207 protein-coding genes, 1 tRNA gene, 1 pseudogene and 2 riboswitches (2 of these 211 running past the window's edge) are annotated in these 225,820 nt (G+C 68.8%); of the genes and pseudogenes, 97 read left to right on the forward strand and 112 right to left on the reverse strand.

Going from position 1 to position 225,820, the window contains the following annotated elements:
- Positions 1-3, reverse strand: partial view of a phytoene desaturase family protein gene (locus tag SOM10_RS16310; protein ID WP_053098996.1) — the 5' end (the start) only. Its footprint begins 1,449 nt before the window's first position; only the first 3 of its 1,452 coding nucleotides appear in the window; it begins with the start codon at positions 1-3; its stop codon lies off the left edge, out of view.
- A 41-nt stretch (positions 4-44) separates the two neighbouring features.
- On the opposite strand from SOM10_RS16310, the gene SOM10_RS16315 reads away from it, so the two are divergent.
- Positions 45-530 carry a hypothetical protein gene (locus SOM10_RS16315; protein ID WP_053098997.1) on the forward strand — a complete coding sequence of 162 codons (486 nt, stop codon included), beginning with the start codon at positions 45-47 and terminating at the stop codon, positions 528-530.
- Between the two features lie 30 nt (positions 531-560).
- Here SOM10_RS16315 and SOM10_RS16320 read toward each other — a convergent pair whose 3' ends face one another.
- The 8 genes from SOM10_RS16320 to SOM10_RS16355 all read right to left on the reverse strand — a co-directional run bounded on the left by SOM10_RS16320 (position 561) and on the right by SOM10_RS16355 (position 5,803).
- Complete coding sequence (locus SOM10_RS16320; RefSeq protein WP_320491134.1) at positions 561-1,796, reverse strand: acyl-CoA dehydrogenase family protein; 1,236 nt, start codon at positions 1,794-1,796, stop codon at positions 561-563.
- A gap of 75 nt (positions 1,797-1,871) precedes the next feature.
- Positions 1,872-2,534, reverse strand: a complete 663-nt coding sequence (locus tag SOM10_RS16325) for a TetR/AcrR family transcriptional regulator (protein WP_053098999.1) — start codon at positions 2,532-2,534, stop codon at positions 1,872-1,874.
- Positions 2,535-2,625: 91 nt separating this feature from the next.
- Positions 2,626-2,886, reverse strand: coding sequence for a hypothetical protein (locus tag SOM10_RS16330; RefSeq protein WP_053099000.1), 261 nt, complete (start codon positions 2,884-2,886; stop codon positions 2,626-2,628).
- Positions 2,883-3,326 (reverse strand): hypothetical protein, encoded by a 444-nt coding sequence (locus SOM10_RS16335; RefSeq protein WP_320491136.1) that lies wholly within the window; start codon positions 3,324-3,326, stop codon positions 2,883-2,885. The genes SOM10_RS16330 and SOM10_RS16335 overlap by 4 nt, the downstream gene beginning before the upstream one ends.
- Positions 3,323-3,607 carry a hypothetical protein gene (locus SOM10_RS16340; protein WP_056277343.1) on the reverse strand — a complete coding sequence of 95 codons (285 nt, stop codon included), beginning with the start codon at positions 3,605-3,607 and terminating at the stop codon, positions 3,323-3,325. The genes SOM10_RS16335 and SOM10_RS16340 overlap by 4 nt, the downstream gene beginning before the upstream one ends.
- Positions 3,604-5,064, reverse strand: coding sequence for a glycohydrolase toxin TNT-related protein (locus tag SOM10_RS16345; RefSeq protein WP_053099003.1), 1,461 nt, complete (start codon positions 5,062-5,064; stop codon positions 3,604-3,606). The genes SOM10_RS16340 and SOM10_RS16345 overlap by 4 nt, the downstream gene beginning before the upstream one ends.
- A complete protein-coding gene (locus tag SOM10_RS16350) occupies positions 5,061-5,390 on the reverse strand; it encodes a type VII secretion target (RefSeq protein ID WP_053099004.1) in 330 nt (109 codons plus the stop codon). The genes SOM10_RS16345 and SOM10_RS16350 overlap by 4 nt, the downstream gene beginning before the upstream one ends.
- Positions 5,390-5,803, reverse strand: a complete 414-nt coding sequence (locus tag SOM10_RS16355) for a YbaB/EbfC family nucleoid-associated protein (RefSeq protein ID WP_320491140.1) — start codon at positions 5,801-5,803, stop codon at positions 5,390-5,392. The genes SOM10_RS16350 and SOM10_RS16355 overlap by 1 nt, the downstream gene beginning before the upstream one ends.
- Positions 5,804-5,967: 164 nt before the next feature.
- Here SOM10_RS16355 and sucC point away from each other — a divergent pair, with 164 nt between their 5' ends.
- Positions 5,968-7,134: an ADP-forming succinate--CoA ligase subunit beta gene (sucC, locus tag SOM10_RS16360; protein ID WP_053099006.1), complete on the forward strand. Its 1,167-nt coding sequence runs from the start codon at positions 5,968-5,970 to the stop codon at positions 7,132-7,134.
- 27 nt (positions 7,135-7,161) lie between these two features.
- Positions 7,162-8,064 (forward strand): succinate--CoA ligase subunit alpha, encoded by a 903-nt coding sequence (gene sucD / locus SOM10_RS16365; protein ID WP_056277351.1) that lies wholly within the window; start codon positions 7,162-7,164, stop codon positions 8,062-8,064.
- Positions 8,065-8,202: 138 nt separating this feature from the next.
- Here the strand turns inward: sucD and SOM10_RS16370 are convergent, their stop codons facing one another.
- Positions 8,203-9,660 carry an NCS2 family permease gene (locus SOM10_RS16370; RefSeq protein WP_053099008.1) on the reverse strand — a complete coding sequence of 486 codons (1,458 nt, stop codon included), beginning with the start codon at positions 9,658-9,660 and terminating at the stop codon, positions 8,203-8,205.
- A gap of 91 nt (positions 9,661-9,751) precedes the next feature.
- Here SOM10_RS16370 and SOM10_RS16375 point away from each other — a divergent pair, with 91 nt between their 5' ends.
- From SOM10_RS16375 to SOM10_RS16405, 7 genes are all read left to right on the forward strand, one after another.
- Positions 9,752-11,146, forward strand: coding sequence for a DUF6350 family protein (locus tag SOM10_RS16375; protein WP_285364883.1), 1,395 nt, complete (start codon positions 9,752-9,754; stop codon positions 11,144-11,146).
- Positions 11,147-11,189: 43 nt separating this feature from the next.
- The gene (purN, locus tag SOM10_RS16380) at positions 11,190-11,777 is read left to right on the forward strand and encodes a phosphoribosylglycinamide formyltransferase (protein WP_056277354.1); all 588 of its coding nucleotides are present in this window, start codon (positions 11,190-11,192) and stop codon (positions 11,775-11,777) included.
- A 40-nt stretch (positions 11,778-11,817) separates the two neighbouring features.
- Entirely contained in the window at positions 11,818-13,425 is a 1,608-nt protein-coding gene (purH, locus tag SOM10_RS16385) for a bifunctional phosphoribosylaminoimidazolecarboxamide formyltransferase/IMP cyclohydrolase (protein ID WP_053099011.1), read from the forward strand.
- Between the two features lie 154 nt (positions 13,426-13,579).
- On the forward strand, positions 13,580-15,079 hold the full coding sequence (locus SOM10_RS16390; RefSeq protein ID WP_056277357.1) for a DNA-3-methyladenine glycosylase 2 family protein: 1,500 nt from the start codon (positions 13,580-13,582) through the stop codon (positions 15,077-15,079).
- A complete protein-coding gene (locus SOM10_RS16395) occupies positions 15,076-15,573 on the forward strand; it encodes a methylated-DNA--[protein]-cysteine S-methyltransferase (protein WP_320491143.1) in 498 nt (165 codons plus the stop codon). The genes SOM10_RS16390 and SOM10_RS16395 overlap by 4 nt, the downstream gene beginning before the upstream one ends.
- Positions 15,574-15,844: 271 nt before the next feature.
- Positions 15,845-17,776 carry an ABC transporter ATP-binding protein gene (locus tag SOM10_RS16400; protein WP_320491144.1) on the forward strand — a complete coding sequence of 644 codons (1,932 nt, stop codon included), beginning with the start codon at positions 15,845-15,847 and terminating at the stop codon, positions 17,774-17,776.
- Complete coding sequence (locus tag SOM10_RS16405) at positions 17,773-19,587, forward strand: ABC transporter ATP-binding protein (protein WP_053099015.1); 1,815 nt, start codon at positions 17,773-17,775, stop codon at positions 19,585-19,587. Before SOM10_RS16400 ends, SOM10_RS16405 begins: the two co-directional genes overlap by 4 nt.
- Positions 19,588-19,712: 125 nt before the next feature.
- On the opposite strand, the gene SOM10_RS16410 is transcribed toward SOM10_RS16405, so the two are convergent.
- A complete protein-coding gene (locus tag SOM10_RS16410; RefSeq protein ID WP_320491145.1) occupies positions 19,713-20,012 on the reverse strand; it encodes an endonuclease domain-containing protein in 300 nt (99 codons plus the stop codon).
- Between the two features lie 882 nt (positions 20,013-20,894).
- On the opposite strand from SOM10_RS16410, the gene SOM10_RS16415 reads away from it, so the two are divergent.
- Positions 20,895-21,698, forward strand: a complete 804-nt coding sequence (locus SOM10_RS16415; RefSeq protein ID WP_320491146.1) for a hypothetical protein — start codon at positions 20,895-20,897, stop codon at positions 21,696-21,698.
- 54 nt (positions 21,699-21,752) lie between these two features.
- Here SOM10_RS16415 and SOM10_RS16420 read toward each other — a convergent pair whose 3' ends face one another.
- The 7 genes from SOM10_RS16420 to SOM10_RS16450 all read right to left on the reverse strand — a co-directional run bounded on the left by SOM10_RS16420 (position 21,753) and on the right by SOM10_RS16450 (position 30,443).
- The gene (locus SOM10_RS16420) at positions 21,753-23,186 is read right to left on the reverse strand and encodes a GH1 family beta-glucosidase (RefSeq protein WP_320491147.1); all 1,434 of its coding nucleotides are present in this window, start codon (positions 23,184-23,186) and stop codon (positions 21,753-21,755) included.
- Positions 23,183-25,417: an alpha-xylosidase gene (gene yicI, locus SOM10_RS16425; RefSeq protein WP_320491149.1), complete on the reverse strand. Its 2,235-nt coding sequence runs from the start codon at positions 25,415-25,417 to the stop codon at positions 23,183-23,185. The genes SOM10_RS16420 and yicI overlap by 4 nt, the downstream gene beginning before the upstream one ends.
- Positions 25,417-26,304, reverse strand: a complete 888-nt coding sequence (locus SOM10_RS16430) for a carbohydrate ABC transporter permease (protein WP_198032385.1) — start codon at positions 26,302-26,304, stop codon at positions 25,417-25,419. Before SOM10_RS16430 ends, yicI begins: the two co-directional genes overlap by 1 nt.
- Positions 26,304-27,269 carry a sugar ABC transporter permease gene (locus tag SOM10_RS16435; protein ID WP_320491151.1) on the reverse strand — a complete coding sequence of 322 codons (966 nt, stop codon included), beginning with the start codon at positions 27,267-27,269 and terminating at the stop codon, positions 26,304-26,306. The genes SOM10_RS16430 and SOM10_RS16435 overlap by 1 nt, the downstream gene beginning before the upstream one ends.
- Positions 27,270-27,327: 58 nt before the next feature.
- A complete protein-coding gene (locus SOM10_RS16440; RefSeq protein ID WP_320491153.1) occupies positions 27,328-28,635 on the reverse strand; it encodes an ABC transporter substrate-binding protein in 1,308 nt (435 codons plus the stop codon).
- Between the two features lie 123 nt (positions 28,636-28,758).
- A complete protein-coding gene (locus SOM10_RS16445; protein ID WP_320491155.1) occupies positions 28,759-29,772 on the reverse strand; it encodes a LacI family DNA-binding transcriptional regulator in 1,014 nt (337 codons plus the stop codon).
- A 212-nt stretch (positions 29,773-29,984) separates the two neighbouring features.
- On the reverse strand, positions 29,985-30,443 hold the full coding sequence (locus SOM10_RS16450) for a GNAT family N-acetyltransferase (protein WP_053099400.1): 459 nt from the start codon (positions 30,441-30,443) through the stop codon (positions 29,985-29,987).
- Between the two features lie 179 nt (positions 30,444-30,622).
- On the opposite strand from SOM10_RS16450, the gene SOM10_RS16455 reads away from it, so the two are divergent.
- Complete coding sequence (locus tag SOM10_RS16455) at positions 30,623-32,842, forward strand: NADP-dependent isocitrate dehydrogenase (RefSeq protein ID WP_056277754.1); 2,220 nt, start codon at positions 30,623-30,625, stop codon at positions 32,840-32,842.
- Between the two features lie 116 nt (positions 32,843-32,958).
- Here the strand turns inward: SOM10_RS16455 and SOM10_RS16460 are convergent, their stop codons facing one another.
- Together SOM10_RS16460 and SOM10_RS16465 are read right to left on the reverse strand one after the other, a co-directional pair.
- A complete protein-coding gene (locus SOM10_RS16460; protein WP_320491156.1) occupies positions 32,959-34,473 on the reverse strand; it encodes a L,D-transpeptidase family protein in 1,515 nt (504 codons plus the stop codon).
- Between the two features lie 100 nt (positions 34,474-34,573).
- Positions 34,574-34,981: a RidA family protein gene (locus tag SOM10_RS16465; protein WP_056277382.1), complete on the reverse strand. Its 408-nt coding sequence runs from the start codon at positions 34,979-34,981 to the stop codon at positions 34,574-34,576.
- A gap of 25 nt (positions 34,982-35,006) precedes the next feature.
- Between SOM10_RS16465 and SOM10_RS16470 the strand changes: the two genes are divergently transcribed.
- The 5 genes from SOM10_RS16470 to nagB all read left to right on the forward strand — a co-directional run bounded on the left by SOM10_RS16470 (position 35,007) and on the right by nagB (position 42,532).
- The gene (locus tag SOM10_RS16470) at positions 35,007-36,224 is read left to right on the forward strand and encodes an alanine racemase (RefSeq protein WP_235567439.1); all 1,218 of its coding nucleotides are present in this window, start codon (positions 35,007-35,009) and stop codon (positions 36,222-36,224) included.
- Positions 36,215-39,469, forward strand: coding sequence for a family 20 glycosylhydrolase (locus tag SOM10_RS16475; protein WP_320491158.1), 3,255 nt, complete (start codon positions 36,215-36,217; stop codon positions 39,467-39,469). Before SOM10_RS16470 ends, SOM10_RS16475 begins: the two co-directional genes overlap by 10 nt.
- 79 nt (positions 39,470-39,548) lie before the next feature.
- A complete protein-coding gene (locus tag SOM10_RS16480) occupies positions 39,549-40,736 on the forward strand; it encodes an ROK family transcriptional regulator (protein WP_056277392.1) in 1,188 nt (395 codons plus the stop codon).
- Positions 40,737-40,794: 58 nt separating this feature from the next.
- On the forward strand, positions 40,795-41,760 hold the full coding sequence (locus tag SOM10_RS16485; protein ID WP_320491159.1) for an ROK family protein: 966 nt from the start codon (positions 40,795-40,797) through the stop codon (positions 41,758-41,760).
- Positions 41,753-42,532, forward strand: a complete 780-nt coding sequence (gene nagB, locus SOM10_RS16490) for a glucosamine-6-phosphate deaminase (protein ID WP_320491160.1) — start codon at positions 41,753-41,755, stop codon at positions 42,530-42,532. The genes SOM10_RS16485 and nagB overlap by 8 nt, the downstream gene beginning before the upstream one ends.
- A 12-nt stretch (positions 42,533-42,544) precedes the next feature.
- Here the strand turns inward: nagB and SOM10_RS16495 are convergent, their stop codons facing one another.
- The 6 genes from SOM10_RS16495 to SOM10_RS16520 all read right to left on the reverse strand — a co-directional run bounded on the left by SOM10_RS16495 (position 42,545) and on the right by SOM10_RS16520 (position 50,048).
- Positions 42,545-42,952 carry an NUDIX domain-containing protein gene (locus tag SOM10_RS16495; RefSeq protein WP_320491162.1) on the reverse strand — a complete coding sequence of 136 codons (408 nt, stop codon included), beginning with the start codon at positions 42,950-42,952 and terminating at the stop codon, positions 42,545-42,547.
- Complete coding sequence (locus SOM10_RS16500; RefSeq protein ID WP_320491164.1) at positions 42,945-44,309, reverse strand: FAD-binding oxidoreductase; 1,365 nt, start codon at positions 44,307-44,309, stop codon at positions 42,945-42,947. Before SOM10_RS16500 ends, SOM10_RS16495 begins: the two co-directional genes overlap by 8 nt.
- The gene (locus tag SOM10_RS16505; RefSeq protein WP_053095398.1) at positions 44,306-44,677 is read right to left on the reverse strand and encodes a YrdB family protein; all 372 of its coding nucleotides are present in this window, start codon (positions 44,675-44,677) and stop codon (positions 44,306-44,308) included. The genes SOM10_RS16500 and SOM10_RS16505 overlap by 4 nt, the downstream gene beginning before the upstream one ends.
- A 30-nt stretch (positions 44,678-44,707) precedes the next feature.
- The gene (locus tag SOM10_RS16510) at positions 44,708-46,933 is read right to left on the reverse strand and encodes a sigma-70 family RNA polymerase sigma factor (protein WP_320491168.1); all 2,226 of its coding nucleotides are present in this window, start codon (positions 46,931-46,933) and stop codon (positions 44,708-44,710) included.
- A gap of 428 nt (positions 46,934-47,361) precedes the next feature.
- A complete protein-coding gene (nagA, locus tag SOM10_RS16515) occupies positions 47,362-48,528 on the reverse strand; it encodes an N-acetylglucosamine-6-phosphate deacetylase (protein ID WP_053095400.1) in 1,167 nt (388 codons plus the stop codon).
- Positions 48,525-50,048 carry a family 20 glycosylhydrolase gene (locus SOM10_RS16520; protein WP_320491170.1) on the reverse strand — a complete coding sequence of 508 codons (1,524 nt, stop codon included), beginning with the start codon at positions 50,046-50,048 and terminating at the stop codon, positions 48,525-48,527. The genes nagA and SOM10_RS16520 overlap by 4 nt, the downstream gene beginning before the upstream one ends.
- A gap of 52 nt (positions 50,049-50,100) precedes the next feature.
- A riboswitch (ZMP/ZTP riboswitch) is annotated at positions 50,101-50,185 on the forward strand.
- Between the two features lie 35 nt (positions 50,186-50,220).
- On the opposite strand from SOM10_RS16520, the gene glyA reads away from it, so the two are divergent.
- Positions 50,221-51,495, forward strand: a complete 1,275-nt coding sequence (gene glyA, locus SOM10_RS16525; protein WP_053095402.1) for a serine hydroxymethyltransferase — start codon at positions 50,221-50,223, stop codon at positions 51,493-51,495.
- Positions 51,492-52,370, forward strand: a complete 879-nt coding sequence (locus tag SOM10_RS16530; RefSeq protein ID WP_056277410.1) for a bifunctional methylenetetrahydrofolate dehydrogenase/methenyltetrahydrofolate cyclohydrolase — start codon at positions 51,492-51,494, stop codon at positions 52,368-52,370. Before glyA ends, SOM10_RS16530 begins: the two co-directional genes overlap by 4 nt.
- Before the next feature lie 102 nt (positions 52,371-52,472).
- On the opposite strand, the gene SOM10_RS16535 is transcribed toward SOM10_RS16530, so the two are convergent.
- Together SOM10_RS16535 and SOM10_RS16540 are read right to left on the reverse strand one after the other, a co-directional pair.
- Complete coding sequence (locus tag SOM10_RS16535; RefSeq protein ID WP_320491172.1) at positions 52,473-53,027, reverse strand: hypothetical protein; 555 nt, start codon at positions 53,025-53,027, stop codon at positions 52,473-52,475.
- 61 nt (positions 53,028-53,088) lie between these two features.
- Complete coding sequence (locus SOM10_RS16540; RefSeq protein ID WP_320491173.1) at positions 53,089-53,649, reverse strand: TetR/AcrR family transcriptional regulator; 561 nt, start codon at positions 53,647-53,649, stop codon at positions 53,089-53,091.
- A 65-nt stretch (positions 53,650-53,714) separates the two neighbouring features.
- Between SOM10_RS16540 and SOM10_RS16545 the strand changes: the two genes are divergently transcribed.
- Positions 53,715-54,191, forward strand: a complete 477-nt coding sequence (locus SOM10_RS16545; protein WP_320491174.1) for a DUF4188 domain-containing protein — start codon at positions 53,715-53,717, stop codon at positions 54,189-54,191.
- A 20-nt stretch (positions 54,192-54,211) separates the two neighbouring features.
- Here SOM10_RS16545 and SOM10_RS16550 read toward each other — a convergent pair whose 3' ends face one another.
- The 8 genes from SOM10_RS16550 to SOM10_RS16585 are packed head-to-tail and all read right to left on the reverse strand — an operon-like array spanning position 54,212 to position 62,682.
- Positions 54,212-54,934 carry a DUF6882 domain-containing protein gene (locus tag SOM10_RS16550; protein WP_320491175.1) on the reverse strand — a complete coding sequence of 241 codons (723 nt, stop codon included), beginning with the start codon at positions 54,932-54,934 and terminating at the stop codon, positions 54,212-54,214.
- 22 nt (positions 54,935-54,956) lie between these two features.
- Complete coding sequence (locus SOM10_RS16555; RefSeq protein WP_230101191.1) at positions 54,957-56,204, reverse strand: MFS transporter; 1,248 nt, start codon at positions 56,202-56,204, stop codon at positions 54,957-54,959.
- Positions 56,205-56,262: 58 nt separating this feature from the next.
- Positions 56,263-57,066, reverse strand: a complete 804-nt coding sequence (locus tag SOM10_RS16560; protein WP_072590900.1) for an HpcH/HpaI aldolase family protein — start codon at positions 57,064-57,066, stop codon at positions 56,263-56,265.
- Positions 57,051-57,836 carry a fumarylacetoacetate hydrolase family protein gene (locus SOM10_RS16565; RefSeq protein ID WP_056277427.1) on the reverse strand — a complete coding sequence of 262 codons (786 nt, stop codon included), beginning with the start codon at positions 57,834-57,836 and terminating at the stop codon, positions 57,051-57,053. Before SOM10_RS16565 ends, SOM10_RS16560 begins: the two co-directional genes overlap by 16 nt.
- A gap of 38 nt (positions 57,837-57,874) precedes the next feature.
- Positions 57,875-59,038: a 3,4-dihydroxyphenylacetate 2,3-dioxygenase gene (gene hpaD / locus SOM10_RS16570; protein ID WP_053095410.1), complete on the reverse strand. Its 1,164-nt coding sequence runs from the start codon at positions 59,036-59,038 to the stop codon at positions 57,875-57,877.
- A gap of 13 nt (positions 59,039-59,051) precedes the next feature.
- A complete protein-coding gene (gene hpaE / locus SOM10_RS16575) occupies positions 59,052-60,548 on the reverse strand; it encodes a 5-carboxymethyl-2-hydroxymuconate semialdehyde dehydrogenase (RefSeq protein ID WP_053095411.1) in 1,497 nt (498 codons plus the stop codon).
- Positions 60,545-61,231: a GntR family transcriptional regulator gene (locus SOM10_RS16580; RefSeq protein ID WP_053095412.1), complete on the reverse strand. Its 687-nt coding sequence runs from the start codon at positions 61,229-61,231 to the stop codon at positions 60,545-60,547. Before SOM10_RS16580 ends, hpaE begins: the two co-directional genes overlap by 4 nt.
- Positions 61,228-62,682: a fumarylacetoacetate hydrolase family protein gene (locus SOM10_RS16585; protein WP_320491365.1), complete on the reverse strand. Its 1,455-nt coding sequence runs from the start codon at positions 62,680-62,682 to the stop codon at positions 61,228-61,230. Before SOM10_RS16585 ends, SOM10_RS16580 begins: the two co-directional genes overlap by 4 nt.
- 154 nt (positions 62,683-62,836) lie before the next feature.
- Here SOM10_RS16585 and SOM10_RS16590 point away from each other — a divergent pair, with 154 nt between their 5' ends.
- Positions 62,837-64,216, forward strand: coding sequence for an MFS transporter (locus SOM10_RS16590; protein WP_053095414.1), 1,380 nt, complete (start codon positions 62,837-62,839; stop codon positions 64,214-64,216).
- A gap of 92 nt (positions 64,217-64,308) precedes the next feature.
- Here the strand turns inward: SOM10_RS16590 and SOM10_RS16595 are convergent, their stop codons facing one another.
- Positions 64,309-65,010, reverse strand: a complete 702-nt coding sequence (locus SOM10_RS16595) for an IclR family transcriptional regulator (RefSeq protein WP_053095415.1) — start codon at positions 65,008-65,010, stop codon at positions 64,309-64,311.
- 132 nt (positions 65,011-65,142) lie between these two features.
- On the opposite strand from SOM10_RS16595, the gene SOM10_RS16600 reads away from it, so the two are divergent.
- Complete coding sequence (locus tag SOM10_RS16600) at positions 65,143-67,014, forward strand: FAD-dependent monooxygenase (RefSeq protein ID WP_320491182.1); 1,872 nt, start codon at positions 65,143-65,145, stop codon at positions 67,012-67,014.
- Between the two features lie 194 nt (positions 67,015-67,208).
- On the forward strand, positions 67,209-67,589 hold the full coding sequence (locus SOM10_RS16605) for a VOC family protein (protein WP_320491184.1): 381 nt from the start codon (positions 67,209-67,211) through the stop codon (positions 67,587-67,589).
- A 19-nt stretch (positions 67,590-67,608) separates the two neighbouring features.
- Here the strand turns inward: SOM10_RS16605 and SOM10_RS16610 are convergent, their stop codons facing one another.
- From SOM10_RS16610 to SOM10_RS16620, 3 genes are read right to left on the reverse strand one after another with little or no spacing between them, the layout of a single operon-like run.
- Positions 67,609-68,049, reverse strand: a complete 441-nt coding sequence (locus tag SOM10_RS16610; RefSeq protein ID WP_320491186.1) for an NUDIX hydrolase — start codon at positions 68,047-68,049, stop codon at positions 67,609-67,611.
- A 35-nt stretch (positions 68,050-68,084) separates the two neighbouring features.
- Entirely contained in the window at positions 68,085-68,939 is an 855-nt protein-coding gene (locus SOM10_RS16615; protein ID WP_320491188.1) for a PhzF family phenazine biosynthesis protein, read from the reverse strand.
- Positions 68,940-68,966: 27 nt separating this feature from the next.
- Positions 68,967-70,730, reverse strand: a complete 1,764-nt coding sequence (locus SOM10_RS16620) for a thiamine pyrophosphate-binding protein (RefSeq protein WP_320491189.1) — start codon at positions 70,728-70,730, stop codon at positions 68,967-68,969.
- 204 nt (positions 70,731-70,934) lie between these two features.
- Here SOM10_RS16620 and SOM10_RS16625 point away from each other — a divergent pair, with 204 nt between their 5' ends.
- The 4 genes from SOM10_RS16625 to SOM10_RS16640 are packed head-to-tail and all read left to right on the forward strand — an operon-like array spanning position 70,935 to position 74,943.
- Positions 70,935-72,623 carry a circularly permuted type 2 ATP-grasp protein gene (locus SOM10_RS16625; RefSeq protein WP_320491190.1) on the forward strand — a complete coding sequence of 563 codons (1,689 nt, stop codon included), beginning with the start codon at positions 70,935-70,937 and terminating at the stop codon, positions 72,621-72,623.
- Positions 72,617-73,543 carry an alpha-E domain-containing protein gene (locus SOM10_RS16630; protein WP_053095422.1) on the forward strand — a complete coding sequence of 309 codons (927 nt, stop codon included), beginning with the start codon at positions 72,617-72,619 and terminating at the stop codon, positions 73,541-73,543. The genes SOM10_RS16625 and SOM10_RS16630 overlap by 7 nt, the downstream gene beginning before the upstream one ends.
- Complete coding sequence (locus tag SOM10_RS16635; RefSeq protein WP_053095423.1) at positions 73,540-74,385, forward strand: transglutaminase family protein; 846 nt, start codon at positions 73,540-73,542, stop codon at positions 74,383-74,385. The genes SOM10_RS16630 and SOM10_RS16635 overlap by 4 nt, the downstream gene beginning before the upstream one ends.
- Before the next feature lie 48 nt (positions 74,386-74,433).
- The gene (locus SOM10_RS16640; RefSeq protein WP_053099026.1) at positions 74,434-74,943 is read left to right on the forward strand and encodes a phosphoribosyltransferase; all 510 of its coding nucleotides are present in this window, start codon (positions 74,434-74,436) and stop codon (positions 74,941-74,943) included.
- Positions 74,944-74,949: 6 nt separating this feature from the next.
- Here SOM10_RS16640 and SOM10_RS16645 read toward each other — a convergent pair whose 3' ends face one another.
- The 8 genes from SOM10_RS16645 to SOM10_RS16680 all read right to left on the reverse strand — a co-directional run bounded on the left by SOM10_RS16645 (position 74,950) and on the right by SOM10_RS16680 (position 81,674).
- The gene (locus tag SOM10_RS16645) at positions 74,950-76,473 is read right to left on the reverse strand and encodes an ATP-dependent DNA ligase (RefSeq protein WP_320491192.1); all 1,524 of its coding nucleotides are present in this window, start codon (positions 76,471-76,473) and stop codon (positions 74,950-74,952) included.
- A 78-nt stretch (positions 76,474-76,551) separates the two neighbouring features.
- Complete coding sequence (locus SOM10_RS16650; RefSeq protein WP_072590910.1) at positions 76,552-77,322, reverse strand: enoyl-CoA hydratase/isomerase family protein; 771 nt, start codon at positions 77,320-77,322, stop codon at positions 76,552-76,554.
- A gap of 10 nt (positions 77,323-77,332) precedes the next feature.
- Positions 77,333-78,511: a 1,2-phenylacetyl-CoA epoxidase subunit PaaE gene (gene paaE / locus SOM10_RS16655; protein WP_320491194.1), complete on the reverse strand. Its 1,179-nt coding sequence runs from the start codon at positions 78,509-78,511 to the stop codon at positions 77,333-77,335.
- Positions 78,511-79,017: a 1,2-phenylacetyl-CoA epoxidase subunit PaaD gene (gene paaD, locus SOM10_RS16660; protein ID WP_320491195.1), complete on the reverse strand. Its 507-nt coding sequence runs from the start codon at positions 79,015-79,017 to the stop codon at positions 78,511-78,513. Before paaD ends, paaE begins: the two co-directional genes overlap by 1 nt.
- Positions 79,011-79,853: a 1,2-phenylacetyl-CoA epoxidase subunit PaaC gene (paaC, locus tag SOM10_RS16665; RefSeq protein ID WP_414683592.1), complete on the reverse strand. Its 843-nt coding sequence runs from the start codon at positions 79,851-79,853 to the stop codon at positions 79,011-79,013. Before paaC ends, paaD begins: the two co-directional genes overlap by 7 nt.
- On the reverse strand, positions 79,850-80,155 hold the full coding sequence (paaB, locus tag SOM10_RS16670; RefSeq protein WP_067120764.1) for a 1,2-phenylacetyl-CoA epoxidase subunit PaaB: 306 nt from the start codon (positions 80,153-80,155) through the stop codon (positions 79,850-79,852). The genes paaC and paaB overlap by 4 nt, the downstream gene beginning before the upstream one ends.
- The gene (paaA, locus tag SOM10_RS16675; RefSeq protein ID WP_320491197.1) at positions 80,155-81,132 is read right to left on the reverse strand and encodes a 1,2-phenylacetyl-CoA epoxidase subunit PaaA; all 978 of its coding nucleotides are present in this window, start codon (positions 81,130-81,132) and stop codon (positions 80,155-80,157) included. Before paaA ends, paaB begins: the two co-directional genes overlap by 1 nt.
- 122 nt (positions 81,133-81,254) lie before the next feature.
- Positions 81,255-81,674 (reverse strand): hypothetical protein, encoded by a 420-nt coding sequence (locus tag SOM10_RS16680; protein ID WP_053095430.1) that lies wholly within the window; start codon positions 81,672-81,674, stop codon positions 81,255-81,257.
- 94 nt (positions 81,675-81,768) lie between these two features.
- Here SOM10_RS16680 and SOM10_RS16685 point away from each other — a divergent pair, with 94 nt between their 5' ends.
- Positions 81,769-83,889 (forward strand): RecQ family ATP-dependent DNA helicase, encoded by a 2,121-nt coding sequence (locus SOM10_RS16685; protein ID WP_320491198.1) that lies wholly within the window; start codon positions 81,769-81,771, stop codon positions 83,887-83,889.
- A gap of 24 nt (positions 83,890-83,913) precedes the next feature.
- Here the strand turns inward: SOM10_RS16685 and paaK are convergent, their stop codons facing one another.
- The 6 genes from paaK to SOM10_RS16715 are packed head-to-tail and all read right to left on the reverse strand — an operon-like array spanning position 83,914 to position 90,496.
- Entirely contained in the window at positions 83,914-85,209 is a 1,296-nt protein-coding gene (paaK, locus tag SOM10_RS16690) for a phenylacetate--CoA ligase PaaK (protein WP_072590916.1), read from the reverse strand.
- A gap of 44 nt (positions 85,210-85,253) precedes the next feature.
- Positions 85,254-85,646, reverse strand: coding sequence for a hydroxyphenylacetyl-CoA thioesterase PaaI (gene paaI / locus SOM10_RS16695; RefSeq protein ID WP_053095433.1), 393 nt, complete (start codon positions 85,644-85,646; stop codon positions 85,254-85,256).
- Positions 85,643-87,724 carry a phenylacetic acid degradation bifunctional protein PaaZ gene (gene paaZ, locus SOM10_RS16700; RefSeq protein WP_320491201.1) on the reverse strand — a complete coding sequence of 694 codons (2,082 nt, stop codon included), beginning with the start codon at positions 87,722-87,724 and terminating at the stop codon, positions 85,643-85,645. Before paaZ ends, paaI begins: the two co-directional genes overlap by 4 nt.
- Positions 87,721-88,587: a 3-hydroxyacyl-CoA dehydrogenase family protein gene (locus SOM10_RS16705; RefSeq protein ID WP_320491203.1), complete on the reverse strand. Its 867-nt coding sequence runs from the start codon at positions 88,585-88,587 to the stop codon at positions 87,721-87,723. Before SOM10_RS16705 ends, paaZ begins: the two co-directional genes overlap by 4 nt.
- Positions 88,584-89,312 (reverse strand): enoyl-CoA hydratase/isomerase family protein, encoded by a 729-nt coding sequence (locus SOM10_RS16710; protein WP_056277488.1) that lies wholly within the window; start codon positions 89,310-89,312, stop codon positions 88,584-88,586. The genes SOM10_RS16705 and SOM10_RS16710 overlap by 4 nt, the downstream gene beginning before the upstream one ends.
- Positions 89,309-90,496 carry an acetyl-CoA C-acyltransferase gene (locus SOM10_RS16715; protein ID WP_320491205.1) on the reverse strand — a complete coding sequence of 396 codons (1,188 nt, stop codon included), beginning with the start codon at positions 90,494-90,496 and terminating at the stop codon, positions 89,309-89,311. The genes SOM10_RS16710 and SOM10_RS16715 overlap by 4 nt, the downstream gene beginning before the upstream one ends.
- 111 nt (positions 90,497-90,607) lie before the next feature.
- On the opposite strand from SOM10_RS16715, the gene SOM10_RS16720 reads away from it, so the two are divergent.
- Positions 90,608-91,219: a TetR/AcrR family transcriptional regulator gene (locus tag SOM10_RS16720; RefSeq protein WP_053095438.1), complete on the forward strand. Its 612-nt coding sequence runs from the start codon at positions 90,608-90,610 to the stop codon at positions 91,217-91,219.
- 6 nt (positions 91,220-91,225) lie between these two features.
- On the opposite strand, the gene SOM10_RS16725 is transcribed toward SOM10_RS16720, so the two are convergent.
- A complete protein-coding gene (locus SOM10_RS16725) occupies positions 91,226-91,993 on the reverse strand; it encodes an IclR family transcriptional regulator (protein WP_320491207.1) in 768 nt (255 codons plus the stop codon).
- A gap of 158 nt (positions 91,994-92,151) precedes the next feature.
- Here SOM10_RS16725 and dhaK point away from each other — a divergent pair, with 158 nt between their 5' ends.
- From dhaK to SOM10_RS16745, 4 genes are all read left to right on the forward strand, one after another.
- Positions 92,152-93,144 carry a dihydroxyacetone kinase subunit DhaK gene (gene dhaK / locus SOM10_RS16730; RefSeq protein WP_056277499.1) on the forward strand — a complete coding sequence of 331 codons (993 nt, stop codon included), beginning with the start codon at positions 92,152-92,154 and terminating at the stop codon, positions 93,142-93,144.
- The gene (gene dhaL, locus SOM10_RS16735) at positions 93,144-93,785 is read left to right on the forward strand and encodes a dihydroxyacetone kinase subunit DhaL (RefSeq protein ID WP_056277501.1); all 642 of its coding nucleotides are present in this window, start codon (positions 93,144-93,146) and stop codon (positions 93,783-93,785) included. Before dhaK ends, dhaL begins: the two co-directional genes overlap by 1 nt.
- Positions 93,785-96,250: a phosphoenolpyruvate--protein phosphotransferase gene (gene ptsP / locus SOM10_RS16740; RefSeq protein ID WP_320491209.1), complete on the forward strand. Its 2,466-nt coding sequence runs from the start codon at positions 93,785-93,787 to the stop codon at positions 96,248-96,250. The genes dhaL and ptsP overlap by 1 nt, the downstream gene beginning before the upstream one ends.
- Before the next feature lie 144 nt (positions 96,251-96,394).
- A complete protein-coding gene (locus SOM10_RS16745; protein WP_320491210.1) occupies positions 96,395-97,684 on the forward strand; it encodes a hypothetical protein in 1,290 nt (429 codons plus the stop codon).
- A 53-nt stretch (positions 97,685-97,737) separates the two neighbouring features.
- Here the strand turns inward: SOM10_RS16745 and SOM10_RS16750 are convergent, their stop codons facing one another.
- The 4 genes from SOM10_RS16750 to pdhA form a co-directional block, all read right to left on the reverse strand.
- The gene (locus SOM10_RS16750; protein WP_320491212.1) at positions 97,738-99,057 is read right to left on the reverse strand and encodes an MFS transporter; all 1,320 of its coding nucleotides are present in this window, start codon (positions 99,055-99,057) and stop codon (positions 97,738-97,740) included.
- 149 nt (positions 99,058-99,206) lie between these two features.
- Complete coding sequence (locus tag SOM10_RS16755) at positions 99,207-100,607, reverse strand: dihydrolipoamide acetyltransferase family protein (RefSeq protein WP_320491213.1); 1,401 nt, start codon at positions 100,605-100,607, stop codon at positions 99,207-99,209.
- Positions 100,604-101,632: an alpha-ketoacid dehydrogenase subunit beta gene (locus SOM10_RS16760; protein WP_320491215.1), complete on the reverse strand. Its 1,029-nt coding sequence runs from the start codon at positions 101,630-101,632 to the stop codon at positions 100,604-100,606. Before SOM10_RS16760 ends, SOM10_RS16755 begins: the two co-directional genes overlap by 4 nt.
- Positions 101,629-102,729 (reverse strand): pyruvate dehydrogenase (acetyl-transferring) E1 component subunit alpha, encoded by a 1,101-nt coding sequence (gene pdhA, locus SOM10_RS16765; protein ID WP_320491217.1) that lies wholly within the window; start codon positions 102,727-102,729, stop codon positions 101,629-101,631. The genes SOM10_RS16760 and pdhA overlap by 4 nt, the downstream gene beginning before the upstream one ends.
- Before the next feature lie 151 nt (positions 102,730-102,880).
- On the opposite strand from pdhA, the gene SOM10_RS16770 reads away from it, so the two are divergent.
- From SOM10_RS16770 to SOM10_RS16780, 3 genes are all read left to right on the forward strand, one after another.
- A complete protein-coding gene (locus tag SOM10_RS16770) occupies positions 102,881-103,318 on the forward strand; it encodes an Lrp/AsnC family transcriptional regulator (RefSeq protein WP_187250130.1) in 438 nt (145 codons plus the stop codon).
- A gap of 134 nt (positions 103,319-103,452) precedes the next feature.
- Positions 103,453-104,898, forward strand: coding sequence for an aldehyde dehydrogenase family protein (locus SOM10_RS16775; RefSeq protein ID WP_053095444.1), 1,446 nt, complete (start codon positions 103,453-103,455; stop codon positions 104,896-104,898).
- Positions 104,895-106,358, forward strand: coding sequence for a GMC family oxidoreductase (locus SOM10_RS16780; RefSeq protein ID WP_320491220.1), 1,464 nt, complete (start codon positions 104,895-104,897; stop codon positions 106,356-106,358). Before SOM10_RS16775 ends, SOM10_RS16780 begins: the two co-directional genes overlap by 4 nt.
- 178 nt (positions 106,359-106,536) lie before the next feature.
- On the opposite strand, the gene SOM10_RS16785 is transcribed toward SOM10_RS16780, so the two are convergent.
- From SOM10_RS16785 to SOM10_RS16795, 3 genes are read right to left on the reverse strand one after another with little or no spacing between them, the layout of a single operon-like run.
- Positions 106,537-108,180 carry an amidohydrolase gene (locus tag SOM10_RS16785; RefSeq protein WP_320491222.1) on the reverse strand — a complete coding sequence of 548 codons (1,644 nt, stop codon included), beginning with the start codon at positions 108,178-108,180 and terminating at the stop codon, positions 106,537-106,539.
- Between the two features lies 1 nt (position 108,181).
- Positions 108,182-109,021, reverse strand: coding sequence for a molybdenum cofactor biosynthesis F family protein (locus SOM10_RS16790; RefSeq protein ID WP_320491224.1), 840 nt, complete (start codon positions 109,019-109,021; stop codon positions 108,182-108,184).
- A 33-nt stretch (positions 109,022-109,054) separates the two neighbouring features.
- Positions 109,055-110,512, reverse strand: coding sequence for an APC family permease (locus tag SOM10_RS16795; protein WP_056277523.1), 1,458 nt, complete (start codon positions 110,510-110,512; stop codon positions 109,055-109,057).
- A gap of 243 nt (positions 110,513-110,755) precedes the next feature.
- Here SOM10_RS16795 and SOM10_RS16800 point away from each other — a divergent pair, with 243 nt between their 5' ends.
- The 3 genes from SOM10_RS16800 (at position 110,756) to SOM10_RS16810 (ending at position 114,196) form a co-directional block, all read left to right on the forward strand.
- On the forward strand, positions 110,756-111,502 hold the full coding sequence (locus SOM10_RS16800; RefSeq protein ID WP_072590928.1) for an SDR family NAD(P)-dependent oxidoreductase: 747 nt from the start codon (positions 110,756-110,758) through the stop codon (positions 111,500-111,502).
- A 72-nt stretch (positions 111,503-111,574) separates the two neighbouring features.
- A complete protein-coding gene (locus SOM10_RS16805) occupies positions 111,575-112,390 on the forward strand; it encodes an SDR family oxidoreductase (RefSeq protein WP_320491227.1) in 816 nt (271 codons plus the stop codon).
- A gap of 294 nt (positions 112,391-112,684) precedes the next feature.
- Positions 112,685-114,196 (forward strand): HNH endonuclease signature motif containing protein, encoded by a 1,512-nt coding sequence (locus tag SOM10_RS16810; protein ID WP_320491229.1) that lies wholly within the window; start codon positions 112,685-112,687, stop codon positions 114,194-114,196.
- A 69-nt stretch (positions 114,197-114,265) separates the two neighbouring features.
- Here the strand turns inward: SOM10_RS16810 and SOM10_RS16815 are convergent, their stop codons facing one another.
- The 7 genes from SOM10_RS16815 to SOM10_RS16845 all read right to left on the reverse strand — a co-directional run bounded on the left by SOM10_RS16815 (position 114,266) and on the right by SOM10_RS16845 (position 120,761).
- The gene (locus SOM10_RS16815; RefSeq protein WP_053095452.1) at positions 114,266-114,916 is read right to left on the reverse strand and encodes an HAD-IA family hydrolase; all 651 of its coding nucleotides are present in this window, start codon (positions 114,914-114,916) and stop codon (positions 114,266-114,268) included.
- A gap of 45 nt (positions 114,917-114,961) precedes the next feature.
- Positions 114,962-115,654 carry an ABC transporter ATP-binding protein gene (locus SOM10_RS16820; RefSeq protein WP_320491230.1) on the reverse strand — a complete coding sequence of 231 codons (693 nt, stop codon included), beginning with the start codon at positions 115,652-115,654 and terminating at the stop codon, positions 114,962-114,964.
- Positions 115,651-117,423, reverse strand: coding sequence for a branched-chain amino acid ABC transporter ATP-binding protein/permease (locus SOM10_RS16825; RefSeq protein ID WP_320491232.1), 1,773 nt, complete (start codon positions 117,421-117,423; stop codon positions 115,651-115,653). The genes SOM10_RS16820 and SOM10_RS16825 overlap by 4 nt, the downstream gene beginning before the upstream one ends.
- Positions 117,410-118,270, reverse strand: coding sequence for an ABC transporter permease subunit (locus tag SOM10_RS16830; protein WP_053095455.1), 861 nt, complete (start codon positions 118,268-118,270; stop codon positions 117,410-117,412). The genes SOM10_RS16825 and SOM10_RS16830 overlap by 14 nt, the downstream gene beginning before the upstream one ends.
- A gap of 72 nt (positions 118,271-118,342) precedes the next feature.
- On the reverse strand, positions 118,343-119,512 hold the full coding sequence (locus SOM10_RS16835; RefSeq protein WP_072590933.1) for an ABC transporter substrate-binding protein: 1,170 nt from the start codon (positions 119,510-119,512) through the stop codon (positions 118,343-118,345).
- A 36-nt stretch (positions 119,513-119,548) separates the two neighbouring features.
- Positions 119,549-119,938, reverse strand: coding sequence for a nuclear transport factor 2 family protein (locus SOM10_RS16840; protein ID WP_072590934.1), 390 nt, complete (start codon positions 119,936-119,938; stop codon positions 119,549-119,551).
- A 31-nt stretch (positions 119,939-119,969) separates the two neighbouring features.
- Positions 119,970-120,761 (reverse strand): MoaF C-terminal domain-containing protein, encoded by a 792-nt coding sequence (locus tag SOM10_RS16845; protein ID WP_295102507.1) that lies wholly within the window; start codon positions 120,759-120,761, stop codon positions 119,970-119,972.
- Positions 120,762-120,979: 218 nt separating this feature from the next.
- On the opposite strand from SOM10_RS16845, the gene SOM10_RS16850 reads away from it, so the two are divergent.
- Complete coding sequence (locus SOM10_RS16850; protein WP_320491235.1) at positions 120,980-121,372, forward strand: hypothetical protein; 393 nt, start codon at positions 120,980-120,982, stop codon at positions 121,370-121,372.
- A 25-nt stretch (positions 121,373-121,397) separates the two neighbouring features.
- On the opposite strand, the gene SOM10_RS16855 is transcribed toward SOM10_RS16850, so the two are convergent.
- Entirely contained in the window at positions 121,398-122,354 is a 957-nt protein-coding gene (locus SOM10_RS16855; protein WP_053095460.1) for a helix-turn-helix domain-containing protein, read from the reverse strand.
- A 112-nt stretch (positions 122,355-122,466) separates the two neighbouring features.
- On the opposite strand from SOM10_RS16855, the gene SOM10_RS16860 reads away from it, so the two are divergent.
- Entirely contained in the window at positions 122,467-123,609 is a 1,143-nt protein-coding gene (locus SOM10_RS16860; RefSeq protein ID WP_320491238.1) for a DUF998 domain-containing protein, read from the forward strand.
- 10 nt (positions 123,610-123,619) lie between these two features.
- On the opposite strand, the gene SOM10_RS16865 is transcribed toward SOM10_RS16860, so the two are convergent.
- Positions 123,620-124,474: a MurR/RpiR family transcriptional regulator gene (locus SOM10_RS16865; RefSeq protein WP_187249329.1), complete on the reverse strand. Its 855-nt coding sequence runs from the start codon at positions 124,472-124,474 to the stop codon at positions 123,620-123,622.
- 79 nt (positions 124,475-124,553) lie between these two features.
- On the opposite strand from SOM10_RS16865, the gene SOM10_RS16870 reads away from it, so the two are divergent.
- Positions 124,554-125,492: an N-acetylglucosamine kinase gene (locus tag SOM10_RS16870; protein ID WP_320491239.1), complete on the forward strand. Its 939-nt coding sequence runs from the start codon at positions 124,554-124,556 to the stop codon at positions 125,490-125,492.
- On the forward strand, positions 125,482-126,417 hold the full coding sequence (gene murQ, locus SOM10_RS16875) for an N-acetylmuramic acid 6-phosphate etherase (protein ID WP_056277815.1): 936 nt from the start codon (positions 125,482-125,484) through the stop codon (positions 126,415-126,417). Before SOM10_RS16870 ends, murQ begins: the two co-directional genes overlap by 11 nt.
- 79 nt (positions 126,418-126,496) lie before the next feature.
- On the opposite strand, the gene SOM10_RS16880 is transcribed toward murQ, so the two are convergent.
- Complete coding sequence (locus SOM10_RS16880) at positions 126,497-128,476, reverse strand: primary-amine oxidase (RefSeq protein ID WP_320491240.1); 1,980 nt, start codon at positions 128,474-128,476, stop codon at positions 126,497-126,499.
- Between the two features lie 152 nt (positions 128,477-128,628).
- Positions 128,629-129,213: a TetR/AcrR family transcriptional regulator gene (locus tag SOM10_RS16885; protein ID WP_053095466.1), complete on the reverse strand. Its 585-nt coding sequence runs from the start codon at positions 129,211-129,213 to the stop codon at positions 128,629-128,631.
- 67 nt (positions 129,214-129,280) lie between these two features.
- On the opposite strand from SOM10_RS16885, the gene SOM10_RS16890 reads away from it, so the two are divergent.
- The 3 genes from SOM10_RS16890 (at position 129,281) to SOM10_RS16900 (ending at position 132,530) form a co-directional block, all read left to right on the forward strand.
- Positions 129,281-129,820, forward strand: a complete 540-nt coding sequence (locus tag SOM10_RS16890) for a hypothetical protein (protein ID WP_320491242.1) — start codon at positions 129,281-129,283, stop codon at positions 129,818-129,820.
- Between the two features lie 163 nt (positions 129,821-129,983).
- On the forward strand, positions 129,984-131,432 hold the full coding sequence (locus SOM10_RS16895; RefSeq protein WP_320491243.1) for a glyceraldehyde-3-phosphate dehydrogenase: 1,449 nt from the start codon (positions 129,984-129,986) through the stop codon (positions 131,430-131,432).
- 36 nt (positions 131,433-131,468) lie between these two features.
- The gene (locus tag SOM10_RS16900; RefSeq protein WP_320491245.1) at positions 131,469-132,530 is read left to right on the forward strand and encodes a winged helix DNA-binding domain-containing protein; all 1,062 of its coding nucleotides are present in this window, start codon (positions 131,469-131,471) and stop codon (positions 132,528-132,530) included.
- A 19-nt stretch (positions 132,531-132,549) separates the two neighbouring features.
- Here the strand turns inward: SOM10_RS16900 and SOM10_RS16905 are convergent, their stop codons facing one another.
- Positions 132,550-133,992, reverse strand: a complete 1,443-nt coding sequence (locus tag SOM10_RS16905; RefSeq protein ID WP_056277833.1) for an XRE family transcriptional regulator — start codon at positions 133,990-133,992, stop codon at positions 132,550-132,552.
- 109 nt (positions 133,993-134,101) lie between these two features.
- On the opposite strand from SOM10_RS16905, the gene SOM10_RS16910 reads away from it, so the two are divergent.
- Positions 134,102-135,964, forward strand: a complete 1,863-nt coding sequence (locus tag SOM10_RS16910; RefSeq protein WP_053095471.1) for a phosphoenolpyruvate carboxykinase (GTP) — start codon at positions 134,102-134,104, stop codon at positions 135,962-135,964.
- A 161-nt stretch (positions 135,965-136,125) separates the two neighbouring features.
- On the opposite strand, the gene SOM10_RS16915 is transcribed toward SOM10_RS16910, so the two are convergent.
- Together SOM10_RS16915 and SOM10_RS16920 are read right to left on the reverse strand one after the other, a co-directional pair.
- Positions 136,126-138,009: an ABC transporter ATP-binding protein gene (locus SOM10_RS16915; protein ID WP_056277840.1), complete on the reverse strand. Its 1,884-nt coding sequence runs from the start codon at positions 138,007-138,009 to the stop codon at positions 136,126-136,128.
- 79 nt (positions 138,010-138,088) lie between these two features.
- The gene (locus SOM10_RS16920) at positions 138,089-138,295 is read right to left on the reverse strand and encodes a hypothetical protein (protein ID WP_053095473.1); all 207 of its coding nucleotides are present in this window, start codon (positions 138,293-138,295) and stop codon (positions 138,089-138,091) included.
- A gap of 93 nt (positions 138,296-138,388) precedes the next feature.
- Between SOM10_RS16920 and SOM10_RS16925 the strand changes: the two genes are divergently transcribed.
- On the forward strand, positions 138,389-139,420 hold the full coding sequence (locus tag SOM10_RS16925) for a S66 family peptidase (protein WP_320491249.1): 1,032 nt from the start codon (positions 138,389-138,391) through the stop codon (positions 139,418-139,420).
- A gap of 62 nt (positions 139,421-139,482) precedes the next feature.
- Here SOM10_RS16925 and SOM10_RS16930 read toward each other — a convergent pair whose 3' ends face one another.
- Complete coding sequence (locus tag SOM10_RS16930; protein ID WP_053095475.1) at positions 139,483-140,943, reverse strand: MFS transporter; 1,461 nt, start codon at positions 140,941-140,943, stop codon at positions 139,483-139,485.
- Between the two features lie 147 nt (positions 140,944-141,090).
- Between SOM10_RS16930 and SOM10_RS16935 the strand changes: the two genes are divergently transcribed.
- Together SOM10_RS16935 and SOM10_RS16940 are read left to right on the forward strand one after the other, a co-directional pair.
- Positions 141,091-141,588 (forward strand): YfcE family phosphodiesterase, encoded by a 498-nt coding sequence (locus SOM10_RS16935; protein ID WP_320491250.1) that lies wholly within the window; start codon positions 141,091-141,093, stop codon positions 141,586-141,588.
- Positions 141,585-142,106, forward strand: coding sequence for a GAF domain-containing protein (locus tag SOM10_RS16940; protein WP_320491252.1), 522 nt, complete (start codon positions 141,585-141,587; stop codon positions 142,104-142,106). The genes SOM10_RS16935 and SOM10_RS16940 overlap by 4 nt, the downstream gene beginning before the upstream one ends.
- Before the next feature lie 9 nt (positions 142,107-142,115).
- Here the strand turns inward: SOM10_RS16940 and SOM10_RS16945 are convergent, their stop codons facing one another.
- From SOM10_RS16945 to SOM10_RS16965, 5 genes are all read right to left on the reverse strand, one after another.
- Complete coding sequence (locus SOM10_RS16945; protein ID WP_053099033.1) at positions 142,116-142,481, reverse strand: HNH endonuclease; 366 nt, start codon at positions 142,479-142,481, stop codon at positions 142,116-142,118.
- A 37-nt stretch (positions 142,482-142,518) separates the two neighbouring features.
- Positions 142,519-144,261 carry a beta-galactosidase family protein gene (locus SOM10_RS16950; protein WP_320491254.1) on the reverse strand — a complete coding sequence of 581 codons (1,743 nt, stop codon included), beginning with the start codon at positions 144,259-144,261 and terminating at the stop codon, positions 142,519-142,521.
- Between the two features lie 65 nt (positions 144,262-144,326).
- Positions 144,327-145,685, reverse strand: a complete 1,359-nt coding sequence (locus tag SOM10_RS16955; RefSeq protein ID WP_320491256.1) for an ABC transporter substrate-binding protein — start codon at positions 145,683-145,685, stop codon at positions 144,327-144,329.
- A 68-nt stretch (positions 145,686-145,753) separates the two neighbouring features.
- Entirely contained in the window at positions 145,754-146,599 is an 846-nt protein-coding gene (locus SOM10_RS16960; RefSeq protein ID WP_056277856.1) for a carbohydrate ABC transporter permease, read from the reverse strand.
- A gap of 46 nt (positions 146,600-146,645) precedes the next feature.
- The gene (locus SOM10_RS16965; RefSeq protein WP_056277859.1) at positions 146,646-147,563 is read right to left on the reverse strand and encodes a carbohydrate ABC transporter permease; all 918 of its coding nucleotides are present in this window, start codon (positions 147,561-147,563) and stop codon (positions 146,646-146,648) included.
- A gap of 160 nt (positions 147,564-147,723) precedes the next feature.
- Here SOM10_RS16965 and SOM10_RS16970 point away from each other — a divergent pair, with 160 nt between their 5' ends.
- A complete protein-coding gene (locus SOM10_RS16970; protein WP_400341251.1) occupies positions 147,724-148,713 on the forward strand; it encodes a LacI family DNA-binding transcriptional regulator in 990 nt (329 codons plus the stop codon).
- Between the two features lie 311 nt (positions 148,714-149,024).
- Complete coding sequence (locus SOM10_RS16975) at positions 149,025-149,843, forward strand: endonuclease domain-containing protein (protein WP_320491258.1); 819 nt, start codon at positions 149,025-149,027, stop codon at positions 149,841-149,843.
- 173 nt (positions 149,844-150,016) lie between these two features.
- Here the strand turns inward: SOM10_RS16975 and SOM10_RS16980 are convergent, their stop codons facing one another.
- From SOM10_RS16980 to SOM10_RS17010, 7 genes are all read right to left on the reverse strand, one after another.
- Complete coding sequence (locus SOM10_RS16980) at positions 150,017-150,376, reverse strand: Fe-S protein (RefSeq protein ID WP_295101330.1); 360 nt, start codon at positions 150,374-150,376, stop codon at positions 150,017-150,019.
- 93 nt (positions 150,377-150,469) lie between these two features.
- A complete protein-coding gene (ribH, locus tag SOM10_RS16985) occupies positions 150,470-150,943 on the reverse strand; it encodes a 6,7-dimethyl-8-ribityllumazine synthase (protein ID WP_053095484.1) in 474 nt (157 codons plus the stop codon).
- A complete protein-coding gene (locus SOM10_RS16990; protein WP_053095485.1) occupies positions 150,940-152,208 on the reverse strand; it encodes a bifunctional 3,4-dihydroxy-2-butanone-4-phosphate synthase/GTP cyclohydrolase II in 1,269 nt (422 codons plus the stop codon). Before SOM10_RS16990 ends, ribH begins: the two co-directional genes overlap by 4 nt.
- Positions 152,205-152,834: a riboflavin synthase gene (locus SOM10_RS16995; protein ID WP_072590953.1), complete on the reverse strand. Its 630-nt coding sequence runs from the start codon at positions 152,832-152,834 to the stop codon at positions 152,205-152,207. Before SOM10_RS16995 ends, SOM10_RS16990 begins: the two co-directional genes overlap by 4 nt.
- Positions 152,834-153,868, reverse strand: coding sequence for a bifunctional diaminohydroxyphosphoribosylaminopyrimidine deaminase/5-amino-6-(5-phosphoribosylamino)uracil reductase RibD (gene ribD / locus SOM10_RS17000; protein WP_320491260.1), 1,035 nt, complete (start codon positions 153,866-153,868; stop codon positions 152,834-152,836). Before ribD ends, SOM10_RS16995 begins: the two co-directional genes overlap by 1 nt.
- Positions 153,869-153,939: 71 nt before the next feature.
- Positions 153,940-154,085, reverse strand: a riboswitch (FMN riboswitch).
- Between the two features lie 54 nt (positions 154,086-154,139).
- Positions 154,140-155,003, reverse strand: coding sequence for an Fpg/Nei family DNA glycosylase (locus SOM10_RS17005; protein ID WP_320491262.1), 864 nt, complete (start codon positions 155,001-155,003; stop codon positions 154,140-154,142).
- A 33-nt stretch (positions 155,004-155,036) separates the two neighbouring features.
- Positions 155,037-155,600 (reverse strand): GNAT family protein, encoded by a 564-nt coding sequence (locus tag SOM10_RS17010; RefSeq protein ID WP_320491264.1) that lies wholly within the window; start codon positions 155,598-155,600, stop codon positions 155,037-155,039.
- 80 nt (positions 155,601-155,680) lie between these two features.
- Between SOM10_RS17010 and mfd the strand changes: the two genes are divergently transcribed.
- Positions 155,681-159,259 carry a transcription-repair coupling factor gene (gene mfd / locus SOM10_RS17015; protein ID WP_056277900.1) on the forward strand — a complete coding sequence of 1,193 codons (3,579 nt, stop codon included), beginning with the start codon at positions 155,681-155,683 and terminating at the stop codon, positions 159,257-159,259.
- A gap of 25 nt (positions 159,260-159,284) precedes the next feature.
- On the opposite strand, the gene SOM10_RS17020 is transcribed toward mfd, so the two are convergent.
- Positions 159,285-160,166: an SDR family oxidoreductase gene (locus SOM10_RS17020; protein WP_320491266.1), complete on the reverse strand. Its 882-nt coding sequence runs from the start codon at positions 160,164-160,166 to the stop codon at positions 159,285-159,287.
- 152 nt (positions 160,167-160,318) lie between these two features.
- Between SOM10_RS17020 and SOM10_RS17025 the strand changes: the two genes are divergently transcribed.
- The 3 genes from SOM10_RS17025 (at position 160,319) to SOM10_RS17035 (ending at position 165,613) form a co-directional block, all read left to right on the forward strand.
- On the forward strand, positions 160,319-160,945 hold the full coding sequence (locus tag SOM10_RS17025; RefSeq protein WP_072590958.1) for a gamma carbonic anhydrase family protein: 627 nt from the start codon (positions 160,319-160,321) through the stop codon (positions 160,943-160,945).
- Positions 160,942-164,022, forward strand: coding sequence for an aminotransferase (locus SOM10_RS17030; RefSeq protein WP_320491269.1), 3,081 nt, complete (start codon positions 160,942-160,944; stop codon positions 164,020-164,022). The genes SOM10_RS17025 and SOM10_RS17030 overlap by 4 nt, the downstream gene beginning before the upstream one ends.
- A 157-nt stretch (positions 164,023-164,179) precedes the next feature.
- Complete coding sequence (locus SOM10_RS17035; RefSeq protein WP_320491271.1) at positions 164,180-165,613, forward strand: APC family permease; 1,434 nt, start codon at positions 164,180-164,182, stop codon at positions 165,611-165,613.
- An 84-nt stretch (positions 165,614-165,697) separates the two neighbouring features.
- Here SOM10_RS17035 and gdhA read toward each other — a convergent pair whose 3' ends face one another.
- Together gdhA and SOM10_RS17045 are read right to left on the reverse strand one after the other, a co-directional pair.
- Complete coding sequence (gdhA, locus tag SOM10_RS17040; protein ID WP_053095494.1) at positions 165,698-167,068, reverse strand: NADP-specific glutamate dehydrogenase; 1,371 nt, start codon at positions 167,066-167,068, stop codon at positions 165,698-165,700.
- Positions 167,069-167,219: 151 nt separating this feature from the next.
- Positions 167,220-169,907: a phosphoenolpyruvate carboxylase gene (locus SOM10_RS17045; RefSeq protein ID WP_320491273.1), complete on the reverse strand. Its 2,688-nt coding sequence runs from the start codon at positions 169,905-169,907 to the stop codon at positions 167,220-167,222.
- A gap of 86 nt (positions 169,908-169,993) precedes the next feature.
- Here SOM10_RS17045 and SOM10_RS17050 point away from each other — a divergent pair, with 86 nt between their 5' ends.
- From SOM10_RS17050 to SOM10_RS17065, 4 genes are all read left to right on the forward strand, one after another.
- Entirely contained in the window at positions 169,994-171,160 is a 1,167-nt protein-coding gene (locus SOM10_RS17050; protein ID WP_187249349.1) for a Na+/H+ antiporter NhaA, read from the forward strand.
- A gap of 85 nt (positions 171,161-171,245) precedes the next feature.
- Positions 171,246-171,860, forward strand: coding sequence for a MazG family protein (locus tag SOM10_RS17055; RefSeq protein ID WP_053099038.1), 615 nt, complete (start codon positions 171,246-171,248; stop codon positions 171,858-171,860).
- A 65-nt stretch (positions 171,861-171,925) separates the two neighbouring features.
- Entirely contained in the window at positions 171,926-173,176 is a 1,251-nt protein-coding gene (locus tag SOM10_RS17060; RefSeq protein WP_320491368.1) for a histidine--tRNA ligase, read from the forward strand.
- A gap of 53 nt (positions 173,177-173,229) precedes the next feature.
- Entirely contained in the window at positions 173,230-174,042 is an 813-nt protein-coding gene (locus SOM10_RS17065; protein WP_320491275.1) for an SGNH/GDSL hydrolase family protein, read from the forward strand.
- On the opposite strand, the gene SOM10_RS17070 is transcribed toward SOM10_RS17065, so the two are convergent.
- Complete coding sequence (locus SOM10_RS17070) at positions 174,011-174,535, reverse strand: VOC family protein (RefSeq protein ID WP_320491277.1); 525 nt, start codon at positions 174,533-174,535, stop codon at positions 174,011-174,013. The genes SOM10_RS17065 and SOM10_RS17070 overlap by 32 nt on opposite strands.
- Positions 174,536-174,689: 154 nt before the next feature.
- Here SOM10_RS17070 and SOM10_RS17075 point away from each other — a divergent pair, with 154 nt between their 5' ends.
- Positions 174,690-175,493 carry a helix-turn-helix domain-containing protein gene (locus tag SOM10_RS17075; RefSeq protein WP_320491278.1) on the forward strand — a complete coding sequence of 268 codons (804 nt, stop codon included), beginning with the start codon at positions 174,690-174,692 and terminating at the stop codon, positions 175,491-175,493.
- Here SOM10_RS17075 and SOM10_RS17080 read toward each other — a convergent pair whose 3' ends face one another.
- Positions 175,494-176,720 (reverse strand): APC family permease, encoded by a 1,227-nt coding sequence (locus tag SOM10_RS17080; RefSeq protein WP_320491279.1) that lies wholly within the window; start codon positions 176,718-176,720, stop codon positions 175,494-175,496.
- A 48-nt stretch (positions 176,721-176,768) separates the two neighbouring features.
- The gene (locus SOM10_RS17085) at positions 176,769-177,239 is read right to left on the reverse strand and encodes a PaaI family thioesterase (RefSeq protein ID WP_320491280.1); all 471 of its coding nucleotides are present in this window, start codon (positions 177,237-177,239) and stop codon (positions 176,769-176,771) included.
- Positions 177,240-177,339: 100 nt separating this feature from the next.
- Here SOM10_RS17085 and SOM10_RS17090 point away from each other — a divergent pair, with 100 nt between their 5' ends.
- From SOM10_RS17090 to SOM10_RS17140, 11 genes are all read left to right on the forward strand, one after another.
- The gene (locus tag SOM10_RS17090; RefSeq protein ID WP_072590965.1) at positions 177,340-177,690 is read left to right on the forward strand and encodes a GntR family transcriptional regulator; all 351 of its coding nucleotides are present in this window, start codon (positions 177,340-177,342) and stop codon (positions 177,688-177,690) included.
- Positions 177,687-178,706, forward strand: coding sequence for a DUF1648 domain-containing protein (locus SOM10_RS17095; protein WP_320491281.1), 1,020 nt, complete (start codon positions 177,687-177,689; stop codon positions 178,704-178,706). Before SOM10_RS17090 ends, SOM10_RS17095 begins: the two co-directional genes overlap by 4 nt.
- 55 nt (positions 178,707-178,761) lie before the next feature.
- A complete protein-coding gene (locus tag SOM10_RS17100; protein ID WP_320491283.1) occupies positions 178,762-179,712 on the forward strand; it encodes a CPBP family intramembrane glutamic endopeptidase in 951 nt (316 codons plus the stop codon).
- A 31-nt stretch (positions 179,713-179,743) separates the two neighbouring features.
- Entirely contained in the window at positions 179,744-180,403 is a 660-nt protein-coding gene (locus tag SOM10_RS17105; RefSeq protein WP_072590968.1) for an O-methyltransferase, read from the forward strand.
- A 99-nt stretch (positions 180,404-180,502) separates the two neighbouring features.
- Positions 180,503-181,783, forward strand: coding sequence for a phosphopyruvate hydratase (gene eno, locus SOM10_RS17110; protein WP_053095504.1), 1,281 nt, complete (start codon positions 180,503-180,505; stop codon positions 181,781-181,783).
- Between the two features lie 53 nt (positions 181,784-181,836).
- Positions 181,837-182,400: an FtsB family cell division protein gene (locus tag SOM10_RS17115; protein WP_083569297.1), complete on the forward strand. Its 564-nt coding sequence runs from the start codon at positions 181,837-181,839 to the stop codon at positions 182,398-182,400.
- Between the two features lie 68 nt (positions 182,401-182,468).
- Positions 182,469-183,011: a DUF501 domain-containing protein gene (locus SOM10_RS17120; RefSeq protein WP_320491286.1), complete on the forward strand. Its 543-nt coding sequence runs from the start codon at positions 182,469-182,471 to the stop codon at positions 183,009-183,011.
- Positions 183,008-184,300, forward strand: a complete 1,293-nt coding sequence (locus tag SOM10_RS17125) for a S8 family serine peptidase (RefSeq protein ID WP_053095506.1) — start codon at positions 183,008-183,010, stop codon at positions 184,298-184,300. The genes SOM10_RS17120 and SOM10_RS17125 overlap by 4 nt, the downstream gene beginning before the upstream one ends.
- A 39-nt stretch (positions 184,301-184,339) precedes the next feature.
- The gene (locus SOM10_RS17130; RefSeq protein ID WP_320491288.1) at positions 184,340-185,809 is read left to right on the forward strand and encodes an NAD(P)/FAD-dependent oxidoreductase; all 1,470 of its coding nucleotides are present in this window, start codon (positions 184,340-184,342) and stop codon (positions 185,807-185,809) included.
- A 286-nt stretch (positions 185,810-186,095) separates the two neighbouring features.
- Positions 186,096-186,911, forward strand: coding sequence for a cation-transporting ATPase (locus tag SOM10_RS17135; RefSeq protein WP_320491290.1), 816 nt, complete (start codon positions 186,096-186,098; stop codon positions 186,909-186,911).
- Entirely contained in the window at positions 186,908-187,618 is a 711-nt protein-coding gene (locus SOM10_RS17140; protein WP_320491292.1) for a DedA family protein, read from the forward strand. The genes SOM10_RS17135 and SOM10_RS17140 overlap by 4 nt, the downstream gene beginning before the upstream one ends.
- A gap of 11 nt (positions 187,619-187,629) precedes the next feature.
- Here SOM10_RS17140 and SOM10_RS17145 read toward each other — a convergent pair.
- Positions 187,630-187,702, reverse strand: a tRNA-Leu gene (locus SOM10_RS17145).
- Positions 187,703-188,026: 324 nt separating this feature from the next.
- Between SOM10_RS17145 and SOM10_RS17150 the strand changes: the two genes are divergently transcribed.
- From SOM10_RS17150 to SOM10_RS17160, 3 genes are all read left to right on the forward strand, one after another.
- Positions 188,027-189,274 carry an alanine racemase gene (locus tag SOM10_RS17150; protein ID WP_320491294.1) on the forward strand — a complete coding sequence of 416 codons (1,248 nt, stop codon included), beginning with the start codon at positions 188,027-188,029 and terminating at the stop codon, positions 189,272-189,274.
- Positions 189,271-190,584, forward strand: coding sequence for a D-arabinono-1,4-lactone oxidase (locus SOM10_RS17155; protein ID WP_320491296.1), 1,314 nt, complete (start codon positions 189,271-189,273; stop codon positions 190,582-190,584). The genes SOM10_RS17150 and SOM10_RS17155 overlap by 4 nt, the downstream gene beginning before the upstream one ends.
- Positions 190,585-190,671: 87 nt before the next feature.
- On the forward strand, positions 190,672-191,238 hold the full coding sequence (locus tag SOM10_RS17160; protein WP_042542063.1) for a LemA family protein: 567 nt from the start codon (positions 190,672-190,674) through the stop codon (positions 191,236-191,238).
- A gap of 90 nt (positions 191,239-191,328) precedes the next feature.
- Here the strand turns inward: SOM10_RS17160 and SOM10_RS17165 are convergent, their stop codons facing one another.
- On the reverse strand, positions 191,329-191,814 hold the full coding sequence (locus SOM10_RS17165) for a hypothetical protein (protein WP_320491299.1): 486 nt from the start codon (positions 191,812-191,814) through the stop codon (positions 191,329-191,331).
- The gene (locus SOM10_RS17170; protein WP_320491300.1) at positions 191,811-193,073 is read right to left on the reverse strand and encodes a winged helix-turn-helix domain-containing protein; all 1,263 of its coding nucleotides are present in this window, start codon (positions 193,071-193,073) and stop codon (positions 191,811-191,813) included. Before SOM10_RS17170 ends, SOM10_RS17165 begins: the two co-directional genes overlap by 4 nt.
- A 79-nt stretch (positions 193,074-193,152) precedes the next feature.
- On the opposite strand from SOM10_RS17170, the gene SOM10_RS17175 reads away from it, so the two are divergent.
- Both SOM10_RS17175 and ilvA read left to right on the forward strand, forming a co-directional pair.
- Positions 193,153-194,349 carry an AI-2E family transporter gene (locus tag SOM10_RS17175; RefSeq protein ID WP_082297766.1) on the forward strand — a complete coding sequence of 399 codons (1,197 nt, stop codon included), beginning with the start codon at positions 193,153-193,155 and terminating at the stop codon, positions 194,347-194,349.
- Positions 194,346-195,575, forward strand: coding sequence for a threonine ammonia-lyase (gene ilvA, locus SOM10_RS17180; RefSeq protein ID WP_320491302.1), 1,230 nt, complete (start codon positions 194,346-194,348; stop codon positions 195,573-195,575). Before SOM10_RS17175 ends, ilvA begins: the two co-directional genes overlap by 4 nt.
- A gap of 76 nt (positions 195,576-195,651) precedes the next feature.
- On the opposite strand, the gene greA is transcribed toward ilvA, so the two are convergent.
- Entirely contained in the window at positions 195,652-196,140 is a 489-nt protein-coding gene (greA, locus tag SOM10_RS17185) for a transcription elongation factor GreA (RefSeq protein WP_053095514.1), read from the reverse strand.
- 96 nt (positions 196,141-196,236) lie between these two features.
- Positions 196,237-196,623 carry a DUF4307 domain-containing protein gene (locus SOM10_RS17190; protein WP_053095515.1) on the reverse strand — a complete coding sequence of 129 codons (387 nt, stop codon included), beginning with the start codon at positions 196,621-196,623 and terminating at the stop codon, positions 196,237-196,239.
- Between the two features lie 69 nt (positions 196,624-196,692).
- Here SOM10_RS17190 and SOM10_RS17195 point away from each other — a divergent pair, with 69 nt between their 5' ends.
- Positions 196,693-196,977 (forward strand): hypothetical protein, encoded by a 285-nt coding sequence (locus SOM10_RS17195; RefSeq protein WP_053095516.1) that lies wholly within the window; start codon positions 196,693-196,695, stop codon positions 196,975-196,977.
- A gap of 16 nt (positions 196,978-196,993) precedes the next feature.
- Here the strand turns inward: SOM10_RS17195 and trhA are convergent, their stop codons facing one another.
- Positions 196,994-197,722, reverse strand: a complete 729-nt coding sequence (gene trhA / locus SOM10_RS17200) for a PAQR family membrane homeostasis protein TrhA (protein WP_056277963.1) — start codon at positions 197,720-197,722, stop codon at positions 196,994-196,996.
- A gap of 96 nt (positions 197,723-197,818) precedes the next feature.
- Here trhA and SOM10_RS17205 point away from each other — a divergent pair, with 96 nt between their 5' ends.
- The 4 genes from SOM10_RS17205 to SOM10_RS17220 all read left to right on the forward strand — a co-directional run bounded on the left by SOM10_RS17205 (position 197,819) and on the right by SOM10_RS17220 (position 202,759).
- Positions 197,819-198,598: an isoprenyl transferase gene (locus SOM10_RS17205; RefSeq protein WP_056277965.1), complete on the forward strand. Its 780-nt coding sequence runs from the start codon at positions 197,819-197,821 to the stop codon at positions 198,596-198,598.
- Between the two features lie 260 nt (positions 198,599-198,858).
- Positions 198,859-200,178: a PhoH family protein gene (locus SOM10_RS17210; protein ID WP_053095519.1), complete on the forward strand. Its 1,320-nt coding sequence runs from the start codon at positions 198,859-198,861 to the stop codon at positions 200,176-200,178.
- Positions 200,179-200,321: 143 nt separating this feature from the next.
- Entirely contained in the window at positions 200,322-202,553 is a 2,232-nt protein-coding gene (locus SOM10_RS17215; RefSeq protein WP_072590977.1) for a carbon starvation CstA family protein, read from the forward strand.
- Positions 202,553-202,759 carry a YbdD/YjiX family protein gene (locus SOM10_RS17220; RefSeq protein ID WP_320491304.1) on the forward strand — a complete coding sequence of 69 codons (207 nt, stop codon included), beginning with the start codon at positions 202,553-202,555 and terminating at the stop codon, positions 202,757-202,759. Before SOM10_RS17215 ends, SOM10_RS17220 begins: the two co-directional genes overlap by 1 nt.
- A gap of 68 nt (positions 202,760-202,827) precedes the next feature.
- Here the strand turns inward: SOM10_RS17220 and SOM10_RS17225 are convergent, their stop codons facing one another.
- From SOM10_RS17225 to xseA, 5 genes are read right to left on the reverse strand one after another with little or no spacing between them, the layout of a single operon-like run.
- Entirely contained in the window at positions 202,828-204,243 is a 1,416-nt protein-coding gene (locus SOM10_RS17225) for a class II fumarate hydratase (RefSeq protein WP_053095522.1), read from the reverse strand.
- A complete protein-coding gene (locus SOM10_RS17230; RefSeq protein WP_053095523.1) occupies positions 204,240-204,929 on the reverse strand; it encodes a carbonic anhydrase in 690 nt (229 codons plus the stop codon). Before SOM10_RS17230 ends, SOM10_RS17225 begins: the two co-directional genes overlap by 4 nt.
- A 5-nt stretch (positions 204,930-204,934) precedes the next feature.
- Positions 204,935-205,573: a DUF4245 family protein gene (locus SOM10_RS17235; RefSeq protein WP_053095524.1), complete on the reverse strand. Its 639-nt coding sequence runs from the start codon at positions 205,571-205,573 to the stop codon at positions 204,935-204,937.
- Positions 205,570-205,809, reverse strand: coding sequence for an exodeoxyribonuclease VII small subunit (locus SOM10_RS17240; RefSeq protein WP_053095525.1), 240 nt, complete (start codon positions 205,807-205,809; stop codon positions 205,570-205,572). The genes SOM10_RS17235 and SOM10_RS17240 overlap by 4 nt, the downstream gene beginning before the upstream one ends.
- A 31-nt stretch (positions 205,810-205,840) precedes the next feature.
- Positions 205,841-207,133 carry an exodeoxyribonuclease VII large subunit gene (gene xseA / locus SOM10_RS17245; protein ID WP_320491305.1) on the reverse strand — a complete coding sequence of 431 codons (1,293 nt, stop codon included), beginning with the start codon at positions 207,131-207,133 and terminating at the stop codon, positions 205,841-205,843.
- A gap of 90 nt (positions 207,134-207,223) precedes the next feature.
- On the opposite strand from xseA, the gene SOM10_RS17250 reads away from it, so the two are divergent.
- From SOM10_RS17250 to SOM10_RS17260, 3 genes are all read left to right on the forward strand, one after another.
- Positions 207,224-208,267, forward strand: a complete 1,044-nt coding sequence (locus SOM10_RS17250; RefSeq protein WP_053099044.1) for a 4-hydroxy-3-methylbut-2-enyl diphosphate reductase — start codon at positions 207,224-207,226, stop codon at positions 208,265-208,267.
- A 2-nt stretch (positions 208,268-208,269) separates the two neighbouring features.
- The gene (locus SOM10_RS17255) at positions 208,270-209,061 is read left to right on the forward strand and encodes an IclR family transcriptional regulator (RefSeq protein ID WP_053095527.1); all 792 of its coding nucleotides are present in this window, start codon (positions 208,270-208,272) and stop codon (positions 209,059-209,061) included.
- A 276-nt stretch (positions 209,062-209,337) separates the two neighbouring features.
- The gene (locus SOM10_RS17260) at positions 209,338-209,877 is read left to right on the forward strand and encodes a DUF6264 family protein (protein ID WP_320491307.1); all 540 of its coding nucleotides are present in this window, start codon (positions 209,338-209,340) and stop codon (positions 209,875-209,877) included.
- Between the two features lie 62 nt (positions 209,878-209,939).
- On the opposite strand, the gene fbaA is transcribed toward SOM10_RS17260, so the two are convergent.
- Complete coding sequence (gene fbaA / locus SOM10_RS17265; RefSeq protein WP_053095529.1) at positions 209,940-210,968, reverse strand: class II fructose-bisphosphate aldolase; 1,029 nt, start codon at positions 210,966-210,968, stop codon at positions 209,940-209,942.
- 183 nt (positions 210,969-211,151) lie between these two features.
- On the opposite strand from fbaA, the gene glpX reads away from it, so the two are divergent.
- Complete coding sequence (gene glpX / locus SOM10_RS17270; RefSeq protein WP_053095530.1) at positions 211,152-212,138, forward strand: class II fructose-bisphosphatase; 987 nt, start codon at positions 211,152-211,154, stop codon at positions 212,136-212,138.
- 170 nt (positions 212,139-212,308) lie between these two features.
- Entirely contained in the window at positions 212,309-212,605 is a 297-nt protein-coding gene (locus SOM10_RS17275) for a hypothetical protein (RefSeq protein ID WP_053095531.1), read from the forward strand.
- A gap of 2 nt (positions 212,606-212,607) precedes the next feature.
- Here SOM10_RS17275 and SOM10_RS17280 read toward each other — a convergent pair whose 3' ends face one another.
- Together SOM10_RS17280 and SOM10_RS17285 are read right to left on the reverse strand one after the other, a co-directional pair.
- A complete protein-coding gene (locus SOM10_RS17280; RefSeq protein ID WP_320491370.1) occupies positions 212,608-213,960 on the reverse strand; it encodes a DNA recombination protein RmuC in 1,353 nt (450 codons plus the stop codon).
- 44 nt (positions 213,961-214,004) lie between these two features.
- Positions 214,005-214,598, reverse strand: a complete 594-nt coding sequence (locus SOM10_RS17285; RefSeq protein WP_320491310.1) for an exonuclease domain-containing protein — start codon at positions 214,596-214,598, stop codon at positions 214,005-214,007.
- A gap of 59 nt (positions 214,599-214,657) precedes the next feature.
- On the opposite strand from SOM10_RS17285, the gene SOM10_RS17290 reads away from it, so the two are divergent.
- The 5 genes from SOM10_RS17290 (at position 214,658) to SOM10_RS17310 (ending at position 219,739) form a co-directional block, all read left to right on the forward strand.
- Entirely contained in the window at positions 214,658-215,410 is a 753-nt protein-coding gene (locus tag SOM10_RS17290; RefSeq protein WP_320491311.1) for a class I SAM-dependent methyltransferase, read from the forward strand.
- A gap of 50 nt (positions 215,411-215,460) precedes the next feature.
- Complete coding sequence (gene ychF / locus SOM10_RS17295; protein ID WP_053095535.1) at positions 215,461-216,552, forward strand: redox-regulated ATPase YchF; 1,092 nt, start codon at positions 215,461-215,463, stop codon at positions 216,550-216,552.
- Positions 216,553-217,036: 484 nt separating this feature from the next.
- Positions 217,037-218,155 carry a hypothetical protein gene (locus SOM10_RS17300; RefSeq protein WP_320491313.1) on the forward strand — a complete coding sequence of 373 codons (1,119 nt, stop codon included), beginning with the start codon at positions 217,037-217,039 and terminating at the stop codon, positions 218,153-218,155.
- Positions 218,156-218,219: 64 nt separating this feature from the next.
- Positions 218,220-219,023, forward strand: coding sequence for a DUF2971 domain-containing protein (locus tag SOM10_RS17305; protein ID WP_320491314.1), 804 nt, complete (start codon positions 218,220-218,222; stop codon positions 219,021-219,023).
- Positions 219,024-219,175: 152 nt separating this feature from the next.
- On the forward strand, positions 219,176-219,739 hold the full coding sequence (locus SOM10_RS17310) for a zinc finger domain-containing protein (RefSeq protein ID WP_320491316.1): 564 nt from the start codon (positions 219,176-219,178) through the stop codon (positions 219,737-219,739).
- 163 nt (positions 219,740-219,902) lie between these two features.
- On the opposite strand, the gene SOM10_RS17315 is transcribed toward SOM10_RS17310, so the two are convergent.
- Both SOM10_RS17315 and SOM10_RS17320 read right to left on the reverse strand, forming a co-directional pair.
- The gene (locus tag SOM10_RS17315; RefSeq protein ID WP_187249594.1) at positions 219,903-220,175 is read right to left on the reverse strand and encodes a hypothetical protein; all 273 of its coding nucleotides are present in this window, start codon (positions 220,173-220,175) and stop codon (positions 219,903-219,905) included.
- 166 nt (positions 220,176-220,341) lie between these two features.
- Positions 220,342-221,121 (reverse strand): alpha/beta hydrolase, encoded by a 780-nt coding sequence (locus tag SOM10_RS17320; RefSeq protein ID WP_320491319.1) that lies wholly within the window; start codon positions 221,119-221,121, stop codon positions 220,342-220,344.
- An 84-nt stretch (positions 221,122-221,205) separates the two neighbouring features.
- Here SOM10_RS17320 and SOM10_RS17325 point away from each other — a divergent pair, with 84 nt between their 5' ends.
- Positions 221,206-222,978 (forward strand): GNAT family N-acetyltransferase, encoded by a 1,773-nt coding sequence (locus SOM10_RS17325; protein ID WP_320491321.1) that lies wholly within the window; start codon positions 221,206-221,208, stop codon positions 222,976-222,978.
- Positions 222,979-222,984: 6 nt separating this feature from the next.
- Here SOM10_RS17325 and SOM10_RS17330 read toward each other — a convergent pair whose 3' ends face one another.
- On the reverse strand, positions 222,985-224,091 hold the full coding sequence (locus SOM10_RS17330; RefSeq protein WP_320491372.1) for a N(5)-(carboxyethyl)ornithine synthase: 1,107 nt from the start codon (positions 224,089-224,091) through the stop codon (positions 222,985-222,987).
- Between the two features lie 232 nt (positions 224,092-224,323).
- Here SOM10_RS17330 and SOM10_RS17335 point away from each other — a divergent pair, with 232 nt between their 5' ends.
- The 4 genes and pseudogenes from SOM10_RS17335 to SOM10_RS17350 form a co-directional block, all read left to right on the forward strand.
- Complete coding sequence (locus SOM10_RS17335; protein WP_053095540.1) at positions 224,324-224,887, forward strand: alpha/beta fold hydrolase; 564 nt, start codon at positions 224,324-224,326, stop codon at positions 224,885-224,887.
- Positions 224,888-224,989 (forward strand): annotated as a pseudogene (locus SOM10_RS17340) (isochorismatase family protein); the annotation flags it as partial. It lies immediately after the preceding gene.
- A gap of 32 nt (positions 224,990-225,021) precedes the next feature.
- On the forward strand, positions 225,022-225,270 hold the full coding sequence (locus SOM10_RS17345; protein WP_295101958.1) for a DUF4190 domain-containing protein: 249 nt from the start codon (positions 225,022-225,024) through the stop codon (positions 225,268-225,270).
- Positions 225,271-225,325: 55 nt separating this feature from the next.
- On the forward strand, positions 225,326-225,820 hold the 5' end (the start) of the coding sequence (locus SOM10_RS17350; protein WP_320491330.1) for an ABC-F family ATP-binding cassette domain-containing protein. It continues 1,170 nt past the right edge of the window; the window shows 495 of its 1,665 coding nt (coding positions 1-495); its start codon is at positions 225,326-225,328; its stop codon lies off the right edge, out of view.

Below are 225,820 nucleotides of genomic sequence, written 5' to 3' on the forward strand. Positions count from 1 at the left end.
CATTCGGCCAGTCTTCCATGCCCGGGCGTGAGATCCTTGAGGAAATGAATGAAGTTCAGGGCCCGACCCCCACAGGCAACTCCCGTCCGTACCGAACCCTCGCGGAGGCGCTCCGCGCGCATCGCATCGCCGAGGAGAACCACGAGTTCATCTCCGCGATCACCGACGCCGTCGGCATCTCCTCCTATATCGACCGCGGTCGCTACATCGAGGCTATCCGCCGCGGCGACGGCGCCCCGCTGCACATCGGCAAGACCTACACCAACGGCTTCACCGAGGACGAGACGATCGTCATCGGCTCGACGCCCCTGCGACTGCAGCCGAGCGAGGGCCGCGCACCGTACTTCTACGTGACGCACCCGAGCGAGTTCCGCCCGATCGCGCCTGTCAAGGCGAAGAGATCGACGACCCCTCGTGTCGCGGCTGCGCCGAAGGCCGAGCGCGCGACCAAGACGGAAGAGCGCGACTACGGCGTGTGCGACGTCTGCTTCATGGTGAAGACGCCGGCCGGCGGCTGCGGCTGCGACTGACGTCCTCGTCGGCACCGCGGTGGTGAGCGCTCAGGTGAAGGCGCTCATCCCCGTGATGTCGCGCCCGAGCAGCAGCGCCTGCACGCTCTCGGTGCCCTCATAGGTGTGGATCGCCTCGATGTCGGCCATGTGCTGCATCACACCGTTCTCGAGCAGGATGCCGTTGCCGCCGAGGAGGTCACGGGCGACGGATGCCACGCGTCGAGCTGCTCGCGTGTTGTGGAACTTCGCCAGCGAGGCCTGCGTGGGGCGAAGCTCACCCGCGGTCTCGAGGTCTGCGAGGCGACGGCAGTACAGCTGCATGGCCGTGAGGTCCTCGAGCATGTGCGTGAGGCGCTCCTGCACCATCTGGAACTTGGCGAGCGGCTTGCCGAACTGGATGCGCTGGGTCGAGTAGGCCAGCGCCGCCTCGTAGCAGGCCGTCGCGTGGCCGAGGGCCGACCACGCGACCCCTGAGCGGGTGGCGTAGAGGACGACCGACGCGTCCTTGAAGCTCTTGGTGCCAGGGAGCACGGAGTCGAGCGGCACCCGGACGTCGTCGAGCACGATGTGAGCCTGGTGGATCGCCCTCAGCGAGGCCTTGCCGCGGATCGGGGTCCCTGAGTATCCAGGGGTGTCCTGTTCGACGAGGAAGCACCGGACCGCACCGTGTTCGGGCGCCCTCTCGTCGTCGACGCGGGCCCAGACGAAAGTGATGCCGCCCGAGGCGCCGTTGCCGATCCACTTCTTCGCGCCGCGGATGACCCACTCGTCGCCATCGCGGCGGGCCACGGTCTCCAGCGATACCGAGTCAGACCCGTGGTCGGGCTCGGTGAGGGCGAAGGATCCGAAGACCGAGCCGTCTGCCAGAGCCGTGAGCCACTTCTCCTGCTGAGCGGGGGATCCGAAGAGCGCCAGGGTGCGCAGCGCGAGCCCGCCTTGGACGGCGAGCACGGTGCCGAGCGACCCGTCGCCGCGCGAGATCTCCATGTTCACGAGCCCGGCAGCGAGGGGGGAGAGCCGGGTGAGGGCAGGATGCTCGATGCCATCGACGACGAGATCCATCTCGCCCATTCGGCGCGCGGCCTCGAGCGGATACTCCGCGCGATCCCAGGCGTCCGCCATCTGAGGCCCGACCTCGTCGATGTAGGCCTTGGCGCGATCCCAGGCCGACCGGTCGGCGTCGGGGATGTCGGCGAAGACGGCGTAATAATCGCTGTCCTGTCGCCCGGTGATGTCGTACGACGAGACGCGCTCGCCGGGCAGGGGAGAGGCTGCGGTGCTCATGGTGACTCCTTCGTGACACCAAGTATCGTACGCTGTGAAACTCGGTTTCACGACTCCGGTGGAGAGAGTCCTGGTTCAGTCGAGTTGAGAGCGCAGGCGCCGGGTGACCTCGGCGATCGGCATCGAGCGAGGGAACACGGCGACGACCACGTCATCCGGAGCCTCGGAGACCGCGTCGGAAGGCACCCCGTAGCGGCGGCGGACGTCGGCGAGCGCCGTCTGCAGCGTCGAGAGCGGCACCTTCTTCTTGCCGCGCAGCAGCTGCCGCAGCACATGGTTGTGCACGGCGGTGACGAGGGCGGAGAACCCGACGGCATCGAGAGGATCGATCCCGGGGAGCGAGCTGCGCAGATAGTCGTCGAACAGCCGCTCGTAGCGGAACACCGTGATGATCTCGCGCTCACGGAGCACCGGCACCTGGCGGACGATCTGATAGCGGCGACGCGCGAGTTCGGGATCGTGCGCGAAGTGGGCGAAGACCGACTCGGATGCCGCGCAGACCGCACGCCAGGGATCGTCATGCCCTTCCGCGAGGAAGGTCCGCAACTGGTCGAGCAGCACCTCATGGTCCGCGAAGACCACATCCTCTTTGCCGCCGAACTGGCGGAAGAAGGTCGAGCGTGAGACGCCTGCGGCCTTCGCGATCTGCTCGACGGAGGTCTGGTCGAAGCCCTGTGACGCGAAGAGCTCGAGTGCAGCGGCCACGACGCCGGTGCGCAGTTCTGCGGATTCGTGCATGGAATGAGCCTAGACCTGTCGATGTCGTCGACGATCATGGGCGGTCGCCGTAGGGCGTGAGGCCGTTGCGACCGGACGGAGCCGTGGCCGTCTATGCCGTCGGACGGACGCCGCTGACGCGGTTCCAGATCTCCACCCGGTGGGTGAAGTCGGCGAGGGCCTCGGATTCCGCGTCGAAGGCGCGGAGCGAACCGGCGATGGGTTGTGCGCGTTCGTCTTGGATCCAGGTCTGGAAACCGTTCCTGCCGAAGGTCAGGACGATGACGTTCGGCTTGCCGCGCGGGTCCTCGAAGAGGGAGTACCCGGCATGGCCGCGTGCGCGGAGGTCGGCGAGCACGGTGTCACGGTTCATGCCAGTCCTCCAGGGACGCTCAGTTCGCGCACGAGTCCGAGTCGCAGATAGAACGAGAGCGGCAGGGGCAGCACGAGCTGGGTGGCGCCGCCGGGTTCGCCGAATGCGGGAGCCACCCTGCCGCTGTAGATGGGCTCGTCCCAGCGGTAGTAGCCGATGTCCACGAGATCATCCAGGTCGCGGCGAAGCGCGGCATCGCCGGATCGCTCGTATGCGGCACGGACGTGTACGCAATCGCCGAGGACGATGAACTGGTGGTACGCCGACGGATTCTCGACCCAGGGGAGCGAGCGCTCAGGATACGCAGCGGGCTGCCCGTTCTCGACGAGGTAGACGTAACGGGTGTTCACGGGGCCGTACATGTCCCAGACCTCCGCGCCGGCCGGCACGGGCTCGCGAGTGAGGGCGCGGCCGTCGGGGCCGATCCAGAGCTCGGTCATGCGGAGTCCCCGATCCGGCGCACAGCGGTGGAATCCGCTGCCTTGTGCGACCGTGCCATCCGCAGGAACTGGTCGAGAGCCTCGGCTTCGGAGGAGAAGCGCGACGGGCCGAAGAACCGGTCGCCGCGCTCGTCGGTGTCCCACACGATCCACTCATCGCCGTCGCGATCGATCCATGCCGACCGTTCGCGACGGCCGGTGCGCCCGAACCAGTTCGCGGTGGCGGTGAGCTGTTCGTCCTGGATGATGCGCTGTGCGTCGGCGGCGGTGAGGTTCGTCATGGGATCTCCTTAAGCAGGCCCAGCGCGATGAGCTGCTCGGCGGTGAGCGGAAGCTGCACCTGGGAGCCGCCACCCGGCGAGCCGAATCCGGGCGCGATGTCTCCCTGGTACCCCTGTGAACCGAGGTATTCGGGCTTGAGACCGCCCGCCAGGAGTTCGTCCTTGACGTGCTGAGGGGCGCTGTCGAACGCACCACGCAGATCGGACAGATCGCCGACGACCTCGTAGCGGTGGTAGTGCGCGGGATTCTCGACGTAGGGCAGGGAACGCTGGTCGTACGTGTACGGCCCGTCATCCGGCACCGGTGAGGTGTATCGACCGTCGGGGGGACCGTAGCGGTCGAGCACGTCACCGGGCTGCGGCGTGTGCGGCTGTCGGATCGGATTGTCGTTGGCATCCAGCACGTACCCGCCGCCGGGCACTTGGCTCCAGTCGATGCTCCCATCCGGCTGAAGGACCTCAGGGCCCTTGGGGATCTGCACGTCGGGTGGGAGCGTGCCGGTGTCGGCGAAGTCGTCGGCGTACTGCGGGTAGTTGCGCTCGAGATATGTCTGGAGCTGCTCGTCGGTGAGCATGCTCTGGTCACGCACGCTGGGACCGGGCGAGGTGGGCCCGTCCGGCGTCGTGCCGTCCGGCGGGTTGTGGGGAGGCGTGCCGTTCGGGCTGTGCGGTGCTCCGGGGCCGGAGGGAGCGTTTCCGCCGCCCGGACCGCGCGAGAAGAGGTCTCCGAGGCGCTGGAAGAGCGCCTTGAGTTCGTCCAGGTGCTTGGCGAGAGCCGTGACGGCGTCGACGAGCTTGAGCACCGTGCCGGAGATCCGGGCGGTCATCGCCGAGACGCGGCTCGTCGCCTGCGCGATGACATATGGGGTGGCGGTGCCGAGTGAGATGACCAGCGTGCTCGCGTAGGAGATCAGCGAGCCCACGAGCTGCGAGAGCGTGTCGCGCACGAGCTCATGAACGACCTGGACGAGCATGGAGGCCGCTTCCATGCCGGTCTTCATGCCGCCCGCCCACGCGCCCGCGGCGGAGATATGAGCGGCGACGTCCGCCTGGAGTCGGAGGTACGCGGCGATCGCCTCGCCCGACATCGAGCTCACGTCGGCGAGTCGGGAATCGAGGGTCTCGCCCGCCTGCTGCAGATGCTGGGCGATGTTGCCCCACGTCGCGGCGAATCCGGCGACCTCACCCGCGTCGCCGGTCAGGTCGTTGAGCCAGCCTTTGAGCGGCTCGAGATGGTCCATGAGCCAGCCCAGACCCGCCGCGATCAGCGATCCGAGCGGATCCATCGCCGTCGCGACGGTGTTCGCCAGGGCGGAGAACGACGCGAGGCCTCCGGCCACCCAGTCTCCGCTCTCGATGGCATTGACGAGCTCATAGCCGTCCTCGAGCAGCCCTGCGCCGCTGAACGGCGTCGTCGGATCGATCGGTCCGGCCACCAGCGGGTTCGGCGGCGTCATCGGACGCCGCCCTCGACCGATGCCATCAGACCGCTGATCGTGTCGAGCTGTCGCTGCTCGCCCTCATCGAAGTCATCGGCGAGACCTTTGAGCTGTTCCTCGGACTGCTCGAGCATGGTCGCCGCGGCGGAGATCGCGCCGATGGCGATCGACGAGACGAGTTGCGCAGGCGGAACCAGGAATGCGCACATCACCCCGAACGCCCCGCCGCCGACGTTCATCGACCCGGCGGCGTTCTCGGCGAGCCTGACATCCGACGCGATCTGGCCGACGCGCTGCGCGTGCCTGCGCACCGTCTCGGTGTCTACCGCGATCAGCTCCGCCATCAGCGGTACTCGATCCGTGGCTGGCCGTCCTGACTCGGGTCGGGGAGCTGAGCGATCTCTTCACGCAGGTGCTCGACGGCTGCGTCGTCCGCGCCGAACGCCTCGGCGGCGATCTCGACGGCCTTCGCGCCGGCCGCGCGCTGCGCATCTCCGGCGAGGGAGACGATCAGAGCGCCCAGCGCTGCGGGGGATCGGTCGTATGCGGCATCCGTGAGCGTGACCTCGGCGAGCCGACCGGAGGAATCCACCGTGACCGCGACATCACGGCCAGGCGACGTCGCCCGCTCACGCACGGCAGCGATGTCGTCGCGCACCTGCTCGGCCTGTGCCGCGCGGCGCTCTGCGTCTTTGACCTGCTGCTCGATGCGGGCCCGTGTGGCGATCGGATCCGACCAGTCGAACGTGTCCGTCATTGTCTCCCCCTGATTCAACGCACAAGAATGCTACCGGACGACATCGGCTCGTCGCCCGCGCTCTGCGGACGTAGGGGCGCTCAGGCGGCGGTAGTAGGCTGGGGGATTGATCGATGTCTCGACATCGAGAGAATTCCAGGCCGCAGCCCAGTGAAGGAAGCACAGTGGATCTGTACGAGTACCAGGCACGAGACGTTTTCGAGAAGTACGGAGTGCCGGTCCTCGCCGGCATCGTCGCCGACACCCCTGAGGAGGTGAAGGCAGCCGCTGAGAAGATCGGCGGCGTCGTCGTCGTCAAGGCCCAGGTCAAGACCGGTGGTCGTGGCAAGGCCGGCGGCGTCAAGGTCGCCAAGACCCCCGACGAGGCGTACGAGGCGGCCAAGGCCATCCTCGGTCTCGACATCAAGGGCCACATCGTCAAGCGCGTCATGGTCGCGCAGGGTGCCCGCATCGCTGAGGAGTTCTACTTCTCCGTGCTGCTCGACCGTGCCAACCGCTCGTACCTGAGCCTCTGCTCGGTCGAGGGCGGCATGGAGATCGAGGAGCTCGCGGTCGAGCGTCCCGAGGCGCTCGCGCGCGTCGAGGTCAACCCGCTGACCGGCATTGACAAGGAGAAGGCCGTCGAGATCGCTCGCGCCGCCAACTTCCCGGAGGACCTCATCGAGAAGGTCTCCGACGTGTTCGTCAAGCTCTTCGACGTCTACAAGGGCGAGGACGCGACTCTCGTCGAGGTCAACCCGCTGGTCCGCACCGAAGAGGGCGACATCATCGCCCTCGACGGCAAGGTCACGCTCGACGACAACGCCTCCGAGATCCGCCACCCCGAGCACGAGGCGCTCGAAGACAAGGACGCAGCGGACCCGCTCGAGGCGAAGGCCAAGAAGAGCGGTCTGAACTACGTCAAGCTCGACGGCGAGGTCGGCATCATCGGCAACGGCGCAGGTCTCGTCATGTCGACGCTCGACGTGGTCGCCTACGCCGGCGAGAACCACAACGGTGTCAAGCCCGCGAACTTCCTCGACATCGGCGGCGGCGCCTCGGCAGAGGTCATGGCCGCAGGCCTCGACGTCATCCTGGGCGACCCGCAGGTCAAGAGCGTGTTCGTCAATGTCTTCGGCGGCATCACGGCGTGCGACGCCGTCGCCAACGGCATCAAGGGCGCACTCGAGACGCTCGGCTCCACGGCGTCCAAGCCGCTGGTCGTGCGCCTCGACGGCAACCGCGTCGACGAGGGTCGTGCGATCCTCGCCGAGTACGCGCACCCGCTCGTCACGCTCGCCAGCACCATGGACGAAGGCGCCGACAAGGCCGCCGAACTCGCCAACGCCTGATCGCAGAGAGACACAAGGACTAGAGAAATGTCGATCTACCTCAACAAGGATTCCAAGGTCATCGTCCAGGGCATCACCGGCGGCGAGGGCACGAAGCACACGGCGCTCATGCTGAAGGCCGGCACCCAGGTCGTCGGCGGCGTGAACGCACGCAAGGCCGGCACCACGGTCGCGCACACCGACAAGGACGGCAACGCCGTCGAGCTCCCCGTCTTCGGCTCGGTCGCCGAGGCCATGAAGGAGACCGGCGCAGATGTGTCGATCGCCTTCGTGCCCGGCGCCTTCACCAAGGACGCGATGATCGAGGCCATCGATGCCGAGATCCCGCTGCTCGTCGTGATCACCGAGGGTGTCCCCGTCGGCGACTCGGCAGAGGCCTGGGCGTACGCCCAGAGCAAGGGCAACACGACTCGCATCATCGGACCGAACTGCCCCGGGATCATCACCCCCGGTGAGGCGCTCGTCGGCATCACGCCGGCGAACATCACCGGAAAGGGACCGATCGGGCTCGTGTCGAAGTCGGGCACCCTGACGTACCAGATGATGTTCGAGCTGCGCGACCTGGGCTTCTCGACGGCCATCGGCATCGGCGGCGACCCCGTCATCGGCACGACGCACATCGACGCGCTCGCCGCGTTCGAGGCCGACCCCGAGACCAAGGCGATCGTGATGATCGGCGAGATCGGTGGCGACGCCGAAGAGCGCGCGGCCGACTACATCAAGGCGCACGTCACCAAGCCGGTCGTCGGCTACGTCGCGGGCTTCACGGCTCCCGAGGGCAAGACCATGGGCCACGCCGGCGCGATCGTGTCGGGCTCCGCGGGCACCGCCCAGGCGAAGAAGGAGGCCCTCGAGGCCGCCGGGGTCAAGGTCGGCAAGACGCCGTCCGAGACGGCCGCACTCATGCGTGAGATCGTCGAGTCGCTCTAAGCGCTAGACTGTAGGAGAAGGCCCTGGACTCCACTCCGGGGCCTTCTTCTATGCCCGGACGCTTTCGACACGCCATGTGCGTAGGGACGACGAAGGGCGGATGCCGCAGCATCCGCCCTTCGTGTTGTTCGTCGTCGCTCAGGCGACGCCGAAGAGCGCCTCGATGGGACCTCGGGCGAAGAAGATCACGAAGCCGACGGCGACGATCCACAGCAGCGGGCTGATCTTGCGGGCCTTGCCGGAGAACGCCTGGATGAGCACCCAACTGACGAAGCCGGCGCCGATTCCGTTGGCGATCGAGTAGGTCAGCGGCATCACGGTCACGGTCAGGAACACGGGCAGCAGCACGTCGAACTCCGTGAGGTCGATGTACTTGATCTGCGCCATCATCATCGCGCCGACGATCACGAGCGCGGCGGCCGCGATCTCGGTCGGGACGATCGAGGTGAGCGGCGTGAGGAACATCGCGAGCAGGAACATGCCACCCGTGATCAGGTTGGCGAATCCGGTGCGCGCACCCTCGCCGATACCCGCTCCGGACTCGATGAACACGGTGCTCGACGACGAGGACGTACCACCACCGACGATCGCGCCGACACCTTCGACGACCAGCGCCGACTTGATGCGCGGGAAGTCGCCGTTCTCGTTCGCGAGGTCGGCCTCCTTGGCGAGACCGGTCATGGTGCCCATGGCGTCGAAGAAGTTCGAGAAGACGAGGGTGAAGACGATCATCACGATCGCGACCAGGCTCACCTTGCTGAAGTCGAAGCTGAAGTCGACCGCGCCGACCAGGCTCAGGTCGGGCAGACCGAACGGCGATCCCGTGAGAGTCGGAACCGTGAGCCCCCAGCCGCCCGCGTTGTCGTCGGATGCGGCTCCGAGATGCCAGATCGCCTCGACGATCACCGCGAGGACGGTGCCGGTGACGAGGCCGATGAGCAGCCCGCCCTTGACCTTGCGCGCGACCAGGATGCCGGTGACGATGAGCGTGACGATGAACAGCACGGTGGGCACGGTCGCGACCGATCCGCCGACGCCGAGACCGACCGGCGGAGATGCGCTGCCGGTCGCGGTGACGAAGCCGGAGTTCACGAACCCGATGAAGGCGATGAACAGGCCGATTCCGACCGTGATCGCGATCTTCAGCTGGAACGGAACCGCGTCGAAGATCATCTTGCGCAGGCCGGTCGCCGCGAGAAGCACGATGACGAGACCGTTGATCATCACGAGAGCCATCGCCTCGGGCCAGGTGACCTGACCGACGACCGAGAAGGCCACGAAGGCGTTGATGCCGAGGCCGGCGGCGAAGCCGAACGGCAGGCGGGTGATGAGACCGAACAGGATCGTCATGATGCCGGCGGTCAACGCGGTGGCGGCGCCGACGGCGCTGAAATCGAGCGTGTCGCCGGCGACGTCGGCCGAGCCGGACAGGATGATCGGGTTGAGGATCACGATGTAGGCCATCGTGACGAAGGTCACCAGGCCCCCTCGGATCTCGGTGCCGATCGTGGATCCGCGCTTGCTGATCTCGAAGAAGCGGTCGAGGGCGTTCTTGGGTTGGGCCTCTGAGCGGGTGGGGGACGGGGCAGTTGTCATCGGGAAACCTCCGCTGGAGACGATATCGTGTCGCCCGAGTCGCGCGCGCCCACAGGCGACGACAGGGTTCTCGTCGTAGTCTCGATTCGATATGCAACGCCTCCTCGTCGCGCTCCTCGCCGCCTTCGATGCCGCAATCGCTGCGGCGGTCGGTCTCGTGGTCCTGCTGGCGCCGCTCACCCTGCTCTGGACGCTCTCGTTCGGCGTCACGGCCGACTGGGGAGCGCTCTGGCCGCTCACCGGCACCCTGTGGCAGTTCGGCCACGGCGTGCCGCTGAGCATCGACGTATCGACCGAGGTGCTCCGCACGACGGGCATCGCACCGGCGGCCGCCGCCTTCACGCTCTCGGTGACACCGCTCGCGTTCCTGATCTTCACGCTGCTCTTCGCAGCCCGCTCCGGCACCCGCGCCGCGCGCGCGGGGGCCTGGCTCCTCGGCTCGCTCTCCGGCTCCCTCACGTTCGCGGCGATCGCGACCGGAGTCGCACTGACCGCCCATCTCGGAGCCGTCGAGACGCCCGTCGTCGAGGCGATCCTGCTTCCGACAGCCGTCTATCTCGTGGGCGCCGTGTGCGGTGCCGTCCGCATCGCCTGGGAGGACGGTGACGGCGGCTTCCTCGACCGGATCCACGACGTCGTCGACTCGTGGGGCGATTGGGGGCCGGTTCCGAGTGCGGCCGTGCGCGGAGCGGCCTTCGCCGTCGTGGGGACCACCGCGGTCTCCGCAGTTGCTGTCGCCGTGCTCACGGCGGCACGAGGCGGCGAGATGGTGGCCCTCTTCCAGGCGGCGCGGGTCGATGCGCTCGGCGCCGGAGTCATCACTCTCGGGCATCTCGCCTATCTGCCCACCATCATCGTCTGGGCGGCCTCCTGGCTCGCCGGACCCGGATTCGCCGTGGGGGTCGGCACAGCGGTGTCCCCGGCGGGCACCCAGCTCGGCGTGGTCCCCGGAATCCCCGTGCTCGGGCTGCTTCCCGAGAGCACGTCGATCTGGATGCTCATCGTCATCATCCTCCCGATCGGCGCCGGTGCCTTCGCCGGATGGGCGGTCCGGTCCCGCCTCGTCTGGGAGGGCACGCCGCTCGGTCTCGCCCCGCGTGCGACGATCGCCCTCGGAATCGGCGTGCTGACCGCCGCTGTCGCCGCTATCGCCGCCCTGTTCGCCGGAGGGTCGATGGGGCCGGGGCGGCTCTCCGAAGCCGGGCCTGCCCCGCTGCCGTTCGCTCTCGCGCTGGGGGGAGAGGTCCTGCTCGGCGCAGCGATCCTGCTCCTGTCGCCCCGCAATCGCGATGAGCTCGCGGAAGAGCGCACCGACCGCTGGGTCGCCGAGATGACGGCATCCGATGCGGTGTCGAACGCGCGCACGGATCCCAGCGACGGAACGGTCGGCTGGCCGGACGGACCGTCGACCTATGACACGGCGCCGCTGGATGACGCGGGCGGATTCCGGCTCCCGCGGCGCGATCCGCGCGATCCCGTCGGCTGACATGCGGCTCGGGGCCTCCCATCGGCCCCGGTAGACTGGGCGCGTGCTCACGGTCGCCGTTCTCATCTCGGGCACCGGCTCGAACCTTCGCGCCCTCCTCGAGGCTGCTCGCCACCCCGATTTCCCTGCGCGGGTGGTGGTCGTCGGCGCCGACCGCGAAGCCGACGGCCTGGCTCACGCCGAGGAATTCGGCATCCCGAGCTTCACGGTTCCGTGGCACGAGCACGAATCGCGCGAAGCCTGGGGCGAAGAGCTCGGCCGCCAGCTCGCCGTCTGGAACGCAGACCTCGTCGTGCTCAGCGGTCTGATGCGTCTGCTTCCTGCCGCTCTCGTCGCCGACCTCTCGCCACGACTGATCAACACGCATCCCGCATACCTGCCCGAGTTCCCCGGCGCACACGGAGTGCGAGACGCGCTCGCCGCGGGCGTCTCGGAGACCGGCGCGAGCGTGATCGTCGTCGACGACGGCGTCGACACCGGCCCGATCCTCGCGCAGGAGCGCGTGCCGGTCGTCGCCGGTGACACCGAGCACAGCCTCCACGAGCGCATCAAGCCCGTCGAGCGCCGACTTCTCATCGACGTGGTGCGCCGCATCGCGACCGGTGAGCTCTCGCTGACCTCAGCATCCTGAACCGATCCACGCACGCCCCCCTCGCACGAAGGAGCCCATCATGGCCGGCCCCCGCCACGACCACTCGCTGTACCGCGATCGCGACACCGTCCCGGTTCGCCGCGCACTCGTCTCGGTGAGCGACAAGTCCGGTCTGCTCGATCTCGCCGCCGCTCTCGCCGGCGCGGGCGTGCAGATCGTCTCGACCGGCTCGACGGCCTCCACGATCCGCGAGGCGGGCTTCGAGGTCACCGACGTCGCCGCCGTCACGGGAGTCGCCGAGATGCTCGACGGTCGTGTGAAGACGCTGCACCCGAAGATCCACGGCGGTCTGCTCGCGGACCTGCGCCTCGAGGATCACGAACGTCAGCTCGCGGATCTCGACATCGCACCGTTCGAGCTCGTCGTCGTGAACCTGTATCCCTTCGTCGAGACGGTCGCCTCCGGTGCCGAGGGCGACGACGTGGTCGAGCAGATCGACATCGGCGGCCCCGCCATGGTGCGCGCCGCGGCCAAGAACCACGCGAACGTCGCGATCGTCGTCTCGCCGCAGTCGTACCCGGGCATCATCAGCGCCATCGAGAACGGCGGCACCACGCTGACGCAGCGCCGCGAGCTCGCGGCCCGCGCCTTCGCCCACACCGCCGCCTACGACACCGCGGTGGCCTCATGGTTCGCGGAGGGCACGCTCGGCGAGGGCGAGGACCTGCCGACGCACCTGACGATCCAGGCCGAGCTGCTGGCGACGCTGCGCTACGGCGAGAACTCGCACCAGCGCGGCGCGATCTACACGCGTGTCGGCGGCCACGGCATCGCCCAGGCGACGCAGCTGCAGGGCAAGGAGATGTCGTACAACAACTACGTCGACGCGGATGCCGCGCTGCGCGCCGCCTACGACATGGTGAAGCCGGCCGTCGCGATCATCAAGCACGCGAACCCGTGCGGCATCGCCACGACCGCACCGAACGCCCTCGACCCGATCGCGAGCGCGCACATCCGCGCCCACGAGTGCGATCCGGTGTCGGCCTACGGGGGAGTGATCGCCGCGAACGGCACCGTCACCCTCAAGATGGCCGAGAATCTGAAGGACATCTTCACCGAGGTCATCGTCGCGCCGTCGTTCGAACCCGCAGCCCTCGAGGTGTTCAAGGCGAAGAAGAACCTGCGTCTGCTGCAGCTGCCGGAGGACTGGCAGCAGGAGCGCATGGATGTGCGCCTCGTCTCGGGCGGCCTTCTGCTGCAGGATGCCGATCGGTTCCCCGACGACATCGTCTCGGTCGCGAAGAACTGGGAGCTCGTCTCGGGCGAGCGCCCCAGCGACGAGGAGATGGAGAACCTCATCTTCGCGTGGAAGGCGTGCCGCGCCGTCAAGTCGAACGCGATCGTGCTCGCGAAGGACAACGCCACGGTCGGCGTCGGCATGGGTCAGGTCAACCGTGTCGACTCGTGCCGCCTCGCGGTCGAGCGAGCCGGTGATCGTGCAGCCGGTTCTGTCGCTGCCTCCGATGCCTTCTTCCCGTTCGCCGACGGTGCGCAGGTGCTCATCGACGCGGGCGTCACCGCGATCGTGCAGCCCGGTGGCTCGGTGCGCGATGAAGAGGTCGTCGACGCCGCACGCAAGGCCGGCGTCACGATGTTCTTCACCGGGGAGCGTCACTTCTTCCACTGAGTGCGGCGGCCCTGAGGCCCAGGCACATCCGAGACCCCTCGCGCCGATGCAGGTGCGAGGGGTCTCGTCGTCGGATGATGCGGCCGATCCCGATGTCCACCGTGATGTCCGATTTCCGCCAGTCGATGTCGGAGGGCGGTGGCAGAGTGGAGGCATGAGCTTCCCCGTGACCGACTTCGATGAGCGATACCGTGCGATCAGCGCGCGTGACACCCGCTTCGACGGGCAGTTCGTGACCGCCGTGCGCTCTACCGGGATCTACTGCCGTCCGAGCTGCCCCGCGCGCACGCCCAAGCCGCAGAACGTCACCTTCTATCCCACCAGCGCAGCGGCGCACGAGGCGGGCTTCCGGGCGTGCAAGCGCTGTCTGCCCGAAGCTGCCCCGGGCTCGCCTGCGTGGGACCTGCGCAGTGACGTCGCGGCGCGGGCGATGCGTCTCATCGCCTCGGGCGTCGTCGAGCGCGAGGGAGTGTCGGGTCTCGCCGTGCGTCTCGGCTATTCGACACGGCACCTGACCCGACTGCTCTCGACCGAGCTGGGGGCAGGTCCGCTCGCCCTCGCGCGGGCGCATCGCGCGCACACGGCGCGCATGCTGCTGGTGGGCACGGACATGCAGATCTCGGATGTCGCTTTCTCGGCCGGTTTCGCGAGCATTCGGCAGTGCAACGACACGATCCGCGAGGTGTTCACTCTGACTCCGGGCGAGCTCCGGGCTCGACGGAAGACCCCGGCGTCCGCTGCTCCCGGTGCGATCGACCTCGTCCTCCCGTACCGCGGGCCGCTCGATGCGTCCGGAATCTTCCAGTGGATGGCTGCGCGTGCGGTATCGGGGGTCGAAGAGGCCGCGACCACATCTTTCTCTCGGCACCTGCGTATGGCGGGCGGGCCCGCGTGGTTCGAAGTGCATCAGGACTCGACGCAGCGACTGCACCTTCGGGCGCGCGTCGCTCAGCTCGGCGACCTCGCTCCGCTGGTGTCGACCGTGCGACGGATCTTCGACCTCGACGCCGACCCTCTCGCGGTCGACGAGGCGCTGAGCGCCCACCCCGAGATCGCTCCGCTGGTCGCGCGCACTCCGGGCATCCGCGTGCCGGGCTCGGCGGATCCGCACGAGATGCTGATCCGTGCCATGGTCGGTCAGCAGATCACCGTCGTCGCCGCGCGCACTGCCCTCACCGCGCTCGCCGACGCGCTGGGGGAGCGCACGGAGCAGGGGCTGCTCTTCCCGACGATGGCGGCGATCGCCGAGCACGGGGCCTCGGTGCTGCGCGGACCGGCCGCCCGCATCAGGGCGATCGTCGGCGCAGCCACGGCCCTCGCCGACGGCAGCCTCGCTCTCACGGTCGGCGACGACGGAGTCGAGCAGCGCGCTGCCCTGCTCGCGATGCCCGGCATCGGCCCCTGGACGGCCGACTATGTCCGGATGCGGGTGCTGGGCGACCCCGACGTGCTGCTCCCCGGCGACGTCGCACTTCGTGCGGGGGCCGCCGCGTCCGGACTGCCGGCGGATCCGCTGCCGCTGGTCGCGTGGGCCGAGCGGGCTGCCCCGTGGCGCAGTTATCTCAGTGCTCACCTCTGGCGAGCAGCGCCCGCACGTCCGGTTCGACGGCCGAGCGCGAGACAGACCACCGCCCTTGTGAAGGAGACCTCATGAACGCCATCATCCAGACCGTCGAGACGCTCGACGGACCGTTCACCATCCTCGCCGACGACCGTCAGCGGGTGCTCGCCTCTGGATGGACGGCCGACCAGGCGACGATCCTCGCACGGCTCGCCGTCCCGGTGCGGCCGACGGAGGTGCGCGAGGGCGAGACGGATGCGGCTGCCGCTGCGCTCTCGTTCTATGCCGGGGACCTCTCTGCGATCGACGCGGTCGCCGTGAAGCAGACGGGCACGGCGCTTCAGCTCACCGGATGGTCGGCGCTGAGGTCGATCGAGCCGGGGGAGCCGCTGACCTACACCTCGTTCGCAGCGCGGCTCGGCAACCCCCGTGCGGTGCGCGCCTCGGCATCGATCTGCGCCCGCAACGCCCCCGCGCTCTTCGTGCCGTGCCACCGTGTGCTGCGTTCGGATGGCACCCTCGGCGGGTTCGCCTGGGGCCTCGATGTCAAGTCGAGCCTGCTGGAGCGAGAAGCCGCGCGGGCATGAATCGGGAATCTCTCTTGTGCTCAGCTTGTTCACAGGAATAGGCTGGTGGGCTGTCGCACCGACCGGGACGACATAGCCGAGCCCCTGAGGAGGACACCATGACATCGATCGCCGCTGTGCAGATCGCCGCTCTCGGCTCGACCCCGGTGCGCCCGCTCCGCTAGAGCCACTTTCCGACACGCACGACCACCGGATGCCGGACTCCGAGAGTCCTTCGCTGCGTCTGCCGCCTTCAGCAACCGCTTCCCCATACGAAACTCGTCTGAGAGACATGTCTTCCTCGCCTTCATCGCAGAACGCCTCCCCTTCCTCCTCCCTTTCCACACCGGCCGCACTGTGGCGCCTGAAGCCTTTCGTCAAGTCCGTCATCTGGCGGCTCGCGGGAGGCGCTGCGAGCGCGCTCGTCGCCGCGATCATCGCACTGATGATTCCCATCGTCCTCGAGCAGATCATCCGCGGTCCTGTGCGGACGGGCGCGATCGATGCGATCGCGTGGGGTGCGCTCGCGGTCTTCGGCCTCGCGCTGGGTGAGGCGCTCATGGTCTGGCTGCGCCGCCAGTTCGTGCTCAACCCCGCAACACAGGTCGAGTACAAGATGCGCACCGAGCTCTACTCGCGCCTGCAGACGCTGCCGGTCTCCTTCCATGACCGCTGGCAGTCGGGGCAGCTGCTGAGCCGGATGATGCAGGACATCGGCCTGATCCGCCGGTGGCTGGCCTTCGGCCTCGTCCTGCTGGTGGTCAACGTCCTGACCATCATCATCGGATCCGTGCTCCTGTGCCGCTGGCACTGGCTGCTCGGAGTGATCTTCATCGTCACCGCCATTCCGCTCTGGATCCGCGGGTACCTCTTCGAGAAGCGCTACGGCGCGCTCACTCGCCGCAGCCAGGACCAGGCCGGCGACCTCGCCACCAGCGTCGAGGAGAGCGTGCACGGCATCCGCGTGCTCAAGGCGTTCGGTCGGGGCAAGCACGCTCTGAGCCGCTTCAGCCGCCAGGCCGAGACGCTGCGTGAGACCGAGATGAGCAAGGCCGGCGCGATCGCGTCGATCTGGTTCTGGCTCGATCTCATGCCGCAGATCGCGTTCGGGCTGAGCTTGATGTCCGGCATCTGGCTGATCTCGCAGGGACAGATCGACGAGGCTCAGCTGTTCGCGTTCTTCGCCATGGCCGTCGTGCTGCGCTGGCCGATCGAATCGATCGGGTTCCTGTTCTCGTTCATGCTCGACGCCCGCACGGCGACCGATCGCGTGTTCGACATCTACTCCGAGACGAACAGCATCACCGACCCCGAGAACCCCGTGCACATCGCGGAACCCCGTGGCGAGCTCGCATTCGACAAGGCGCACTTCCGGTACCAGGACGCGGGCGCAAACGAGCGCGATCTGCTCGACGGCATCGATCTCGTGCTGCGCCCGGGCGAGACCATGGCGCTCGTGGGGCTGACCGGCAGCGGCAAGACCACCCTGACCACCCTGCCCACGCGCCTCTACGACGTCACCGGCGGGCGCGTGACGCTCGACGGCGTCGACGTGCGCGACCTGCCGCTCGCCGAGCTGCGTCAGCACATCGCGATGGCGTTCGAGGACGCCACGCTGTTCTCGGCCACCGTGCGCGAGAACGTCCTGCTCGGACGGGCCGATCTCGACGTGCACAGCGACGAGGCCGAACGAGTGCTGCGCGAAGCGCTCGACGTGGCACAGGCCTCTTTCGTGGACTCGCTCCCCGAGGGGGTCGAGACCGTCATCGGCGAGGAAGGGTTGAGCCTGTCCGGCGGACAGCGTCAGCGTCTCGCACTGGCCAGGGCGGTCGCCGCCAAGCCGAAGGTGCTCGTGCTCGATGACCCGTTGTCGGCGCTCGACGTCGACACCGAGGCTCTCGTCGAAGAGGCGCTGCGGCACGTGCTGGCCGATACGACCGCCATGATCGTGGCGCACAGGCCCTCGACCGTGGCTCTGGCCGACCGGGTCGCGCTGCTCGAATCGGGCCGAGTCACCGCCGTCGGGACGCACAGCGAGCTGCTGAAGACGAGTCGTCACTACCGCCACGTCATCTCCAGCCTCGAGGCTGAGGAGGCGGCGCGCACCGGCGCGATCCCGATCATCCGCGATGAGGAAGACGAGATCGACGCCGTCGTGCAGGACGGGATCCGCCAGGACGCCGCCGACGAAGACATCATCACCGAGAAGGAGGTGCAGCGATGAGCTCCGCGATCACCGGAACCCAGGACGAAGACCGCTCCAGCTACACCAAGGAGGAGAGCCGGGCCATCCGTCGCCGGTCGCTCCGGCTCCTGGGATCGCTCGTGCGTCCGCTGAAGCCGCAGATCACTCTGGCGGCCATCGTTCTCGTCATCTCGACGGCGCTCCAGGTCGCGGGACCGATCCTCATCAGCATCGGTCTCGACCGTGCCCTGCCCGCCGTGCTCGAGCGCGCCGATTGGATGCCGACCTTCATGATCGGCGGGATCTACCTTCTCGCCGGCGCCGTCGCGGCGGCGATGATCGCCTGGTACGTGATCATCGCGGCCAAGCTCACGCAGGCAGTGCTGCTCGACCTCCGCAAGCGGATCTTCCTGCACACCCAGCGCCTCAGCCTGGAATTCCACGAGTCCTACACGTCCGGTCGCATCATCTCGCGTCAGACGAGCGACCTCGACTCGATCAAGGAGCTGCTCGACGGCGGGCTGAACGAGCTCGTCTCCGGCGTGCTGTTCGGCTTGTTCACCTTCATCGCGCTGTGCGTGTGGGACTGGCAGTCCGGGCTCATCCTCGCGATCGGCGGCGTACCCCTGTTCTTCCTGATGCGCTGGTTCTACTCGCGCTCGCAGCTCGTCTACCGTGAGTCGCGCGTCATCAGCGCGAAGGTCATCGTGCAGTTCGTCGAGACCATGACCGGCATCCGTGCCGTCAAGGCCTTCCGCAAGGAGCCTCGCAACGACGTGACCTTCCAGAAGATCGCCGGCGACTACCGGGACGTCAACCGACGCTCGATGCTGCTGTTCGGCACGTTCGAGCCCGGCCTGATGGGCGTCGCGGCGCTCGTGCTCGGAATCGTCGTGCTGTGGGGCGGCATCAGGGTCTCGAACGAGACCCTCACCGTCGGCGTGCTGCTGTCGGCCGTGCTGTACGTGCGCAACTTCTTCGCGCCGATGCAGGAGATCGCGATGTTCCTGAACTCCTACCAGTCCGCCACCGCGGCCCTGGAGAAGGTGTCCGGAGTGCTCGAAGAGGTGCCGACGGTTCCGGATCCCGAGAAGCCGGTCGACCTGTGGGAGTCGCGCGGACACGTGCGGTTCGACGAGGTCACGTTCGGATACAACGGCGAGAAGACCATTCTGCCGAACTTCTCGCTCGACATCCCTGCCGGGCAGACGATCGCGCTGGTGGGTACCACGGGCGCGGGCAAGTCCACTCTGGCGAAGCTGATCTCCCGGTTCTACGACCCGTCGATCGGCACGGTCACGCTCGATGGAGTCGACCTGCGCAGCCTGCATCCGAAGGACCTGCGTCGCGCCATCGTGATGGTCACGCAAGAGGCCTACCTCTTCAGCGGCACGGTCGCCGACAACATCGCTCTCGGAAAGCCCGATGCCTCGCTGGATGAGATCCGTGCGGCTGCCCGCGCGGTCGGGGCAGACGAGTTCATCTCGTCGCTGCCCGACGGATACGGCACCGACGTCAACAAGCGCGGTGGCCGGGTGTCGGCGGGGCAGCGTCAGCTGATCTCGTTCGCGCGGGCGTTCCTCGCGGACCCTGCGGTGCTGATCCTCGACGAGGCGACCGCGTCGCTCGACATCCCCTCGGAACGTCTGATCCAGGATGCGCTGCAGACGCTTCTCAAGGACCGCACGGCGATCATCATCGCGCACCGGCTGTCGACGGTCGCGATCGCCGACCGGGTGCTCGTGATGGAGCACGGCAAGATCATCGAGGACGACACCCCGGAGACCCTCATCAGCGGCACGGGCAAGTTCGCTCAGTTGCACGCCGCCTGGCAGCAGACGCTGGTGTGACCGTCGCCTGAGCGAGCGCGACTGCTGTCGCCCTCCGCGTCTTCTGCGGCCAGGGCGCACTTCTGCGGCCACGACGAGAAATCGTGGCCGCAGAAGGTGACTGTGGCCGCACGAACCGCTGGCCATCATCGGCGCCGAGGGGGTGGAAGATGCAACCCCCGCGCGATCGCGGCCTGCAGAGTGCGCTCGACGTCTTCCCACCCGTGCACGGTCTGCGCATAGGACAGGCGCAACACGGTGTACCCGCGCAGGCGCAGCTCGGCATCATGGGCGACATCGGATCCCCGCTGCGCCGACGAGGAGTGATGTGCGTATCCGTCGATCTGCACGACCAGGTGTGAGCCGATCACGATGTCGACCCGGCGACCCGCGAGCCGGACCTGCTGGCGCAGGGGCACACCCCAACCACTGAGCCGTACGACCACCATCGTCTCCAGGGCCGGAGTCCGACAGTCCGATGACCTCCTCGGCCAGTGCGCGCGACCGTGGCTCACCCCATTCCACCAGTCGAAGAGCTTCGACGTCGAGCCGCTCGATGCGGACGGCCGACTCCCAGATCACCCGTGCGTCCTCGTGGAGGCAGCAGCCGGCGATGTGCGCTAAAGCGTCTTCGACGGACGCCGTGAGTCGCCGCGGGCCGCAGTCGACGAGCGGCGCGCCCCAATGCAGGGTCGCGTCATCTCGGTGGCGGTGCGCATTGGGCCCGACCTGCAGGTGCAGACCGCCCGGCGCTCGATCCGGCACCCACCACCCGCGACGACGTGCGAGCGACACGCAGGTCAGCCGCGCGGATGCCGCGGCAGCCGCCACCAGGTCGTCGGGAGCCGATGCCAGGGCCACCCACTGAGCGCGCAGGCGGCGCACTGCTCCGGAGCGGATCGCCCCACGAACCTGTCTCGGGGCGAAGCCGTGTTCGGCAGCGTCCGATCGGTGGGCGATGCCGCCTCGCGCAGTGAGCCATTCCCTCAGATCCATCGCCTCAGGATGCCGCCCGGCCCACCTCCTCGAAAGCCGGCTACCCGCATCCTGAGGAGAACCGACTGCCGAAGCGGGATGTGGAGGGGCAGTCACGCCCTCCACTTCGGCGGCTCGGGTGAGCTTCTGCGGCCGTGAGCTTCGGCCCTGGCCGCAGAAGGTGACCAAAGCCGCAGATGTGGGGAGGGGGAGGGGGACGAGAGGGAGGAGGGGGAGAGGGAGAGGGGGAGGGGGACAGGAGGAGGGGGACAGGAGGAGGGAGGAGGGGAGGGGAGAGGAGGGAGGAGAGAGGGGGAAGGGACACGAGCCTTGGCTCTGGGTACCATCGAGGTATGGATCCGCTGCTGCTCGCCGTCGAGTTGTGGTGGATCGCGCCCGCCGCAGCCGGGGGTGTCGCAGCCGGCGCGGTCGGGCTGCGTCGCCGCAGCATCAAGAGCGGACGCCGACTCGAGTACGACGCGGCTCGGCATGATCTCAAAGCCGCCAGGCAGACGGCGGTCGAGAGGCGGATGGCCGTCAAGCTGGCCCGCGCCGACGTCGCACGCATCTCGGCCGAACGCAGCGCGCGGCGTGCGACCCCGGAGCAGGTCGCGGGTGCCAAGCGGATGCTGCGGGCGAAGGAGAACGACGCCAAAGCCGCGTCCGCCGACGTCCGCGCCAAGCAGGTGCGCCTGAACGCCGCCCGTGCGGCGATTCCGCCGGCATCCGCACCACGCCCCCTGGAGCGGCTTCAGGCGCAGCACGAGGCGATCGTCGTGCGCTGGATGAGCTACGAGACCGATCCGGGGCTGCAGATCGCCTACCCGGAGATGACCGACGTCCGACAGCCGGCGACTGCGGCGTATCTGCGCGCGGCAGCGCACGCAGTCGAGATGCGCCGTGCCGCCTCCGGAAGGGTCAGCGCGGCGGACTTCGCCGCGTACCGCGACGCCGTCGCCGATCTCGAGCGGGCCTTCGAAGCGGCCGAGCACGCCGCTCGGGTGCACGCGGGAGAGGCGTCCTCGGCATCGTCCACCTGGCAGGATGCCGCGCAGGATGTGATCAGTCGGTCGGCCGAGGCGATCGACCGTGCCGCCGGTGCCGCCGCATCGGCGTTCGCCGCGTGGAACGAACGCAAACGCCCGGACAAGCGCTGAGCGCCGCCTCCGCAGGGCGAAGACGGCGCTCGATGCTCACGTGAGTGCGGTGCCTCAGGCGCCGATCGTCCGTGAGGCGATCAGCTGTCGATACCAGTGCCCCGAGTCCTTGACGGTGCGTTCGAGCGAGTCGAAGTCCACGCGCACGATGCCGAATCTCTTGGCATAGCCGTAGCCCCACTCGAAGTTGTCGAGGAGCGACCACACGAAGTAGCCGCGCAGGTCGACACCGCGCTGGATCGCACGATGAGCGGCCGTGAAGTGCCTGCGCAGGTAGTCGGTGCGCTCGGGATCGGGGACGGAGCCGTCCTCAGCCACCTCGTCGTCGAACGCCGCCCCGTTCTCGGTGACCATGAGCGGCTGCGACGGGAACTGCTCCGACAGCGAGACGAGCAGCTCCTCCAGTCCCTCGGGCGCGATGTTCCATCCCATCGCCGTGTACGGCCCCGGCTGCTCGACGAACTCGACCAGCTGATCGCTGCCCGGCCACGCCGTGCCTCCGGCCGTGCCCTTGTGCCCGTCGTTCTGCTGCTTCTCCGACACCCCGTCCCACAGGCAGACGGTCGCCGTCGAGTAGTAGTTGACCCCGAGCACGTCGATCGGCTGGTTGATCGTGGCGAGGTCGCCATCCTGCACGAACGACCAGTCGGTGACCGATGCCGTGTCGTCGAGGAGGTCTGCGGGGTACTCGCCGCGCAGCATCGGGTGGGTGAAGGCGCGATTCGCGAGACCGTCGATCCGGCGCATGGCCTCGTCAGCGCCGTCGCCGACGCCGCGCAGGACATGGAAGTTCAACGTCACCGAGTAGTCCGGGTCACCGGTCGACGTCGCCCGGAGCGCCTGGATGGCGCGCCCGTGCGCGAGGTTCAGGTGGTGCACGGCCGACAGCGCGGAGGCGGGCTCGTGACGACCCGGCGCGTGACCGCCCTGACCGTAGCCCAGATAGGCGGAGCACCAGGGCTCGTTGAGCGTGGTCCAGGTATGCACCCGGTCGCCCAGTGCTGCGCCCACGATCGACGCGTATCGCTCGAAGGCATCGGTCGTGGCGCGAGAGGTCCACCCGCCCGCATCCTCGAGGTACTGCGGAAGATCCCAGTGGTAGAGGGTCGCCACGGGGCGGATGCCGCGCTCGAGGAGTCCGTCGACGAGACGCGAGTAGAAGTCGATGCCCGCCTGATTGACTCGTCCGTCTGCCGCAGGGACGATGCGCGGCCAGGCGATCGAGAATCGGTAGGCCTGCAGTCCGAGATCCGACATCAGGTCGAGGTCCTCATCGACGCGATGGTAGTGATCGCAGGCCACATCGCCGGTGTCGCCGTTCCACACCTTGCCCGGCGTTCGGCTGAACGTGTCCCAGATCGACGGCGTCCTGCCGTCCTCGTCTGCCGCACCCTCGATCTGGTACGCGGCGGTCGCCGATCCGAACGTGAAGCCCTCGGGGAGGACGAGTCCGGATCCGCGGTAGTCATCGGCGGGGGAGAGGGTCACCGGGTCACCTCCGTCAGGTCGGTTTCGTAGATCTTCTCACGGCCGTCGGGGCTCGTGACCGTCACCGTCGTCGACCCCGATCCGCCGGGGAACACGCGCAGTCGCAGGCCGTCGTGATAGTCGTAGTCCGGCCGATCGGTGCGGGCGCCCCAGGGGAGCGCGGTGCCGGGGCGCACGTACAGCGGCAGTGAATCGAAGGCATGGGTCTCCCGGCGCCATCCGCCGCCCGCGACCGTCTCTCCGGTCAGCAGCGACGTCCACTCGCCCTCCGGGAGATAGAACTCCACCGTTCCGTCCTCCGAGAAGACCGGCGCGACGAGCAGGTCAGAGCCCAGCATGTACTGCCGGTCGAGGTAGCCGACGGCCGGGTCGTCCGGGAACTCCAGCTGCATCGGACGCATCACCGGCAGCCCGGTCCTCGAGGCGATGATGCCCTGCTGATAGAGGTAAGGCATGAGCTGCATCTTCAGGTGCGTGAAGCGCCTCGTCACGTCGACGGCCTCCTCGTCGAAGGCCCACGGCACCCGGTACGAGCTCGAGCCGTGGAAGCGCGAGTGCGAGCCGAGCAGGCCGAACGCCGTCCAGCGCTTGAAGACCCCGGCATCCGGAGTGCCCTCGAAGCCCCCGATGTCGTGACTCCAGAAGGCGAAGCCGCTGAGCGCCAGCGACAGCCCTCCGCGCAGGGTCTCGGCCATCGACGCATAGGTCGAGGTGGAATCCCCGCCCCAGTGCACCGGCATGCTCTGTCCGCCCGCCGTGGCCGAGCGCGCGAACAGCACGGCGTCATCCGCGCCGCGGGCGTCGACGAGCACGTCGTGCACCGCGCGATTGTAGAGATCGGTGTACAGGTTGTGCATGCGCTCGGGGTCGGAGCCGTCGGCCCAGACGACCTCGGTCGGGATGCGCTCGCCGAAGTCGGTCTTGAAGCAGTCCACGCCCTGGTCGATCAACCCGCGGAGCTTCGACTGGTACCAGGCGGTGGCCTCGGGGTTCGTGAAGTCCACGAGACCCATACCCGCCTGCCACAGGTCCCACTGCCAGACCGATCCGTCGGGGCGCTGCACGAGGAAGCCCTGATCGGCGGCCTCGCGGAACAGCGGGGAGCGCTGGGCGATGTAGGGGTTGATCCAGACGCAGACGCGCAGGTCCTTGTCGTGCAGTCGCGACAGCATGCCCTCGGGATCGGGGAACACCCGCGAATCCCAGACGAAGTCGGTCCAGTTGAATTCCCGCATCCAGAAGCAGTCGAAATGGAACACCGACACCGGCAGCTCCCGCGCCGCCATCTCGTCGATGAACGAGTTGACGGTCTGCTCGTCGTAGTCGGTCGTGAAGCTCGTCGACAGCCAGAGCCCGTATGACCAGGCGGGAACCACCGGCGGCCGTCCGGTGAGAGCCGTGTAGCGCGAGAGCACCTCCTTCGGCGTCGGACCGGCGATGACGAAGTACTCGAGCACCTCGCCCGAGACCGAGAACTGCACGCGCTCGACCGATTCCGAGCCGATCTCGTACGACACGTGACCCGGATCGTTCACGAGAACCCCGTACCCGCGGTTCGACACATGGAACGGGATGCTCTTGTACGCCTGCTCGCTCGAGGTCCCGCCGTCGGCGTTCCAGATGTCGACCGACTGACCGTTCTTCACCAGCGGGCCGAAGCGCTCGCCGAGGCCGTAGATGAGCTCGCCCACTCCCAGGTCGAGCTGCTCGTGCACGAAGACGGACCCACTGGGGGTCGAGCCGCCCTGGCGGGCGTTGTCGACGATTCCGGTATCCACCTGCGCGTCCGGAGCGAGCCGGACGTAACCCTGAGCCTTGTGCCCGCTTCCGGTCACACGCCTGCCGTCGACCTCGAAGGACAGGCCCCACGGCGCACCGTGGGTGATCCGCGCCACGAGCGAACCGGCATCCAGGACGCCGCCCGCCTCGCTCACGGACACGGAGGCGGCCCCCGCTCCTGCGCCGGGGAGGCCGAATCCGCCGTGCCAGCGGCCGCCTTCGTGGTGCGCGATGCGCACGCGCACCACCCCTTCGGCGGGAGAGGAGAGCGTGGTCGTGAGCACAGGACGGTTCAGGGTGTCGCCGCGCTTGGCGATCACCATGGTGGGCGCCGTGATGACGATCCCTCGCCCGTCGGGGGTGTCGGTGGTCTCGGCGATGTCATAGGCCTCCTGCGCGTACAGCGCGGTGACCCCTGGACGCAGTTGCCAGAACCCGTCGGTGAACTTCATTACTTGACTGCTCCTGCCGTGATGCCGCGCGTGAGGGTGCGCTGGAAGATGAGGAAGAAGATGAGCGTGGGGATGATGCCGAGCAGCGCTGACGCGCTCGTCGTCGTGACGTCCATGAGCCGGTCGCCCTGCAGCACGCTGATCGCCACGGGGACCGTCTGGTTGGCGTTCGACGCGAGGAAGGTCAGCGGGATCAGGAACTCGTTCCACGTCCAGATGAAGAAGAAGATGAGCAGCACCGACAGGGTCGGACGGCTGATCGGGAAGACGACCCGCCACAGGATCTGCCAGCGGCTCGCGCCGTCGAGAGACGCCGCCTCGAGGATCTCCTTCGGGAACGTCCCGTAGACCGACGACAGCAGATACGTGCCGAACGCCGCCTGGATCACGGTGAAGACGATGATCACCGACCACACGTTGTCGTACAGGCCGACGGACTTGAACATGTAGTAGAGCGGGTAGAGGAGGGCCTCCTGGGGCAGCAGGTTCGCGAGCAGGAAGAGCAGCACGATCCAGCTGCGTCCGCGGACTCGCCCGATGCCGATCGCGAAGGCGTTGAGCATCGAGATGACCACGGCGAGGACGGAGACCACGCCAGCGATGAAGAGCGAGTTCCAGACCTTCTCGGGGAAGTTCACCCTCTCCCAGAACTTGATGATCCCGCCGAAGTCGAGGGTCTCGGGGAACGCCAGCGGACCCGACGTCGCGTAGTCGACCGGCGACTTGAACGAGTTGACCAGCACGAGGTAGAACGGCGCGATGATCAGGAGCGCGCCGATCACGACGAGGGCGAGCATGAGCCAGTCGATCGGACGCTTCTTGGTCATGCCGCCGCGCGGACGGCTGGTGGCCGGCTTGCCGGTGACGATGGCGGTGGTGGCGTGCATCAGAGACCCGCCCTTTCCTTGCGCTCGAGCGAGTTCTGCACGCGGATGAAGATGATCGACACGATCACCACGACGATGGTCAGCACGGTGGCGATGGTCGCGCCGTAGCCGACGTTCCGCTTCGTGAAGAACTCCTGGTAGGCGTAGTACGCGGGCACCAGGGTGGCGCCTGCGGGGCCGCCGCGGGTGATGATGTAGACGGGGCCGAAGACCTTGAGTGCCGCGATCGTGCAGGTCAGAGTGACGACGAAGATCTCCGGGCGGATGATGCTCATCGTGATCGCCGAGAATCGCTGGAACCAGTTCGCCCCGTCGAGTTCGGCGGCTTCGTAGAGCTCAGGGTCGACGCGCTGCAGCGCCGCCATGAAGACGACCACGGGGTAGCCGAGCTGCACCCACACCATGACGACCATCAGCACGATGAGGGCCGAGGGCATCTGGCCGAGCCAGTCGTAGGCGGGGATGCCGAACCATCCGAGGATCTGGTTCAGTGCACCGTCGCCACCCGGCCGGACGATCCAACCGATCACGATGCCGGCGACGGCGATCGGGAGGATCTGGGGGAGGTAGTACGTCGCCCGCAGGAAGCTGCCCACCTTGCCGCCGAACTTGCGTCCGACGACGTCGAAGAGAAGGGCGGCGACCATGAGACCGACGATCGTGGGCACCACGACCATGGCGATGATCATCCACACCGAGTTCGTGAACGAGGTCCAGAAGTCGCTGTCGGTGAGGATCTTCTGCCAGTTCTCGAGACCGATGAACTCCGGTGTGCGGACGCCCTTCCACTTCGTGAAGGTCAGATACACGTTCCAGATCAGCGGGACGATGACGACGACGAGGAGCAGGACGAAGCCCGGGAGCAGGTACATCCAGTAGGCCCCGGTCCCACCGCTGCGCTGCGGGATCGACGGCTCTTCGGGCGGCAGCTTCGTGCGGCCCTCGCGGCGGGTGACGAGTGACATGTTCATCTCCAGGAGGATGCGGGGGCGGCGACGTGCGGTCGCCGCCCCCGCGAGTGGATCAACGGAATTCGGCCGTGCCCTCGTCGTACTGCTCGCCGAGGTTGGTGTTGGTCGTCTCGGCGTCCTGCGTGCCGGTGATCAGACCCTGGAGCTCCTGGACGATCACGTCGTAGAAGCCGGGGGCGGGCCAGTCGGGGTAGAACGAGAGTCCGTCGGCCTCGAGCACGCCGTTGAACGTCTCGATCAGGGCCGCGCTCTTCTCATCGGTGATGTCGGCGGTGTCTGCCGCGACGGGGAGGCCGCCGTTGTTGCCGATGATCGCCTGGATCTCCGGCCGCATCGTGATGTCGATGAACTCGTACGCGAGCTCCTTGTTCGCGGCGTTCTCGGGGACGACCCACAGGTTGCCGGACGAGCCGAGCGAGAGATCCGCTCCAGGGAACGCCGTCATCGTCCAATCGAAGCCGGTGGCCTCCGAGACGAAGCGTCCGAACCACCAGGAGCCCGAGACGAAGATCGGCGAGGTGCCGTTGATGAACGAGACACCGGCGTCCTCGGCCTTGACCGATGAGACGTCCGAGGCGATGTAGCCCTTGTCGACGTATTCCTGGAGCGTCTCGGAGGCGGCGGTGACCTCCGGGCCCTGCCAATCGACCTCTCCGTCGTAGAGCTGATAGGAGTCGACGAAGTCGCGGTCTCCCTCGAGCAGCGCGAGCTGATACCACAGCTGTCCGAGCGGGTACTCCGCGCCGGCCTCGGCGAGAGGGGTGACTCCCTGTGCGACGAACGCGTCGAGCACGTCGACGAACTCCTCGTAGGTGGTGGGGATCTCGAGCCCTGCCGCGGCGAACGCGTCCTGGTTGTAGTAGACGCCGACGAACTCGCCGTAGTTCGGGACGCCGAACCACGTGTCACCGCCCATCACACCGTCTTCGGAGTACTTCGCGGTGGTCTGGAGAGAGGGTGCGAGCTTCTCGTCCCACCCGTACTCCTCGACGGCGTCGGAGATGTCGGCGATCAGGCCGGTGGAGGCGAGGAAACCGGCCGTCGCGTTGCCCTTGTTGAACTCCATGAGGTCGGGGGCGGCGTCCGTGTCGAGCACCTGGCTGGCGGTCTTCTGGATCTGTTCGAAGGACTTCTCCTCGAACTCGACCTTCGCGCCGGTCTCCTCCTCGAAGATCGCGATCGCCTCGGCCCACGCCTTGCCCATCGCGCTGTCGGCGCCCTCGTAGTGCCAGAGCTTGAGGGTGTCGCCGCCGCCCCCCTCGTCGCCGGAACCGGCGGTGCATCCGCTCAGGGCGATGCCTGTCGCGGTGAGAGCGGCGAGAGCCGCCAACGTCTTCGTCCTGCGGGTGGTGCGTGCCATCGTCGGCACTCCTTTCTCGGTGGCCCTGGGGCCGGACACTTCAGTGGGTCGGGTGTTCAGTTGTGATGAGGCGATCGTCGAAGCGTTTCGATGATCGCGATGCGGATGCGTGGTCGGCGCCCGTCACTCCCGAGCGGGAGCGACGGAGCCGGCGGACTGGTATTCGGGTGGGATCAGGTGGATCTGCGCGGGCAGGCCCGGTTCCTCCAGGCGTCGCACCGCGAGGTCGACGGCGAGCTCGCACGACCTCTGCGGCACGAGCGGGATCGTGTCGATCGGGACGACGAGCGCGGACGTGTCGAACGATGCGGCCGCCGAGATGACGGAGACGTCTTCTCCCACCGTGAGCCCCTGGGACGAGATCGTCTCGAGGAGGACGTCGTGGACGTCGCCGACGGCGTGGACGATGAAGGCGCGGACGCCGTGCTCCAGCGCCAGCTCTGCGGCCGCGCGCACGGAGGAGGCGTCGGTGGTCGTGACGCCCGTCGTCACCCAGTCGAGGTCGACGCCCCGCTCGGCCGCTCGCTCCTGCACGCCGAGGAGCAGCCGACGAGGGAAGTTCGACTTACGGTAGGAGACCTCGGTCTGACCGAACAGCGTGACCGAGGTGTGTCCGGCATCGGCCAGTCGATCCACCGCGAGATGCCCCGTCGCCTCGAAGTCGAGGTCGACGCAGGTCAGATCCCGGGCGTCGTCGGGGATGCCGATGAACACGGTGGGGGAGCGCAGGGAGCGGGCGATGTCCGCGCGCTCGTCGTCGGGGGCGACGTCGAGCACGAGGATGGCGTCGACCAGATTGCTCGCGGCGACGCGGTTCATGCCCTCTGACGCCTGCTCGTCGGTCAGGAGGAGGATGTCGTAACCGCGGCGCCGCGCGGCGACCGCGGTCGCGAGCACGAACGCCATGTGGGTCGGGGCGTGCGTGTCGGCGCGGAGGGGCTCGGTGAGCCCGAAGATCTGAGTGCGGCGCCCGGCGAGCATCCGTGCTCCGGCGTCGGGTTCGTAACCGAGCGTGTGCACCGCGTCCTCGATGCGGCGGCGCGTCTTCTCGGAGACGGGGCGCTTGCCGCTCAGAGCGTAGGAGACCGTGCTGATCGACACTCCGGCGGCTTCTGCCACCTCGTGGATCGTCGTCATCAGGACTCCATCGTCGCGTTTCGGTCACATCGTCGAAGCGCTTCGCTACCGCCTCTGACAGCGATGATAGGCACGGTTCGACGCTGCGCGCAACCTTTTTGTGGTCACTCGCAACAAATCGGTCGCGGAGAACGCGGGAGCGGTCCCATCGATTCACCGGACAGGGCGACGGGGCCTCGATGGGGGAGGGGATTCGAGACCCCGCCGCCGGTCTACGAAGGGATGCGGATCTGAGCGATGACCTCGGAGTACTCGGTCTCGCCGACAGGGGTGAAGCCGACACGCAGGAAGAACGCCTCGGGGCCGTCTTCTCCGGCCTCGTAGATGACGTTGACGTGGTCGAATCCGCGGACTCGCGCCTCTTCGATGAGCTGCTCGACCGCGAAGCGACCCACGCCCTTGCCCTGGTCGTCGGCGTCGACGTTGATGCGCCACAGCACGGAGCGGAAGTGCTCTTCCGGGGCGTCGGCGTCGAAGTTCGCACTGACGAAACCGACGACCTGGTCGTCGTCGAGGACGACTCGCTGCCAGGAGGTCTGGGGGTTGATGACGGTCGCGGCGATGCCATAGGACACCGGAGCGAGGAACTGCTCCTGTCCGGGCTTGAGCGACATGTTGTTCACGGCGACGATCGTCGCAGCGGAGAGTTCGACCATGCGCAGTTCGGACATGATCACAGGCTAGCCCCTCATCGGGTCGCCGCGCAGAAACCTCGACTTTCGTCAGGGGTGCAGCTCTGCGGGATGCCGGAAGTCGATGTCCACCCCGCCTCGGGGCGAACGTGCGTCGGGAGCGGCTCAGGTATCTTGGTATCGAGACAAATATGCCCTCGCGAACGGAGAACCTCCTGGTGACCGACGACGCCATCATCTACACCTACACGGACGAGGCTCCGGCTCTCGCCACCGCTTCCTTCCTGCCGATCATCAAGGCCTACACGGGGCAGGCGGGCATCGAGGTCGAGACCCGCGACATCTCGCTCGGCGGACGCATCCTCGCGGCATTCCCGCAGAAGCTCACCCCGGAGCAGCAGGTCGGTGATTCCCTCGCCGAGCTCGGTGGCCTCGCCACGCTCCCCGAGGCGAACATCATCAAGCTGCCGAACATCTCGGCCTCGATCCCGCAGCTCAAGGGCGCGATCGCCGAGCTGCAGGCCCAGGGCTACGACATCCCCGACTTCCCGGACGAGCCGACCTCTCTCGAGGAGAAGGACGTCCGCGCCCGCTACGACCGCATCAAGGGCTCAGCGGTGAACCCCGTGCTCCGCGAGGGGAACAGCGACCGTCGGGCACCTCTGGCCGTGAAGAACTACGCGAAGAAGCACCCGCACCGCAACAAGCCGTTCGCCGAGGGATCGAAGACCCGCGTCGCGACGCTCGGTCACGACGACTTCAAGCACAACGAGCGCTCCTGGGTCGCCGCCCATGACGACGTCCTGAGCTTCCGCCACACCGCCGCAGACGGCACTGTGACGATCCTCAAGGAGGGGCTGAAGGTCCTTCCGCGCGAGATCATCGACGCGACGTTCCTCTCGGCCGCGCACCTCGACGCCTTCCTCGCCGAGACGCTCGAGACGGCCAAGAACGACGACGTCCTCTACTCGGTGCACCTCAAGGCCACCATGATGAAGGTCAGCGACCCGATCATCTTCGGTCACGTCGTGAGGGTGTTCTTCAAGGACGTGTTCGCGCAGTACGGCGACAAGCTGGCCGCCGCGGGACTCAACCCCAACGACGGTCTCGGCTCGATCCTCTCGGGCCTCGGTGACATCGCCGACGGCGACGAGATCGCCGCAGCGTTCGACAGGGCCATCGCCGAGGGGCCGCGTCTCTCGTACGTGAACTCCGACAAGGGGACCACGAACCTGCACGTCCCGAGCGACGTCATCGTCGATGCCTCCATGCCCGCGCTCGTCCGCAACGGCGGCAAGCTGTGGGGCAAGGACGGCGGCGAGGCCGACACGCTCGCGGTGATCCCGGACTCCTCGTATGCGAGCGTCTATCAGGCGGTCATCGACGATGTGATCGCCAACGGCCCGCTCGACCCCGCCACGATCGGCACCGTGCCGAACGTGGGCCTCATGGCGCAGGCGGCTGAGGAGTACGGCAGCCACGACAAGACGTTCGAGATCGCCGCCGCAGGCACTGTTCAGGTGCTCGACAGCGAGGGCACAGTGCTGATCGAGCACGAGGTCGGCGCGGGTGACATCTGGCGTGCGACGCAGACGAAGCACATCCCGGTGATGGACTGGGTCAAGCTCGCCGTCTCCCGTGCTCGCGCCACGGGCGTGCCCGCGGTGTTCTGGCTCGATGCCAACCGCTCGCACGACGCGCAGATCATCGCCAAGGTGCACCAGGGTCTCGCGACGCTCGACACCAAGGGCCTCACGATCACGATCCTCGCTCCCGAGGAAGCCACTCGCTACACGCTGGCGCGGATGCGCCACGGCCTCGACACCATCTCGGTGACGGGCAACGTGCTGCGCGACTACCTGACCGACCTGTTCCCGATCCTCGAGGTCGGCACCAGCGCGAAGATGCTGTCGATCGTCCCGCTGCTCGCCGGCGGTGGCCTCTTCGAGACGGGCGCCGGCGGATCGGCCCCCAAGCACGTGCAGCAGCTCGTCGAGGAGAACTACCTGCGGTGGGACTCGCTGGGCGAGTTCTTCGCGCTGGCCGCGTCGCTCGAGCACTTCGCCGACCGCACCGGGAACGAGAAGGCCCGGGTCCTCGCGGAGACCCTCGATGCGGCGACCGGAACGTTCCTCGAAGAGGACCGCTCCCCGGGCCGCGCTCTCGGCACGATCGACAACCGCGGCAGCCACTTCTACCTGGGTCTGTACTGGGCGCAGGAGCTGGCGAAGCAGACAAAGGATGCCGAGCTCGCCGCGTCCTTCGCACCGATCGCCGCCACGCTCGCCGAGAACGAGGAGAAGATCGTCTCCGAGCTCAACGCCGTGCAGGGCAAGCCCGTCGAGATCGGCGGGTACTACCGCCCCGACGACGCGCTCGTCACCGCAGTCATGCGCCCGTCCACCACGCTGAACGGCATCGTCGACGCGCTGAGCTGACGCAGATCACAGAAGAAGGGGCCGGATGCGAGAGCATCCGGCCCCTTCTTCGCGTGATCCCTCCGCGGAATCGACGACGCGTCGCGTGCGGGGGATCTGCTCGGTGAGAGCGGGGATCAGTAGTGGACCGCGACCTCGAGGCCCACGGGCGACCATTCGTAGACGTACCGGGCGACATCGATCGGCATGTTCACGCAACCGTGGCTGCGGGGATTGCCGAAGTCGTTGTGCCAGTAGGTGCCGTGGAAGCCCTCGTCGCCGTTGAAGTAGGTGACCCAGGGGACGTTGGGCGTCTCGGTGATCGAGCCGTCCGGCTCGCGGCTCTTCATGGTCTGCTCGCGCACGTGCGCGTAGACACGGAAGTTGCCGGTGTCGGTGGGTGTCGCGCTCTTGCCCGAGGAGATCGCCCAGGAGCGCACGACCGCGCCGTTCTCGATGAGGGTCGCGGTCTGCGACCCGAGGTCGACATCGATCTTGCGCACGAGGTTGACGGACTCGAACGGCGTCTCGGTGACCTCGATGGGGAAGATGCCCTCGCCGGCCTCGAGCTTCGTCGCGACGTCTGATGCGAGGGCAGAGGTGTCGCCGATCGCGCGACCGCTCACTCCCTCGGCCTCGGTGCGGAGGATCTTGCCGGCCGAATCGACGATGTTCGTCGCGTTGACCGGGGCCCGGTCGACGGCTGCCGGGAGGGCGTCGATCGTCGCCTGGATCGAAGCCTCGTCGGCGACCACGCTGAGCTCGCCACCGTCGTCGACGACGGAGATCCAGGTCGAGGCGGTCGCCGCGTCGACGGGCACCGTGCGCTCTTCGCCGATGTAGAAGCCGATCGAGCCGAGCATCGTGTTCAGTGAGGTCGCGAAAGCCGTGGCGTCTTCATCAGTGATCGCCGGCGCGGCTTCGGCCGGGTCGCCGGAGAACTCGAGGCTCGTGCCACCGTCCGCGATCGTGTCGACGATGGCGGCGGTGAGACCGTCGAGGTCGACGGCCGTCCCGGTGGCTGAGGGGGTGATCGCGTAGCCACCGCCTGCGGCGTCGAAGACGACGCCGGCATCGACCGCGTCTTCGAAACTCGACGGCACGGCCTCACGCAACGCGGCCTCGGCCGTCGCGGGATCGAGAGTGATCTCGCCGGCGACGGGTTCACCCATCCAGGCGGTCACGTTCCAGAGCGGACGCTCCGCGAAAGCGGCGTCCGCGAGTGCGGTCGCGTCGATCTCGGCGCCGAGATCCGCTCCCGTCAGCACGGTGTCGCCGCCTGCTCCGGTCAGAGTGACCTCTGCATCGGCGACGTGGGCCTGGATCGTGTCGGCCGCGGCACCGGGCGTGAGCCAGCCGACGGGAATCCCGGCGACCGTGGTGCCCGGCGCGATCAGGATCATCGAGGCGGCGGCCGTGCCCAGGGCCAGCGCGCCCACGCCGAGGCCGATCCACAGGCCGAGGCGCTTCTTCTTCGGAGCCGGTTCGATCGGCGCCCAGGCGAGTTCCTGGTCGCCGCTGCGCGGCGGCTGGGAGTCGGTGGGTGCGTCGCCGGAGTCGGCGGGCGCGACAGGATTCTGCTGGTCGCCGGAGGCGGTCGCCTCGGTCAGCTTCTCGGTCTTCGCATCCTGCGCTGAGATCAGATCGGTCACGAACTCACCCCCCGGTTTCTCACGTGTCCTTAGCGATATGCTACGCGATCGCTGATAACGAGGAGGCAACGGTCCGTGGACCGCGGAAATTCCCGATGCGTCAGTCGGTGATGACGGCGAGGCCGTCGATCTCGACCAGCATCTCCTCGCGGGGGAGGCCCGTGAAGACGGTCGTGCGCGAAGGCAAGACCCCGCTGGTGGTGTGCGCTGTCACGAACGCGCCATACGCGTCGTTCATGATCGCGAAGTCCTCGCGCTTGGTCAGGTAGACGCGCAGCATCACGACATCGTCGAATGTCGCGCCGGATGCCTCGACGATCGCCTTGACGTTCTCGAGCGTGCGCGTGGTCTGAGCCGCGACATCGCCGGGGAAGAGGTATTCGCTCGTCTGGGGGTCGACAGGGCCCTGCCCGGAGACCTGCACGATCGGGCCCTTTCGGATCCCCTGCGAGAAGGTGTGAGCGGGAGCGGGGGCGGCGTCGGTCGACACTCGGATCTTCGCGGTCATGCGACCAGCCTAGTAGCCTTGTTAGATGCCTCTACAAATCCCGGATCCTGTACTCGGCACCTGGGCGAAGGGTTTCCCTCCGCGTTCCGCGGGGCTGCGGCTGTCGGAGGTACCCGACGCGGGCCTGCACCTGTCCGATCTCGTGACGCCGGTGCTGACGGTCCACGAGGCGGCGCTCTCCCACAACGAATCGACCGTCTTCGCCTGGGCGGCGGAACAGGGAGTCGTCCTCGCACCGCACGGCAAGACGACGATGGCGCCGGCGCTCTGGCAGCGGCTGCTCGATGCCGGCGCATGGGGGATCTCCGTCGCGACGCCGTGGCAGGCCGAAGTCGCGGTCGAGGCAGGGGTCTCCACCGTGCTCATCGCGAACGCCGTCACGGATCGTGGCGCCGCGCACCACCTCGGCGCTCTGCTCGCTGCGGCGGGCGATCTCCGGATCCTCTGCTGGGCGGACTCCGTCGAGACCGTCGGCATCCTCGCCGACGCGCTTCACGACGCCGAGCGTCCTCTCGACGTGCTCGTCGAACTCGGTGGCCGGGGCGGGCGCACGGGCGCACGCAGCGTGGAAGAGGGGGAGCGCATCTCCCAGGCGATCGTCGCGGCCCCCGGTCTGCGGCTCGCCGGAGTCGCCGGCTACGAAGGACCGTTCGGTCCCGACCGGTCGGAGGCGTCTGTCGCCGCCGTCGACGCCTATCTGTCCACACTCGTCGACCTGCACCGTCGCCTCGAGTATCCGCCCGGCGTTCGGCCCGTGCTCAGCGCAGGAGGCAGCGCCTTCCCCGACCGGGCAGCGGCGATCCTGGCCCCTCACGGAGCGGATGCCGACATCGTGCTGCGGTCGGGTGCGTTCCAGATCCACGATGACGGCTTCTACTCGCGCATGTCGCCGTTCGGCGCCCTGACATCGACGGCGCCGCTGCGATCCGCCATGCACGCGTGGTCGCGCGTCGTCTCGCAGCCCGAAGAGGGACTCGCACTGCTGGACGCGGGCCGTCGAGATGTGCCGTTCGACCTCGACCTGCCGGTCCCGCAATCGGTCGAGGGGCGGATCACGGCCCTGAACGACCAGCACGCCTTCCTCGCTCTTGCAGACGGGGCAGATGTCTCCGTCGGCGACGTGGTGCGTCTCGGGCTGTCGCATCCCTGCACGGCTTTCGACAAATGGCGCGTGGTGGCGGTCATCGATGACCCGGATGCGGCGGACCCCCGGGTGATCGGAGCGGTCGCGACATGCTTCTGAGCACCGAGAAGCCCGTGCGGGTGTACCGAGGCGTCACCGTGGTCGACGGCACCGGAGCCGAGAGGTTCGCGGCCGACGTCGCGGTCGAAGGAGCCCGCATCGTCGCGGTGATCCGCGACGGAGATGAGAGGGTCCTGGAACTGCCGGCGGATGCGGTGGAGGTCGCGGGGGCGGGGCGGGTGCTGGCTCCCGGGTTCATCGACATGCACGCGCACAGCGAGCTGGCCGTGCTGCAGGGAGCAGCCCACGACGCGAAGATCCTCCAGGGCGTCACGACGGAGGTGCTCGGCCAGGACGGGCTCGGCTATGCCCCGCTCGACGACGCGACGGCGGCGGTGATCCCGGCTCAGATCGCGGGCTGGAACGGCATGCCGCCCGCCGTCCCCTGGCGTTCGATGGATGACCTGCTCGCTGCGATCGACTCGGCCGCGGTGGGCAACGCCGCGGTCCTGGTGCCGCAGGGCAATCTGCGCATGATGGTGGTCGGTCACGAGAACCGGGCGGCCACACCTGCGGAGATCGCAGCGATGTCCGGCATCCTCGGCGCGGCGCTCGACGCAGGCGCGTTCGGCATGTCGAGCGGATTGACCTACACCCCGGGGATGTACGCCGACACGGCGGAGCTGGAAGCGCTCTGCCGAGTCGTCGCCGAACGCGGCGGCTACTGGGCGCCCCACACCCGAAGCTACGGCGGGGGAGCCCTGGACGCCTATCGGGAGGCGCTCGACATCGGCCGTCGCACCGGGTGCCCGATCCATCTCACGCATGCGACCATGAACTTCGCTCCGAACCGCGGACGTGCGGCAGAGCTGCTGGCCCTGGTCGATGATGCCCTCGACGACGGCGTCGACGTGACCCTCGACACCTACCCTTATCTTCCCGGTGCCACCACGCTCGCGGCGCTGCTTCCGAGCCGACTGGCCGAGAGCGGCGACCTGCTCGCGACCCTCGCTGCGCTCGATGAGAGCGGACGCGAGACCGTCCGCGTCGAGCTCGAGGAGATCGGCTGCGACGGTTTCCACGGGGAGCGTGCCGACTGGTCGGCCATCCAGATCTCCGGCACCTCGTCGCCCGAACTCGCGGACCTCGTCGGACGGACCGTCGCGGAGATCGCCGAGTCGTCCGGCAGGCGCTCGGTCGACGTGGTGCTGGACACGATCCTCGAGGATGCGGGGGCCACCGGCATCCTGATGCACATCGGCGACGAGGAGAACGTCCGCACGATCATGCGGCACCCGCGGCACAGCGGCGGCAGCGACGGGATCCTGATCGGCGCGAGACCGCATCCGCGGGGCCGAGGGACCTTCCCGCGCTACCTCGGGCACTACGTGCGAGAACTCGGGGTGCTCTCCCTCGAACAGGCTGTGCAGCACCTGTCCGGCACGCCGGCGATGCGGCTGGGCCTCGACCGGGGTGACGCGCCGCGGGGTGTGATCCGCGAGGGAGCGACGGCCGACCTCGTGCTGTTCGATCCCGAGACCATCACGGCGGGGGCGACCTTCGATGCTCCCCACGAGGCGCCGATCGGCGTCGACGAGGTGCTCGTCGGCGGTGTGCCGGTGGTGCTGGCGGGACACGCGTCCGGTGCGACACCGGGTCGAGCGCTGCGAATGACGCCCGCCGCGCATCGTGCCCCGGTCCCGAACATCCCGTCGGTGATAGATCCCGCTGCAGAGCCGTTCGAGTGGACGGTTCACACCCCGGTGTCGGCCCCGGAAGCGCTCGTCGCGAGCGCATCCCGTCTCGGCGAGCATCTCGAAACCGGGAATGCGGCATCCGCGATCACGCTGAGGATCGACGAGTCTCTCGCGGGGGAGCCGTTCGCTCGAGGGCGTGTCGGCGCCGAGGCATTCCGCGTGACGGTGACGGCCGAGGGAATCGACGTCGCGGGGGCGAGTGCGGCGGGCGTGTTCCGGGGCGTCACGCTGCTCCGGCAGCTGCGCGAGCCCGGCTCCGATCGCGCTCGGATCCCCGCAGGAACATGGCAGTCTGCTCCGGCTCACACCTGGCGGGGGGTCATGCTCGATGTCGCGCGGCACTTCCGCCCGGTCGAGGACCTGAAGCGACTCGTCGATCTGATGGCCGACCACCATCTCACGGTGCTGCACCTCCACCTCACCGACGATCAGGGCTGGCGCTTCGAGGTGCCGGGTTATCCGCTGCTCACAGAGGTGGGCGCGCGCCGCGAGGAGACACAGCGGGGCCACGGGCCGCACGCCACAGTGGTGCCGGGGGTGCACGAGGGTCATTACACGGATGCGGAGCTGCGCGACCTGGTCGCCTACGCCGCGGAGCGATTCGTGACGGTCGTGCCGGAAGTCGAACTGCCCGGGCACATCCAGGCGGCGCTCGCCGCGTACCCCGCGCTCGGCAACACGGATGCGAGCGAGCGCGCTGTCGCGCCGTGGTCGCGCTTCGGCGTGAACCCTCGCACCCTCGCGCCGACGGATGACGCCCTCACGTTCGGGCGCGCGGCGATCGACGCCCTGTGCGACCTCTTCGACTCTGCGTGGATCGGCATCGGCGGCGACGAGGTGCCGGTCACCGAGTGGGCGCAGAGCGCCGCTGCGCGCGAGCGGATGGGCGAGCTCGGTCTCGCGGCTCCCCACGACGTGCAGCCCTGGTTCACCGATCATTTCGTCGCCCACCTCCGCAGCCGTGGGCGCATCGCCCTGGCATGGGACGAGGTGCTCGAGGGCGATGTCCCCGAGGGTGTGCGGATCCTCGCGTGGCGGGGTCCCGTCGCGATGCGCGAGGCGCTGAGGCGCGGCATCCCCGTGATCGCGTGCCCCGACCTCGAGGTGTATCTCGACTACCCCCAGTCGGAGTCGGCGGAGGAGCCGATCCGGGTCGGCCCGCCGCTGCCGATCGAGCAGGCCTACACGCTGCGCATCGAGGACGGCGCGGTCGGCGGACAGGCCAACGTGTGGACCGAGCACCTCCCGACGAGAGATCGGGTCGACTTCGCGATGTTCCCTCGTCTCGCAGCGATCGCCGAACGGCTGTGGGACGGCGGCGAACCACCCTCGTATGAGGGGTTCGCGCGACGTCTTCCCGTCCATCTCAGACGCCTCGCCGAGTCCGGTGTGCGGTATCGTCCTCTCGACGGTCCGACGCCCGTGCAGAGGCGTCCTGGAGTGCCGGGGAAGCCTCTGACACGCGAGGCGCGGCAGGCGATAGTCGCGGGCCTCGTCGAAGGCCTGGCGGACTCGTCGGGCACCGCCGCCGGAGTACTCTCGGCATAATGTAACGTTTCCGTAACCCTCCCTGTGCTAACTGTGGCAGGGGTTGCGAAATTTTTGTTCGTAAGGTCTACTAACAAACATGTCCGTATCGGATGGATCGCGTCCTTCGACGTCGCCAGATTACGTCGCCGCGAGCGCGCACGCCTTCGGCCCGGGGCGCCACCTGCGCTCTCGCTCGAAGGTGCTCCCGGAACACGCTCGCGGTCACAACCGCGCGCTCGTGCTGCAGACGCTCTATCACTCGGGAGCGATGAGTCGAGCGGACCTCTCTCGCGAGACCGGCCTCACTCGGGTCACCATCTCCGACCTCGTCGCGGAGTTCATCTCCGACGGCATCGTCGTCGAGATGGGAGTGCGCGAGACGGTCGGACCGGGCAAGCCTCCGATCCTCATCGACATCGACCGAGTCGGGCACCAGATCATCGGGATCGATCTCTCCGGCCCCCATGCCTTCGTCGGCGCTCTGCTCAGCCTCGACGGCGACGTGCTCGAGCGCCGTGAGGTGCCGCGACCCGAGAGCGCAGACGGCGACGCCGCCTACGCCGCCACGCTGGAGCTGGCCCGAGCGCTCGCCGAGACGGCCACGCAGCCCATCCTCGGCGTCGGGATCGGCAGCCCCGGTGTCGTGCGTCCTGACGGCGTCGTGCTCAGCTCGCCCAACCTCGGGTGGAGCAATCTCCCACTCGAGGCGAAGCTGGGCGTCGATCTCGATCTGCCGGTCCTCGTGCGCAACGACGCCAACGCCGCGGTGCTCGCCGAGTACACGTTCGGCGAGGCGAAGGCCGACTTCATGCTCATCAAGATCGGTCGCGGAGTCGGAGCCGGCGTCATCACCGGCAGCCAGCCGCTGCTCGGCAGTCGCTTCGCAGCGGGCGAGATCGGCCACGTCGTCGTGGGCACCGACGGTGGACCCCGCTGCGCGTGCGGCAAAGACGGCTGCCTCGAAGCGTGGCTGAGTGAGACGCGGCTGCGTCCCGCCATCGCAGACGCCCCCGGATCGCGCGACGAGATCCTCCGCGATGCGGGCACCCGCATGGGCATCGCGATCGCCCCGATCGTCGCGGCACTCGATCTGTCCGAGGTCGTGCTCTCGGGTCCTGAGGATCTGCTCGACGGCGTGTTGATCGACGCCGCGGTCGAGACCCTGCACGCGCGCACGCTCGAGGGCGTCTTCGAGGACGCGCTCATCCGCCGCACACACCAGGACGACATCGTCCTGCGCGGTGCCGCCGTGATGGTGCTGTCCAGCCAGCTGGGCGTCTCGTGATCCGTACCGGCGGGAGCGACCGCGTCCACGAGCCGAAGACGAGCAGGGGCACCATCCGATGACGGATGCGCTCGCCGTCGACCTGTCCGGTCGGCCCATACGAGTGGGCCTGGACGTCGGCGGAACCAAGATCGATGCCGTCGCGGTGTCCGCGGACGGAGACATTCTGGGGCGCCTGCGCCGACCCACCGGCTGGGGTGAGGAGGCAGTCGTCGTCAGCATCCTCGAGACGGTCGATGCGCTCGCCGACGAGAGAGGATTCGCTCGCTCGTCGGTCAGATCGGTGGGCGTCGGGATCCCCGGGCTGGTCGACGCCGACACCGGTCGGGTGCTCCATGCCGTGAATCTCGGCGTCGAGTCCCTGGATCTCGCCGGGCGCGCCGGTCGACAGCTGGGTATCCCCGTCCGCGTGGAGAACGACGTGAAAGCGGCCGCCCTCGGCGCTGCGGTGCTGCGCGGCGTCGACGGGTCGATGGCCTATCTCAATCTCGGCACCGGGGTCGCTGCCGGGATCGTCGTCGACGGCACGATCTGGCGCGGGGCGCGAGGCACGGCCGGGGAGGTCGGGCACCTCTCGGTCGACCCGAACGGCCGTCTCTGCGGCTGCGGACAGCGCGGCTGCATCGAGACCTTCTGCGGCGGAGGCGCGCTCGCCCGAGCCTGGGATCGTCCCGGTGCGCTCCCGGTGCGCGACATCTTCGACGCAGCCGACACCGGTGACGAACGGGCGCTCGCGCTCCGCGCCGATCTCTTCCACGGCGGGGCCGCGGCGGTGCGTGCGCTCGTGCTCTCGGCCGACGTCGAACGCGTGATCATCGGCGGCGGCCTCACTTCGCTCGGCGACAGGCTCTACACGGGCATCCGCGACGCTCTCCGTTCCGATGCCGAGGCCTCGCCCTTCATGCGCTCGCTCCACCTGGACGACAGGATCGAACTGCTCCCTGCCGGCTCTCCCGCCGCGGCCTTCGGGGCCGCGGTCGTCGGCGCAACCACCCCCTCTAAGGAGACCGTTTCCCATGGCTGAAGTCGTCATCGTCGAGAACGCAGAAGCGGCAGGCGCGCTCGTCGCCGCCGAGATCGTCGAGCTGATCGATGGACGTGCGGATGCCGTGCTCGGCCTCGCCACCGGTTCGACGCCCCTCCCCGTCTACAAGGCGCTGCGAGACAGGCTCGCGGGTCGCGACGTCTCGCAGGTGCGCGGTTTCGCCCTGGACGAGTACGTGGGGCTCGACCCCGCTCATCCCGAGAGCTACCGCTCGGTCATCACCCGCGAGGTCGTCGAGCCGCTGGGGCTCGACCCGCGACGGATCCATGTGCCCAACGGCGCACAGGCCACCATCCAGCACGCAGGTGACGACTACGAGACCGCGATCGACGCGGCCGGAGGAGTGGATCTGCAGATCCTCGGCATCGGCACCGACGGACATATCGGCTTCAACGAACCCGGCTCGTCGTTCGCCTCGCGCACGCGCGTGAAGACCCTCACCGAGCAGACCCGCGAAGACAACGCTCGCTTCTTCGACTCGATCGACGACGTGCCCATGCACTGCATCACCCAAGGGCTCGGCACGATCCTTCGCGCTCGGCACCTCGTGCTGCTCGCCTTCGGAGAGGGCAAGGCACAGGCCGTGGCGGATGCCGTCGAGGGGCCGCTGTCGGCCATCCTCCCGGGTTCGGCGATCCAGCTGCACCCGCACGCGACCGTCGTCGTCGACGAGGCCGCGGCGTCCCGGCTGAAGCTCGCCGACTACTACCGCTACACCTACGCGAACAAGCCGAGCTGGCAGGGGATCTGACGCGGTCGGCTCTCAGGGCCGAATCGTCGGCCACGCCAGCGGCAGCAGGTGCTCGATGCTGAGCGGCGCCAGCGGCAGCGTCTCGGCATCCGCGGGTGTGATCCATCGCAGCTCGGCGAGCTCCGCCTGGACGACGACCTCCGCCGCGGCGATGGACACCGAGAACGCGTCGGCCACGACTCGGTGACCGGGCTCGTTGGCCGCCTCGGAGACGAACGTGCCGAGCGGCTCCAGATCGCTCTCATCCAGGCGAAGGCCGAGCTCTTCGTGCAGCTCGCGGATCAGCGTCTGCGACGGGGTCTCCCCGGGCTCGGGCTTGCCGCCGGGTTGCATGAAGCGCGTCGTGCCCTGCTTGCGCACGACGAGCACCCTGCCGGCGTCATCGACGATGACCGCGGCGCTGACGTGGATGTCAGGCATCGGGAGCGAAGACCTTGCCGGGGTTGAGGATTCCCAGCGGATCGAACACCCGAGTGATCTGACGCTGCAGCTCCCACTGGTCGTCTCCGAGCTCGTCGGCCAACCAGCGGCTCTTCAGCGTTCCGATGCCGTGCTCTCCGGTCAGCGTGCCGCCGAGCGCGATCGCGGCCCGGAACAGCTCGTCCGCCGCCGCCCAGACCTCAGCGGGAGGCTCTGCGCCCTCGAAGATGAAGTTCGGATGCAGGTTGCCGTCGCCCGCGTGAGCGACCGTGGGGATCGCCATCGAGTAGGCCTTCTCGATGCGGGCGATCTCGTCGAACATGGCGGGCATGGCGCTGCGCGGCACCGACACGTCTTCGATGAGGGTCGTGCCGAGCGCCGACATGGCGGGGTGCATGGCACGCCGGATGGCCAGGAGGCGCTCTCCTTCTTCGCGGTCATGGGAGACCTCGGTCACACCCTGATGAGCCGTCAGGATGTCGGAGATCATCGTCGCCTCGGCCACTGCCGCCGGACCATCGGTCTGGATCGTCAGCTGAGCGCTCCCGGCCACGGGCGAGGGGAGGTCGAGCAGGGCTGCGACGGCGGCGAGGCTCGCGGAGTCCATCAGCTCCATGATCGCCGGCTGCGCACCCGAGGCGGTGACCGCGGCCGAGGCGGACGCTGCGGCACGCACATCGGGGAAGACGGCCGTCACCGTGCAGGTCGTTCCCTCGACCAGTCGGCGCAGCTTGAGGGTGGCGCCGACGACCACGCCCAGCGTTCCCTCGGAGCCGATCACGAGCGAGGTGAGGTCGAGTCCTGTCACGCCTTTGACGCTGCGGTGGCCGAGGTGCAGCAGTCGGCCGTCGGCGAGAACCAGATCGACACCGAGGACCGCGTCTCGCACGACGCCGTACTTCGCACAGAGCAGCCCACCCGCTCCGGTGGCGATGTTGCCGCCGACCGTCGAGATCGCACGGCTCGCAGGATCCGGCGCCCACCAGAGTCCGTGCTCCGCGAGCACGTCGTTGAGGTCGGCGTTGAGGATTCCGGGTTCGACGACGGCAAGCAGGTCGTCGGCCCGGATCTCGTGGATCGCGGTCATCCGGCGAGTGGACAGCACGATCTCGCCCTCGCCGCCGTTCGCCGCGCCGGCGAGACCGGTGCCGGCCCCACGCACCACGACAGGGGTCGCCGTCTCGGCCGCGATGCGCATCACCGTCTGGACGTGCTCGACCGTCTCGGCGTGCACGACCGCGAGCGGCCGCCCGGGCGCCGCATGCCCCGATCTGTCGGCGCGCGCTTCTTCGAGGACCGTCGCATCGGTGTCGACGATGTCGCCGAGTGCGGCGACGAGCAGGTCGAGGGCGCTCATCGGATGCGACGCCGGCCGCTCACGACGCCGGCGCCGACGGCGACCACGGCGAACGCGATGCCGATGAGGGGCTGGTCCATCAGCCACCACGCGATCGTGACGCCGACGTAGATCAGCAGCTCGACGACGACGCGAAGGAACGGATGCAGTCGCAGGACGGGTCGCGGCGAGAGGAAGAGCGCCCAGATCAGGATCACGACGACCGGAGCCCCGATGCCGAGGATGACGTTGTACGGGAAGGGCCAGGTGGCGAATCCCCACAGGGCGAGGGTGCCCACTGCGACGATCAGGACGACCGATCGGACGACGTCGAGGGCGGTGATGGTGGGGCGGTCGACGCCGGGAACGGAGGCGGGATCCTGGGACATGGATCCAGTCTATTCGCCGCCGATGACGGGTCAGAGCGCGGGCGCGGCCTCGTCTGCGGCCACCGGGTCGACCGGTGCGGTCTCGTCGACCGGTGCGGTGTCGTCGGCGGGGGCAGGCTCTGTCGGAAGGGCGGTCTGGTCCTCGGTCACGGGCTCTGCCGGAGGAGCGGTCTCGACGGGAGCGGCCGGGGCCTCCGTCTCGGGTGCCGGCGTCTCAGGGGACGCCTCGGCGTCCGGGGACTCGGTCGGGGCAGCGGGTGCTGCCTCGTCCGTCGGCTCGGGGATCGGCGCGATCGCGTCGTCCGGAGTCGGCTCGGAGGGTACCGTCTCGGCGGGATCCGCAGCCGGCCCTCCGCACGAGGGGGCGAGGGCCACGGAACCGAGGGTCACCCCGAGAGCCGAGAGGCTCGTGGTCGTCGGCAGCATCGGACCGGACGCCGTCACGTAGTGGACCTCGAGGGGTGCGCTGAGGAGAATCTGGACGAGACCGGGGCGCAACTCGATCGTGCCGGTCCCTGCGTCACTCAGCGACGTGCCGTCGACGCCGCCGCGGCGTCCGCCGAGCAGCGCTTCGATATCCGCGCCCGGTTCGCCGGACACATTCACGGTCACATAGGTGACAGCGCGTGCGTCGAGGCAGATGCTCGCGAGGCTCACTTCGATCGGAGTCGTCGGCGCGGCCGGTTCCGTGGGGTTCTCGCCGGGGGTTTCGCCGCCGGGGGTTTCTCCGGGGTTCTCGCCGGGGGTTTCGCCGCCGGGGGTTTCTCCGGGGTTCTCGCCGGGGGTTTCGCCGCCGGGGGTCTCTCCGGGGTTCTCGCCGGGGGTTTCGCCGCCGGGGGTCTCTCCGGGGTTCTCGCCCGGGACCTCGCCATCGGGGTTCTCGCCGTCGGGGTTCTCGTCGTCAGGCTCTTCGTCCACGGGAGGGGATGTGGACTCGGGCAGTGCCGGCGCGGTCGACTCGGTCGGGGCCGGGGGTGAGACGATCGCCGGCGCGATGTCCTCAGCGGGCTGGGGGGTGACGGGTGCTTCGACGGGCGGGGTGACGGGCTCGGGCTCGGTCTCCGCTTCATCGACGATCGGCGTCTTGTCGTCGGACATCGACTCGTCGGGCCCGACGTCTGCACTGATCGACGAGGAATCGCTGTCGCCCGCACTCGGCATCGATGCCGCGGGCGTCGCGCCCGTGAGGCTCGGGATGATTGTGGCGGCCGCCACGACGCCGGCGACCACGAGGGCCGCCGATCCTGCGCTGACGAGCGCACCGACTCCGCTGAAGATGCCTCCGGTCGCCGTGCCACCGGCTCCGCCACCGGTCGCTGTGCCTGCGCCGGTCGCGCCGGCTCCACCGGTGCCGCTCGACGATCCGGCGGCGGCTGCTCCGCCTCCCGCAGCCACGACAGCTCCCTCGGTGATCCCCGAGGGCATGGCCGCGAGCGCGACGATGGGCGTACCGCCACCCTGGAGGGTGGCGAGGTAGCCTGCGGAACCCGTGACGCCGAGGACAAGCGGCAGCAGCACGAGGGCCAGCCGCTTGGAGACGTCCTTCGCCTCAGCGGCGACGATCATGCAGCGTGCGCACTGGTCGAGGTGCTGCTCGAGACGGTTGTGGTCCCGCGTGCTGAGGTTGCCGCGCGAGTAGGCACCCAGGTGCTCGATGGTCCACCGGCAGTCGGAACCTTCGGCCGCGCTGCGGAGGTGAGCCTGGATCCACGCTTCGCGAAGTCCTTCACGCGCTCTGAAAGCCAGCTGCGAGACGGCGCCGGACTTCATACCGAGCAGGGTCGCGGCCTCCTGCGGCTTCATCTGCTCGATCTCTGTGTACCAGAGCACTTCCTGCCAGCGGGAGGGCAGGCTGCGGAACGCCTGCGCGGTCAGGCTGCGATCGAGGGCCTCGTTGGCCGCCTGGTCGGTGCTGTCGGGATCGGCGACGGAGTCGAGCTCGTCGATGGCGGACTCGCGTCGAGAGCGGCCCCAGGCGGCGGCGGTGTTGCGGATGCTCGTGAACAGGTAGGCGCGGAACGATCCGTTCGGTCCGCCGCCCTTGATGATCGCCTGATAGATGCGGGTGTAGGACTCCTGCACGAGGTCGTCGGGGTCGATCGACGACGTGATCGATCGCGCGACCGACATGCCGGAGGGATAGTGCCGCCTCCACAGTTCGCCGAAGGCCGCCGCGTCACCCGAGCGGGTGCGCAGGACGAGATCGGCGTCGGCGATCGTTTCCTCGTGTGAAGTGCTGTCCTGATCCACTGTCATCCATCTGTCGTGGAGCGCGAGTGCGCCTCCACATGAAGAGACGCGTGAACCCCATTTTCATCACGCGTCATCTCCATTCTCTCTCCTATCTCTCAGGCTTGCCACCCCTTCTCGAAAAGTGCTCGCAGAAGACCGGGGGCGAATAAAGACCTGATCACGGGCAGATCAGTCGGGCGCGCGGAAGAACCGTGAAAAAAGATCTGAAAAATCGCGTAATGAATCGGCGTCGACGTCGTCTCATCACTAGAGACAGCCATGGGGCTCCACCGGGGGGCGGAGCTCAGGCGCTGGTGCAAGGGGTAAGTGCACCGGCATGGTGGGTCGGGCACCTCGGGGGAGGAGCGCTCGGCCCGCCAGCTCTCGCAACGTGGGGGGAATTGTGACGGGGTCGCCGATCTGGGGAACGGCGGCCCCTCACCCGCACCGGGCTACGGCCGGTCGCCGACCCACACGCGAGCGACCTGCAGCTGTGCGTTCAGCAGCACCGCGTCAGCGACGAACCCGACCGCCAGGCGACCGATCCGGTCGCCGTATCCGATCGCTCCCGCCGGTGTCTCGGTGAGCGCCCGGACGGCTTCCGTGAGGGGTGCGCCCGCCGCGGTCGCCCTGCGCAGCGCCACGTCGAGGGTGAGCGTCGACCCCGCGATCGATCCCGTGTCGTCCGCGCGCGCGATGCCGTCGAGGACCGTCACGCTCACCGCACCCAGGTCGTAGTGCCCGTCGGCGCTGCCGGCAGCCGCCATGGCATCCGTGATGAGTGCGACGCGACCGGGTGCCGAGTCGAACACGAGCTTGACCACGTGCGGGTCGAGGTGGATGTCGTCGGCGATCACCTCGAGCACCACGCGGCGGTCGGCCGCCGCCGCCAGTACAGGCCCCGGCGCTCGGTGATGGATTCCGGGCATGGCGTTGAAGGCGTGGGTCAGCACGGAGGCGCCGGTCTCGAATGCCGCGTCCGCAGTCGCGGCATCCGCACTCGTGTGTCCCACCGCTGCGACAGCGCCGGCGTCCACGATCATCCGGATCGCCTCGAGACCGCCGGGGAGCTCCGGTGCGATCGTCACCTGCCGGATCGTCCCGCGGCCGGCGTCGAGCAGGCGGGCGACGTCGTCTCGTGTCGGAGTGCGCAGCAGCGACGGCTCGTGAGCTCCGTGGTGCGCTGGGTCGAGGAACGGCCCTTCCAGATGCGAACCCAGGATGTCGGCATCCGACTCCATCAGGTCGGCGATCTGCGCCACGCGTCGAGCGAGGGCGTCGACGGGGGCGGTGACGAGGGAGATCACCGATCGTGTCGTGCCATGAGCGCGGTGCAGAGCGCGAGCCGAGCGGATCGCCTCCGGCCCGTCGTCGAACGACGCTCCCGCGCCGCCGTGGCAGTGGATGTCGATGAATCCGGGTGTGAGCACGGCATCCGGCCCGGCGACGACGGTCGCGTCGACGACCTCATCGGCGGGGGCCCACGTCTGGCCGGTGCCGAGAGCGGCGACCCGCCCGTGTTCCATGCGAACCCAGGCGTCCGCGACCTCGACGCCGTGGTCGATCAGTCGGGCCGAGTGGATGACGACCGATCCCGTCGCTGTCGAAACGGATGTCATCGCTCGCTCCAGGGGATCTCGTCTGCGGGGTGGAAGTCCACGCCCTCAGCCTTCCACAGCGGGGCGAGTGCGCCGAGTCGCCCGCGGAACGACTCCCAGTCCCGGCCGTCGGCGTCGCGCGGTGACCACGCGACCTCCGCCTGAGCGGCGGCCCGCGGAAAGACCAGCTGCTCGACCTCGCTCAGGGTGCGGGTGGTCTCGCTCCACAGCGGAGCCTCGATGCCGAGGATCGCGGACTCCGGGACGTCGAGCACAGCGGTCGGCTCCCACTCGTACGCCCTGCGGACATCGATGATCGCGGCCCAGGTGAGTCCGAGCGGAAAATCCTCGGTGTACTTCATGTCGAGGTAGGCGACGTCGGCGGTCGACATGATGAGCGCCCCGCCACGCTCGACGAAGTGCGCCGCCTCCTCAGCGTGCGATCCCTCGGGCGTCGTCTTGCCCCAATACTGGCCGATCGTCCCCTCGGCGATGTCCTTCGCTGCGCCCACCTCGTGCCAGGCGACGGGGATCTTGCCCTCTTCGAACACGATCGCGGTGGCGCGCTCGACGAACAGATCGAAGTCCGCCTGCGGGGTGCCGAGGGACTCGTCGCCGCCGATGTGGATGTACGGACCCGGGGTCATCTCGGCGAGCTCGCGCACGACGTCACGGACGAACTCGTAGGTGCGCTCTTCATGGATACGGACGCTCGAGTGCCCGACGCCCCACCCGAGATAGGGCTCGCCTGCGACGGGGAGCGGCTGCCCCAGGCGCGCCGATTCGGCGATCAGGCTGTCGTTCATGACCGGATCCTCGACGAGCTCCGGATACGCGACGCCGATGGCGTGCGTGTGACCGGGGAGGTCGATCTCAGGGATCACGACCATGTGCCGCTCAGCGGCGTACGCGACGATCTCGCGATAGTCGTCCTTCGTGTAGAAGCCGCCGGGGTCGCCGAGGGAGGCCGTGGACGAGGCGAGCTCGGTGAGCTTCGGCCACGAGTCGATCTGGATGCGCCAGCCCTGGTCGTCGCTGAGGTGCAGGTGCAGGTGATTGAACTTCAGGGCACTCGTGCTGTCGATGAACTTCTTGACCTCATCGACGTCGAAGAAGTGACGCGTGACGTCGAGCATGACGCCGCGACGTGCGAATCGTGGCGCGTCGGTGATCTCGGCGCGCAGGAACGCCCATCCCTCGCCGTCCTCGCGGAGCAGCTGCAGCAGCGTCTGCACGCCGTAGAAGAGCCCTGCCTCGGCGCCGCCCACGATCTCGACGGAGTCGCCGACTGTGAGTCCGTATCCTTCGGGCGTAGTGGCGGGGTCGATCCGCAGGACGATCGTCGACCCGGTGCCGGCGCCGGTGCTGTCCGTCGAGTGCGACAGCCGGATGCCGCTGCGGCGCGCGACGGCGTCGATCAGCTGGGCCGCCGCGGGGGAGTCTCCGACGACTCGCAGGCCGTCGGAGACGGGCAGCCGACCATCGACGGCGATGGAGGAAGCGGGAAGAGGAACAAGGGGCATGGAATGGGGAAGGACCATGAACAAAACCTACCGTGCGCAGAGTCGGCAGCACAGGGAAATCCGCTATGCTTTCTCACGTCGCGACTGGCGTCTGGGTGGACTACCACCGGGGAGCGACTGACCACGGAATTCGACCGCGCGCCTGGGCCGATAGGTACACCCTTCGAATCCGTTGTCAGAGGAGCATGTCATGACCGACCGTTACTTCAACGCCCCACTCTCCGAGGTCGACCCCGAGATCGCACAGGTCCTCGACCGAGAGCTCGCACGGCAGCAGACGTTCCTCGAGATGATCGCATCCGAGAACTTCGTGCCCGTCTCCGTGCTCCAGTCCCAGGGCTCGGTGCTGACGAACAAGTACGCCGAGGGATACCCCGGCCGTCGTTACTACGGCGGCTGCGAAGAGGTCGACGTCGCGGAGGAGCTCGCGATCCAGCGCGCCAAGGACCTGTTCGGCGCGGAGTTCGCGAACGTCCAGCCGCACTCGGGAGCATCCGCGAACGCCGCCGTGCTGCACGCGATCGCTCGGCCCGGCGACACGCTGCTCGGCCTCGCGCTCGACCAGGGCGGTCACCTCACTCACGGCATGAAGATCAACTTCTCCGGCCGTCTGTACGACATCGTCGCCTACGGCGTCGATCCCGAGACCTCGACCATCGACATGGACGAGGTGCGTCGCCTCGCCCTCGAGCACAAGCCGAAGGTCATCATCGCCGGCTGGTCGGCATACCCGCGCACGCTCGACTTCGCCGCCTTCCGTGCGATCGCCGACGAGGTCGGCGCGCTGCTCTGGGTCGACATGGCGCACTTCGCCGGCCTCGTCGCCGCCGGCCTCCACCCGAACCCGGTGCCGCACGCGCACGTCGTCTCGTCGACCGTGCACAAGACGATCGGCGGCCCCCGTTCGGGCTTCATCCTGACGAACGACGCCGACCTCGCGAAGAAGCTCAACACGGCTGTGTTCCCGGGGCAGCAGGGAGGCCCCCTGATGCACGTGATCGCCGCGAAGGCGACGGCGTTCAAGCTCGCGGGCACTCCGGAGTTCAAGGAGCGCCAGGAGCGCACGCTGCGCGGAGCGTCCATCCTCGCCGAGCGTCTCTCGCAGCAGGATGTGAAGGATGCCGGCATCGGAGTGCGCTCCGGCGGCACCGACGTGCACCTGGTGCTCGTCGACCTGCGTGACGCCGCGATCGACGGCAAGCAGGCCGAGGACCTGCTGCACGACATCCACATCACCGTCAACCGCAATGCGGTGCCGAACGACCCGCGCCCGCCGATGGTCACCTCGGGTCTGCGCATCGGGACGCCGGCACTCGCCACCCGCGGCTTCGGCGACGCCGAGTTCACCGAGGTCGCCGACGTGATCGCACTCGCGCTGCTCCCCGGCGCCGACGTCGAGGCGCTCCGTGCGCGTGTCGATGCGCTCGCCGCAGGCTTCCCGCTCTACCCGGACCTGCAGCAGTGACCGCGAAGATCCTCGACGGCAAGGCGGCGTCGGCCGCGATCAAGGCCGAGCTCACCGAACGGGTCGCCGCGCTGAAGGCGAAGGGCGTGGTGCCCGGCATCGCGACCGTTCTCGTCGGAGCCGACCCGGCATCTCAGCTCTACGTCGGTATGAAGCACCGTCAGTCCGAGGCGATCGGGATGAACTCGATCCAGCGCGAGCTGCCGGCCGATGCCACCCAGGCCGACGTCGAGGCGCTGATCGACGAGCTCAACGCCGATCCGGACTGCCACGGATACATCGTGCAGCTGCCGCTGCCGAAGCACATCGACACGGACGCGATCCTCGAGCGGATCGACCCGGCGAAGGATGCGGACGGACTGCACCCGACCAACCTCGGTCGACTCGTGCTCAACGTCAACAACCCGATCCACACCCCGCTGCCGTGCACGCCGCGGGGTGTCATCGAGCTGCTGCTGCGCAACGGCTACGACTTCGCCGGCAAGCACGTCGTGGTCGTCGGACGAGGCGTGACGATCGGTCGCTCGATCGGCCTGCTGCTGACGCGACGCGACCTGAACGCCACGGTCACGCTCACGCACACCGGCACGGTCGACATGCCGCGGTACCTGCGGGAGGCCGACGTCATCGTCGCCGCCGCAGGCGTCAAGCACCTCATCCGCGCCGAGGACGTCAAGCCGGGCGCCGCCGTGCTCGACGTCGGCGTAACACGCGAGACCGACCCCGAGACGGGCAAGAACCTCGTCTTCGGAGACGTGCACCCGGATGTCGCCGAGGTCGCGGGCTGGGTGTCGCCGAACCCGGGCGGAGTCGGTCCGATGACCGTCGCCCTGCTCATGACCAACGTCGTCGAGGCGGCGGAACGCCTGGTCTGACCGTCGCCGGTCTCGATCTGCATCGTCGGTCCCGATCCGTGGACTTCCCCTTCCGATCCGCCTGCGGATCGGGGTGAGGCCCGGGATCGGGACCGTCTGCGTTCAGCCCAGCTCGTCGAGCATCCGCCGCTGCTCCGGGGTCAGACCGTCGTGGAGCTCCTCCCGCGCCTCCGCGGCGGCGGTCGTCTCCGGGGTGGGCGTGGAGGCTGCGGGCGCCGGTTTGCGGCGCGACACCTTGCCCTGCACGGCGTCGTACAGCTCGCCGGCCTTCGCCCGCAGCCTGTCGTCGACCTGGTCGTAGATCATCCAGCCGAACAGCAGGAAGAGCGGCGGGAGCGCGTAGCTCCAGAAGCCCGAGGCGCGGACGCCGCTCAGCCAGACGACGGCCACCCAGATGAGCAGCTCGACGAGATAGACGAGGACGTACTGGACGACCTTCTCGCCGGTTCTCGTGCGATCGGCCGCGGACTTCGCCGCCGCGTTGCGGAACGCCGCGGTGAGCAGCGGCTTCACGAAGAGCGCCGCGAGCGTCAGGATGACGGCCGCCCACAGCGCGGTGAACCCGACAGAGACACCCGACGACAGCAGGCCGATGAGCAGCAGCACCGCGACGTTGAACACGTAGAGTGCGGCGAACCGGACGATTCCGTTCTTCATCTGACCAGAATTCCACACACTCTCGGATGCCGCGGCATCTCCGTGCGGAGCCTGGTGGGGATCAGCGTGCGGGAAACGCGCGTTCGACCGCATCGACCACGGTGCCGTAGACGGAGTCCCACGGGACGAGCGGGGGAGTGACCCCGGCGAGTTCGAGGCTCACGGCTCCATGCACCTGCGCCCAGACGGTGAGAGCGGCGGCCATGACCTGCGGTTCGTCGACGCGGGCCGCGAGCGCGCGCACGAGCGGCGCCATCGCCGTGCTCATGGTCGCGTCATCGGGGCGGCAGTCCTCGGTCGCCACTGCGCCGCCGAACATGAGGCGGTAGAGCGCGGGATTCTCCATCGCCCACGCCCGATACGCGAATCCGAGTGCGCGGAGCCCTTCCGGTTCGGCCGTGGCCTGCGCCTCGCCGAACGACGCGAAGCCGTGCTCGATGACCGCGACGAGCAGTTCGGTCTTCCCGCCGAACAGCGCGTAGACCGCTGAGGTCGAGGTGCCCGCGGTCTGTGCGATGTCGCGGAGACTGATCCGCTCGGGGCCCTTGTCGTCGACCATCTCGGCCGTCGCGTCGAGCAGGCGGTCGCGCAGGGCGTCGTCGTACAGGGGAGGTCTTGCCATGGGATCGATCTTATCGTAACGTTGTTGCATAACGCGGTTACGTAACGATGTTCCAAGGAGAGCGCATGACTCAGCACGTCTTCCCCGGCAGGTTCACGGCCGCTCCGGAACGATCGGATGTGACGGTCTTCCTGATCGGGATGCGAGCCAATCAGTGGTGGCAGCTCGGCAGGGTGTGGCGGACGGCCAGCAAGATGCCCCCGATGCTGCAGCATCTCGTGACGCACCCGGAGGCGGGGATGCTCGGAGTGCACAGCTGGTTCGGTCGCACGACGATCCTGCTGTCGTACTGGGAGAGTCCGGGGCATCTGCAGCGGTTCGCCGCCGACCGCGACGCACCCCATCTGCAGCCCTGGCGCGACTTCATGCGCACGCTGCAGGGAACGGGGAGCGTCGGCGTGTGGCATGAGACCTATCAGGTGCCGACAGCGGATCTGGAGGCCGTCTACGTCGACATGCCGGCATTCGGACTCGCTGCGGCGACCGCGCACGTCCCCGTGGGGCCGGGCATGAAGACGGCGCGCCAGCGGATGGGTCGCTGACGCGCCGGCGTCATCAGAGCTCAGCCCTGGGGGTGCAGGCTGCTCTCGATGTTCGTGATGCGAGCCTGGTCGTCGAAGCGGAAGGTCGCAGTGCCCGTGCCGTCGGCGACCGTGGCCCCCGAGAACGCCTCGTCGGTCCACGTGAGGTTCCACCCGGCGAGACGGGCGGCGTCCCAGACCGCCGTCCGGGCATCAGGCAGAGCCAGGCCCGAGAGGATCCGCGGAAGGGCGATGGAGGCTGCGGCGACGGTCAGGGCGGGGAGCGGCGCATCGAGCAGGAAGACGGCGTACGTGCCGCCGCCGACCGGCGCGAGGTAGTAGGGCGCTCGACCGGTGAGCTCGACCGCGACCGCGCCGACCGTGTGGGCGGCTGCGGTGATCCAGTCGGCGTCGCCGGCGGCGTCCGCGGGGAAGGGGAGCTCCTGCTCGCTCAGCTCCGGGATGCCGTGCTCCCTGCCGTAATCGCGCAGCTGGCCGGCGATGCCGGCAGGGTCGCCCTGCGGGTGCGCCCACGCCCAGAGCAGCGAGCGGGGACCGGGGGCGATCGTCGCGACGAGGTGGGCGCGGGCCACGAGCCGGCGCGCGGCATCGGCGTTCGAGGTGAAGGTGAGGGTGCCCGCCGCCATGTCGGCATCCCATCGATTGTCACCGAGGTCCTCGAGGGCGGTGGCCAGGGAGTCCTGACGGAGGGCGGAGAACAGTGCGGCACGGTCTGCGAGCGGCTGGAGCGCGGCGAAGGTCATGCCCACAGTCTCGCCCGGATTGCTATGAATCCGCCAACTCCGAGCGCGGGGACACTGCATCGGAGGGGCGGCCCATCCGCCAGACACTCGGTACCACCAGTGTCACGGCGGCGAGCACGGCATAGAGGATCCCCGAGGTGACCAGCACCGTCTCGACATCGCTGCGGGTGATCAGCCAGCCGTAGACGAGGGTGCCGATCGGCATCACGACGAAGCTGCCGAGCATGTCGTAGCTCGAGACGCGGGACAGCTTGTCGCCCGGGATGTTCTCCATCATCGCGAGGTTCCACCCGGTGCTGAACACCTCGGCCCCGGCGCCGGCGAGGAAGGCGGCGATGGCGAGCAGCACCACCGCGGGGTGCACGCCGAGGACGGTGAGCGGGATCGCGAACGCGGCCATGCCGATCATGCCGTAGCGCAGGGGGCGTTTCAGCGGGAACCACATCAGGACGAGGGTCATGAGCAGGATGCCGACGCCTTCGGCGCTGACGACCCACCCCCAGCCGGCGATGCCGAGCCGTTCGTCGTTCTTGGCGATGTACGGACCGACGACGCCCCACGCGCCGATGTGGATCGCGTTCATGACCATGAAGGCGAGAACGATGACCCACAGCCACGTGCGACTCCAGAACTCCTGCCACCCGATCCTGAGGTCGTGGAACATCGTGGTTCCGCCCGCATGATCAGGCGGAGGCAGTCGGACCATCGCCAGGACGGGGATCGCGATGACCCAGCCGATCGCCTGAACGACCATGGCCCAGGCGGGGCCGGCCGCGGCCACGACGATGCCCGCGATGATCGGGCCGCCGATCGTGGTCGCCGAGCGCACGAACGACAGCATCGCGTTGGCCTGCTGCAGGTGCTCGGGGGAGGTCAGCTGCGGGATGATCCCCTGCATGGCGGGGAGGACGAACGCGGTGGACGCACCGTTCACGACCGACAGCAGAGCGAGCAGGGGAACCGTGGCTGTGCCGCTGAACAGGAGGGCGGCCATCGCGCCCACCGTCAGGATGTCGATGACGTAGCAGGACTGGATGATCAGCGCGCGAGGCAGCCGGTCGGCGATCACGCCGCCGAAGAGCAGGAAGACGATGTTGCTGACGGTGAAGGCGGCCAGGACCAGGGAGAGCGAGCGTGCGTCGTTGTCGATCTCGAGCACGGCGAAGGCCAGCGCGATCGACGACATCGACCCTGCGATCAGAGTGATGGCGCGGGCGAGGAAGAACCAGCGGAATCCTCGGTCCTGCATCGCTGCGAGGGCGCGGATCATGACGGCTCGTCGCTGCTCTGCATCCGTCAATCCTGCCACTCGAGGGCAGCGGCAGGCGTCAGTAGCTGGCGCGGGTCGTGTCGTCGGATGCCGGGATGAAGCGGGCGGCCAGAGCCTCGGATGCGCGTGCCAGCATCGCCACGTCGGCACCGACCGCCACGAAGTCCGCGCCGGCGGCGGTGTACGCATCGGCGGCGGAGGGATCGAAGGCGTTCACGCCGACGGGCGTGCCTGCGGCCGCGACCGCGGCGAACACCTGCTCGACGGCGGCGACGACATCCGGATGCGTCTGCTGCCCGAGCAGTCCCATCGACGCGGAGAGGTCGGACGGGCCCACGAACACGGCGTCCACGCCCTCGACCGCCGCGATCTCGGAGGCGGCCTCCACCCCGGCGACCGTCTCGATCTGCACGGTGAGGGAGGTGTGCCGCGCCGAGTCGCGCAGGTAGCCGTCGACCCGGTTCCAGCGCGCGCTGCGGGCGAGCGCGCTTCCGACTCCTCGGACGCCCTCTGGCGGATAGCGGGTCGCCGAGACGGCCGCGCGTGCCTCCTCGGCCGACGAGACCATCGGGACGATGAGGTTCTGTGCTCCGAGGTCGAGGACCTGCTTGATCGCCACGGTGTCGTTGGACGGCACGCGCACCACCGGGGTGATCGGATAGGCGGCGACGACCTGCAGCTGCAGCAGCGTGGACTCGAGCGTGTTGGCCGAATGCTCCATGTCGATCAGCAGCCAGTCGAGGCCCGAGCCCGCAGCCACCTCGGTGACGAGAGAACTGCCGGAGCACGCCCACATCCCGATGAGCGGGCGATCGGAGGCGGCGAGATGCTCGCGGAAGGAGGGGCTCAGATGAAGCGGCATTCGATCGTTCCCATCGGTCCGTAGTCGCACAGCACCTGATCGCCGCGAGACACCCACATCGGGCGTGTGAACGATCCTGCCAGGATGACCTCGCCGGCCTCGAGACGCGCGCCGTGCTGGTGGAACTTGTTCGCGAGCCAGGCGACGCCGGTGGCGGGGTGGCCCAGCACACCGGCGGCGACTCCGGTCTCCTCGATCTCGCCGTTGCGCGAGAGCACGCCGGGCACCCATCGCAGGTCGATCTCGTCCGGGCGCCTGTGCACATCGCCGAGGACCATGGCCCCGTAGGCGGCGTTGTCGCTGATCGTGTCGACGATCGTCCTGCCCTCGAGTTCGATGTGCGAGTTCAGCACCTCGAGCGCCGGCACGGCGTAGTCGATCGCGGCGAGGGCGTCGTCGAGCGTGCAGTCGGGCCCCTCGAGCGGATGCTTGAGCACGAACGCGAGCTCGACCTCGATGCGCACGTTCGAGAAGTGGTCGACCGGGATCTCGGCACCCGACTCGTAGACGGTGTCGTCGAACATCACCCCGTAGTCGGGCTCGGTGATGCCGGTGGCCTGCTGCATCGCCTTCGACGTCAATCCGATCTTGCGTCCGACGAGACGGCGTCCCGCGGCGATCTGCGAGTCGCGCCAGACCCCCTGGATCGCGTACGAATCCTCGACCGTCGCGTCCGGGTACCGGGCGGTGATCCGGGGGATCACGGAGTGGGTCCGGTCGGCCTCGGCGAGCTCTCCGGCGATCTGCGCGACGATGTCTGCTGACAGCATCCGTCTCTCCTCTGTGTGCGAACCTGCGTGCGAATCGATCAGAGCTGGTGGCCGAGCTTGTACTCGCCCTGCTTGTATTCCGGCATGGCCTCGTCGTCGCCGGGTCGCGTGTACGAGAAGCCGTCGGCACCGATCGTGACGGCCATCTCGGAGTCGTCGGTGCGGGCGACGACGGGCTGCGGGTTGCCGTCGAGGTCGAGCACGAGCGAGGCCTCGGTGTACCAGGACGGGACGACCGGGTTGCCCCACCAGTCGCGGCGCTGGTTGTCGTGCACATCCCAGGTGATGACGGGGTTGTCGGGGTCGCCCGTGTAGTAGTCCTGCGTGTAGACCTCGACACGGTGACCGTCGGGGTCGCGGAGGTAGAGGTAGAACGCGTTCGAGACGCCGTGACGGCCAGGGCCGCGCTCGATCGCGTCGGAGCGGCGGAGGGCTCCGAGCTTGTCGCAGATCGCCAAGATGTTGTGCTTCTCGTGCGTCGCGAAGCAGACGTGGTGCATGCGCGGACCGTCGCCGCCGGTCATCGCGGTGTCGTGCACGGTGGGCTTGCGACGCATCCATGCCGCATACACGGTGCCCTCATCGTCCTGGATGTCCTCCGTGACACGGAACCCCAGATCCTGCATGAACTTCACGGCGCGGGGCACGTCGGGGGTGACCTGGTTGAAGTGGTCGAGTCGAACGAGCTCGCCCGGGATGTGCAGGTCGTAGCGCCACGACATGCGCTCGACGTGGTCGGACTGGTGGAAGAACTCGATGGGGAAGCCCAGCGGGTCGACCACGCGCACCGAGTCGCCGACGCCCTTGACGAAGCCCTCCGGGTTGCGGCGCACGTCGCAGCCGAGCTCGGTGTAGAACGCCACGGCGAGGTCGAGATCCTCAGCCGAGCGCACGCGGTAGGAGAACGCGGCGACAGCGGCGATCGGCCCCTTGCGCAGCACGAGGTTGTGGTGGATGAACTCCTCGGTCGAGCGGAGGTAGATCGCCTCGTCGTCCTCTTCGGTGACATACAGCCCCAGGACGTCGACGTAGAACACCCGCGAGGCCGCGAGGTCGGTGACGACCAGCTCCATGTAGGCGCAGCGCAGCACGTCCGGGGGAGTGCTCTCGGGCGTCGCGATCGGGTTGGCGGTCTCGATCGGAGCCTCCTGGCTCACGTAGTAGCCCGAGGAGGTCAGCGTCTTCGCAGTCTTGTCGGTCATGTCGGGTCCTTGCTCAGTTCTTGCCGAAGGTCGGGTTGTGCGCGCCGCCGAGCGTGATGTGCACGCTCTGCTGGTCGGTGTAGAAGTCGATCGAGCGGTAGCCGCCCTCGTGGCCCAGGCCCGAAGCCTTGACGCCGCCGAAGGGGGTGCGCAGGTCGCGCACGTTGTTGCTGTTCAGCCACACCATGCCCGCCTCCACGGACTGCGCGAAGTTGTGGGCGCGCTTCAGGTCGTTCGTCCAGATGTAGGCGGCCAGGCCGTACTTCGTGTTGTTCGCGAGCGAGAGCGCCTCGTCGTCGGAGTCGAACGGGGTGATGGCGACGACGGGGCCGAAGATCTCCTCCTGGAAGATGCGGGCATCGGGGGAGACGTCGGCGAACACCGTCGGCGCGACGAAGTTGCCCTCGTCGAAGCCCTCGGGGCGGCCGCCGCCGGCGACGAGGCGGCCCTCGGTCTTGCCGATCTCGACGTAGCTCATCACCTTGTCGTAGTGCTCGGGGTGCACGAGCGCGCCGACCTCGGTGGCCGGGTCGTGCGGGTAGCCGACCTTCACGCGCTTCGCCTGGGCGGCGTAGCGCTCGACGAACTCCTCGTAGATGGAGCGCTCGACGAGGATGCGGGAGCCGGCGGTGCAGCGCTCGCCGTTGAGGGAGAACACGCCGAAGATCGTCGCGTCGACCGCGGCCTCGATATCGGCATCGGCGAAGACGACGGCGGGGGACTTGCCGCCGAGCTCCATCGACAGGCCCTTGAGGAACGGTGCGGCGTTGCCGAAGATCAGCTGTCCGGTCGAGCTCTCGCCCGTGAACGAGATGAGCGGCACGTCGGGGTGCTTCACGAGGGCGTCTCCGGCGTCTTCGCCGAGGCCGTTCACGAGATTGAACACGCCCTGCGGCAGCCCGGCCTCCTCGAAGATGCCCGCCCAGAGCGAGGCGGAGAGCGGCGTGAACTCGGCGGGCTTGAGCACCACGGTGTTGCCGGTCGCGAGTGCGGGACCGAGCTTCCACGACTCGAGCATGAACGGCGTGTTCCACGGCGTGATGAGGCCGGCGACGCCGATCGGCTTGCGGTTGACGTAGTTCATCTGCTTGCCGGGGACCTTGAAGGCGTCATCGGACTGGGCGACGATCAGGTCGGCGAAGAAGCGGAAGTTCTCGGCCGCGCGGCGGGCCTGGCCGAGCGCCTGGGTGATCGGCAGTCCGGAGTCGTACGACTCGAGCTCGGCGAGGCGGGCATCCCGCGACTCGACGATGTCGGCGATCCTGTGCAGCACCCGCGAGCGCTCCCGCGGCAGCATCCGAGGCCAGGGGCCCTCGTCGAACGCGCGCGTGGCAGCGGCGACGGCGAGCTCGATGTCGGCCTTCTTGCCGGCGGCTGCGGTCGTGTAGGTCTTGTTCGTCACCGGATCGAGCACATCGAACGTGTCACCGTCGACGGAGTCGACGAACGCTCCGTCGATGTAGTGCTGGATGTGGTCGGGCAGGTCTGCGGGGATGCGGGAATCGGTCATGACTCGTCTCCTGAGTTGTGGTGAGAACGGGTGTGCAGCGCGTCGAGGAAGGCGTCCCTCGTGCGCAGGCGGTGATTGCGGGCGGCGAGCTCGATCTCGAGCGGGTCGGCGCCCGTTCGGATCAGCTCGAGGATCTGCGCGTGCTCCTCGACCGAGTGCTGAGCCCGGCCGGGCACGTAGGCGAAGGTCGAATCCCGGATGCCGGACAGCCGCGCCCAGCCACGGTGCACGAGGTCGAGCAGGTGCGGATTCGGGCAGGGTTCGAAGAGCAGCGAATGGAACTGCCTGTTGAGCTCGGTGAACGCATGGGCGTCGAGATGACCGAGCATCTGGATCATCCGCTCGTTCACCGCCTCCGCGGCGTCGAGCGCCTCGGCGTCGAGGAAGGGAGCGGAGAGGGCGGTGGCCGAGCCTTCGACCAGCCCGAGCGTCTGCATCGTGTGCGCGTATTCGCTCTCGTCGACGAGGGTCACCCGCGCGCCCACGTTGCGCTCGAACGTCACGAGGCCCTCGGCTTCGAGCCGGCGGATCGCTTCACGCACCGGCACGACGCTCATCCCGAGCTCTTCCGCCAACGATCCCAGCACCAGACGGTAACCGGGGCCGAAGACGTGTCCCGAGATCCGTGAGCGGATCCAGGCGTACGCCTGCTCCGACTTGCTGGAGTTCGCCACCGTCGTCATGAGCCGGCACCGGTGCCGGTGGCGGCTTCGTACTTCTCCCGCCACGCGGCGTTGAGCGGGAAGAGGCCGTCGACCGGATGTCCGGCGGCGACCTGCTCGGCGATCCACGCGTCCTCGATCTCCTGCGCGAGAGCATCGTCTGCGACCTGCTCGGCGAGCGAGGGAGGGATCACGATGACGCCGTCGCCGTCGCCCACGATGATGTCGCCCGGCTGGACCGTGGCGCCTCCGCACGAGATGGTGACGTCGGAGTCCCACGGCACGTGCCTGCGTCCGAGGACGGAGGGATGAGCGCCCTGCGAGAAGACCGGGAGGCCGATCTCGGCGACCGCGTCGAAGTCGCGCACACCGCCGTCGGTCACGACTCCGGCGGCGCCGCGGGCGCGGGCGCGGAGCGCGAGGATGTCGCCCAGTGTTCCGGTGGTCGCGTCGCCGCGTGCTTCGATCACGATGATCTCGCCCTCGCCGACGGCATCGAACGCCCGCTTCTGGGCGTTGTATCCGCCGCCATGGCTCGCGAACAGGTCTTCTCTGAACGGCACGAAGCGCAGCGTCTTGGCTGTGCCGACGATCTTGCTGCCGGGGAGGTTCGCAGAGACGCCATCGATGAAGCACGAGTGGTGTCCGCGCTTGCGCAGCTGCGACGAGAGGCCGGCTGTCGGAGCTTCCATCAGCTTGGCGCGGAGCTCGGGGGACAGCGCGGACGTGGCCTCAGGCGGCAGACCCGCGTCTTCGCGGGAGCCCCATGCCTCGGTGCGCTGCAGGTCGTCGACGGCGGGAAGCGAGCCGACCTCGGCGTCGAAGGGCACATCGCCCTGGGTGACGGTGGTCACCAGGCGTCCCGAGGAGGGGGAGCCCTCGGCATCCGGAGCATCCACCTCGATCTCGACCACATCGCCGGGGACGATCACGGAGGAACCCGCCGGCGTGCCGGTGAGGATGACGTCGCCGGGTTCGAGCGTGAAGTGCTGAGAGAGGTCGGCGACCAGCTGGGCGAGGGGGAAGATGAGGCCGGCGGTGGTGTCGTCCTGACGCAGGTCTCCGTTGACCCAGGCCCGGACACGCAGGGCCGCGGGGTCGACCGCGCGGGCGTCGATCAGCTCGGGACCGAGAGGCGTGTAGCCGTCGCCGCCCTTGGATCGCACGTTGGATCCCTTGTCGTTGGCGCGCAGGTCGTAGAGGCCGAGGTCGTTCGAGGCGGTGACCCAGCCGACATGGCTCCACGCGTCATCGAGCGAGACGCGGCGGGCAGGGGTGCCGATGACGAGCGCGATCTCGCCCTCGAAGGCGAGCAGCTCGGTGCCGGCCGGGCGCTCGACCGTGCCCCCGGAGACACCGACGGAACTCGCCGGCTTGAAGAAGTAGGAGGGAGCTGCGGGGCGCCGGCCGCGCTGGTCGGCACGGGAGGCGTAGCTCAGATGGATCGCGATGATCTTGCCGGGGCGGGTCATGGATGCCGTCACGGGGCGCCTCCTCGCGCTTCACGTCGACGCCTTGTGCGTCGTATTCGAAATCATATATCATCGTGTCACCCCTCGGCAAGCAACTCGACACACCTCGGACGCGAGCCGTGACAATGCGGTCACAATCAAAGGAGACACCCCTATGAGCGGGCAGTCACAGGCTGGGTTCACACCCACCGGAACCATCGCGACACCGGCCGATCGGCGCCGGGTCGTGTTCGCCACCGTCGTAGGCACCACGGTCGAGTGGTACGACTTCTTCATCTACGCCACGGCGGTCGGGCTGGTCTTCGGGCAGCTCTTCTTCGAGCCGCTCGGCGCGAACAGCGCGTTGATCGCCTTCGCCACCGTCGGCGTCAGCTTCCTCTTCCGCCCGCTCGGAGCGTTCCTCGCGGGACACTACGGCGACAAGCTCGGGCGCAAGACCGTTCTCATGTGGACGCTGATCCTGATGGGAGCGGCGACCGCGCTCATCGGAGTCCTGCCGACCTACGACGCGATCGGTATCGCCGCACCCATCCTGCTGGTGCTGCTGCGCATCCTGCAGGGCATCTCGGCCGGAGGCGAATGGGGCGGTGCGGTGCTGATGGCCGTCGAGCACGCCCCGAAGAAGAAGCGCGGGATCTTCGGCGCATCGCCCCAGATCGGTGTGCCGCTCGGTCTGCTGCTCGCGTCGGGAGTGATGGCGCTGATGACGGCGATCGCCCCCGGAGACCAGTTCATCCAGTGGGGCTGGCGGATCCCGTTCCTGCTCAGCGTCGTCCTGATCCTGGTCGGCTACTACGTGCGCCGCAAGGTCGAGGAGAGCCCGGTGTTCATCGAGCTCGCCGAGCGCAAGGAGAAGGCGAGCATGCCGATCGTGCAGCTGTTCCGCAAGCACCTCCTGCTCGTCATCGTCGCCGCCCTCGTCTTCGCCGGAAACAACGCGGTCGGGTACATGACGACCGGCGGATACATCCAGGGCTACGCCACCAACCCCGAGGGCCCGATCGGTCTCGAGCGCGGACCGGTGCTGTGGGCGGTCACCGGCTCGGCCGTCACCTGGCTCATCACGACGCTCATCGCCGGGTGGCTGTCGGACCGCATCGGTCGGCGCACCACCTACATCATCGGCTGGGTGATGCAGCTCGTCGGTGTGTTCACGCTCTTCCCGCTCGTGAACACCGGCCAGGTCGGACTGCTGTTCGCCGGCCTCGCGATCCTCACGATCGGTCTCGGCTTCACCTACGGGCCGCAGGCGGCGCTCTACACCGAGCTCTTCCCCGCCAGCATCCGCTTCTCGGGCGTCTCGATCTCGTATGCGATCGGCGCCATCGCCGGCGGTGCGTTCGCGCCGACCATCGCGACCGCGATCGTGCAGGCGACCGGCTCGACGCAGGCCGTCACGTGGTACCTCGCCGGCATGACGCTGCTCGGCCTCGTGGCGACGCTGCTGCTGCGTGATCGCTCGGGCATCCCGCTGGGGCCGGATCACGAGGAGGAGCAGTCCGTGAGCCCGATCCGCGGGCTCGCCAGGGCCTGACCCGCATCCACGCACGAGCGCACGTCCGCCTGGCGGGCGTGCGTTCGTGCGTGTGCAGGAGAGCGTCGGTCCGGTTCTCCGCCGCCGAGCGCTCAGCCGTCGAGCGCGTCGCGGATCGCGGATGCCGAGCGCCTCAGGCGGTCCGCGATCTCGGCGTCGTCGAGGGCGGTCGCGACGTGGACGACCGCGATCGCCGCGGGCCGCTGGCCGCGCAGCACGAGGGGCACGGCGACGGACTGCACGGTGGGGATGACCTCGTCATGGCTCGTCGCATATCCGCGGGCGCGAGCTCGGTCGACCTCTGCGCGCAGTGTCGCCCCCGGTTCTCCGGGCCACTGGGACACCGGGAGCTGCGTGAGGATCGCCTTGCCGGGCGCTCCGACCGTGACGGAGTGCCTGGCGCCCGGTCGCTGGGCGACGCTCGCGATCGCGTGGCGGGGTTCGATGCTCGCGAGCGTGATGCAGTCATCGCCGTCGAGCACGCCGAGGAAGCAGGTCATGCCGAGCTCGTTGGCGATCGCGGTCAGCTCGGGGATGGCCTCGGCTTGCAGATCGTGAGCCACGCCCGCTGCCAGCGCGGCCATGCGCGGTCCCAGGGTCACGGCGCCTGAGGCGTCCCTTCCGATGAGTCGGTGGTCTTCCAGGGTGCGCAGCAGGCGATACGCCACCGAGCGATGCACGTCGAGTCGCGCGGCGATCTCGTCGATCGTGAGGGGGATCCGCGCATCGGCGAGAACCTCCAGGATGCGGATGCCGCGGCTCAGGGTCTGCGAGGCCGGAGTGCCTTCGGGCATGCGTGCGCTCCCTTGCGTTTCGAGACGACCGTCCCTAAGCTGTGTTCAATAGTAGAACGTCGTGTTCGAATATAGAACACGTGCCGTTCGAAGGCAATACCTGACAGAGAAGTCCGGAAGGAATCGACGACGATGCAGTTCCACCACCACGGCTATGTCTCCGGAGACCCCCGCGTGAAGGACGCCGCGGGGCTCGGCGCGGACCGGCCCGCCGACCTCCCCGACGAGATCGATGTGCTGATCGTCGGCTCGGGCCCCGCCGGCATGCTGCTCGCGGCGCAGATGTCGCAGTATCCCGACATCTCCACGCGCATCATCGAGAAGCGCGAGGGCCGTCTGGTGCTCGGGCAGGCCGACGGCATCCAGCCGCGCAGCGTCGAGACGTTCCAGGCGTTCGGATTCGCCGAGCGCATCATCGCCGAGGCCTACAACATCGGCTGGATGAACTTCTGGGGTCCGAATCCCGAGAAGCCCGACGAGATCGTCCGCACGTCGCGGACGGCGGACTACGCCTACGACATCTGCGAGTTCCCGCACCTCATCGTCAACCAGGCACGCGTGCTCGACTACTTCGCCGAGGCGGCGTCGAACGGTCCCGGCCGCATCGCGCCCGACTACGGCATCGAATTCGCCGGACTCACCGTGCACGACGAGGGCGAGCACCCGGTCGAGGTCTCCCTGCGCTACGTCGCAGGGGAGCGGACCGGCGAAGAGCGCACGATCCGCGCGAAGTACGTCGTCGGCTGCGACGGCGCACGCAGCGGCGTGCGCCAGGCGATCGGCCGCACGCACGTCGGCGGCAGCGCTGCGCATGCCTGGGGTGTCATGGACGTCCTCGTGAACACCGACTTCCCCGACTGGCGCACCAAGTGCGCGATCAACTCGGAGGCGGGCAACATCCTGCACATCCCGCGGGAGGGCGGGTACCTCAGCCGGATGTACATCGACCTCGGCGAGGTCGCCGAGGACGACGACCACCGCGTGCGGCAGACGCCCATCGAGGACATCATCGCCAAGGCGAACGCGATCCTCAGCCCCTACACGCTGGACGTGAAGGAGGTCGCGTGGCACAGCGTCTACGAGGTCGGCCACCGGGTCACCGACGGGTTCGACGACGTGATCGACGGGTCGGGTCGCACGCCGCACGTGTTCCTCACGGGCGATGCCTGCCACACCCACAGCGCGAAGGCCGGCCAGGGCATGAACGTGTCGATGCAGGACGGATTCAACCTCGGCTGGAAGCTCGGATCGGTACTGACCGGTCGGGCGCCCGAGGCGCTGCTCGCGACCTACGGTGCTGAGCGTCGGCCGGTCGCGCAGCAGCTCATCGACTTCGATCGGGAGTGGTCGACCCTGATGGCGCGCAAGCCGTCGGAGATCACCGACCCCACGGACCTCGCGACGTACTACCTGGCGACGGCGGAGTTCCCCTCCGGCTTCATGACGCAGTACACCTCGTCGATGATCACCGGCTCGGACGCACATCAGGCACTTGCGGGCGGCTTCCCCCTCGGCAAGCGCTTCAAGTCGGCCGAGGTCGTGCGGGTGGGCGACGGCAACGCGATCCATCTCGGGCACCACGCCAAGGCGGACGGGCGCTGGCGCGTCTACGCGTTCGCGGGTCGCGATGCGGCGACGCTCGACGCGTGGGCCGAGTCGGCGGCTCCGGTGCTCTCCCGGTTCACGCCTGCGGATGCCGACGCCGATGCCGTCTTCGACGTCAAGGCGATCTACCAGCAGCCGCACGAGGAGGTCGAGGTCACCTCGGCGCCTGCGCTGTTCCAGCCGAAGACCGGTCCGCTCGGGCTCACCGACTGGGAGAAGGTCTACGCGGCCGGCCCGTCGAAGTGGACCGAGACCGACATCTTCGAGGCGCGGGAGCTGTCGCGCGACGGCGTCATCGTCGTGGTGCGGCCCGATCAGTACGTCGCCGCGATCCTGCCCCTCGACGCGACGGAAGAGCTGGCGTCGTTCTTCGAGGGGGCGCTGCTGCCGGCATCCTGAGCCTGCGATCCGGAGGGGATCTGCGATCGGGAGGTGCTTCCTGCGCAGTGCGCCCTCCCGATCGCAGATCTCCTCCCCATCGGGCGTCGGTGACGAGCGCAGACTGCTTCGGACGAGAGCCTCTGGCGGGTGTCGGAGGCCCCGCGTACTCTGAGGGCCGATGGGCGAAGGCGCCCCGACAGGAGGAGTGCGCGATGGAGTGGAAGATCGAATTGATCTTCGTCCCGGTCTCGGATGTCGACCGGTCGAAGGAGTTCTACGAGAGGATCGGCTTCCACGCCGATCATGATCAGGTGCCCTACGAGGGCCTGAGGTTCGTGCAGATGACACCGCCGGGGTCGGCCTGCTCGATCGCCTTCGGCACCAACCTGGGCGAGGGACTGCTGCCGGGGCAGCAGAACACGATCCAGGTGGTCATTCCGGATGCCGATGAGGCGCTGGCGCATCTGAAGGGCCTCGGCGTCGAGGCGCAGGGGGTCGATGAGCAGGCGTGGGGCCGTTTCGTCACCTTCGACGACCCCGACGGCAACACCTGGACACTGCAGGAGCTTCCCGACTACAGCGCGCAGTCCTGACGTGCTGTGATCCGGACGCTCACCGGGCGCGCTCGACGAGGGTGAGCAGCGCTTCCGGTGCGCCCTCGGGGAACAGGACGCGGGTGCCGGCACGGATGTCGTCGATCGGCACCCAGCGCACCGGGCTGCCCTCGTCGAGGATGTGAAGCTCGGCGTCGAGAGGCACCGCATCCAGCTGGGCGGATGTCACCGCGAACACATGGGCGATCTCGTGACCGGGCGCGCCTTCGTACGTGAAGATGTTCTCGAAGACCCCGAGTGGCTCGGCGCCCTCGAGAGTGACGCCGAGCTCCTCCATGAACTCGCGACCGAGAGCTTCTGCGGCGGTCTCACCGAATTCGATCCCGCCGCCGATCGCCCGGAGGAAGTCCAGGCCGCGCGAGGCGTCGTGCCCTTCGAGCGCGAGCAGGTGTCCGTCCTTGACGGGCAGGCCGACGGCGATGTTGCGGATGGCAGGCATCTCGGAAGGCTAACGCAGCGGGTGTGTCGACGGGCTCAGGTCAGGAGGAACGCCCCACCGGAGACCTCGATGCCGCCGGTCGGCGGGATCGTCACGGTCAAGAGGCTCGGACGACGCACGTGAGCGCCCTGATGGATGCGGACGGTCGTCGCCGGGTGTCCGAGGTCGCGCAGATACGCCCCCACCGATGCAGCCGCCGAGCCCGTCGCCGGGTCCTCGGTGATCCGTCCCACCGGGAAGAGGTTGCGGGCATCGAAGTCGGCGGTGCTCGCCGCGTGCAGCACTGTCGAGGTGCCGAACCACCCCTGCTCGCGCATGAGCGCGGCGACCTCGGCGGGCGAGAAGCGGAACTGGTCGAACAGCTCCCGATCACGGAGCACCACGATCGGATGCCAGTTGCCGGCGAACGATTCCTTGGCGGGGAAGCGCTCATCGAGATCCGCCCGGGTGAGTCCGAGCAGCGTGAGGAACCGGTCGAGCACGTCGGAGTCGAGATCGCGCACCTGCGGCTCGACGCTCGTGAACGACACGGTCACCGCGCCATCCCGATCCACCGTCGAGCGCAGCGTCACGGCGCCCGCGTTCGTGTCGAACACGACATCGCCCGGCCCGTCGCGCTCGGCGAGGGCGACCGCCGTCGCGACGGTCGCGTGTCCGCAGAACGGCACCTCAGCCGCCGGTGACCAGTAACGCGCCCGGTAGCGCGGCACACCGTCGCCATCGGTGCGTGCGACGAGGAAGGCGGTCTCGGAGAATCCGACGTCCACGGCGATCCGCTGCATCTGCTCGTCGCTCAGATCTGAGCCATCGAGTACGACTCCCGCGGGGTTGCCGCCGTCGGGCGTCGCGGCGAATGCGCTGTATCGCAGGACTCCGGAATTCTCGGTCATGACGAGGAGCCTAGCGACTCGGCGAGGTCAGGAATTCACGCGGATGATCTCCTGCTGGTACGGCGCGATCACGTCACCCGAGATGCGCAGGTCGAGCAGCAGGAACCGCCGCGTCGCAGCATCCTCCTGCGTCCATGTGGCGAGTCGATCGAGGTCTGCGAGCGTCTTCACGACGACGCCCTCCGCGCCCACCGCGGCGCCGAACGCCGCGAAGTCGACCTCGGGGATGCGCATCGGGCCCTCGGCGAGCCCCTTGAGCCCGTAGAGGTTGACCTCGGCACCGTAGGCGGCGTCGTTCCAGATCACGGCGATGCCTCGACCCGCTGCCGCGCGCACTGCCGACTCGAGGTCGGCGATCGCCATGAGTCCGCCGCCGTCGCCCGACGTCAGTACGACGGTCGACTCGCGGCGGGCGAGGGCTGCGCCGACGACACTCGGCCAGCCCTGCCCGATCGACTGGAAGGCGGTGCCGACCATCATCATGCGGTCGGGGGCCTCGACCGGCCAGTACATGTTCGCCCAGCCGATGAAGTGGCCGCCGTCGGAGACGACGACGCGGTCGGGGGGCAGGAGCTCGGCGATGCGACGCGCGGCGGAGCGGGGGTCGAGGCGTCCGTCGGGAGCGAGCTCGTCGCCGTCGTCGTACGCGCGTGCGGCCTCGACGTCGACTGTCTCGCGCCACGGCTGTGCGGGCACAGCGTCGGATGCCGGGTGCGACTCGCCGTGCTGGACAGTCGGAGTCTCGGCGCGGTGTGCCTCCGCTCCGAGGCCGTGCTCGGCAGAACCGCTCTCAGGGGCGGCGCCGGAGCCGAGCGAGCCCACCCGGGCGACGAGCTCCTCGGCCGCCACGCGAGCATCCGCACGCACGAAGCCGCCGACGTGCGGGTGCGTGGCTGCGGGCGCGATGTCGATCTGGAAGACCTTGGTGCCCGGTGCGAAGAGTTCGCCGAAACGCATCGTGAACTGGTTCAGCGAGGCGCCGAACACCACGGCGACATCGGCGGTGCGCACGAGTTCCATGGCGCCGTCGGCCCCGAATCCTCCCGTGACGCCGAGGTCGAACCGGGTGTCGGGGAAGACACCGCGCCCCAGCGCCGACGACGCCGTCAGAGCGCCGGTGAGGGTCGCCAGCTCGCCGAGCGCCGCACCGGCCCCCGCGAGCCAGGCGCCGCGACCCGCCAGCAGGAAGGGGCGCGATGCTCCGTGAAGCGCCTGGGCGATCTCGTCGAGCGTGCCCTCGGCGAACTCGCCGCGCGGCGCGAGCGGCGCGGGGATGCGCGGCAGCGGAGCCTCGGGCACCGGGCCGGCCTCGCGTGAGGCCACGTCGTAGGGGATCGCCAGCACGACGGGCACGCGGTAGGTCAGTGCGTGCTCGATCGCGATGACGGTGGTGGCTGCGGCATCCGCGTGCCCGACCGTATAGGTGCGGGCACCGACCGCCGAGGCCAGGGCGATCTGGTCGACGTCCCATGGACGAGGACCGGACGTCGGCTCATCGCCCACCACCAGCACGAGGGGGACATGCGCCTGCACGGCCTCGGCGAGTGCTGTGAGGGTGTTCGTGAAACCGGCGCCGTAGGTCGAGGTGCCCGCGGCGATCCTGCCGGATGCGCGGAAGTGCGCATCGGCGGCGACCACTGCGCCCTGCTCGTGACGGACGGCCGTGAAGACGGCATCCGTCTGGGTCTCGATCGCATCGAGGAAGTAGGCGTTGCCGTTGCCCATCACACCGAAGACGGCGTCGATGTGCTGGGCGAGAGTGAGTGCGACGTGCGCGGAGACGGAGGGCATGCGAAAGCCTTTCGAGACAGGGACGGAGAACGTTCGTATTCCGTATGTGTCTCGCCCCCGCGTCATCGTGGGGAGCTTCGTGCCTCTTTTTCAGGCACCGGCGTCGGAGAGCGCCGGACGCGTAAATCCTATCGCGCCCGTGCCGACGCGGCGCCGACTTGCGCGCGTAACACCGCCGAAACCGCGACACGGAAACATGCGGCCATGGAGTCACTGTTCGACGGATACACCTCGCGCCGGTCGCCGCAGCGAGCGGGGGTCGCGCCGTGGGACGAGATGTTCCCTGCCGATGCGCAGCCCGGTGGTGGGGGAGTGCGCCTGCCCTATCAGGACATGTATCCCGCGCTCGCGAGCATGGACGACGCCGAGCTGAGGGCACGGACCGACGCGCTCGCCAGCTCGTACCTCGCGCAGGGCGTGACGTTCGACTTCGCCGGGGAGGAGCGTCCGTTCCCGCTCGACGTGGTGCCTCGCGTGGTCGCCGCCGACGACTGGCGCTATGTCGAGTCGGGGGTGAAGCAGCGGGTGCGTGCGCTCGAGGCCTTCCTCGCCGACGTCTACGGCCGGCAGCATGCGGTGCAGGACGGCGTGATCCCCTCGTCGCTGATCAGCTCCTCCGCGCACTTCCACCGTCAGGCGGCCGGCATCGTCGGAGCGAACGGCGTGCGCATCCATGTCGCCGGGATCGACGTCATCCGCGACGAGCTCGGAGCCTGGCGCGTGCTCGAGGACAACGTGCGCGTGCCGAGCGGCGTCAGCTACGTGCTCGCGAATCGCCGGGTGATGGCGCAGACGCTCCCCGAGCTGTTCACCAGTCTGCGCGTGCGTCCCGTCGTCGACTACCCCGGGCGGCTGCTCCAGGCGCTGCGTGCGGCGGCGCCGGACGGCGTCGATGATCCGACGGTCGTCGTGCTGACCCCCGGGGTCCACAACTCGGCGTACTACGAGCACACCCTGCTCGCTCGCATGATGGGCATCGAGCTCGTCGAAGGACGCGATCTCTTCTGCTCGGGCGGTCGGGTGTGGATGCACACGACCTCGGGGCCGACGCGGGTGGACGTGATCTACCGCAGGGTCGATGACGAGTTCCTCGACCCGCAGCAGTTCCGTCCGGACTCGGTGCTGGGCGCACCGGGGCTGATGCTCGCGGCGCGCCTCGGCACCGTGACGCTCGCGAACGCCGTCGGCAACGGCGTGGCCGACGACAAGCTCGTGTACACGTACGTCCCCGATCTGATCCGCTACTACCTGGGAGAGGAGCCGGTGATCCCGAACGTCGACACCTGGCGGCTCGAGGAGCCGGACGCGCTGGAGGAGGTGCTCGACAGGCTCGACGAGCTGGTGGTGAAGCCGGTCGACGGATCCGGCGGGAAGGGGCTGGTCGTCGGCCCCGACGCGTCGCGCGAGACGCTGGACGAGCTGCGTCGGTCGCTGCGGGCGGATCCCCGAGGCTGGATCGCCCAGCCGGTCGTGCAGCTCTCGACCATCCCGACGCTCGTGGAGGACGGATTCCGCCCGAGACACGTCGATCTGCGACCCTTCGCCGTGAACGACGGGCACGACATCTGGGTGCTGCCCGGCGGTCTCACGCGCGTCGCTCTGCCCGAGGGGCAGCTCGTCGTGAACTCGAGCCAGGGCGGAGGGTCGAAGGACACCTGGGTGCTGGATCCGTCGCTCTTCACCGGGCCGACGTCGACTCTGGACGGCGACCCGGACGCCGCCGCAGACGAGGTGTCGCTGGCGACAGGGGCGATCGCCGTGGTCGCTCCGGCGCGTGAGGAACCGCATCCGCCCTTCCTCTCGTCTCCGCAGGACGAGGACCTGGACCTGCGTCACCACCAACAGCAACAGCAGCAACAGCAGCAGCAGCAGCAGGGAGGCGCAGGATGCTGAGTCGCATCGCCGAGGCGCTGTTCTGGATCGGCCGCTACGTCGAGCGCGCCGACGGCACCGCCCGCATCCTCGATGTGCACCTGCAGCTGCTGCTCGAGGATCCGTGGGTCGAGGAGGACACCGCATGTCGGGCGCTCCTGTCGGTGATGGGGACGACGGCGGATGCCGGCACCGTGCTGAGCCGGGACGACGTCGTGCGGCTGCTCGCGCTGGATCGTGAGCACTCCGCGTCGATCGCCCATTCGATCGCGGCGGCGCGGGAGAACGCTCGTCGAGCGCGCGAGATCATCTCGACGGACCTCTGGGAGACGCTGAACGAGTCGAACGCACGGATGCCGCGGCGGATCGCCTCGGACAAGACGCACCCGTTCTTCCGCTGGGTGCGTGATCGGTCGGCGCTGGCCTTCGGGGTCGTCGACTCCTCGACGAGCCGGGATGAGGCCTGGCACTTCTTCGTGCTCGGCCGCTCGATCGAGCGCGCGGACATGACGGCGCGGCTGCTGGCGACGCGGTCGCTGACCGAGGCAGGCGGGCCGAGCTGGACGACGCTGCTGCGCAGCTGCGGGGCGTACGAAGCCCATCTGCGCAGCCACCGGGCGGTGCCCACGGGAGCGTCCGCCGTGGAGTTCCTCCTGATCGACCGGCTGTTCCCCCGATCGGTGCTCTCGAGCATCCTCCAGGCCGAGGAGTGTCTGCGCGGTATCGATCCGGCGGGTGCGTTCGGCGTGCCCGATCGGGCGCATCGCGTCTTGGGACGCATGCGGTCGGAGCTCGAATACCGACCGATCGGCGACACCGTGCATCGGCTGTCGGAGAGCATGGAGGAGGTCCAGGTGGGGATGTCGGTGGCGAGTGACGCGATCAGGGAGCGGTACTTCCCCTCGATCGCGATGCCGGTGTGGATCGGAGAGGCGCTGTGAGTCGGCTCAAGATCGTTCACCGCACCGGCTTCCGCTACGAGCAGCCGGCGACGGCGTCGTACAACGAGGCGCGGATGCTGCCGCACTCCCGGGACGGACAGTTCGTGCTGCAGGCGACGCTCGACATATCGCCGACCGCGACCCAGCACTCGTACACCGACTACTGGGACACCCGGGTCTCGACGTTCGAGCTGCTGACCCCGCATCAGATGCTCTCGGTCACCGCGACGAGCGTGGTGGATGTGAGGCCGCTGCCGACGGGAGAGGCGGACATCGACTGGGACGAACTGGCAGCCCGGATACCCCAATCGCTCGAACTCGCGGAATGCGTGGCGCAGACGCCTGCCACCGCTCCCGATGACGAGATGCGCGACCTCGCCCTGCACATCGAAGCGGAGGGTGGTGGCGTCGACGAGACGGCCCGAGAGATCTGCCGCACCGTCGGGGAGGCCATGGAGTATCGCAGCGGCGTCACCGGCGTGAGCTCGACCGCCCGCGACGCGTGGCCCACCCGGTCCGGCGTCTGCCAGGACATCGCTCATGTGGCGCTGGGCGTGCTGCGCGCCGCGGGGATCCCGGCGCGCTACGTGTCGGGGTACCTGCATCCCGATCCGACGGCGGCGATCGGACAGGCTGTGACGGGGGAGTCGCACGCCTGGGTCGAGTGGTACTCCGGCGAGTGGCGCGGATACGACCCCACCAACCTCGTCGACATCGGCGAATCGCACGTCTATGTCGGCCACGGTCGGGACTACGCCGATGTCGCACCGCTGCGCGGGGTGTACGCGGGACCCAGCGCCTCCGAGCTGTTCGTCTCGGTCGAGGTCACGCGCCTCGGCTGAGGCGACGGCGTGGCGGGAGTTCGAGTGGTGGTGCAGGAGAATGAGACGATGACGGATGCATCGATCGAGCGCGAGACGCTCACCTGGGACGGCTTCGGATCCGCGACGCGAGACCTCGCGCGCCGGATCCTGGACAGCGGCTTCATGCCCGAGGTCGTGGTGGCCATCGCGCGGGGCGGTCTGCTGCCTGCCGGTGCCATCGCCTACGGTCTCGGAGCGAAGAACTGCGGTGCGATCAACGTCGAGTTCTACACCGGCATCGGCACGGTGCTCGACGCGCCGGAGGTGCTGCCGCCCGAACTCGACATGGCGTATCTCGACGGTCGACGCGTGCTGCTGGTCGACGACGTCGCAGATTCGGGTCGTACGCTCGCCCTCGCCGTGCAGTTGCTGAAGGACAAGGGCGCCGACGTGCGCTCGGTCACGATCTACACCAAGCCGTCGACGATCATCCAGCCCGACTACGCCTGGAAGGACACCGACCTGTGGATCAACTTCCCCTGGTCGTTCCAGGGCACGGTGCGCGAAGAGGACCTCGGTCTCGCTCCGTCGGCCTGACGGGAATCACCCGCGCAGCAGCGCCCGCAGGGTCTGGATCGTGTCGGCGTCGGCGGGGTTCTTGTCGGGTCGATAGCCCTTGACTCTCGCGAACCTCAACGCGATGCCTCCGGGGTATCGCGGCGAGCGCTGCACGCCGTCGATCGCGATCTCGACCACGAACTCCGGTCTCAGGAACACCGCGCCCTGCGTGCGCCTCGTCTCGAGCGGCGGGAAGTTCTCCGTCTGCCAGCGCAGGAGCTCGTCGGTGAGCCCCTTGAACGTCTTGCCGACCATGACGAGACCGCCGGGCTCGCCGAACTCGCCGGTCGGGTCGAGTGCGCCGAGGTGCAGGTTCGACAGGAGCCCCTGGCGCCGACCCGACCCCCATTCGGCTGCGAGCACGACCAGGTCGTAGGTGAGCACGGGCTTGACCTTGACCCAGGACTTGCCGCGGCGTCCCGCCGAGTAAGGCGCATCGATCCCTTTGACGAGCACCCCCTCGTGGCCCGCGGCGAGAGCCTCGCGCGACAGCTGCTCGGCCGCTTCGGCGTCGTCGGTGACGATGCCCGGCATACGCCATTCGCCGACGACCCTCTCGAGTTCGGTCAGGCGGGTGGACAGGGGCTCGTCGAGCAGATCGCGTCCGTCGACGTGCAGGATGTCGAAGAACCAGGGCCGCAGCACGAGCTCGCGCGAGACGTCTGCCCCGAACCGCGACATCGTCTGCTGGAACGGCCGAGGGCCGCCGTCTTCGTCGAGTGACAGCGTCTCACCGTCGAGGATCAGATCGTGTGCGGGGAGCGCGCGCACGATCTCGACGATCTCCGGCACCCGGTGGGTGATGTCGGCGAGGCTGCGGGTGTAGACGCTCACATCGTCTCCCTGGCGATGCACCTGGATGCGCGCGCCATCGAGCTTGTACTCGACGGACGCGGTGCCGGTGATGTCGAGCGCGGCGGTCGGGGTGGCCGCGGTCGATGCGAGCATCGGCAGCACGGGGCGACCGACCACCAGGCCGACCGCATCGAGTTCGTCCTCCGTGCCGGTGAGTGCGAGCACGGCGGTCTCGCCCAGGTCGCCGGAGAGCATCGCTGCTCGTCGCACCGATGCCGCCGGGCGATCCGCGGCACGGGCGATGGCATCGAGCAGGACGCCGCCGAGCGCGCCCGTGCGCAGCTCGCCGAGCATGGCCCGCGACAGGAAGTCCCATTCGGGAGCCGTCGCTCGCGACGCGAGAGCCGAGAGGATCGCGGAACGCGCCGCGGCCGACCCCGACCCTGACGAGCCGGTCAAGGCCTCGAACGCGTCATCGACATCACCGATCGACAGCGAGGGCTCGGCAGCGTGCTGCACGTCGAGCGCCGCCACTCCGCGCCAGCCGACACCCAGCCGTCCCTGTCGCGGCGTCGCGAGCAGCAGCCCGACGAGGGCGGGCACGTCGGCAGCATCAGCGCGTGCGAGCAGCCGGGACACGGCGTCGATCTTCGCCAGGCGCGATGCGGTGGCGGTGACCTCTTCGGCGGTGGAGACGAGCTCCGAGAGCAACATGCAGGCAGTCTCGCACCCGCATCCGACATCGGCGACGGCCTTGCGTCCGTCCGTCCTGCCGCAGTAAGCGGATGCGACTCAGCGGCCGCGGAACTCCGGCGTGCGTTTCTCCTGGAACGCCGCGAACCCCTCGCGGTAGTCGTCGGTGTCGCACAGGGCGGCCTGGGCGGCGTTCTCGAGATCGATCGACTCCCACAGCGCCAGGCGCTCGTCGCGGATCCTGGCGACCAGCTGCTTGCTCGCCAGGAAGGCGGCGGTGGCGCCACGCGCAGCGGTCGCTGCGGCATCCGTCGTCGCCTGCACGACCTCGTCGTCGGGCAGCACCCGGGAGAAGAGCCCCGCTGACACGGCCTCGGTGCCGCTCATCAGCCGACCGGTGTAGATGAGGTCGAGTGCCCGGTGCGCCCCGAGACGTTCGACGAAGAGGGCGTGGCCGCCGGAGTCGAGAGTGGCGCCGAGCGCGGCGAACGGTGACCCGATCTTGGCCGACTCGGCGACGTACACGACGTCGGTGGCGATGAGGAGTCCGAGGCCGACGCCGAGACAGGCGCCGTGCGCCACCGCGAAGGTCGGGGCGGGGAACCGTGCCATCCGCTGCAGCAGCGGGGTCACGAGCCCGCCGAGATACCCGATCACGTCGTCGTCACGGGGGTCGACGCCCGCGATGTCGCGACCGGCGCAGAAGGCCCGGCCCTCGCCCCGCAGCACCAGCGCGCGCACCCCCGCGGCATCCGCCTCGTCGTAGGCGCGGCCGAGATCGCGGAGCGCCTGCTCGTCGAGTGAATTCCGCTTCGTCGGCGCATTCAAAACGACGGTGGCGACGTCGTCGGCGACGGTCAGATCGATCATCCGATGCTCCTCAGACGTCGTAGTCGACCACGATGCGGTCGCTCGTGGGGTGGGATTGGCAGGTGAGGACGTAGCCGCGCTCGAGCTCGTCGGGCTCCAGCGCGTAGTTCTCCGTCATCGTCACGCTGCCCTCGATGACCCTCGCACGGCAGGTTCCGCAGACGCCGCCCGCACACGCGAACGGCGCATCGGGTCGCACCCGCAGAGCGGCGTTGAGCACGGACTCGTGCGCGTCGACCGGACTCTCGACGGTCGACGAGACGCCGTCGAGATTCACCTCGATGCGGATCGTCTTCTCGCCCGCGCGCACCTCGACAGGGCGGGCGGCGCGCGCCGGCTCGTCACCCGTCGTGAAGAGCTCGAAGCGGATGTGCTCGCGCGGCACGCCGACGTCGGCGAGCACCTCTCGGCACAGGTCGACCAGCGAGAGCGGTCCGCACAGGAACCATTCGTCGACGTCGGTCGGATCGATGAGCGCCCGCAGGATGGTGCGCAGCTTCTCCTCGTCGATACGCCCGGAGAGCACGGGGGCCGTGCGCTGCTCGCGGGACAGCACATGGTGCAGCGTCAGGCGCGTCGGGTAGCGATCCTTGAGGTCGGCGAGATCCTCGAGGAACATCACGTCGAGCGTCGAGCGGTTCGTGTAGAGCAGGGTGAAGCGGGAGGTGTCGGAGCGCGTCAGCACGGTGTGGGCGAGAGCCATCAGCGGCGTGATGCCGGAACCGGCCGCGATGCCCACGACGTGACGCTGATCGAGATCGTCGAGCCCGGAGGTGAACGTGCCCTGCGGACTCATCACGTCGATCTCGAACCCGGGGTGAAGGCCCGTCTGCGCCCAGGTCGAGAAGAGCCCGCCCTCGTCGCGCTTCACGGCGACACTGAGCCGGGTCGGGACACCGGCGGAGATCTGCTCTGCCGTGCGGTGCTCGGGTGCGCGGCACAGCGAGTACGACCGGCGCACCTCCGTGCCGTCGAGCGACGTGCGCAGGGCGACATACTGGCCGGGCAGGTGGTCGTAGTCGTCGGCGAGGTCGGCGGGAACCGAGAAGGTCACCTCGACCGAGTCGTCGGTCAGCGGCCGCACCTCCTCGACGGCGAGGGTGTGGAAGCGCGCACGCTTCTTCGTCGGCGCGGCGGCTCGACGAGGCGACGGCGCGGGCGCGGGACCGGAGAGGGCGAACAGCGACATCAGTGCACCTTGAAGTGGTCGAAGGGTTCGAGGCAGGCGCGGCATTCGAACAGCGCCTTGCACGAGGTGGATCCGAAGCGCGAGACCTCGCGGGTGTCCAGCGAGCCGCACCGAGGGCACCGCACGCTGATCGCGAGGCGGATCGGGCCGGACGAGATCGCCGAGCGCCCGGTCGGAGGCGCGATGCCGTACTCGGCGAGCTTCTGCCTGCCGGCATCCGACATCCAGTCCGTCGTCCATGCGGGGGAGAGCACGAGCCGGACCTCGACCTGTGAATATCCCGCGGCGGTCAGGGCGAGGATGACGTCGTCGCGGATCGTGTCCATCGCCGGGCACCCGCTGTAGGTCGGGGTGATGTCGACGCGCACCACGTCGCCGTCGACGGTGACCGCGCGCAGCACGCCGAGGTCCTCGATCGTCAGCACGGGCACCTCGGGGTCGGCCACGGCCGCGGCGATCTGCCAGGCGGTCGACCGGGGCGCGGTCTGCAGCGTGCCGGTCACCATGATGCTCCCGGATGCCGTCGCGCCAGGACCTGCATCTCCGCGAGGACATGGCCGAACGGACTCGCGTGCGCTCCTCGCCGTCCTCCGGCCGAGGATGCCGCGACGGCGGGAAGCGTCAGCTCGGCCTCGGCGAAGACGGCGGCGGCGACGGCGTCGAAGCCTGCTCGCAGCGTCGACGGACGCGCCGCGGCGTCCCCGAGGCGGTCGATCAGGGGCTCGTCGCGGAAGAGCTCGTCGGCATACGGCCAGACGTCGCCCAGCGCGCGGATCATCCGTCGGCGGGATTCCTCGGTGCCGCCGGCAAGCCGCAGCACCCACTGCACCGCGTGGTCGCGGTGGTAGTCGACCTCTTTGAGGGACTTCTCGGCGATCGCCGCGAGGGTCGGGTCGCTGCTCGCCCGCAGGGCCGAGTACAGCTCGAACATGTAGGTCGACACGACGAACTGGCGGGCGATCGTCTGCGCGAAGTCGCCGTTGGGCTGCTGGACGATCCAGGCGCAGCGGAACTCCGGTTCGTCGCGGAAGTACGCGAGATCGTCTTCGGAGCGTCCGTCGAAAGACCCCGCGAAGTGCAGGAACGAGCGGGCATGCCCGAGCAGGTCGAGCGCGATGTTGCCGAGGGCGACGTCCTCTTCGAGTTCGGGCGCGCGGGAGATCCACTCACCGAGCTGCTGCGACAGGATCAGCGCGTCGTCGCCGAGCCAGAGCGCGTACTCGGCGATGTCGGCGGATGCCGCCGCGGAGCCGGTTCCGGTGAGCTCGTCACCGAGCCGCAGCTCGTCGACCGAGACGTCCCCGTGCGGGTCGCCGTGGATATCACCCTGGATGTGGCTCACAGGTGCGGCACCCCCTCGGACGCCGTGTAGTACACGGCGTGCCGATAGTTCTTGCCGGCGGGGCTCTCGAAGTAGGCGCCCTTCGCGTCGGGGTCGCTGGTCGTGATCGCGTCGGCGGGCACCGCCCAGATCGACACGCCCTCGCCGCGTCGCGTGTAGAGATCGCGGGCGTTGCGGATCGCCATGTCGGCATCCGGCGCGTGCAGCGATCCGACGTGGACGTGGCTCAGGCCGCGGTTCGCGCGGACGAAGACCTCCCAGAGCGGCCAGGGCTCGCGGTCGTCGGCACCGGGCGTCGCCATCACGCCACCGCCTTCGTCTTCGGCGCCTGCTTGCGGGCGTACTCGGCCGCAGCCTCGCGCACCCACGCGCCGTCCTCATGGGCCGTGCGGCGGCGTTCGAGACGCTCGGCATTGCAGGGGCCGTTGCCGCGCAGCACCTCGAAGAACTCGTCCCAGTCGATCTCGCCGATCACGTACTGGCCGGTCTCGTCGTCGAAGCGCAGATCAGGGTCGGGCAGGGTCACGCCGAGGATCTCGGCCTGGGGCACGAGCATGCTGACGAAGCGCTGACGCAGCTCGTCGTTCGTGAAGCGCTTGATCTTCCACTTCATCGACTGCGCGGAGTTGGGGGACTGGTCGTCGGGCGGACCGAACATCGCCAGACTCGGCCAGTACCAGCGGTTCACGGCATCCTGCGCCATCTTCTTCTGCTCGTCGGTTCCCTGCATCAGCGACAGCAGGATCTCGAATCCCTGGCGCTGATGGAACGACTCCTCCTTGCAGACGCGCACCATCGCGCGGCCGTAGGGTCCGTAGGAGGCGCGGCACAGCGGCACCTGGTTGCAGATGGCGGCTCCGTCGACGAGCCACCCGATCGCCCCCATGTCGGCCCAGGTGGGGGTCGGGTAGTTGAAGATCGACGAGTACTTGGCCTTGCCGCTGATGAGCTGATCCATCATCTCGTCGCGCGTGATGCCGAGCGTCTGTGCGGCGGAGTAGAGATAGAGTCCGTGCCCCGCCTCGTCCTGGACCTTGGCCATCAGGATCGCCTTGCGCTTGAGGCTCGGCGCCCGGGTGATCCAGTTGCCCTCCGGCTGCATGCCGATGATCTCGGAGTGCGCGTGCTGCGAGATCTGACGGATCAGCGTCTTGCGATAGGCATCGGGCATCCAGTCGCGAGGCTCGATGCGCTGCTCGTTCGCGATGAGCTCGTCGAACAGGCGCTCGTCGTCGGACAGCTCTCCGTCGACGAGGGAGAGATCTGCGGGGCTGGTCATCATCGACTCCTCGGTTTCCGATCCGCTTTACTGACCGGTCGTTAGGTAATTCTGACACGGAGGTCGTCGCGGCGCAAGGAAGACCCCCGATGCGGCGCTCGGCGAGATGCTCGGAGAGTCGCTCAGCGCGAGCGGGAGACGAGGTCGAGGAGGGCTCTGCCGTACGCCTCGGAGGGATCCGGATGCTCGAAACGCAGGGTCTCGCCGGCGATCTCGACCTCGACCACGAAGGTGTCGGAGAGGCGGCTCAGCGCCCGGAAGGTGCCGCGCAGCAGCTCACGCAGCTGATCCTCGCGGGGGAGCCACACCGCGTCCGCGAGGGTCACGGCGTCGAGCGCCCACTCCGTCGTGCCGTTGAAGGCGAGGTCGGTGCCGCTCGGGGTCTGGCGGGCCTCGATCGTCATCTCGCTGACCGTGAAGACATCGGCTTCGGCCTCGAGCTCGACATCGTTCGGAAGATCGAGCTGAAAGCGGTCGCCCTCGGCGGGATGCCACACGAGTCCGGCGTCGCGCAGGGATACGGCCAGTTCTCGGGTGATCATCGTCCCACGCTAGACGACGTCACCGAGGCTCGGCTCGAATCCGCCTGTGGATGGTGGCGCACCGGGTGTCGGAGGCATCGGGCAGAGTGGAGACATGACTTCTCCCGCCTCTGTCGACACCCGCACCGCTGCGCTCTCGGCTCTGCGCGAGCTGGTCGGCCGCCCGGACGCCGACTTCCACGACGGTCAGTACGAGGCGATCGAGGCTCTGGTCGAGGGGCGCCGCCGCGCGCTCGTCGTGCAGCGCACCGGGTGGGGCAAGTCGGCTGTGTACTTCGTCGCGACGCTGCTGCTGCGCCGCCAGGGGGCAGGGCCGACCGTCCTCGTCTCGCCGCTTCTCGCGCTGATGCGCGATCAGATCGCCGCGGCCGAGCGGGCAGGCGTTCGAGCGGTGGCGATCAACTCGACCAATGCGCACGAGTGGTCCGAGGTCATGGAGCAGCTCGACCGAGACGAGGTCGATGTGCTGCTCGTCTCTCCCGAACGACTCAACAATCCCGCGTTCCGCGAGCAGCAGCTGCCGGCGCTGGTTCGACGGATCGGCATGCTGGTGGTCGACGAGGCGCACTGCATCAGCGACTGGGGGCACGACTTCCGCCCCGATTACCGGCGGCTGCGCGACCTCATCGAGCAGATGCCGCCCGAGGTGCCCGTGCTCGCGACGACGGCGACCGCGAACAGCAGGGTCGTGGCCGACGTCGCCGAGCAGCTCGGCACGGGAGGGGCGTCGGATGCCGCCGGCTCCGAGGTGCTCACGATCCGCGGCCCGCTCGCGCGCACCTCGCTGCGTCTCGGCGTCCTGCGTCTGCGCGACTCCGCCAGCCGGCTCGCGTGGCTGCTGAGTCATATCGACGACCTGCCCGGTTCGGGCATCATCTACACCCTGACGGTCGCGGCCGCGGTCGACACCGCCCGGCTGCTGCGCGATCACGGGCACGACGTGCGCGCGTACACCGGACAGACCGACACCGACGAGCGCACCGAGTCGGAAGGGATGCTGAAGCGCAACGAGGTCAAGGCCCTCGTCGCCACGAGCGCGCTCGGGATGGGCTTCGACAAGCCGGACCTCGGTTTCGTGCTGCACCTCGGCGCGCCGTCGTCGCCGGTCGCGTACTACCAGCAGGTCGGCCGTGCCGGTCGTGCGAGCGAGAGCGCCGACGTGCTCCTGCTGCCCGGCGTCGAAGACCGCGACATCTGGCACTACTTCGCGACCGCGTCGATGCCGGATCGGGAGCGCGCCGAGCGGGTGATCGCCGCCCTCGGCGATCAGCCCATCTCGACGCCCGCGCTCGAGGCGATGGTCGACATCCGGCGTACTCCGCTCGAACTGCTGCTCAAGGTTCTCGACGTCGACGGCGCGGTGCGCCGGGTGCAGGGCGGGTGGGTCGCGACGGGACAGCCGTGGGCCTACGACGCCGAGCGCTATGAGCGCATCGCGGCCGAGCGTCGCGCCGAGCAGCAGCACATGATCGACTACGAGCAGACCGACGGATGCCGCATGGAATTCCTCCAGCGCTCACTCGACGACGACACGGCTGCGCCCTGCGGGAGATGCGACAACTGCGCCGGCATCTGGTTCCCGAGCGAGATCGGCGAATCGGCGACGACGCAGGCCGCGGAATCGCTCGATCGCGTCGGCGTCCCGGTCGAGCCTCGTCGCGCCTGGCCGACCGGAGCCGACAAGCTCGACGTGCCGGTGAAGGGGCGCATCCCCGCGGGGGAGCAGGCCGGAGAAGGGCGCGCACTCGCCCGTCTCACCGACCTCGGCTGGGGCGGCACGCTGCGCGAGCTCTTCGCGGCGGGCGCCCCTGACGCGGTGGTGACGCCCCAGGTTCTCGGCGGCTGCGTGCGCGTGCTCGCCGACTGGGGGTGGGCCGAGCGCCCCGTCGCGGTCGTCGCCATGCCGTCGCGATCGCATCCGCTGCTCGTCGACTCGCTCGCCCGCGGGATCGCCGAGATCGGCCGCCTGCCGTATCTCGGTGCGCTCGACCTCGTGAACGGCGGGCCGACGGGCCAACCCGGTGGCAACAGCGTGTTCCGGCTGGCAGGTCTGTGGGACAGATTCCGCGCGCAGGGCCTCGACGTGCCGACCGGTCCCGTGCTGCTCGTCGACGATCTCGCCGACAGCCGCTGGACGCTCACGGTCGCCGCGCGCACGCTGCGCCAGGCGGGGGCGAGCGACGTGCTCCCGTTCGTGCTCGCGCTGCGCGGCTGACGGCGGGGACACCCGGCTCGAGACCTACCGCAGGTCGTAGACCCGCTGGTATTTGCCCTCGCTCCGGGGCAGCGTGCCCGGCTCCTCGACCGTCACGTCGACGCTGGTGCCGATGTGCATCTTGATGCGGTGGGTGAGCACCGCGGCGGCGGCATCGCAGTCCTCGGCACTCAGCGACGGGTGTCGCTCGATGCGCACGGTCATCGTGTCGAGCTGCCCGACGTGGTGCAGCTCGAGCACGAAGTGCGGGGTGAGCGTCTCGATGCCCATCACCAGCTCCTCGATCTGGGTGGGGAAGAGGTTCACGCCGCGCAGGATGATCATGTCGTCGTTGCGGCCGGTGATCTTCTCCATGCGTCGAAGCGCCGGAAAGGTGGTTCCCGGCAGCAGGCGCGTCAGATCGCGCGTGCGATACCGGATCACAGGAAAAGCCTCTTTGGTCAGCGACGTGAAGACGAGCTCGCCGAGCGCATCGTCCGGCAGCCGTTCCCCGGTCTCTCCGTCGATGATCTCGGGCAGGAAATGGTCCTCCCAGATGTGCGGGCCGTCCTTCGTGAGCACGCTCTCGCTCGCGACCCCCGGCCCCATCACCTCGCTGAGCCCGTAGATGTCGACGGCATCGATGTTCAGTCGCCGCTCGATCTCACGACGCATCTCGTTCGTCCACGGCTCGGCGCCGAGCACCGCGACGCGCAGCGACGTGGTCGTCGGATCGATGCCCGAGGCTTCCATCGCGTCAGCGATCGTGAGCAGATAGCTCGGCGTGCAGAGGATGGCATCCGGTTCGAAATCCGTGATCAGCTGCACCTGCCGGGCGGTCTGCCCTCCCGACACCGGGATCACGGTCGCTCCGAGACGCTCGATCCCGGCATGCGCGCCGAGTCCGCCGGTGAAGAGCCCGTAGCCGTAGGCGTTGTGCACCTTCATCCCCGCGCGGATGCCCGCGGCGTGCAGCGACCGCGCCACCAGGTCGCTCCACCGGTCGAGGTCTCCTTCGGTGTACCCGACGACGGTCGGCCGCCCCGTCGTGCCCGACGACGCGTGGACGCGTCGCACGTCGGCCATCGGCACGGCGAACATGCCGAACGGATAGCTCTCGCGCAGGTCGGCCTTGGTGGTGAACGGCAGACGCCGCACGTCGTCGAGGGTGCGCACGTCGTCGGGGTGCACGCCGTGCTCGTCGAACTTGCGGCGATAGGTCGGCACGTTCTCGTAGGCATGCCGGACGGTCCACTGCAGGCGCTGCAGCTGCAGCCGCGCCAGTCGTTCAGGCGAATGCAGCTCGGCCTCGGCACCGATCTCGGCATGTGTTGCGGTCATCGTCGACTCCTTCGTCGGGGACAGAGCAGTGAGCGTGCGTGCGCTCAGGCGGGGTGCGAGCGGTTCGTCGTGAGCGAGCGGCCGCGGACCTCGGCGACGACATCGCCCGATTCGTCGGTCACCGTCACGTCGTACAGGCCGTTGCGTCCGCTGACGACACGGCGCACCGCGCGCGCTGTCAGTCTCTGGCCGGCGGTCGTGGATTTCAGGAAGGTGATGTCGGCACCACCCGCGACCGTGACGCGATCGTCCTCGTTGCAGGCGATCGCGAAGGCGGTGTCGGCGAGGGTGAACACCAGTCCGCCATGCGTGATGGCGAACCCGTTCAGCATGTCGTCGCGCACGGTCATCGAGACGACGGCCTCTCCGGGGGCGTCCTCCTCGACGGTCATGCCGAGCATCTGCGATGCGGCATCGCGCTGCATCATCTCTCTCATGCGGCGACGACCTCGGGTGTCGGCTGCTTGTTCACCAGCGTGAGCACGTCGTAGGTGGCGACGAGCTCGTCGCTCTGATTGCGGATCACCGCGTCCCAGCGCACCTCTCCGTACTCGTCCGTCTCACGCGGCGTGATCTGCTTCGCGGTCAGCTCGACGCGGATCGTGTCGCCGGGGGAGACCGGCGTGATGAATCGCAGGTTCTCCAGACCGTAGTTCGCGAGCACGGGTCCGGGCTCCGGATCGACGAAGAGACCGGCGGCCCACGAGACGAGCAGGTAGCCGTGCGCGACCCGTCCGGGGAAGAACGGGTTCGCGGCGGCGGATGCCTCGTCCATGTGGGCGTAGAACGTGTCGCCCGTGAAGTGCGCGAACGTCTCGATGTCGGCGAGGGTCACCTCGCGCGAGCCGGAGACGATCTGGTCGCCGATGCGGAGTTCCGCGAGCGACTTGCGGAACGGATGCCGACCGTCGCTGCGCGCGGCCGCCCCCGCGTGCCAGACACCCGTCAAGGCAGTCAGCATCTCGGGTGAACCCTGCACTGCCGTGCGCTGCATGTGATGCAGCACCGCGCGGATGCCGCCGAGCTCCTCACCGCCGCCGGCTCGACCGGGGCCGCCGTGCACGAGGTTGGGCAGGGGCGATCCGTGCCCGGTCGACGATCGTGCATCGTCGCGGTCGAGCAGCAGCATCCGGCCGTTGAACGGTGCGATGCGCGTGGCGAGCTCCACGGCCTGCGCCGGGTCATGCGTGGCGATGCTGGTGACCAGCGAGCCGCCACCTCGGGCGACGAGCGCTGCGGCCTCGGCGATGGTGTCGTAGGTGAGCAGCGACGACACGGGGCCGAAGGCCTCGATCGAGTGCGCCGCGTCGGACTGCGAGTCCTCGAAGCGCAGCAGCAGTGGCGACACGAAGGCTCCGTCGGGTGCGGTGCCGGTGCTGCCGTCCGCGCGACGGACCTCGGGAGCATCCGTCGTCCCGACGACGACCTGCCCGCCCGCCGCCTGCAGGCGATCCACCTGGCGCAGCACCTCATCGCGCTGCCCCGTCGAGGCCAGGGGACCCATGGTGACGCCCTCGGCGCGGGGGTCGCCCAGCACGGTCTTCTCGGCGAGGCGCGCCTGCACGGCGCCGATGATCGCGTCGGCCGAGCCCACCGGCACGATCGCACGCCGGATGGCCGTGCACTTCTGGCCGGCCTTGCTCGTCATCTCGGTGACGAGCTGGCGCACGTAGGCATCGAACTCCGGGGTGCCCTCGATCGCGTCGGTGCCGAGCACCGAGGCGTTGATCGAGTCGGTCTCGGCGGTGAACCGCACGCCGCCGGTCTGCACTGCGGCGTGGGCTTTGAGGCTCTCCGCGGTCGACGCGCTGCCGGTGAACCCGACGATGTCGCCGAGCCGCAGGTTCTCGAACAGGTCAGGCACGCTGCCGCTGACGAGCTGCAGCGATCCGTCGGGCAGCCGTCCCGATTCGACGAGGATGCGCACCATCGCCTCGGCGACGTAGCCCGTGGGCGTCGCGGGCTTCACGAGCGTCGGCATGCCGGCGAGGAACGCGGGTGCGAACTTCTCGAGCGAACCCCACACCGGGAAATTGAACGCGTTGATCTGCACAGCGACCCCGGGGAGCGTCGTGTAGACATGACGACCCAGGAACGACCCGTCCTTCGACAGCGGCTCCACGGGGCCGTCGACATGCACGCGGCTGTTCGGCAGCTCGCGGCGGCCCTTGCCCGAGTACGAGAAGAGCACGCCGATGCCGCCGTCGATGTCGACCCACGAGTCGGCCTTCGTGGCGCCGGTACGGGCGGACAGCGCATACAGCTCGTCCTTGCGCTCGGTGAGAGCGAGGGCGAGCTGCTTCAGCAGCACGGCCCGCTGGTGGAACGTGAGCGCACCGAGGCTCTTCTGCCCGACGGAGCGGGCGTACTCCAGTGCCCCGGCCAGGTCGAGGCCCTCGGTCGACACGACGGCGACGACGTTGCCGGTGGACGCATCGCGGACCTCTGTGGATCGCGTGGGTGACGAGGGCGTCCACCACTCGCCCTGGACGTAGCTCGGCAGATACTCGGTCATCTCTCCTCGTTCCATGCGTAGAACCCTTCGCCGCTCTTGCGGCCCAGCTTTCCCTCGGCGACCATGCGGCGCAGCAGTTCCGGTGCAGCGAATCGCTCGCCGAGCGTGCGCTCCAGCTCTTCGGCGATGCCGAGGCGCACATCGAGCCCGACGATGTCGGTGGTGCGCAGCGGACCCATCGGATGCCGATACCCCAGCGTCATCGCGGCATCGATGTCGGCGGCCGAGGCGACGCCCTCCTCGAGCATCCGGATCGCCTCCAGGCCCAGCATCACGCCCAGCCGCGACGACGCGAAGCCCGGGGAGTCGCTGACGACGATCGGCGTCTTGCCGAGGGCGGCCACCCAGGCGGTGGCGCTCTCGACGACCGCCCGGTCGGTCGCTGCGCCGCGCACGACCTCGACCAGGGCCGAGGCGGGCACCGGATTGAAGAAGTGCAGGCCGAGGAATCGCTCCGGATGTCTGCGGCCCGCAGCGAGATCGTCGATCGAGATCGACGAGGTGTTGCTCGCCAGAACCGCCGACGGGGGCAGCACGGCGTCGGCCCGCGACAGTGCGTCCTCCTTGAGGGCCCGGTCTTCGGGAACCGCCTCGATCGCGAGGTCGACCGCGGCGAAGGCTCGGGGATCGACGCCGGTCGTGATGCGCGCGGTCAATTCGGCCTCGTCGAGCGAGGGGTCGCGGTCGACGGATCTGCGGATGCTGTCGCCGATGCGGGTCAGCGCCGCGTCGGCGCTCGCCGCATCGCGCTCGATCACGCTGACGTGAGATCCGGCGAGCAGGAACGCATGTGCGATGCCGGCTCCCATGCGGCCGCCTCCGAGCACGCCGACCCGATTCGGGGCGCTGCCGATGTCGCTCATCGTCTCTTCTCCAGGAAGTCGGTCATGCGGCGGATCTTCTCGGGCGACTCGAACAGCTCGGCCTGCAGTTCGACCTCGATCGCCGGGTGGCCTGCGCGCGGAGTGCGCAGGGCGCGTTTGGTGTGCTGCGTCGCGAGGGGATCGTTCGCCGCGATGCGATCGACGATCCGGTGTGCGGCCGCGAGCAGCTCGGCGGCCGGATGGAGCGACGAGACGAGTCCCCACCTCAACGCCTCCTCGGCATCCAGAGCTCGGCCGGTGAGGAGCAGCTCGCTCGCCCTCGCGTCTCCGACGATCTCGGGCAGGCGCCAGGTCGCACCGGCTGCGGCGATGATGCCGAGCCCGGTCTCGGGGTTGCCGATGCGGAGGGACGGCGTCGCGATGCGGATGTCGGCGGCGTAGGCGAGTTCGGCTCCGCCCCCGAGCGCGTATCCGTCGAGTGCGGCGATCACCGGCATCGGGAGATCGTGGACGCGGATGAATGCGGTCGCATTGATGGCGCGCCGGGCGTCGTCGGCGGTGCGATCGCGCAGCTGGGCGATGTCGGCGCCCGCCGCGAAGACGCCGTCGGTGCCGGTGATGATCAGCGTGCGCGGCGTCCGCTCGAGCAGCGCGCAGAGGTCGTGCAGCGCGTCGATCGTCGCCTGGTCGATGGCGTTGCGCTTCTCGGGCCGGTCGAGCGTGGCGATCACCCGGTCTCGATGCTCTTCGATGCGCAGAGTCATGTCAGACGCTCCACGATCATCGCGGTGCCCTGACCCACGCCGACGCACATCGTGGCCAGACCGTAGCGCGCGTTCTCGCGCTCGAGGCGGCCGAGCAGTGTGACGATCAGGCGGGATCCGCTGGAGCCGAGGGGATGGCCGAGTGCGATGGCTCCGCCGTCGGCGTTGACGATCGACGGGTCGAGTCCGAGGCGGCGGATGCAGGCGAGGGACTGCGAGGCGAAGGCCTCGTTGAGCTCGACGGCACCGAGGTCGCCGACCTGCAGGCCCGCCTTCGCGAGTGCCTTCTGTGTTGCCGGCACGGGACCCAGGCCCATGATCTCGGGAGCGAGCGCGGCGGTCGCCGAGGCGACGATCCGTGCGCGCGGACGAAGGCCATGTCGCTCGACCGCTTCGGCGCTCGCCACGATGATCGCCGAGGCTCCGTCGTTCAAGGAACTGGAGTTGCCCGCCGTGACGACCTGGCCGCCTGCGACGACCGGACGGAGTGCGGCCAGCGCGTCGAGCGTGCTGTCCCGGCGCGGGCCTTCGTCGGTGTCGACGAGTCCGCGGCCCGTCTCGACGCCCACGATCTCCGGGGCGAGGCGTCCCGCGTCGATCGCCGAGATGGCGCGCTGATGGCTCAGGAGCGCGAAGGCGTCGGCATCCGCTCTGGTGATCCCGTCGATGCGTGCGACCTCTTCGGCGGTCTCGGGCATCGAGAACGTGGCTTTGTCGCGGGCGCTCAGCCGCGGGTTCGTGAAGCGCCAGCCGATCGATGTGTCGAAGGCCGCGCCGGGCTTGGCCCATGCCCGCTCGGGCTTCGCCTGCACCCAGGGCGCGCGTGTCATGGACTCGACGCCACCGGCGACGATGAGGTCGGCGTCCCCTGCGCGTACGGCGTTCGCGGCGAGTGCGATGGCTGACATCCCTGAGGCGCAGAGGCGGTTGACGGTCAATCCGGGGATCGAATCGGGGAGGCCCGCGAGCAGCACGGCCATCCGTGCGACGTTGCGGTTGTCCTCGCCCGCCTGATTCGCGGCGCCGAGGATCACCTCGTCGATGTCGTCCGCGGGGATGGTGGCTCGCGAGACTGTGGCGGCGACGACGAGGGCCGCCAGATCGTCCGGACGGATGCCGGCGAGTGCGCCTCCGTAGCGACCGACGGGGGTGCGGACCCCGTCGACGAGATAGGCCTCGGACATCGTCATCCTCTCGAACGCCCACGCTGGCGATAATTTCAGACCGATCGGTCAGGAATACGATCTCAGATCCGTCCGCGAATGGCAACTCATCCGGACTGACAGACTGGGCCCATGGCAGAACCCGGAATCCAGGCGCCGGCCCCCAAGCGCGGCCGGCCAGGTTATGACCGCGAGCAGGTGCTCGCGGTCGCCGTCAAGGTCTTCAACGAGCACGGCTACGACGCGACGAGCGTGGCCGACCTCAGCGCGACGCTGGGGCTGACGAAGTCGGCGCTCTACCATCACTTCGAATCGAAGTCGGCGATCCTCGAGCTCGCGCTGAACGATGCGCTCGATGCGCTCGAGGCCGTCGTCGATGATGCGACCGCGCAGCACTCGCTGGCCTCCGACCGGCTGCGGGCGATCATCCGCGGCGCGGTGCGGGTGCTCACCGAGAAGCTCCCCTCGGTGACGCTGCTGCTGCGCGTGCGGGGGAACGGCGATGTCGAGACCTCCGCGCTGGTGCGCAGACGTGCGTTCGACCAGCGCGTGACCGCGATCGTGTCGGAAGCGCAGACCGAGGGGCTGATCCGCGACGACGTCGATGCGGCGGTCGCCACCAGGCTCATCTTCGGAATGATCAACTCGGTCGTCGAGTGGTATCGACCCGGGGGTCCCGTCGATCCCGACGAGCTGGGGGAGGACATCCTGCGGGTGAGCCTCGACGGGCTGCAGTCCCGCTGAGCGGGCTCAGTCGTCGGCTGGCGCCACGCGGGGAGGCCAGCTGGTCGCTCCGAGCTCGCGGGAGATGTTGCGCGCCGTCTCGCGCAGCGCGTTGAGCACCGCGTCCGAGGCGGGCGCCTGCGATGTGGGCATCACGACGGCGACCGCGGCGACGATGTCGTTCGACGCGTCGGCGACCGGTGCGGCGACGGACGACTCTCCGAGCACGGCCTCATCGGTCTCCGAGGCGCTGCCTCGCTCGGCGATGGCCGGCAGGTCGAGCAGCAGTCGGGCGACGTCGGTGATCGTGTCCCCGGTGAGGCTGTGCAGCGGCCGCTCGAAGACGGTGCGCTGGAAGCCGAGGTCGTGCGCCAGCAGGACCTTTCCCATCGCGGAGGCATGAGCGGGGATCGCCACGCCGGTCTCGAGCATCTGCTGGCTGTCGTCCGGACGCAGGTCGTGGTGGATCACGAGCACCTCGTGGAAGTGCGGCGCCCCGAGGCGCACCGGCAGGTTCGTGCGGCGTGCGAGCTCCTGCGTCCACCGCATGGCCCTGGCCCGGACGTCGAGGGTGTCGAGATAGACGTTGCTCAGCCGCAGCAGGGTGGGACCGAGCATGTAGCGCTGCCCGCCGCGCTCCTTCGCGACGAGTCCGTGCTCGCGCAGGGACTTGACGATCCCGTGCACGGTCGACGGGGGAAGGCCCAGGGCGAGCGCGAGATCCGTGATGCCGAGATGGCGCGCACCCTGCAGCAGCTCGAGCACTTTCGCTGCGCGATCGATGGCTTGGATCATCGCGGCTCCTCTCTCCGGATCGTCGTCGAGCCGGGCGGTCGCATACATCGTCAGGTCGATCTTGACAACTCGACTGCGCCCGAGCATATTCGACATTGACGAATAACTTTCCAATATTGCGAAAGAGCGCCGCCGTAGAGATCAAAGGAGATCGAACGATGAAGAAGCTCATCAACAACCCCGCCGATGTGCTGGTCGAGTCGCTGCGCGGCGTCGCACTCGCGCATCCGGAGCTCTCGGTCGACCTCGAGACGCACGTGATCACCCGCTCGACGCCGAAGGCGGAGGGGAAGGTCGCGATCGTCTCGGGTGGAGGGTCCGGCCACGAACCGCTGCATGGGGGATACGTGGGCCTCGGCATGCTCGACGCCGCCGTCGCCGGCGAGGTCTTCACCTCGCCCACCCCCGATCGAGTGCAGGCCGCCACGAAGGCCGTCGATCGCGGGGCCGGTGTGCTGCACATCGTGAAGAACTACACGGGAGACGTGCTCAACTTCGAGATGGCGGCGGAGCTCGCCTCGATGGAGGGCATCGAGGTCGGCACCGTGATCGTCGATGACGATGTCGCCGTGCAGGACTCGCTCTACACGGCAGGGCGTCGTGGCGTCGGACTCACGGTGCTGCTCGAAAAGCTGGTCGGCGCCGCGGCTGAGGAGGGGCAGGATCTCGATGCCGTCGTCGCCCTCGCGAAGCGCATCAACGGACAGGGGCGGTCGATGGGCATGGCGCTCACCAGCTGCACGGTTCCCGCAGCGGGCAAGCCGACGTTCGATCTGCCCGAGGACCAGATGGAGATCGGGATCGGCATCCATGGCGAGCCCGGTCGGCACCGGGAGCCACTGGCGCCGGCATCCGAGATCGCCCGGCAGCTCGTGGAGCCGATCCTCGCCGATCTCGACGTCTCAGGTCCCGCCATCGTGATGCTCAACGGCATGGGCGGATCCCCGCTGATCGAGCTCTATCTGATGTACGGCGAGGTGGCCGCGCTGCTCGAGCAGGCGGGAGTGCAGATCGCCCGCAACCTGGTCGGCGACTACATCACCTCGCTCGACATGGCCGGCTGCTCGCTCACAGTGCTGAAGGCCGACGACGAGCTGCTCAGGCTGTGGGACGCGCCCGTCAACACCCCCGGACTGCGATGGGGGGCATGATGGCGGCGATCGACACTGCGGCCCTGGCCGACTGGATCCGGCGGTTCCGCGACGTCATCGCCGAGAAGCGCGAATGGCTCACCGAGCTGGACTCGGCGATCGGAGACGCCGACCACGGCGCGAACATGGCCCGTGGCATGGATGCGGTCGTGGCGAAGCTCGACTCGGGTGTGCCCGACACGGTCGACGAGCTGCTCAAGACCGTCGGCATGACTCTCGTGAGCTCGGTCGGAGGCGCCAGCGGGCCGCTCTACGGCACGCTGTTCCTGCGGATGGGGATGGCTGCAGGGCCCGTGACCGAGCTCGATGGCGCCGGACTCGGCGGCTCGCTGCGTGCCGGCCTCGATGGCATCGTCGCTCGCGGCAAGGCCGAGGCCGGCGACAAGACCATGTTCGACGCCATGGCGCCCGCGGTGGACGCCTTCGACGCCGCGATCTCCGGAGGGGGAGACCTGTCTGCCGCGACGGCGGCGGCCGCAGAGGCTGCCGCGTCCGGTCGGGATGCCACCGAACCGCTCGTCGCCCGGAAGGGACGTGCGAGCTATCTCGGGGAACGCAGCGCCGGCCATCTCGACCCCGGTGCGGCGTCGACGACACTGCTGTTCGAGTCCCTCGCCCAGGCGACCGCGGAATCCTCCTGATGATCGGCATCGTCGCCGTCTCCCACAGTGCTCGACTCGGGGAGGCGGCGCTGGAGCTCGCCCTGCAGATGGTGCAGGGCGGGGGAGCGCGAGTGAGAGTCGCCGCAGGCGCCGGAACGGATGCCGACGGCGCACCCGTCCTCGGCACGGATGCCGTCGCTGTCGCCGCGGCGATCGACGAGCTGGCCGCCGACTGCGACGGTGTCCTCGTGCTGATGGATCTCGGCTCCGCAGTGCTGAGCGCCGAGCTCGCGCTGGAGCTGCGGACGAGCGATGTGCCGGTGCGCCTCGCCCCCGCGCCGTTCGTGGAAGGGCTGCTGGCGGCCGTCGTGTCGGCCGCTGCCGGCGCATCGCTGGACGTCGTCGCGGGGGAGGCGTCGATCGCGCTCGCCGCCAAGAGCGGCCAGCTCGAGGACCCGTCGACGGAAGCCGCTCCGATCGAGTCCGCATCGACCGACCGGTCGGGTGCCGTGACGCGGACGGTGGTCGTGCGCAATCCGCTCGGTATCCACGCGCGACCGGCGGCTCTGATCGCCGAGGCATCGGCGGGCATCGATGTGCGACTGCGTCGACTGCCCGACGGCGCTGAGGCGTCGGGTGCGAGCCTGTCACGACTGCTGATCCTCGGTGCCAGGCTGGGCGACCGGATCGAGCTGTCGGCACTCGGGCGCGACGCCGAGGGGGCGCTCGACCGACTGGTGGCCCTGTTCGACGACGGATTCGGTGAAGGCACGGACGTCGACGCCGTCGCCTCGGGGTCGGTCGGGGCGCACGCTGCAGAGGCAGCCCCCGAGTCCCCTCCCGTCCGGGCAGGCGACGTGCTGCGTGGTCGCGGCGTGAGCTCGGGCAGGGTCGCCGCCGAGGCCGTGCTCCTCGCCGCGCCCGTGCGCGAGCCGGACGAGAGCACCGTCGTCGCGCCTGGTGATCGGGAGGCCGAGGCATCTGCGATCGAGTGGGCCGCAGTGGCGGTGGCAGACCAGCTGCGGGCGAGCACGAGGGAGGCGACCGGCGAGGCTCGGGCGATCCTCGACGCGTCGCGTCTGCTGGCCTCCGACCCCGAACTGGTGGCCGAGGCGGCGGACCTCGTGCGGTCGCGGGGTCGAACGGCCGCGCGGGCGATCTGGGAGACATCGGCGGCGCACGAGAGAGGACTCGCGGCTCTCGGTGGGCGGATGGCCGAGCGAGCGGCCGACATCCGCGACGTCCGTGATCGGATGATCGCGGAGATCCTCGAGGTCGAGATGCCGGGCGTTCCCGAGCGTGATGAGCCTTTCGTGCTGGTCGCGTCGGATCTCGCCCCCGCGGACACGGCAGCCTTGGAAGGCGGCAACTGCGTCGCTCTCGTGACGGAGCAGGGTGGCCCCACCTCGCATACGGCGATCATCGCCCGGTCGCTCGGAATCCCCGCAGTGGTCGGAGTCATCGGCGCGATCGGAATTCCGCGCGGTGCGGTCGTGCTCGTCGACGGCGATCGGGGCACGGTCGAGGTCGACCCGAGCAGCTCTCGAGTCACCGAGGCGAAGGCCGCGTCGCTCGTGGTGCCGTTCGACGGCGAGGGGGTGCTCGCCGACGGACGGCGCATCCCGCTCCTCGCCAATGTCGGGGGAGCGGCCGAGGCCGTCGTGGCCGCTGCCTCGAAGGCCCAGGGCGTCGGTCTCTTCCGCACCGAGTTCTGCTTCCTCGACCGCGCCGACGCACCGACGATCGACGAGCAGGTCGACGCCTATCGAGGTGTCCTCGCCGCGTTTCCGGGGCAGAGGGTCGTGGTGCGCACGCTCGATGCCGGCAGTGACAAACCGCTGCCGTTCGCGAACTCCGACGCGGAGGACAATCCGGCTCTCGGCGTGCGGGGACTCCGCATCGCGCGGCGGGCTCCGAAGCTGCTGGACGATCAGCTCAGGGCACTGGCGCTCGCCGCGGGGGCGGAGTCGGCACTCGTCGAGGTGATGGCTCCGATGGTGGCCACGGTCGATGAGGCACGCGACTTCGCGGAGCGTGCGCGAGAAGCCGGACTGGAGACTGTGGGGGTGATGATCGAGACGCCCTCCGCCGCGCTCCTCGCGTCGGAGATGCTCGAGGTCGTCGACTTCGTGAGCATCGGGACCAACGACCTCGCCCAGTACGCGCTCGCGGCTGATCGACTGCTCGGAGAGCTGGGCGATCTGAACGATCCGTGGCAGCCGGCCGTGCTGCGACTGATCGGGCAGGCGGGTGCGGCCGGACGCCGGTGGGGCCTGCCGGTGGGGGTATGCGGCGAGGCCGCTGCCGATCCCGCTCTGGCCGCCGTGCTCGTGGGGCTCGGTGTCACGTCGCTGTCGATGACACCCCGTGCGCTGGGTCGAGTCGCGGCGGCGATCGCGGGCGTCACGGGCGAACAGTGCGATGCCGCTGCGCAAGCGGTCCTGAGAGCAGCGACGGCTGTCGATGCCCGCGCCGCCGTAGCCGCCGTACTCAACGGAGAGTGACGCGGTCGTCCCGTCGACGACATATGCGCTCTCCGGCATCATTCTGATCTCGACATGCACGGGCTCCTGGTCGAGGTCGTCCCAGCGCGCCTAGTCTCCAGGAGGGGACGTCTGCATCGGCGAATGACGAGGTCGGAGGATTCAATGGCTGTCTTCATCACGGGTCGAGCGCGAGTGACGCTCGCCTTGATCGGGATCGGCGCCGTGGCCGCCGTGAGCGCCTGCGCCCCGAGTCCCCAGACGTCATCGCCTCCGTCGCCATCGCCGTCCCGGACGACCGACGCGCCCGAGCCGTATGCCGGACCGATCGTGTTCGTCGGCGACGAGCTCGACGCATTCGCGCTCGCCCCCGAGGAGATCGTGGGGATCGTTCCGGACGCCACGGACGTCGGCGATCCGTCGCCGGTCCTCGAACAGATATCGGACGGAGGAAGCCTCCCTGCGGATCCGCCGATCTGTGACGCTCTCTACGCCGAGCAGTCACTCGGCAGCGTCGGGGCGAGGACGATCGAGTGGCAGGTGCCGACGGATCCCACGAACGGGTTCGGCCGGATGACGATCATGCAGTTCGCCGACGAGGCTCACGCCGAGGGCCGCATGGATCAGCTGCTCCAGGCGGCCGAGCAGTGCGCCGAGTTCGTCAAAGAGGGAACCGTCTCCTTCGATGCCGTGATCCCCGAAGCGTCCGAGAACACCCGGGCCTTCGCGGGCTCGCTGATCGATGCGGCGCTGGACTGGCGGTCGTTCAGCGCGTTCGCCTCGACCGGGAACGTGATCGTGCAGCTGTGGCAGCCTTTCAGCGGCGATCGCGACTTCGACGCCGAGGCGGCGGCGCTGCTGCTTCGGGAACGCGCCGAGGAGGCCCGGTCCGGGCTGGTCGAGGAGCTCACTGAGAACCCGCCCGTCGCCGAGACAGACCCGTCCGGCGATCCCGGAACCGCGTGGAGTGACTGGCAGGTCGGAGTCGGCGGCGTGGGTCCGCTCCGACTCGGCGACTCGGTCGAGTCCGCGGTCGCCGCCGCCGGCGAGGACGCGCAGGTCGTCGAACCCGAGTACGACGGCGGCCCGTGGACCCTCATCGCCCCCGCGGAGGCGGGGACGATCCTGGTGCGCCCCGTCGAGGCCGGCGATGCCGTCGGGGCGATCACCGTCGGGAGCGACCGCAGCCTCGGCGACACCGTCGGTGACGGAGCCGCGCTGCCGTCGCGAGGTGATATCCGCCTCGGCGCCCCCGTCGCGGATGCGATGGCTGCTTACCCCGGAGGCACCGTGGTCGAGGTCGTGTCGTCGAGCGATCACTTCTACGCCGTCACGACGCGCGACGGGCAGGTCTTCCGTTTCCAAGCCGATCGCGAGGTGCTCGAGGAGGGGGCGACGATCGTCGGCATCACGGTCGAGGACGCGACGGCACGTACGCCGCTGGTCTTCGGCTGACTGCGGGCCGGTCGGATGACCGACCGGCCCGCAGCATGCCGGGAAGACGATGATCAGGCGTGCAGATCCACGCCCTTGGTCTCCTTCACCATCGACACGGCGATGAGGGAGATCACCGCCGTGATGGCGATGTAGATGCCGATCGTCCAGGCCGCCTGGAACTGGTTCATCAGAGTCTCCGCGATCATCGGTGCGAACGCCCCGCCGAGGATGGCACCCAGCGCGTATCCGATCGAGACGCCCGAGTAGCGGACGTTGGCCGGGAACATCTCGGCATAGAGAGCCGCCTGCGGGCCGTACGAGAGCCCGAGCGCGAACGTCATCACGAACAGCGCCACGAAGTACCAGAAGATGTTCGCCGTGTCGATCAGGAACCACATCGGCACCGCCCACAGCGCGAGCGCGATGTACCCGATCTGGAAGGTGCGGACGCGTCCGAGACGATCGGAGAGGTGGCCGCCCCAGAGCGTGAAGATGAGCCAGCCGAACGACGCGAGCGTCGTCGCCAGCAGCACGGGAGGACGCTCCATGCCGAGGGCGGTGACGGCGTAGGTCGCGAAGAACGCGATGAGCAGGTACCCGGCGGCGTTGTTGCCGATGAAGATCAGGGCAGTGAGCACGACCTGCTTGGTGTTCTTGCGGAACAGGCGACCCAGCGGCGCGGAGGCCTCCTGACGACGACGACGGAGATCCTCGAAGACGGGGCTCTCGTCGACGGCGCGCCTGATCACGTAGCCGACGGCGATCAGCACGATCGACATCAGGAACGGGATCCGCCAGCCCCACTCGAGGAACGCCTCGGGGGACATCGAGCTCGTCAGCACCCAGAGCGTGGCTGTGGCGAGGATCATGCCGATCGGGACGCCGATCTGCGGGAAGGCGCCGAAGAGCCCCCGGCGGGCCGTGGGGGCGTGCTCGACGGCCATCAGTGCCGCTCCGCCCCACTCGCCGCCCGCCGAGAACCCCTGCAGGATGCGGAGCACGATGAGAAGGATCGGAGCGGCGACGCCGATCGCGGCGTACGTCGGCAGCACGCCGATCAGCGAGGTGGAGAGTCCCATCATCACGAGCGTGAAGACGAGCATCTTCTTGCGGCCCAGCTTGTCGCCCAGGTGCCCGGCGACGATGGCTCCCAGGGGGCGGAAGAGGAAGGAGATCCCGATCGTGGCGAAGGAGAGGATCTGCGCGAACCCCTTGTTCTCCTCAGCGATCGGGGCGAGGAAGAGCGGCGCGAGCACGAGGCCGGCTGCTTGCGCGTAGATGAAGAAGTCGTACCACTCGATCGAGGTGCCGACCAGGGTGCTGGCGAGGACTCGCCGCTCCTCGGCGGGCATTCGCGCCGTCGAGGTGCGCGCGGATACTGCTGACGTCATGAAGAACTCCATTGTTCTGCGGGTGCGGAGGAGCGACGCTGCGTCACCCCGAGCTACTTACCGAATGATCGGTCAGTAATTGACGAGAGTAGCGCACGGTGGCCGGGCGACCCAAGCCCCACATCTGCGACCGCGCGACTCAGACGTCCTCACACCTTGCCGAACGCGCGCAGCGGATGCTCGATGAGCTCCGTGACGCGGCGGAGGAAGCTCGCCGCATACCCGCCGTCGCACACGCGGTGATCGAACACCAGCGACAGTTGAGCGACGCGGCGGGCGACGATCTGACCGTCGATCACCCACGGGCGCTCGATGATGCGACCGATGCCGAGGATCGCGACGTCGGGGTGGTTGATGATCGCGGCTGAGCCGTCGACCCCGAGCCCGCCGTAGTTGTTGAGGGTGAACGTCGACCCCCGCAGCCGCTCCGGAGGCATCGCCCCCGAACGCGCCGTCGCCGACAGCTCGCGCAGCGCGACATCGAGCTGTTCGACGGTGAGCTCGTGCGCCCGCGGGATGACGGGCACCAGGAGGCCGCGCTCGGTGTCGGCGGCGACGCCGAGGTTGAGGCCGTCGAAGGAGATGATCTCCGACCCGTCGTCGCTCAGGCGGGAGGCGAGCACCGGATGCTCCGCGAGCGCGAGCACGACGAAGCGTGCCACGAGGGCGGTGATCGACGGTGCCCTGCCGCCGGCCGGAACCATCTCGGAGCGCAGATTCCAGAGCTCGGTGGCATCGACGTCGACCCAGACCGTGGCCTCGGGGATCTCGGAGCGGCTGCGGGTCAGTCGTGCGCTGACCGCCTTGCGCAGCGGGGACATCCGCTCACGGGAGACGACGGCGAGGCCATCGAGACGTTCGGCGTTCGCGGACTGCGGCTGGTGATCATCGCGGCGATGCTGCGCCGCTGCCCCGTCGACGGCGTCGTCGACAGCGGCCGCCAGCACGTCGGCGCGCGTGACGGCGCCGTCATGGCCGGTCGGGGTGATGGCGTGGACGTCGAGTCCCAGATCGCGGGCGAGTCGTCGCACCAGGGGAGAGCGGACGGCCACGGGCCGTCGTTCCGAAGCGTTCGCGTCCGGCTTCTCGCGTGGCATCTCGGATGCCGCCGTCGCCTTCGGGCGCCGTCGGCCGGTCGCGCCGCGCTCCGTGGTCCCATAGCCGATCAGGACGTTGCCGGACCCTGCGCGCTCCTCTTCGCGGTACGCCTCCTGCTCCGGATCGCCGGCATCCGCACGGAGATCGCCTCCCGCATGGGTGTCCGGAGCGTCCGCCGAGGAAGGATCCGCAGAAGAAGAAGCGCCGTCGGCGACCTCGAGCACCGGCGCTCCGACGTCGATGGTCTCGCCCGGTTCTCCGTGCAGGGCGGTGACGACGCCGGCGAAGGGCGAGGGCAGCTCGACCACGCTCTTCGCCGTCTCGACCTCGGCGATCGCCTGGTCGGTGACGATCGTGTCGCCGACGGAGACGAGCCACTGCACGAGTCCGGCCTCGGTGAGTCCCTCGCCGAGGTCCGGCAGCCGGAAGACGTGGGTGGTCAGCGCCGTCATGACTCGTCCTCCCAGTGCAGCGAGTCGATGGCGTCCAGCACGCGGTCGACGTCGGGCAGGTACCAGTGCTCGAGCTTGGGCGGGGCGTAGGGGGTGTCGAATCCGGTGACGCGGCGCACCGGAGCCTCGAGGTACTCGAAGCAGCGCTCGAAGACGCGCGCCTGGATCTCGGAGGCCACGCTGGCGAATCCGGGAGCCTCGGCGATCACGACCGCTCGTCCGGTCGCGCGCACGGCGGCGGTGACCGTGGCGTCGTCGAACGGGGACAGCGAACGGATGTCGACGACCTGCACGCTGCGCCCCTCGGATGCCGCCACATCGGCGGCCTCGAGCGCGAGCGGCACCGAGGCGCCGTAGGCGAGCAGGGTGACGTCGGTGCCCTCGCGGGCGATGCGGGCGGAGCCGATGTCCGCCGTCGCCGAGGTGTCGACCTCTCCCTTCGTCCAGTACAGCTTCTTCGGCTCGAGGAAGATCACCGGGTCGGGCGAGGTGATCGCCGCCCGGAGCAGCGAATAGGCGTCCTGGGGAGTCGACGGGCTCACGACGGTGAGGCCCGGGGTGTGCGCGTAGTACGCCTCGGAGGAGTCGCAGTGGTGCTCGACCCCGCCGATGCCGCCGCCGAACGGGATGCGGATCACGAGCGGCATCCGCACCGCACCGCGCGTCCGGTTGCCGAGCTTCGCGACGTGACTGACGATCTGCTCGAATGCCGGCAGTGCGAAGGCGTCGAACTGCAGCTCGACGACGGGACGCATGCCGTTCATGGCCATGCCGACGGCTGTGCCGACGATGCCGGATTCGGCGAGCGGGGTGTCGAAGCAGCGGTCCTCGCCGAACCGCGCCGTGAGTCCGTCGGTGATGCGGAACACGCCGCCGAGCGCTCCGACGTCCTCGCCGAAGACGACGACCTCGGGATCGCTCTCGATCGCATCCGCGAGGGCGAGGTTCAGTGCGGCGGCCATGCTCATGGTCGACACGGACAGTGCGCGGGTGTCGACCCGGATGTCGTCGTGGGCGATGGTCATCGTGCACCTCCGGCTGCTGCGTGGTTGCGTGCGATCTCGTCCCTCAGCATCTGCCACTGCTCCTCGCGCTGCGGAGAGCGGGTCTCTGTGACGAAGCGGAACAGATCCTCGGGATCGATCTCGGCATCGACGTTGAGCGCCTCTCGCATCGCCGCGGCGGTCTTCTCGGCCTCCGCCGCGTACTCGGCTTCGCGGTCGGCCGTGAGGACGCCGGCGCTCGTCAGGTGTGCTCGCAGTCGCGTCAGCGGGTCGCGCTCGACCCACGCCTGGACCTCGGCGCGCTCGCGATAGCGCGTGTCGTCGTCGGCGTTCGTGTGCGCCTGCATCCGATAGGTGTGCGCCTCGATGAGCGTCGGCCCGCCGCCCGAGCGGGCATGGGCGATGGCCTCGCCGAGAACGGCCAGCACGGCGGCCACGTCGTTGCCGTCGACGCGCTGCCCCGGCATCCCGTATCCGATCGCCTTGTGGGCCAGCGACGGCGCGGCGGTCTGGCGGCTGAGCGGCACCGAGATCGCGAACTCGTTGTTCTGCACGAGGAAGACGACCGGTACACGGAAGACGGCGGCGAAGTTCAGCGCCTCGTGGAAGTCGCCCTCACTGGTCGCACCGTCGCCGCACAGTGCGAGGACGGCCGTCGGCTCTCCGCGCTTCTTCGCGGCATACGCGAAGCCGACCGCGTGCAGCAGCTGGGTGGCGAGCGGAGTGGCCTGAGGTGCGACGTGGTGCGCTCGCACGTCGTAGCCCGAATGCCAGTCGCCCTTCAGCAGCACCATCGCCTCGGCCGGTGCGACACCCCGGGCGATGACCGCGACCGAGTCCCGATACGTGGGGAAGAGCCAGTCGCCGGCGTCGAGGGCGAGGGCCGCTCCGATCTGGCACGCCTCCTGACCGTGCGACGACGGGTAGACGGCGAGGCGGCCCTGGCGGACGAGAGCGCTGGCCTGATCGTTGATGCGGCGCCCCTCGACGAGACCGCGATAGGCGGCGAGCAGGGTGTCCGTATCCGGCAGCGGGAAGTGCGGGTCGTCGACGACACGGCCCTCTGCGTCGATGAGCTGCACCGCCGTGTCGCGCGGGAGCAGGTGTGCGTGTTCCATCCGTTCGCCCTCCTTGCCGAACTCGATGACGCCAGCATGCTCTCCTCGCGACAGACGTCCAAGAACATTCGGCGCATCGTGGACGAATGCGATCTACTTGCTCACCTCCGTGACGAAATGTCAGAATTCAGGCAGAGGACGAAGGGGTTCCATGATCACGCTGGACGACACCGATCACGCGATTCTCGAGCAGCTGCGGATCGACGCCCGGGCGTCGATGACCGCCATCGCCGAGGCCGTGCACATCTCGAGAGCGGGCGCTCACGCACGGATCAAGCGGCTGACCGATGCGGGCATCATCACCGGCTACTCGGTGCGCACCGACCCCGTGCTGCTCGGCCACCATGCGAGCGCCTACGTGACACTCGCCATCGAGCAGGCCACCTGGCAGGAGGTCAGCGCCAGGCTGCGGATGATTCCCGAGATCGAGCACATGGCGCTCGTCGGCGGTGACTTCGACGTCATCCTGCTCGTGCGGGCGAGCGACGCGCGCGACCTCCGCCGCATCGTCTTGGAGGACATCCAGGCGATCCCCTCGATCCGCTCCACACGCACGACCCTCATCTTCGAGGACTTCACCCTGATCTGAGCGGGTGGGGAGGTCATCCCTTCGCACTCGGACATCTGCGGCGCGCTCCGCGACAAGTGGGCTGTCGCATCGCGTTCGACAATGAGACGACCCGCCAGATCCTTGGCATGCGTCCCGCTCGAAGGAGAGTCCCGATGTCCGAATCCGCCGCATCCGCAGCCGCCGCGCTGCTCGACCGCATCCAGGCGCCGGAGGGCGCGGGGCGAGACATCCCGGATGCCGCCACACGCGAGGTCATGGGTCGTGCGCCCGAGCACTCGGTCAGCGACCTCGACGATGCGATCGCGCGAGCGCGAGCCGCTCAGCCCGGCTGGGAGTCCCTCGGCCACGCGAAGCGCAGCGAGCTGCTGATCGCTGCGGCCGATGCGATCGACGCGAACGCCGAGGCGCTCGCGCACCTGCTCTCGCGCGAGCAGGGCAAGCCGTTGAACGGCCCCAACGCGCGCTTCGAACTGGGTGCGTGCTCGGCCTGGCTGCGCACCAATGCGTCGATCCCGCTCGAGTCGCAGGTGCTCGTCGACGACGAGACCCTGCACGCCGAGCTCGTCTACAAGGCCGCCGGAGTGGTCGGCGCGATCGGTCCGTGGAACTGGCCGCTCATGATCACTATCTGGCAGATCGGTCCGTCGCTGCGGATGGGCAACACCGTCGTCGCGAAGCCGAGCGAGTACACGCCCCTGAGCGTCCTCGCGATGCTGGCGGTGATGAACGACGTGCTGCCCGCCGACGTTCTGATCGGTGTCTCCGGCGATCGCGAGGTGGGTGCGCGCCTCGCCTCGCACCCCGACATCGACAAGATCATGTTCACCGGATCGACCGCCACCGGGCGACGCATCATCGAGAGCTCGGCCGGCAACCTCGCCCGCCTCACCCTCGAGCTCGGCGGGAACGACGCCGGGATCGTGCTGCCGGGCACCGATGTGTCGGCTATCGCGCAGGACCTCTTCTGGGGCGCCTTCATCAACACCGGTCAGACCTGCGCCGCGATGAAGCGCCTCTACGTGCACGACTCCGTCTACGACGAGGTCGTCACCGCGCTCGCCGAGATCGCGGCATCCGTCCCGATGGGTAACGGGCTCGATGAGGACAACGTGCTGGGTCCGCTGCAGAATCGCGCCCAGTTCGACATCGTGTCGCGCCTGGTCGACGAGGCGAAGGGTCGCGGCGCCCGTGTCGTCACGGGCGGCGAGGCGGCTCCTGAGCTCGGCGAGCTCTTCTATCGCCCCACGATCGTCGCCGACATCGACAACGACGCGGCCCTCGTGCAGGAGGAGCAGTTCGGCCCGGCGCTGCCGGTGATCCGGTACAGCGACGTCGACGAGGCGTTCGCGTTCGCCAACTCGGTCGACGTCGGTCTCGGCGCATCGGTGTGGTCGAGCGATCCGGACGCCGCCCGCGAGGCCGCGACGCGCATGGAGTCCGGCACGGTGTGGATCAACTCGCACGGAGGGCTGCACCCGATGGTGCCGTTCGGCGGCGTGAAGAGCTCGGGCTACGGCCTGGAGTTCGGTGTCGAGGGGCTCAAGTCCGTCGCCGTGACGCAGGTCGTGTCGGGGCCGGGCCGCAAGGCGCAGGCATGAGGTCCGCGATCGTCGTCGGGGCCGGGACCTCGGGCGCGATCGTCGCGCGACGCCTGGTGGACGCCGGCGTCGAGGTGACGCTGATCGAAGCCGGAGGATACGACTCGAATCCGGCGATCCACGACCCGTCGAGGGCGGGGGAGCTGTGGCACTCCGCCGACGACTGGGACTTCTTCACCGTTCCGCAGAAGCACGCCGGCGGACGCCGACTGCACCTGCCGCGCGGGAAGGTCACCGGAGGCTCGCATGCGCTCAACGCCATGATCTGGGTGCGCGGCGCCGCCTCCGACTACGACGCCTGGGAACGCGCGGGCGCGACGGGGTGGGGCTGGAGCACGGTCGAACCCGTCTTCGCCGCGCTCGAGCACGATGTGCTGCCCGTCACCGACGACTACGAGCTCTCGCCGATCCAGGCCTCGATCATCGACGCAGCCGTCGAAGAGGGGCTGCCCCGCAACCCGGACTACAACCGCTGCACCCTCGACGGCGTCTCGCAGCAGCAGGTGACGATCCGCGACGGCCGGCGGGTGAACACGTGGATGGCCTACGCGCAGCCGGTCGTCGACAGGCTCACGATCCTCACCGAGCGCGAGGTGCATTCGGTGATCGTCGAGGAGGGCCGCGCCGTCGGAGTCCGACTCGGCTCGGGCGCCGACTCCGAGGAGGTCTTCGCCGACGAGGTCGTGCTGTCGGCCGGTGCGATCGGATCACCCGTGATCCTCCTGCGCTCGGGCATCGGCCCCGCCGACGAGCTCGCCGCGCTCGGCATCCCCGTCGTGCTGGATGCACCGGGCGTCGGCAAGAACCTGCACGACCATCTGCTCTCACCGGTCATCTTCACGACCGAGAGGCCGGTCGGACCGCCGCAGCCGGGCGTCTCGGTCACGCAGTCGCACCTGTTCTGGCGCAGCCGCGACGACCTCGCCGAGCCCGACACTCAGCCCATCCACTTCTCGGTGCCGATGTGGGGCGAGCTCGAACCTCGAGGGGATGACGGATTCACCCTCATGGCCGGTCTCGTGACGCCGTACAGCCGCGGTGGGCTCACCCTGTCCGGTCCGGATCTCGCGGACCCGCCTCTGATCGACCTCGCCGCGCTCGAAGACGACAGGGACGTGGCAGCGCTCGCGGCATCGGTTCGTCAGTGCCGCCGGATCGGCGCGCAGCCGGCGCTCGCCGAGGAATGGGGAGCGACCGAGGTGTACCCCGGCCCCGACGTGTCGGACGACGGGATCGACGACTGGGTGCGTCGCACGGCCATCACCTACCACCACCAGGTCGGCACCTGCCGGATGGGATCGGATGCCGAGGCGGTGGTCGACCCGCTGCTGCGGGTGCGCGGTCTCGAGGGGCTGAGCGTGATCGACGCGTCGGTGATCCCCACCGTTCCGACGGGCAACACCAACGCCCCCGCGGCGATGATCGGCGAGCTGGGGGCGAGGTTCCTGCTCGGACGCTGACGTCGACGCTCGCGATGCCCCCTCCTGCCGAGTAGGTGGAAGGGGGCATCAGCGTCTCATCCGGCGTGCGAGGTCCTGCATGTCGTCCCGCATGCGGGGTCACCAACGCATCCGAATCGCTGCTGAGCGGTGCGTCATCGACCCCGCAGGGAAATGACGCGCACGGCATGCGACCTGATCAGCCCGCGGAGTACACCTCGCGACCGGCGAACCACGTCGACCGCACGGGAGTGTGCACGATCTCGTCGGCCGGGCCGGCGATCGCATCCCGCGCGAGCACGACGAAGTCCGCGGACTTGCCCGGCGTCAGCGATCCGGTCTCCGCGCCGAGGCCCATCGCGGTCGCGGCATTGATCGTGAAGACCTGCAGGGCCTCCTCCGCTGTGATCGCCTGCTCGGGCCAGAGGACGCCGGGCGCTCGGCCGAGAGGATCGGCGCGCGTGACGAGACCCTGCAGCCCCTCGAGAGTGTTCGGCGATTCGCTCACCGGCCAGTCCGAGCCGCCGGCGACGAGCGCGCCGGCGTCGAGCAGGGCACGGTTGGGCTGCGAATGCTCGGCGCGGTCGCCGAGGACCTCGGCCAACGCCTGCGGGATCACGCCCGGGAACCAGATGAACGGCGAGATGTCGGCCGAGACGTCGAGCGCTCGCAAGCGCGGGATGTCGTCGTCGGCGAGGAACTGGCCGTGCGCGATCTGGATCGGGGTGGTGAAGCCGTCGGACCGGATGCGCTCGGCGACGTCGAGCACGAGACGCGCCGATCCGTCTCCCGTGCAGTGCACCTTGGCGCCGAGTCCGCGCTCGGCCACCGACCGCAGCCAGGTGTGCAGCTCGTCGAAGTCCATCGTCGTCTCGCCGTGGAAGTGCGCACCGTGCACGGCATCCGCGATATACGGCTCGAGGAACGACGCCGTGCGCGCGGGTGGCACTCCGTCGAGGAAGATCTTCACGAAGTCGGGCCGGTGGTGCGGGGTGCGGAACTGCTCACCGAGGTCGATGAGCGGGGTGCCGATCGGATCGAACCCGAAGATCTCATCGTTGATCAGCAGCGACGAGACGACCCAGGCGGTGAGCTCGTGCGACCGGTCGAGGGTCGCGAGGGCGGCGAGGATGTCGGTCGACACTCCGGCATCCTGGAAGGTCGTGATGCCGTAGGAGTTGAGGATCTCGACGCCGCGGCGCGACGCGGCCACGTGCTGCTCGCCCGTCAGCCCACCGCTGCGATCGTAGGCCTCCTGCACCGGGATTCCCGCTGCCTCGAACAGCACCCCGGTCGGCGTGCCGTCATCGGGATCGAGCACGGTGACTCCGCCGGAGGGGATGCTGTCGGCGGTGATCCCGGCGAGCTGCAGCGCCCGCGTGCTCGCCCACCTGTTGTGCCGCGAGTCCTCGACCAGGACGACGGGGCGACCGCTGGCCGCCTCATCGAGACGCTGCCTGATCGCGCTGTTCGCGAGGCTGGGCAGCAGAGTGGTCGACACCGGGCCGCCCACGATCCACGCGTCGGGCGGCAGCGCGCTGGCCTTCTCGCGCACGAGGTCGAGGATGTCGTCGAGGCCCAGCGAGGGCGGCAGCGAGAGCTCGAACAGCTCGGTGCGCCCGGCGAGAGCGTGGTGGTTGTGCACGTCGACGAAGCCGGGGTAGACCGCGGCATCGCCGACATCCAGCATCCTCGTGTCCGGGCCGCGGTACGCGTCCATCTCGGCCCGCGTGCCGACGTCGAGGATCCGCCCGTCGCGCACCGCGAACGCCTCGACGATCGGTGCTCGGTGATCCGCCGTGCGGATCACCGAGCCCGTCACGATGAGCTCGGCCGTCGTCATCTCAGAGGGTTCCGAAGAGCGCCGGCTCGAGGCCGTTCGCGTGATGGGTCGTCGAGAGCAGTCGGCCGTGAGCGCCGAACGTGAAGTGCGTGGGCACCTCGCCCGACTCGTCGAGCCCGAAGAGAACCCCGTGCGAGCGGATCGCGTTCACGTCCCGATGGTCGGCGATCGTGACCGATGCGCAGGGGATGACCTTCTCGCGCCACGCGAAGACGTAGATCCCGGGGCGCACCTCCCACACGCTGTTCTCGTCGGTGTCTGCGAGGCCGCGCTCGGGGCCGGCGAGGCACTGCCATGAGTACCAGCGCTCCGAGAGGTACACGTGCTCGTAGGCGTGCTCCTCGCTGTAGATCCACTCGACCCGGCGACCGATGAGCGTCGTCGTCGGCGCCGGCTCTGCGCCCGTCACGGTCGCTCCGTCGATGATGCTCGACGCGAAGACGTGCTGCACGCGGGTGCGTCCCTGCTCGGGCGCGGGCAGGATCACCGAGATGACGGCGAGGGCGCGGCCGTGGCGCAGGTCGACGATCAGAGACACTGCTTCGTTCGGCAGGTAGTCGTGATGGAACTGCACGAAGTACAGGTCGTCGTCGACCTCGAACGCCTCGTAGTCGTCGGTGTCGGAGGCGGGTGCTGTCGTGTCGTCGGCACCGGGCTGGTAGTCCCACGCGACCGTGGTGTCGGCGAACCGGTGCGAGATGCGGGTTCCGCGGGCGTCCACGACGGTGATCTCCCGACCGCTCAATGCGGTCGTATGCGGAGCCTTGTTCGCGTCGAAGCCGGGAGCCAGGCCCTCGAGCGGGAGCCAGGTGGAGGTGTCTGCGGGGTTCAGGGTCGTCATGTCTCTCCTCAGGTGAGTGGGGTTGCGGGAGCGTCAGCGGTCGCTGAAACGCTCGAGGTCGGATGCGAGGCCCTCGTACACGGCGGGCCGGGAGCGCTTGAGATAGGCGCCGTAGACGATGCCGCCGATCAGCGCCACCACGAGCAGCAGCGGCATGAGACGGATGGCGAGCTCCTCGGATCCGGCGACGATGTTGAAGTTCACGATCGCCAGCACCGAGATCGCGGCGATGCCGAGGAATCCGATCCCCGGAGCGATGAACGTGCTCCACCATCGCGGATCGCCGGCACGGCGGAAGTACACGACGATCGAGATCGCGGCGAGCCCCTGCAGGATCAGCACGCTCAGGGTGCCGAAGCCGAGCATCGCCGGCACGAGCGTGAGGATGGGGTCGGCACCGGCGATCGCGAAGATGATCGCGACGAGCGCCGCGAACGATGCCTGCACGATCCCGGCCAGCTGCGGGGCGCCGTTGCGGCGGGTGCGGGCCAGCGCGTGCGGCAGGATGCGCGAGCGCCCCAGGGAGTAGAGATAGCGCGTCGCGGAGTTGTGGAACGCGAGCATCGCCGCGAACAGACTGACCAGCAGCAGGATCATCATCACGGTCGTCAGCGGGCCCCCGAGGTACTGCTGCGACAGCATGAAGATCAGGTCGCCCGTCGGCAGGTGCTCGAGAGCGGTTGCCTGCGCCTGCGCGACGCCGGTCGCGCTCACCACCGCCCAGGTGGTGACGCCGAGGATCACGCCGATCGCGATGATCGAGGTGTACGTCGCCCGCGGGATCGTGCGCAGCGGCTGCTTCGCCTCTTCGCTGAACAGGGCGGTCGCCTCGAAGCCGAGGAAGCCCGTCGCGGCCAGGAGGAGGCCGATCGGCAGCGACCCCGAGAACACGGCTTCGGGGCTGAACGCGGCCACGTCGTATCCGGTCTGCACGAGCACCGACACGTCGAACACCACGAGCATCAGCACCTCGAGCACGAGGCACACACCGAGGATCTTCGACGAGAAGTCCACCCCGACCCGTGCGAGCACGAAGCACACGACGATCGACAGCAGACCCCAGATGAGCCAGTGCACGTCGAGGCCGGTGAGGTCGCGGATGATGTTCTGCATGAAGAAGCCGCTGGTGCCGATCGTGCCGACGACGAAGAAGTTGTAGCCGAGCGTGGCGATGAGGCCGGCGACCAGACCGCCGGTGCGACCGAGGCCCTTCACGACGAAGGCGTAGAAGCCGCCGGCGTTGACCAGCTGCTTCGACATCTGCGCGTATCCCACGGCGAACAGCAGCAGGATCGCGGCCACGATGAAGAAGGCCATCGGCGTGCCGCCGCCGTTTCCGAGGGCGATCGCCAGCGAGGCGACCACGACGATGCCGGTCAGTGGTGCGACGGCGGCGAGCACGAGGAAGACGATCCCGGCGACGCCCAGCGCGCCGGGTCGAAGAGAGGTGTGGTCCTGCTGCGTCGTGGACGCAGATATCGGGTCTGCCACGTCGGCTCCTTTGCTCGGTGACGGCCGTGTCGGCACGGCATCGACGACGAGGGGTTCGTCGATACAGCGAGTCTGCTCGTGCCGGGAGCGCGGCGGTTGACCCTGAGCGAAGGACGATGGTGCCAGCGCGCACAGCCGTCCTGGTCGTGTTCCCGGCCCGGATCCGGCGGAGCAGGATGACGGTGATGACACCGCCGTCCTCGCGGAGCGCCGCCGGCGCCGCGGCGATGTCTCGAGGAGATCATGGACCTGCAGCTGACGGGCACGACCGCGCTGATCACCGGCGCCGCGAGCGGTATCGGCCGCGCGACCGCCCGCGCGCTCGCCGCGGAGGGGGTGCGCGTGGCGCTCCTCGATCGGGATGCCGTTGCGCTCGCAGAGACGGCACGCGGATGCGGTGACGCTGTGGTCCGGGTGGTCGATGTCACCGACGAGACACAGGTCGCGCTGGCGGTCTCCACGTCCGTCGAGGAGCTCGGCGGGGTGGATGCGGTCGTGTGCTGCGCGGGGATCTCGGGTCCGGTCGGATCGACGATCGAGCAGATCTCGCTTCACGACTGGAACGCCGTGTTCGCGGTCAATGTCACGGGGGCGTTCCTGGTTCTCGCGCAGGTCCTTCCCGCGTTGCGGGCGTCGGCTTCGGCATCCGTCGTGCTGCTCGCGAGCGACTCGGCGTTCGTGTCGTCGCCCGGCATGGCGCCCTATTGCGCATCGAAGGCCGCGCTCGTGCAGCTGGGTCGATCGCTGTCGGTGGATCTCGCCGGCACTGATGTCCGGGTGAACACGGTGGCGCCGTCGATCGTCGACACCCCGATGAGCCGTGGAGACCTCGGGGAGCACGCGTTCGTCTCCCCGACTTTCGAGGTGCAGTCGCCCGAGGACGTCGCTTCACACGTGCTGTATCTGGTGTCGCCGCGGAGCAGAGCGATCAACGGCACGACCATCCTCAGTGATTTCGGGTATTCGGCCCGATCAGGATTCCCGGCCTGATGGTCACAGGGACGACGGATCTGCGCACGAGCGCGGCGAGAGCGCGTGAGCGCGGCGAGAACAGGAGCGAACATGGGTAGTGCAGTGGGATCGACGGTCTCCGGGCGGGTCATCGTGATCACCGGCGGGGGTACCGGCATCGGGGCGGCGATCGCCGAACGGTATGCCGCTGAAGGTGCGCACGTCGTGGTCGTGGGGCGTCGGCCCGAGCCGCTGCGCGCCGTGGCCGACGCCGTCGGCGCGCATCCGATCATCGCGGATGCCGCGGACGCCGCATCGGCGCAGGCAGCGGTGGCGGAGGTGCTCGCGACATTCGGGCGCCTCGACGTGCTGGTGGCGAATGCCGGCGGACACGGCTTCTCGCCGGTCGCCGACACCGACGACGACAGCTGGGATGCGGCGATCCGCGCGAACCTCACCACGGCGTTCGTCATGGCGCGAGAGGCGTTGCCTGCGCTGATCGAGGCGAAAGGGCAGATCGTGATCGTGTCGTCTCTCGCAGGTCTCTTCGCGGGTCCGTCGGTGGCGGGATACACCGTGGGCAAGCACGCGCTGATCGGGCTGACGCGGACCCTCGCCCGCGACTACGGAAGGCAGGGTGTGCGCGTCAACGCGGTGTGCCCAGGGTGGGTGCAGACGCCGATGGCCGACGACGAGATGGACGAGTTCGCCACCCATGCCGGGCTGGGCTCGCGGGAGGAGGCGTATGCGACCGTCACGGCGGATGTGCCGCTGCGGCGCCCGGCTCGGCCGGCGGAGATCGCGTCGGTCGTGCGGTTCCTGGGATCGGGGGAGTCGTCGTACGTCACCGGTGCCGTGATCGTGGCGGATGGCGGGTCACACGTCGTTGATGTGCCGACGATCGCCTTCGACCGGGCGGGGATGTAGGAGGCGGTCGCTCGGGTGCATGGTCGGTCGTCCCCGGCATGGGCGCTCTCGTTCCCGGTTCGGTCGTTCGCGCTCCGATGACGCCGCTGTGTTCTCCGTTCTCACGTATCCCGTCTTTCGCCTCTTCCCCGCTTCCTCCGGTGGGTCGCGCCTCTTGGGGTTTCCCCCGCATCTCGCGCGCGATCTGGACGCTATCGCTGTGCCATTCTGGGAGATTGGAATACGGATCTGATCCGGGGTAATTCGAGGTGGTTTCGGGTCTCGAATGTCGGTGGCCCGGGGTTGACTGGGGGTATGAAGAGCACTGCGGAGCTTCTGGATCGGGTCATCGCCGACCTCGACACGGTGCTGTCCGACGGCGCGCTCGCGGGGTTGTCCGATGCGGATCGGGTGACTGTTCTGCAGGGTGCGGGTGCTGTCTTCCGCCGCGCGGAGGCCGTGATCGTCGAGACGATCGCGACGGGCGACGCGGCCGACTTTCCGCATTCGGCGGGGTGCCGGGGCCTGAATGAGCTGTTGCAGCGGACGGTGTCGGTGGATGTGCGGGGCGCGTCCCGGGTCGACAGGGTCGTCGATCTGGTGCGGCGTCCGGTGAGTCTGGCGGGGGAGAGGATGCCGGGCCGGTGGTCGGAGTTGCGTCTCGCGTTGCTGGATGGGGTGGTCGGGGTGGCCGGGTTTCTTGCGGCGACGGGGCCGATCGAGAAGGTGTGGGATCGGCTGACGGTGGATCAGCGGTTGGCGGCGGATGTCGCGTTGGCGGGGTGTGCTCGCGGCCACGGCGTCGTGGTCGACGCTGATGGTGAGGGCCTGGAGGCTGATGAGCCGGGGGCGGCGCCGACCCCGCAGGACTTGAAGGCTCTTGCCGAGGATCTCGCGTCGATGTTCGACCCCGATGGGGAAGAACCCAAGGATGAGGACTCCCGGCGCCGGCGGGGCATCACGATCGGACGTCTCACGGACGGCGTGCACGCGATCCGCGGGTATCTGACCCCAGAGGTCGCGGCGCAGTTGCAGCTGATCCTGGACGCGATCCTCAACCCCAAAGGTGATGGCGCGCCCATGCCCGGAGTGCACTTCGCCCCGAGCGAGGGTGCCGGTGCGGGTGCGGGTGCGGGTGCTGGTGCGGACGGTGACGATGCGGATCCGTTCAACTCGGATCCGCGGTGTGTGCTTGATGACCGCTCCGCGGCGCAGAAGCGTCACGACGCTCTCGCGATGGTGTTCGGGATCGCCGCGCGACACAGCGACATGCCCACCCTCGGTGGAGCGGCGCCGGTCCTCGTCGTGAACGTCGACGCGAAGGATCTCGTGGGCGGAATGGGGGGAATGGGCGGAGCGGGCGGCAACGGTGGGTGGGCGACGGTCGCCGGATCCGGTGCCCACGTCCCGGTCTCCGTCGCCGCGCACGTCGGATGCGCGGGGACGATTCAACGGGTGCTGGTCGATGAGGGCAGGATCATCGGGATCACGACCACCGACCGGGTGTTCACCGTGCACCAACGCCGGGCGATCATCGCCCGCGACAAAGAATGCCTCATTCCCGGGTGCCACGTTCCCGCGTCGTGGTGCGAGATCCACCATGTCGTCGAGCATGCCAGGGGTGGTCCGACTCATACCGATAACGGTGTGCCTTTGTGCTGGTGGCACCACCGATCCCTCGGGACCTCGGGGTGGGAGATCCGGAAGCAGGCGGGGCTCCCGCAGGTACGAGGACCGAGATGGTGGGATCCCGACGAACGATGGCGCACACCGAGGCTCAGCGCCGCCCGAGTCACACTCTCCGCGCCGCTCGCCCGCACCGGATGACGCGGGTGAGCGTCACCGATGCGACCGCAGCACCACACCAGCGCAGCACCGCATCAGCGCATCAGCGCATCAGCGAATCGCGAGCTCGAAACCGTCCGCCGTCGGAATGACGGCCACCTGGGTGAGGTCATCGACATGGAAGGTCGGCTGATGAGACGTCGCGTGCGCGCCCACGCCGATGACCCGCATCCCCGCAGCATGCGCGGCCTGGATGCCGGCGCCCGAGTCCTCGAACACCACGCAGTCGGCGGGGTCGACGCCGAGCAGCTCCGCACCCAGCAGGAAGCCCTCGGGGTCGGGCTTGGAGGCCGACACGTTCTCGGCCGTGACCGTCAGTGCGGGCACGGTCAGGCCGGCCTGGCCCATCCGCGCGTTCATCAGCGTCACGTCGGCCGAGGTGACGATCGCGTGGGGGTAGGGGAGCAGTGCGGCGAGCAGGGCATCCGCACCCTCGATCGGGATGACGCCATCGACATCCTTGCTCTCGTTCGCGAGCATCACCGCGTTCTCGCGGATGTTGATCTCGTGGTCGCGCTCCGGCAGCATGATCGCCATGCTCTGGTGCCCCTGCCGGCCGTGCACGACGCTCAAGACAGTTTCGGGAGCGATTCCGTGGGGCTCGGCCCACGCCAGCCAGAGCCGTTCCACGACAGCCGTCGAATCGACGAGAGTGCCGTCCATGTCGAGCAGGACGGCGCGGGCGCTGATGGTCTCGGTCATCCCCTCAGGCTACTGCCGCAGCATCTGAAGCCCGACCTGACGGCGCTACCCACCGAGGTACGCGCGGTGCAGCAGCTGCGAATCCTCCTTCAACGCCTCGGCGGTGCCCTGGAAGGAGACGCGGCCGCCGGCCACCACCACGGCCTCGCGAGCGAGGCCCAGCGCGAGCTGCGTGAACTGCTCCACGAGCAGCACCCCGACGCCCGACTCGGCGATCGACTTCACGATCGGCATGAGCCGCATGAACACGACAGGCGCGAGACCGAGCGACATCTCATCGATCAACAGGATCCGCGGCTTCGCGGCGAAGGCACGTGCCAGCACCACCATCTGCTGCTCGCCACCCGACAGCAGCGCGGTGGGGGAGTCGATGCGCTTCTCGAGCTCAGGGAACTGCGCGAGCGCCGCATCCTGTTCCGCAGGCGTCCGCGCGGTGAGCGAGATGTTCTCGCGCACGGTCAGCGATGGGAACACCGCTCGCCCCTGCTCGATGTGCACGATGCCGCGCCGCGCTCTCGTCACCCGGGACAGCTTGTCGAGCGGCTCGCCGTCGAGCATCATCGATCCCGCGGAGTGCGGGGTCACGCCCGACACCGATTCGATCAGACTGGTCTTGCCGGCCCCGTTCGGTCCGACAAGCGCGAGCACCTCGCCACCGCGCACGGTCAGCGACACATCCGAGATCACCGGCCCCGCGCCGCGGCTGACCGTCACCCCGTTCAGCACCAGTTCGCTCACTTCAGCAGCTCCGTCTCTCCCATATACGCCTTCACGACCTCCGGGTTGGCGAGCACCTCGGCCTGCGGACCGCTCGCGAGCACTCGACCGAAGTCGAGCACAGTCAGCGTCGGGCACACCGAGCGCACGAGATCGAGGTCGTGCTCGATGATGATCAATGCCACGCCGAACCGGGCCGGCAGCTCGCGCAGACGCGCGGCGAGAGCCAGGTGCTCATCGTGCGACAGGCCGGCCGCGGGCTCGTCGAGGATCAGCAGCCGCGGACGAGAGGCCACGTTCGCCGCGACCTCGACGAGTCGCCGGGTGCCGACGTCGACGCTCGACAGGCGCGCACCGGCCGGCGGGCATCCGAAGAACTCGAGAACCTCATCGATGTCGGATGCGGCGAGTCGACGTCGAGCGACGAACCTCACGTACGCGCCGACCGTGAGCGACGGCGGGACCCTGTCCTGCTGGAAGGTCCTGCGCAGCCCGAGCCGGGCGCGACGCGTCGGAGACAGGCCGGCGAGATCACGATCTCCGAGCAGTACTCGACCGCCGTGCTTCGGCAGGAACCCGCTGATCGCATCGACGAACGTCGACTTGCCTGCGCCGTTCGGACCGATCAGGCCCATGATCGACGCCGCCGGCACCTGGAACGACACATCGTCCAACGCTGTGAGAGCACCGAACTGCACCGTGAGTCCGTCGACAGTGAGCACCGGTGCACCGTCGAGCGCGCGCTCATCGACCGTCGCGGTGGTCGTTGTCGTGATCGCCCGATCCTCGGCATCCGCATCGGGAGGCAGCGCGGTCAGCTTCGCCGAGGCGGTCCTGCGATCCGCGCGCTTCCAGATGAGATTGCGGATGCCCTGACCGAGGTTGGTCCCGCTGGTGAGCGCCTGCACGCCGAGTACGCCGAAGACCACGAACGCCCAGTCCTGGGGCACGCCCCAGCGCTTCAGCAGCTCGGGCACGAGCACCCAGAGGATGCCGCCGAGGATCGCCATGTCGATCAGATGGGCCCCGGACATGACGGCGAGGACGTAGAGCGCCAGCGACTGAAGCGGGGTGAAGCTCGATGCGAACGGAAGCTGCACCTGGCCGGCGAGGAGTCCTCCGGCGATGCCTCCCAGCGCAGCCGAGACGGCGAACGCGGTGAGCTTGGCGCTCTGCACGCTCTGCCCGGCAGCCGCGGTGCCGCGTTCCGAGAAGGCGACCGCCTTCCAGCTCGAGCCCCACCGTCCGCGCTGCAGGAAGAAGACTCCCAGCGCGCAGATGGCGAGCACCACGACCGAGAGGAAGAAGAATTCGCGATCGTTCGAGAACAGCGTCGGGCGCTCGACAGCCGTGCCGTCGGCGGACCCGGGGAACTGGATCTGCACGAGGGTGACATCCGCCGCGGCAGCGAAGCCGAGGGTGACGACCGCGAGGTTGACGCCGCGTAGCCGCAGCGCGGGGAGCCCGACGAGGATGCCCACAAGACCGGCGGCAATGCCGCCGAGGAGGAGCCAGACGACGAAGCCGCCCGGCGCCTGCATGACGTTGAGCAGCGAGACGATCCAGGCGCCCACGGCGGCGAACGTGAGTTGGCACAGCGCGATCATGCCTGCGGAGCCCGTGACGATGCCCAGTCCCAGGATCGCGATGGCCGCGACGACTGCGCTGATCGCGAGGAACACGAAGTACCCCGGAAGCGCCGCGCTCAGGATGGCACCCAGTCCGACCGCCGCGGCGGCGACGGCGAGGGGCCAGGACAGTCGGAACCAGGGACGGTCAGCGAGCGGCATCCCACACCTCCTTGCGCTGCGTCCACAGGAGCAGGACGACGATGAACAGGAACGGGAGGAAGTTGCGCACGAGCGCGACCTCGTCGATCTGCGCGACGAGCCCTCCCAGAACGCCCAGCACGACTCCGCCGACGACGGCGAGGTCGAGACGGCGGAAGCCGCCGAGCAGCGCAGCGGCTGCGGCGGGGACGATGAGCATCGCGAGGCTGGTCGCGTCGTTCGACTGCGACGGCGCCACGATCATGATGGCGATCGCGCTGATCACACCGGTCACGAACCACACCGCGATGGAGAGCGGACGGGAACGGATGCCGAGCAGCTCGGCGGTGGTGGGGCGCTCGGAGAGCGCGCGCAGCTGCGTGCCCACTCTCGTCCGGCGCAGCACGATCCGCACCACGACGGCCGTGACGACCGCCATGGCGACGGTGGCGACGGTGACCTGACTGATCACCACGCCCCCGAACGAGAAGGCGGGGCCCGCGATGATCGGGGTGAACGGCTGCGGTTTGTTGCCGAACAGGATGAACGACATCGAGATGAGCAGGAGAAGCGGACCGACGGTCATCGCCGAGCGAGTGGTGGTGGAGGCTTCGGAGAGCCAGGTCGCGGCGATCCACCCGATGGTGGCGGAGAGCGCCCCGCCGACGACGACGCCGAGCACGGAGCCGAGCCAGATCGGTACCCCCAGTTCGCTGACGAACCACACGGCGCTGAAGGCACCGAACATCCCGGTCGCGGCCTGGGCGAAGTTGACGACCCGCACGAGGCGCGACATCAGGGTCAGGCACACTCCGAGGACCGCATAGAGACCGCCGGCGGCGAGACCGGCGATGGCGCCTTGCAGCATGAGGCGTCCTTTCTGGTGTGAGGGGGAGAGGACCTGCCGCCGAGAATGCGCTCGGCGGCAGGTGAAGGGCGGCTACTCGCCGATGCGGAGCCAGTCGTCGGCGACCTTCTCCCAGGCGTTCGTGCCGGATTCGAGGATGATCGGCCATCCCGCGGTGTTCTGCGTGCCGAAGGCGTAGGGCGTTCCGACCATGGGGTTCTCGATGGGATCCATTCCGCGCAGCGCCTCGGTGACCGTCTCGCGGGTGATGTCGCCGTCCATGCCCTCGAGCACCTCGATGAAGTAGGTCGCGGCGAGGTATCCGCCCTGGCTGAATGAGGTGAGGGGGATGTCGTTGGCCTCCATCAGCTCCCGCCAGTCGGTGTTGATCTCGTCGTCGTCCGTGAACGGGTAGAACTCGGCGGGCACGTAGATGCCGGCCCCGGCGTCATCGATCGCATCCGCGAAGTTCTCGCTGTAGACGCTCGTCAGATAGAGCCAGGTCACGTCGTCCCAGCCCTGCGCGTTCGCGGCCTTGACCTGGCCGATCGCGTCGGGCTCGACAGGGTTGATCGCGAGCGCCTTGCAGCCCTGTTCGCGGGCCTTCACGATGTAGGGCGTATAGTCCGAGGCGCCGTACGGCACGGTGTCGTCGACGTACTTCGGCTCCTTGCCCGTGATCTCGGTCCACTTGTCGATCGCCGCCTGGTAGGTGGGTCGGGTGGATCCTGCGATCTCCAGCAGGATGCAGATGTCGTCGAGTCCGAGCACCTCCGAGCCGTACTGCAGCGTGAGGGTCATGTCGTTGAACGGACCGACGTTGGCGGGGGAGATGTTGTCGCTCGCGAAGCAGCCGGTATCGACTCCGATGCCGGGCAGCGAGAGGATCTCCTCCTGCTCGTAGTACTTCGCGTTGATCTCGCACTCGATCAGGCTCGCTGATCCGACCAGCGCGACGGCCCCGTCGCTGCCGACGAGCTCTCGGGCTGACGCGGTGGCTGTGGCCGGGTCGCCCTTGTCGTCGAGGGTCTTGTACTCGATGGTGCGTCCGTCGAGGCCTCCGGCCTCGTTGAAGGCGTCGAACACCGCGGCCGCCGCCTGCGACGCCTCGGGGAACGTCGCCGGACCGCTGATCGTGTTCACGGAGCCGACGACGATCGGGGCGTCGCCGCCACCTCCGCTGCCGTCTCCGCCGGCGCAACCTGCCAGAGTGAGGGCTGCCACGGCGATGAGCGCCGCAGTGCCGGATACTCGCTTGTTCATGTGATTCCTGCCTCTCGTGTGCTTGTCGTGCTGCGGTCAGTCGCGCAGCGCGCGGTTGACCAGTTCGGTGTCGGTGAACTGCTCGAACGCGACGACCCGGTGATCGGCCAGGCGCCAGACATGCGCGACACGTGCCGCGAAGAATCGGCCGGTCGCGCGGTACGTGCCCGAGTAGGTGCCGATGCCGACGACCACGTCCCCGCCGTCGATGACCTCGTCGATCGCGACCGTGTAGTCGTCCCACTCGTCCTGGATGCGCTGGAAGACGCCTGCCGCGACCGCATCCGGCCCGATGTACGTGCCGGCGTACGGGAAACCGGCGGCCTCGGTCCAGCTCACGTCGTCGGCGAGCGGCGCCAGCATGCCGTCGAGGTCGCCGCGGTCGCTGGCCGCGTAGTGCGCGGCGATGATGTCGGCGTTGCTCATGGGAGGTCCTCTCCTGGATCTCGTCGCGGGGTCAGACGGGCTGGGCGTCGGGGTAGTCGACGGACCCGAGCGGATAGATGTGACCGCCGCCGCGGGAGTGCTCCGCGGCGCCGTCGCCGGTGAGGCCGAGGAAGATCCCCGTCGTCATGAGCTGGTAGCCGAGGTCGTGCAGCCAGACGCTCGCGACCGCGATGCGGAACTCCCGGAAGCAGAAGAGGTAGAGGCCGTCGGCGAACTTCCAGACGGTCGACAGGTCCATGTCGCCGTGGCCCCGCTGCACGCCCTCGAGGCACTGCCAGGCGTAGCGCCGGCTCGAGATGTAGACGTGCTCGTAGAGGTGGTGCGGGCTGTACCGATAGATGTTGCGCTTGCCGATGAGGTCTCGGCTCGGCCCCGGCACCTCGCCCGTCGCGGGACCGGCATCGGTCGTCGCCGCCCAGAAGTCCTGACCGACCTGTGGTGTGCCCTCGACAGCCTCGGCCGCGATGCGTGATCGCACGACGGTGGCCCGGTGGGTGGAGGTCGAATAGACGACGGTGATTGCTTCGCGTTCACGGCTCTCGAGCGGGATGTTCACGAAGATGACGTCGTCGCGCACCGCGACGGCGTCGTACGGGTCGGTGCCCGACTCGCCGAGTCCTGACCAGGTGACAGCGACCGCATCGAACGTCAGCGCCAGCGCGGATCCATCGTCGAGCGTGAGCGTCAGCGCGGTGCCCGACAGCGAGGTGTTCGGCAGTCGGAAGGTGTCGATCCCGGCGGCGAACTCGTCGTACGTGCGCCATTCGTCGAGTGCGGGATCGGTCGTGACGGGAGCGGTCATGGGAGTCCTGACGTCGCATGCGGCGGAGCGTCCTCGCTCCGGGCACCGCATCCTCGCGGTGTGCTTGCCTCATGCTCCGGCTCGCCCTGGCATCCGCTCAAGAGAAGCGTCGCCATCGCGCGCCGACAGTCAACCGGCGTGCCCTGCAGAGCAAGGACGGGCCTGGGAATCCGCCGTGGCGTCAGCGGCGCGGCTCCGGGCGGGTGTCAGGATGAGTCATGCGAACAGAACCCCGGGCCGCCCTCTCGCCGGCGGTCAAGGCGGTCGCCTGGACGGCATCCATCTTCTTCGCTCTCCTGTTCTTCGCCGTCGCGTGGGTCTGGTGCGGGATGTCGTACGAGGAGGAGTTCAGCGAGCAGTCGAAGGCCGTCTCCGCAGGGTCGACGATGGAGGGCTGGGGGTTCACCATCGGCCTCGTGCCCGTGCTGGTGCTCCACGCCCTGATCGCGATCGGCGCCTTCTTCGCCGTCCGGGACGGAGGACGCCGCCGGGTGCTTCTCAGTGCGATGCTGGCGCTCGCGCTCGTGGCCGCCGTGTCGCTGCCGGGCTTCGTCGCCGTGCAGATGCTGTACGGCGGCACGATGTTCGCGCCGCCGGTCTACGTCCCCTGACGGACGTTCTCCCGCTGCGCTGCGCTCAGTGCGCCGCGCGGTACTCGCTGGGGGAGATGCCGAACGCCGACTTGAACGCGCGGCTGAAGTGCGCCGCATCCACGAAGCCCCATCGGGCCGCGATCGCGGCGACGGGCCGGTCGGCGAGCATCGGGTCGAGCAGATCGCGACGGCACTGCTCGAGGCGGCGGGTGCGGATCCAGGTCGACACCGTCACGCCCTGCTCCTGGAACAGGCCGTGCAGGTGACGGGTCGAGATGAAGTGCGCCGATGCGATGGTCGCGGGTCCGAGATCCGTCGAGGCGAGGTTGCGGTCGATGTACGAGCGGATGCGCTGCACGAGCGCGCGATGAGGGTCGGCCGACACCTCGTCGAGGCCCAGCTCGCGGGTGAACACCGTCGTGACGAGGTCGAGCGCGCTGTGCGCCAGTCGTGCCCCTGTCGTGCCGGCGAGCTGGTCGAGGTTGCCGGCGAGCTGCGTCAGATACGGCACGACCATTCCGCCGAGACCGCCCTGACCCGAGATGCGCACTGCTGTGAGCTGGCCGATCATGTCGGAGGGCAGGCTGATCAGGTGCTTGGGGAACATCACGACCATCGTGCGGAAGTCGTCGTCGAAGACCAGCGAGTACGGGCGGTCGGTGTCGTAGACGGCGAGATCGCCGGCCTGGAGCACGGCCTCCCGGTCGTCCTGGATCAGCATCCCGGTGCCGGCGAGCATGAGGCTCAGCTTGAAGTACGACCGGTCGCTGCGTGCGATGAGCTCGGGTGTCCGCTCGACGACGTGCGAGGTGGCGCGCACCTCGTTGACGTGCACCTCGTCGACTGAGGCGCCGCGGATGATCCCGCGGAAGTGGTCGGGCCCGGCCGTCGACACCTGGAGCGGCACGAAGGACTCCGAGACGGCGGCCCGGAACTCGCTGATGTTGCGCGCGACGAGCGTCGACACCGATTCGGCGGGGGCGGCGAGTGCACCGTTCATGACTGATCACCTCGGGTGGTGGAACGACGACGTTGTATACGATCCGTGCCGTGATGCTATCACCGGCGCGGTCCGGAGGGCGAGGCTTCTATGATGTGGGCGGAGGCCAGTGATGCGATATCTCGGCGAGAAGGTCATGCAGGTCCTGCGTCAGCTGCGCGGACCCGACACAGCGGATGCGGTCTTCGAGGCCACCGCGCTCATAGTCGGGGCGGTGTTCTTCGTGCTCGGCTTCGCCATCGGGTGGCCGGTCTTCTGGGGCCAGGAGATGGCGATCAGCGGCACCGGCTCGATCGGCGCGTTCGCCGCCTACGGCGGCGCGATCACCGCCGTCCTGGCGTTCGCGCTCGGGCGTCTCGTCGTGCGACCGGCGGCGGTCGCGCCGGACGGCACCCGCGATGGATTCAGCGTCCCCGGGGATCGGCTGCGCTGGTACGACCTGGCCGCCATCGCCTTCGCGCACGCCGCGATCGCGTACCTCGGATGGCTCGGAATCGCCGAACTGCTCGATCGCAGCTTCACCGACGCCCCGGTGTTCGCCTTCCCCGGGGCGATCCTGGTGGCCGTCGCGTTCGCTCTCACCGCCTATGTGACGTTCCTGAGCGCGGTGGCGCTCACGCCGATGGTGCTCTCCCTCGTCCTGGCGGTCTTCCTCGTGGTCGGCGCCTTCGCGGCGATGCTCGCCTCCAGCGATGTGCACTGGTGGCAGGACAACCTGTCGGCGCTGGGGATGAGCAGCAACAGCGCGTCTCTGGCCTTCAACGCGACGTTGATCATCGCCGGGGTCCTGGTGACGACGATCGCCCGCTATGCCACGGCGGGACTGCCGGTCGACGACCACGTCGATCGTCGCGGACGGCGCGTGGTGCGAGGCGGGCTGATCCTGATCGGGATCTTCCTCGCGTGCGTCGGGATCTTCCCGGTCGACGAGTTCTTCCTCGTGCACAACACCGTCGCCACCGGGATGACCGTCGCGTTCGCCGTGATCGTCGTGGGGCTGCCCTGGTTCGTGCGCACGATCCCACGGGTGTTCGTGGTGCTCGGGTGGATCTACGTGCTCGTGATCGTGCTGCTCGGCGTGTTCTTCGCCGTCGGCTACTACAACCTCACGGCGGTCGAGCTGATCGCGGCGGTGCTGATCTTCAGCTGGATCATCGTGTTCCTCCGGACCGCAGGATCGGTGCACCTCGCCGCATCAGCGCACCCCGCCGGGTCCGTGCACGCGGGGCAGCGGCCCGGTCCGACCCCGGCCTGAGCGTCGGTCCTCAGCGCAGCGGCTGCGTGGCATCCGCCGTGCGCTGCAGCGCATGGATGGTGTGCGCGTGCCGGCGCTGGGCGACGCCGACGAACAGGCAGTCCACCAGGGCGAGCTGCGCGATGCGGCTCACCATCGCGCCCGCGCGGAGGCGAGGCTCACGCGCCCGCGTGAGCAGGGCGTGGTCGCAGTTCTCGGCGAGCGGCGAGGCCGGCCCACCCGTGACGCCGATCGTGGTGCCGGATGCAGCCCGTGCCGTCTGGAGGAAGTGCACGGTCTCGCGGGTCGTTCCCGAGTGGGAGAACCCGATCGCCACGGTCTTCCTCGCTCCGAGCGATGCGGCGGCGCTCGCCTCGTGCGCGTCCGTCAGGACGATCGCCGCATGTCCGATGCGGAGCAGCTTGCGGCCGAGATCCGCAGCCGCCTGTCCGCTCGCGCCGATCCCGAAGAGCAGGACGCGGTCGGCGTCGTCGATCGCCTCGACCGCGGCCGCGAGCTCGTCGTAGTCGAGGTTCGCGACGGTCTCCTCGATGGCCAGCAGCTCGAGTGCGGCGACCTTCGCGGTCGCCTCCCGCAGGGTGTCGGCCGCGGAGATCTCGGATCCGAAACCGGATGCCGCGGGGAACTGCACGGATTCGCGACCGAGCTCTGTGGCCAGCGCCATCCGCAGCGCGGCGTAGCCGTTCACGCCGATGGTGCGGCAGAAGCGGACGACAGAGGCGACCGACGTGTCGCACCTCGCCGCGATCTCGGTGATCGTGCTGTCGACGACGATGGTGGGATCGTCGGCGATCGTCCGAGCGATGCGGGCCAGCGACGGCGGCAGCTTCTCGGCGGCCGAGGCGATCGTCGTCTGGATGCTCATGGCTCTCCTGCGTCAGAGGCGGATTTCGGGCGTGTGAACAATTCTTTCATGATCGGATGCTCGTGCGTAGACTATTTCCATGCCCTCTTCGCATGCTCTCGTCGCCGTCGACCTCGGCAAGTCGCGCTGCCGGGCCGTGATCGCCGAATCATCCGGCGTCGTCTCTGCCGCGGATGAGCGTCGAGTGCCCCGGCGTCCCGTGTACGACGGGATCGGGGCTCCCGGGCTCGCGGTCGCAGGGGGCGTCGACGCAGCTCTCGCCGCGATTCTGCCGATGAGAGATCATCTCGATGCACAGATCTCCGCGGTCTCGGTGGGTGCGGCCGGAGCCTGGGCCGCCCCCGAGGCCGCATCAGAGCTCGCCGCCGTCCTCGCCGATGCCTTTCACGTGCCCGTCGCGGTGACCTCCGACGTGGTGTCCGCTCATGCCGGAGCGCTCGGGGGCGGTGCGGGCGTACTGCTGATCGCCGGAACGGGCGCTGCGGCCCTCGGCATCGACGGCGAGGTGGCGACGCTGGTCGACGGGTGGGGTCCCGAGCTGGGAGACCTCGGCAGCGGATCCTGGTTCGGGCGCGAGGCGCTGCGTGCCGTCCTGCGCGCCTCGGTCGGGCTCGCGGTCGAGACCGTGCTCACCGATGCGGTCGCGGCGACGATCGGCGAGCCCGCCGCGGTTCCCGCCTGGATCTCCATGGACGGGCCGGTGCCTCGCCGTCTCGCGACTCTGGCGCCGCTGCTTCTCGATGCGGCGCAGAGCGGCGACGCCGTCTCCGCGGACATCGCCGCCGAGGGCATCCGCCTGCTCGTCGCGTCGGCGATCGCGGCGTCCTCGAGCAGTCGCGAGGTCGCCCTGCACGGAGGGCTCACCGACCATGTCTGGTTCCGCTCGTCGCTCGCCCAGGCGCTCCGCGCCGCTGACCGCACGGTCGTCGTCTCCTCCGGCGACGCCCTCGACGGTGCGCTCCTGCTCGCGGAGCGCACCGATCTTCCCCACGAAAGGTTCGTGCATCGTGCCGAATGAACACGCCAGACTGACCGCGCTCCTCGACGTCCTCTCGACGCTCGGCACCGAGGCGTCGACGACCGATCGCGGCGACCTCGATCTGCTCGACACCGATGAGCTCGTGCGGCGCATGAACGCGGAAGATCATCGTGTGCCGGCGGCCGTCGGCGAGCGGAGTGCGGAGATCGCCGCGGCGGTCGACGGCATCACCGCCCGCTTCCGCGCCGGCGGACGACTCATCTATCTCGGGGCGGGCACCGCAGGCCGCGTCGGAGTTCTCGACGCGAGCGAATGCCCGCCGACCTTCGGCACCGACCCCTCGATGGTGGTGGGGCTGATCGCCGGAGGCGAGACGGCCATTCGGTCGGCGGTCGAGAATGCCGAGGACGACGACGCGGCGGCAGCGGCCTCGCTGCGCGAGCTCGGCCTCACCGAGCGCGACGCCGTCGTCGGGATCTCGGCGTCGGGTCGCACCCCGTACGTCGTCGGCGGTCTGGAGTTCGCTCGGGGAGTCGGCGCGCTCACCGTGGCGATCGCCTCGAATCCGGCATCCGAGATCGGCGCGGTCGCCGAGATCGCGATCGAGGTGGTCACGGGGCCCGAGTTCATCTCGGGATCGACGCGTCTGAAGTCGGGAACAGCCCAGAAGCTCGTCGTGAACATGCTCACCACGCTGTCGATGATCAAGCTCGGCAAGACATATCACGGCGTGATGGTCGATCTTCAGGCGACGAACGAGAAGCTGCGCGCGCGCTCGATCCGCACCGTGACGGAGCTCACCGGCGCAGAGGTCGACCAGGCTTCCGCCGCCCTGGATGCGGCGGGGGGATCGGTCAAGCTCGCGATCCTGATGGTCGCCACGGGGGCGTCCGCAGAAGCCTCGGCCCACGCGCTCGACAGCGCCGACGGCATCCTCCGTGTCGCGATCGCCGCACTGTCGTGAGGGGTACCTTCGCCGCGTGCTTCCGCCAGGGCGTTCCCGATGACGACGCCGCGTCGACCGCCGAGGCCGACGCCGCGGCTCAGTGGGAGCAGGTGCAGCCCTCGCCACCTCCGCAGCATCCGGCGTCCTCGGTGACGTGCGCCTGAGACGACTCGGGAACATCCATCGCGGGGTTCTGATCGAGGAAGCCGTTCGGCTTGAACCAGAATCCGGCATAGTCGACCGGCATGATCGGCCAGTCCTCGGGGCGCGGGAAGTGCGTGAGTCCGAAGGTGTGCCACAGCACGATGTCCTCGCCGTCGAGCGAACGGTCGCCCGCCGAGTACTCCGGCAGGCCGGCGCCTCCCTGGTGCGCGTTCGGATACCGGCCGGCCGGCCAGATCTGCCCGTGTTCATGGCGGGTGGCCCAGAGATGCTTGGTCGCGAACGCCGCACGCGCGGCGACGGATGACGCCGGGTCGGCCATCAGCAGAGCGGTGGGCTCCGGGATCAGGTGATAGGCCGTGGGGCGGCCGACGTGGTTCGTCCGAGTGGTGCTCTGCACCTCCCACGCGCGCGCGACCGAGGTGTCCGCCTCCCGCTGCGCCCCGCCCTCGGAGAGCAACGGAGTCTCCGACCACGTGAAGGCATTGCCGAACGGGTTGTCCGGCCCCATCGGGATACGCTGCGCGTCGATCTCGACCAGACGGTTCTCCTCGCCGTCGACGGCGACATCGAGCCGTGCGCAGAACAGGTGCTGGTGCACCGGCGCGAAGACGCCCGGCGCGAGCTCGGTGGCATGCTTCTGCCGCACCCCCGGTTCGCCGGCGCCGGCGAACACGATCCCGGTGGCCTTGGCGACGACCTCGATCGAGCCGTCGAGGGAGAAGTGCCAGTAGAACCCGTAGTCGTAGTTGCCGATCGTCGAGAAGTACGACACCACGAAGCGGCGCGAGCGGCGCACGTCCGAGCGGCCGGCGAGGTCGGTGTGCTTCCAGAGGATGCCGTAGTCCTCCTCGTGCATGCACACCACGTTCGGGATGCGCACCGGATGGCCGTGGTCGTCGGCGACATAGCCGTCGAGGTAGCGGATCACCCCCAGGCAGTCGCAGCCGAGCTCGAGGTGGTTCGCGTTCTTGCCGAGAAGGTATTCGCCGGCGTCGAAGTAGCTGATCCAGAAGCGTCCGGGTGCGGTGTCGCCGTAGGGCACGACCATCTCGGGCACGCTCGCCCGACTGAGAACCGACCGTCCGTCGAACCTGACGTCGTGCAGCACGAGACCCTCGCGGGCGTTGAAGCTCACCCGCATCGACCAGTTCTCCCACTCGACGAGCGAGCCGCTGACGGCGAAACTGGGGCCTTCCGGCTGCGTGATCTCGATCGGCTTGAGCGAGGTGCGCGCGGCGCCCTGCACCTCGGGGTAGTAGTTTCCGTGGCCCGCCGGCACCGGCACGTCGCCCTCGTCGTCGATGCGGATCACGCTGTTCGTCGTGAGGTCGATGTGCACGACCAGCCCTTCGACGGGATGCGCCCAGGGGGAGTCGTGCTCGTCGTATTTGAGGAAGGTGAGAGAGCGGATGACCCGGCGGCCCACCTCATCGGCGCGGCCGGTGTACCCGGGTGCGAGCGGTCCGCAGAACGCGAGAGCCATGTGCGCGGCGAGTCCGCGGCGCGTCATCGCCGCCTGCCATTCTGGTGACGCCTTCGCGATCGCCTCAGCGCGCTCGTACTCCTCGAAGAGGTACTGGGGCTGGCCGTAGGGCGGCGCATCGTTGGGAACCCGCTCGTTGCGCAGGACCTCGCCTCGGGTGATCGAGACGACGACCTCGCTGGCGACACCCGTCGCGGTGTCGAGGAGGGTCGCGTCCACCCGCCGGTCGATGGGGGAGCCTGGTGACCATGCCGCGAGCTCCTGCTTCGTGGGCTCGTCGGGCAGCAGCATCGGCACGCGCACGGACTCGCCGAGAAGTCCTGCGGAGTCGAGCACGGCGCGCGCCGCGGCGATCTCGCCGCCGGTGAGCGGGTCGAGCGGATGCGGGGTCGGGATCCGGTCGATGGAGACGGGCTGGGGGTGGGACATCGGCGTACCTCACTATTTCGAGCGATCGCTCAATAAACGGATTGGATCGATGGTACGACGGCGCGGCGGGGCGCACAAGAGCACATCGTCAGTAGGCCGAGTGAGCGTGCGCGGCTGGCAGGTGGCGCGAGCGTGCGGGGTGTGGCAGTGACTCAGGCGCGCCAGGGCGCGAGGATGCTGTCGAGTACCGCGAGGTGAGCGTCCGCGCCACGGGGCTCGGTGACCTCCAGCACCTGCTGTCCGTAGGTGATCGAACGGAGCAGCGACATCACCGCGTGCTTCGGCGTGGTGGGGGACAGCTCGCCGTCGGCGACCGCTTCGTCGATGGCTTCGCTGATGCCGTTCTGCCAGGTCGCGCGAGTGGGGGAGCCGGCGTCCGGGTCTGAGGCGAGGGTCGCGAGGCGGCCCCAGAATCCGACGACGACATACGCTTCCGTGCGCGTCTCCGCGTCGACGGGGAGGACCTCCCGCATGAGGGCGTCGAGTCTGCTCAGCCCGCGGAGCCCTGTCGTCACCGACCGGATGCGCTCGTCGGTGCGTCGGGTGATCTCCACAGCGGCTGCACGCACGACGTCGTCGAATCCGTCGAAGTAGTGCCAGAGAGAGCCGGTGGCGACACCGAGCTCTTTGGCGACCGCACGAGACGACACCGCTTCGTGTCCGTCGCGAGCGGCGACGGCGAGCAGCGCCTCGGCGATCTGCCGGCGGCGCTCATCGTGGTCTACGACGCGGGGCACATGCCCCATCCTGGTGCATGAGCCATGGGTCTCGCTATTTTGAGCGATTGATCAATATGATGCGTGTGTGGATCACCTCCTCCCCGCAGCACCGTGGCTGATGGCGCTCGCCGCCGTCGTCTCCGCCGCTGCGTGCATCGCCGTCTGGCGGGCTGTGCCGTGGCAGGGGAGGCAGAGCGCCCTGATCATGGCAGCGGCGATGATCGTTATCGCGGTGAGCGGTGGCGATCCGCTGATCAGCTTGGTGACCGCACTCGTGCTCCTCGTCTCCGCGATGCTCGGCACGGCGGGCGTGCGCGGAACGCCCGCGGCCGCCACCTGCTGTCACCGTGCACTGGTGTCGCTCGTCATGGCGATCTGCTCGTTCGAGAGCCTGTCGACGGGCCAGGCGATGGCGGGGGCGGCCGAGGTCGGGGCCCACGGTGGGCATGGGCTCGGCGGGCTCCTCTCGGCGCTCGTGATCGTCGGCGTCATCGGCGTCGTGCTCTGGACGGTCGTCGCCGAGTGGGTGCTCGTCCCCGTGCATCAGGGGCGTACCGCCCGCCTGCTCGCGGTCGAGTCGTGGGCGATGGCGGCGGGAGTCTCCGTCATGTGCCTCGGGTTCTGACGGCCGGCCAGTCGGATCGGCCACCGAGGCCGGTCGGGGCAGCGCGTGGCCTCTGATTTCAGAACCCTCGCGCCCGGCGCGTACCCTGGACGCATCCCCCGAAGCTCACCCGGCAATCTCGCGCGCCGGCGACCTCGGCGCGCTCACACATGCAAGGACGCAGATGAACGTAACCGCCGCACCCTACGACGACTGGACGGCGAGAGAAGAGCTGGCCGAGCGGATGATCCCGCTCATCGGCGCTCTCAAGCGCGAACGCGACGTGGTCACCTCCCTCCACGGCCACCGACTTCTCGGCCTCTCGGCCACCGGCATCGTCGAGGTGCACGACAGGGTGGCGCAGCTCGGGCATGAACAGCTCCCGCTCGACGAGACCCTCGGGGTGCTCGAGGCGGTACACGAACTCGCACCCGGTGCGTCGTCGCTCGACCTCGCGCGCCTCGCCGCGGGCCACGCCGACAGTGACCTGCCCCTCGACGCGTACCTGGCCGAGGTGCTCGCGCCGGCGATGGGTGCGGTCGCGGCAGCGCCCACCGACGTCGTGCTGTACGGCTTCGGTCGCATCGGGCGGCTGCTCGCCCGCATCCTCGTCGCGCACAACGGGGGTGGCAGCGGTCTGCGACTGCGCGCGATCGTGGTGCGTCGAGGATCCGAGAACGACCTCGTGAAGCGCGCGTCGCTGCTGCTGCGCGACTCGGTGCACGGCCGCTTCGCCGGCTCCGTCACGGTCGACGAGGACGCCGATCAGATCATCGCGAACGGCACCCGCATCCAGGTGATCTACTCCGATGACCCCTCGACGATCGACTACACGGCGTACGGCATCGACGACGCGATCGTCGTCGACAACACCGGACGATGGCGCGACGAGGCGGGTCTCAGCCGCCACCTGGAGTCGGCGGGGGTCGCTCGCGTGCTGCTAACGGCGCCTGGCAAGGGCGCACTCAAGAACATCGTGCACGGCATCAACGACAGCACGATCGAGCCCGACGACCGGATCATCACGGCGGCCTCGTGCACCACGAACGCCATCACCCCGGTGCTCAAGGCGATCGACGAGGCCTACGGCATCGTGCGGGGTCACGTCGAGACGGTGCACTCGTTCACCAACGACCAGAACCTGATCGACAACTTCCACAGCGGTGACCGTCGTGGCCGGTCTGCCGTGCTCAACATGGTGATCACCGAGACGGGCGCGGCGAAGGCCGTGGCGCGGGCGCTGCCCGAGCTCGAGGGCAAGCTCACCGGCTCTGCGATCCGCGTGCCGACGCCCGATGTGTCGCTGGCCGTGCTGCACCTCGGCCTCGAGCGTCCGGCGGTCAAGGACGAGCTCAACGACTACCTGCGCCGCGTCTCGCTGCACTCGAAGTTGCGCCAGCAGATCGACTACGTCGAGAGCCCCGAGGTCGTCTCGACGGACTTCGTCGGCTCGCATCGCGCGGGCATCGTCGACGGCCTCGCCACCATCGCGAACGACCGGGATGTCGTGCTGTACGTCTGGTACGACAACGAGTACGGGTACTCGTGCCAGGTGATCCGCGTGCTCGAGGTCATGGCCGGTTCGCATCCGATCGTGCTCCCCGAGCGCCGTGAGGTGACGCTGCACGGGTGAGTGCGCGATGTCGGTCGTGCCCGGCATGATGAGGGCATGAAGACCGCGACTCTGCGCGCCGAGCGGCTCCGCTCGCATCGTCTCAGCGCTCCGGCGCGCACGGTGACGGATGCCGCGTCGCACATGCTCGCGGTGCAGAGCCAGGACTTCACCGCCGGGCGGTGGGTCCTGGCTTCGCGCACCCGTGGCGAGCCGCCGCTCCGCGCGGTCGACCGGGCCTTCGCCCGGGGCGACCTGGTGCGCGCGTGGACCATGCGCGGCACGCTGCACATCATCCCGGCGCGTGACCTGCGCTGGGTGCTCTCGGTGACCGCCGCGCGGCAGCGTCAGCAGGCGGCGGGCAGGCGTCGCGATCTCGGGATCGATGCGTCGATGGTCGCCGCGGTCGTGGCGGCGGCGGTGCCGCGTCTGCGCGACGGAGGACTCACGCGGGCCGAGATGTTCGAGGTGTTCGCCGGTATCGGCATCGATCCCGCCGGGCAGCGCGGCATCCATCTGCTGAGCGAGCTCACCCTCGACGGGCTGATCTGCCAGGGTCCGGTCGTCGCGCGCGATGGTGTGAGCCGGGAGCAGCGCTTCGTGCTCGTCGAGCAGCACATCAGCGAGCATGCGGCGCCCGACGATCCGCTCGCCGAGCTCTTCGTGCGCTACATCGACGGGCACGGTCCGGCCGGCGTCGCGGACTTCGCCTGGTGGTCCGGCCTCACGCTGGGGCAGGCGCGCGAGGCGCGGGATCGCGCGGCGGCGCGCGTGGCCGAGGTCGACGAGGGTATGTTCATCGGCGTCGCTCGTCCGCGGCGGTCATCGAGTGCCCCGGCGGTGCTGGCGCTCGGAGCCTTCGACGAGTACTACATCTCCTACGCCGACCGCACGGATGTCTGCGCCCCTGAGCATCTCGCTCTCGTCGGACCGGGCAAGAACGGCATGGTGCGGGCGACGCTCGTCGCCGACGGCCGGGTGATCGGATGCTGGACGCACGCGAGCGCCTCGCTCGGGTCTCCGCCGGAGCTCTTCGAGTCAGTGCCGGATTCGCGGCCGGTCGACGACGAGGCGGTGCGGGCGGCGCTCGCGCGGTTCACCCGCTTCCTCGACGGCTGAGTCGCCGAGTCGGCGCGGATCACTCGCTCGCGTGACGCCCGAGGAAGTTGTAGACCTCGTTGTCGTCGACGCCGGGGAACGCGCCACGGGGGAGCGGCGAGAACATGTGGGTGTGCACGCGGGCGCTCGGCCAGGCCTTCCCGTTCCACCGTTCGGTGAGGTCGGCCGAGGGGCGGCGGCAGCACGCCTCATCCGGGCAGGTCGAGACCGCGCGGTCGGCGGTCTCGCGTCCACGCCACCAGCGCGCGTCGTCGAAGGGAACGCCCACCGTGATCGAGAACTCGCCGTCGGTCGAGGCGCCCGTCTGCGTCGAGCACCAGAAGGTGCCGGAGGGTGTGTCGGTGTACTGGTGGTGTTCGTTCGTGCGGTTCTGCTGCGTGAACGCCGCGCGCGCCTGGAACTTCCGGCACACCCGCTGGCCCTCGACAGCGCCCGTGACGTCCATCGGCAGGGGGAGGTCGTCGTTCTCGTAGACCCTCGTGATCGCACCGGTGGCGTCGACACGGAGGAAGTGCAGTGACATGCCCAGGTGCTGGGTGAGGAGGTTCGTCATGCGCATCCCGGCCGCTTCGTGGGTCACGCCGAATGCGTCGCGGAAGTCTTCGACCGCGAGGTTGCGATCCTTCTTCGCCTGCTGCAGGAAGGCGACGGACGCCGTCTCGGGCATCAGGCACGCGGCGGCGAAGTAGTTGATCTCGAGCCGCTGCTGCAGGAAGTCGGCGTAGTCGGTGGGCGGGGTGTGGCCGAGCAGTCGGTGCGCCATCGCCTGCAGTGCCATGGACCGCAGGCCGTGACCCCCGGGGATCGATGCGGGCGGCAGGTAGATGCGCCCGTTCTCGAGGTCGGTGACCGAGCGGGTCGAGTGCGGCAGATCGTTGACGTAGATCAGTTCGAAGCCGAGCTTGTCGGCCATGATGCTCACGGTGCGGTGCGTCAGCGCGCCCTGCACGTGCCCGGCGGACCGCAGCTGCTTCTCAGCGAGTCTCTCGATGTCCGCGAGGTAGTTGTTCTGCTCGCGCATCCGCAGACGCAGCTCGGTGTTCGCTCGTCTGGCTTCTTCGGGCGTGGCGATCGCCTCTCGTTCGCGTCGCTGGAGTTCGCGATGAAGGCCCAGAAGCGACTCGATCGTCTCGTCGCTCATCCCCTTCGTGACGCGCACGGGGGCGATGCCGAGCTGCCGGAACACCGGGCTCTCCTGGGCGCGTTCGAGTTCGATCTCGAGAGCGGCGCGACGGTTCGGCGGCTCGCCAGAGATGAGGTCGGTGACCTCGGTGCCCGTCGCCAGCGCGATGGCCTGCAGCAGCGAGAGCTTCGGTTCGCGCTTGCCGTTCTCGATCAGGCTCAGCTGCGAACCGGCGACGCCGACGAGTGCGCCCAGCTCATCGAGCGTGAAGCCCTTCTCGAGGCGGTGGTGTCTGATGCGGTGGCCGAGGGTCGCGAGGTGGATGCCGGAAGGAGCCATTCCTTGATACTAGCGAAAGAAGCGCGATTCTTATCGCCCGGAATGGCAGAAAGTCGTGCACGAACCGGAAGAAGATGGAACAAACGCCCCTCACTTCAAAGGAGTAGTCATGGCGATCGCCGAAGTCTTCACCCCCCGAGCATCATCTGTCGCACCTGTGCGCACCTTCGGGACGGCTCCGACGTATGACACCCCTGCGATGGCAGAGCTCGCCGCCTGGGTCGATGAGATCGCGGCGCTCACGCAGCCGGCCTCGATCCACTGGGTCGACGGCTCGCGTGCCGAGAACGACTGGCTGCTGCGCGGGCTCGTCGACGAGGGCAAGCTGATCAAGCTGAACCCCGAGTGGCGTCCCGGCTCGTACCTCGCCCGCTCGCACCCCAGCGACGTCGCACGCACAGAGGGCCGCACCTACATCTCGTCCGAGAGTGAAGAGGATGCCGGCCCGACCAACAACTGGGCTCCTCCTGCGCAGATGCGCGAGAAGATGACCGAGATCTTCGAGGGATCCATGCGAGGCCGCACGATGTTCGTCGTGCCCTTCTCGATGGGGCCCGTCGGGGGACCGCTCTCGCACATCGGCGTCCAGGTCACCGACAGCGCCTACGCTGTCGCGTCGATCGGCATCATGACGCGCGTCGGCGATGCGGTCACCCGCCAGATCGCCGACGGCGCTCCGTGGGTCAAGACCGTGCACTCCGTCGGCGCGCCGCTCGCTGCGGGAGAGCCCGACGTCGAGTGGCCCTGCAACGACGACAAGTACATCGTGCACTTCCCCGAGACGCTCGAGGTCTACTCCTTCGGCTCGGGCTACGGCGGCAACGCGATCCTCGCGAAGAAGTGCTTCGCCCTGCGCATCGCCTCGGTCATCGCCCGCGACGAGGGCTGGCTCGCCGAGCACATGCTGCTCATCCGGGTGATCGATCCCACGGGCAAGGCGTACCACGTGGCTGCGGCGTTCCCCTCCGCGTGCGGCAAGACGAACCTCGCGATGCTGCGCCCGACCATCCCGGGATGGCGCGTCGAGACGCTCGGCGACGACATCGCGTGGATCCGCCCCGGTGAAGACGGCCGCCTCTGGGCGATCAACCCGGAAGCCGGGTTCTTCGGCGTCGCGCCGGGCACGGGCGAGTCGACGAACGTCACGGCGGTCGAGACCCTCTGGGGCAACACGATCTTCACGAACGTCGCACTCCGCCCCGACGGAGACGTCTGGTGGGAGGGGCTGACCGATCAGGCGCCCGCCCACCTCACGGACTGGGAGGGCAACGACTGGACGCCGGACTCCGGCCGCCCCGCCGCGCATCCGAACTCGCGCTTCACGGTCTCGGCCGCGCAGTGCCCGCAGATCTCGGAGGACTGGGAGGAGGCGGTGCCGCTCGACGTGATCCTCTTCGGCGGACGTCGGGCGACCAATGTGCCGCTCGTCGTCGAGGCCACCGACTGGACCCACGGCGTGTTCCTCGGCTCCAACATCTCGTCCGAGCGCACCGCGGCTGCGGAGGGCAAGGTCGGCGAGCTGCGTCGCGATCCGTTCGCCATGCTCCCGTTCTGCGGCTACAACATGGCCGACTACTTCGGTCACTGGCTGAAGGTCGGCCGTGGTCTCCGGTTCGACCGCGCACCGCGCATCTTCCAGGTGAACTGGTTCCGTCGTGGCGCGGACGGCCGCTTCCTGTGGCCCGGATTCGGCGACAACTCGCGAGTCGTCGACTGGATCATCCGTCGCGTCTCCGGCGAGGTCTCGACGGTCGACAGCCCGATCGGTCGCCTGCCGCTGATCGAGGACCTCAATCTCGACGGCATCGACGTGCCCGAGGCCGACCTCGAGGAGCTCTTCTCGATCGACACCGACGCCTGGAAGACCGAGGCCGACCTCACCGAGGAGTTCTACGACACCTTCGGCGACAAGGTCCCCGCCGCCCTCCGGGCCGAGCTCGCCTCGCTGCGCTACCGCCTCGACAAGGCGTGACAGACCGGGCGCCGGTTCGGGGGAGCCGGCGCTCGACGGCCCCCGTGGCCCCAGACCCGCGAAGGCGGGACGTCAGAGACGAACCCATGGCTGAGTGGTCTCCGGCATCCCGCCTTCGCGTACTTCTCCCGCGCTGCCCCCGTGTGCCCCTGCCGCGACGCTCAGGCGAGCAGCTGGTGCCGAGCCAGGTCGCGATAGAGCGGCGTCGACTCGATCAGCTCGGCGTGAGTGCCCTGACCGACCACTGCGCCGTCCTGCAGCACGACGATGAGATCGCTGTCGACGACGGTCGACAGTCGATGAGCGATCACGATGAGCGTGCGATCGGTCGAGACCGCGTCGATGGCCTCGCGCATGCGCTGCTCGTTCACGCCGTCGAGCGACGAGGTCGACTCGTCGAGCAGCAGGATCGGTGCGTCGGTGAGCAGCGCGCGGGCGATCGCGAGACGCTGGCGTTCTCCTCCCGAGAGCATCACGCCGTCTTCGCCGACGGGGGCATCGAGACGCAGCGGATCGCGATCGAGCACGTCGCCCAGGTTCACCGCGCGCAGCACCTGTTCGCAGGCCGCATCCGAGGCATCCGGCGAGGCGAGACGCAGGTTGTCGCCGAGCGTGCCGGCGAGGGTGGGGGCGTCCTGCTCGACGTAGCCGAACTGCGCGCGCAGCTCGTCGCGCGGGTAGGTGCGCGAGTCGTGGCCGTAGAGGCGGATCGAACCGCCCGTCGGGTCGTAGAAGCGCTCCACGAGCGAGAGGATCGTGCTCTTGCCGGCACCGCTGGGCCCGACGAGCGCGACGCGCGCACCTCGGGGCACCGCGAACGAGACGCCGCGCAGCACCTCGCGCTCCGCCACGGCGGCCGAGTCGTCGGTCGGTTCGAGGTGCGCGTCGGCCAGAAGCGTCTGCGCCTCCTTCGCGGCGGCGAGGCGAGCGGCGACCACGTTCTCGGGATAGCGGAAGCGCACGTCACGGAACTCGATCGCCGGAGCGAGGGGGTCTGCCGCATCACGGGGGACGGACGCGGCGATCTCGGCGTCGTGCTGGGTCTCCGTCGGCAGGTTCAGCACCTCCTGGATGCGGCCGAGGGCGCCGAGTGCCTGGTTCACCGAGGTGATCGCCCCGAAGGTGGTGGCGAGCGGCATCACGAGCATGAACAGGAACAGGATGAACGTGATCAGCGAGGCGATCGTGATCGTGCCGGCCGCGACCCGGAAGCCGCCGACGCCCAGCACCACCAGGAGCGACACCTGCAGTGCGACTCCGGCGATGGGGACCACGAGCGACGAGATCTTGGCGATCCGCACCCCGATGCCGTAGGCCTCCGAGGCGAGCGCCGACACGGTCTCGGTCTCGCGCTCGGTGGCTCCCGAGGCGCGCACGGTGCGGATCGAGCCGACGGCGCGCTCGACCCCGGAGGCGAGTTCGCCGACCTTCTCCTGCTGAGCGGTGGACGCGGTGCGGATGCGGCCGCTGAGCGCGGTGACGACGACGACCGAGGCTCCGATCACGACGACGATGAGCAGCAGCAGGACCGGGTCGATCACGAGCATGGCGATCAGCGCGCCGAGGAAGAGGATCGCGCTGCCGACGGCATCCGCCAGTCCCTGGGTGAGCACGGCGTAGAGCAGTGTCGTGTCGGTGCCCACGCGCGAGACGAGGTCTCCGGTCCGGCGGGCGTCGAACTCGCTGATGGGCAGGTGAAGGATGCGCGAGATCAGCTTGCGACGGCTCGAGTACACGACCGCGGTGCCGGTGCGCTGCAGCAGATAGTGCTGGTAGCCGGAGATGATCGATGACACGATCACGAGACCGACGAGGACCCACACCAGGATTCCGAGGCCCTGATCGGACTGCACGGCTTCGATGAGCTGCCCGACCAGCAGCGGTTGCGCGAGCGAGGTGGCCGCCCCGAAGACGCTGAGCACAGCGACGACGATGAGCGTGCGCCTGTGCTCGAAGAGGAAGGGGAGGAGCTGGCGGAAAGTGGCGCGCGGGCCGTCGTAGTGCGCGCCGCGTCCGCGTCGGCGTGATGTCGCCGTGCTGGACATGCGGGACCTCGTTCTGAAAGGGGGGTAGTTCGACCGTACTTCGTGTGCGGGCGGATCCTGTGGATGGGCTGTATGAGTGTCAGTGCCTGCCGAAACGGCGGTGCGCCGCCTGCTTCGAGACGCCGAGGGAGCTCGCGATCGCCTGCCAGGAATAGCCGAGATTGCGCGCCCGTCGCACCTGTGTCTCCTCGGCCCTGGCCAGCTCGCTGCGCAGAGCGGCGAGGCGGTGGAGCTCCGAGAGCGGCTCGCCGGCGTCATCCTGTGCGATGGCGGTCTTCATGGTCATGGGGAACCTCCTGCGTCAATACTTGTTGACGATCGACCCCTTGTCAACATGCATTGACGTTCATCTCCGTGCTCAGGATGCGAGACTGGGCCGATGCTGTCCGCATCGAAACCCGTGCCCGGCGACCGAGTCGCCGTCCTGTCGCCCGCCTTCGCCGCGCCCGCGGTCGCGCCCGAGCTCCACGAGCAGGCGCTCAGCCGACTCGAGCAGCTGACCGGACTGATCCCTGTCGAGTATCCGACCACGCGGCAGCTCGATGCGAGTCCTGAAGCCCGGGCCGCCGACGTGAACGCGGCCTTCGCCGACCCGAGCATCCGGGCGATCCTGGCGACGATCGGCGGTGACGACCAGATCCTGGTGGTGCCGCACCTCGACGCCGCGCTCGCCCAGGCCGACCCGAAGCCGTTCCTCGGCTACAGCGACAACACCAACATCCTCAACTGGCTGTGGAGCCTCGGGATCCGCGGCTACTACGGCGGATCCACGGCCGTGCATCTCGGTCCGGGGCCCGCGGTCGACGACGTGCATCTGCGGTCGCTGCGCGCGGCGCTGCTCGACGGCGGCACGGTCGAGATCACGGAGCCCGGAGAGTCGGAAGATGTGGGGAGGCGCTGGACGGACCCGCGCGCTCTCAGCGAATACGGCGATCGGGTCGCGACCGAGGACTGGACCTGGTCGGGTCCGGCTGTCCGCGTCGAAGGTCGCACCTGGGGCGGCTGCCTCGAGGTCGTCGATCAGCTCGCGCTGGCCGACAGGCTGCCCTCGGCGTACGACCTGCGCGGCGGGATCCTGCTGCTCGAGACCAGCGAGGAGCGTCCGCCGGCGAGCTGGGTGGCGCGATGGCTGCGCGGGCTGGGTGAGCGCGGCATCCTCGATGTGGTCGCGGGAGTGGTCGTCGCGCGTCCGCCCGTGAGCGATTTCGAGTTCCTCCCCTCGTCGACCGAGGCAGACGCGCTGCGCGCCGCGCAACGGGATGCGGTGATCGAGACGGTCTCGCGGTACAACCCCGACGCGGTGGTCTGCGTCGGGGTGCCTTTCGGCCACACGCGGCCGCAGTGGATCGTGCCGTTCGGCGGGACGATGGTGCTCGACGGCTCGACGCGCACCATCCACGCCGCCTACTGACCGCCGGACGACGAAGGGCGGCACCTCCCGAGGAGATGCCGCCCTTCGCGTGGACGAGCGCGTCAGAGTTCGACGGCGGCCGCGACTCCGAGATCCGATTCGTAGTCGTTGTCCTTGGTCTCCTTCGACAGCAGGAGCGCGATGAAGGTCAGCACGCCCATCGCCGACAGGTACAGTCCCACCAGCCACGGAGCGCCGTCGCCGAGCTCCCAGAGCCAGAGCGCGATGAGCGGAGCGACGGCTGCGCCGAGGATCGACGAGACGTTGTAGGAGATCGCGGATCCCGTGTAGCGGACGTTCGTCGGGAAGAGCTCGGGCAGCAGCGCTCCCATCGGACCGAACGTCGCGCCCATGAGCATGAACCCGAACACGAGGAACGCCTGCGCGAGGGCGCCCGTGAACTTCGGGTCCATCGCGGGGAGCAGGAACGCATTGAACGTGAAGCCGAACACGATGATGAGCCCGGTGACCCACAGCAGCAGCTTGCGACGCCCGATCGTGTCGGCGATGGGACCGGAGAGCAGGGTGAAGATGCCGAAGAACACGACGCCGACGATCTGCATGAGCACGAAGTCCGTGTAGGCGAACCCGAGTCCCGGATAGAACTGCGCGGCGAAGGCCGAGGCGTCGAAGTCCTTGCCCGTCGCCTCGGCAGCGGCCTGAGCGGCGGCGGACGCCGTCTCGAGCGTGGCCGGCTTGGTGCCGTACGCCAGGGTGAAGTTGGTCATCAGGTAGAACAGCACGTAGGTCGCCAGCATGATGAATGTGCCGAGGATCAGCTGCTTCCAGTGGTGGCGGAACACCGTCGCGAGGGGCAGCTTGCGGATCGCGCCCTTCTTCTCGGCCTTCTTGAAGGTGTCGGACTCGACGAGCTTCAGACGCACCCACAGGCCGATGATGACCATGACGGCCGAGAACAGGAACGGGATGCGCCAGCCCCACGACAGGAAGGCCTCGGACTTCAGCGCGGGGTTGTCGGCGTGGGGAAGCAGCCAGTTGATGCCGAGGAAGAGGAAGTTGGCGATGATGAAGCCGAGCGGCGCGCCCAGCTGCGGGAACGTGCCGTACCAGGCGCGCTTGCCGGCCGGAGCATTCTCGGTGGCGACCAGCGCGGCACCCGACCACTCGCCGCCGAGGGCGAAGCCCTGAGCGAGGCGCAGGATCAGCAGCAGCAGTGCCGCCCACCAGCCGATCTGCTGGAACGTGGGAAGGAGGCCGATGATGAAGGTCGCGATGCCCATCGTGAGCAGCGAGGCGACGAGCGTCGCCTTGCGTCCGAACTTGTCGCCGAAGTGGCCGAAGACGACCGCGCCGATGGGCCGGGCGACCATGGCGGCGCCGAACACGGCGAACGATGACAGCAGCGACGTGGTGTCGTTGCCGGTGGGGAAGAACAGCACGGGGAACACGAGCACGGCCGCTGTCGCATAGGCGTAGAAGTCGTAGAACTCGATCGTGGTGCCGACCAGGCTCGCCGTGATGACACGCGAACGCGGGTTCGCGGGGGCGGTGGACGTACTCATACAGCTCCTTAGATCCATGGCCCGGTATACCAAGGCACCGAGAGATCCTACGCCTTCCTGAACGTTTGCTGGGTGCGTGTGACATCCCGCTGGACCGCGTGCGTAGAGTCGGAGGCGGATGCCCGTGCCCACCCGAGGCGGAGAACCGTGACGACGAGACTGCTGCTGATCGCCGATACGCATGTGCCCGCCCGTGCGAAGCGACTGCCCGACGCGGTGCTGCGAGCGGTCGACGACGCCGACATCGTCGTGCACGCGGGGGACTGGATCGACCTCGCGACGTTGGATCTGATCGAGTCCCGGTCGCGGCTGCTCGTCGGCGTCCACGGGAACAACGACGGCCCCGCGCTGCGAGAGCGACTGCCCGAGATCGCACGACTGACGGTCGAGGACGTCGAGGTCGCCGTGGTGCACGAGACCGGGCCGAAGCAGCGGCGCGGGGAGCGGATGGATGCGGCGTTCCCGGGCGTCGACCTGCTCGTGTTCGGTCACTCCCACATCCCGTGGGACACCGTCGCCCCATCCGGGATGCGCCTGCTGAACCCAGGGTCGCCGACCGACCGCCGCAGGCAGCCCGTCTGCACGATGATGTCGGTCGCGATCGACGGCGCACGGTTCGACGCCACGCTGATGCCGCTCGCATGACCACCGCACCTCGCGCGGGCGACGACATCGAGGTTCCCGCGGCGTACCGCGCCCCGATGAGGTCGCGCGACGACGGGGTGCGCGAGGGGCTCGCGGTCGAGCGAGCGCTGCGGATCGGGGTCTGCGGAGTGGGAGGTCGCCTCGACCGCATCCCGGAGTCGCCGGCCGAGGCGCTCGCCGCAGTCGATGCCGCCTTCGGTGAGCGGGCGGCGCGCAGGCTCGAGAGGTTCTCCTCGGTCGCCGAGGGGTCGTTCGTCTGGACGCGCGACGTCGACGGACTGCTGTGGCTCGGCCGGATCGCCGGGCCCTGGCGCTACGACGCGTCGGGCGAAGCCCGTGCAGTTGACCTCGTGCACGTGCGCGCGTGCGACTGGCTCGATCGTCCGGTGGAGCCGGCCGCGGTGCCGTCCGGCGTGCACGAGTCGTTCGCGCGGGGCGGTCGCAACTGGCAGAGCATCACCCGGGCCGACGCCGCGCACCTCACCGCGGCCGTCTGGAAGTCCCGCCGCAGCGGGTGACGGGCCCGATCAGTCGGTCGGGCGCAGGTCGCGGAGAATGGCGTCATACCGGCTGAGGAAAGCGCGCTCGTCGAGTCGCTTGCGTCGGAGCCACGACGTGACCTCGTCGTTGCGCTTGCTCGCGTTGCAGGACCCGCACGCGGGCACCACGTTCTCGACGGTGTAGCGACCGCCGCGGGAGATCGGCATCACGCAGTCGCGTTGGAGCGCGATGTCGCCCGCTCCGCAGTACGCGCATCCGCCCCAGGCCTCCTGCAGTGAGGCCCACTGCTCGGCGGTGAGGTCGTTGTCCGCTCTGGCCACCCGGCCCCGGCGCCGCTTCGCATGACGGGCGCGCGCAGCGGGCGTGGGGGTGGAGAATCTTCGGCGCGGCACAGACACACGGTACTGGGCGGATGCCCGTGCCTGTGATCTATTCCTCGGTGTCGCCGAGAGCGAGCGCCGGCACGAAGTCGGCCGTGGGCGCGAGCAGCTGCTCCAACTCGAGCACGATGAGCCGGTTGTCTCCCGCTCGCGTCGCCGGGGCCGGCACGAAGAGGGTGCGCTGCGGCCCGTTGCGCCAGTACCGTCCGAGGAAGAACCCGTTGACGAACGCATAGCCCTTGCTCCAGGCAACGGTGTCGAGGAACAGGTCGGCGGCGGAGTCGAGCGCGAAGTCTGCGACCCACGCAGAGGGTGCGCTTCCCGGGCCGCTCGACGTGTTCCCGCCGCTGGAGCCGATCTCCGCCGCGATCCCTGCGACGTCCAGCGCGGTCGAGTGCCAGCCGGTCAGCGGCGTGCCGTCGAGGGCAGGAGCGCCGATCAGACCCTTCTGCTCGCCGAGTCGGTGGTCGTAGTTCACGCGGCCCCCCTCCTCGACGAGGATGCTGAGCGTCCGTCCCGCGGGAATCCGCAGGGAACGGTCGTGACGCGTGCGGGAGAGCGTGCCGACGGGCTGGCCGTCGACGCTCACCCAGGCGAGGTCGCGCACCTCGTCGAGCACGAGCTGACCGCCGCGACCTTCGGGAAGCTCGACGTCGTACCGGATCAGAGCGCTCAGGTGCTCCAGCTCGTCGAATGTCCGCGGAACTGCGGATGCGGGCGTCGATGCCGCGGCATCCGTCCATGATCCCGCCGGCTTCAGCGGCACGGAGAAGACCGGTGCCGCGGTGGCCGCGGCGGGCAGCTCGTCGGGGACGGGCGCGTACTTCGCGATGACGTCGCGGAAGGCGAAGAACTTCGCGGTCGGGTTGCCGGCCTCGTCGAGAGGCGCGTCGTAGTCATATGACGTGACGATCGGCAGGTAACGGCCCTTGTGGTTGGCACCGTTCGTGAGACCGAAGTTCGTGCCGCCGTGGAACATGTAGATGTTCACCGAGGCCCCCGCGGCCAGCAGTTCGTCGAGATCGGCGGCGGCGGTGTCCACGTCGGTCGTGTGATGCACGCCGCCCCACCAGTCGAACCAGCCGTCCCAGAACTCGGAGCACATCAGGGGGCCGGTGGGCTGGTGGGCGCGCAGGGTGGCGAGGCGCTCGGCGCTGCGCGATCCGAAGGATCCGGTCTTGTGCAGCTCGGGGAGGCTGCCGTCTGCCAGCATCCGATCGGTCGGCTGGTCGACCGTGGTGAGGGGCACGGTGATACCGGCTTCTCGGGTGAGGGCGACGAGCGCCTCGAGGTAGTCCTTGTCCGAGCCGTACGCGCCGTACTCGTTCTCGATCTGCACGAGCACGACCGAGCCGCCACGGTCGATCTGCCGGGGCGCGACGATGTCGTAGACCCGGCGGAGGTAGTCGCTGACATCGGCGAGGAACGTCGGCTCGGAGGAGCGCAGCTCGCGCTCGCCCGCGGTGAGCCAGTTCGGCAGCCCGCCGTTGTGCCACTCGGCGCAGATGTAGGGGCCGGGCCGCACGATCGCATCCATGCCCTCCGCCTGGATCAGGTCGAGGAACCGGCCCAGGTCGTTCCAACCCGTGGCATCCCACTCGCCGCGCCGAGGCTCGTGAGCGTTCCATGCGACGTAGGTCTCGATCGTGTTGAGTCCCATCAGGCGGGCCTTGCGGATGCGGTCCTGCCACTGGTCGGGGTGCACCCGGAAGTAGTGGATGGCACCGGAGATCACCTGGTGGGGGAGCCCGGCGCGGAGGAAGTCTGTCTCGCCGATGGAGAAGGAGGTCACGATGAGGTGCTTTCGATGGGGAGGGCCGGACGGAGAGCGAGTCCCCGTCCGGCCCGGACGTGCGATTACTTGTTGACGGCGAAGCCCTGCGAGTTGCCGTACTCGACCAGCGCGTCCTGCCAGGTCATGAGGCCCTCGTTCAGGTCGGTGCCGTTCTGGTACGACTGGCCCACGGTGTCTCCGAAGATGCTGTTGCCGTAGACCTGGTAGGGCAGGTAGCTCCAGCCCTCGACCACGTCGTCGGCCGCTGCGGCGAGGACCTCGTTGATCTTCTGGCCGCCGAAGTACTCGGGCGCGTCGGCGAGGAACTCCTCGCTCGACAGCTCGGCGGTCGTCGACGGGAATCCGCCGGACTCGAGGAACGTCGAGATGCTCTCCTCCGAGTTGTTCAGCCACCACAGGAATCCGGCGGCGAGTGCCGGGTTCTTGCTCTGCGTGGTCACGGCCTGGCCGCCGCCGCCGTTCTCCGCGGTCGCCGGGGTGCCGTCGTAGGTCGGCATCGGAGCGACGCGCCAGTCACCGGCACCGTCGGGGGCGCCCGTGATCAGGTTGCCCGGCATCCAGGCGCCGATCACGAGGGTCGCGAGGCTGCCGTCGCCGAGAGCGCGGAACCACTCGTCGCTCCAGCTGCCGTAGGGCGCGAGCAGGTCCTCCTCGACGAGGCGGTTCCAGTTCTCGGTCCACTTCTTCGATCCGTCGTCCTGCAGGTCGATCGTGACGTCGGTGCCCGACGTCTCGAACGGCTTGCCGCCGGCCTGCCAGATCATCGAGGTCGCGAAGCCGGCGTCGCCGGTGTCGTTCGTGATGTAGGCGTCGGGGTTCGCGGCGTGGATCGCCTTCGCCGCCTCGTAGTACTCGTCCCACGTGGTGGGTACGGTGACGCCGGCGGCGTCGAACACGGCCTTGTTGTAGAAGAGCGCCATGGGGCCGGAGTCCTGCGGGAGGCCGTAGATCGCGTCGCCGTCGGTGACGGAGTTCCAGGTCGAGGCGGTGTAGTCGTCCTCGAAGTCGGCGAAGCCGTACTGCGAGAGGTCGACGAAGGCATCCGTCAGCGCGAACTGCGGGAAGGCGTAGTACTCCATCTGCACGACGTCGGGGGCGCCGGAGCCCGCCTTGATGGCGTTCTGCAGCTTGGTGTACTCCTCGTTGTTGGTGCCCGCGTTGACCACGTTCACCTTGACGTTCGGGTACTCCTTCTCGAACGCCTCGACCTGAGCCTCGGCGGAGGGGGTCCACGACCAGTACGTGATCTCGCCGCCCTTCTCGAGAGCGGCCTCGACGGAGTCGAACGAGCCGTCGCCGGCAGCGCTGCCGCCGGAGCCGGAGTCGCCGGTGCTGCAGCCGGCCAGCGCCAGCGCTGCCACGGTTCCGGCCGCGAGCACCGTGAGGGTGCGCCGTGCGGCGGGTGAGGGAAGGTGCTTCATTGCTGTGTCCTTTCGGGGGTGCGGTCCAGCGTCGGACCGACAGGGGGCGGTGCGGAGGGTGCCGGAGGCTACTGCTTGACGCTTCCGGCGGTGAGACCTGACTGCCAGAACCTCTGCAGCAGCAGGAAGGCGATGACGATCGGGATGATGGTGAGGAGGGAGCCCATGATCACCAGGTTGTAGATCGGCTGAGATCCGGCGCCGATCGCCTGAGCGCTCCACTGGTTCAGGCCGACGGTGAGCGGGTACCAGGCCGGGTCGGAGAGCATGATCAGCGGCAGGAAGTAGTTGTTCCACGTCGCGACCACGGTGAACAGGGTCACCGTCACGATGCCCGGTGCGAGCAGTCGCATCGAGATCGTGAAGAAGGTGCGGAACTCTCCGGCGCCGTCGATGCGGGCCGCTTCCAGCAGCTCGGTCGGCACGGACTCCGACGCGAACACCCAGATCAGGTACAGACCGAACGGGCTGATCAGCGAGGGGATGATCACCGCCCACGGGGTGTTCGTGAGCCCGAGCTCGCTGAAGAGCAGGAAGGTCGGCACGGCGAGGGCGGTGCCCGGCACGGCGACCGCGCCGAGCACGACGGCGAACACCGCGCGGCGGCCGGGGAAGCGGTACTTCGCCAGGCCGTAGCCGGCCATGGTGGCGAGCAGCGTCGCGCCTCCGGCGCCGACCACGACGTAGAGCAGCGTGTTGCCGAGCCAGCGCAGGAAGATGCCGTCCTGATACGAGAAGGTCGCCACCAGATTGTCGACGAATGCGAAGTCGTCGGAGAACCAGAGCCCGAACGAGCTGAACAGCCCGGACTGCGTCTTGGTCGAGCTGAACAGCAGCCAGACGAGCGGCACCAGTGTGTACAGGGCGTACATCACCATGACGATCAGCAGGATCTTCGACTTGCGCGGATTCATCAGATCGTGGCGCTTCTGCGAGGGACGGGCGAGGGGGAGTGCCATGTCAGCGCACCTCCGACTTCGAGCCGCGCAGCTGCACGACGTAGGCGATCACTGCGGTGATGACGCCCATGATGATGGCGATCGTCGCGGCGTAGTTGAACTGCTGTCCGGCGAACGAGAGGTTGTACGCGTACATGTTGGGGGTGAAGTACGTCGTGATCACGTTCGGAGCCAGGGGCCGCAGGATGTTGGGTTCGTTGAAGAGCTGGAAGCTGCCGATGATCGAGAAGATCGTGGCGATCACGAGAGCACCGCGCACCGAGGGGATCTTGATCGAGAAGATCGTGCGCCAGGCACCCGCGCCGTCGAGCGACGCCGCCTCGTACATGTCGGTGGGGATGGTCTTCAGCGACGAGTAGAAGATCAGCATGTTGTAGCCGACGAACTGCCAGGTCACGATGTTGCCGATCGAGACCAGGATCCACTCCCGGGCGAAGGGCGTGATGAGGTCGCTGCCGAGGAAGTCGTTGAAGTTCGACGTCAGACCGAACTGGTCGCCGTAGATGTACCCCCACATGAGCACCGCGACGACCGCGGGCACCGCGTACGGCAGGAAGATCAGGATGCGGAAGAACGATGCGCCGCGCAGACGTGCGCTGTCGAGGGCGAGCGCCGCGGCCAGCGCCAGGACGAGCATGATCGGCACCTGCACCACGAGGAACAGCACCACGCGGCCGAACGCCTCCCAGAACTGCGGGTCGGTGAGCGCGCGGACGTAGTTGTCGAACCCGACGAACGCCGTGCCGCCGATCAGCTTCTCCTGGAAGAAGCTGAGGTAGAGCGCGTAGGCGAGCGGGGTCAGGAAGACCAGGGCGAAGACGACCATGAACGGGCCGACGAAGGCCCATCCCTTCCAGTCGCGCTTCTCGCGCCGGCGGATGCCGTGGTCCGCCAGGGCTGCGGAATCTTGAGTCGTCATTGACGAGAACCTTCTTAGAGATCGGGCGCTCACGGCGCCGTGTGTCAACGTCAACATATTCGATGCACTGCTAGTGTGTCAACGTCAACACATGAATGGATGAGTGCTCGTGACCTCGGTACAGTCGGCAGAGCCGCCGCAGCGGCGGCGAGACCCCTCCATGGAGGACGTGGCCCGCGAGGCCGGCGTCTCCGGACAGACCGTGTCGCGCGTCGTGAACGCGCGCGGCTACGTCGGCGCCGCCACCAGGGAGCGCGTCGAAGACGCCATGCAGCGGCTCGGCTACCGGCCCAACAGCGCGGCTCGTGCGCTGCGATCCGGCCGATTCCGGGCGATCGGCGTCATCATGTTCTCCTTCAGCTCGTACGGCAACCAGCGCACACTCGATGCGATCGCGGTGCGCGCCTCGCAGATGGGATACGCCCTCACCCTCATCCCCGTCGAGTCGAGTGCCCGCGACACCGTCGCGGGAGCCTTCCGCCGCCTGGAGGAGCACGCCGTCGACGGGATCATCATCGTGATCGAGGCGCATCAGCTCGACGAGGCCGAGGTCGAGATCCCCGACGGTCTGCCCGTCGTGCTCGTCGACTCGAACCGCGGCACGACTCACCCGTTCGTCGACACGGATCAGGCTCAGGGGGCGCGCCTCGCGACCGAGCACCTGCTCGACCTCGGCCATGAGACCGTCTGGCACGTCGCAGGACCGGCGAAGTCCTACTCCGCAGAGCGTCGACGCGAGTCCTGGCGCTCGACTCTCGTGGAGCGCGGCATCGAGGCACCCGATCCGCTGCAGGGCGACTGGTCAGCCGAATCCGGCTATCGCGCCGGGCTCCGCCTGCGTGACGACGACGGTGTCACCGCCGTGTTCGCGGCGAACGACCAGATGGCGATCGGCGTCGTGCGGGCATTCCGCGAGGCCGGTCGAGACATTCCCGGCGACGTCAGCGTGGTCGGGTTCGACGGCCTGCCGGATGCCGCCCAACTGTGGCCGCCGCTGACCACGGTGCAGCAGCATCCCGAGAAGGTCGGCGCTCTCGCGGTCGACGCCCTCCTCGCCGAGCTCGATGGGGGAGAGCGCAGTCAGACGCCGCTCGTCGGCACCGAGCTCATCGTGCGCGAGAGCTCGGCCCCGCCGCGCGCCGCGCGCTGACTCCGGCATCCTCTCGCGCGCGCCCCCTCACTTCGGCGCGCCTCCTCGGCCCAGCTCGCCCCGCTCGGCCCAGCTTCCCACCTCGGCCCAGCTTCCCACCTCGGCCCAGCTCCCCGACGATGGGGAGGGGATCCTCGATTCGGAGGGTGACACGACGCACATCGACCTCCCCTGTGCAGATCTCCTCCGAATCGACGCACGCCACGAGGACGCTTCTGCACCGTTGGCGGACGCGCGAGTCTTTCCCCGAATCGCGGCTCAGGGCCGTCATTCTCGAGGTGAGAGTGCGCCTTTCATCCACTCTGGAGAGGATGAAGAAACCGATGGTGGATGCCGCGCGGGGCGCCGCGCGGGTGCGCGATCTGCTCGTCACCGGCGTCTCACGGCATGCGATCGGCGTCGCCGTCGACCGTGGCGAGCTGATCCGAGTTCGCAAGGGCTGGGTCGCGGCGCGCGGTGCCGACCCGCTGCTCATCGCGGCCGCGCGGGACGGCGTCATGCTCACCTGCGTCACTCAGGCGACGAGAAGGGGGCTGTGGGATGTCGGCCTCGCCGATCCCCACGTCGCGGCACCACCGCACGCCGGACACATCGCCGCTTCAGGACATGTGCACTGGGAGAAGCCGGCAGTGCCACGAGTCCCTGGAACCCTCGAGGATCCGATCGAGAACGTCCTCGCCATCGTGGCGCGGTGTCAGTCACGGGACACCGCTCTGTCGATCTGGAATTCCGCGTTGCATCGTGGACTCGTCGATCTCGACATGCTTCGACGTCTCCCGCTGACGGAATCCGGTCGCGCTCTGATCGACGAGGCGACGCCGTTCTCGGATTCCGGCCTCGAATCGGTCGTCGTGCCGCGGCTCCGGTGGCTCGACCTGCCCCTGCGGCGCCAGACCTGGATCGCCGGGCATCGCGTCGATCTCCTCATCGGGGAGTGCCTGGTGCTGCAGATCGATGGCGGCCACCACGTCGGGATGCAGCGAACTCGCGACATCGAGCACGACGCGCGGGTGATGCTCCTGGGGTACCACGTCATCCGGGTGGGGTACGACCAGGTCATGAACCGGTGGGCCGAAGTGCAGGACGTGATCCTTCGGGCCGTCGCTCAGGGCCTCCACCGTCGTGGGTGAGCCGGCTCTCTCGGTCGCCGGTGTGGCGGCGATACGGAGGAGATCGTCGATTCGGAGGTTCGCAGGATTCGCACCGCCCTCCCGTGCGCAGATCCCCTCCCGATCGAGGGCGCCGGCGCGAGATCGATGCGTCCGAGGTCAGGATCCGCTGATCCGGCGGAAGGGAAGGAGAGTCAGCGCCAGATGGCGGCGATGCCCGCGTTGAGGGCGGTCAGGATGCCGACGAGCCAGAACATCGCGGGCGGCACGCTGCCGGACTTGCGCTGCTTCGACGTGCCGATGCCGAGGAGCGCACCGATCGCGAGCAGCACCACGAGCTTCGTGCCGATCTTGGCGTAGTTCATCTCGACGCCCTCCGGCAGACCCCACGGAGCGGCGAGGGCGAGACCCGCGATCGCTGCGATGGTCATGCCGATGCTCATCAGGCGCGTGAACTCGCGCTTGCCGCCGAACGCCTGCACCGCCCAGGCGCCGAACAGCACGGCGAAGCCGATGAGATGGACGAACAGAACGACGTGGCGCAGAGTCTCCATGCCCTCACGGTACGAGCACGCGGGACGTGCGCGCCACCAAGGGGAGGCTGACCTACCGGGCCAGGCTGACCTCAGCCCACGCGAGGGCCGGCCTCAGCCGCGCAGCGAGCGCACCAGGAGCGCCGTGCGCAGCGCGGCATCCGCAGCCTCCGCGCCCTTGTCCTCCTTCGAGCCCTCGAGTCCGGCGCGGTCGAGACCCTGCTTCTCGTCGTCGAGCGTCAGCACGCCGAATCCGACGGGCTTGCCCGCGTCGAGCGAGACCCGCGTCAGTCCGTCGGTCGTGGCTGCCGAGACGTATTCGAAGTGCGGGGTGCCTCCGCGGATGATCACGCCGAGTGCGACGACGGCATCCGCTCCACCTGCGAAGGCGGCTTGGGCGGCGAGGGCGAGTTCGAACGACCCCGGCACGCGGACGAGGCGGTAGTCGGCGTCCGCGTCATCGAGCACACGCTGGGCGCCGGCGATGAGGCCGTTCGTGATGACGTCGTGCCAGGTGCCGGCGACGATGACGACCTTCAGGCCTCGTCCGTCGATCTTCTCGGTCTTGGGTGCTCCTGCGCCGCTCATGCGTCGTCCTTCCGTCCGTCGGCGAGAGCTTCTGCGAGCTCCGCCTCACCGATGATGTGACCCATGCGGTCACGCTTGGTCTCGAGGTATTGATGGTTGTTCGGTCCGACGCCGACGATCAGCGGCACCTGCTCGACGACATCGAGTCCGAGGGTGCGCAGCTGATTCACCTTGTCCGTGTTGTTGGTCAACAGGCGAACCTTCGAGACGCCGAGATCGGCGAGGATGCCGGCCGCAGCCGCGTAGTCCCGTGCATCCGCGGGAAGCCCGAGTGCGAGATTCGCATCGACCGTGTCGAGCCCCTCCTCCTGCAGGCTGTAGGCACGGAGCTTGTTGATCAGGCCGATTCCGCGACCTTCATGGCCGCGCATGTAGATGACGATGCCGCCGTCCTGCTCGATCGCGTCGAGGGCGGCGTCGAGCTGCGGGCCGCATTCGCATTTGAGCGACCCGAAGGCCTCTCCGGTCAGGCACTCGGAGTGCACGCGCACGAGGGCGGTCTCGCCGGGCTCGCCGGACACGACGGCGATGTGATCGGTGCCGGTCACCCGGTCCTTGTAGGCGAGGAACCGGAAGGTCCCGTGCGTGGTCGGCACGGTCGCGTCGGCCCGCAGGCTGACACGGCGACTGGCGCGTTCGGGCGACCAGCCGGTGGGGTCGACCTCGTTGAGGTGGGCGATGAGCTGCTCGATCGTGATGACCGGCACTCCGTCGCGTGCACCCAGCTCGATGAGTCCGGGCAGTCGCATCATGCTGCCGTCCTCTGCCACGACCTCGGCGATCGCGCCCACGGGCCGCAGACCCGCGAGCTTCATCAGATCGACCGCGGCCTCGGTGTGGCCGCTGCGCTCGCGCACTCCGCCGTCGACGGCGCGCAGCGGCAGGACGTGACCGGGGCGGATGATGCTCGTCGCGGTCGAATCGGGATTCGCCAGGACGTTCAGCGTGTGCGCGCGGTCGTGCGCGCTGATTCCGGTGGTCACGCCTTCGGCGGCGTCGACACTCACGGTGTAGGCGGTCGAACGGGCGTCCTCGGAGGCGGCCACCATGGGCTGCAGGTTGAGGTTGTCGGCGAGATCGGCGGGCATCGGCGCGCAGATGAACCCGGACGACCAGCGGACCGTCCATGCGACCCATTCGGGCGTGGCGAGCTCGGCCGACATGATGACGTCGCCCTCGTTCTCGCGGTTCTCGTCGTCTGCGACGAGCACGGGGCGCCCCGCGCGAAGGGCCTCGAGGGCTTCGGTGATGGTGGAAAGGCTCATCGCGAGCCTCCTTCCGGTGCTGCCCGGAACGCCAGCAGGCGCTCGACGTGACGGGCGAGGATGTCGGTCTCGAGGTTGACGCGGTCGCCGACCGCGCGGGAGCCGAGGGTGGTGGCGGCGAGAGTCTCGGGGATGAGCGAGATCTCGAACCAGTGAGCGTCCGCGTCGACAGCGCTGACCGCGCTCACGGTGAGGGAGGTGCCGTCGACCGAGATGGAGCCCTTGTCGACCACGAGCGGCGCGAGGTCGTCGGGCAGCGAGATGCGCAGCACGCTCCACTGCTCGCCGGGTCGCACCTCGAGGACATCGCCGACACCGTCGACATGTCCCTGCACGATGTGACCGCCGAGCCGCGCGCCGACCGGCATCGCCTTCTCGATGTTCACGCGGGTGCCGACGGATGCGCCGCCCAGAGCGGCCACGTCGAGGGTCTGCCTCATGACGTCGGCGTCGAAGGTGTCGCCGGTCGAGTCGACGACGGTGAGGCAGACTCCCGAGACCGCGATGGACTCGCCGTGCACGGCGTCGGAGACCGCCTTGGGGGCGCGAACCGTCAGCCGCCAGCCGTCTCCGGCGGGCGCGATCGCGGTGATCTCGCCGATCTCCTCGATGATTCCGGTGAACATCAGGCGGCTCCTTCTTCGGTGGTGAGCGCGGGATGAGCGATCGCGAGCAGGTCGGACCCGAGGGGCTGCCACTGGTCGATCGTCAGTCGTCGGGCGGCGTCGATGGATCCGACGCCGATGTCGGTCAGCGCCAGCCGGTCGCCGCCGAGCAGCACCGGCGCGATGTAGACGAGCACGCGATCGGCGAGCCCCGCGGCGACGAAGGCGCTCGCGAGCGTCGGGCCCCCCTCGATGAACACGCTCTGGATGCCGCGAGCGTGCAGGTCGGCGAGCACGGCATGCAGATCATGGGTGTCGTAGAAGAGCGGAGTCTGCGGATGCCGGCGGATCGCCGCATCGTCGGGGGTGATGCGCGAGCCGATCACGACCGGGACGGGCTGGTGTTCATGGAGCGCCTCGCCGTCGCGAGCCGTCAGCGAGGGATCGTCGGAGAGCAGAGTTCCTGTGCCGACGACGATCGCATCGGCCGCAGCGCGACGTCGATGGACGTCTGCGCGGGCTTCAGGTCCGGTGATCCACTGGCTGCTGCCGTCGGATGCCGCCGCGCGGCCGTCGAGGGACTGCGCCCACTTCACGGTGACGTGGGGGCGGCCCAGGCGCTGAGCGGTGAGCCAGCCGTCGATGATGCGGTGTGCGACATCGCTCTGTTCGCCCGCATCGACGCTGACGCCCGCCGAGCGGAGGCGGTCGGCACCGCCGCCCGAGACGGCTCCCGGATCATCGAGGGCATAGACGACACGCGAGACGCCGGCCTCGATCAGCGCGACGGCGCAGGGGCCGGTGCGACCGGTGTGGTTGCACGGTTCGAGGGTGACGACAGCGGTCGCCCCCTCGGCGGCGCCGGCGGAGAGTCGCGAGAGGGCATCGACCTCGGCGTGGGGCGTTCCGGCGCCGTGGTGCCAGCCTTCGGCGATGATCTCGCCGTCGGGGGAGAGGATGACGGCGCCGACCTGCGGGTTCACTCCGCGAGGGCCGAGCGTCGCGAGCTCGAGCGCACGGGTCATCGCCCGGCGTTCCGCCTCGTTCACTGCCATCCGTGGTCCTCTCTGAGGCTCCGGGGGATCTCCTCGAGGGAGACGTCGGCAGAACGCGCGCGCGGCGGCGCACCGTGCTGCCTCCCTTCCGGACTAGCGAGGCTGGGCCTCGCACCACCGTCGGTCCCGGAATTCCACCGGATCGGCATCTCGGAGAACCGAGACGCTCGCGGACTGTCACCGCCGGTTCGGATTCTCACCGACCCCGGAGCACGTTGATGCTCTGAGTGTACTCAACACATCCGGATGCATTTCATTCCGCGTCGAAGTGCTACTTGAGCAGCCGTGACAACCGGCGATCGGCGAGCGGTTTGCCACCGGTCTGGCACGTCGGGCAGTACTCCATCGAGCGATCTGCGAAGAAGACGCTGCGCACCGTGTCGCCGCACACGGGGCAGGCCTCGCCACGACGGGCATGCACCTGCATCCCACGGCGCTTGGCGTCTTTGAGGTCGGCCGGCGGCTTGCCCGAGGCCTCGGCGACCGCATCCGCGAGAGTCGTCTGCATGGCGGCATACAGGCGATCGACCTCGTCGTCGTCGAGCTTGTCGGCGATCGCGTACGGCGACATCCGCGCGGCGTGCAGGATCTCGTCGGAGTAGGCATTCCCGATTCCGGCGATCACGCCCTGATCGCGGAGCAAGCCCTTGATCTGCGTGCGCCGACCCTGGAGCAGACCGCGGAAGACCTCCCGGGTGAACGACTCGTCGAGAGGGTCGGGCCCGAGCCGGGCGATCCCCGGGACGTCCTGCGGGTCGCGCACGACATACACGGCGAGCGACTTCTTGGTGCCGGCCTCGGTGAGGTCGAATCCGCTCTCGTCGTCGAGGCCGACACGGACGGCGATGGGTGACTTGCCGGGTTTGATCGGCGTCGTGGGCAGCGTCTCGTACCAGCGCAGCCAGCCCGCCTTGGCCAGGTGGAAGACGAGATGCAGGTCGTCGCCGCACGAGAGCACGACGAACTTTCCCCGTCGAGAGGCCGCAGTGATCTGCTGACCGTGCAGTGCGGAGTTCGGCGGGTCGTATGTCTTGAGCGCGGCGATCGCGCCCACGCTGGTTCGCACGATCGTCCGCCCCACCGCGCGCTGGGTGAGGAATGTGGTCAGGCCCTGTACTTCCGGCATCTCCGGCATGCGTTCATCCTGCCATCGGGGTCGGACACGCGACTAGAGCACCGGCCAGTCGACCGGTGTGCGGTCGTCGGACGCGAGGAGTCCGCCGAACCAGCCGTCGTCGCGGCCGCGCTCGCTCGTGAGCGCCTGGCGTGCGAATCCCTCGTAGCGGAACCCGAGCGCCCTCGCCGACCGTGCCGACGCGATGTTGCCCGCGACCGCCCGCCAGCCCAGCCGTGCGAGACCGAGCTCGTCGAAGCCCCAGTCGACGACGGCGCGCGCGGCCTCGACGAGGTAGCCGTTGCCGCGCGCGGCAGCGGTGACCCAGTATCCGAGCTCCGCGTCCCCGCCGGTGTGGTGCGGCGTGATGTGGTGCAACCCGATCGAGGCGACGAGCTCCTCGTCGCGATACGCGCACCAGATCGTCTGGCTCCCGTCGGCCCACCACTCGCCGATCAGGCGCACATAGTCCGCGGCGTGCTCTCGCGTGTAGGGGCTCGGCACGGTCGTCCACCGCGGGATCTCCGGATCCTGGCATGCTGCGACGATCGCGTCGATGTCCGACTCGTCCGGCACATGCAGCGTGAGGCGGTCCGTGGTGAGGGTGACCGGTTCCATTCCGGAATCCTACGGGTCGGAGAACGCGTGTGCGGGCGGCTCCCGGTCCCGGTGTCGGCGGCCGCGACTAGGCTTGTCCGGTGACTGTTCCGGGGATTCTGCGCGCCTTGGAAGAGGCGTCTCTTTTTCGTGACGCCCTCGGCTGGGCGCAGACCGATGCCGATCTCGGCCTCGTCGACGGCCTCGACGCGCCGGCGCTCGCCGGCCTGCTCGAGAAGCGCCGCGCCGCAGGTCATCCCGCAGCGCTGTTGACCGTCGTCCCCACGGGGCGGCGCGCCGAGAGCCTCGCCGCGGCGCTCGGCGCCTACATCCCCGACGCCGAGGTCGTGACCTTCCCCGCGTGGGAGACACTGCCGCATGAGCGACTGAGTCCCAGCCCCGACACCGTCGGTCAGCGACTGCAGACCCTCCGTCGCGTCGCCGAGTGGTCGGGTGATCACCCCCTCGTCGTCGTCGCCTCGGTACGAGCAGCGCTCCAGCCCATCGCCGGCAACCTCGGCGAGATCGCTCCGCTCGAGCTGCGAGCCGGCACGCGCGGTCATGAGCTCGACCGCGTCGTCGAGCAGCTGGTCGAGCGCGCCTACTCGCGCGTCGACATGGTGTCGCGTCGCGGCGAGTTCGCCGTGCGCGGCGGCATCCTCGACGTCTTCCCCGCGATCTCGGAACACCCCTTCCGCGTCGAGTTCTTCGGCGACGAGGTCGACCAGATCCGCGCCTTCTCCGTCGCCGACCAGCGCTCGCTTCCGGGCGACGTCGACGGCGTCGATCTGCCTCCGAGCCGCGAGCTGCTGCTGACCCCCGATGTGCGCGATCGTGCGCGGGCGCTGATCGGCGGCTTCCCGGCGATCGCCGGCATGCTCGAGAAGATGGCAGAGGGCATTCCGGTCGAGGGAATGGAGTCGCTGCTCCCGGCGGTGTCCGGTCCGCTCAAGTCCCTGGCCGAGTATCTGCCCGAGGGCAGCGCGACCGCGGTCGTCGATCCCGAGCGCTCCAGCGCGCGGGCCATCACGCTGGGCGAGACGAACCGCGAGTTCCTCGATGCGGCCTGGAGCGCGGCGACGTCCGGCGCATCGGCTCCCATCGACCTCGGCGCCGGCGACTTCCTCACCATCGCCCGACTGCGCGAGGTCGTCCGCGACCGTGGCGGCGTGTGGTGGCGGCTGAGCCCGTTCGCGATGGGCGGCGAGGACGCCGAGACCATCGACGCCCAGGTCATCCCGTCGTTCCACGGCAACGTCGACGGCGCGATCTCGTTCGTCGACGCCAAGGTGGCCGAGGGGTGGCGCGTGGTGGTCATCGCCGCCGGTGCCGGACTCGTCGACCGCGCCCGCGACGTGCTCTCCGACCGTGGCATCGCCGCGCGCATCGTCTCCGAGCTCATCGAGGCGCCCGACACCGGCGTCGCGACGCTCGTCACAGGGTCCGTCGAGGCCGGCTTCCAGATCGGCGAGGCGAAGCTCGCCGTCCTCACCGACAACGAGTTCTACGGCCGCACCATCGGCGGCGACCAGCGGGTCGTCAAGAAGCTCGCCTCGCGTCGCAAGAACGTCGTCGACCCGTTGCAGCTCAAACAGGGCGACTTCGTCGTGCACAACACCCACGGCATCGGCCGCTTCGTCGAGATGACGCAGCGCGAGGTCTCCACGGGCGGCCGCAATGCGACCAAGTCGGTGCGCGACTACCTCGTGCTCGAGTACGCGCCGTCGAAGCGCGGCTACCCGGGCGACAAGCTCTACGTGCCGACCGACCAGCTCGACCTGCTCTCGAAGTACGTCGGCGGCGAGGGCCCCACGCTCTCGAAGATGGGCGGCAGTGATTGGTCGCAGGCGAAGGGCAAGGCGCGCAAGGCCGTGCGCGACATCGCCGTCGAGCTCGTCAAGCTGTATTCGGCGCGGATGAGCGCCAAGGGGCATGCCTTCGGTCCGGACACGCCCTGGCAGCGCGAGCTCGAAGAGGCGTTCCCGTTCGCGGAGACCCTCGATCAGCTGCAGACCATCGACGAGATCAAGGCCGACATGGAGCGGCCGATCCCGATGGACCGCCTGCTCTCGGGCGATGTCGGGTTCGGCAAGACCGAGGTCGCCGTGCGTGCGGCGTTCAAGGCGATCCAGGACGGCAAACAGGTCGCGATGCTGGTGCCGACCACGCTTCTCGTGAAGCAGCATCTCGAGACCTTCACCGAGCGCTTCGCCGGATTCCCGGTCAAGGTGCGGCCGCTGTCCCGCTTCCAGACCGACAAGGAGGCTCGTCTCACGCTCGACGGCCTGCTCGACGGCACGGTCGACATGGTGATCGGCACGCATCGCATCCTCACCGACCAGGTCATGTTCAAGGACCTCGGTCTGATGATCATCGACGAGGAGCAGCGCTTCGGCGTCGAGCACAAGGACACCCTCAAGAAGATGAAGACCAACGTCGACATCCTCGCGATGAGTGCGACGCCGATCCCGCGCACGCTCGAGATGGCGGTCACCGGCATCCGCGAGATGTCGACGCTCGCCACCCCGCCGGAGGACCGGCATCCGATCCTCTCGTTCGTCGGCCCCCGCAGCGACAAGCAGATCGCGGCGGCGATCCGGCGCGAGATCCTGCGCGAGGGACAGGTGTTCTTCGTGCACAACCGTGTGCAGTCGATCCAGCGGGTCGCGGCACAGCTCGCCGAGCTCGTGCCCGAGGCGCGCATCGCGGTCGCACACGGTCAGATGGGCGAGCACGCGCTCGAGCAGGTCGTCGACGACTTCTGGGAGCGCAAGTTCGACGTGCTCGTCTCGACGACGATCATCGAGACCGGCCTCGACATCTCGAACGCGAACACGATCATCATCGACCGCGCCGACAAGTACGGACTCAGCCAGCTGCATCAGCTGCGCGGACGTGTCGGGCGAGGTCGCGAGCGTGCGTACGCCTACTTCCTCTACGACGAGATGAAGCCGCTGAGCGAGACGGCGGCTGACCGACTCCAGACGATCGCCGTGAACAACGACCTCGGCTCCGGCATGCAGGTCGCGCTCAAGGACCTCGAACTGCGCGGTGCGGGCAACCTGCTCGGCGGCGAGCAGGCCGGGCATATCGCCGGCGTCGGATTCGATCTCTATCTTCGGATGATCGGCGAGGCCGTCGCGACGTTCCGGGGCGAGGATGTCGAGTCGGGACAGGAGCTGCGACTCGAGCTGCCTCTGGACGCGCGTATTCCCGAGCACTACATCGACAGCGAGCGACTCCGTCTCGAGGCTTACCAGAAGCTCTCCGCCGCCTCGGCGGCCACGGCGAAGGACGACGCGATCGACCTCGTCATCGACGAGCTCACCGACCGCTACGGCACCCCGCCCGACGAGGTCGAGGGTCTGATCGCCGTCGCACGTCTGCGTCGGCGCGCGGCCAGAGCAGGACTCTCCGACGTGGTGGTCATGGGATCGAACCTGCGCATCGCGCCGGCGCGGCTCGAGGACTCGATCAAGGTGCGTCTGCAGCGGCTGTATCCCAAGGCGAAGCTGGTCGCCGGGGGTGAGGCCCTCGTCGTGCCCATGCCCACCGTGCCGGCCGCCGTGGGAGTCGGCCTCGAACCGCTGCAGGCTGCCGAGCTGCTCGAGTGGGTCGGGCAGCTGTTCACCGCGATCTTCCCCGAGCCCGTCTCGGCCGAGAAGACCGTCGACGCCTAGGCGCGGCGCAGCGACCTCGCGTGCGTCACAGCGAGAACCCGCCGTCCGTGGTCAGCACCTGACCCACCACCCAGGAGCCGGCGTCGGTGCACAGCCAGCCGATCAGCCGCGCCGGGTCGTCCGGTCGACCGACTCGGCCGAACGGCGTGCCGGCGATCCATTCGTCGACGCCGGAGAGATCGCGATCCGTGGTGTCCGCATCGAGGTAGCCCGTGTTCACGGGGCCCGGGTTGACGGTGTTCAGCACGATCCCGACGTCGAGCAGCTCCGCCGCCGTCGACCGCGTGATGCCCGCGAGCGCGGCCTTGCTCGTCGCATAGGAGATCTCTCCGCGCATCGCTCCGTGGCCCTGACCGGAGGTCATCCAGATGACGTGCGCCGTCGGCTTCTCGAACGGGCCGAGTGAGGGGATGCTGTCGCCCGGGCGGGCGACGGGGGTGTCCGCGCCGCCGAGCTCGACCCGGACTCGACGCGCCAGGCCCGCGGTGAGCAGCAGCGATGCGCGCGCGTTCGCCTGCCAGTGCGCGTCCAGCCGGTCGGCGGTCATGTCGAAGATCGTCCCGTCGCCTCCGCTCATCGCCTGATTGCAGACGACGATGTCGAGCCGTCCTGACAGCGAGGACGCCGCATCGAGCAGCGGTTCGATGCTGCCGGGGTCACGGAGATCCGCCTCGGCGTCGCCCATCACCGCTCCGGATGCGAGCGAGTCCCGGATGCCGGTGCGGACGGCGTCGAGATCGTCGCCGCCCCAGGGGTGGTCGAGATCATGCGGGCGGAAGTGGTGGACGAACACGTTCGCGCCGAGGGAGGCGAGCGTCGTGGCGGTCGCGAATCCGATGCCGCGCCTGCGCGAGACGCCGGTCACGAGCGCGGTGCGTCCGAGCAGGGGAAGGTCGGCGGAGTGCATGAGGATGCCTTTCGATCGAGGATGCCGCGGCATGCCGAGGGGCGGCCGGAGGCGGGGGAGAGATCGAGTCACCTGCATTGCATGGGCGTCAGCGTAGCAGGACGCCGCCGTCGGCCTTCTCGTCCCGTGCGCTGCACCACTACGCTGGCGTCATGTTGTACGAGCACCTCGGGGCTCGGCCCCGGATCCATGACACCGCCGTCGTCGCTCCCACCGCCGTGATCTCCGGAGACGTGACGATCGGACCGGACTGCCAAGTGCTGCACGGCGCCGTGATCACCGCCGAGGGCGGGCCCATCACGCTCGGCGAGCACGTGATCGTGATGGAGAACGCGCTCATCAGGGCGACGGCCGCGAACGCCGTGCACATCGGCTCGCACACGCTCGTCGGAACCCTCGCGAGCATCGCGGGTGCGACCGTCGGCGAAGAGGTCTTCCTCGCGTCGGGCGCCCGGATCTTCAACGGCGCGCTGGTCGGGGACCGGTGCGAGGTGCGCGTGAACGCCATCGTGCACCGGCGGGCGGTGCTGCCGTCCGGCACCGTCGTGCCGATCGGCTGGGTCGCGGTCGGGGATCCCGTCCAGCTCCTCTCTCCCGACCGCGAGGAGGAGATCTCCGCGGCCCAGCCCGAGCTCGACTTCCCGGGGCACGTCTTCGGCGTGGACCGCGACACCCCCGACCTGATGGTTCAGCTGACCGAGCGGTACGGCAGTTCCCTGGCCCGGCATGCCGACGACGTGCGTCTCGATGCCGACGGCCACGCGGCGGGCCGAGGGTGAGTGACGGGGCAGGGCTCGTCCGACCGGACATCAGCACGGAGGACGCCGCGCTGATCGCTCGCGACTGCTACGGGGTCGACGCCCAGGCGAGCGAGCTCGGGAGCAACCAGGACCGGAACTTCGTCCTGATCGAGCCGGACGGATCACGCAGCGTGCTGCGCGTCGACAACCCGGTGTTCGGCGACGACGCGAGAGCCGCGCAGCATGCGGCGCTCGACGCCTACCGCGCAGCCGGCGTTCGTGTTCCCACCGTGCTCCCCGGGCTCGACGGTGAGCTCACCCAGCGCTGGCGAGGATTCGCGGTGCGGCGCAGCGAGTTCGCCGAGGGCGAGCCGATGGTCGACGCGGGCTATCTCGCTCCCGTCGTCCTGGGGGAGTTCGGCACGCTGGCTGCGGCATCCGTGAACGCGCTCGCAGGTCTCGTGCATCCGGGGCTCGACCGTGAGCAGATGTGGGACATGCGCGTCGCGTACGAGCAGATCATCGCGCTGGCCCCGGCAGTGACCGAGGCCGAACTGCGCGTGCGCGTGCGCACGGCAGCCGATGAGGCTCACGCCGCTGTCTCGACCGTCGCTGCCGGCCTGCCTGTGCAGCCGATCCATGGCGACCTGACCGACGACAACGTCACCGGAATGCGCGGTGCCGACTCGCGGCTGCATCCGCACACGGTGCTCGATCTGGGAGACCTGGGTCTCGGTTGGCGCGTCGCGGAACTGGCTGTCTGCGTGTCGTCGATGCTGCACCATGAGCCGGAGCGCCCGCTTCGCGCACTCGACACCGTCGCGGCGTTCCACGCCGATGCCCCGCTCACTCGCGACGAGGCGGTCGCGGTGTGGCCCCTCGTCGTGCTGAGAGCAGCGCTGCTCGTCGCGAGCGGCTGGCGTCAGCTCGCGATCGACGGGGACAACGACTACGCCCGCGAGAGGATCGAGGGGGAGCAGGCCATCTTCGACGCGGCGACCGCCGTTCCGCTCGCCGAGATGTCCGAGCACGTGCTCGCGCGGCTCGGGTTCGCGTCTCCGGAGTTCGAGATGTCGGATGCCGAGACTCCGGATGAGACTCCTGATGCGGGGACTCCGGATGCAGGGACTCCGGATGCTGGGACTCCGGATGCCGAGATTCCGGGGGACGCTCCCGACGTGCCTGACGCTCCCGACGTACCCGACGCTTCCCGCCGGGAACTGTCGATGCTGCTTCCCGATCTCGACGGCCGAGTCCTCCTGGTCGATCCGGGCATCGAAGCCGAGGGGCTCGATGCAGGGCGCTGGTCGCATCCGGATGCCGAGGCGATTCTCGTGGCCGAGGCCCACGCGGCGGGTGCTCGCGCTGCCGTGGTTCCCTACGGCGTCTTCCGGCTCACCCGGACGACCGTCGACGCCGTGAGCGCGGCCGCCACCTGGCCGGTGGAGACGGAGGTGCATGTCGCCCCCGGTCCGTCGTCGCGACTGGTCGCGCCGACCGCGGGGGAGCTGAAGATCACCGACGACGGGGTGCGCATCGAGCTCGACGGCGGGTGGAGGCTCGCGCTCCGTGGCACCGACATCGAGCCGAATCGCAGCGGGAGAGTCGAGAGGGGCGAGAGCATCGGCAGGCTCGCCGCATCCTTCGAGAACCGCACGATGGTCATCGGGCTGACGCGAGGGGATGCTCCGCCGCTCCGCTCCCCGCTGCCGAATCCGCCGATCGCCGCGCGGCTCGTCACCCCGGAACGCGTCGCGGCCTGGCGTCGCTTCACCGCGGACCCCGCTCCGCTGCTGGGCCTCCGGTCCGCCGCGCAGCGCGACGAGGCCGGTCAGGAGCTCGAGCGCCGCGAGCGCATCTTCGCGGCCGCACAGGAGCGCTATTACGAGCACCCGCCGCAGATCGAGCGAGGCTGGCGGCACCACCTCGTCGACACGACCGGTCGCAGCTACATCGACATGGTGAACAACGTCGCCGGGCTCGGCCACGGGCACCCGCGAGTCGCGGCGGCGGCGAACCGCCAGCTGAAGACGCTCGCCACGAACTCCAGGTTCCTGTTCCGCGGCCTCGCCGAGTACAGCGAGCGACTGATCGCGCTGATGCCCGAGGGGAGCGGCCTCGACACCGTGCTGCTCGTGAACAGCGGATCGGAGGCGGTGGACCTCGGCATCCGTCTCGCGCAGGCGGCCACAGGCCGACGAACCGTCGTCGCGCTGCGAGAGGCCTATCACGGGTGGACGATGGCGAGCGATGCGGTCACCACCAGCGCCTATGACAATCCTGATGCGCTCGCGACGCGTCCCGATTGGGTGCACGTCGCCGATGTGCCCAACTCGTTCCGCGGCACGCACCGCGGCCAGGACTCGGCGGACCGGTACCTCGCCGACCTCGCCGCCGACCTCGACCGCCTCAGCGTCGAGGGCCGGGATCCGGCCGGGTTCGTGTGCGAGTCCGTGCTCGGCAACGCGGGCGGGGTGGTCCTTCCCGACGGATATCTGACCGGTGCGTACGACCTCGTGCGTTCACACGGTGGCCTGTGCATCGCCGACGAGGTGCAGGTGGGCTTCGGGCGCATGGGATCCACGTTCTGGGGATTCGAGCAGTCCGGAGTGATCCCCGACATCGTCACGATCGCGAAGCCGATGGGCAACGGCTTCCCGATCGGCGGCGTGATCACCTCGAAGAGGATCGCCGACGCGCTGAGCGAGCAGGGCCAGTTCTTCTCCTCGGGCGGTGGCAGCACGCTCAGCAGCAGCGTCGGCCTCGCGGTCCTCGATGCCATGGTCGAGGACGACCTGCAACGCAACGCGCTCGACGTCGGTCGGCATCTGGCGGAGTCGCTCCGTGCACTCGCGCAACGGCATCCGATCGTCGGGCCCGTGCACGGGCAGGGGCTGTATCTCGGGGTCGAGCTCGTGCGCGACCCCGAGACCCTGCACCCGGCGGCGGCCGAGGCGGCCGCGATCTGCGAGAGGCTTCGCGAGCTCGGCGTGATCGTGCTCACCACCTCGGAGCGCTCGAACGTGCTGAAGATCAAACCCCCGCTCTGTCTGTCGGTCGGGAGCGCCGACCATGTCGTCGCGATGCTCGACCGCGTGCTCACCGAGGGCTGGTGATCGAGCGGGGTCTTCGAATCGAGTCGGTTCTCGGCATGTTAAATGCGTATTTCGAATCAGATCCGCTCTTCCGCTGACGAATCTCCGGGGTACATACTGAGCGTCAGTGTCGGACCGCCCGAAGTCCGGCCCATGCGCTGTTCCCGAAGGAGTACTCATGGTCACGCCCATCAAGACGAAGCCGCTCGCGCAGGGCGGAGGAACCCTCCGCCGCAATCTCGGCCTCTGGGCGATCGTCGGTCTCGGACTCGGCTATATGACGCCGACCGTCGTCTTCGACACGTTCGGCATGGTGGCTCGCGACACCGACAACGTCGTCCCCGCGGCCTACCTCGTCGCCCTCGTCGTGATGGTGTTCACCGCCATCAGCTACGGCAAGATCTCCCGCGCCATCCCGAGCGCCGGGTCTGCGTACACGTACGTCCGCGAGTCGATCCACCCGAACCTCGGGTTCATGGTCGGCTGGACCTCGCTCATCGACTATGTGCTGCTCCCGATGGTCAACTGCCTCATCATCCGCAGCTACCTCGAAGCGCTCTTCCCCGACATCCCCGGCTGGATCTGGGTCGTGCTGTACTGCATCCTCGTCACGAGCATCATCTACATGACGATGCGCGGCACCTCGAACATGAACATGATCCTGCTCGTGTTCTCGATCGTCGTGATGGTCGTGTTCGTCGTCATGGTCGTCGCGCAGCTGATGCGCGGCGAAGGAGCGGGCACGATCGCATCGGCCGCGCCCTTCATCCACGACGGTGCGACGATCGGCGCGGTGCTCATGGGGGCGACGATCGTCTGCTTCTCGTTCATCGGGTTCGACGCCGTGACGATGTACGCCGAGGAGGCGAAGGATCCGAAGACGATGCCCAAGGCGATCCTGCTGACCGTGCTGCTCGGCGGCGCGATCTTCCTCGTCGCCGCGTACGTCACGCAGCTGCGCTTCCCCGACTGGAACGAGTTCGCCCCCGGTGGCGACATGCAGTACGTCGAGGATTCGACGCTGCCGATCATCGGAAACCTCGTCGGGGGCAACGTGCTCATGGCCGTGCTGACCGCCGCCGGCTTCTGCGCCACGCTCGCCTCGGGTCTCGCCTCGCACGCATCGGTCTCGCGGATGCTGCTCGTCATGGGTCGCAACAACGTCCTTCCGCAGAAGGCCTTCGGCTACATCAACCCGCGCACCCACACGCCCACCTTCAACATCGTGCTGGTCGGCGCGATCTCGCTGCTCGCGATCCCGTTCACCCTCGAGCTGATCGCGGCGTGGATCAACTACGGCGCCCTGATCGCGTTCACCTTCGTCAACATCTCGGTGATCGCCTGGTTCGCCGTGCGCAAGGGGCGGCGCCACACACCGCGCGACATCTTCTCGTACATCGTGATGCCGGGCATCGGCATGCTCCTCACGGGTCTGCTGTGGGTGAACCTGCACGCCGACGCCCTGACAGGGGGACTCATCTGGACCGCTCTCGGCCTGATCTACCTCGCCGTGATCACGAAGGGGTTCCGCAAGAAGGTGGTCGCGTTCGATGAGAACCAGGCGGTGACCGGGTTCAACAAGGTCGTGAAGGTGCCGGTCGACGAGAACTGAGCACCTCAGGCGTAGAGACGCGCAAGAGCCGCCTGCCCGGGAGGGAGGCGGCTCTTGTGTCGTGCGCAGTGGGTGTGACTCCGGTCAGATCACGCCCTGGGCGAGCATCGCGCCCGCGACGCGCTCGAAGCCAGCGATGTTCGCCCCGGCGACATAGTCGCCGGACACGTCGTAGCGCTCCGCGGCGTCGAACGCGGCGCGGTGGATGTCCGCCATGATCTCGCGCAGCTTGTTCTCGCTCGCGTCGAAGCTCCACCGCTGGCGAGACGCGTTCTGGCTCATCTCGAGAGCGGAGGTGGCGACGCCTCCCGCGTTCGCCGCCTTGCCCGGCGCGAAGAGGACTCCGGCGCTCTGGAACGCATCGACGGCAGCGGGGACGCAGGGCATGTTCGCGCCCTCCGAGACCGCTCGCACGCCGTTGGCGATCAGGGTCTCGGCGGCGTGGAGATCGAGTTCGTTCTGGGTCGCCGACGGCACGGCGATGTCGACCGGGACCTCCCAGACGCTGCCGCCTTCGATGAATCGGGCGCCGGGGCGACGGTGGGCGTACTCGACGATGCGCGCGCGCTCGACCTCCTTGATCTGGCGCAGCAGGTCGACGTCGATGCCGGCGTCGTCGACGACGTACCCCGACGAGTCGGATGCCGTGACGGCGGTCGCGCCGAGCTGGGATGCCTTCTGGATCGCGTAGATCGCGACGTTGCCCGAGCCCGAGACGCCGACGCGCTTGCCGTCGAGCGAGTCGCTGTGCACGCCGAGCATCTCCTGTGCGAAGAACACCGCGCCGTAGCCGGTCGCCTCGGTGCGCACCTCTGCGCCACCCCAGCCGGTGCCCTTGCCGGTGAACATGCCGGACTCGTGGCGGTTGGTGATCTTGCGGTACTGGCCGAACAGGTAGCCGATCTCGCGACCGCCGACGCCGATGTCGCCGGCGGGGACGTCGGTGTGCTCGCCGAGGTGACGGTAGAGCTCGTTCATGAACGACTGGCAGAAGCGCATGATCTCGGCATCCGACCTGCCGTGCGGGTCGAAGTCGGATCCGCCCTTGCCGCCGCCGATGCCCTGGCCGGTCAGCGCGTTCTTGAAGATCTGCTCGAACCCGAGGAATTTGATGATCGACAGGTTGACCGACGGGTGGAAGCGAAGGCCGCCCTTGTACGGTCCGAGCACCGAGGAGAACTGGATCCGGTAGCCGCGGTTGACCTGCAGACGCCCGGCATCGTCGACCCACGGCACGCGGAACAGGATCTGCCGCTCCGGCTCCACCAGACGCTCGAGGATGCCGCCGTCGACGTACTGCGGGTTGCGCGCGAGCACCGGTGCGATCGAGTTCAGCACCTCGTGCACGGCCTGCTGGAACTCGGGCTCGTGCGGGCTGCGGGCGAGCACCGTGTCGAAGACGGGCTGCACGTCGTCGGCGAGCGGATGGAAGTCGACGGAAGACGGAGAGGTCACGCGAAAGAGCTTTCTGATCGGGGGATGGTGCTGCGTGCGATCGTGTCGCGTGAGGGTGCGCCGGATACGGCGAAGTTTTCACTCTAGCGGGCACGCCGAGGTGAGCACCTTCACACCGGCATGCGCTTGTTCGGGGACGACGACGCGGGGGTCACCCGGTGTTCTGGAGGCCCGCCGCGACGCCGCTCACCGAGAGCAGCAGCAGTCGCCGCTGCTCGTCGTCGGCACCCGAGCCGGTCGCCTCGGCCGGGTCGCGCAGTGCGCGGAGGGCGCGCAGCTGCAGCAGCGACAGGGCGTCGACGTACGGAGTGCGCAGCTGCACGGCGCGCTGCAGGATCGGCTTGTTCTCGAGCAGGCCCACACCGCCGGTGAGACGGATGACCCACTCGCGCGTCAGCGACAGCTCGTCGAGCACGAGCTGCGCGAGATCGTCCCGATCGCCGAGGGCGAGGTACTGGCGGGCGATGCGCTCATCGGTCTTCGCGAGGCTCATGGCGACGTTGTCGATCATGGTGCGCAGCAGCGGCCAGTCGCGATAGGCCTCGGCGAGACGGGCCTCGTCGCCGACGGCGGCGAGAGCGGTTCCGAGTCCGAACCAGCCGGCGAGGTTGATGCGGGCCTGGGTCCAGGCGAAGACCCACGGGATCGCGCGCAGGTCTTCCAGCGACTCGACCGACAGCCCGCGTCGAGCCGGGCGGGAGCCCAGGGCGAGCAGGCCGATCTCCTCGAGAGGGGTGACCGTGGCGAACCAGGGGGCGAAGCCCTCCGCCTTGACGAGCGAGAAGAAGCGCTCGCGCGACGAGGTGTCCATGACGGCGGCGATGTCGGCGAAGCGTGCGGCGGCGTCGCTCGTGTGCTTCTCGACGGACGGAGACGAGGCGAGCAGCGTCGCCGCGGCGACCTGATCGATGTGGCGCATCGCGATGGCCGGCTCGCCGTAGCGCGCGAAGATGACCTCGCCCTGCTCGGTGAGCTTGAAGCGACCGTCGACCGAGTGCGGTGGCTGAGCGAGGATGGCCGAGTTGGCGGGTCCGCCGCCTCGGCCCAGAGCACCGCCGCGACCATGGAACAGGGTCAGTTCGATGTCGGAGTCTTTGGCCCACTGCGCGATCTTCTCCTGCGCCTCGTACAGGGCGAGGTTCGCGGCGACCGGGCCGACGTCCTTCGACGAGTCGGAGTAGCCGAGCATGACCTCGAGCCGGTTGCCCGTCGCGGCGAGGCGTTCCTGGAACTCCGGGAACGTCACGGCCTCTGCGAGGATGGCGGGCGCCGCCTGCAGGTCGGCGAAGGTCTCGAACAGGGGAACGACGTCGAGCACGGGGGCGTCGTCGCCCAGCGCGTGCCTCGCGAGCGCATACACGTTCGCGAGGTCGGACGCCGACTGAGTGAACGACACGACATAGCGGCCGGCAGCCCGCAGGCCGCGGTCGCGCTGGATCTCGGCGATCACGCGGAAGACCTCGAGCACCTCCTCGGTCTGCGCGCTGATCGCGTCGCCGCTGGAGAGCTCCGAGAGCGCCTTGCGGTGCACCTGCGAGTGCTGACGCACCTCGAGCTCGGTCAGATGGAAGCCGTAGGTCTCCACCTGCCAGATGAGGTGCTGCACGCCGCCGAACGCATGGCGCTTCGCGCCCGCATCCGCCAGCGACGACTGCACCGTGCGCAGGTCGTCGAGCAGCTCCTCGGGGCGCGAGTAGCGCTGCTCCTCGCCACGGCGGGTGGCCGCGACACGGTGGGCGAGGGCGAGCAGCACGCGGCGGTGCGGCTCACCGGGGGAGCGGGCGCCCAGCTCCTCGGCGACGCGCGGCTCAGCGCCGGCGAAGGCCTCCCACAGCGCCGTGACTCCTGCGCTCGCAGGGGTGTCCTCGGCGTCCAGCGTGAGGGCGCGGCCGATGCGCTCGAGTGCGCGCTCCAGCCCGCGCAGCACGTGGTCGGAGGCGATCTGCGACGCCTCACGGGTGACGGATGCGGTCACGAACGGGTTGCCGTCGCGGTCGCCGCCGACCCAGGACCCGATGCGCACGAACGCGGGCACGACCGGAGCGCTCGAGCCGGAGTCGTCGCCGCGGAGTGCGTCGTCGATGCGCCGGTACACGTGCGGCACGGTGGTGAACAGGGTCTCGTCGAACACGCCCATGACCGTGCGCACCTCGTCGGTCGGCGAGGGCTTCTCGGCGCGGAGCGGCGCGGTGCGCCAGAGGGTGTCGATCTCCTCCAGCATCCTCCGGCGCGCGCGGTGCTCCTCCGACCCGCCCTCGCTCGCGGCGTCGTGCTGGGTGAGCAGCTCGGAGAGGCGGCGGATGCTCGACGACACCGCGCGACGGCGTGCCTCGGTCGGGTGGGCGGTGAACACCGGGTGGAAGCGCAGGCCCTCGAGACGGCGGAGCGCCTCGTCGTCACCGACCTCCGTCTTCAGACGCGCATAGGCGGTGGCGACGGTGTCGGCCGCATCCTCGCGGCCCGGCTGGCCAGCGCGCTCACGGAGCACCCGCACGCGCTGGTGCTCCTCGGCGAGATTGACGAGGTGGAAGTAGCAGGTGAACGCCCGTGCGACCTCGTCGGCGCGCGCGATGCTGAACGACTCGGCGATCGCGGCCGCCCGATCGAAGGCGTCGGAGGTCTCTTCGTCATAGGCCTGGATCGTCGCCAGCCGCAGCCGCTCGACGTCCTCGAAGAGGTCGTCGCCGCCTGCTTCGCGCAGTACCTGGCCGAGAAGGGCGCCGAGCATTCTGACGTCGGTGCGCATGGCATCCGGAATGCCGCGGCCCGCTTCGAAACGGCCGATGATGCGGATGGCCGAGGTGTCAGTGGGCTCGGGGAAGGCGTGTTCGGGGGTCACCGTTCGAGAGTATCCCGGGTCGGGGTCGTGCTCTGAACGCATGACGATGTGAGACGTGCGGGGCGCTCGCAACTACCATGGGGGCGATGCGCATCTCCGCGAACCCTCTCCGTGGCCAGCAGTTCCCTGCTGTCCTGCTCCTCGTCGCGGCAGGGCTCGGCATCCTGCTGGCGAATCTTCCCTCGCATGATGCGCTCGCCGCGGTGCTCGACTTCCACATCGCCGTGCCCGGCACAGTGCTCGACCTCTCGATCGAGCACTGGGTGTCCGACGGTCTTCTCGCCGTGTTCTTCCTCGTGGTGGCGATCGAGCTGCGGCACGAGCTCACCCACGGCGAGCTCGATTCGCCCAGCAAGGCCGTGCAGCCGGCCATCGCCGCCGCCGGCGGTGTGCTGGTGCCGATCGCTGTCTATCTGCTCATCGCGGGCGACTCCGCGACCGCCACCGGCTGGCCCATCCCGACGGCGACCGACATCGCCTTCGCGCTCGGCGTGCTCGCGATGTTCGGACGGGGGCTTCCGTCGAACGTCCGCGTCTTCCTGCTCGCGCTCGCGATCCTCGACGACATCATCGGCATCATCTTCATCGCGGTCCTCTTCGCGCACGACGTGCAGTGGCTGTTCCTCGCGCTCGCCGTCGCCGCCGTCGTCGCGTTCTGGCTGCTCAGCAGACTGCTCCACGCCAAGGGGCATCCGGCGGTGGCCGTCGCGATGATCATCGTCGGCGTCGTCGCCTGGGGCCTGGTGGCCTCGTCGGGCATCCACGCCACCATCGCCGGCGTGATGCTCGGGCTCGTGATGTCGCCCGTTCCTGCCGCGCGCACCAGGCACGTGCTCGAACCGACGGTGAACGGCGCGATCCTGCCGATCTTCGCGTTCGTCGCCGCCTTCGTGGTGATCCCCGCCCTCGCACCGTCGGAGCTCTCTCCCGCCTTCTGGGGGATCGTCGTGGCGCTGCCCGTCGGAAAGATCATCGGCATCTCCCTGTTCGGGTGGCTCGCGATGCGGATCCGGCCCCGAGGCGCGGCGCCGGCCCTGCCGTTCGCCGACATCTTCGCCGCCGGCGCGCTGGGCGGCATCGGCTTCACCGTCTCGCTTCTGCTCGCCAACCTCGCCTTCGCGGCCGACGCCGGCACCCGCGATCAGGCCATCCTCGGTGTGCTCGTCGGCTCGCTCGTGGCTCTCGTGCTCTCGGGTGTGATCGTGTCACTCCGCGCCCGTACGTACCGACGACGGGGCGCCGTGACCTCGTGACCGCGGGGCGACCCGAGTGGCGTTCGAAGGAGGACCGGTGAGTGCAGAGCCCGCCCGCGACCCGCTGCGCGCCGCAGCCGAGACGATGCGCGAGGTCCGGGATCGCTGCGTCTGGTCGCAGCAGATCACCCATCGTGATCTCGTGCCGTATCTCATCGAGGAGTCGCACGAGGTGATCGACGCCGTCGAGGACGGCTCACGGGCCGACCTGCGTGAGGAGCTCGGCGACCTGCTCTGGCAGGTGCTGTTCCACGCCGCGATCGCCGCGCAGGACCCCGACGACCCGTTCGACATCGACGATGTCGCGGCCACGCTCACCGAGAAGATGGTGCGGCGGCATCCTCACGTCTTCGCGGACGAGGTCGCGACGACCCCTGAAGAGGTCCTGGTGCACTGGAACGCCGCGAAGGCGGCGGAGAAACGCGCGAGACGCAGCGTCCTCGACGGGATCCCGCGCGGTATGCCGGCGCTCGCGCTGGCACAGAAGGTCGCCGGTCGAGCCGAGGGGGCCGGCGTCGTCGTCGCCCGGACCGATGCGGACGGGGCTGGACCGGCGCCCTCCTCGGAAGCAGAGCTCGGCGACGCACTTCTCCGCCTCGTGGCGGTCGCGCGCGCCGAGGGCTGGGATGCCGAACGAGCGCTGCGCGAACGGCTCCGAGCGGTCGAGGCCGAGGTCCGCGAGGCGGAATCCGAAGCCTGAGTCCACGGCCTGGCCCGCCGACCTGGAAAGATGGAGGCGTGGCTACTGTGAACCCGCCGCGCGGAATGCGCGACATCCTCCCCGCCGACAAGGCTCGCCGCGAGCGCGTCCTCTCCGTGATCCGTGATCGTTACCGCTCGCACGGGTTCGACGAGATCGAGACCCCGGCGCTCGAGGAGTACTCGCGACTGCACGCCGGCATCGGCGGCGACAACGAGAAGCTCGCCTACAACGTGCTGCGCCGCGGCCTCGATGCGGATGCCATCCGCGACGCCGCCGACGACCAGGGCGCCCTGGCCGACCTCGGTCTGCGATACGACCTCACGGTTCCGCTCGCGCGCTTCTACGCGAGCAATCGCGCTCAGCTCCCCGGTGTGTTCCGCGCGATCCAGATCGGTCCGGTCTGGCGTGCTGAGCGACCGCAGAAGGGGCGCTACCGCCAGTTCGTGCAGTGCGACATCGACATCATCGGCGACGACTCGTCGCGCGCGGAGGCCGAGCTCATGGTCGCCTCGCTCGATGCGGTCGACGCACTGGGTCTCGAGGGCGCCACCGTGCGCATCAACGACCGCCGTGCGCTGGACTGGATGCTCGGCAGCTTCGGCTTCACGGGCGACGAACGTCCCGGGGTCCTCATCACGATCGACAAGCTCGACAAGATCGGGCCCGACGGCGTCGCCGCCGAGCTGCGCGAGCGCGGTTCGGCGCCATCGGCCGTCGACGCGTTCGAAGCCTTCCTCCTGCGCCCGCAGACCATGGAGTACAACCCCTTCGGCGAACGTCAGATCCGCAAGGCGCTTCCCGACGGTGCCCCGGACGAGATCGTCGGACACCTCGTCGCGATCGGCGAGGCCGTCGCCGCCGGCCGAGGCGCGACCGACATCCCGCTGGTCTTCGACCCGTTCCTCGTGCGCGGCATGGGCTACTACACGGGCACGATCTTCGAGCTGGCCCACCCTTCGGTGTCGTACTCGCTCGGCGGCGGCGGTCGCTATGACGGCATGATCGGCCGCTTCCTCGGCCAGCAGGTCCCTGCCGTCGGGTTCTCGCTGGGCTTCGAGCGCCTCGTCGACCTCGTGACGGCGGGCGCGGATGCCGGCGAGCGCGCCGTCGTGCTCATCCACGACGCCGACGTGCCGGTCGCCGAGCTCGTCATGCACAAGGTGGGTCTCGTGGGCTCCGGGGCGCGAGTGCGGCTGGAACGGCGCACGAAGAACGTGAAAGCCCTGCTCGAGCGCTCGGCCGCCGACGGATACACGGAGTTCGCGACCGTCTCGGCGGGAACCTCGGAGCTGGAGCTCAAGCCCCTCTCCTGAGTTCGGCGGATGCCGTTCACTCGGCGTTCACGCCGTTCCGGTCGAATCGGGACATGAGCCGACCGCCGTTCGTCGCCGTCGCGGCGGTGGGTGTCGCCACCGCGGTGGCCGCCGCCGGAATCCGGGTCGTCCTCACCCGACAGGCCGCGATCGCGCGTCGACGCATCGGCAAGCCGCTCGGTGAGGAGTCGATCGACGCCGACCGCGTCTGGCGTCGTTCGCTCGACGGCATGCCGATCGATCTGCTCGTGCTCGGAGACTCGCTGGCGGCGGGCCTCGGCGCCGAGCGGCGCAAGGAGACACTGGGCGGACGACTCGCCAAGGGTCTGGCGCGACGGATGCGACGACCGGTCCATCTGCGCACGGCCGCCGTCGTCGGGTCCGAATCGCCCGACCTCGCCGCCCAGCTCGACGCGCTGCCCGAGGACTACGCCCCGCATGTCGCCGTGATCGTGGTCGGGGGCAACGACGTGACGCACCGCATCCCCGTCGCCGTCTCGACGCAGCACCTGCGCGAGGCCGTCCGACGGCTGCGTGCTCGGGGTGCGGAGGTCGTGGTCGGCACCTGTCCCGATCTCGGAGCCCTCCGCCCGGTTCCGCAGCCTCTGCGGCGCCTGATGTCGAGCATGTCCCGTCGACTCGCCAGGGTACAGGCCGAGACCGCTCGTGCCGAGGGCGCGCACCCCGTCGACCTCCGCCGCGCCGTCGGCCCGATGTTCTTCGACGATCCGGAGGCGATGTTCAGCCTCGATCGCTTCCACCCGAGTCCGCTCGGCTATCGGCGCACGGCGGAGGCACTGCTCCCGGCCGCGTGTCGGGCTGCCGAGACCGCGCTCAGCTCGCGCCGTCAGACGGGGCAGCACTGAAGGACGCCGCCCAGTCGGCGACCCGCCGTGCGCTCTCCTCGTCCGAGAGGTCTTCGACCCGGGTCATCACCGACCATCGCACGCCGAACGGATCCCGGATGCTGGCGAATCGGTCTCCCGACACGAACGCCGACGGAGCCTCGCGCACGGTTGCGCCCGCGGCGACGGCACGCTCGACGACGGCGTCGACGTCCGAGACATAGAGTCCCATCGAGTAGCAGTCGTCGTCTCCCGACGGCGCGGGAACCAGATGATAGTCGGGGCTGGGCTCGCCCAGCTGCAGGTGGCCGAACCCGAAGTCGAGGTCCGCATGGGCGACGACACCGCCGAACTCCGTGACATCGATGACGCGAGCGCCGAAGACGTCCCGGTAGAACTCGATCGCCTCCCGTGCCCGGGGGACCGCGAGGAAGGGAGTGAGGGAGGTCGCGCTGTTCGGTCGGCCGTCCGTCGTGTGCTCGCCGGTCACGCCGGTCCTGTTCTCGGTGCTCATGCAGCCACAGTAGGGAGCAGTCGCAGACGCGCGCTTGAACTTGCGCGACACGATCGTGCGCCGGGTCATAGGGTCGAGGCATGGACGTCGACGACCTCGGACCGACCGTGTCCGCCATGCGGGTCACCGTGACGATCCTCGCGGGCGGCTAGCGATGCGTGCGACCCGCGGTGTGCTGTATCCGGCCCGGCTGCCGGACTTCCATCGTCTGCCGCCTGCGACCGCCGCGCGGGACCTCGCGGTGTGGTTCTGGATCCCCGAGTGGAGCATCGAGCCCGCTCGATCGTCTCGCCAGGAGATCGTCGGCTATCCGGCGCTGAACCTCGTCGTCGAGAACGGTGACGTGAGTCTGTCCGGGGCGACGACACGGGCTTCGCATCGCGAGCTGACCGGCACGGGCTGGGCAGTGGGCGCCCTGCTGCGACCCGCAGCTGTCGCGGCCCTCATCGACGACCCTGCCGCACTCGTCGATTCCGAGCAGCCGGTCGTCGCTCCCGAGCTCGCGGACGGGGTCAGTGCTGCGATGGCGTCGGGGGAGGGACATCGCGAACGCGCCGTCGCGGTGTTCTCGGAGTGGCTCGCTCGTCGGGTCGGACCCCTCGACGACAGTGCGAGGCATGCGAACGCGCTGGTCGAGGTGCTCATGGAGGAGGGCGCGGCCGACTCGGTCGAGGAGGCCGCGACCCGACTCGCGGTCTCGCTGCGCACGCTGCAGCGCCTCGCCCATCGTCACGTCGGAGTGTCGCCGGCCGCCATGATCCGGCGCCGCAGGCTGCAGGAGGCCGCGGAGCACCTGCGTCTGCACCCAACGGTCGATCTGGCGGATCTCGCCGCCGACCTGGGGTACGCGGATCATGCCCATCTCACCCGCGACTTCCGGAACGTGCTCGGAATCGCGCCCCGCGCGTACCGAACGTCCTCCGCGCAGGACGTTCGGAGTGCTGCCGCATCATCCTGATCAGCGCGCGAGCCGCAGCCGGATCGTCCGATAGAGCACCCCGACCAGCACGACCGCGGTACCCACCACCGAAGCCACCACCGGCAGCGTGTTCACGAGCACGAGGCACCCGAGCGCACCGACGACCTGCAGCACCCGCGGATAGCGGCGAGCCGCAGTGCGCTGGCGGAATGCCGCCGCATTGGCGATGAGGTAGTACAGCAGCACACCGAACGAGGAGAAGCCGATCGCGTCGCGCAGATCGGCGACGAGCACGATCATCACGATGATGACCGCGATCGTGATCTCGGCCCGACGGGGTACGTGCCAACGCTCGTCGACCTTCGCGAGGAAGCGCGGCAGATCCTCTTCGCGGGCCATCGCCAGTGTGGTGCGACCGATGCCGGTCAGGAGGGCGAGCAGAGCTCCGAGCGAGGCGGCGGCCGCGGCCACGCGGACGACAGGAGTGAGAGCCGTCCACCCCGAGGCCGTGACGACATCGGCGAGAGGGGTGGTGCTCGTGACCGCGTCGCCGCCGAGCACGACGACGACCGTGATCGCGACGAGCGTGTAGACGACGACCGTGCCGCCGAGGGCCAGGGCGATCGCCCGGGGGATCGTCCGGGCGGGGTCGACGACCTCTTCGCCCATCGTCGCGATGCGCGCGTATCCCGCGAACGCGAAGAAGAGCAGGCCTGCGCCCTGCAGCACCCCGTACGCGGAGGCATCCGGAAGGGGAGCCGGGGCGGTAGACGAGGAACCGCCGAGGCCCACCGCGACCACCACGGCGAGTCCGAGCAGCGAGCACACGACGAGGATGCGCGTGACGAGGGCGGTTCGCGTCACGCCGAAGCAGTTGACCGCCGCGAGAGCGACGACGGCAGCGACGGCGACCGGCACCTCCCAGCCGTCCGGTGCCGCGTAGGCGGCGAAGGTCATGGCCATCGCCGCGCAGCTGGCGATCTTGCCGATCACGAAGCTCCATCCGGCGACGAAGCCCCACCACGGGCCGATCTCGGCGCGGGCGTACGCGTAGGTGCCGCCGGCGACGGGATGCGCCGCGGCGAGCTGCGCCGAGGCGGTCGCGTTGCAGTAGGCGACGATCGCGGCGATCGCCAGGGCGATCAGGATGCCGCTTCCGGCGACTCCCATGGCCGGTGCCCACACGGAGAACACGCCGGCGCCGATCATCGAACCGAGACCGATCGCGACGGCGTCGAGAGGTGTCAGGCGGCGGGCGAGGGGCATCCCGTCATCGTGTCACGTCCGGGTGAACGTCCGGTATCGCCGTCGCCGTCAGCTCCGAGCGGTGGTGACGCGCTGCTTCTCGCGGATGTAGACCTGTCGGCGGACTCTGGCGACGACGTCTCCGTCGCGGTCGGTGATGACGGTCTCGAACCACTCGAGCACCTTCGCACCGCCGTGCGCCCGCTCGCGGATCTCCTCGGCCCGCTCGCGGCTGACCTCGAACTCGGCCGTCAGCACCCCGCGCCCGGGCTTGACGAACTCGATCTCGCCCCGGGTGTCCCAGACGACATAGTCCCGGCCGAGCTGATGCATCACGAGCATGAAGAAGTGCGGGTCCGTCATCGCGGACATCGAGCCGCCGAATGCCGTCTTCACGTAATTGCGGGTGAACACGTTGACGTGCAGCTCGACCGTGGCGTGCGTCCAGTCCTCGCTGAAGCGGCGGATGCGGATGCCGCTGAACAGATTGGGGACCCACAGGCTCATGCCCGTGGCGAGACAACGGGGAGTGATGCGCATGAGGTCAGTGTGGCCGACGGCCGGATCCGGACAAAGCTCGCTGGAGGGTTGCGACAGTTGTTATAGTTTATGTAGAACTACTAGAAGATTGGAGGACGGGATGCTGATCCGCATCGACGCCGACAGCGCTCGGCCGCTCTTCGATCAGGTCGCGGCATCCGTTCGCGCCGATGTCCTCGCCGGACGTCTCGTGCCGGGTGACCGGTTGCCTGCCGCCCGTGAACTCGCCGAGGCGCTCGAGATCAACCTGCACACCGTGCTCCGTGCCTATCAGCAGCTGCGCGACGAGGGGCTGATCGATCTGCGCCGTGGCAGGGGAGCGGTGGTGTCCGCTGCTGCATCTCCGCTCGCCGAGCTCTCACAGGACATCGCCGCGCTCGTCGCCCGCGCCGCATCCCTCGGACTCTCTTCCTCGACACTGGCCGCGCTCATCAAGGAGACCGACGCATGACCCCCGAGATCCGCCGCGCCCGCACCGCCTTCTGGTGGGTCGGGGTCATCGTCCCCGGCGCTCTGATCGTGCTCGCCGCCGTCATCGTCCTGGCGTGGCTGCCCGACATCCCCGATCCTGCGGCGATCCACTGGGGCCTCGACGGAGCCGATGGCTTCGCGCCGCGGTGGACGCCACTGGTCATGCTGATCGGCCTGGGCGGAGGGATCGTGGCGATGTTCGCGATCATCGTCCTGGTCTCGCACAGGCTGCCCCCACGGGGCTCGGGCGGGCCGCTTCCTCAGTCGCAGTGGTCGACGACCGCCCGTCTGCTCGGAGCGGCCGGCCTCGCGATGGCGGGCCTGATGTCCATGCTCGCGATCACGACGACCGGCTCCCAGCGAGGGCTCTCCGATGCGAACGAGGCGCCCGACATCACCCTCTGGGTCCCGGTCATCGTCGCGATCGCCGCCGGCCTCGGGGTGATCGGATGGTTCGCGCAGCCGAAGGTGCCCGTCGCGTCCGTCGCGTCCGCGGATCCGGCGGCACCTCTCCCTCTCGCCGACCACGAGCGCGCCGTGTGGATGAAGACCGTGAACGTGGCCCGCAGTGGCCAGGTCGTCCTCGGGATCAGCGTCTTCTTCACGGTCGCCGTGAGCGTGCTGCTGCTCGCCCGGGGCATCGCCGCCGGGTGGATCGTGGCGGGCATCACTGTGGTCCTCGTCATCGTCGTGGCGACCGGTCTGTCGTTCCGGGTGCGGGCGAGCACCGCTGGCCTTCGGGTGCGCTCCGTCGCCGGATGGCCGCGTCTCGAGATCGCCGCGGCCGACATCGCCAGCGCTCGCGCGGTGCAGGTCGACCCGTTCGCCGAGTTCGGCGGCTGGGGCTACCGAATCGGCACCGACGGGCGGCGCGGATTCGTGCTGCGCACCGGCGAGGCCCTCGAGATCACCCGCACAGACGGTCGCGTGTTCGTCGTCACCGTCGATGACGCCTCCACAGCGGCATCCGTCCTCGCTTCCGCAGCATCCCGATGATCGCACCGCACATCGACACCGAACAGCACATCGACACCGAACCGGGAGTCAATCCATGACCCGCATCAGAGCCGCATCCGTCGTCCTCTTCGTCGCGCTCGCGTGCGGGCTCGCCTGGCTCGTCGCCCTGCCGCTGTGGCTGGGCGACGGCCTCGCCGAGCCCAGCGCCTGGTTCCTGCTGCCCGTGATGATGCTGACCCCCGCGCTCGCCGCGCTCGTGGTCACCCTCGCCCTGCGTGTGCCGGCACCGGGGGAGCGGCTCCGCTTCCTGGGCATCTGGCCCCTGCGCCCGGCCAGGCGGGTCGTCTGGCTGATGGTGGCGGGCTGGCTCGTCCCTCCGGTTCTCGTCGCGCTCGGCATCGTGGTCGCGGCGGCCTTCGGATGGGTGCAGCTCGACCCGACGTTCTCGGCGTTCTCCGCTGAGATCGCGAGGTCGCTGCCCGCCGGTGCGCCGATGCCCCCGATCGAGCTCATCGTGATCTCGCAGATCGTGATGATCCCTGTCGGCGCCCTGATCAACAGTGTGCTGGCGTTCGGCGAAGAACTCGGCTGGCGCGGGTGGCTCGTCCCGGCCCTACGACCGCTCGGCACGTGGCCGGCACTCCTCATCAGCGGAGCGATCTGGGGCTTCTGGCACAGCCCGGTGATCTTGCTCGGCTACAACTTCGGGCGCACCGACATCACCGGCGTGCTGTTCATGATCGGCGGCTGCATGGCCTGGGGTGTGCTGCTGGGCTGGCTGCGTCTGCGCTCCGCATCGGTCTGGCCCGCCGTCCTCGCGCACGGCTCGCTGAACGCGGCCGCCGGACTCGTCCTCATCTTCGCCGCATCGCAGCCCGATCTCGCACTCGCCGGACCTCTCGGCGTCGCGGGATGGATCGTCGCGGCGGCGGTGATCGCCGCATTGGCACTCACGGGCCAGTTCCGTCGTCAGCCCGAGCTCGCGGGCGCGCCCGGGCGGCTGCTGTCCGCTCCCCGAGCCGGGAGGGGTCCGCAACCCTCTTGACGCTCTTCGGGGCTCACGGTTTGCTGAGGGCATGGAATCCACTCCCGCCGCCTGGTCGAATGCCGACGCCTATCTCGCTGATCTCCTCGTCGGTCATGATCCGCAGCTGGAGGCGGCGCTGGCCGCTCAGCACGATGCCGGTCTTCCCGAGATCGAGGTCGCGCCGGTCGGCGGCAAGCTCCTCAACCTCCTCGCCCGCATCAGCGGCGCTCGCCGCGTGCTGGAGATCGGGACGCTCGGCGGCTACTCGACGATCTGGCTCGCACGGGCGGTGGGTCCCGAGGGGCGTGTGATCACCGTCGAGGCCGAAGCGGACAACGCCGCCGTGGCCCGCGCGAGCATCGATGCCGCCGGCGTCGGAGACCGCGTCGACATCCGGATCGGCCGAGGTGCCGACGTGCTCCCCACGCTGGTCGGCGGCTTCGACCTGGTCTTCATCGACGCCGACAAGGAGTCGAACACGGTCTACCTCGACTGGGCCGCGAAGCTGGGCCGTCCCGGAACCGTGATCGTGCTCGACAACATCGGACGGGAGGGTGAGATCGTGCGCGACGATGCGACCGACCCCAAGGTCGTCGGCACCAGGGATGCACTGCGGATGCTGGGCGAGGACCCGCGCTTCGACGCCACCGCGCTGCAGACGGTCGGTGTCAAAGGCTGGGACGGCGTCGCGCTCGCTGTCGTCGTGTGAACCTCCGGCCCCGACCCGGGTGCTGAGGGCCGGGCGGGCTAGACTGGGCGCGGATCGACGACGCTCCACACACCTTTTCTCTGAGCAAGGAGCACATCAGTGGCACTGATCGAGGCTGTAGGCGCACGCGAGATTCTCGACTCGCGCGGAAACCCGACCGTTGAGGTGGAGGTGCTCCTCGACGACGGCGTAGTCCAGCGGGCAGCCGTCCCGTCGGGTGCATCCACCGGTGCATTCGAGGCGTACGAGCTGCGCGACGGCGACAAGAGCCGTTATGGCGGCAAGGGCGTGCTCAAGGCCGTCGACGCCATCATCGACGAGCTCGGACCGGCGCTCGAGGGCATCGAGGCGAGCGAGCAGCGCATCGTCGACGAGATCCTGATCGAGACCGACGGCACCGAGAACAAGCAGCGCACCGGCGCCAACGCGATCCTCGGCGTCAGCCTCGCCGTCGCGAAGGCCGCGGCCGACTCGGCCGATCTGCCCCTGTTCCGCTACCTGGGCGGCCCCAACGCGCACGTGCTGCCCGTGCCGCTCTTCAACGTGATCAACGGCGGCGAGCACGCCGACAACGGCATCGACATGCAGGAGTTCTTCCTCGCGCCGATCGGCGCCGAGACGTACTCCGAGGCGCTTCGCTGGGGTGTCGAGACCTACCACGTGCTGCGCGGCGAGCTGAAGGCCGCCGGCTACGCGACGGGCCTCGGCGACGAGGGCGGCTTCGCCCCCGACCTGCCCAGCAACCGCGAGGGTCTCGACTTCCTCGTCAAGGCGATCGAGAAGGCCGGCTTCAAGCCGGGCACCGAGATCGCGCTCGGCCTCGACGTCGCAGCGACCGAGTTCTTCAGCGACGGCGTGTACCGCCTCGACAACAAGGACTGGACCGGCCCCGAGCTGATCGAGTACTACCAGGGTCTGGTCAACGACTTCCCGATCGTCACGATCGAGGATGCCCTCGCCGAGGACGACTGGGACAACTGGAAGCTCCTCACCGACGCTCTCGGCTCGAAGGTCCAGCTCGTCGGAGACGACCTGTTCGTCACGAACCCGACGCGTCTGGCTGACGGCATCAAGCGCGGCGTCGCCAACTCGCTGCTCGTGAAGGTCAACCAGATCGGAACGCTCACCGAGACGTTCGACGCGGTCAGCCTGGCGCAGCGCTCGGGTTACACCGCCATGCTGTCGCACCGCTCGGGTGAGACCGAGGACACGACGATCGCCGACCTCGTGGTCGCGACGAACGCGGGTCAGATCAAGGCGGGTGCGCCTGCTCGCAGCGAGCGCGTCGCGAAGTACAATCAGCTTCTGCGCATCGAGGAAGAGCTGGGCGACGCGGCTGTCTTCGCCGGCCGCTCCGCGTTCCCGCGCTACCAGGGCTGAACACAGCTGAGACAGACAGGAGCCGCCTGAGCGGCTCGAACGAAGGAGGAGCCGTGGCACGACGACCGGCTCCTCCTTCGGCGTCTCCGGGGGCGACCCGGCCCGCCTCAGCGCCGCCGTCGCCCGCACAGCGCACCGCGGGTCGGACGCCCCGGGGTGCGGCGAGCAGAGGCGCGCAGGACCGCAGGGTCGATGTGCGCGAGTGGGCCTCCGGCATCCGCCTGTCGGCCTTCTCGGTCATCATGCTGTCTCTCGTGGTCCTCGGCGCATGGGTGCTGGTGCCGACGCTCGGCACCTTCATCGATCAGAGGCAGAAGATCTCGGCTCTGGAGCAGTCGATCCAGGTCTCCGAAGACCAGATCGCCGCGCTCGAGAAAGAGCGTGAACGCTGGAACGACCCGGCGTACATCACCACCCAGGCGCGTGAGCGCCTGTATTACGTCAAGCCCGGCGAGGTCGTGTACCTGATCGACAACGACCTCGACCCCGCCGCGCTTCCGCAGCAGCAGGGCCCGGTCAGCGACACGCTCGAGGAGACGCCCTCCGACTGGATGCCGCAGCTCTTGCGCACTCTGACGTCCGCCGGACTCAGCGACACGGCCGCAGTCGCCCGCTGACCTGCGCCGCCGCCGCACGGGGCGTGTGCTCCGAGCATCCTCCCGGTCGGCTCCCGTACGCTGGTCGGGTGACCACGCCGCCATTCCCCGCCCCCACGACCGCCGAACTCGCCGTGGTGTCGGCCCAGTTGGGGAGAACCGCTCGCGGCGTCGTCGGCATCGCAGCCCGTTGCGTCTGCGGCAACCCCACGGTCGTCGCCACCACGCCGAGGCTGCCGGACGGAACGCCGTTCCCCACCTTCTACTACCTCACCCACCCTGCCGCGACTGCGGCCATGTCGACTCTCGAGGCCACTCAGGTCATGCCGGAGCTCGCGGCGCTCCTCGCCGAGGACGACGGGGTCGCGGCGGCCTACCTCGCGGCGCACGAGGCCTACCTCGCCGACCGTGCGCAGTTCGGCGAGGTCACCGAGATCGACGGCATCTCGGCCGGCGGCATGCCCACGCGCGTCAAGTGCCTGCACGCTCTGGCCGGTCACGCTCTCGCGGCCGGCCCCGGCGTGAACCCGATCGGCGACGTGGCGCTCGAGCGTTCGACGTGGTCTCCCGAGAAGTGCCGGTGCGACGCCCCGGGCGCGGCGCTGTGCGACGTCGAGGCGTCGACCGAATGAGGCCGCCGCGGATGCTGCGCAACGGCGTCGCGGTGGCGACGATCGTGGCATCCGTCCTGCTACTCGGCGCAGCGGCGACGCCGCCGCCGGTGCCCGATGATCCTGCCGATCCGGTGCGCGCCGCCGAATACTGGCTCGATGGCGCCGGGATCCGAGACGCCTGGCAGACCACCCGCGGCGACGGAGTGACCATCGCCGTCATCGACACCGGGATCGCCAAGGTCCCGGGAGTGTTCGACGGGGCCGTCGTCGGCGGCACGGACGTGTCAGGCACCGGGACACCCGACGGGCGCACCCCGGTGGGTGCCATCGACGGCAATCACGGCTCGTGGGTCGCGTCCCTCGCCGCCGGGCGCGGCGCGGCCGACGGCAAGGGCATGATCGGCGTCGCCCCCGAAGCCGATCTGCTCTCGATCTCCGTGGGGTTCGGCGCAGCTGCCGCCGTGCCGTTCACCGAGCAGGTGGCGAAGGCGATGCGCTGGGCGGTCGATCACGGGGCGGACATCATCAACCTCTCGTTCACCACGAACACGCTGGACTGGGACAAGAGTTGGGACGACGCGTTCCTCTACGCCTTCGAGAACGACGTCGTGGTCGTGGTCGCGGCGGGCAATCGGGGGAGCGGCACCGACATCATCGGCGCCCCCGCGACGATCCCCGGCGTGCTCACGGTCGGCGGAGTCGATCAGACGGGCACGGCGAGCATCGAGGCCTCGACGCAGGGGATCACCATCGGCATCGCGGCACCCAGCGAGGGCCTGCGCGGTGTCTCGGCGGACGGCACGGTCGTGCCCTGGAGCGGCACCAGCGGTGCGGCGCCCATCGTCGCGGGCATCGCGGCCCTCGTCCGGTCCGCGCATCCCGAGCTCGATGCCGCCAACGTCATCAACCGCATCATCAAGACGGCGATCGAGGTCCCCGGCATGGCGGATCCTCCCGACCCCCTCTACGGCTACGGTCTGGTGGATGCCGAGGCGGCGATCAGCGGGGACGTGCCCAAGGTCTCCGAGAACCCCATGGGAGACCTCGCCGAGTGGGTCCGCCTGTTCCGTCGGGCGGAGACGGTCCCGCAGCCGGAACCCACCGCCGCGCCGGTCGAGGTGCCGCCTCTGCCGGATGCGGACGCGCCGACGGAAGCCGGTTCACCGCTGCTTCCCAGCGCTGAATCGCTGCGCTACGGTACCCTGCCGCTCATCGCGCTCACAGTCCCTGGTATCCTGATAGCGCTTGGCGTCACCGCAGCTGCCCGGCGCATCCGATCGGCGCGCGCACGCACGCCACATTCCTGACTCCCGAGGAGTTGTCCCCCTGTGCCTCAGAACAGCACTGTGCCCAAGATTCTGATCGTCGGTGGAGGCTATGCAGGCTTCTACACGGCGTGGAAGCTGGAGAAGCACCTTCGCAAGGGTGAAGCAGACGTCACCATGGTCGACCCGCTGCCGTACATGACGTACCAGCCGTTCCTCCCCGAGGTGGCCGCCGGCTCGATCGAAGCCCGACACTCGGTGGTCGCCCACCGTCGTCACCTCAAGCGCACGAACGTGCTCACCGCCAAGGTGACCGGAATCAACCACGCCGAGAAGGTCGCGACGATCACGCCTCCCGTGGGCGAGCCGTGCGAGTTCGCGTACGACCAGATCGTGGTGACCGCGGGTGCCGTCTCGCGCACCTTCCCGATCCCGGGCATCGCAGACAACGCGATCGGCCTGAAGACGATCGAGGAGGCCGTCGCGATCCGTGACCGCCTGATGTCGAACTTCGACAAGGCGGCGTCGCTGCCTGCGGGCCCCGCGCGTGATCGCCTGCTCTCCGTCGTCGTCGTCGGCGGTGGCTTCGCCGGCATCGAGGTGTTCGCCGAGCTGCGCTCGCTCGCCTCGTCGCTGGTCAGCAAGTACCCGCAGCTGACCTTCGACGACACCCACTTCCACCTGATCGAGGCGATGGGGCGCATCATGCCCGAGGTCTCGCTGCAGACGAGCGAGTGGGTGCTCAAGGACCTCGCGAAGCGCGGCGCCAACGTGCACCTCGACACGCAGCTCACCAGCGCGGTCGACGGCAACGTCGAGCTGTCGACGGGTGAGGTCATCCCCACCGATCTGATCGTCTGGACCGCCGGTGTCATGGCGAACCCGACGGTGGTGCGCGGTGGCGACCTCCCGATCGAGGAGCGCGGCCGCATCCAGACCCGTGCAGACCTCCGTGTCGGCACCCCCGAGGCCTTCGTTCCCGGGGCCTGGGCCGCCGGTGACGTCTCTGCCGTCCCCGACCTGTCCGGTGGTGGCGTCGGCGGCTTCTGCGTGCCGAACGCCCAGCACGCCGTCCGTCAGGCGAAGCTCCTCGCGAAGAACATCGTCGCCGTGCTGCGTGGCGAGGACCCGAAGGAGTACTTCCACAAGAACCTCGGCGCCGTCGCGGGCCTCGGGCTCTACAACGGTGTCTTCCAGTCCGGCAAGATCGCCCTCAAGGGGTTCGTCGCCTGGGTCGCCCACCGTGGATACCACGGCCTCGCGATGCCCACGTGGGAGCGCAAGTTCCGCGTGGTGTGGGGCTGGTGGAACAACCTGTGGCTCGGTCGCGACCTGGTGAACCTCGAGACGGTCCAGAACCCGCGCTATGTCTTCGAGGAGTTCGCCGCTCGCCCGCGTCCGGCCGCCGATGCGCCGGCTCCCGCCGTCACGGCTCCGGCCGCGCAGGCGACCGCCGTCGACAAGGCTGCTGACGAGAAGCCCGCCGGCCAGAAGACCGGTGCCAAGAAGCCGGCCGCCAAGAAGACCGCCGAGACGGCTGCCGCCAAGTAGTCCTCTCCTCGAACGCCCCGATTCCTCCGGAGTCGGGGCGTTCGTCGTCTGCGGCGACGGGGCGTGTCTCGCACCCCGTTCATAGGCGCGCTTGCTACCGTCGGCAGCGCAAGGGGAGTACTCCCGTCTGCGGTGGTGTCGTCATTACGGATACGAGGTCGTGTCCCGGCCCACCGGCCCGTGAGGGTGGAGGAGACCTGGCGTCCGTATCCGCGGACGGCCAAGGACCCCTCACCGCACCGCTGTCGAGACCCGTGGTCGTCCACACCACGAAGGAATCGTCACCATGGGAAAACTCAACCGACTGCTCGGGATGGCCGCTCGCGCCCTCGATCTCGACGAGAGCGGATCCCGCACGGATCGCGACGGCTCGCGGGGGCAGACGCCTCCCGCGCCCGGACGGCGTCACCCGGAGAATGATCGATACTCTCCTTCGCCGGTGCACCGGACGTCGCGTGACCCGTACTCTCCGCCTCCTTCCGGTGCCGCCTCCGCCTCCCGTGCAGCCGGATCGGGGTCGGACGCCGACCGGGCCGCGATCGCACGATACGACTACCTGCTCGAGACCGCCGATCCGCACCGCGTCGAGCAGATCCATCGCGAGGCGTTCGCGCGGCTGACGCCGGCGCAGCGCGCGCAGGTGCAGGAGCGCATGAACACGGAGCTCGCGCCCGGCGAACGCCCGACCTCGTCCTCGCCGGAGGATCTCGCACGCGCGGCCGGGCGCTCCGAGGCGGCGCACCCCGGACGCATGCGCGGCATCCTGTCGCGGGTGCGCGGGTTCGGCGCTGCCGGTGCCGTCGGCGGCGCCGCCGTGGGCGCGTTGGGCATCGTGGCGGTCGGCGCCGTCGGGAGCGCCGTCGCCGCCCCCGTTCTCGAGCAGGCGGCCGGGCTCGGTGTCGACTTCGACGCGCTCGCGCAGGGGGTCGACGTCGAGGCGATCGCGAGCGGACTCGGCGGCGAGGAGCTCGCGGGAGCCGCTGAGGGTGTTCTCGGATCGGCCGGTGAGACCGTCTCGGGCCTCGGCGACACCGCGAGCGAATGGGGTCAGCGGCTCGGCGACCTCGGCATCCCCGGAATCGGCGATCTGTTCGGCCGATGAGCGGCGCGATCATGGCGGCCGCCGAGTCATCGCCGTCGGATCACGGATTCTCCGGCCTCACCGGGTTCGCCGCCGACGTCCTCACCCAGCTCGGCGACATCGGGGTGGGCGTGCTGGTGTTTCTCGAGGTGCTCGTCCCGCCCATTCCGAGCGAGGTGATCCTGCCGTTCGCCGGGTACCTGAGTCAGAGCGGCGACCTCACGCTCGGCTGGCTGATCGTGTGGAGCACCCTCGCCTCATGGATCGGAGCGCTCCTGCTCTACTGGCTCGGGGCGGCCATCGGCATCGAGCGGGCCGTGCGGCTTCTCGCGGCCACCAAGCTGGTCAGCCGCGGCGATCTGGACCGGGGAGTGGCCTGGTTCCAGCGAAGCGGAGGGTGGACGGTGCTCGTGGGGCGGATGGTCCCCGGAGTCCGCAGCCTGATCTCGATCCCTGCGGGTGCCACGCGGATGAACCTGGCGCGATTCAGCGTCTACACCATCGTGGGCAGCGGCCTCTGGAACACTCTGCTCATCGGGGTGGGTGCCCTGCTGGGAACCCAGCACGAGCAGCTCGAGCACCTGCTCGGGTATCTCGACTACGCCGTGTATTCAGCGCTGGCGATCGCCGTCGGTGTGCTGGTCCTGCGCCGAATCAGTGAGGCGCGCGGGTCGGCATCCGCGAACGGACAGACCCGCGGCGCGGCAGATGGACGCGCGGATGGCTGAGAAGCGCGCTGTGCCCCCGCTGGGACTCGAACCCAGACTGAAGCGATTTTAAGTCGCCTGCCTCTGCCATTGGGCTACGGGGGCTCCATGTGACTGGCTCAGATTACACGGGTATATCGGCCGCTCCGGCGCCGCATCCCGCACGGACAGGGCGAAGGGAGACGGGCGTCCCAGCGCCCGTCTCCCTGTGATGCTGCTGAGACAGCATCGCTACCCCCCGGCAACCGGCCGGGCACGGCCGGTGAGCCGCCACGAATGACGGCCTCAGTGATAGAGACGGCGACCGTGGATGTTCATTACGAGCATTGCGGCTAAAGTACCGGGATTCCGGACGTGGCCGTACGACTGCGCTGCGACTCGATCTCAGAAAGCATGAATCCGCGTCCGCGCTGGACATAGGGTGGGGGAGTGCTCGACCTCATCGCCGATATGAGCCCCGATCAGGGACGAAACGCAGTCTCCCCCGAGTGGCACGACCCGTCACGGTACTGGCCGCGCCTGTCTGCGGCGACCGGCCACCTCTCTGCTCCCGTGGCGGTGATCGACAGAGAAGCGCTCCGGCACAACGCCCTGGATCTGCTGGTCCGTGCGGGCGGACTGCCGATCCGCGTCGCCTCGAAGTCGGTGCGCGTGCGCTCGGTGCTCGATGCGGTGCTGCAGCTTCCCGGCTACCGGGGGATTCTCGCGTTCACCCTCGCCGAAGGGCTCTGGCTCGCCGAGACCCATGACGACATCGTGATCGGCTACCCGACGGTCGATCGCGCGGGACTCGCGCAGCTCTTCGAATCCGAAGAGATGGCGCGGCGCATCACGCTCATGGTCGACGACCCGGCGCATCTCGACATCGTCGACAGCGTCGCGCCTGCCGGCCATCGCCCCGACATCCGTATCGCGATCGACGCGGACGCCTCACTGCGATCGGCGGCGCTCGGTCATATCGGCGTCCGCAGGTCCGCGCTGTTCACTCCGGGAGAGGTGGCGGCCTTCGCTCGCACGATCGTCCGCCGCCCCGGCTTCACGCTCGTCGGCCTGCAGATGTACGAGGCCCAGATCGCCGGGCAGGGCGACAACGCGGGACCGGACGCGCCGGTGATCCGTCTGATGCAGGCGCGCTCCCGGTCAGAGCTGCGAGACCGACGAGCCGCGATCGTCGGCGCACTCTCGGAGATCGCCCCTCTCGAGTTCCTCAACGGCGGAGGGACCGGCTCCCTCGAGTTCACCGGCAGCGACGAATCGCTGACCGAGGCGAGTGCCGGCAGCGGACTGCTCGGAGGGCACCTCTTCGACGGGTATCGATCCTTCCGCCCGGCACCGGCGTCCGCGTTCGCGTTCGACGTGGTGCGGCGGCCGGCCGCCGACATCGCGACCGTGCTCGGTGGCGGATGGATCGCCTCGGGCCCCGCCGTGACGTCGCGACAGCCGTCGCCCGTCTGGCCGCAGGGACTGCGCACTCTGTCGCGCGAGGCCGCGGGCGAGGTGCAGACACCGCTGCAGGGGCGAGAGGCCCAGCACCTCGGAGTGGGCGATCGGGTCTGGTTCCGCCACGCGAAGAGCGGCGAGCCTGCCGAGCGCATCGACAGCTACCAGCTCGTCTCCGGCGACGAGATCGTCGACGAGCTTCCCACGTATCGCGGCGAGGGGAAGGCGTTCCTGTGACCCGGATCGGCGGAACCTGGCAGAACTGGGGGCGGTCGGCGCAGGTGAAGCCGCTCCGCGTCGAGCGCCCGCGCACGCCGGAAGGCGTGCAGCGCGCCGTTCGGGCGGCTGTGACGCAAGGGCTCACCGTGAAGGCGGTCGGAGCGGGGCACAGCTTCACGGGCATCGCCGTCGCCCCCGGGGTGCTCCTGGAACTCGACGACATGCAAGGACTCGTATCGGCCGACGCGTCCACCGGCCGCGCGACCCTGCTCGCGGGAACCCGGCTGCACCGCATCCCCTCACTGCTTGCGCCGTTCGGTCTCGCCATGGAGAACCTCGGCGACATCGACCGTCAGTCCATCTCCGGCGCGATCTCGACAGGGACGCATGGCACCGGGTCCGGGTTCGGGGGACTCGCCACACAGGTCGTCGCGGCGACCATGGTGACCGCAGCCGGCGAGTTCCTGAGAGTGGACGAGAGGCAGAACACCGATCTGCTGCCCGCGGTCACACTGGGGCTCGGCGCGCTCGGGATCCTGGTCGACATCACGCTGCAGTGCGTGCCGAACCTCCTCATGGAGGCAGTCGACGAGCCAGCGCCTCTCGACGACGTTCTCGAGACCCTGCACAGTCGGGTCGAGGAATCGGACCACTTCGAGTTCTACTGGTTCCCGCACACGGACATCGCGCTGACCAAGAGACAGACCAGACTGCCGGAGTCGACTCGGCGGCAGCCTCTCCCGGTCGTAGGGCGCTGGATCGATGAGACCCTGCTCTCGAACGGCGTGTACCGGGCGGTATGCGCCGCCGGGCAGGTGGCACCCATCATCACTCCGCCGTTCAACAGGCTCGCGGTGAAGCTCACGGGCGACCGGCGCTACACCGAGCTGTCGCACCGCGTCCTGACACAGAGCCGCACGGTGCGGTTCCGCGAGATGGAGTACGCGCTGCCCGTCGAGAACGTCGTGCCGGCCTTCCGCGCTGTGCGCGAGCTCATCGAGCGACGAGGATGGCGCATCGAATTCCCGATCGAGGTGCGCTTCGCGGCGGGCGACGACAGGTGGCTGTCGACGGCGTACGGCAGGGCCACGGGGTACATCGCGGTCCACCGCTACTGGCGCGCCGATCCTTCGGTGTACTTCGAGGCCGTGGAGCAGATCATGCTCGAGCACGGCGGACGCCCCCACTGGGGCAAGCTGCACACGCTGACCGCCGAGCAGCTGCGAGAGCGCTATCCGCGGTTCGACGACTTCACCGCCGTGCGCGACCGGCTCGACCCGGATCGCCGATTCACGAACCGATACCTGGATCGCGTTCTCGGCGCATGACGGGGCTGCAGCTGACCGTCGCACACCCAGTCGACGCGCAGGCTGCGCCGATAGGATGAGACAAACACGAGGAAGGGTGGGCCTCTGATGGAATGGCTCGTGCCGGTACTGATCGTCGTCGGTGTGATTCTGCTCATCGGAATCTACCTCTGGGCGACCTACAACTCGCTGGTGCAGCTCAACGTCCGCGTCGACGAGGCCTGGAGCGGCATCACGGTTCAGCTGAAGCGCAGAGCGGATCTGATACCCAACCTCATCGAGACGGTGAAGGGCTACGCCTCGCACGAGAAGGCGGTGTTCGAGAACGTCACGCGTGCGCGAGCGGAGACGCTGTCTGCCGGCAGCCCCGGCGAGGCGGGCATCGCCGAAGGTCATCTGCAGCAGGCGCTCCGCAGCCTGTTCGCGGTCGCCGAGGCCTATCCGCAGCTGCAGGCGAGCCAGAACTTCCTTCAGGTGCAGCAGGCCCTCGTCGACACCGAGGACAAGATCCAGGCTGCGCGCCGCTTCTACAACGGCGGGGTCCGCGAGCTGAACACCAAGATCAAGGTCTTCCCCAACAATCTCTTCGCCAAGGGACTCGGATTCACCGAGCGCGAGTTCTTCGAGGTCGCCGACAGCGGCGCGATCTCCGAGCCGCCACGCGTGCAGTTCTGATGTGTCAGAAGGCCCGATGCGCACCAGCGCATCGGGCCTTCTGCATGTCCGGCCGCCCGTGGCGAGTCGATCGCGGGGCCTGAGCGACGCTCACCAGACGTCGAGCTCCACAACGTCACCCTCGACGGTCACGCCACCGCGGAGCGTCCAGGAGTCCGTGCGATACGTCTCGGTCCTCGGACTGCCGTCCTGACCTGTGCCCGACACGGTGGCGACGAGGACGCCCCCGTCGGCGACGAATCCACCGTCCGTGAGCTCCAGGACCGGCAGCTGCTCTATGCGGAACCGGACGTCGTCGACCGAGGCGAACTCGGTGCCCCAGGGGATCCTGATCCCGCATCCGTCGGGAACGGCGTCATCGGAGACCTCCGCAGACGTGCACTCCTCGAGGTGGTCGTCCAGCGCCTGCTGTGCGGTCGTGCGCACATCGATCTCAGGCGTCGGTGCGCTGCTCGTCGCCGGGGGACCGGCAGCAGGGGACACATCGCCGGATGACAGCCACAGCCATGATGCCGCCACCACGACGACGAGAGCGGCACCGACGCCGCCGATCGCCCATGCCCTGCGGCGATTCACGAGGGCACCTCTCTCGCGTGCACATGGCGACGCACGGACGTGTCCGGGCGAACCGAGAGTGCGGCGTGAAGAGCCTCTGCCGCGGTGCCCCACCGCGAGACCGAGACATGCGCGAGGCCCTGCCATTCCGCTGCGAGCGCCAGCTCTGCGGCGATCCGCTCAGCGTCGGCGTCAGGCCTGGCCTGAGGTTCCCACCAGGCCGACTGCACCTGAAGCGTCGACGTCGCGCGGTCGGCCTTCAGATCGACGCGGGCCACGATCCGGTCGCCGACGAGCACGGGCAGCGAGTAGTAGCCGTATCGCCGCTTGTCGGCGGGGACGTAGATCTCGATCCTGTAGTCGAGCTCGAAGGCGCGCAGCGCTCTGTCGCGGAACCAGACGACGGGATCGAACGGTGTCAGCAGCGCTGACGCGTCGATGCGGCGCGGCAGCACGGCATCCCGATGTCGCCAGCTCGGGAGCGGGCGCCCACCGCGGTCCCAGCCCCGCACCGACACCGGGAGCAGCTCGCCCGTGTCGACCAGATCGGCGATCGACTGCGAGACCGCCGCGCGATCGCGGATGCGGTGGTAGTCGGCGAGATCCGACTGCGTCGCGACTCCCGACGAGCGCGCCGCCCGACGTGTGAGCTCGCGGATCGCATCGTCCCGCGGCACGTGGCGCGACAGGATGGCGTCGGGGATCACCTGCTCGGCGAGAGCGTAGCTGCGCTCGAAACCCTTCCGACCGCTGATCGCGACGTCCCCGGTGCGCCACAGATGCTCGAGCGCGAGCTTGACGTCATCCCAGTCCCACCATGTGCCGCGCTCGCGGGGCGCATCTTCTCGGAGATCCGCCGGTCGCAGTGGGCCCCGCGCCCGGAGCTCGTCCTGCACCCAGCGCAGCGTCCTGGTGTTCAGGCTCATCCACGAGTCGACCGCCGCCCATCGGGCGCGGAAGTGATCCATCCGGAATCGCCACAGCGGCCAATCCTCGATGGGGATGAACGTCGCCTCATGAGCCATGTACTCGACGTAGTGGGTGGTCCGGGAGTGGAACACCCGATCGAACAGCGCCGGATCGTAGGCTCCCAGACGCGAGAACAGCGGCATGTAGTGCGACCTCGCGAACACGTTGACCGAGTCGATCTGCAGCACGCCCAGCCGATCCATCACCCGGTGGATGTGCCGGGCCGACACCGATGCGGGGCGTGCGCGGGAGAAACCCTGCGCGGCCAGCGCGATGCGACGGGCCTGGGCGGAGCTGAGGGTCTCGGTCACCTCGTCAGGGTATCTCCGAGCGCCGACATCCGGGCCTCGTACGTCCGGACGCGCGGCGCCCGCGCCGTAGACTTGGGCGATGAGCGAAGAGCTGCGTCCACGGCTGAGAGACCTCTTCCGTCCGCGCCCGGTCTCGCCGGATCGCACGGTGACCACCGAGGCCGATGAAGCCGTCCCGCGAGGACTCCGCATCACGGCCGCATATTCCTGGCGCATCCTGCTGATCGCAGCGGTGGTGGCCGGATTCATCTGGCTCGTGATCGAGCTGAAGCTCCTCGTGATCCCGCTCATGGTCGGCATCCTCATCACGGCTCTGCTGTGGCCGGGATTCCAGTGGATGCTGCGCCACCGGTTCCCGCGCTGGCTGGCAGTGGCGCTGTCGATCATCGGCACGCTCGCGATCGTCTCCCTGCTGCTCTGGCTCGTCATCTGGCAGGTCCGCGCCCAGCTGCCCGACGTGCAGGCGCGGAGTTCCCAGGCGATCGAGGAATTCCGGCAGTTCCTTCTCAACGGACCGCTGCACCTGAGTGAGACGCAGATCCAGGACTACATCGATCAGGGCCTCGGCATCATCAACGAGCAGACGCAGACGCTCCTCAACGGGGCTCTCGCGGTCGGTACGACCGCCGCGCATGTGGTGACCGGAGCGGTCCTCTCACTGTTCATCCTGATCTGCCTGCTCGCCGACGGTCGGGGGATCTGGCGCTGGACGCTGCGCCTGTTCCCGCGCGCGGCGCGACCGGCCGCCGACGCGGCCGCGAGCAACGGCTTCGCGACGATCGTCAACTACGCCCGCACGCAGCTGCTGGTGGCCGCGATCGACGCGGTCGGCATCGGCGTGGGTGCCGCTCTGCTCGGCGTCCCGCTGGCGATACCGGTCGCCGTGCTCGTCTTCCTCGGATCCTTCGTGCCGATCGTCGGTGCGGTCGTGACCGGCGCGATCGCGGTCCTGCTGGCCCTCGTCTACAACGGGCCGTGGATCGCTCTGGCGATGCTGGCCGTCGTGCTCGGCGTGCAGCAGCTCGAGGGGCACATCCTGCAGCCGATCCTGATGGGCTCCGCGGTGAAGGTGCACCCGCTCGCGGTCGTGCTCGTCGTCGCCGGCGGCTCGATGGTCGGCGGCATCCCCGGAGCGCTGTTCGCGGTGCCTCTCGCAGCGTTCGTCAACGTCGCAGCGGTGACCGTCAGCACGGGGTCGTGGAAGACCGGCGACGTCCCGAACGCAGACCTAATCTGGAGCACAGTTCCGCGCGAGCGGAGACGGAGGAATCGATGAGCGCAGTCCCCAGCCTGGACGAGTTCGAGAAGGCAGCTCAGAGTCTGGCTGAGGTGATCACGCGGACGCCGACGTTGCCTTCGCGCGCTCTGTCGGATGTCCTCGGAGCGCCGGTCGTGCTCAAGATGGAGAACCTGCAGCGAACGGGGTCATTCAAGATCCGGGGATCCGCATATCGCCTCTCCCAGCTGAGTGCCGAAGAGCGCGCGCGCGGCGTGGTCGCGGCCTCCGCCGGCAATCACGCGCAGGGCGTCGCCCTCGCGGCGCAGACCCTCGGAATCCCGGCGACCATCTTCGTGCCGATCGGCATCCCGGTGCCCAAGCTGCTGGCGACCAGGAGCTACGGCGCCGAGGTCGTGCTCGAGGGAGAGACGGTCGCGACGTCGCTGCGGCTCGCCGCCGAGTTCGCCGAGCGCACGGGAGCGGTGATCATCCATCCGTTCGACCACCGCGATGTCGTCATCGGCCAGGGCACGCTAGGACTCGAGCTGCTCGAGGATGCTCCGGACGTCGACACGATCGTGCTGGGGATCGGCGGGGGAGGCCTGATCGCCGGTGTCGCCGCCGCGGTGAAGGCGAAGGCCGCCGAGATGGGCCGCACCGTCCGCATCATCGGCGTCCAGGCCGAGAACGCCGCGGCGATGCTTCCCTCGCTCGAAGCGGGATACCCGGTCGACATCGAGACGAAGCCCACGATCGCCGACGGCATCCTGGTCGCGCGCCCCGGCGCCGTCCCGTTCGAGATCATCAAGGACCTCGTCGACGAGGTCGTCACGGTGACGGACGACGACCTCGCACGCGCCATCCTCGTGCTGCTCGAGCAGTCCAAGGTGATCGCGGAGCCGGCGGGTGCCGTCGGAGTCGCCGCGATCCTCGCCGGCAAGGTGAAGGCCAGCGGCAAGACCATGGCCGTGGTCTCCGGTGGCAACATCGACCCGCTGCTGCTGCAGCGCGTGGTCTCTCACGGTCTGGCGGCATCCGGCCGGTACCTGACGATCCGCATCCCGCTGCCCGACCGTCCCGGTCAGCTGGCGCGGGTGTCCGAGCTGATCGCGGAGGCCGGCGCCAACGTGATCGAGGCGATGCACACCCGTCACGGGCACGGGCTGCAGATCAGCGAGGTCTTCCTCGAGCTCAGCGTCGAGACGCGGGGCACCGAGCATTCCGAGCACACCCTCGACACCCTCCGTCGTGCCGGCTTCCAGCCGATGATCGTTCCGGACTGACCCGCGACGACAGAAGGCCCCGTCCATTCGGACGGGGCCTTCTGTCGTCGCGGAACGCGCGCGTGATCGGAGCGCGTCAGCCGGTGTAGGTCTCGACGTTCACGATCTCGACCGAGATCGCGCGGCCGTTCGGCGCCTCGTACGAGGACTTCTCGCCGACCTTGAGTCCGAGGATCGCCTGTCCGAGCGGGCTGGCCTCGCTGTACACGTCGAGGTCGCTGCCCACGGCGATCTCACGGCTGCCGAGGAGGAAGACCTCTTCGCCACCGGCGACCACGGCGGTCACGACCGTGCCGGGCTCGACGATGCCGCGGCTCGCGGGCGCCTCGCCGACCTTGGCGGTCTTGAGAAGGTTCTCGAGGGTGCGGATCCGCGCCTCCTGCTTGCCCTGCTCGTCCTTGGCGGCGTGGTACCCGCCGTTCTCCTTGAGGTCGCCCTCTTCGCGTGCCGCTTCGATGCGCTTGGCGATCTCTTCGCGACCGGTGGTGGAGAGGTGCTCGAGCTCGGCGACGAGCCGGTCATACGCTTCCTGCGTGAGGAAGGGAACCTGAGCGTCAGTAGACATGACGAAGCTCCTTCGTTAGGTACCCGGCGACGTTCCGCGGGGGATATGCCAAGACGCCCCGGCACGGTGCCAGGGCGTCATCTGTCTGGCTCGAGTCTAAGCGACCCAGCAGCTGTTCACCAAACCTGTCGTGGCGCTCGAGACGGTGGGAACCGTGGCAGAGAGCGCCTGCGAATGGGCATCTCCGGCGGGGATCTCGACGACCTTCCAGCCGACGACCCCGAACTCCTCGTCCAGCGCCTCGACGATGCAGGCCACGTCCTTGCCCTGCACCCCGGTGATCTGGAAGCGCACGGTGACGCTGTGCTCATCCACCAGATCGAAGCCGAGATCGTCCGAGTCGACCGCGTTCATCTGCGCCGCGACGATCATCCAGCCGAACGCGCCGACGAGAAGTGCCGCGATGGCGATCAGGACGATCCATGGCCCCCGGCGGGAGCGGGTGCGACCGTAGCGGTCGTCGAGCTGTTGTGCGGTCGTCACGGGGTGGGTCTTCCGGTCGTTAGGCTGGTAACTCCAGGTTATGCGACCTGCGCATGAAAGGCAGACTCCATGCTCGCTCTGACCGAGACACCGATGCCGACGCCCACGATGACGGTGGCACCGGAGCTGGTCACGCCCGGATTCGTCGGCTTCGCCGCCGTCGTGATCATCCTGATCGCGGTGATCCTGCTGATCCTCGACATGAACCGTCGCATCCGTCGGGTCCGCTACCGCGAAGAGGTCAGGGATGAGCTCGACGCCGAAGAGGCCGCGCGGGCGGCTGACGAGGCGACCGAGACGGATGCCGACCTGCCGATCGTGCGCGAGGGCGACGACGACCCCGAGAAGCGCTGACCGAGCCTTCGGCGGGTCAGGCCCCGAGTGACGGGGACAGCGGTGCGAGGGCGATGAGCAGACACGCGATCCAGTGGCACAGGAAAGCGAGCACCGTGCATACGTGGAAGATCTCGTGGAACCCGAAATGGCCGGGCCACGGGTTGGGCTTCTTGATCGCGTAGACGACCGCGCCGCCCGTGTAGAGGAGCCCTCCGACGATGACGAGCACCATCATCGTGGCGTTCGCGACGAAGAGGTCGGCGAGGTACATCACCGCAGCCCAGCCCAGAAGCAGGTAGAGGGCGACGTACAGCCACCGCGGAGCATTGATCCAGAACACCCGGAACAGGATGCCGAGAAGCGCCCCGCTCCACACGAACACGAGCAGCAGGGCGCCCTTCTGAGGGGGCAGCGCGAGCACGGCGAGCGGCGTATAGGTGCCGGCGATCAGCAGCAGGATGTTCGCGTGGTCGATCCGCTTGAGGATCACCTTGACCTTCGGGCTCCAGTCGATCCGGTGATAGAGAGCGGAGTTGCCGAAGAGCAGCAGCGAGGTGGCCATGAACACGGCGGCGGCCCACTTGGCCGCGCCGCCCTGCGCGACGGTGATCAGCACCACCCCGGCGACGATCGCGACGGGGAACGTGGCCGCGTGGATCCAGCCGCGCCAGGTCGGCTTGATCTCGACGGCGGCGTCGTGCGCCGCCTCCTCCAGGAGGGGCAGCTGGGGGACGTCAGGTACCGAGGAGTCGGGAGTGCTCACGCCTTCACTCTATGCGGGCGCCCATGCAGGCGAGCGTACATATCCTGAGCGTCGGCCCTGGGTCCGCCGACGCCGACACGATAGCGTAGGGAGGTGATGACACGCGATGGTCAGGGGCGGGGGCCGCTGTACCGCCTCTACACCAGCCGGCTGCGCCGCCATCTCGATCCGGAGACCGTTCCCCATCACGTCGCCATGATGATCGACGGCAATCGGCGCTGGGCCAGGCAGCTCGGCTACGAGACTCCCGCGGAGGGACACAGGGCGGGTGCCGCCAAGATGCGCGAGTTCCTCGGCTGGTGCGATGAACTCGGGGTTCGGGTCGTGTCGCTGTATCTCCTGTCGAGCGACAACCTGCGAAAGCGCGACTCCGCCGAGCTCGCCGATCTGATCGAGATCATCGCCGAGCTCGCAGAGGCACTGTCGCGCGAGGGCAATTGGCGTGTGAAGCACGTCGGACGCTCCGACATCCTTCCCGCGGAGCTCGCGAAGGTGCTGGACGACGCACAGGAGCGCACGCGCGACCACACCGGCCTCCACGTCAACCTCGCGGTCGGCTACGGCGGACGCAACGAGATCGTCGATGCGGTGCGCAGCATCGTCACGGCGCATCAGGCGTCCGGCGGCACGATCGAGGACCTCGCCGCTCATCTGACCCCCGAGATGATCGGGGAGCATCTGTACACCGGCGGCCAGCCGGACCCCGATCTCGTCATCCGCACGAGCGGCGAGCAGCGTCTGAGCGACTTCCTGCTCTGGCAGAGCGCCCACAGCGAGTTCTACTTCGTGGAGGCGCTCGGGCCGGACCTGCGACAGGTCGACTTCCTCCGCGCGATCCGCGACTTCGCCGACCGCGACCGGCGCTTCGGCCGCTGACCTCGCCGACGACGCCACCCCGCGTTAACCAACACGTAACGAACTCGTGGCGTGTCGAGTTCGTCAAATGTCGGCGGCTGGTCGTAGCTTCTAGGCATCGGGCAAGGTGCCCGTCGGGTCGGCCTCAGGATGACGACTCGTGACCCCCTGGTCGACTCGTTCGAATAACCGGGAGTTCCCCGGGTCGGGAGTGGGTCGTGACCTCACGTACAGCGCAGCAGTCCACCAGCACCGCGCAGCAGTCCACCCGTAAGACGACGATGCGAGCGGGGGCGGAGGGTCCTGATCAGGATCTTCGGACCTATGTGCTCGACACGTCCGTCCTGCTGAGCGATCCGCAGGCGTTCTTCCGGTTCGCCGAGCACTCGGTCGTCCTTCCGGTGGTGGTCATCACCGAACTCGAAGGCAAGCGGCACGACCCGGAGATCGGATACTTCGCCCGTCAGGCGCTTCGCCACCTCGATGACCTTCGTGTCGAGCACGGACGGCTGGACTTCCCCGTCGAGGTCGGCGAGGGCGGCACGCTTCGGGTCGAGCTGGCCAACACGGACTCCTCGGTGCTCCCGGCCGGCATCCGGCTGAGCGACAACGACACCCGCATCCTCTCGGTCGCGATGAACCTCGCGCAGGACGGTCAGGACGTCACGATCGTCTCGAAGGACCTCCCGATGCGCGTCAAGGCGGCCTCGCTCGGTCTGCGTGCCGAGGAGTACCTCGCCGAGCAGGCCGTCGATTCGGGATGGACCGGAATCACCACCCTCGACCTGTCCGGTGACGAGATCAGCGATCTCTACGAGAGCGAGGTGGGCATCAGCGAAGATGCGAGGGGCCTGCCGGTGAACACCGGGCTCATCATCCACTCCGAGCGCGGTTCCGCACTCGGCAGGATCACGGGAGACGGCGAGTACAAGCTCGTCCGCGGCGACCGCGACATCTTCGGCATGCACGGGCGGTCCGCCGAGCAGCGGATCGCGATCGACCTGCTCACCGACCCGGACATCGGCATCGTCTCGCTGGGCGGGCGCGCGGGCACCGGAAAGTCCGCCCTGGCTCTCTGCGCCGGCCTCGAGGCGGTGCTCGAACGACAGCAGCAGAAGAAGATCATCGTCTTCCGCCCGCTGTTCGCCGTCGGAGGCCAGGAGCTCGGCTACCTGCCCGGCGATCAGGGCGAGAAGATGGGCCCGTGGGGGCAGGCGGTGTTCGACACGCTCGGTTCGGTCGTGTCAGGCAACGTCATGGAGGAGGTCGTCGAACGGGGCATTCTCGAGGTGCTCCCGCTCACGCACATCCGCGGTCGGTCGCTGCACGACGCGTTCGTGATCGTCGACGAGGCGCAGTCGCTCGAGCGCAACGTGCTGCTGACCGTCCTCAGCCGCATGGGGCAGAACTCGCGCGTGATCCTGACCCACGACGTCGGCCAGCGCGACAACCTCCGTGTCGGCCGTCATGACGGCATCGCCAGCGTGATCGAGACGCTCAAGGGGCATGACCTGTTCGCCCACGTGACGCTGATGCGGTCCGAGCGCTCCGCGATCGCCGCCCTGGTGACCGAGCTTCTCGAAGGGGGCGAACTCAGCTGACCTGAGTGGTCCGACAGCGGATGCCGTGATGTCACGGCATCCGCTGTCGCATGTTCCGGCGGATGCGTCGGCGATTCGCTTCCGTCGGCGTGGTCGTCGGATTACGCTCGTGGCACCGAACGCAGACGATGGAGTGATGCGCCATGAGTGACACAACGAAGACTGTCGAAGACCACTCGCTTCCCCCGGTGGCTGTCGATGAGAAGCCGCGCTGGACACCGCTGAAGATCGTCCTCTGGGCGGCGATCGCGCTGCTGGGCGGTGTCGCCTGGACGATGCTCGCCATCGTCAGAGGCGAGACGGTGAACGCGATCTGGTTCGTGTTCGCGGCGGTCTGCACCTATCTCGTCTTCTACCGTTTCTACTCGAAGTTCATCGAGCGCAACCTCGTCAAGCCGAACGACCGGCGCGCGACACCCGCCGAGTACAAGGCGGACGGCAAGGACTACGTCGCGACCGACCGTCGAGTGCTGTTCGGTCACCACTTCGCCGCGATCGCGGGTGCCGGCCCTCTCGTGGGACCCGTGCTCGCCGCGCAGATGGGCTACCTGCCGGGCACGATCTGGATCATCGTCGGAGTCGTCCTGGCGGGTGCCGTGCAGGACTACCTCGTGATGTTCTTCTCGATGCGCCGGGGCGGGCGCTCTCTCGGCCAGATGGCCCGCGACGAGCTCGGTCGATTCGGCGGCACGGCGGCCATCGTCGCCACACTCCTCATCATGATCATCATCACGGCGATCCTCGCTCTCGTCGTGGTGAATGCCCTCGGCGAGAGCCCCTGGGGCGTGTTCTCCGTGGCCATGACGATCCCGATCGCCCTGTTCATGGGCGCGTACCTCCGGTGGATCCGACCAGGCAAGATCACCGAGGTGTCGCTCATCGGGTTCGTGCTCCTGATGGCGGCGATCATCGGCGGCGGGATGGTCGCCGAGACCGACTGGGGTCAGGCGGTCTTCACCCTCGACCGCACGACGATCGCGTGGGGGATCATCATCTACGGCTTCATCGCCGCGGTGCTGCCGGTGTGGATGCTGCTCGCTCCGCGCGACTACCTCTCGACCTTCATGAAGATCGGCGTGATCGTGGCACTCGCCGTCGCGATTCTCTTCGTGCGGCCCGAGATCACCGTCCCGGCCTTCAGTGAATTCGCTGCGGGGGAGACGGGGCCGGTCTGGGCGGGTTCCCTCTTCCCGTTCCTGTTCGTGACGATCGCCTGCGGGGCGCTGAGCGGATTCCATGCGCTCATCGCGTCGGGCACCACGCCGAAGATGATCGAGAAGGAGAAGCAGACCCGCTTCATCGGCTACGGCGGCATGCTCATGGAGTCGTTCGTCGCGATCATGGCGCTCGTCGCCGCGATCTCGATCGACCGTGGTCTGTACTTCGCGATGAACTCCTCGCCGGCCGCGACCCTCGGCACCGTCGAAGGCGCCGTGCAGTTCGTCAACAGCCTCGGGCTGACGGGTGTGAACCTGACCCCCGAGATGCTCACGAGCACGGCCGAGGCTGTGGGGGAGGAGTCGATCGTCTCCCGGACCGGCGGTGCGCCGACCCTCGCTCTCGGCCTCGCGCACATCATGCAGCAGTGGATCGGCGGCACCGGGATGATGGCGTTCTGGTATCACTTCGCGATCATGTTCGAGGCGCTGTTCATCCTGACCGCAGTGGATGCCGGCACCCGTGTCGCGCGATTCATGCTGCAGGACTCGGTCGGCAACGTCATCCCCCGTTTCAAGGACACGTCGTGGCGGGCCGGGGCCTGGATCTGCACGGCGGTGATGGTCGCGGGCTGGGGCGCGGTGCTGATCATGGGCGTCACGGACCCTCTCGGCGGCATCAACACCCTGTTCCCGTTGTTCGGCATCGCCAATCAGCTGCTGGCGGCCATCGCGCTCGCCGTGGTGCTCACCATCGTCGCCCGCAGGCGCACGTTCACGGTTCTCTGGGTGGTCGCTCTGCCGTTGGCATTCGTGACGGTCGTCACCGTCACGGCGTCGCTGCAGAAGATCTTCTCGAGCGTGCCGCAGGTCGGGTACTTCGCCAATCACGTCGCCTTCCGCGACGCGCTCGCTGCGGGCGAGACGTCGTTCGGCACGGCGACCAGCGTCGCCGCGATGGAGGCGGTGGTGCGCAACACGATGATCCAGGGCATCCTGTCGGTGACTTTCCTGGTGCTGTCTGTGATCGTCATCACGATCTCGATCGTCAAGGTCATCCAGGCGGTGCGACCCGGGCCGATCATCGATCACGAAGACCCGGAGGTGCCGTCGCGTCGGTTCGCTCCGGCAGGCCTCATCGCCTCACCGGAGGAGCGCGCGGTCGAGAAGGAGTGGAACGCGCTGCCCTCGTCCGCCCAGCCGACGAGGGGGCACTGATGTCTGTGGCGGTGACCGAGGCGGCGCGCAGGATCTGGCACTCCGTCGCCTGGTACATGAACGGCGTAACAGGGCAGTCGCGGTACACGGCCTACGTCGCGCACGAACGGGAGCGGCATCCCGAGCGAGAGCCGCTCACCGAACGCGAGTTCTGGCGGGCGCACTACGCCCAGCAGGATGCCGACCCCGGAGCCCGCTGCTGCTGAGGGGACAGAGACGACGGATGCCGCAGGGAACGAGTCCCTGCGGCATCCGTCGTGTCAGTATCCGGTGATCAACCCGGGTGGGTCATCGACAGCAGGTCGAGCTTCTCGTCGAGCTGCTCGAGCGTCAGGTCTCCGCGCTCGACATAGCCGAGGTCGATCACGGCGTCGCGCACCGTGATGCCCTTCGCGACCGAGTGCTTGGCGATCTTCGCCGCAGCCTCGTAGCCGATGAGCTTGTTGAGCGGGGTGACGATCGACGGGCTCATTCCGGCGAAAGCCGCCGCGCGGTCGAGGTTCGCCTGCAGTCCGTCGACGGTCTTGTCGGCGAGCACGCGCGAGGCGTTGGCGAGCAGACGGATCGACTCGAGAACGGCGGTGCCCATGACCGGGATCGCGACGTTGAGCTCGAACGAGCCGGATGCTCCGGCCCAGGCGACGGTCGCGTCGTTGCCGATCACTCGTGCGCACACCATCAGCACGGCCTCGGGGACGACCGGGTTCACCTTTCCGGGCATGATCGAGGAACCCGGCTGCAGGTCGGGGATGTGCAGTTCGCCGAGTCCGGTGTTGGGGCCGGAGCCCATCCAGCGCAGGTCGTTGTTGATCTTGGTCAGCGAGACGGCGATCGTGCGCAGCGCTCCGGACGCCTCGACGAGACCGTCGCGGTTGGCCTGTGCCTCGAAGTGATCCTTGGCCTCGGTGATCGGAAGCTCGGTCTCGGCTGCGAGCAGCTCGATGACCTTCTGCGGGAACCCGAGCGGCGTGTTGATGCCGGTGCCGGTGGCGGTGCCGCCGAGCGGGACCTCGGCGACGCGGGGGAGCGCCGACTGCACGCGCTCGATGCCGAGGCGCATCTGACGGGCGTAGCCGCCGAACTCCTGGCCCAGGGTGACGGGAGTGGCGTCCATGAGGTGCGTGCGACCCGACTTCACCGCGTCCTTCCACAGCTCGGCCTTCGCCTCGAAGGCGACGGCGAGGTGGTCGAGCGCGGGGATGAGGGTGTCGATGAGCGCCTGCGTGACCGCGATGTGCACCGAGGTCGGGAACACGTCGTTCGACGACTGCGAGGCGTTCACATGGTCGTTCGGGTGCACATCCGCACCGAGGATGCGCGTCGCGAGCGTCGCGAGCACCTCGTTCATGTTCATGTTCGACGACGTGCCGGAGCCCGTCTGGTAGGTGTCGACGGGGAACTCGCCGTCATGTGCACCGGATGCGACCTCGTCGGCGGCCTGGGCGATCGCGTCCGCGATGGCCCCATCGAGCGTGCCCAGCTCCTTGTTCGCGAGCGCGGCGGCCTTCTTGATGCGCGCGAGGGCGGCGATCTGCGTGGATTCGAGGCCCTTGCCCGAGATCGGGAAGTTCTCGACGGCGCGCTGCGTCTGTGCGCCGTAGAGCGCGTTCACGGGAACCCGCACCTCGCCCATCGTGTCGTGCTCGATGCGGTAGCCCTGCGCGTCTGCGCCGCTGTGCTGGTCGGTCATTCCGAACCCTCCTTGGTTGCGGGGCTGTGCCCCTCGGTGTCGTTTCCGTCTGTGTCGAGTCCGACCGTGATGACGGGAATCGCGGTTCCCTCGGCCAGACGGTAGTTGGCGCCGACGATGCCCAGACGACCCTCGGCGACGGCGTGGGAGATCACCTCGGACGACTGCAGCAGGTCGCGGACCGTGTTGCGCAGGTGCTCCTGGCCGACCAGGTCGGCGTCGATCTCGGCGACCGTGGTCCCGCCGCTCTCGACGAGCACCTTCCGGGCCGCAGGCACGATCGGTGCGATGAGCTTCCAGATGTGCGGCGGCAGCGGCGCCGCGTCGATCGCGGTGCCGTCGATGGCGGCGCGCACAGCACCGCACGAGTCGTGTGCGAGCACGACGATCAGGGGGACGTTCAGCACCGCGACCGCGTACTCGAGGCTCGCGACGATCGACTCGCCGATCACCTGACCGGCATTGCGGACGACGAACAGGTCGCCGAGCCCCAGGTCGAAGATGATCTCCGCGGCCAGCCGGGAGTCGGAGCATCCGAACAGGGTGGCGACAGGATGCTGCGCCGCAGCCAGGTGCTTGCGTCGGGCGACATCCTGATTCGGGTGCCGCGGGGCGTCATCGACGAATCGCTGGTTGCCCTCCTGCATCTGCTTCCAGGCGGCGGCGGGCGTGAGCGTGTCTGTCATGAGGGCTACTCCGAGAGGTCGCGGATCTGGGGGACGAGGGACTCGGCGAGCTCGGCGGTGGAGTCGGCGGAGCGTGAGCCGTAGAGCAGCAGGTAGTCGTCACCCGCCTGGGTGCCGATCGCATAGGTGATGTTCTGCTTCGCACCGGCATCGCCGAGGTCGTAGACGTCCCACTCCAGCCCGCCGATCGACGTCGTGTCCGTCGGCGCGGTTCCGTTGAGGCGCTGCGGGGCCCAGGCTGCGTCGGCGTCGAAGGCCTGTGCCAGCTTGATGAATCCGCGCTCATCCTCGGCCGACGGGGCGAGGGTGACATCCCAGACCGTCGTCGCGCCGCTCGTGAGCTCGGCCGTGTTGACTCTCCAGAAGTCGGCCAGGTCGGGCACGATCACCGGGCGATCCATGGTGGACTCCACGTCCGCGGCTACGCCGACCACGTCGATCTTCTGGGCGGTCGCGGGTTCGCCACGGGGAACTGCGAGCACGATCACCGTGACGATGGCCAGCGTGACGATCAGAGCGGCCACCAGGCTGCGCACCGTCTGGCTCGAGCGATAGGCCTTGCTCGACGCGGCCTTGCGGGCCGCCGTCTCTTCGGGGGTCTCCGGCCGGCCCAGTTCGGCGACGATGGGAGCGGGCTTGCTCATGAGTCGTCTCCGTCGGCGGCACCGGTCGACGTCGCACGGGCGGCCTCGAGGCGACGCTTGGCGCCGAGCAGCCATTCCTCGCAGCGGGCCGCCAGGGCCTCGCCGCGCTCCCAGAGAGCGAGCGACTGCTCGAGGGTCGGAGCGCCCTGTTCGAGTTCGGAGACGACCTTCACGAGCTCATCGCGAGCGGCCTCGAATGACAGCGTGTCCACAGGGGTGTCGTTCGGCGCACTCACGCCTCCATCCTACGCGGTGCGCGGGACCCGCTCATCCGGAGCGGGGCACCGGTGCTTCCGGGATCTCGCCCTCGGAACGGGCCGCGACGGAGCCGCGGTCGACCGTGATCGTCAGGCTGCTGCCGGCCGGAGCGTCGGCGGCGTCGCGGAGGATCACTCCGCCCTCGAGATGGGCGATCGCATAGCCGCGCGACAGCGTGGCCGCGGGCGAGAGCGCCCGCAGTGAGGCTCGCAGCTCGCTCGTCGCACGGCCGGCCGCATCGTGCTGACGGGTGATCGTGTCGCGTCCCCGCGAGAGCAGCAGCCACACGTCCTGAGAACGCGACTCGATGATCGGGTCGGGGGAGCGCAGCGAGGGACGGGACCGCAGCTGCTCGAGCTGCGCGATGTCGTGCGACAGCCGCTGCGTCAGTCGGGTCGTGGCTCGGGATCGCAGCTGCGCGATCAGCGCCCGCTGCTCGCTGACGTCGGGTACGACGCGCTTCGCGGCATCCGTCGGAGTCGATGCGCGCAGGTCGGCCACGTCGTCCAGAAGCGGATGATCGTTCTCATGTCCGATCGCGCTGACGATCGGAGTCGTTGCCGCGGCCACAGCCCGGACGAGCCGTTCGTCACTGAATCCGAGCAGCGTCTGCGGATCGCCGCCGCCGCGGGCGATGACGATCACGTCGACATCCGGGTCGGCATCCAGTCGTGCCAGAGCGGCGAGGGTCTCGGGGACGCACCGGTCGCCCTGAACAGCCGCATACTCCGTGCGGAAGCGCACCTGGGGCCAGCGCAACTCGGCGTTGCGGTGCACGTCCTTCTCGGCATCCGACTTCTCTCCCGTGATCAGGCCGATCACATGGGGGAGGAACGGGAGGCGCTTCTTGCGCGAGGCGTCGAACAGGCCCTCCTGGCGCAGCTGCAGTCGCAGCTTCTCCAGCTTCTCCAGCTGATCGCCGAGGCCCACGTGCTTCATCGCCGAGACGGCGAAGCTGAAATCGCCGGCCTTGACGAAGTAGTCGGCCTTGACGGCGGCGACGACATGGTCGCCGACAGCCAGATCGCCGGGGATCCGCGGGCGCACACTCGACCAGATCCTGATGGAGATCTGCGCGTCGGAGCGGGTGTCCTTGAGCCGGGCGAAGATGTTGCCCCCGCGCACGTTCCAGGAGGTGATCTCGCCTTCGACCCACACCGTGTTCCAGCGCGCCACGAAGTCGCGGATCGTCGCGTTCAGGCGTGCGACCGAGGTCGGTGCGTCGGCCGAGGAGTCGCGCGGGGCGACCGCATCCGCCGGCGGAGTCTCGCCAGGACGCTTCGATGCTTCGAAGACCGTCATGCGCTCGGTGCCCCTTCCCGCTCCTGCTCAGGTTCTCGGCGGTAGAATTCAAGGGTGACCTCGACTGCCGTTCATCTGCCTCTGCCGCGCATCCCCCGAGTACGTGGGGCGGCCGGGCGGCTTCAGGATAACCCGGTCGTCGGGAACAAGCGTGTTCTGCTCGCCGCTCCGCGCGGATACTGCGCCGGCGTCGACCGGGCTGTGGTCGCCGTCGAGAAGGCGCTCGAGCGCTACGGCGCGCCGGTCTACGTGCGCAAGCAGATCGTGCACAACATCCACGTCGTCACCGAGCTCGAGGAGAAGGGCGCGATCTTCGTCGAGGAGGTCGACGAGGTTCCCGAGGGCGCTCACGTCGTCTTCAGTGCGCACGGAGTCTCACCCGCGGTCGTCGAGGCGGCGTCGGACCGCGGCCTGCACGCCATCGACGCGACCTGCCCGCTGGTCACCAAGGTTCACCGCGAGGCAGTGCGTTTCGCCCGCGACGATTTCGAGATCCTGCTCATCGGTCACGAGGGGCACGAAGAGGTCGAGGGCACCGCGGGAGAGGCTCCCGAGCATGTGACCATCGTGAACTCGCCCGCCGAAGCCGACACCGTGCAGGTGAAGGACCCCTCGAAGGTGGTCTGGCTCTCGCAGACCACGCTCTCGGTCGACGAGACCATGGAGACCGTGAACCGACTGCGGGCCCGGTTCCCCGAGATGCACAATCCGCCGTCCGATGACATCTGCTACGCCACGCAGAACCGCCAGGTCGCCATCAAGAAGGTCGCGGCGAACGCCGACCTCGTGATCGTCGTCGGTTCCTCGAACTCGTCGAATTCGGTGCGCCTCGTCGAGGTCGCGCTCGAATACGGCGCGAAGGCCGCCTATCGCGTGGACTACGCCGAAGAGGTCAAGCAGGAGTGGCTCGACGGCGTTGCGACGGTCGGTGTCACCTCCGGCGCCTCCGTGCCCGAGGTGCTGGTTCGCGAGGTCCTCGACGCACTCGACGGAGCGGGTTACCGCGACGTCGAAGAGGTCAAGACGGCGGAGGAGGACCTCATGTTCTCCCTGCCCAAGGAGCTGCGACAGGATGCCGCGGGTCAGCGAGACGCGCGTGCGCTGGGAGGCCGTTCCTCCAGCGGGAACGCCTGACGGTGGCCGCCACAGAGGCGGCGCCGACGCTGATCGGCTCGGTGCAGCGCGCGCTCCGACTCGTCGACATGGTCGCGAACTCTCCGCGCCCGGTGCCGGTCAAGACTCTCGCCATGCGAACCGGCCTCACCCCGGGCACGACCTACAACCTCGTGCGCACACTGGTGCATGAGGGGTATCTCGTGAGCGAGCCCGACGGTCTGGTCCTCGGCGAGAACTTCCCCGCCTTCCGGCTGCAGTCCGACGCCGGGGGCGTGTTCTTCGCGCACGTCCGCATGGCCCTGCGTCAGACCGCCGACGAGGTGGGTGCTTCCGCATACCTGTCCCGCTATCAGGACGGCGAAGTGCACCTCATCGACATCGTGGATGCCCCGCGCAGTCCTCGGCTCGATCTGTGGGTGGGTCTGGATTCGAGCGCGCATGCCACGGCGCTCGGCAAGCAGATCCTCAGCGATCTGAGCGGAGAGGAGCGTGACGACTATCTCTCGCGGCATCCGCTGGAGGAACTCACGTCTCGCACGATCAGTGACCGGCGTGCGCTGATCGCGGAGCTCGACCGCTCTCCGGGGTTCGCCGTGGACCGCGAGGAGTATGCCATCGGCAATACCTGCATCGCCGTTCCCGTGATCGCCCCGAGCGTCAGAGCCTCACTCGCCGTCTCGCTTCCGGTGGGACACCCGCGCTTCGATCGCGGCCTGGTCGGGAAGCTCAAGCTCGTGGCGAGGCGGTTGTCCATGCAGTTGGGGGCGGACGCTCTGGGCGGCGGCGCAGCCCGTCTGGCGACGCCGATCTGACGCAGCACGCGTCGCCCGTGTGATGCTCTTCACTATCTGAAGAAGTGCCTCTGGTGCTCGGGCACGCGCTTTCCTAACATGTGAGGTGTAGTCGTCTGTGCAATCGGCGCTACAGGTGGAGGAATGTCCCCAGCGTTCCTCACCCCACTTGGATGACGAGCGTCCCCAGCGTTCCGAGTCCGCGGCCCCGAGGAGTCCCCACTCCTCCGGGGCCGCCATTCTTTTGACGCCCGCAGTCTGTGAGTCGTGCAGAGACCGGGCGGATACCATGGCCGAATGACCGATCAGCGTCCCCAGTACGGCGAAATCGCGACCCTCGAAGAGCAGCGGAGGGCAGCAGGGCTGCCGCCGCTGGGCGAGGTGCCGGCTGTGGAGGTGAGCGGGACCGAGAACGCGCCCGCTCCCGGTGACCGAGTCCCGTCCGCATCGGCAGCGGCTCGTCCGCGTCCCGTCGATCGCTTCGTGACCATCGCACTGCTCGCCTACGGGCTGATCAATGTCGTGATGACAGGACTGTCATACCTCGACTTCTCCACCGCGATGAACCAGATGATGACGGTGCTCGGCGTGGACGGCGAGTTCACCAACTTCGCTGAGGGCCGGATCTGGGGCACCGTCGCGGCGATCGTGCTCGCCGTGGGCTGGTCGCTCACCGCTTTCCTGTCGATCCGCCGCCTGCGCGCCGGCAAGCTCTCGTGGTGGGTTCCGCTGGTCGGAGCGGCGGTGACTCTGCTCGTGGCGTCGGTGTGCGCCGCGATTCCGCTGATGAACGACCCGGCCTTTATCGACTTCGTCGCCAAGACGGCGGGTCGATGACCGCGTGAAACAAGAGATGCCCCCGGCCGTTCGGCCGGGGGCATCTGTGTTGTCAGGCTGGATCAGCTCTGGGACTGGCCGTACGAGCCGAGCTGGCGCGTGGACTCGACGACGCGAGCGGCCATGGCCGTCTCCGCGATCTTGCCCCAGGCGCGCGGGTCGTACTGCTTCTTGTTGCCGACCTCGCCGTCGACCTTGAGCACACCGTCGTAGTTCTTGAACATGTAGTCCGCGATGGCACGCGTGTAGGCGTACTGCGTGTCGGTGTCGATGTTCATCTTGATGACGCCGTTGGCCACCGCGAGGGCGATCTCCTCATCGGTCGAACCAGAACCGCCGTGGAAGACGAGGTCGAGCGGCTTCGCGCCGGTGTTGTACTTCGCGGCGACCTGCTGCTGGATCTCTCCGAGGAGCTCGGGACGCAGCTTCACTCCGCCCGGCTTGTAGACGCCGTGGACGTTGCCGAACGTCAGGGCTGCGATGTAGCGACCCTGCTCGCCGAGACCGAGCGCCTGTACGGCCTGGTCGACGTCCGCGAATGTCGTGTAGAGGGCATCGTTGGATCCCTCGTGCGCCACACCGTCTTCCTCGCCGCCGACGACGCCGATCTCGACCTCGAGGATGGCGTTGATGTTCTTCATGCGGGGCAGGAGATCCTTGGCGATCTCGATGTTCTCCGCGAGCGGCACGGCCGAGCCGTCCCACATGTGGGACTGGAAGATCGGGTTGCGTCCCGCCTTGACCTCGTCTTCGGAGGCGGAGATCAGCGGCTCGACGAAGCCGGCGAGAGCATCCTTCGGGCAGTGGTCGGTGTGCAGCGCGACGGTGATCGGGTAGTTCTTCGCGACCTCGGTCGCGAAGCGCGCGAAGGCGAGTGCGCCGGTCGCGCGGGCCTTGACCGTGTGGCCGGCGAAGTAGTCGGCGCCGCCGGTGGTGACCTGGATGATTCCGTCGGAACCTGCCTCGGTCAGGCCCTGGAGGACCGAGTTGATGGTCTGCGAGCTCGAGACGTTGAAAGCCGGGTACGCGAAGCCGCCGGCCTTCGCGCGGTCGAGCATTTCGGCGTACTGATCCGGGGTGGCGACGGGCATGAGAACTCCTGCGATTTGGGGAAGCCGGGACAGCAGTCACTCTATCGGGGCTGACTGCCGGATGCTGTCGGCGGCGACGGGGCGAGCACGCCCTCCTACCCGTGTGTTAAGAATCTGGATTCCTTCGTCGTCACTCGACCGAAAACTGCCGTTTCAGACGTTCACGCTGGTTAGGCTGACCGCATGGTTAGTCTTACAGCGGATCTCAGCCCCCTTCGTCCCGATCGAAACCTCGCGATGGAGCTGGTGCGGGCCACTGAAGCAGCCGCCATCCGCGCCGTTCCGTTCATCGGTCGTGGCGCGAAGGAGGCGGCGGACGGCGCCGCCGTCGATGCGATGCGTGCCTTCCTCGGGACAGTGGCCTTTCAGGGGCGAGTGGTCATCGGTGAGGGCGAGAAGGACAATGCTCCGATGCTCTTCAACGGCGAAGAGGTCGGCACCGGCAGCGGCCCGGAGTGCGACATCGCGGTCGACCCGATCGATGGCACCTCGCTGACCGCAGCAGGACGTCAGAATGCGCTCTCCGTCATCGCCGTCTCCGATCGCGGATCGATGCTCGACGCGTCCAGCGTCTTCTATATGGACAAGCTCGTCACGGGCCCTGCCGGTGTCGGAGTGGTCGACATCCGCCTGCCGATCGGCGAGAACATCCGCAAGCTCGCGGGGGCTCTCGGCAAGCCGGTGGACGAGATCGTCGTCTCGGTGCTGAACCGTCCGCGTCACGAGCAGCTGATCCAGGAGATCCGGGATGCCGGTGCCGGGACGCGACTCATGAGCGACGGCGACGTCGCCGGCGGGATCAACGCGGCGCGTCACGCGGCCCGAACCGACATGTGCGTCGGGGTGGGCGGCAGCCCCGAGGGAATCGTGACGGCGTGTGCGATCAAGGCTCTCGGCGGTCACATCCAGGGGCGTCTCTGGCCTCGCGACGACGATGAGCGCCAGCGCGGAATCGACGCCGGCCTCGACATGGACAAGGTCTACGAGGCCGACGATCTCGTGCGCGGGGACAACACGATCTTCGTCGCCACCGGCGTCACGGACGGCCAGCTGGTGGCTGGCGTCCGACGCGAGGGCGGCTACATCTACACCGAGAGCGTCGTGCTGCGCGGTGCCTCGGGAACCCTTCGCCGGATCGCCTCGGAGCACCTCGTCTCGAAGTGGCTCTGACTGCCGTGACCTGAGAGCGCGAGTCGGGAACGGGCCCCTCATCGTTACCGACCCGGTACCGCCTGTGCGGTGCTGAGCCGAGCTTTCTCGTGCGTTCGTGTGACAATTGACACTGGATTTGTCGCCGTCGACGGAGCCGCCAGGCACCGCAGGCACAGGAGGGCAGACCGATGACAACGCAGCACACGAATGGTTCCCAGGGCACGCCGACCAAGATCGTGACGACGCCGACCGGCCGTATCATGCGGATCAACGTCGACGAGGCCGGAGTGCCTCTGCCGATCGCGACTCCGGCGGCGCCTGTCGTCAAGACGGCTGTCTCAGATCCCGCTCGACGTGCGGACGTGCTGTTCCGCAAGCGCCTCGACGAGGGGCACGAAATCAGCTCCTGGTGGATGGTCGGAGCTTTCGTCGTGACCAGCGGCCTCGTGATCCTGCTGCTCAGCGGCGTACCGGGCGTCGCCTGATCTCAGCGGCGGGGCTCTTCCGCCTCGACCTGTCGGGATGCCGAATCCGCGTTCGCCGATTCGTCGTCGCTGACCCGGCCGCGAACGTCTCCGACATCGGCCTGGATCGACGTACCCGGCGCAGCGGACGCATCGTCAGCAGCATGGGGGATGCGGAGCTCGGAGCCGATCTCCGCACCGGAGCCGCTCATGAGCTCTGCCGAGGTGAAGCGTCGCGTCTGCGCGGTGATCGCCGGTGGGGCGGAGTCGAGCGTCGACGCGCTGATTCCGGGGAACTGCCTGGCCGTCACGAGCACACGGCTCTCGAGCGAACCCGCGAATCTGTTGTAGCTGTCGACCGTGCGTTCGAGTGCGCGGCGCAGATCGTCGGCGTGCCCCGCGAGGACGCCTAGTCGGTCGTAGAGCTGGGTGCCGAGATTCAGCAGTGCGCGCGCCTCGGTCGACACCTCTTGCTGCGTCCAGCTGTAGGCCACGGTCTTGAGCACGGCCCACAGATTCACCGGGGACGCGAGCGCCACCTTCTTCGTGAATGCGTAGTCCAGCAGCGTCGGATCTTCGTCGATGGCTGCGGCGAGCAGCGACTCGCTCGGCAGGAAGCAGATGACGAACTCAGGACTGGCGTCGAGGCCCGTCCAGTACGCCTTCTTCGCGAGCGCGTCCACGTGCGCGCGAACGGCCTTCACGTGCTTCTGCATGTGGGAGCGACGCTGGGTCTCATGCGCGTCCCCGATCGGCAGTGCCGATGCCTCGAGGTAGGCATCGAGCGGAACCTTGGCGTCGACCGCGATCGATGTGCCGCCGGCGAGACGGATCACCATGTCGGGTCGTCCCTGACCCCGGTCCGACGAGATGCTGGACTGCAGATCGAAGTCGACGTGTCGGATCAGCCCTGCGGCCTCGACGACCCGTCGCAGCTGCGTCTCACCCCAGACCCCTCGTGTGGCAGTCGAGCGCAGTGCTCCGGCGAGCGACTCGGTCGTCGAGCGCAACGCCTCGTCGGACTCCTGCGCGCGCCTGAGCTGCTCCGCGAGCGATCCGAACTGCGCATGACGCTCCTGCTCGATCGCCGAGACCTTCTGCTGCATCTGCTGGAGACTCTCGCGCACGGGAGCGAGAGCGGTGAGCACCGCATTCTGCTGCTGCACCCGCTGCGCCTCGGCGCGCTGCTCGAGCCTCGCGTGCTCGACGGCATCCCGATACAGGTCGTACTGTCGGTCGCGATCGTCTCGAGCTGCGGCGAGCTCGGCCTCGGCGCGAGCGAGGTCTGCTGCTCCGCGCGATCCGCGGAGGAACCACCCCACGGCGGCGCCGGCCGCGAGCGCGACCAGGAGAAGAACGAGCGTGAGAGCATCCATGTGCTCCATGATGCGCTCGGCCACGGACATTCGTCCGGTGCGACTCAGGCGACCGCGCGCTCCGGGGTGGCGAGGACCGGCTCGGTCACTCGCAGCGACAATGCATCCGCCAGGGAGAAGACGTCGGACGCGCCGTGTCGGCGAGCGGCGTCGATGATGATGTGGGCGCACGCGAGCGCGTCCGCAAGCGCGTCATGGTGCGAGAAGCCGGTGAAGCCCGCAGCCTCTGCGGCCTTCGGGAGTCGGTACGACTCGAGGTCGTAGGTCTTGCGAGCCACCTGCAGGCTGCACAGCGAGCGATACGGCGGGCAGTCGCCGCCGGTGGCCTCGGACGCCCGGCGGAGCACATTGAGGTCGAAGCCCGCGTTGTGCGCCACGAGCACGTCGGCGCCGGCGAAGGCGCACAGGCGGTCGAACTGATCGGCCCAGGCGGCCGCGTCGATCACGTCGTGGGCGCGGATGCCGTGGATCTTGGTGTTCCACTCCTGGAACTCGTCGTGACCGGCGGGCGGGCGGATCAACCATCCGGCGGTGGCGACGATCCTGCCGTCGCGCACCCGTACGAGGCCGACGGAGCAGGCCGAGGCGGGGCTGGAGTTCGCCGTCTCGAAGTCGATTGCGGTGAAATCCAGTGGCACATCCCCACTCTCTCCCGGCATCCGAGACGCTCCAGGATGACGCGCCGTAGGCTGGCGACATGAGTACCGACCGAGCGACATCCTTCGGCGCCGAGGCCGCGAACTACGAGGCGGGAAGACCCGAGTATCCCTTCGAGGCCGTGTCGTGGATGCTCGATCCGATGCCTCACGGCTCCCGTCGCATCGCCGACGTGGGCGCGGGCACCGGAAAGCTCACACGTGTGCTCGCGCAGGCCCCGGATGCCGAGGTCGTCGCCGTGGACCCGGACGCCGCCATGCTCGCGACACTGCGGCGGAGCGTTCCCGGTGTTCCGACATTCCAGGGAACAGCCGAACGGATGCCGCTGCCCGACGCCAGCCTCGACGCCGCCGTGCTGGGTCAGGCCTGGCACTGGGTCGAGCCGTCTGCGGCGTCCCTCGAACTCGGGCGAGTCGTCCGCACCGGGGGAGTGCTGGGGCTGATCTGGAACATCCGCGACGAACGCGCGGACTGGGTGCGCCGTCTCACTGACATCATGCACAGCAGTCCGGCGGAGGACATGGTCAACGGACCCGGCTCCGACGGCCCGCGCATCGAGGCGCCCTTCACAGGGATCGAGAAGCAGCAGTGGGAGTGGACCCGGGCGATGAACCGGACGCAGCTGCATCAGATGGCGCGCTCGCGCAGCTACCTGATCGCGGCGTCGGACGACGAACGCTCAGAGATCACACGCCAGATGGACGTGCTGTTCGACGAGCTCGGACTCGACGGTGAAGAGGGGACGATCGACCTGCCCTACGTGACGCACGCATTTCGCGCCGTGCGAGCCTGACGCCGACACCCGCAGGGGCTGCGCATCTGCGACCGGTAGACTCGACCCCCGTGGCTCTCACTATCGGAATCGTCGGCCTGCCCAATGTCGGCAAGTCCACCCTCTTCAACGCTCTGACCAAGAACGACGTGCTCGCGGCGAACTATCCGTTCGCGACGATCGAGCCGAACGTCGGGGTGGTGAACCTGCCCGATCCTCGTCTCGACAAGCTCGCCGAGATCTTCGGCAGCGAGCGCATCCTGCCCGCCGCGGTGTCGTTCGTCGACATCGCCGGCATCGTGCGCGGCGCGAGCGAGGGCGAGGGACTCGGCAACAAGTTCCTCGCGAACATCCGTGAGGCGGATGCCATCGCCCAGGTCGTGCGCGGGTTCGCAGATGACGATGTCGTGCACGTGGACGGTGCGGTCAATCCGGCATCCGACATGGAGACCATCAACGCCGAGCTCATGCTGGCCGACCTCGAGACCGTCGACAAGGCGATCACGCGGTACGAGAAGGAGGTCCGCGGCAAGAAGATCGAGCCCGTCGTCCTCGAGACCGCCAACGCGGCGAAGGATGCGCTCGAGCGCGGTGTACTGCTGTCCGTCGCAGGCATCGATCTGACGCCGATCCGCGAGCTCGGGCTCCTCACCGCCAAGCCGGTCATCTTCGTCTTCAACGTCGACGAGGGCGTGCTCACCGACGACGCCCGCAAGGCGGAGCTCGCCGCGCTGGTCGCCCCGGCGAAGGCCATCTTCCTCGACGCCAAGATCGAGTCCGAGCTGATCGACCTCGACCCCGAGGATGCCGCAGAGCTGCTCGCGTCGACCGGGCAGGACGAGTCCGGTCTCGACCAGCTCGCCCGCATCGGGTTCGACACTCTGGGACTGCAGACCTACCTCACGGCTGGCCCGAAAGAGGCGCGCGCGTGGACGATCCCCAAGGGATCCAAGGCGCCGCAGGCCGCCGGAGTCATCCACACCGACTTCGAGAAGGGCTTCATCAAGGCTGAGATCGTCTCGTTCGACGACCTCGTCGAGACCGGGTCCGTCGTCGAAGCCCGCTCCAAGGGCAAGGCGCGCCTCGAGGGCAAGGACTACGTCATGCAGGACGGCGACGTCGTGGAGTTCCGCATCGGAAACACATCTGGCGGTTCGAAGTAGGCGATCCATGGGGACACGTCGCACGCGCGGTCGTAGCGCTCCCACAGGCGACTTACAGGCCGCAGCCGGTGCGAGGGTCCAACGGAGCGATCTCTGGCCCGGCAAGGGGAGCCACAGTTTTGCGAAGATCTTCCACATCCACAGTGACCTGGAAGAGCAGCGTCCAAAATGGAGCGACGATCCTCCGCTTCTCCATGACGGTGAAGTCGGATGTGGAGCCCTCGCTCCGCCGCAGTCGCCTGCGCCGTCTCAGCGCGGTGATAGTTCCTACTCGCTCTGCCCTGTGCTGCGGCTCGACATGCTTACGACCATGTGATTGATTCGCTTCCGGTCGTCGCCTCCTTGCGTTGCCCGACACGGTAATGTGCTGTACTGGCACCAAGGTAGCAAGGGCGCCCCAGCGGCGTAATCTGCAATGGACCAGAGGCCGATCTGGGGCGCGCGAAGCTAGTCTAGCCCATGCACTGGCTATTTTGGGGGGACAATGACTGACTTGACCGGGTGGATCACCCAGCCACGCTTCGACGAGTACCTTGTCGCCGCCAACCACGATCCGAAGGCTGCCCGCGAACTCTACGAGTGGAACATCTCAGTTTCAGCAGCGTTCTTTGAACTGATCTCGCATGTGGAAGTAGCGCTGAGGAACGCGGTGGACGCAGTGCTCCGACCGCTCGAAGTGGCTGAGAGCGCACGAGTCTCCTTCAAGCACGGGTGGTGGTTCGGTAGCCCAACGTTCATGACAGAGCATGATCTCAACTATTACAGAACCGCTTGGAATCATCTCGGCACAAAAGCCGAACGTGCAACACGGGACAAGGTGTTCGCGTCTACGACGTTCGGCATTTGGGATGCAGTATTCGGACCTTCATACGATGAGCTCTTCCGGCGTCATCTTGTTTACGCGTTCCCCCACCGAAGCCAGGGGTTCAAGCGCAAGACAGTTCAAACAAACGTCCTTGCGCTAAGAAATCTACGCAACCGGATCGCTCATCACCAGGCAATCTTCGACCTGCCGCTAGAAGAACGCTTCGAGCAGGCAATGGATCTTCTGCGGTGGATCGACCCGAACCTCGAAAGCTGGGTTGCTGGACTGTGCCGGGTGCCGCAGATACTCGATCACCGACCAGATGCAGCGGAGTCCATGGCTGTAGTGGTCCCGGCGAGAAGCGCATGGCCCTTTTATCTCGAACTGGGGGCGTATGTGTGCCAACCAGACCGTTTTTTCCGGCAGATCAGCCACATTGGCTTTTATGTCGAGGGTGCAGTGCAGCGCGAAGTCGCGAAAGTTCTCGAACGTGTCGATCACGTCTCTTGGGTGCCGGAGGAGATCAGCAGAAGGATGAGTTCGGGTTCTGATCACGACAGACGGATCGGGACTATCATCAGGCGAAGCCGAGAGCTCGGGTGGGATGGCAATGAGTATCAGTTGTTCATACTCACTCGCCCCGATTCGGACGGGTATCGCGACGGCCATGTGACTCTGAACAGCTCGCTGTCGAACCAGCGCGTTGGTCGGGGGAGCGCATGGGTGCAACGGCAACGTTACGTGGGAGTAGAAGCCCTGCAGCAGGCGCAGTCGCTCGCTGGCCTGGATCAGCAGTAGTGATGCAGAACGGCGAAGTCGTGGAGTTCCGCCCACGTTAGGCATCAGGTAGACAGGAGTTGCTGTGTTCTCAGTCCTTGCGCACTACACCAGCGGTACTGGCGTCCGTGGCATCGTCGAAGGGAAATCGCTGTGGGCTAGCCACGTCGCGTTCCTCAATGATGCCTCGGAGTTTGAGTACGCGTTCACTCTCGCTCGCGAGATCATCGAGAGAATCAACTCGCTCCGTGAAGACTGGGCCCCGCGGTATCCTAAGCTCGCCGAACTCATCACTCACGAAAGCACGCACCTTGAGCGGGGAAATCTCCCGGACGTCTTCGTGACATCTCTGACGACGAAGACAGAAGATCTCAGTCAGTGGCGGGGATACACAAGCGCCGGCGACGGGTACACGGTTCTGTTTGACGCTGAGAAGCTGTGGGGCCACGCAAACGCTCTGGGCTGGCGCCTCGTTCCGGTCCAGTACGAGGGCAGCGGCGCGGTAGCAGCCGTGGTTGAAGCCACCTTTCGAAAGCTAGACGACGGCACATACGCTGACGCCGAGTCTGCCTTCCGTGGATTCCAGGATGTGCTGTTCGAGGTGGCTCCTACTCTGAAGCACCATGCATTCGATGCCGAGCAAGAGTGGCGCTTGATCTCACCTCCCGCCGTTGACCCGACGGCCATCAAGTGGCGCTCTGGTGCGAGTTTCCTAGTGCCATATCTTGAGTTCCCGTTGCCGCAAGCAGACTCCGGCGTCATCGTGGGGTTCGGGGTCGGTCCGGGTCCGAACGGTGAGCTCGCGAGCTCGGCACTCCTGAAGTACATCAACCAGATGGGCCACCACGTTGGCGTCGGGATGCCGGGTATTCCTTTCCGCCCCTGGTAGGTGGCGGACCCAGATCTTGCACCGCCGGACAGCGTCGAACATCTATCTGCACGAACAGTGCGTCGTGGAGTTCCGCATCGGAAACACATCTGGCGGATCGAAGTAGCCAAACGGGCAGGTGCGACCGGCTAACGTGTCGCCGGGGGAACATCATGCCGATTGGGTACCTGTACGTCACGACCAACGACGTCAACGAATACACCTACGCGGGGCAGTCGCGACGACTGGACCGATACAGCGTTGAGAACTATCTCGGCAGCGGCGACTACCTGAAACCCATGATCGAAGGGCTGGGCGTCGAGCGATTCACGAAGCAGATTCTTGGCTACTACGACGATTCGTCCGAACTGGACTACGCCGAGGTCTTGTTGATCGCCGAACTACAAGCGGCAGGTGTCTGGCTTCTAAACGGCAGTCCGGGCGGCCCGCGCGCTCACTCTCAGTTCCTCCGCTCGATGTTCGAAGCGTTCGGCGTCTCGCCAATCATGCCCGCCGAGTGGTACGAGGTCGTCAAGGGGAACCCGGTGGAGGTAAAGGAATTACTCGCTGAGGGCCACGCCCTCGACACCGACGAGTTCTACCGCGATCTAGAACGGCAATTCCAGGTCACCCAAGACCTGCGTCACGAGTGCCCGTCGTGCGGAGCCGAGGTCGGCGCGGTCTGCCGAACGAAGACCGGCAACCCGGCGAAGAATCACGCGCGCCGGGGACGCTAGTTGACGCCACGAGCACCTAACCCTCCGACGCGGTGTTCGAGATCGTCGGCACCGCGGCTTGTTCCGCGGCGACGTCGTGGAGTTCCGTTTCAACAACTGAGCGAGGTTCCGCCGGAGTGCTGAGGAGATCGCCACCGGCGCGTACGAAGCCGCGGGGTGTGAATCAGATCTCGTCGCTACGTCGAGCACGCACGGTCCAGCCGACCTGCATCAGTGCCTCCGTGAGGCGGTCGGCGGCAGCGCTCGCGACGTCGACGCTTGCGTCAGAGCAGACGTCGATGGCGATCGGCGGCGGATCGGCGAAGCGTGGGATCTGCACCTCGGCCCAGGCGTCGGGCGACAGCGGTACACGAGGGGACGCGGTGCGTGCGTCTCGGATGGCGCTGTCCGCCGCGAAAGCGATGACGTCCAGCGCATGGAGCTTGGTGATCGGCATGTCCACCACGAGGGTGACGGCGAAAATCGCGCCTGCAGTATCCCCGAATTCTGGCCTCACCGCATGAAGATATCACTGCGCGGTCGGTGCGGATCCGAGCGTGACAGCGACGGGCGATGATCGCCATGCCGTGGAGCCGCGAGCGAACTCGGCGCGCACAGCCGGTCTAGCTGCGACGCTCGACATCCTGACTCAAGAGCTCGGGCCAGACTTGAACGTCTCCCGGAGTGCGGGCGACCCTCAGGGTCGCGTGCGGGAGCAGCTCGGCAAGGGATTCTGCGGTCGACAGCGGGTGGCCGGGGTCGTCCACCCAGGCCAATATCATCGTCGGCACATCGATCCCTGCGACCGCCTCAGGGGCGGGCAAGTCGCTGAGCGCTGCACCGCGAAGCAACGACGGCAGAAAGGCATCGGCGACGTCGGGCCACGTCTCCGGTGCCGAGACGGTGGCCGGGGGTGGCGTCGATCCGCGCGTGCCGGCGAGGAACGCCTCCACACCATCGGCTTCGATCAGCGCAGCCGCGGCTCGGTAGATATCCGCTTGAGCGGGTCTGGTCTTCCACCCGGTGGGCGGCACCATGAGTGTGAGTCCCGTGAAGCGGTCCGGCTCGAGCGACGCAGCGTGCAGAAGGGTTGCGGCACCCATCGAGGGGCCGACCCCGTGGACGCGCTCGCCGGGGAACCAATGATCGAGCAACCGCAGAAGATCATCCGCGAGGTTCGGCCAGCGATAGTCGTCGGCAACCTTCCGCCCGGTCGAACGGCCATGGCCGCGTGCGTCGTACCGCAGGAGTCGAGTTCCGCTCAGTCCGCGACCGAGGTCGAGATTGAGCACCCGGTCTCGGGCCCGGCTCGACGTGAGGCCATGCAGCTGGACGACGGGGTGCCCGCCTTCATCGCTCAGGGCGACAGCCAGTTCGGCTCCGGGTACCTCGAAGGTGGGCATCAGGCTCCTCGATCGATGACTGAGCGAGTCTGCTCGGGCAGTCGTGTTGAGTGATCAGGTTATCCGGACGATATGGTGCTACCCATGCGACTGACCAACGTCACGCACCTCCGCCTCCCCTTCGGACGGCTCTGGGGGTACGACGTGAGCGCGTCTGCGCTCGGACGACGCCTGCCCGTGTCGTTCGACCAGCTACTGCATGTGGGGGCGGGTGACCGACCCGGCTCCTGGATGGCTCTGTCGTTCCGGTTGCCCGCACAGACCGATCGTGAGTCGATCGCGGATGCGTGGCTGGCTGTCGTCGCTCGACATGGCACGCTGCGATCGGCCTTCGCACGTGGTGCGGATGGCGATCCGACGCTTCACGAGATCGAGATCAGCCAGGGAAGCTGGGTCGAGCATCAGGTGGGCCCTGGTCAGGCGGTCAATGACGCGCTGCGTGACATCCTCGACGCGGAGTGCTCCCCGTACGGACGTCCGTCCCATCGGCTGTGCGTGCTGGAGACCGCTGCGGGGCTCACGGTCGTGATCGCGGCGGACCACGCGCACGTCGACATGTGGTCGATGCTCGTGATCGTGCGCGATCTGCTGTCCGCGCTGGACGCGGGCAAGACGGGCGCGAAGCCGATGTCGACGCCGAGGTCGACGCCGGCATTCGTCGAACACACGCAGGCGCTGCTGGACAAGGACCCTGCACCGGACCAGGTGCGGCGGCGATGGGAAGCGATCATCGCGGACAGCGGCGGTGTGATGCCGCAGTTCCCCCTGTCGCTGGGCGCACCCGAGCCGCATCGCGAGCGCGTGGAAGTGCGCGATGTGTTCGATGTCGACGACGCCGCGGCATTCGCCGCGCAGGCCCGTGACGATGGCGTCTCCACGCTCGCATCTGCGGTGGTCGCGATGACTGCGGTGACGCGCGAAGTCGCGGGTACTGCGCTGCGAGCCGTGTTCCCCGTGCACAGTCGCTTCGAGGACGACTGGCATGATTCGGTCGGCTGGTTCATCACGAATTCCGTCCTCGAATCGGAGCTCGCCGAACCGCACGCTGCAGCAGCGGCCGTCAAGGAAGCAGTACAGCTCGGTGCGTGGCCGCTCGCAGATGTGCTCGCACCGTGGGGTGGGATGCCGGTGGCTCCAGGGATGTTCGCGATCTCGTGGCTGGATCTGCGCAGGCTGCCCGTGCGGATCGACTCCGTGGGGCTCGACGCCCAGTACGTCAGCGCGGCAACCGACACCGACGGCGTCATGCTGTGGTTCATCCTGGACGAGTCCGGTCTGCACCTGAGATGCCGCTATCCCGACACCGCAGAGGCGCGCACCAATGTCGGCGGATGGCTCGACCTGCTCGTAGCCAGGATGCAGGCCGACGCGCGGTCCTCGGTGCGGGGACGACTGCAGGTGGCCGGCCGAACCTTCCGTGTCGAGCGGGCCAGCCGGGATGACATCGAAGCGATCGCAGCGCTGCTGTCGGACGATCGATTCGGTGCAGACCGTGAGAGTGTCGAACTCGACCGATACGAGGCGGGCTTCCGCGCCGTCATCCGCGACGCATCCAACTACCTGGGGGTCGTCCGGGACAGCGCCGACCGCATCGTCGCCACCATGCAGTTGACCGTCATCCCGGGGCTCTCTCGCGGCGGGTCGACCCGACTGCAGATCGAGGGACTGCGTGTCGCGACGGCGGAGCGATCACGGGGCCTGGGCGCGGCGATGCTGGAGTGGGCGCACGAGTTCGGTCGTGTGCGGGGGGCGACGCTGTCACAGATCACCACCGACGAGGCTCGGGATCGCACCCGTGCGTTCTACACCCGGCTCGGCTACCAGACGGCCCACGTCGGGATCAAACGGAACATCTAGCGCGCGTCACACCGCCAGGGCGTACGGGTAATCCGTCGATCGTCCCTGGAAGCTCAGGATGCTCGGGTTCTGGATCATTCCGTCGCGGATCTCGATCGCGCGTGTGAGCGTCGAGCTCTCGGCCCACGCGTCGGGGCCTTCGAGCACAGTGCGGAGGAAAGGCAGGAGAGCTTCGCTGATGTCCCACGTGGCCGAGTTCCAGAGATACGACGGGCTGTGGTCGACGGCGTAGTAGTTCACGCCCTGACCCACCGTGAACATCGGCTCGTCGAAGGTCGTCGGGGTCGCCCACTCGAAGCCCATGCCCTCGTCGCACGACACATCGATGATCAGGCTGCCCGAGGCGAAACGGGACAGGTCCTCGGTGCGCAGATACGTCAACGGCGCCGCGACATCCTGCAGGGTGCAGTTCACGACGATGTCGTACGTCGCCAGGAAGTCGGGGAGCAGCACGGAGCCGTCCTCCGTCTCGACCTCGCTGAGGTGCGTGGGTCCGTCGTCGGTGTTCAGCTGAGTGAGGTGCGAATTGTGGATGGGGGAGCCCACGGCGGCGGCCCCGCGCTGAGTGAGGACTTCGATGTCGTGCACCCCGTGAGCATTCAATGCCGTCACCGCGCCGCGTGCCGTCGCCCCGAAGCCGATGACGACTGCGCGCAGGCGCGGGCCGTAGTCCCCGGTCGAGCCGACGAGGCTCATCGCATGGATGACCGAGCAGTAGCCGGCCAGCTCGTTGTTCTTGTGGAAGACGTGCAGGCTCATGTCTCCCTGCGGCGTCCAGTGGTTCATGGCCTCGAAGGCGATCAGCGTGAGACGGCTGTCGATCGCGGTCTGCGTGAGAGCGACGTCCTGCACGCAGTGCGGCCAGCCCCACAGGATGCCGCCAGCGCTGATCTCGGCGACATCCGCGAGCTGCGGCTTGGGCAGCAGCAGCACGTCAGCGGAGGCGAGCACGTCAGACCGCGCGGCGACCCGGCCCACGCGGGACTCCACATAGCCGGGCTCCAGCTGGAAGTCGGCGCCGTACCCGTGCTCGACGATCATGCGAGCGCGCACATCCGCGTCGATGCGGTCGAGATGGCGGGGATGGATCGGGAGGCGCCGTTCGTTCTCCATCGAGGAGTTCGCCAGCAGGCCGAGGGTCAGAAGCTCCGGGCCGGAGGTCTGGGTATGGACGGACGAGCGTGTCGTGTCTGACAACGGGTTCCCATCTTCGGGGAACCAGAGTCAGCTCCTGGCCTGACTCTACGCCCCTGCGCGCCTGAGGTGGGGCGGGGCCGATCTCCGCCGACGGGCTCGACTACGCTGGAAAGCGATCCCTGACATCCGAACGAGGAGCCGCGCGCCCATGACCGATACCCAGATCTTCGAGCCAGAGGGCCGCGCGATCCCCTTCGTGGATGAGGGAGACGGTCCGGTCAAGCTGGTTCTGATCCAGGAGCAGGGACTCGCCGCCGACGTGCTGGGCGTCGCCGCGCACTATCTCGCCGAAGAGGCGGGTTTCCATGTGCTGCGGATCGGCCACCGCGCGGCATCCGATGCCTCGCTCGACGAGCGTGTCGACGACGTCATCGACGTGATCGATCACGTCGGAATCGAGGACACCTGGGTCGGCGGTCATGGCTTCGGTGGGACGATCGCACGCGCCCTCGTGGCAGCGCACAGCGACCGGGCCAACGGTCTGCTGCTGCTCGGCGTCGAGGACGTCGACATCGCCGTCGCACCGGCGATCCCCGTGCTGATCGTTCAGGGAACCGAAGACACCGACACCCCGGCCGCCACTGCCGAGGCGTTGCAGGCCACGATGCCTGACCGTTCCAGCATCAAGACGATCGCCGGCGACCACCTGTTCCCGATGCACCACCCGATCGAGACCGGCGTGATCATCGAGGAATACCTGGACTGGGACTGACTGATCACCGGCGCGCAGTCCGACTTCTGCGTACGCACCACGATGCAGCGCGCGGCGGCGGAAGGCTATGACGTGACCCTCGTGAGTGACGCGCACACGACGGTCTGACGAGAGCCGCGCCCTATATTGATCTCGTGACCCAGTATGCAGCTCAGGCCAAGACGAACCTGCTCGCCCTGGTGGGCTTCATCGCCGCGTTCGTGATCCCTCTTGCGGGCGTGATCCTGTCGATCTTCGCGCGCCGACAGCTGGACGCTCCCGAGAACACCGAGTCCGGCCGGGGCCTCGCTCGGTGGGCGATGGTGATCGGCATCCTCGGCACGCTCGCTCAGGTCGCCTTCTTCATCCTCTGGTTCTCGCTCTTCTTCCGCGCCGTGGCCTGACGGTCACCGGGCCGGGGCGGGCGTGGACCAGCCGTGAGCCTGACAGACTGGTCTGATGACCGCCACCCTCGTCGCCCAGAACCTGGCAGGCGGCTACGGCCACCGCATCCTCTTCGAGGGCCTCGACCTGACCGTCGCTCCCGGCGACGTCATCGGCGTGGTAGGCGCGAACGGCGCGGGGAAATCGACTCTGCTCCGCCTGCTCGCCGGTGTGGATGCGCCGATGGGTGGGTCGATCTCGCTCGCGCCCACCGACGCTTTCGTCGGCTGGCTGCCTCAGGAGCATGAGCGCGTCGACGGCGAGACGGTGGCGGGATACATCGCGCGCCGCACGGGCTGCGCGACGGCGACGAGTGAGATGGATGCCGCTGCAGCGGCGCTCGGCGATCCCACGCTCGCCCCGGCGGGCACGGACCCCGCCGACACCTATTCTCAGGCGCTCGATCGGTGGCTCGCGAGCGGTGCCGCCGATCTCGAGGAGCGCATCCCTGCGGTGCTCGCCGACCTCGGACTCCCGAGCACGAGCGGCGTCGCGGAGGACGCGCTCATG

The sequence above is a fragment of the Microbacterium sp. CFBP9023 genome (genome assembly GCF_034045055.1).
In the GTDB taxonomy this organism is placed as follows: domain Bacteria; phylum Actinomycetota; class Actinomycetes; order Actinomycetales; family Microbacteriaceae; genus Microbacterium.

Excerpts from the sequence above, each read along its gene's own strand:
- SOM10_RS16315 (WP_053098997.1), top strand. The coding sequence starts at position 45 with ATGAATGAAGTTCAGGGCCCGACCCCCACAGGCAACTCCCGTCCGTAC.
- SOM10_RS16320 (WP_320491134.1), bottom strand. The coding sequence starts at position 1,796 with ATGAGCACCGCAGCCTCTCCCCTGCCCGGCGAGCGCGTCTCGTCGTAC.
- SOM10_RS16325 (WP_053098999.1), bottom strand. The coding sequence starts at position 2,534 with ATGCACGAATCCGCAGAACTGCGCACCGGCGTCGTGGCCGCTGCACTC.
- SOM10_RS16330 (WP_053099000.1), bottom strand. The coding sequence starts at position 2,886 with ATGAACCGTGACACCGTGCTCGCCGACCTCCGCGCACGCGGCCATGCC.
- SOM10_RS16335 (WP_320491136.1), bottom strand. The coding sequence starts at position 3,326 with ATGACCGAGCTCTGGATCGGCCCCGACGGCCGCGCCCTCACTCGCGAG.
- SOM10_RS16340 (WP_056277343.1), bottom strand. The coding sequence starts at position 3,607 with ATGACGAACCTCACCGCCGCCGACGCACAGCGCATCATCCAGGACGAA.
- SOM10_RS16345 (WP_053099003.1), bottom strand. The coding sequence starts at position 5,064 with ATGACGCCGCCGAACCCGCTGGTGGCCGGACCGATCGATCCGACGACG.
- SOM10_RS16350 (WP_053099004.1), bottom strand. The coding sequence starts at position 5,390 with ATGGCGGAGCTGATCGCGGTAGACACCGAGACGGTGCGCAGGCACGCG.
- SOM10_RS16355 (WP_320491140.1), bottom strand. The coding sequence starts at position 5,803 with ATGACGGACACGTTCGACTGGTCGGATCCGATCGCCACACGGGCCCGC.
- sucD (WP_056277351.1), top strand. The coding sequence starts at position 7,162 with ATGTCGATCTACCTCAACAAGGATTCCAAGGTCATCGTCCAGGGCATC.
- SOM10_RS16370 (WP_053099008.1), bottom strand. The coding sequence starts at position 9,660 with ATGACAACTGCCCCGTCCCCCACCCGCTCAGAGGCCCAACCCAAGAAC.
- SOM10_RS16375 (WP_285364883.1), top strand. The coding sequence starts at position 9,752 with ATGCAACGCCTCCTCGTCGCGCTCCTCGCCGCCTTCGATGCCGCAATC.
- purH (WP_053099011.1), top strand. The coding sequence starts at position 11,818 with ATGGCCGGCCCCCGCCACGACCACTCGCTGTACCGCGATCGCGACACC.
- SOM10_RS16390 (WP_056277357.1), top strand. The coding sequence starts at position 13,580 with ATGAGCTTCCCCGTGACCGACTTCGATGAGCGATACCGTGCGATCAGC.
- SOM10_RS16395 (WP_320491143.1), top strand. The coding sequence starts at position 15,076 with ATGAACGCCATCATCCAGACCGTCGAGACGCTCGACGGACCGTTCACC.
- SOM10_RS16400 (WP_320491144.1), top strand. The coding sequence starts at position 15,845 with ATGTCTTCCTCGCCTTCATCGCAGAACGCCTCCCCTTCCTCCTCCCTT.
- SOM10_RS16405 (WP_053099015.1), top strand. The coding sequence starts at position 17,773 with ATGAGCTCCGCGATCACCGGAACCCAGGACGAAGACCGCTCCAGCTAC.
- SOM10_RS16415 (WP_320491146.1), top strand. The coding sequence starts at position 20,895 with ATGGATCCGCTGCTGCTCGCCGTCGAGTTGTGGTGGATCGCGCCCGCC.
- yicI (WP_320491149.1), bottom strand. The coding sequence starts at position 25,417 with ATGAAGTTCACCGACGGGTTCTGGCAACTGCGTCCAGGGGTCACCGCG.
- SOM10_RS16430 (WP_198032385.1), bottom strand. The coding sequence starts at position 26,304 with ATGCACGCCACCACCGCCATCGTCACCGGCAAGCCGGCCACCAGCCGT.
- SOM10_RS16435 (WP_320491151.1), bottom strand. The coding sequence starts at position 27,269 with ATGTCACTCGTCACCCGCCGCGAGGGCCGCACGAAGCTGCCGCCCGAA.
- SOM10_RS16440 (WP_320491153.1), bottom strand. The coding sequence starts at position 28,635 with ATGGCACGCACCACCCGCAGGACGAAGACGTTGGCGGCTCTCGCCGCT.
- SOM10_RS16445 (WP_320491155.1), bottom strand. The coding sequence starts at position 29,772 with ATGACGACGATCCACGAGGTGGCAGAAGCCGCCGGAGTGTCGATCAGC.
- SOM10_RS16450 (WP_053099400.1), bottom strand. The coding sequence starts at position 30,443 with ATGTCCGAACTGCGCATGGTCGAACTCTCCGCTGCGACGATCGTCGCC.
- SOM10_RS16465 (WP_056277382.1), bottom strand. The coding sequence starts at position 34,981 with ATGACCGCGAAGATCCGAGTGTCGACCGACGCCGCCCCCGCTCCCGCT.
- SOM10_RS16470 (WP_235567439.1), top strand. The coding sequence starts at position 35,007 with ATGCCTCTACAAATCCCGGATCCTGTACTCGGCACCTGGGCGAAGGGT.
- SOM10_RS16475 (WP_320491158.1), top strand. The coding sequence starts at position 36,215 with ATGCTTCTGAGCACCGAGAAGCCCGTGCGGGTGTACCGAGGCGTCACC.
- SOM10_RS16480 (WP_056277392.1), top strand. The coding sequence starts at position 39,549 with ATGTCCGTATCGGATGGATCGCGTCCTTCGACGTCGCCAGATTACGTC.
- SOM10_RS16485 (WP_320491159.1), top strand. The coding sequence starts at position 40,795 with ATGACGGATGCGCTCGCCGTCGACCTGTCCGGTCGGCCCATACGAGTG.
- nagB (WP_320491160.1), top strand. The coding sequence starts at position 41,753 with ATGGCTGAAGTCGTCATCGTCGAGAACGCAGAAGCGGCAGGCGCGCTC.
- SOM10_RS16495 (WP_320491162.1), bottom strand. The coding sequence starts at position 42,952 with ATGCCTGACATCCACGTCAGCGCCGCGGTCATCGTCGATGACGCCGGC.
- SOM10_RS16500 (WP_320491164.1), bottom strand. The coding sequence starts at position 44,309 with ATGAGCGCCCTCGACCTGCTCGTCGCCGCACTCGGCGACATCGTCGAC.
- SOM10_RS16505 (WP_053095398.1), bottom strand. The coding sequence starts at position 44,677 with ATGTCCCAGGATCCCGCCTCCGTTCCCGGCGTCGACCGCCCCACCATC.
- SOM10_RS16510 (WP_320491168.1), bottom strand. The coding sequence starts at position 46,933 with ATGACAGTGGATCAGGACAGCACTTCACACGAGGAAACGATCGCCGAC.
- nagA (WP_053095400.1), bottom strand. The coding sequence starts at position 48,528 with ATGACATCCGTTTCGACAGCGACGGGATCGGTCGTCATCCACTCGGCC.
- SOM10_RS16520 (WP_320491170.1), bottom strand. The coding sequence starts at position 50,048 with ATGGTCCTTCCCCATTCCATGCCCCTTGTTCCTCTTCCCGCTTCCTCC.
- glyA (WP_053095402.1), top strand. The coding sequence starts at position 50,221 with ATGACCGACCGTTACTTCAACGCCCCACTCTCCGAGGTCGACCCCGAG.
- SOM10_RS16535 (WP_320491172.1), bottom strand. The coding sequence starts at position 53,027 with ATGAAGAACGGAATCGTCCGGTTCGCCGCACTCTACGTGTTCAACGTC.
- SOM10_RS16540 (WP_320491173.1), bottom strand. The coding sequence starts at position 53,649 with ATGGCAAGACCTCCCCTGTACGACGACGCCCTGCGCGACCGCCTGCTC.
- SOM10_RS16545 (WP_320491174.1), top strand. The coding sequence starts at position 53,715 with ATGACTCAGCACGTCTTCCCCGGCAGGTTCACGGCCGCTCCGGAACGA.
- SOM10_RS16550 (WP_320491175.1), bottom strand. The coding sequence starts at position 54,934 with ATGACCTTCGCCGCGCTCCAGCCGCTCGCAGACCGTGCCGCACTGTTC.
- SOM10_RS16555 (WP_230101191.1), bottom strand. The coding sequence starts at position 56,204 with ATGATCCGCGCCCTCGCAGCGATGCAGGACCGAGGATTCCGCTGGTTC.
- SOM10_RS16560 (WP_072590900.1), bottom strand. The coding sequence starts at position 57,066 with ATGCCGCTTCATCTGAGCCCCTCCTTCCGCGAGCATCTCGCCGCCTCC.
- SOM10_RS16565 (WP_056277427.1), bottom strand. The coding sequence starts at position 57,836 with ATGCTGTCAGCAGACATCGTCGCGCAGATCGCCGGAGAGCTCGCCGAG.
- hpaD (WP_053095410.1), bottom strand. The coding sequence starts at position 59,038 with ATGACCGACAAGACTGCGAAGACGCTGACCTCCTCGGGCTACTACGTG.
- hpaE (WP_053095411.1), bottom strand. The coding sequence starts at position 60,548 with ATGACCGATTCCCGCATCCCCGCAGACCTGCCCGACCACATCCAGCAC.
- SOM10_RS16580 (WP_053095412.1), bottom strand. The coding sequence starts at position 61,231 with ATGACGACGGTGGCGAACTCCAGCAAGTCGGAGCAGGCGTACGCCTGG.
- SOM10_RS16585 (WP_320491365.1), bottom strand. The coding sequence starts at position 62,682 with ATGACCCGCCCCGGCAAGATCATCGCGATCCATCTGAGCTACGCCTCC.
- SOM10_RS16590 (WP_053095414.1), top strand. The coding sequence starts at position 62,837 with ATGAGCGGGCAGTCACAGGCTGGGTTCACACCCACCGGAACCATCGCG.
- SOM10_RS16595 (WP_053095415.1), bottom strand. The coding sequence starts at position 65,010 with ATGCCCGAAGGCACTCCGGCCTCGCAGACCCTGAGCCGCGGCATCCGC.
- SOM10_RS16600 (WP_320491182.1), top strand. The coding sequence starts at position 65,143 with ATGCAGTTCCACCACCACGGCTATGTCTCCGGAGACCCCCGCGTGAAG.
- SOM10_RS16605 (WP_320491184.1), top strand. The coding sequence starts at position 67,209 with ATGGAGTGGAAGATCGAATTGATCTTCGTCCCGGTCTCGGATGTCGAC.
- SOM10_RS16610 (WP_320491186.1), bottom strand. The coding sequence starts at position 68,049 with ATGCCTGCCATCCGCAACATCGCCGTCGGCCTGCCCGTCAAGGACGGA.
- SOM10_RS16615 (WP_320491188.1), bottom strand. The coding sequence starts at position 68,939 with ATGACCGAGAATTCCGGAGTCCTGCGATACAGCGCATTCGCCGCGACG.
- SOM10_RS16620 (WP_320491189.1), bottom strand. The coding sequence starts at position 70,730 with ATGCCCTCCGTCTCCGCGCACGTCGCACTCACTCTCGCCCAGCACATC.
- SOM10_RS16625 (WP_320491190.1), top strand. The coding sequence starts at position 70,935 with ATGGAGTCACTGTTCGACGGATACACCTCGCGCCGGTCGCCGCAGCGA.
- SOM10_RS16630 (WP_053095422.1), top strand. The coding sequence starts at position 72,617 with ATGCTGAGTCGCATCGCCGAGGCGCTGTTCTGGATCGGCCGCTACGTC.
- SOM10_RS16640 (WP_053099026.1), top strand. The coding sequence starts at position 74,434 with ATGACGGATGCATCGATCGAGCGCGAGACGCTCACCTGGGACGGCTTC.
- SOM10_RS16645 (WP_320491192.1), bottom strand. The coding sequence starts at position 76,473 with ATGTTGCTCTCGGAGCTCGTCTCCACCGCCGAAGAGGTCACCGCCACC.
- SOM10_RS16650 (WP_072590910.1), bottom strand. The coding sequence starts at position 77,322 with ATGATCGATCTGACCGTCGCCGACGACGTCGCCACCGTCGTTTTGAAT.
- paaE (WP_320491194.1), bottom strand. The coding sequence starts at position 78,511 with ATGTCGCTGTTCGCCCTCTCCGGTCCCGCGCCCGCGCCGTCGCCTCGT.
- paaD (WP_320491195.1), bottom strand. The coding sequence starts at position 79,017 with ATGGTGACCGGCACGCTGCAGACCGCGCCCCGGTCGACCGCCTGGCAG.
- paaB (WP_067120764.1), bottom strand. The coding sequence starts at position 80,155 with ATGGCGACGCCCGGTGCCGACGACCGCGAGCCCTGGCCGCTCTGGGAG.
- paaA (WP_320491197.1), bottom strand. The coding sequence starts at position 81,132 with ATGACCAGCCCCGCAGATCTCTCCCTCGTCGACGGAGAGCTGTCCGAC.
- SOM10_RS16680 (WP_053095430.1), bottom strand. The coding sequence starts at position 81,674 with ATGATCACCCGAGAACTGGCCGTATCCCTGCGCGACGCCGGACTCGTG.
- SOM10_RS16685 (WP_320491198.1), top strand. The coding sequence starts at position 81,769 with ATGACTTCTCCCGCCTCTGTCGACACCCGCACCGCTGCGCTCTCGGCT.
- paaK (WP_072590916.1), bottom strand. The coding sequence starts at position 85,209 with ATGACCGCAACACATGCCGAGATCGGTGCCGAGGCCGAGCTGCATTCG.
- paaI (WP_053095433.1), bottom strand. The coding sequence starts at position 85,646 with ATGAGAGAGATGATGCAGCGCGATGCCGCATCGCAGATGCTCGGCATG.
- paaZ (WP_320491201.1), bottom strand. The coding sequence starts at position 87,724 with ATGACCGAGTATCTGCCGAGCTACGTCCAGGGCGAGTGGTGGACGCCC.
- SOM10_RS16705 (WP_320491203.1), bottom strand. The coding sequence starts at position 88,587 with ATGAGCGACATCGGCAGCGCCCCGAATCGGGTCGGCGTGCTCGGAGGC.
- SOM10_RS16710 (WP_056277488.1), bottom strand. The coding sequence starts at position 89,312 with ATGACTCTGCGCATCGAAGAGCATCGAGACCGGGTGATCGCCACGCTC.
- SOM10_RS16715 (WP_320491205.1), bottom strand. The coding sequence starts at position 90,496 with ATGTCCGAGGCCTATCTCGTCGACGGGGTCCGCACCCCCGTCGGTCGC.
- SOM10_RS16720 (WP_053095438.1), top strand. The coding sequence starts at position 90,608 with ATGGCAGAACCCGGAATCCAGGCGCCGGCCCCCAAGCGCGGCCGGCCA.
- SOM10_RS16725 (WP_320491207.1), bottom strand. The coding sequence starts at position 91,993 with ATGATCCAAGCCATCGATCGCGCAGCGAAAGTGCTCGAGCTGCTGCAG.
- dhaK (WP_056277499.1), top strand. The coding sequence starts at position 92,152 with ATGAAGAAGCTCATCAACAACCCCGCCGATGTGCTGGTCGAGTCGCTG.
- dhaL (WP_056277501.1), top strand. The coding sequence starts at position 93,144 with ATGGCGGCGATCGACACTGCGGCCCTGGCCGACTGGATCCGGCGGTTC.
- ptsP (WP_320491209.1), top strand. The coding sequence starts at position 93,785 with ATGATCGGCATCGTCGCCGTCTCCCACAGTGCTCGACTCGGGGAGGCG.
- SOM10_RS16745 (WP_320491210.1), top strand. The coding sequence starts at position 96,395 with ATGGCTGTCTTCATCACGGGTCGAGCGCGAGTGACGCTCGCCTTGATC.
- SOM10_RS16750 (WP_320491212.1), bottom strand. The coding sequence starts at position 99,057 with ATGACGTCAGCAGTATCCGCGCGCACCTCGACGGCGCGAATGCCCGCC.
- SOM10_RS16755 (WP_320491213.1), bottom strand. The coding sequence starts at position 100,607 with ATGACGGCGCTGACCACCCACGTCTTCCGGCTGCCGGACCTCGGCGAG.
- SOM10_RS16760 (WP_320491215.1), bottom strand. The coding sequence starts at position 101,632 with ATGACCATCGCCCACGACGACATCCGGGTCGACACCCGCGCACTGTCC.
- pdhA (WP_320491217.1), bottom strand. The coding sequence starts at position 102,729 with ATGGAACACGCACACCTGCTCCCGCGCGACACGGCGGTGCAGCTCATC.
- SOM10_RS16770 (WP_187250130.1), top strand. The coding sequence starts at position 102,881 with ATGATCACGCTGGACGACACCGATCACGCGATTCTCGAGCAGCTGCGG.
- SOM10_RS16775 (WP_053095444.1), top strand. The coding sequence starts at position 103,453 with ATGTCCGAATCCGCCGCATCCGCAGCCGCCGCGCTGCTCGACCGCATC.
- SOM10_RS16780 (WP_320491220.1), top strand. The coding sequence starts at position 104,895 with ATGAGGTCCGCGATCGTCGTCGGGGCCGGGACCTCGGGCGCGATCGTC.
- SOM10_RS16785 (WP_320491222.1), bottom strand. The coding sequence starts at position 108,180 with ATGACGACGGCCGAGCTCATCGTGACGGGCTCGGTGATCCGCACGGCG.
- SOM10_RS16790 (WP_320491224.1), bottom strand. The coding sequence starts at position 109,021 with ATGACGACCCTGAACCCCGCAGACACCTCCACCTGGCTCCCGCTCGAG.
- SOM10_RS16800 (WP_072590928.1), top strand. The coding sequence starts at position 110,756 with ATGGACCTGCAGCTGACGGGCACGACCGCGCTGATCACCGGCGCCGCG.
- SOM10_RS16805 (WP_320491227.1), top strand. The coding sequence starts at position 111,575 with ATGGGTAGTGCAGTGGGATCGACGGTCTCCGGGCGGGTCATCGTGATC.
- SOM10_RS16810 (WP_320491229.1), top strand. The coding sequence starts at position 112,685 with ATGAAGAGCACTGCGGAGCTTCTGGATCGGGTCATCGCCGACCTCGAC.
- SOM10_RS16815 (WP_053095452.1), bottom strand. The coding sequence starts at position 114,916 with ATGACCGAGACCATCAGCGCCCGCGCCGTCCTGCTCGACATGGACGGC.
- SOM10_RS16825 (WP_320491232.1), bottom strand. The coding sequence starts at position 117,423 with ATGCCGCTCGCTGACCGTCCCTGGTTCCGACTGTCCTGGCCCCTCGCC.
- SOM10_RS16830 (WP_053095455.1), bottom strand. The coding sequence starts at position 118,270 with ATGCTGCAAGGCGCCATCGCCGGTCTCGCCGCCGGCGGTCTCTATGCG.
- SOM10_RS16835 (WP_072590933.1), bottom strand. The coding sequence starts at position 119,512 with ATGAACAAGCGAGTATCCGGCACTGCGGCGCTCATCGCCGTGGCAGCC.
- SOM10_RS16840 (WP_072590934.1), bottom strand. The coding sequence starts at position 119,938 with ATGAGCAACGCCGACATCATCGCCGCGCACTACGCGGCCAGCGACCGC.
- SOM10_RS16845 (WP_295102507.1), bottom strand. The coding sequence starts at position 120,761 with ATGACCGCTCCCGTCACGACCGATCCCGCACTCGACGAATGGCGCACG.
- SOM10_RS16850 (WP_320491235.1), top strand. The coding sequence starts at position 120,980 with ATGCGAACAGAACCCCGGGCCGCCCTCTCGCCGGCGGTCAAGGCGGTC.
- SOM10_RS16855 (WP_053095460.1), bottom strand. The coding sequence starts at position 122,354 with ATGAACGGTGCACTCGCCGCCCCCGCCGAATCGGTGTCGACGCTCGTC.
- SOM10_RS16860 (WP_320491238.1), top strand. The coding sequence starts at position 122,467 with ATGCGATATCTCGGCGAGAAGGTCATGCAGGTCCTGCGTCAGCTGCGC.
- SOM10_RS16865 (WP_187249329.1), bottom strand. The coding sequence starts at position 124,474 with ATGAGCATCCAGACGACGATCGCCTCGGCCGCCGAGAAGCTGCCGCCG.
- SOM10_RS16870 (WP_320491239.1), top strand. The coding sequence starts at position 124,554 with ATGCCCTCTTCGCATGCTCTCGTCGCCGTCGACCTCGGCAAGTCGCGC.
- SOM10_RS16880 (WP_320491240.1), bottom strand. The coding sequence starts at position 128,476 with ATGTCCCACCCCCAGCCCGTCTCCATCGACCGGATCCCGACCCCGCAT.
- SOM10_RS16895 (WP_320491243.1), top strand. The coding sequence starts at position 129,984 with ATGAACGTAACCGCCGCACCCTACGACGACTGGACGGCGAGAGAAGAG.
- SOM10_RS16900 (WP_320491245.1), top strand. The coding sequence starts at position 131,469 with ATGAAGACCGCGACTCTGCGCGCCGAGCGGCTCCGCTCGCATCGTCTC.
- SOM10_RS16905 (WP_056277833.1), bottom strand. The coding sequence starts at position 133,992 with ATGGCTCCTTCCGGCATCCACCTCGCGACCCTCGGCCACCGCATCAGA.
- SOM10_RS16910 (WP_053095471.1), top strand. The coding sequence starts at position 134,102 with ATGGCGATCGCCGAAGTCTTCACCCCCCGAGCATCATCTGTCGCACCT.
- SOM10_RS16915 (WP_056277840.1), bottom strand. The coding sequence starts at position 138,009 with ATGTCCAGCACGGCGACATCACGCCGACGCGGACGCGGCGCGCACTAC.
- SOM10_RS16920 (WP_053095473.1), bottom strand. The coding sequence starts at position 138,295 with ATGACCATGAAGACCGCCATCGCACAGGATGACGCCGGCGAGCCGCTC.
- SOM10_RS16925 (WP_320491249.1), top strand. The coding sequence starts at position 138,389 with ATGCTGTCCGCATCGAAACCCGTGCCCGGCGACCGAGTCGCCGTCCTG.
- SOM10_RS16930 (WP_053095475.1), bottom strand. The coding sequence starts at position 140,943 with ATGAGTACGTCCACCGCCCCCGCGAACCCGCGTTCGCGTGTCATCACG.
- SOM10_RS16940 (WP_320491252.1), top strand. The coding sequence starts at position 141,585 with ATGACCACCGCACCTCGCGCGGGCGACGACATCGAGGTTCCCGCGGCG.
- SOM10_RS16955 (WP_320491256.1), bottom strand. The coding sequence starts at position 145,685 with ATGAAGCACCTTCCCTCACCCGCCGCACGGCGCACCCTCACGGTGCTC.
- SOM10_RS16960 (WP_056277856.1), bottom strand. The coding sequence starts at position 146,599 with ATGAATCCGCGCAAGTCGAAGATCCTGCTGATCGTCATGGTGATGTAC.
- SOM10_RS16965 (WP_056277859.1), bottom strand. The coding sequence starts at position 147,563 with ATGACGACTCAAGATTCCGCAGCCCTGGCGGACCACGGCATCCGCCGG.
- SOM10_RS16970 (WP_400341251.1), top strand. The coding sequence starts at position 147,724 with ATGGAGGACGTGGCCCGCGAGGCCGGCGTCTCCGGACAGACCGTGTCG.
- SOM10_RS16975 (WP_320491258.1), top strand. The coding sequence starts at position 149,025 with ATGAAGAAACCGATGGTGGATGCCGCGCGGGGCGCCGCGCGGGTGCGC.
- SOM10_RS16980 (WP_295101330.1), bottom strand. The coding sequence starts at position 150,376 with ATGGAGACTCTGCGCCACGTCGTTCTGTTCGTCCATCTCATCGGCTTC.
- ribH (WP_053095484.1), bottom strand. The coding sequence starts at position 150,943 with ATGAGCGGCGCAGGAGCACCCAAGACCGAGAAGATCGACGGACGAGGC.
- SOM10_RS16990 (WP_053095485.1), bottom strand. The coding sequence starts at position 152,208 with ATGAGCCTTTCCACCATCACCGAAGCCCTCGAGGCCCTTCGCGCGGGG.
- SOM10_RS16995 (WP_072590953.1), bottom strand. The coding sequence starts at position 152,834 with ATGTTCACCGGAATCATCGAGGAGATCGGCGAGATCACCGCGATCGCG.
- ribD (WP_320491260.1), bottom strand. The coding sequence starts at position 153,868 with ATGGCAGTGAACGAGGCGGAACGCCGGGCGATGACCCGTGCGCTCGAG.
- SOM10_RS17005 (WP_320491262.1), bottom strand. The coding sequence starts at position 155,003 with ATGCCGGAGATGCCGGAAGTACAGGGCCTGACCACATTCCTCACCCAG.
- SOM10_RS17010 (WP_320491264.1), bottom strand. The coding sequence starts at position 155,600 with ATGGAACCGGTCACCCTCACCACGGACCGCCTCACGCTGCATGTGCCG.
- SOM10_RS17020 (WP_320491266.1), bottom strand. The coding sequence starts at position 160,166 with ATGCACTCCGCCGACCTTCCCCTGCTCGGACGCACCGCGCTCGTGACC.
- SOM10_RS17025 (WP_072590958.1), top strand. The coding sequence starts at position 160,319 with ATGTTGTACGAGCACCTCGGGGCTCGGCCCCGGATCCATGACACCGCC.
- SOM10_RS17035 (WP_320491271.1), top strand. The coding sequence starts at position 164,180 with ATGGTCACGCCCATCAAGACGAAGCCGCTCGCGCAGGGCGGAGGAACC.
- SOM10_RS17050 (WP_187249349.1), top strand. The coding sequence starts at position 169,994 with ATGCGCATCTCCGCGAACCCTCTCCGTGGCCAGCAGTTCCCTGCTGTC.
- SOM10_RS17055 (WP_053099038.1), top strand. The coding sequence starts at position 171,246 with ATGCGCGAGGTCCGGGATCGCTGCGTCTGGTCGCAGCAGATCACCCAT.
- SOM10_RS17060 (WP_320491368.1), top strand. The coding sequence starts at position 171,926 with ATGCGCGACATCCTCCCCGCCGACAAGGCTCGCCGCGAGCGCGTCCTC.
- SOM10_RS17065 (WP_320491275.1), top strand. The coding sequence starts at position 173,230 with ATGAGCCGACCGCCGTTCGTCGCCGTCGCGGCGGTGGGTGTCGCCACC.
- SOM10_RS17070 (WP_320491277.1), bottom strand. The coding sequence starts at position 174,535 with ATGAGCACCGAGAACAGGACCGGCGTGACCGGCGAGCACACGACGGAC.
- SOM10_RS17075 (WP_320491278.1), top strand. The coding sequence starts at position 174,690 with ATGCGTGCGACCCGCGGTGTGCTGTATCCGGCCCGGCTGCCGGACTTC.
- SOM10_RS17080 (WP_320491279.1), bottom strand. The coding sequence starts at position 176,720 with ATGCCCCTCGCCCGCCGCCTGACACCTCTCGACGCCGTCGCGATCGGT.
- SOM10_RS17085 (WP_320491280.1), bottom strand. The coding sequence starts at position 177,239 with ATGCGCATCACTCCCCGTTGTCTCGCCACGGGCATGAGCCTGTGGGTC.
- SOM10_RS17090 (WP_072590965.1), top strand. The coding sequence starts at position 177,340 with ATGCTGATCCGCATCGACGCCGACAGCGCTCGGCCGCTCTTCGATCAG.
- SOM10_RS17095 (WP_320491281.1), top strand. The coding sequence starts at position 177,687 with ATGACCCCCGAGATCCGCCGCGCCCGCACCGCCTTCTGGTGGGTCGGG.
- SOM10_RS17100 (WP_320491283.1), top strand. The coding sequence starts at position 178,762 with ATGACCCGCATCAGAGCCGCATCCGTCGTCCTCTTCGTCGCGCTCGCG.
- SOM10_RS17105 (WP_072590968.1), top strand. The coding sequence starts at position 179,744 with ATGGAATCCACTCCCGCCGCCTGGTCGAATGCCGACGCCTATCTCGCT.
- SOM10_RS17125 (WP_053095506.1), top strand. The coding sequence starts at position 183,008 with ATGAGGCCGCCGCGGATGCTGCGCAACGGCGTCGCGGTGGCGACGATC.
- SOM10_RS17135 (WP_320491290.1), top strand. The coding sequence starts at position 186,096 with ATGGGAAAACTCAACCGACTGCTCGGGATGGCCGCTCGCGCCCTCGAT.
- SOM10_RS17140 (WP_320491292.1), top strand. The coding sequence starts at position 186,908 with ATGAGCGGCGCGATCATGGCGGCCGCCGAGTCATCGCCGTCGGATCAC.
- SOM10_RS17160 (WP_042542063.1), top strand. The coding sequence starts at position 190,672 with ATGGAATGGCTCGTGCCGGTACTGATCGTCGTCGGTGTGATTCTGCTC.
- SOM10_RS17175 (WP_082297766.1), top strand. The coding sequence starts at position 193,153 with ATGAGCGAAGAGCTGCGTCCACGGCTGAGAGACCTCTTCCGTCCGCGC.
- ilvA (WP_320491302.1), top strand. The coding sequence starts at position 194,346 with ATGAGCGCAGTCCCCAGCCTGGACGAGTTCGAGAAGGCAGCTCAGAGT.
- greA (WP_053095514.1), bottom strand. The coding sequence starts at position 196,140 with ATGTCTACTGACGCTCAGGTTCCCTTCCTCACGCAGGAAGCGTATGAC.
- SOM10_RS17195 (WP_053095516.1), top strand. The coding sequence starts at position 196,693 with ATGCTCGCTCTGACCGAGACACCGATGCCGACGCCCACGATGACGGTG.
- SOM10_RS17205 (WP_056277965.1), top strand. The coding sequence starts at position 197,819 with ATGACACGCGATGGTCAGGGGCGGGGGCCGCTGTACCGCCTCTACACC.
- SOM10_RS17210 (WP_053095519.1), top strand. The coding sequence starts at position 198,859 with ATGCGAGCGGGGGCGGAGGGTCCTGATCAGGATCTTCGGACCTATGTG.
- SOM10_RS17215 (WP_072590977.1), top strand. The coding sequence starts at position 200,322 with ATGAGTGACACAACGAAGACTGTCGAAGACCACTCGCTTCCCCCGGTG.
- SOM10_RS17220 (WP_320491304.1), top strand. The coding sequence starts at position 202,553 with ATGTCTGTGGCGGTGACCGAGGCGGCGCGCAGGATCTGGCACTCCGTC.
- SOM10_RS17225 (WP_053095522.1), bottom strand. The coding sequence starts at position 204,243 with ATGACCGACCAGCACAGCGGCGCAGACGCGCAGGGCTACCGCATCGAG.
- SOM10_RS17230 (WP_053095523.1), bottom strand. The coding sequence starts at position 204,929 with ATGACAGACACGCTCACGCCCGCCGCCGCCTGGAAGCAGATGCAGGAG.
- SOM10_RS17235 (WP_053095524.1), bottom strand. The coding sequence starts at position 205,573 with ATGAGCAAGCCCGCTCCCATCGTCGCCGAACTGGGCCGGCCGGAGACC.
- xseA (WP_320491305.1), bottom strand. The coding sequence starts at position 207,133 with ATGACGGTCTTCGAAGCATCGAAGCGTCCTGGCGAGACTCCGCCGGCG.
- SOM10_RS17260 (WP_320491307.1), top strand. The coding sequence starts at position 209,338 with ATGACCGATCAGCGTCCCCAGTACGGCGAAATCGCGACCCTCGAAGAG.
- fbaA (WP_053095529.1), bottom strand. The coding sequence starts at position 210,968 with ATGCCCGTCGCCACCCCGGATCAGTACGCCGAAATGCTCGACCGCGCG.
- glpX (WP_053095530.1), top strand. The coding sequence starts at position 211,152 with ATGGTTAGTCTTACAGCGGATCTCAGCCCCCTTCGTCCCGATCGAAAC.
- SOM10_RS17275 (WP_053095531.1), top strand. The coding sequence starts at position 212,309 with ATGACAACGCAGCACACGAATGGTTCCCAGGGCACGCCGACCAAGATC.
- SOM10_RS17280 (WP_320491370.1), bottom strand. The coding sequence starts at position 213,960 with ATGGATGCTCTCACGCTCGTTCTTCTCCTGGTCGCGCTCGCGGCCGGC.
- SOM10_RS17290 (WP_320491311.1), top strand. The coding sequence starts at position 214,658 with ATGAGTACCGACCGAGCGACATCCTTCGGCGCCGAGGCCGCGAACTAC.
- SOM10_RS17300 (WP_320491313.1), top strand. The coding sequence starts at position 217,037 with ATGACTGACTTGACCGGGTGGATCACCCAGCCACGCTTCGACGAGTAC.
- SOM10_RS17310 (WP_320491316.1), top strand. The coding sequence starts at position 219,176 with ATGCCGATTGGGTACCTGTACGTCACGACCAACGACGTCAACGAATAC.
- SOM10_RS17315 (WP_187249594.1), bottom strand. The coding sequence starts at position 220,175 with ATGCCGATCACCAAGCTCCATGCGCTGGACGTCATCGCTTTCGCGGCG.
- SOM10_RS17320 (WP_320491319.1), bottom strand. The coding sequence starts at position 221,121 with ATGCCCACCTTCGAGGTACCCGGAGCCGAACTGGCTGTCGCCCTGAGC.
- SOM10_RS17325 (WP_320491321.1), top strand. The coding sequence starts at position 221,206 with ATGCGACTGACCAACGTCACGCACCTCCGCCTCCCCTTCGGACGGCTC.
- SOM10_RS17330 (WP_320491372.1), bottom strand. The coding sequence starts at position 224,091 with ATGGAGAACGAACGGCGCCTCCCGATCCATCCCCGCCATCTCGACCGC.
- SOM10_RS17335 (WP_053095540.1), top strand. The coding sequence starts at position 224,324 with ATGACCGATACCCAGATCTTCGAGCCAGAGGGCCGCGCGATCCCCTTC.